This is a genomic window from Zavarzinella sp. (genome assembly GCA_041399155.1).
Classification (GTDB): Bacteria; Planctomycetota; Planctomycetia; order Gemmatales; family Gemmataceae; genus JAWKTI01.
On the sequence record JAWKTI010000003.1, the window covers coordinates 403700 to 634385 of the forward strand.

Sequence of the window (230686 nt, forward strand, 5' to 3'; positions counted from 1 at the left end):
AAGGATTACCTGGATGGCCTCGAACAAATTCGTGTTCAGATTCCAAACGCAGCGGTTGCAGTTGTTTCTGGTGGTGAATTGAAAGTTTCGCTTACCACTATCGTGGGGGCTGCTTACCTGGGCAGTTACGAAGTGAAACTGGTGCCGACACCCGGCAGTGAAATTACCGTACCCGCCAGTGTGAAAGTGGACCCTGCCACCAACAAACTGGAATTTACGATCAAAGCAGGTTCGAAGAAGAGCACGGGCTTTTCGATTCGTCTGGTGCCGGACATCGGCCCCACCCCACCTCGTGAATTGAAAGTAATTGTGCAGTAATTCGAAGAACAAAGCGTGTAATCGATTGCAACTTCGCCCACAATTCAGAAAATGAGCGTTGCCATCTAATTCTGGTTGATATGGAATTTACCCCAGACCCAAATTTTTTCCGTTTCAGCAAGTACTCGCAATCCCACTACCTTGCTCTCGCCCAACTACAGGCAAATATGCTAAGATAGAAACTGGCGTTCTGGCGAGCCATTTACCCTCTGTCTGTCATACCTACCATCGCCGTTGGACAGCACGCATGCAAGCATCTCGTATTATCCTGTGGGCACCCTCAACTGCAGCAATGGTTTTTGCATTGTGTCTGTCTTTGACTTCCGATTGTCTGGCACAAAGCGGTAATGCTGGCACGAATGAGGCAGCGAATCGCGCGGATGCTGCGAAAACCTTCAAAGAAAAGGTGGGGCCTTTTGTTGATAAGTATTGCATTCGCTGTCATGGCACCCGACCCAAAGGTGGGGTCAATCTTCAATCGGCACTGAAAAATCCTGGCAGTGCGTCTTCGTTTGAACATTGGAAAAAGGCAGTTGCCAGCGTCAAAGTGCACGATATGCCACCGGAAGATGCAGGAAAAATCCCCACCGAAGCCGAGCGGGGGCAATTTCTCGAATGGATTGGCAAACTGAAATATTTGAGCCCGAAAGACCCGGGGCCTTTCGTGATCCGTCGGCTCACCAAAGCAGAATATGCCAATACGCTGCATGTATTGTATGGTGTGGACCAATCAATTGCCGACAGTCTGCCCGAAGAAGTCGTTGGTGCGGGATTTCTCAATACTATTTCCCCTCTGCAATCGGAGCAGTTTCTGAGCATTGCCAACAAGGTGATCGATCAGGTGATTGCCCCTGAGGGAAAAGAACCGACGGCAGTGCAAAAGCGACTGTTTGGCGAGTTACCGCTGAACGGAGCGAATCTGCGAGAGGAAGCCCGCCGAGTTGCCCGATCGTTGGCACGGCAAGCCTACCGTCGCCCAGCATCAGACGCAGAACTGGATGTGCTGGTAGGAGTATTCGACCTCGCCCGCGACAACAATCTGAGCTATACCGACTCGTTGGGCCTGATGTGGAAGGCGATTCTCGTCTCTCCCCAGTTCCTTTTCATCACCCCAGCCGGGGAAGTCGACTCGAAAGAGCCGATTGTGCCACTGGATGATTACCAATTAGCCTCCCGGCTTTCCTATATGCTGTGGTCTGCCCCACCGGACGCGGAATTGGCCGCACTGGCCGATCGAAAGCAATTGCATCAGCCGGGAGTGTTGCGGGCACAAGTAGAGCGACTGTTGAAGGAGGAACGGTCGCGGGCACTGTTCGATGGTTTTGGCAGCCAGTGGCTGGGTGTGGGTGACCTGGATCGGCAGGTGTTCGATCCGGAATTGTTTCCACAGATCACCCCCACACTCCGCAAGGCAATGGTCGAAGAGGCCCGCTTATTTTTTGAAAGTATTGTGCGGGAAAACCAAAGCGTGGTACGATTCATTGACAGTGATTACACTTTTCTGAATGAGCCACTCGCAAAACTGTACGGTCTGGACCAGAATGTCAAAGGCAGCGAAATGCGCCGGGTTAAGCTGGAAAATGCCAACCGTGGTGGTCTGTTGGGTATGCCTGCGATGCTGGCGACGACCTCTTTCCCCAACCGCACCAGCCCGGTTCGGCGCGGTGTGTGGGTGCTGGAGCAGGTGTTGGGCGAACGTGTTCCCCCACCCCCACCGAATGTGCCAGAACTTGCCGAACAGGATGGGAAGAAAATAAAGGGCTTAACGTTGCGGCAGCGAACCGAATTGCACCGCACCGAATCGACGTGTGCGAACTGCCACAAGGTTCTCGACCCGATTGGATTTGGTCTGGAAAATTTCGACGCAATTGGCCAATGGCGGGTGAAAGATGACGGCGGCCTCCCCATCGACTCAGTGGGGCAACTTCCGAATGGCAGCAGTTTCAACAGCCCAGCCGAATTGAAGAAACTGCTGGCAAAGCGAGAAGCAGATATTGCCCGAAATCTGACCGAACGGCTGCTGGCATATGCACTGGGGCGACAACTGGAAGGATATGACGAAATTGTCGTGGATCAGTTAATGGTTCCGATCGCCAAAGACAACTACCGCGTGCGGACGATTATTACCGAAGTCATCAATAGTTACTTATTTACTCATCGCAGAGTCAAAGGAGCAAAACCATGAATTTCCAGTCTCATGTCAATCGCCGTGCCATGCTCAAAGGAGTGGGGGTCTCGCTTGCTCTGCCGTTCATGGATTCCCTCGGGTGGGCTGCTGGTGGTAAAGGCAATCTGACGACAAAGCCACCTGTGCGGCTCGCCTTCATGTATATGCCCCACGGTGTCATTATGGACCAGTTCTGGCCCAAAAACCCAGAAACTTTCCTCAAAACACCACCACCAGCACTGGAATCACTTCGTCCGGTCATCGACCAATGCCTGCTGATGAAGGGTATTTCCGGCATTCCCATCAACCCATTCAATGGGGCACCACACGCACTGGAGCTGTCAACCTGGCTTACCGCACGACTTCCGGATCCAGATACACGCAGTAAGGTCAACATTGCCATTTCTGCTGACCAGATCATGGCGAACTATGTGGGCGGCCATACGTTGTTGCCTTCGCTGGAACTGGCGACGATGCCGCAGACCCATAAGGAAAATCAGGAGGGCCTGCACGAGGCTTATTATTCCCACTGCAGCTACCGCTCTCCCACGCAGGCAATGCCAGCAGAGATCGACCCACGCCGGGTGCTGAATCGCTTGTTTGGAAAAAGTGACAAACCCGGTAATTCTGCTCAGGCCAATCCACTCGACCGGAAAATGCTCGACCTGGTTCTCGGTGGGGCAAAAGATCTTCGGCGAAAACTGCCTGTTTACGACCAGCAGAAACTGGATGAATATCTCGATAGTGTGCGTTCCGTAGAACGGCGGATTGCGGCAATCGAAGATCGGCAGAAAGATGCAGCGATGGAAAAAGCTGGGGTTCGCAGCAGTAAGCGGTTCGATTCCGATTCTCCCCAGATTGAAATCAAAATTCCCGAAGGCGATAAGCGAAGTGAATATATGCAGGTGATGTGCGACCTGACCGTGCTCGCCTTCCAGACGGATACGACGCGGGTAAGCACCTACATTGGTTCCACACCGAATGGAGTATCCTATCCCGAACTGGGCTTCAGAGACGTCCATCATTCCCAGACCCACCACAACAACCAGAAAGAGATGGTGCGGAAAGTCGCGGCGATTACCAAGTTCAACATCGATCAGTTTGCCTACATGGTGAAAAAGATGGCCGGTCTGCGCGAAGGTGCGGGCACACTGCTCGACAATTCCATTATGATGTGGGGCTCCGGCCTGGAAGATGGCAATCGGCACACCCGTGCGAATCTTCCGTTTATCATCGCTGGCAAAGGTGGTGGTTCGATCAAGACTGGGCAGTTCTTAGCCACGACGAAGGGCAATCAGGGCGACTTGTTGATGACAATTCTGGCCTGTGCGGGGGTTCCGCTGGATCGGCCCATCGGTATTGGAACCAAACAGATCAAAGAAATGTTTGCCAATGGCTGATCAGTTACAGCACGTGGGATATCAATCCGATATATGAACACTTGTACGAATATTAAAAATGTTCCACGTGGAACACTGATATTCGTACGATAGTAAAAGTATCTGTTACCGATTGACTTCCATGATGGAATCCCCTGTGGTGGGGTGCTAAGATATTGATACAGGGGAATATCATGTGGCCGACAGAGGAAACGACGCACCAATTACTGGATCGGGCCAATGCGGGTGACGCGGGTGCTGTGGAACAGTTGCTGACAGAGTACCGCGAACCGTTACGACAAGTGATTCAGTTACGGCTGGACCCCGCCTTGCGAATCCGTGCCGATGCCAGCGATATTGTGCAGGATGTGATGGTCGAAGCCAACCTTCGACTGCGGGAATATCTGCAGAACCCGCGAATGCCCTTTCATTTGTGGTTACGGCACATGGCCCAGGACCGCATTATCGACACACACCGTCGTCATCGCGTGGCCCAACGCCGAAGCATTGATCGTGAACAGGCAATTGTGCGGCCAGCGTGGTCGGATCAGTCGTCGATTATGCTGGCCTCCCAATTGATCTGTGGGGATGCCACCCCCGCTTCGGAAGCAATTCAGCAGGAACTGCAGGCCCGCCTGGAGCAGGCACTATCTACTCTGAACGAAGAAGACCGCGATATCATTCTGATGCGGCACCACGAACAGTTATCCAACCAGGAAGTGGCAAAAATACTCGAACTCAGCGAGGCGGCAGCCTCAATGCGCTATCTGCGTGCGTTGCGAAAACTGCGTGCGGCCTTGCTTCCCACTGCCGATTCCAGCGAAAATCTCGGAAATGGCTAAGTTCATTGTGGGCAAAGTGCTTTATCAGAGTGCGCAAAGTGGCACCTGCTTCCAGCTGGTGACCATGGTAATTCAGGGGCAGGATGACGCTGCCACCATGTGCAATTCGAAACATTAATGAGTGTGTTCTCATAACCTCGGGAGTATCAACCATGCGCTGCTTTCTGCTGGTATTGTGCTGGGTAATAGGCACCAATGCCCTGGTGGCCCAGCCTGCCACAACCAAGTACGATTGGCCACAATTTTTGGGCCCCAATGGCGATAGCCAATCGCCCGAAACAGGAATTCTGACCCAATGGCCTGCGAACGGCCTGAAAATTCTGTGGGAAGCGGAAATGGGGCAGGGATTTGCCCCACCGGTCATCCAGGCGGGGAAATTATACCACTTCGACCGCTTTCGCGATACGAATCGACTGACCTGCCGAGATGCGATCACAGGCAAATCGCTTTGGAAATACGAATACGAGACCGATTACATTGATTCCTATGGCTATAGTCCGGGCCCACGTGCCTGTCCTGTAGTGGATGGTGAGCGTGTCTATTGTTATGGGCCGGAAGGGATGCTGGTGTGCCTGAAAAGCACAGATGGCACAGTCGTCTGGAGCAACGATACCCGCAAAAACTACCACTTTCAGCAGAACTTCTTTGGTGTGGGCAGCGTGCCACTAGTTTACCAGGATCTGTTGATTGTTGCCATCGGTGGCAGCCCCAAAGGAGAACGGGTCTTCGATCTTCGCGATGCCAAAGGCAACGGCACGGCCATTGTGGCGTTCGACAAGAAAACCGGCAAGGAAATCTACCGCTTTGGCAACGAATTAGCCTCATACGCCAGCCCCACTATTCGCAAAATCGCCGACAAAGATGTGGGACTCTATTTCGCTCGAGGTGGGTTGGTGCTGTTCGATCCCAAAACTGGAAAAGAACTGACTTCCTTCCCCTGGCGTGCGGAAATTCTGGAAAGCGTCAATGCCAGTAACCCCACGGTAGTGGGCAGCCAGATCCTGCTGACGGAATGCTACGGCCCAGGAGGGGTGCTGCTCGATTATCAGCAGAACAAGTTAAAGGTGCTCTGGTCCGATGTGGAAAAAGATCGCGATGAAAAAAGTCTGCGGTGCCACTGGAACACTCCCGTTCACCGCGATGGCTATGTGTATGGTTCCAGCGGCAGGCACGAAAACGAAGCCACCTTACGGTGCGTGCGATGGAAAGACGGTGAAGTGATGTGGGAGAAAAAAGGCCTCTCTCGCACGTCGCTTTTGTGGATTGATGGCCATTTCCTTTGCCTTTCCGAACGCAGCGAACTGATTTTGTTCAAAGAAAACCATCAGAAGTATCAGGAAATAGCCGTCTGGAAAACAGATCTTGATTACCCGGCATGGGCCGCACCCATTGTGTGTAACGGCATCCTGTACTTACGTGGTGCGGATCGTTTAATTGCCTGCGAAATCATGAAAAAGCGATGAGAAAATGACTAATGAGGAGATTCTGGAGATCCTGCAGACCCGCCTGGATGCAATTAATAAAACAATTGCACAATCGTGCGAGCGATCTGGCCGCACCCCAGATCAGGTGCTGGTGGTTGCGGTAACCAAGACGGTGCCAGCACGGGTGGTTAAATTACTCCACCAGCTTGGGGTAAAGCATTTTGGCGAAAGTCGCCCACAAGTGCTTATTCAGAAAGCAGTTGCGGCTGAATGAGTCGCACATTCACTGGCATATGATCGGTCATCTGCAGCGGAACAAAGTGGCCGATCTGCTCCCCCACGTGGGCTGGATTCATAGTCTGGATTCAGAACGCCTGCTGGCCGAAGTAGGCAAGCAGGCCACCCACCAGCAACGATCGATCGAAGGTTTCCTGCAGATCAATATCAGCAATGAAGAACAGAAGCATGGTTTTTCGCCCGAAACTTTCGCAGAAATGAGCCCAGACCAAACCCCACCTGGGGTACGAATTTTGGGCCTGATGGGAATGGCTGCTTATACGGAAGATGCCGAGGAAATCCGCCCCACCTTTCGTGCCTTGCGACAATTGTTTGAAAAACATGCCCCACGCTGGCGTGCTGCGGGCCACCCATTTGACCAGTTATCCATGGGCATGTCCGGCGATTTCGCAGTGGCTATTGAAGAAGGCGCTACCACTGTCAGGATTGGCTCCCTGCTGCTGGAAGGCTTGAAAGAAGGATGAGATGTTGTCAGAGCCTTTCCTGCACTCCAGATCAAGTGGCATTATTTTCATCGTAATAATCCCGCTGGAACAAGATTTTTCTGCCAAATGTACACTACTTCCTTAGTAGGGTGATCGCTATTTTGCAAAAATTATCAAAATTTCCGTAAATTTCGTAAGTCACTATTTGAAATAAACTTACGATGACAAATTTCAGTGATTTTCACTTTCAATCTGAACGAAATTGCATTTTTTTTAAAGGAAGGATATATTATATTTGCATGGATTTACGTTCATGCTTCGATTATAGGCGGTTGAAAGTCAGGCCAAAGCGGGAAACTAACAGCCATCGCCCTGAAAAATGAATTTTATTTCATTTTTGATGGAATTCTGTCTGCGATTTCGCTAATGGAGTGTACGGAGAATTTTCATGACCGAAGAAGTACTTTTTCAGCAGTTGGTGCTGATGCCCGAAAGTGAACGTGGGCCATTTATGGATCGCTATTGTCCTGAACCACAATTGCGGGCACGCATGGAAGCACTGTTGCGTGCTGATGCAGACTTTTCAATTGGCACCCCACCCGAACAGACCTCTGGTATGCCCGACCCGGAACTGACTGGAACGCTGCCCGTCCTCCAGGAGATCGACTTTGCCGGGGTACTTATTGCAGGCAGATACAAGCTGTTGCAACAAATTGGTGAAGGAGGCATGGGCACGGTTTGGATGGCCGAACAATCAACCCCGGTCAAACGGAGAGTGGCCGTTAAACTGATTCGTGTGGAACGTGGCCAATCAAAAACGATCCTGGCACGCTTTGAAGCGGAACGCCAGGCAATTGCTTTGATGGATCACCCACATATTGCCAAGTTGCTGGATGCGGGCACCACGGAACTTGGGATGCCGTTTTTTGTGATGGAATTGGTTAAAGGAATTCCATTGAACGAGTATTGCGACCAACACCGCCTGACAGTAATTGACAGGCTTCGCTTGTTTATTCCTATATGCGAAGCCGTACAGCACGCACACCAGAAGGGGATTATTCACCGTGATTTAAAACCTTCGAATATTCTCGTCGAATCCCATGATGGGAAAGCGGTGCCGAAGGTGATCGATTTTGGCCTGGCGAAAGCCACTAACGGCATGCAATTATCGGACAAAACACTTTTCACTGGATTCGGCAGTGTTCTGGGCACGCCGTTATACATGGCACCAGAGCAGGCCACGTTTAATGCGATTGATATCGATACACGAGTGGATATTTATTCGCTTGGCATCATCCTTTATGAATTGCTGACGGGTAATACGCCCATCACGCGGGAAACTCTGAAGAAGATCGCATTGGAAGAGATGTTGCGAATGATTCGGGAGTTAGAAGCTCCGACACCCAGTTCAAGGCTAAGCTCCGCAGATAATTCACCTACGGTGGCAGTGAATCGACAGATTGAGCTACAGAAACTGGGACGAATGGTGAAAGGAGAGCTCGATTGGATTGTGCTAAAAGCACTGGCAAAGGATCGGGAACGACGGTATGAATCTGCAACTTCTTTTGCCCATGACATCGAGCGATACCTGCAACATGAACCAATTACGGCAGGGCCACCCAGCAAGTCATATCGTCTGAAAAAGTTTATTCGGCGAAATCGCAGTAGCGTGTTTGCAGGTCTGGCGATCTGCCTGACCTTACTTATTGGCATGCTTGGCACCGTTTTTGGATTGATGGAAGCGAAGCGCCAGGCCAGCAGAGCCCAGCAGAGTGCAACTATTGCCAGCAATGCTGCGAAAGAAGAACGACTGGCGAAAAATGCAGAATCGCAACAACGCATTCTGGCCCAGGAACGATTAAGTGAAGTGCAAGCCTCCAGGCGGGAGCTTCAGCAGACGTTATACGAATCCCAGTTATTAACATTGAACGATAGGTGGAATGGTAAAGATATATCAATTGCTCGCGATCTATTACAGGAAATGATTCCCCAGGGTGATGCTCAGAATCTCATAGGGATGGAGTGGCATTACTTTAACAATCTGATCAATGGCAATCAGGCGAAAACGATCTACCCGGAAGTTGATGGGCATCCAATGTATGCTTTGCCAGAATTATATGATGAAGGCCGCATCATGTTTTTTCGCCAGAATATGCCAAATGGATACTATTTTGAGGGGCGATCTTATGAAACAGCAACGGGACAACCATTGCTGGGTTTCCAGCCCATTTCTGGTCGCTACCGTACCCGACAAGGTTTGAACTTCTTTGCCCACCTGGGGAACTGGCGACACGAAAACACACTGATGCTCCAGCAATTGGATGATGCCCCCCAGGGAAAACTACCCCATGGATTCGATTTTTCATTGCCTGCAGGTCGAGAGCCATTTGCAATATACGATGTTCGCACTGGATTCAAAAAGAGTGAGCTTGCCCAAGTATCACTTGATCCTGCGCTGATACGTGACGGCTGGTTCATTGACCATGGAGTCAATTGTGAATTTCAGACATACCAGCCTGCACACCGTTTTCGTAGTAACTATTTCTTTGAAAAATCACTCCGTGCAACTGTAATCTCACGAAAACAACAAGTAAAGGAGGAATCAAATGGAAAATGGGAAAGCAGAATTTTCATAACACATTTAGAATCCGGCAAGAAAATTCAATTATTCGAACCAGTACCCAATCAACTGATCGGTTTCGAGTTTGATCCCAAAGGGGAACTCATACTGACGATGCATCGGCAGCATAATGCACCTAATAAACTGATCATCTGGGAGATTGCTACTGGTAAGCAACGGTGGAGTATCGTCAAGAAATTCAGTAAGGCTCGATTTAAATATGAGCGCGTATTTGTGGAAATGGAAGCTGCAAACAAGGAATCTGCTCTCATTCAATATGACAACAAGACTGGACAGCAACTAGAGCCAATAAATATACAAGCAATTTACGGCGAACCGATTGAGCACCCACGCTGGAAAGTAAGAATCAATGGCAACCGGGTGGAATTATTGCATCCATTGACACAACAGCTTTGGAAAAAGATCCATGTAGATGATGAAATATTGACGGCTTCATTTCAGGATAATGGCCAGCGGTTGGTCATTGTAGAAATGCCGAACAACGGTGGCGTTCGAACCACTATCTGGCATCTTCTGGATGATCAGGTCCATGAACGGACTCGTCCGTACTCAAAAGAAGATAATCAGAAATTGTTCAACGACTTGAACAAATTAGATCCCAGAACAAGTGTCTGGGCAAATCGTACAACCGCAGTTGGTATGTGGCAATTTCAGGGAGGTGCTGCGCGTACCGCTAACGATAACGATCCACCTGGTCCAGGTGTGTACCGACTGAGCAACATCAAAACAAACACCACTAGGGAAATTAAACTCCCTAAAGCAATCCTCTCCCGATATGCGACTTTGTCTGATTTTCCCATAGGCCCTGGAAATGATTTATCAAATGCAGCCATTCATCCTGGTGGGAGATTTGTAGCAATTCCTTGTTGGCTTCCTGATGAAGCACCTAATCGCATTTTTGCTATTCTGGATTTTTCCGAATTAACTTGTCGATACATAGAGTTGTCGAAGAATGAAGTCTATGAATATAAGATATTAAATTTTCATGAAACAAAGCCGATTCTCTTCTATATCACGAGTAACCAGAATCGGCAATTGCATGCATTTGATATGTTAGCACATCAGCAACTTTGGCAGCAAAAGTTGTCGAACATGTTCTCATTCAGACAATCTCCTGATGGGAAATGCCTGGCATTTTCTTCTAATCTATCTGATGAAACGGTACTGTTCGATTCTGACACCGGCAAATTAATTCAGTTGCTGCCTGCCGGACCGAATCTGTCAGGTTCTATTAATCACGATTTCATGGCATGGTCGGCAGATAGCAGTAAATTATTCTGGGCAAATAAAGGGCATATTTACTGTTGGAACCATCAAGGTGAGGTGCTGCACCACAGACAGGATGCCTTCCCAGGCGAGTGGGTGGTTGCTGGTATCGATCTTTCACCAAAGAATGATTATATTGCACTGAAATTGAAGGAGACAAACCCCGAAGCACACTACCTTGGGTTGTTCAAAACAGATGGTTTGACTTCCTGCACGGCAGAACCTTACCGCTTAAAAACAAGCTTTCAATGCCTGTTTCATCCAACAGAACGTCGCTTACTGGTAAATCGTTCTACAGAGACCAGAACACAGCCAAATACACTGATCATCTGGGATTATCCACGTGGTAAACCATTGGTACAAATTGCGATACCCACAGGCACCTTGCAGTTTTCTAACGATACAAACCAGCTTTATGTGACAGGCACCGATAGAACAATGGTGCTGGACTTCAGCAAATTTATTGCAACCAAGGAACCACCCCGCCCACCAATCAACAGGAAGTTGCTGCCTGTATACAGTTTCGGTTTAAATCGTCAGTTGACAATTTTTGGGCCACTGAACAACGTCTCAGTATATCGCACGAATCCAACCCGAGCATCACATTTTGCAGATATTGCATTGGCTGCAAATGGTATTGAAGCTGTCATTGCCTGGAAAAAAGTGATTCAGCTTGATCCCCACTTTGCTTCGTTACATTTTGAATACGGGTGTTCTTTGTTGGCAATTGGACAGCAATTAAAGGCTGAACAAGCCTTTCGACGTGCTATCGAGCTAGATATAGATTGTTACCCAGCTTACCTTGGGTTGGCTTACATCAAGCAAGAAGCTAATCAGTACGATCAGGCTATTGATACTCTCCAACATCTATTAAAAGTGCGACCTTGTTCTGCAAAAGTATTATATGAGTTAGGAAAAATTTATTTCAAGATGAATGATTTGGAGCGTGCGAGAATCCATTTTAAAGAAAGTTTGGATACAATACAGAATCAATTCAGTTATCCACTTGACTATGATTTACCAGATAATGTATCCAAAGACTTGTTCATGGTGCTTGCAAAGCTCCATGATTATCAGCAGTTAGAAATCGTTGCAGAAAAGTCTGTTTCCTTAAAGAAGTTTTTTCGAGAAGGCCATATTTGGAAGTCAATTGCATACGACTTGCAAGGAAAAGAGACCGAAGCAAGTGATTACTTGTCTACACATTCCGGCAGCATCCTGCCTTTCACAACCAAATCGGACGCTCTTTACGCACGTGGTGGAATCTATTGGCAGCAGTTGAGAATGCTCGATCGTGCTGAGGCCGATTATCGCGAAGTTCTTCGATTGTCGCCAATGAATGAGATGGCCCACAATGATCTCGGGTGCGTCTTACGGGATCAGGGTAAGTACGATGAAGCACTCAATCATTTTGATCAAGCCACGAATTTAAACAAGTCTCTCTGGTTCCCCTATCGCAATCGGGCCTACATTTTCAAATATCAGAACAAGTACGATCTCGCAGTCAAAAATTTCCGTGAAGCGGTGAAATTGCGCCCCAATAATTCGCATGATGTCACTAACCTTGCACTCTGTTTGCAACGGCTTGGCCAGCCTGAAGAAGGGATCAAGCTACTTCAATCATTTGTGCCACTTGCAGATACCATGGACCCCAAAATTTCAGCCACTATGTGGATATATAATTCTGCCTGTCTGGCTGCCTTAGGCGGTACCAGAAATGTTGAACCAATTACCCCAGGGGTCACTCGTAGTCAATTACGCACCCAGGCCCTCAGCATCCTCGAAGAACAACTCCAGGATTATCGTCAGCGATTCAGTGCCAATCCGGAACTCGAGAGAGCAATGATATCTGCCGAAACGACCCACTGGTTGAAAGATGCAGATTTAGCGGGAGTGCGACATCCCCTGGCACTGTTTCAGCTCCCCACAGACGAGCGTCAAGCCTGGCTTAACTTCTGGGCAAAGGTGGGCAAGTTTCAGCAGGAATTCACAAAATGATGATCCGTTACGGTAAAATGGCGAAACTGCACAATTCAGGCAGAAGTGTAATCGATTGTTGAATCGGTTCTGTCATGCACCTTCACCCGCTTGCCGGAATTGCCCTTGCTTTTCCTGTTCAAACGGTTATTGGCAACCAGAACCGATGTGATGGACGCTGATGGGGCGGTCGTTTTGCATGATGAGTGGTTGAGCAAAGCGAACGGAATGCAGCACCCTGGGGGAATATGATGAGAAAATTCACGATTGTTGCGCTGTTTTTGGCAACCACCATGATCAGTGCCCAGCAAAAGCGAGCAGCCACTGTTGCCTACGATGGTTCCGACATTCTGTCTGGCCCCGCGTTCAGCTTCCCTTCAGTGGGTAAAGTTAACAAGGGCGAACGCCTGTTGGTCTATGGCGAAGAAGGCGAATTTCTGATTGTTCAGGCACCACCCAGTTGCAAAAGCTGGATTCGTGCTGTCCACCTGGGCGAAGTCAAACTGGATGATCGTGGCATGGCAAACGTCGAAGTGCGTGTCAACGATGCGGAAGTTCGCGTGGGTGATGCCCGTGGCGACATGCCTTCCGATATTGCCCGCCTGCGGTTGCCCAAAGATACCATCGTTGAAGTAATTGGCAAACCGGTGCGTGTGGACAATTCCAAACATAGTACCAGCATTGTGTGGTATCCCATTATCCCACCGGAGGGAGATTATCGCTATATTGCTCGCAAAGCAGTAGAACCCACGCTGGTGGCAATTGTCAGCCCTTCGACCGTGGTAAAAGAATCACCCACTGCGGGGGTGGTCAGTTTGCCCAAAGAAACCCTGCCTTCCGGCACGCAGGGCTTGCCAAAAATTCTGACAGAAAATCCCCTGTGGCCCAAAGCAGAATATGCCGAACGGTTGCTGGATTATGCAAAAGCGGAAGAGTTGTACACGAAGATTTATTACGAACTGTATAACGCCAAGGCCGACCACGATGCCCAGGTGATCTGCTACAATCGGATCACCCGTTGTCGGGAAGAGCGGTTGAAAGAGAAGAGCAATCGCACTTCAACTGTGGGTGAACGACCTGTTCCCACGCAAGGCACCAGTGCCCGCCCCGATACCGAAGGTGGTTGGTTGAAACCAGCAACACTGCGACGTATCGCCAAGTTGAATCTTGATGGCAAGCAACTATTCGGCCTGTACGATGATCGTGGCGAGCCAGTGTATTATGTCACTGCAAGTGCCGGCGTGAATCTGGATCAATACGATGCACAGAAAGTGCGATTGTTTGGCACCACGCACCAGCGTGGCGATCTGGCCCGTCCGCATTTTCTGGTGCAACAAGCAGAAATCGCGAAATAACGATGTAACGTAGTCTCTGTTTCCCACCTTCAGTCATTTTTCGCTGTTCGCAGCCTCCAGAAGTATTTTCCTGTAGCGTCCCACGAACTGTTCAGTTCCGCTTGAAAATTTTGCAGATCCCGTTATCGCACGTTCGTGAAAGAAATGCTGCGAGTACTGGTATGCTGTTGCTGGCTGGGTATAGTCGCCCATGTCCAGGCACAAACGCCACGTCCCGGGGCAACGTTTGACGATATTCCACTGGGGCCGGGAACACGCACACCAGATGACTTTGGCAGGCCACCACCTTTGGATGATCGGCCGTTATTTGATGATCGCTTGCCAGTGCCAGGCCCGGATGGTTTGATACCACTGGGACCCGGATTGGATCGTCCGCCACCATTACAGCAACTGCCCACCACACCGGTGCGGCCAATCAGCCCACCTGGGAATGCGGGTATCCTGCCTGGGATCGATCGCTTTTCCGATAACAGCGGCCTAACCACTGGGCTGGGCCTGCTGGCATCCCGCGTGGGGGTGCCGGGTTATTATTTCACATATGCTCCCGATCGTCCTACCACCCCAGCCGGGGATTTTGGATATGTACGGCAACAATTGTCGTTAATCAGCCTCCCGCTGGATGATGGACCAGATCGATTTGCTCTCGGCTTCAACATCAGCAACTGGTTGATTTCCGGGAATGCCCGCTTTTCAACTAGTAATCGCCCACTGCCCGATACGTTGTGGGACATCAACATTGCGGCACTGTTTGCCCACCGGTTTGAAAATGGCTGGATCGGTGGGATTGTGGTGAATGGTGGTTCCACGAGCGATCGCCCATTTGAACAAAGCAACGTCATGACTGCAGGTGTGATTGGATACATGCAGATCCCTGCAGTAGAAAAAGATGCCTGGCTGGTGGGGCTGACGTACAACCCCACATCGGAAATTCGTTATCCCCTGCCACTGCTGTCCTATTTGTGGCGGCCAGATGATGAATTAAGCGTGAATATTGGTGTGCCGTTTTATCTGGATTGGGCTTATGACAAAACGATTCGATTCGAACTGTTCTATCTCCCTATCCGCACAGTTCGCAGTCGGCTGACCTGGAATGTCTGTGATGGGATGGGGCCATACGCTGGTTTCGACTGGATTAACGATACCTGGTTTCTGACCGATCGGGAAAATAACGGCGACCGCCTGTTCAGTTACGAAAAACGGATCCTGGGGGGATTATTCTGGGATGTCGGGTCGTTGCTGCGTTTTGAAATCCAGGCGGGCTACAATTTCGACCGTATTCTGTTCAATGGCAGACAATACAGCGACAACGAACGCGACCGAATTAGTGTAAGTCCAGGCTTTTTTGGTGGCATCCACCTTCGATTGCGATTTTAGCCGGAGCCCATTCCCGCACGGCTATGGGGCACTTTGTACCCTTTAGCGTGCAATTCGAACTTATGGCATCTTAGCCAGCAGTTGGATCCCGTAGTAACCTGGTTTTCCGTATGAACAGATCGCTGACAGTCGATATGCAGCAATCACTTGCTTTAATAATTGTGCGTCGGCTTCGCTTTTCCCATCCAAAAGTGGGGTGCGGTCATCGCACAACCAGTAACTTTGCCGTAACTGCTTGACATTCAGGCGGTCAGCCAGAAAGGAATCGATCTTCCCTGCGTTCCGTGGTGCATAACGCAGTGGGGTCCCATTGACCAACCACAATTGAACGCCTGTTTGACCAATAGAAACAATTTCCGTCACTCGGCTTTGTTCAATTGCCTGTTTCGCCGCCAAAGCATCGGTGCGGTACAGCCCAAAATTCCCCAAAGTTACCCCATCGTGGGTCAACATCCAGGCACCTTCCACCTGAGAAACATCTAATAATTTCGACTGGATCACAATTTTATTGTCCAGCAATAGGTCGGAATCCACGATGTGCCGCTTATGTGTTAATCCCTGAACCACTGATAGTGGATCTGGATCGGTGGGGCGTTGCAGGCCAAGTACTTGTTTGTCGTACATCGGAAAGACCATGCTGGCAGGAAAACCACCGTGCATGGTAACCATGTTCACGCCATGATCTTTGAACAATTTCGCAGCAACAAGCGCGTTTTCTTTGGCGTTGCCAAAGTCGTACAGCATATTGGTTTGATCCGTAACTACCCATTTTCCAAGCAGTTGCTGTGCCTGGACCCGTTTTGTAGTGATTGGCAGAAACTGGTGAATGCCAGCGATTTTCTGGACCATCTTCCCACGATTCAGCCATAATTCAAACGGTGGATGACTGCCTTCAACACGCACCAGTTGGTTTGCACCTGTCTGCCGCAACTTGAAGAGCATGTCCTGTGCGAGCGTTCGATTGTTCCCAAAACTGCGCAGGAATTTTTCACCCGCATACAGTTCCAGATTACCTTTGGTTTCCAGTACCTTCAGATCCAAAGATGAAAATTCAATGAGAATCGGTTCGCTGGTGGTGCTGGCTTTCCCACCCGCAATGGGTGTGATGACCTGTGGGCCAGGTGGCTGCAGCACCGTAGTGGGTAATAATCTGGGAAACTGGGCATCCTGGGCAAACAAAGTTGCAGTACAGTACAATCCGACGAACAAACACCATTTCAAAGCAATATCCCCCACAGCCAGGCGCAATGATTGGTTTAATCGACACAATCACTACATCTGGTTCAGGGAAATTGATTCAAAACGACGAATTGAACTGCTTTATTCAGGATCTTTTGGCATCGGCATGGGCATTGGAACAGGTTTTGGTGCCACTGGCTGATACTGTTGCAGGAGATTACCTGTTGTTGCAGCATCGGGTGTCAGAATCCCTTTCAGCGAGTTGATTTTCGCCAACAGTGGACCTTTCTCGTCTGCTGCCAGATCGATAATGCTTTGAATCTGCTGTTTGCCAACGTTTACGCCGTTCGCCTGAATATGGCGAATGGTGGCATCAGCAGCCAGCATTCGCACTGGTTCTGGACGTGCCACTGAAATCACCACGTTCAGCAGGTCTTGCTGCACTTCTTTGCTGGTGATTCTTTCTACCGCTTCAATCGCAGCAACCACCATCGTTTCTTCCAGCAGAGCACGTCTCAATACGCCCTCTGCAGGTTTGATATCGTAGCCTTTTACCTGGCCAATCGCGATTTTTCTCAACCACGAAAGTGCTTTCAGTGCCATCATGTCTTTCTCTTCAGGAGAAAGAATAGGGGCTTTGGGATCGACCACCTGATTGATCTGTTCCTGAATAGTGATGGAAGAAAAGACCCCAGGAATCACTCGAACGTTGTGATAGAACCGGGTACGTTTTTCCAGGCGGGTTTCCAGATCAGGGTTTCTCAATGCGGCATTCACCGGCAGGCGTTCCTGCACAATCTTCCAATTGCTTTCTACTTGTGGATTCAGTTCCGCAGAAAGCTTCAATTCGTGCTCCGCAATCGTTGTCAACAAGTTGGATAACCGACGTCGCTGAAGTTCCGAAGGCGCGGTTTCTTCAGGAATCCGCATCCGCCAGGTTTGAATAGGAACTTCATCCACACCCACAATCTCGCGGGCCGGGTCAATCGGATAGAGGCTGAAACCACGTCGCAGGTCAGCTGGGATTAAGGTTTGCAGTATCAACAGTTCCCGCTCATACAGCGAAACCAGAGTATTGGTGGTGAGGCTCTTTTCCAGGTTCTGGCCCGGGTGGAATGGCAGGGTCAGGTAAGAAACATAAGCGATTTTCGCATTGAGTTCCTGTGATAATTGAAAGCCTGCGTCTTCCACCTGTTTCGTGATATAGGCTACTTGTGCCTGGTGGCGGGCAAGCAACATTTTTTTCTGTTCGTCTTCGCTGGCACGCTGCGTCTGGTCCCTTGTTAACTGGGCGATGTCACCGTAGAAGGACGGATTTTCGGGCAGGTCAAGCATGGAGACAATCAGAGCCAGACGGCCAAGCGATGTCATCGTGCTGATCGGTGTCACCCCTTCTGGAGAGGCAATGACGAGCACCGGCAGGGCTTTGCCACGTCGATCTGCACGGATTTGTGCCAGCATATCCACAAGCATCGGATCTGGCAGGTGGTGATCGATCAGAACCAGGTCAATGTCAGCTTTTAATCTCAGGCGACGCATCAATTCGCGTCCGGTGGGGGCAATTTCGGTGCGATAACCAATCTGCCGTAAGGAATTCACAATTGCCTGTGCTCGCACTGGATCCGGATCACCCAGCAGAGCTTGCGGAGTACCGGCACCACGGATGCCTGCCAGCAAGGTTTCTGACAATACTTTTACGACACGATCGGTATTCAGGTGAACGGGGCTACCAGGCATCTTCAACAGTGCTTCCGTGGCAGCGAATTGAACGCGTGGATCGGGGTAATCCATCGCCTGAACCAGTAATGCTGGTCGAAACTCGCTACCTGCACGTGCTTCTGGCTGGGCAGCTTTGATTTCCGCCCGATCACCCAGCGTGCGAACCAGGGACAGCACCACAGCGGTGCGTTTGTCACGAATTGCAGAATGCATGAAGTCCTGCAGAAAAGCAAACGATGCCCCACTGAGAATTGCCTGCAGTTGTGGTGCAGCGTCTGCCAGTGGCGTGCCTGGTTGCAGCAAAGCCTGCTGTTCAATGGCCACCGTCAGGAATGTGGTTTGTGCTTCAACAAAATCAGATTGCTGTGCTAAGGCCCATCGTGCGTAACGCAAGGCGTAATACGTCAGAGCTTCGCGACGCGATAGTAATGTTTCTTTGACAGCTTCACCATCTGGCACCCAAACTGTGTGAACTTTCTCATTTTTTTCATCCCCACCCAGCACTCGCAGATTTGCCTTATCGTTGTGAAAACGATTGGCGATTGCGTTCAACTGGCCCTGCGGTTTGCGTAACGCAGGATCAGGTTGACGATCGAGATCCACTGTAAACAGTTTTTCAAGGGTGGCACGAACTTTCGCACGTACTGTATCAGTGGTGTTCGCATCACCCAGCAATTTCCAGTATGTGGGGATTGGGTCGGTGGTGGCATTGGTGGTCAATTCACGAGGATTCGAGCGTGTCTGCAGTACATCAATCAGTTCCGATTGCAATTTCGCATCGGCCTGAGAAAGCAATAACACCAGCCCACCCGTGGTTTCAATTGCCAGTTCCGGTAAAGCCTGTAGCAAGGCGGAATGCACCGCAGGATTGGTGCGTTCTTTCAGGATTTTCACCACTTCCGGCATGATGGCAGTGCCGGATTTCCGCAATTCATTTAACGCAAATGCGGCTTCTTCTGGTGATGCAGCCAGATTGTTGACATATTTCCGAATACGCACGGGATTGGTCAACTCATTTTTCATGGCCGTAGTTAGCTTGCCAATCAGCGTTTCGACCTGATCTTTCGCTTCTTTGTTCTTACGAACATCCTTGTTCCAGGTGGGGATGTTTCGCAGACGCAGGAAAGGTGCAATGCCCTCATCCTTGGAATCCGGACGTGGCTTCAGCAGATCCATTAAAGTTTTATCATCTGGCTCTAATGCCAGCAGGCTGTTCAATCTCTCTGCGGCACGTTCATAGTTGCCGAGCCGGATTTCAAATTGCACTGCCGACCAGAATTCCGGCACAGTTTTAGGTGTGGGATAAAACGGTGATTCTGATTGTGCAACCAGGCCTGGCACACATGCCAGCATTGTCATTATCGATAATACCAGGCGAAATTGCATGACTGCACCTCCAGAAACGATCTGTTAAACGACCTAATCTCGCGACAAGATTCTCCTTATCTATTTCATCGCGCTTCATTAATTGTTGCAATCAACTTCCTGTGCAACTAAGTCTGCATATGTTTCCCGACGACGGATCAGACGATATGTATCACCTGTAACGAGCACTTCTGCCGCTCTTCGTCTGGAATTGTAATTCGAACTCATACTCATGCCGTAAGCGCCAGCACTGAAAGTGGCGAGGAGATCCCCACGCTGCATGGCTGGCAAATAGCGATCTTTCGCTAAAAAGTCCCCAGATTCACAAACCGGCCCCACCACGTTCTGCAGGTGGGTGTTCGGGATAGGGACTTCAAAATCTTCCGGTCGTTCCGGCACCGCTTCGGTGGGATGGACCGGCCAGATTCGGTGGAACGAATCATATAAGGTGGGGCGAATCAGATCGTTCATCGCTGCATCCTGGATGATGTAGCTCTTGCCGCCCGATTCTTTGGTAAACACCACGCGACTCACCAGAATACCCGCATTTCCAGCAATGAACCGCCCTGGTTCCAGTACCAGTTTGCAGCCCAACTGTTTCACCCCTGGCAGAATTGCTTCTGCAAAGGCACTGGCGGGCAATGCTTCCTGTTTCCGGTAGTGGATGCCAAAGCCGCCCCCCATGTTCAAAAATTCAATCGGGTGACCCAGTTCCTGAAAGGCTTTCACCAGTTCAATCGCTTTTTTCATCCCTTCCTGGTACGGGGTGCTGCTGAGAATGGGAGAGCCCAGGTGCATGTGCAGCCCACAGACGGATAGTCCGGGCTGACCAACCACGCCACGGGCAACATCAATCACTGTTTCGATATCGAGGCCGAATTTTACCCCTTTCACCGATGTATCGGTCTTCGCATGGGTCTTCGGTGGCAGATCGGGGTTTACTCGCAGGGCAGCGCGGGCTGTTTTCCCCATCGATCTGGCGACATCGGCCAGGGTGTGCAGTTCCTGCTCGCTTTCCACATCGAATAACAGGACATCTTTTTCCAGTGCGAAGCGGATTTCTTCGTCTGTTTTACCCACACCAGCAAACACGATCTTTGGGCCAATCCCACCTGCCTGCAGTGCCCGGTACAGTTCCCCACCTGATGTGACGTCGAAGCCCGCACCATGATCCGCCAGCAGGCGACAGAGGTGGATGTTGCCGTTCGCTTTGACGCTGTAGCAGATCAGTGGGCTGACTTCTGCAAAGGCAGTCTGGATCTGTTTCAGGTGGTGCAACAGCGTGGCCTGGCTGTAAATGAACGTAGGGGTGCCAAATTCCTCGGCAATTGCCCGCACCGGCACTTCTTCACAAAACAATTCCCGCTCACGATAATGAAAATGATCCATAAATTCCCTGATATAAAACGTACCAGTTATGTGGTTGCTTCATTTTACAGACAAGCACGCACACTCAGAAGTTGTTTGTGGGAAAATTGAGCCAGGAAACGAAATTCGCTCCCACCAGTGGGCAAAAATGAGAGAAATATGAAAGATTTTTCCCTGTAAACAAGGAATTGATGTTGTAGACTACCAGCCTCGAATCAGAAATTACTTTGATTTTGGATTGCTTTTCGCCAGATCCCGCACGCATTCCTCCCACAGGACTTCGAGATCGCGGCCTGTCAGGGTTTTAAAATCTTCCTGTTTGTATTCGCGTTTCTGCAGATTGAAGTGGATTTTTTCCACCACACCCGGGTGGCGTGCGTCCAGCCACACCAAAAACCGTGCGGTCACCCGATAACTATCTGTGTATTTGTTCCGCTCGCCCAACAGTGGGGGCAACTTCCAGCCCGAATTCTTCTCGTCGCTGAATTTATAGCGTGAATAATCGGCGATTCCTTCGACCAGCCACCCGGGAGCCCCACGTGGATACGACTGCACAACGTGCGTCAATTCGTGGACCAGCAAGCCCAGGTCGTTGGGATTCTTTTCGATCCATTCAATGCTGATGCTGATTGTGCCACCGGTGCAGTACGCGGGCACCCGCATATCCCGTTTGAAAATCAATTTCACCGCATGTTCTGCGGGGCGATCCGGATTCTCAAAGTTTTTTAATAATTTTGGGAACGCTTCATAATAAACCTGCACAAAATTGCCCACGGTGGGGGCAATTTTTTCAGAAATCTCCCCTTCAATAATCAATGATACCGGCTTGCCAAGTGCCTTCGATGGCACCTCCACCGTTTTTGGCTGGGCGAGACAGATACTCGAGGCAATACATCCAACGAGACAAATCAGGGAATAGCGCATCTTGTTTTCTTCACAAAGGTTATCTGGTGAACTGTAGTGAAAAATGATTATAAAGTTGTTGAAAGAAGTGTGAGAAGTTGTTCATTTTGTGAAGAAAGCCAGTGCATTGCCAGTTGGCTATATGCAAATATTGCTATATTGGCACGTGGTTTTTCCAACGATTAGGTGAAAAGTTTGCCTTTCATTGGCAAAAACGCAACTTGCATGCATGAAGTATCAACAAGCTCAAGAAAAAGTGGGAGGGGGCAAGTTGCAAAACCTGCCCTGAAACAGCCGATTACACCTTTTCTGGCACTTCAAAGCCTTTGCGATATTCCCGAGTCAGCATTTCGTTGGCTTTGGCATTATTGCCCATGAAGCGTTCTGTTTTCGAATCGATCATTAACACCGGCCCCACCATGGCACGGGTGGTTTTCAGATCGATTTTGTTATCGACCAGATGATCCATGAACCGCTTGGCACCTGCGGCAATGTGCATACTGCCGGGGATATCCTTGATATCGGCCAGGTTCGCGGGGGTACCGCTGAGCATACTGATGTTCGAGAGGTGGCACAATGCTGCCGACTGGTGGCCTTCTTCGATATCGCAGTTCAAATGGCTTTGTTTGCGGGCACGAACTGCTTCCACAAAGTTGGCAAAGTGCATGCTGTCACCGCCACCAGAGAATTTTTCAACTACATTCAGATCGAGATCGAGCACCACGCCGGAGTTGTAGTTCGGGCAAACAACAATTCCTTTATCGCCATACCAGATGTTGCCAACAAAATTGCTGCCTTTCTTGCCACCCATGTTGGCTGGGAACGGACTGTCACTGGCCAGACCACGCACTTCGAACATCAGTTCGCTGTCGCCGTAGTCGAACACACACAGTTGGGTATTGGCGGTTTCTCCATCATCTTCATAGCCAAATCGGCCCCCAAAGCTCATCACCGACTTTGGCAAGGTGGATTTGTTCAAGCCCCAGCGTGCCTTGTCCATTTCGTGCACGCCCTGGTTGCCCAGGTCGCCGTTGCCATAAGCCCAGATCCAGTGCCAGTCATAATGGAGATTTTTTCGTTTCAGATCAACGACAGGTGCGGGTCCAGACCACAGATCATAATTCAGCGTGGCGGGCAGTTTTTGTGCACCTTCTGTCTTGCCGATACTGTTTCGGCGCTTGTAACAGACGCCATAGGCCAGATGCACTTTGCCAATTTTGCCCGAATGAATCGCTTCAATCGATTTTCGCATGCCAGGATTGGAGCGACTTTGGGTGCCTACCTGACAGATGCGGTTATACTTGCGGGCGGCTTCCACCATCCGGCGGCCTTCCAGCACGTTGTGGCTGCATGGTTTTTCTACATACACATCTTTGCCGTTCTGCATCGCCCAGATAGCCATCAGTGCGTGCCAGTGGTTGGGGGTGGCAATGGAAATGATGTCAATCGACTTGTCTTCCACCACTCGGCGAAAATCCTGCACGAAGGTGGGTGCTTTGCCATTTTTCTTGGTGACGGCATCCATGGCTTTGCCAATGACACCCGTGTCAGCATCGCAGACGGTAACGATCTGGCAGCCATTGGCCCCATTAAAACCACCCACGTGGCTCATGCCGCGACCACGCACGCCCACGACAGCAACACGAAGAGTGCCCTTATTTCCTGCTGCTGGTGCGGTGTCTTCAGCGTACAGGTTTGGTGTCAGATCGCTTTCCAAGGCAGCCATCGCGGCAGCGATGACAGCGGAATGATTCAAAAAATGACGTCGATTGAGCATAGCCACCGATTCCCTCTCAAGATTTTTGAACCACCGATGGTGGAGAGAGCACCACGGTGGGGAGAAAATATTTCCTCCAGTCTAACCACCCATTGGGAAGAACGCAAGAAGGGAATGAAAAAACTGTTTTCTTTCCCACACACGAATTTGCGTGCTACTTTTCAGAAAATTGACCTGATTTACCCAAGGAAAGTGGGAAATGACTCGCATTTATGGGCTGATTTTTTGTCTGAGCCTAATTTTCATGCCACAGCAAATTTTTGCTCAGTGTCCCAACGATAGCTGTGGCACAACCGCATCGACGGCGAAAAAGGCCCCATTATCTGAAAATACGATTATCGCCATTTTTGCCGGTGGAGGAGTCTTTCTGCTGGTTATGCTGGGTAAATTTATCTGGGATGTGGTGAATTTTCAGGCGAAAACCGACAGTGCAGGCTACACCATCGCAGACACCTACAACTCCTACTATGCAGGTTCTTCGCTATCCGACCCGGATCTGGACACGGGCTACGACACCCACGACAGCTATATTTCGGACGATTGATTCTCTACCAGCAATTTTTCTGATAGTTTGACGCACCACTTCTCCAGATCCTCCATGATTGCCAGATGCAGTATACTACGTCTGCCAACTGTCATATCATCCCATTGGACATTACCCGCTTTGAAGGAGGTTCCATGGCTATTTCTGGGCGCTGGCAGGGCTATTGGATTCAAAGTTGTCACGGAAAGCGGTCAATGACTGTTACCTTGAAATTCGAACAGGGAATCATTGAAGGCGATGGCATCGACTGTATCGGCCCGTTTCTTTTCCTTGGTCAATACGATTCCATCGGGAATGTTGCGATGGTGAAGAAATACCTGGGTCGACATCATGTCGAATATTTTGGCACCTATGATGGTGAAGGGACCATTTTCGGCCAATGGTTGATTGAATCGTTGGATTCCGGCACCTTTGCGATGAAATTGGAGTCGGTCGATCCGGATAGTTCATTTCATGTCATTGAGGCATATGCTCCGGTAAAATAACCTCCTCAACCACCTGCCATTAGCTCCACAAAATCAAGGCTGGATCGAACGGAGATGGCAAATCGGTGTGGTGGGGCAATACCCGAATGCTGTAACCATATTGTCCGCTGGTGCAGCACGGTACCACCAATTGGTAATCCCACACAGGACCGCTGCCACCCACTGGCTCCAGTGCGGCCACTTTGGCGTTGCTGATCTGCCCGAATGAATCGAGTGGGCCGTAATACATCTGCACCGATACATCCTTGGGCTTCAGCACACTACCCAGATGAACTTTGGCCCGCAGTTCCAGTGGTTCACCCAACAGATGCTGCTGTGATTGTGGTTCCTGGATGCTTTCTACCCGAATATCCTGCCAGTGTCGCAGTAAACTGGCACGCCAGGCGGCGAGATTTTTACCCAGTTCGTACTGATTTACCCGCATCCGGTTAAGGCGGGTGTGTGCTGGTAAATAGCTCACTTCGGTGTATTCGCAGACCATGCGGTTGGTGTTAAATACCGCTACGTTGGTGCTGATCGATTTTTTCATCCGGGCGGTCCAGCCACGTGGGATGCCATCGATACTGCGATTATAAAATTCAGGCACCACTTCACGCTCAATCAGGTCGTATAAGGCGTTACTTTCCAGTAAATCCTGGTATTCTTCATCGGCCAGTTCTTCGCCGTTGCCAATACGCCAGCCATTATCAGGGCGATAGCCTTCATCCCACCAGCCATCCAGCACGCTCAGGTTGATGCCACCGTTGGCACAGACTTTCATGCCGCTGGTGCCAGAAGCTTCCAGCGGACGACGTGGGTTGTTCAACCACACATCTACCCCCTGCACCATCACCCGCGCCACGTTCATGTCGTAATCTTCCAGAAACAGCACCCGGCGGGCTAATTCGGGCATGCGGGCACGCTGGGCCACTTCCTGAATAAACTTTTTGCCCGCATCATCCATCGGGTGGGCCTTACCGGAGAAAATAAACTGCACTGGTCGATCAGTATTATGCAGGATTTTCTTCAGCCGCTCCATGTTGCGGAAGATCAGATTTCCACGTTTATAGGTGGCAAAGCGGCGGGCGAAACCAATTGTTAAGGCATCCGGATCCAGCACCTCTTCGGCGGCCTTGATGTCGGAAGTCAAGGCACCCTTCTTAGTCAGTTGTTTCGCCAGACGACTGCGGGCAATCGAAACGAGAGCTTCCCGTCGTCGGCAGTGGGAACGCCACAGTTCTGCATCTGGAATTGATTCTACTTTCTTCCAGACTTCGAAGTAAGTGGGCTTGTCCTGCCAGTCTCGTCCGAGATAACGATCGTACAGGCGGGCGATTTCTGGTGCTACCCAGCTCAAGGTGTGCACACCATTGGTAATGGAGGTAATCGGTACTTCCTGCTTGGGTACCCCCGGGTAATTTGCCTGCCACATTTCCCGTGCCACCACGCCATGCAGTTTGCTGACACCATTGCTGAGGTTGGAGGTATTGATGGCCAGCAGTGTCATTGAAAACTTGTCCGTCACACTGTGGGAGTGATCCTGCCCGAGGCTGAGGAACTGATCGCGGCTGATTTTCAGACGATTGGTGTAGTATTCGCCAAAGTAGCGATCGATCATTTCGATCGAAAACGTTTCGTTTCCAGCCGGAACGGGGGTATGGGTGGTAAAGACCGTCCCAGCTTTCACCACTTCGATGGCTTCTTCAAAGTTAAGGCCCATATCGGCAATCAGAATGCTGGCACGTTCCAGGGCACAGAATGCGGAATGGCCTTCATTCATGTGGGCCACCGTGGGCTTTTTGCCCAGCATCCGCAAGGCACGCAGGCCGCCAATTCCAAGAATAATTTCCTGCTCAATCCGGGTGGTTTTATCCCCACCGTACAGGCGGGCGGTAATCCCACGGTCGTGGGCGTTGTTTTCAGGGATATTGCAGTCGAGCAGGTACAATGGAACCCGCCCCACCTGAATCCGCCAGACGCGGGCAAAAACCGATCGGCCGGGCAGTTCCACCGAAATGGTTGCTGGCTTGCCATGTTCATCCACTTCAGCAATCAGTGGCAGGGTGAAAAAATCGTTTTCTGGATAGCGTTCCTGTTGCCAGCCGTCCGCATTCAGGTACTGCCGGAAATAGCCTTCCCGATACATCAGGCTGACCCCGCACAGTGGGATTCCCAGATCACTGGCAGATTTCAAATGGTCGCCCGCCAGCACACCCAGGCCACCGGAGTAGACGGGCACCGATTCGTGGATGCCAAACTCGGCGGAGAAGTAAGCAATCCGCAGATCGTTGGCATCAGCATGGTTTTCGCTGAACCAACTGGGCGTCGACATATATTCTTCGAACGCTGCTGCCACCCGATCCATGTGGGCTAAAAAGCCACGATCTTTGGCCAGTTCTTCAAATCTCTCGGTGCTGACCTTTCCCAGCAGGCGAATTGGACTGTGGTCGAGTTGTTCAAACTGGTCAGGATCGATCCGTTGAAATAGTGCAACGGCCTCGGGGTGCCAGCTCCACCAGAGATTTTTCGCCAGTTCATCCAGTTTTTTCAGTTGATCAGGCAATTTGGGAAGAACAGTGAAAGTACGGACCACAGGTTTCGACATACCAGCCTCAACAAAATATCATTATTGCTTGATTGTTCAGATGTTTGAATATTTCCCACCAAGCGTATAGTGTTGTTTTTACGACCGTGGGGAGGACTGTACCACCCTTTCTGGGGAAAATTATCGCCGCACAGATTTTCCAGATTTCCCAATTTTACATTCACAGAGGGTCATGAAGGTGCGTTCCAATCCCAGACGGGAAAGAAGATGAGTTTTTCTCATCATAAAATCAACGTGTCATGATGCTGACTTCGTTAAATTGATCACCCAGCAGCGTCAAACGCTTGTTTGATCCAGCCAATCAGTTCCTGATCCACGTCATCGACTGTGGTCAGATTTACTTTGAATGAGCACATTCCACCTTCGGGCATTGCTAACAGCCGATCAGTTGGTGAAAGTCCTTTCATATTCAGCCCCACTTCCACACGGGTTTGAGTGGCAGGTCCCACCATCGCAAACTGTTTTTTTCGCCTGAGACTGATGTAGCTCTTTTTGGGTGCCACTTCAAAGTCACCAAAACTGGCGATTTCACTCATCAATTTCTCATGAATCGGCCGAAGGTGGGCCTTTTTGCCTGTGTAAATGCCAGAAAGAAGATCTTCTGTCGCAGCAGTTGGAGCCTCAGTATCTGTTTTCGGCTGCAAAAAGAAATGCACCACCATATTGGCATCCCCATGACCCATACTCAGTTCGTTTTTCAGCCAGTTCCGCAATTCACCATGTTTTGCGAGCCCACTTTGCCTTAACAGTTCAAACAATTCTTCAAGAGATTTCCCAGAACGCTTCTGGATATTTTCAAGTTGTGTCTGCGCTGCCTGATCGACAATATTCATCACTTTGCTCCTGTAAATGCAGGTGGATTTCTCATTTATTGGTTAATTGTTGTTTCGTTACAGTGCAGCCCGTTGAAAGGCCAAACCGGAATTCGATAGTCTTCAGACTTACCCACGATGCAGGATGATCCCTTCTGGGTCGACCTCTTCACGCAAGATCCGCAACTCCTCTGCGGTGGGGGCCGGAGTGGTTGGCGGATTATCTGGAATTTCCAGCGGAAATCCCGTAGCAGCAAGCACTTGCGCTGGGGTTACCCCAGTGTTCAGACTCTGGATTCGCATCCGCTTGCTTTGGGGGTGAAAATCCAGCACTGCCAGGTCGGTGATCACCAGTTTTGGGCCGAAGCCAGGCAACCCTGCCGCACTGCGACTATCCCCACCCTGCAGGTGGCCGGGCGTGGTCAGAAAGTCGAGCTTTTCCACAAACTTTTTTGCATCGTGCTTCATAATGATCAACGTCTGGCGACAGAGTGAAGCCAGATCGTTCGCTCCGCCACTTCCGGGCAACCGTACCTTCGGGTGGGCATAATCCTTGCCAATAATGGTGGAATTCAAATTGCCAAAAGGATCGATCTGTGCCCCACTGAGAAAGGTAAAGTCCATCAGGCCACGCTGGGCAAATTCCATTACATCGGCCATGCTGCCCGCCATCAGACCACGGTAAAAAGTGCGGGAATCACCCACGCTGATGGGCAACGCAGGCAATTGTGGTGCCACCCCACCTGCTTCAAAACAGATCACCATGTTGGGTGCGTGGGTTCTCTGTGCCAGCATCGCTGCGGCACAGGGAATGCCCGTTCCCACCACCACCGTACAACGGTCGCTCAGTGCCCGCGCGGCACAACAAATCATCAATTCTGTCGATGTGGGTGGCATGGAGATCCTTCAGGAAATCACTTTGGACCTATTTTACCATGGAACCAAGGCAGTTCACAATCACTTGAAATGCGTTCATGATGTGGTTATTTCAACAGACTTGTGAGAATAACTTCATAATTCCGTGCGTCGCACTACTTTTCTGATAATTTCCTAATCTAGCTACTAACACGTCCCGAAATTTTGCTGACACAACTTCGGAGAAGCTGATGAAAAGACCTCTCTTAATCCTGCTGGTGCTGACAGGTTGGCTCCGTGGGCACTCGACCACCGGTGCGGCCGAACCTGCATTCGGCAAACAACCGAACATTATTCTTGTAATGACTGATGACCAGGGGTACTACGACCTCGGTTGCCATGGTAATCCGCACCTGGCAACGCCAAATCTGGATAAGTTGCGGGCAGAAAGCCTGCGGTTCACTCGTTTTCAGGTGAGCCCTACCTGTGCCCCGACACGTTCGGCAATTATGTCTGGGCGAGCACCGTTTTACGTGGGCATCACCCACACAATTCTGGAAAGGGAACGAATGAAACTGGGCGTGCCTACGATGCCCGAAATGCTGAAATCGGCGGGCTACACCACGGGGATTTTTGGCAAATGGCACCTGGGCGATCAGGATCCCTATCGACCGGAGAAGCGTGGTTTCGATGAAGTGTTCATCCATGGTGCCGGTGGGATCGGCCAATCGTACAGTGGAAGTTGTGGCGATGCACCAGGAAACAAATATTTCGACCCCGCCATTCTGCACAACAACACCTTTGAAAAGACGAAAGGCTTTTGTACCGACATCTTTTTCAATCAGGCGATGAGTTGGATGGAAGCACAAAAAGGCAAAAAACCGTTCTTTGGTTACATTTCCACCAATGCACCGCACGCACCTTACGTGGCACCAGAAGCGAAGAAAAAGAAGTTTCTGGATAAAGGAATCCCGGAAGGCACCGCGGGGTTTTATGGCATGATCGAAAATATCGACGACAATATTGGCCGCCTGACCGCTAAACTGAAAGAGTGGGGCATCGAAAATGAGACTTTGCTCATTTTTATGACCGACAATGGCCCCGCCGCATCCAATTACAATGGCGAACACAAAGGGAAGAAAGGTAGTGTGGATGAAGGTGGCACCCGCGTGCCCAGTTTCTGGCGTTGGCCTGGGGTCTTGAAGCCAGGCACCGATGTGGATCGCATTGCCAACCACTACGATATTCTGCCCACCTTCGCCGAGATTGTGGGTGGCACCCCCAAGGAAGCAGACCAACTGCACGGGAAAAGCCTGGTCCCACTATTAAAGGACGCGAAGGCACCGTGGGCAGATCGGTACCGCATGTTTCACGCTGGCAGGTGGGCAAAAGGGATGGCAGAAAAATCCCGCGATACCAACTTCGCTGTGAGAAATCAGCGGTTTCGACTGGTGGGGCGAAACGCTCTCTACGACATCGAAAACGACCCTTCCCAAAAGACGAATGTGATCGGCAAATTCCCGGAAATTGCCAAAGAAATGAACGCTGCCTACGACAAATGGTTTGATGGAGCCTTGCCGAATATGGTGAATGAAGATGCCCCACTGACCGGGCATAACACCTTTCATTTGATGTACTGGAAACAATACGGCATTGAAATTCCCCCATTGAAGAAGGAAAATCCAAAACAGCCGAAAAAGAAAAACCCCAAGAAACCAGACTAACGGTGCGTCAATTATCCCTGGCGGTTCACTCACCAAGTTTCAAACGATTTATCCGGGCTGAACATTCGGGCCGCTCGTGGTGAATGTCGAAAACTCGACCGAATATGAAATTTTGTTCACTATTGGCAAAGGGAACCTTTTCCCAATATCTTAGTCTATTCGAATGGAAAGTGACCTTGAAGCAGAACTGGAAGAGTGCCACGGACTTCAGGCTGGCAAACTCTCTCTAACTTCTTTTGAGGAAAGCACTTAGGCCGTGTGATGGAATGGCAGACATAGGGGACTTAAAATCCCCTGGGGGGCAACCCCCGTGTGGGTTCGAGTCCCACCGCGGCTACTGACTTACGTCGATTTTGATGTCGCCAATCAAGAACCGACCTACCATAAACCTACCACGCTCGATTAGACCGACTATTTCGACTCTCCAACGTGAAAGATTGTAACTCGACATTCGATATTAGAAACAGTCGCAAATCGCAGAAATTCCAAGAATTGCAGTTCGATAAAACATCAAAAATATTCCGGGCAATCTCAAAGAAGATGTCTTTCATTTCGACGATCAGGATTTTCCATCAGGCTTCTGGAGAATCTTAGGCACTGGCATGTTCACCACTGCGTCTTCCATTTGGCTAGTAAGATTTATGTACACTTGTGTAGTAGAGTAGCTCTTGTGACGCATCAGTTTTTGAAGAACGTCCCCTTTGATGTGAGGTGCCATCAAAGTAGCGAAAGCCCGACGAAAATCGTGAAAGCCATACAAATAGCACGATGGTGTATGGCAATGTTCTTCCGGACAGTCTACGTGTATGCCTACCTGTTGCTGGATCCGCTTGAATTCCTCCCAGATCTGAGTCTTGTTCAGGTGCCAAGGGAACAATATTAGTGAATTATTGTCTAGTGTCCTCAGATGTTCAATCACTACGGGATGCAAATTGATGCGTTCATCCCGTTTTCCCTTGTTGTCTTTGGCCCGCGTAATGAGTTGGCCAGCTTCAAAGTCTAAATCTGCTCTACGAATAGAGAGGATCTCGTTGATCCGCATCCCGGTCATGTACGCAACTACGATAAGTGCCCGCCACCAGTCTACGGGTGTATAAGTCTGCAATTGCTCATTGGGATGTTTTGCATGGGTGCACCCCTCGCTATAGATCAGTTCGAAATGCTGAGCCGTGACGAAACGAGGAATTTTCTGCGGCTCGCGTACCATTTTGATCTTGGGTACTACTTGGAGGTATTCCCATTCGTGTGCTTTGCGCAGAGCTGCTTTCAAGTGCCTAAGGTCTTTGTTTACAGTTGCTGGTGAAATTGGTGACTTCGGATTTTTTCCACGATCTTTGAGACGCAATGATACAAATTCGTCTATTTTCTTAGTGGTGATGGTTTCCAACCTGCCAGGAGAAATGTGTCGTTCAAAAGTTGCCAATGCTACCTTGACTGAACGTTGCGAACTGGCTGCCAATAGACTCAATACCTGTTCCTCGTATTCCTTGCGAAAATCCTTCCATGTAATTTTGTTAGAAGGCTTGTGTACACCCATATCCAGTTCGCTTTGAATGCGGCGCAACCTCTTCTCAGCTAAATTCTTTCCACGGGAACCAGGCCCGCAACTCTCACTATGCCGTTTGCTCTGGAGATCGTACCAACCGACATACCAACTGGCTCCCGCTACCCCTTTCTTGGCTACTTCCTTTTTCTGTTGGAAAATCCAGATTTTCTTGTTCATGTTCGAATCACTCCCTGTGGTAGATGCGGCTGAATTGTGGTCAGATGTCAAACTTACCCGGATGATGATTCCGACGCAGATAGTCCAGAAGATCGACAATTGAGTAACGAATTCGATTGCCAACTATTCGGGAAAACCCAATCTTACCAGCTAATCGTAGGTCTCGAAGTTGCCATTGATTAAGTTCCAAAAGTTCAGCTGCCTTATTCTCTGAAAGGGCCAACTTGCCATGAATCAAGCTGTTCATGTCAGTAAGCTCATTAATGACTTCCCGAACAATCTCTTGAACCAGGGGCTGCAATTCACCAACTCTCAATTGAATGTCTGCCATAATATCATTCACACATAGGTTGAAATGGTAGCCCCGAGGATCGGAGCCGTTTACATAAGTGCGTGAAGTTGTGCGTAGGCACCGGTGATTAAACCCAATTCGTAGCTGAAAATAGAAATAAAAATCGCCCGAAGCAAATGAAAATAAAGTACTTATGACATTTTTTTGCACCAGCCAGTTTTTTTGTGTTAATTCACGGAAAATTTCACAGAAGCGTCACGGATTCAGATTGCTCCGCGCAATGGAGAAAAGTGTCATCAGGATGATGGGTTCGACAAGCCTTCCAGAACTGTAATAACGTGGCGAAGGGAATCTAGGAATAGTTCTCCTTCAGCCACGATTTTCTTGACGTTAGCGAGTAACAACATTGGATCAATAGAGTTACTCGATTCTGAGTTCGTGGCAGCTTGTACTGCTGGGAACCTGAACCCCGCCTTGACCTTATATGCCTGAAGTTCGGTATCAAAGAACCAGGGTACACCAGCCATCGACAAAGTCTGAAGGTCACGGTGGACCGTACGCGGGGAACATTCGAGTTCACGTGCGAGCCCGTTCGCATCCCAACGCCCCGATCCAAGAATCAATCTGAGTACCCGCAACAAACGGCTAAGGCGTTCACATTGTCGTGCTCTTCGTTCCGCATCAGTTCGCTTCTTGGACATTCGCCTATTGGTCTCAGCAAGTTGAATTCACCAGATGCGAGAGTAGCAAAGTCCATTGTCATCAGTAGGTTATTGTTGTTTCGATGAGAAAAACAATGTGATTTATTCATTATCTTTTGCTGACAGAAATCGCACTGACCCACAGTTGGCATAGAGATCCGTCATGATTCACTAATTAAATTCACATGTGCGGAGACATTAACAATGCCTAATCTCATCTTCATTCGTGAAATCGATCCGAATACGTACCTACATTACTCTTATCTTGCCGAGACAGCTCGTTTGCGTGATTATTCACGTGGTCCGTACGCTCCACCGGAAATGATTTGTGGCTACACAACTCAGCAGATTCAGAAATTACTCCAAAATGAAGGAACTCGTTTAGAAAAAGCACCTGATCATAGAGTGGATGATTACGCGTTTTGGCACAACATCATTCGCGAACGCAATGATTTGTTGTATCTCTCTGGAAACGATAAGACTGGATGCTTTACCAGACTCCTGGATCAGTTTCACGCTGAGATTGCCCCGTTCGTGCGTCATAACAACAAACGGGAGTTGAGTGAACGATTGCAGATATGGAGAAAAAAACTCGAAAGAATTGTCACAAAGAATAGCACATTTAATCATTGGGATAATGATGATGCTTCTGGTTTTCCAATTAACGAAGGCATTGGTTGGGCTTCGCGTATGCTGGAGTTTAGCCGGGAGGAGAATAAGCTTCAATTTATCAGAACAGATGATGAATCCCTTGACTTTTCGCTGTTGAGCATCGAGACCAATATGTCCATCTCAGCGAATAATAATCCATTTGTCCAAGGGGCAAGAAGTTCAATTAACCTTGATGGGTTAGGAATTCGGAGAGATGGAACATTTTGTGTAATTGAAATAAAGGCAGAAGCAGATACACATGAATTATTTCGCGCTACAGTTCAGGCACTTTGTGGGGCTGTTGCAGTAGTTGCCAAGCAAAAAATGATCTGCAACTTAGTAGAAAAAGCAGCAGGGAGGCGACCAGCATTCATTTCACCCGCATTATTAAATAAATCATCCATCGGTCTATATGTTATGGTTGACTCCAGACACTACTATGTACCTGAAGGCACGGCTTTCATAGAGTCGATCAGTATATTAATAGATGCTTTCCCTCCATTAAGTGAAGTAGTATATTTTTCCGTAAATCCGCAATCTGAAGAGTTTCCATCTAAAATATCTCTGAATCACGTGATAAAGAGGCAATCTAATTCTTAGAAAGTGTGTCTGACCTATTTCACATTGAAATAATCGATACGTTCATAAGCATGAGTGATTTGATTATCTCTTGTTCTTCCTCATTCAAACAACATCAAAAGATACTCGGTCGCTCAACATTGTCACATTTGAAAAGTAGTTCTGGAACATTTGTGGTTCAAAAGTGTGGATCGGAATCACCGTCCGAGCATTTACCGACTTCACGAAACTAACAATGTCAGCAACATAAGCGTGACCACTGACATGAGCGGGTATGAAGTCGCCATGGACCTGGGCAATTTGGTGCTGGAGATCAACCCAGTCTTTCTTTGCTAGATAGCCTTTCCAATAGCCATAAAGGCATCTGCAGCGAGAGGGCAATTGGCCGTTAAAATCTAATTGGACCATTGAAGGACGGAACACCATCAGGTACCTTGTTGAATCTGAGAGTATTTCTGAGAGTTCAATCTGATCAGCGAGAAATCTTTCCCGGATAGTAACTAGTTTCCGAAGCTCGAACAATTTGTTGAAATAAACACGTATTCCCATGTCTCTGCTTGGCTTCGGAACCTTCGTGTGCTCACTTATCAGGTAAAGAACGAAGGCCGTGTACGCATCCACGACGAATATCCGGTCAGTCTTCTGTGCAACCTTGTACAATGTTACGATCCGGTCAACGTCCAGAGCGGAGAATGTAGCTAACACCAGAGCGGGTGCTGACTTGACCATGTCGAAAATGCTTTCTTCTAATTGATACTCAGTAGCACCTTCTACCTTTTCGCTGCCGAAATGGGTTCCCTCGACGATCAAAACATCGACGGGTATTCCCTTAATGTAATTGAGAAGATCGCGAATCATCCCCGGTTTTCGTCCATGCTTGCGGAAATCACCAGAATAGAGTATGGTCTTTCCATCACCCTCGACAAGAAATGCCACGCTGCCGAAAATAGAATGATCAACTGGTAGCGGTGTGACACGACAATCACCTATCTGGATCTGCTGTTTTCCTACTACTTCTCTAAATCGAGTTCGATCTAATCTTTTTTGTCCAGCAAAAACAGAAGCTGCCAACATCATTTTTGAAGTTCCGCTCGTTGCATAGATCGGAACAGCAGACCGCGATAGGTACAAAAGTCCTGCATGATCAAGATGGGCATGGCTAAGCAAAATACCTTCCGGAGCGGGAAACAGTGTATCAAAGAGACCAGAAATCCCCGGGATTACTTTTTCGGCTTTCAATGTTTCGATGGATTTGGCCGAAGCAGCACTAGAATCGAACGGCTCCCGATTGGCGTCCACCAAAGGCATACCGAGATCGATAACAAGGCGAGTTGTTGAAGTGGCCACTTCAACACACGATCCGCCGATCTCATTAGTACCACGATGGATGGTGATTTGCATGACGTCATTTCCCTAGCTTTGGTTTTGCTTTTGTCTCGTTAGGTCAGCTTGGATACTGCTAGAACATGAAGTCATGATATGTACACGCACAGATCGCCACCAACAGCCGGGATTCGAAATGAAATCCCGGCTGTGAAGTTACACCCAACCTTTGTAAGAAATCGTAATTTCTTTCTTAACCCGGATTCAAATTCTCTGTATGTATTGTTCATTCGCTTAGGATACAGGTGAATCTGCACGGAATTATCTCTCAGAATTCTGACAAGCATCAACGTACTACAACAAATAGCTGGCACAAATGCAATTGAGGATTCCACCTTCTCTCGCCAATTGCTTGCAGTCCAGTAATACGATCGGAACGTCATTAATCAAAGAAATAAGTCTATTAAGTACGATCTGATCAGATTCTGTGCCGAAGGCAGGTACAATGATGACTTTGCTTGTTCGGAGAAAGTTAGCGTACAATCCCAGGGCAGATGGGATTCCGTTTACGGACTGTTGTTCGATAAAATACGGAAGAAGTTCAGTTTTCAACCCGTGTCGGTGAAGAATGTTGGCCACCCTATTTCCGTACAGTGGATCGATCTCGGCATAGTTGTTCAACAGAACTGTGTCTTCGCTGATGAAGCGAACAATCGCGTCTGCATGACCAACGGGATCGTAGGGTTCCTTGGGAATAATGATTAGTTGATCTACTTGCAAGAGATTTCGGAGTTCATCCCGTAGTACTGGTCGGTCCCAACTTGGATTTTCGCGATAAATCTTGTCGGTCAGAATGGCTTTATTCCTCGATGCGACCACATTGCCGCCATCGATGTTGATTGTCGAATGGTGACATTTGCCCAGCTTACGGAACTGATCTGCTACTTGCCGATCAGTACGTAATTCAGGATAGTTCTTGAGGTAGTCTGGCTCATACCGAAATTGCAGCCACTCGCCAAGGGAAATCTGGATTGGGCAATAATCTCTCGACCAGATGTCCTTTACGTTGTGAAGCAATCGGACTTTGACTTCGTGGGTTTTCAGGATATAAATGAGTTCTGTGAACAACTCAGCGTGGCAGACCTGGAGTAAATTTGCCAGGAAAACGGAGTTGACATCCCAATCAGGTATCATGTATGGTATGCGTCAATTGACTGTTGTAGATTTACTAAAATCATTTCACGAAGTTCTTTTGGCTGGATCACTTTGGCTCGGCTTCCCCATCCGAGAACCCAGCGAACAATTTCGTTCAGGCCATCCACCTGAAATGTCATTGTTAAAGAACCATTATTGTGTTCATGAATCTTTTGGGTATGGTGCCATATACTTTCTTTAACAATGCCAGCTACTTCTTTCGCAAACACAATTTCCACTTTGAAAGAACGGTCACCTCGATAAACTGCCCAGGCGTTTCCAAAGTATTTTTTGAGGTCAAAATTATCAGGAACTTCGGCTTTCGTGTCTAGCATCTGCAATACCGTAAATCGTGCAACACGATAGGTTCGAGGAGTGTCTTCGTCGACAGGACGAGCAATCAAATACCAGGCCTGCTTCACTAGACACAGCCGATAGGGATGCAATTGAAGATTCACTTCTTGATCCATACCTGGACTGAAGTAAGTTCCGTTAATCAGATTGGCTTTGACTAGAGACCATTGGATTGTTCGCAAAATATTCCTATGCAGAGAATGATCGGCCAACTTCAGATCGAGAACGGAAACTAATTTCTCAGCGTCTATAAGTACTTTTGCAACATCTTCCTCCACAGTTGCAACTAACTTCTGATTCACCTGCTTCGCACCAGTGCTAATATTCAATCCTTCATATGAAGTGATTGCAATCGAAGTTCCTTGACCAAGGGCCTCTTCCACAGTGACGTTTAGTGATGGAAAACGAAAGTTCTTCGCTACACGATAGCAACGAGCATTTTGGTCAAATTCTACTGGGATACCGGCAAACTCCAGAACCTTCATATCACGGTAGATAGTTCGCTCTGAACACTCTTGTTCCAAGGCTATGTCTCGGACATTCCAACGACCCCTACTCAAAAGAAGCTGAAGCATCCTCATCACGCGCGCCAGCCGGTCAGCCTGACGTAATCGTCGATCAGGATCAGGAAGTGCGCCTTTGGCTTCGGAAGGCAGTAGTTTGGGGATCGGTTTTCGTTTCGAACTTGTCATCTTTTGTTCACTCCAGGCTCACGAACAAACACTCGAACTTTGAATTTAAGAGTCGTTCGCAGAATTTTGGGCCAGGAAATATATAACTCGCCGAATGAGTCAGGCCATTTCCATCCTAAATCCCGCATCACTTTTTGAACATAATTTGACTGCCAGGAGGCGAAATCCGTTTTCATGAAATGAGTAACCACTCGAAAATGATTCTTCTCCATCCAAGATGCCATTCTACGAACGGTTCTCATCGTAGCACGCGTTTTGTCCCAGACCCATAGTTTCGTTGCGCCCACAGTTATTGCCCTTAACTGACGGTAGTAAAGGAACGAGTGGATGTCTTGCAATGATGGGATATCTGCCAAGTAAGGATTCTTCGACGGATGGCTGTGGAAAATACATTGCTTACCCATCGACATTCTTCCGGATGTTGCTCCTGCTTTGAAGTATCGTATCCGTGATTTGGTTAGGTAGCCGCAATATTCAAAGTTGCTAGCAGATGGTAGCAGGCGATACACATTTTCTTCACTTTGACCTGGCTTAATGCGATTTGATTAAAAGTGTAAACAGAATTATATTTCACTGGATCCATTGGATATGGTGGTGATTGAAAATATTTGGCGGATTCCACAGTAACAATTTCTCACTCAAAGTTAGATTTCTTCCAATGTAGCATTCTAAGACGACAACAGTGGGTCATTGTCCAATAACGGGTATATTTTGTAAGTTGGTCATGACCATGGTGCACAAGAAATCCTACTTGATCAGTAAATTCACCAGTTAAAAAATTAGTTCATTCTAATGCTACATTAATTTTCGCTCGATTTCAGTGCATGCAAATTGCTGCAGATGATTCAGGTGATGGCTCTCAGATCGTATCTCCCGTCGGGGTTTCAGAACAAGATTCAAAGATCGTACCGTACTTATTTTGCAAGGTCCGTTTTGGCCTACTGCTTAACTTCATATTCAAGTATTCGATGAGTTGGTCAATCACTATCCTTTCCGAGCGTGAGAACCATCGACGTTGGCGTTGCATCAGCATAACGATTTCGAGATAGCTTAACTCCCCAATAAACGGCAACTTTGGCAAATCAGCGATTTGATCACTATGAGGTATGGCTGCACGAAGTTGATCGGGGTCACGATAACGAGCAACCAGTGGCTGACTTCCATCAGGAGTTACGACGAGCAGAATGAAGTCTCGTTTCTCCTGTTCGAACAGTTGTGGACGGCGAAAGTAACCACATTCGAGTAATCCTACGCGGGCATTTCGAGAAAGTTGGTCTGCAGCAAAGCCGTACTGGCCATGGTTGCGAGATGTCGTCGACGATAATTCACTGCAGTATTTCATTTCGATGTAAACAGTAGTTGGAGGATTCTCCCAGGTGATTACCACATCGACCTGCGTGCTTCCTTCATCCCATAGCAACAGTTCCCTTGGATAGGTCGGCTTGTTCATCCAAGGTTCTATCTTAAGATTGCGAAAGACCTGACGACCGAATGCTTGGGATCCCAGGGCATGATTGAGAAGATCAGGAAGCCACCATCGGGGATTTAGTACTTTCAAGACTTGTATGAGTTGCCCCGTGATGACATCTTCGCTGGTGGGTCTTATGATCAGAGGACAGCGAAGCGTACCTTCACGAGCAGGTTGACACAGGCAGCCCCCTTTGCGATAAAGTTCTGTCAGCATTTGAAGTTCTCAATAGATTTTGAAACCTTTCTACTTTCACAGTTGATTCAACAATCGAAGGTAGGTCCAAACCTTCCTGAACACCGCCTTCTGATCCAGCGTGCCATACCCAAAGAGCAAGTCATCGATTGGTTTATTTGGTCTCATCGTGTTTAATTGGCGGAATTCTACCGTCCGACCGTCAAGAATCTCTAGCTCATTTGAAATGATTTCTACTTGGAAAAATCAGTGTTAATGATGTCCGTTGGGAGTATTGTTACCTTGAGTTTCCTTTTTGAGTCGATCCAAAACGAGACCCGCTTCCGCTTTGGTAAGGTCATTAAGACCGCACTTTCTCCCGATGATTTTTGCAACCCGGCTTTCCAATTGTAAAGTAGTCAGCTTGAATCGCTTACCGATAGCGAGCAGAAACTGAACCTGCTTATCAGTAGCCAGCTCTTTGTTGCCGATGTTACTCGCCTGGGCTTGATCACCTTGAGATTTTTCGTGTGTTCCATTTCTCGGCAGGCAAGGATTCTCATTGCCAGATATCTCATGGTTGGAAATGGGCCTGTTTTCATTCAGCCGACCTAGGGAATCGTTTCTTCGGTCTAATTCAATTTCTTGTGCCAGGGCTTCTTCAGCCAGGCTGAATAACTCCAATATCTTTTCGATGATCACTTCAGGCTCATGGACGAATACTGGGATTTCTCCATCAAGACTCACTGAATAGCCACTCGAATTGAAATCTCGCGATATCTTACGACTGAGACCAACATTGGCTCGAAGCATGGTAGCTCTCCTTGAAGTTTGAAACGTGTATTTCTTAGTTACACATTATTCAATCAGGTTTCATAGTTGACTTAATTTGCGAGAGACATGTTGAGTGCCAGGTTCCATGCCTTTTGTTTGAGGCGGGCACCATTGCCGAACCAGATGGAGTCCAAGCGTCGGCTTGCTCGTTCCATGTCATTCAAACCACGTCCTGGACGAACATGATCAACGAACTCAGTAACAGCATTATAAGCGACCCAAGATGAGTGCTTGATCGAAGGTTCATCGTGACCGATTCCTTCCTCAAAAAGTCGATTAAGTTCTTGGCGGATATTCAACGCCCGGGTATTGTCTTTGCCATCTTCAGGATCGGGATAGATTTCCTCAAAGTAGGCTGACAACTGAGACTGAGTAGGAAAATGGGAAGCCAATCGATTGATCCTCTGCTCGGCAATATCGTAAAATCTTGTAGCGAATCCTAACACTTGTCGAGTTTCGCGAATCTTCGACTGAAGGTCTCCCTTGTGTAATATGCTGACTCCTTGACCCTGACTTCTACTTTCAGCGAGAGACAAGGTGTTTTGGCATACCACTCTGATTGGCGTGAAATAGACCCGAAGTGCAGCTGACCCATCGTGGGCGTTTGAAAGTAACAGATACTTTTCCACGATGTCGCTCGAGTTCTTAACCTCAATTTGACCGGGCAGCTTAGCAAGCATCCATATCTTTTCGCCGCGTCCCAAGGCTCCTGCGGTGTGATAGCGAAGTTCTCCTTCAGCAACAACGGAATCCAAAAACTCGAATGCCTGGAAGTTCTGGACAGGGACATAGCTGTTTCCTACGACACCGAGAACTTCATTCGTGTCCGACCGAACAGTGGCTTTCCGAATCGAAACCTCAGTGCCGTCTTGTGTTTTGAGTGGCTTGCGTTCAACTCGATAGTCGAGGCCAGCAGCTGTGATTGCTTCACGGGCGGTTGCTGGTTGGTCGAGTTTAGTTCCTAGCCTGTGCCATGGTACGTCTCCCACGTACATCATTGAAGCTTTGCCGTTGGTCGTTGACAAGTTATGAGCCATTTTGATGCTCCTTGGATTATGTGCATGTGCTTTCTAACACTATTACCCGCAGGAAGCGACAAAGTCCGTTCCAAACATGAGATACCGACTTTGTCCCCAGATACGTCCCTTGAAGGAACAGATTCAGATACACTTGATTTGCAGTATCGATCAAACTCGTCAATCAGTTGTCTTCGAGTTAACAGCGACTCGACGTTGATTGCTTCAATACCTTTTTCGTTGCTCTTCGTGCAATATGTTTCATGGTGACTCCCCATCTCGGACCACGAACATTGGAACCTTGTCCATTGATCTGTTTGTTGCAATTGTCTCGGAACATTTCAAGGCATTGATCCACATCATTGGGTAATGAAAGATCGTGATCATCTCTACGATGTGCATTTGGCTGGTCGATGTCGAGCAGTCGCTGGAACCACTTTATTACTTGATGCTTGCGGATCTCTTGCAATCCAGGGTCATTCGGATTGAAAACATCGGGATGGCAAAAACCGTTGACAGAAGTGACAAAAGTAGGATTTTGATAAATTTCACGATTCGACAGCTTGTGCAAGAATCGAATTCAGCATCGATTCAATGTAAGTGCCTTTGTCCTCAATTTGAAACAAAACGTTTGCTTTTTCCAAATTCTCTTTGGTCAATTCATCTCGCCACCATTCAACCTGGGTAAAAGGTGTGCTAGAAATGATGAAGGAATTCAGAGTTATGTTTGGATTCCCCAATCGACCTTCCAATTCTTTGATGGTGCGGTAGAATCGGATTTTCGGGTCTTGTGGGCCCTCTAAGTTCCGCAACCCCTTTGGGTCAACAAATGTAATGTATTGGTGGTCATCGATCAATAACCAAAGAATAAAATCCGGGTAGAAGTTGCCTGCTTCGAAAAAGCCAATCCCGCGTCCACGACTCATATTCCTCAACAGGTACAATTCCCGATTCGCGGAATGATTCTGGAAATACTCTCTCAGGTCTTCCACGAAATCTTTTTCCCCCTTATTCAGAGAAACCGGTGTAACGCTGATATGGTCGCTTTTCACATGCAGAAGGGGCTGGTACAGGTGTTGTCCAAATGACATCGCAATACAGCTTGAGAAATTCCAGTCCTTCAGAATGCCCCGATCAATGTCCTCTTTGATGTTCTGTAACTGCTCGACGATATGTTCCTGATCTTCATTGATCATCAGTCGATACTCTTCGAGAAAATTTGGGTCGTTCTCTTTTAGTGTGTGGTATTCATAAAAATCGGATTCCCATTCCTGCTTGCAATATTTGTAGTATCGATCGATATATTTCTTAAGCAGTATTGTGGCGATTTCTTCCCATTCGCGAACTCGATGAAACTGGTTCAGTCTCAATTCATCGGCAGGAATGTAAAGTGTGTACCAATCTGGATTGCTTAACAATGGTACAATCATATCTTTGGGAAGATTGAAGTTGTACCATGATCTCTCGTTCTTAAAATGCTGTAATTCAAACCAGATTTTATCGATATTCATAAAGGCTAGATGCTGATCGGTTAGTTTGCCAACATTCTTCTGTACTCGATCATCCATCCGCCGTAAGCCTTTACTTTGTTGCGACTGAATGCGGGGATACCAATTTAATGAAACAGGGTGCCGTCGAATTCTCTCTGGTGGGGAAGCAAGGGTTGGTTTGTTACCATCTCGTTTAAAATCTTTACCTTCCTGAATGCGAACTACTTTCAGCTTCTTGCCGTGGAGATTTTTGACAACCGGCAACACGAATTCGATCTGTTCCTGATTACCTGGCAGCCCTTCATCAGCCAGATACTCCTGAAACTGTTTCATGTAGTCTGCACGGATGCCGAAAATATTCAGTGTCTCCAGAAGTGACACGTAGGGAGGGCGATCAACACCGATCAGTTGACCACTACGCTTCAGGGACATGGAATGTCCTTTCAATCGAACCCCACGGCCGAATAGCTGAATAATTTCCGAACCTTCTGTTTTCCCAATATTCATCAAGCCCATCGTGCTGACTCGCCAACTGTTCCAGCCTTCGGTGAACTTCTTCGAACCGATCAAAATATTTACAGTCGATTCCGATTCGTTTAATCCCTGGAATAACGACCCAGAAAACTCTTTCTCAAGCACAACTAAGGAGTCAGGTTGTTCTTCACAAAGCTTACATAAAGTTGTTGCATCACCCACATAGATCAATCCGAAAGGCTCATTTTCGCCCACTCGCAGAGCAATTTCTCCGTCACTTCCTTTCAGATGCTCAACATGCAAGGCAGCCTGTACGGATGAATTGAACACTACCTGCAGGATGTCATCAAACAATTCTTCAGGGTTCAGTTCCAGTTTAACAAGATACGGGAATGCGGTCGCAAAAATCTCACTGCCACGCTGATCCAACAGACCCGGTTTGCCGCTCATCAGACGCTTCAGCAGTGCAATTGATTCGTGCTTGCTCTTAATGAATTCCGACAGGATTAGCAGGATGTCAACAACGTCTGAGACTTTTCTTTTGCTCTCAGTGCGTACTGCATTCACACTACCCCCCACGAATATCCAGAGGGGATTTTCCAGCAGGAATGGCCGAAAAGCGGCTCGATTATCATGAAAAAGTTTCTTCTGCTGGTAATATGCCAACAAACATGCGGTCAAGTACAGTCGACGACGTTCGTCATTGGAATCATCTGCCAGGTTCAGGATGCGGTAGTCCTTCCCGAAGCCGTCCCGGTAGAAATACTTGTACGAGTAGTCGAACAGGATGTTCTTGGCATAGATGGCTTCAAGGCCAACTTTTCCTTTCATCGCCTGTCCGAACGTGGCGGAATACTCGAAGGAGAAACCATTTTCACAGAGCCGATTGCGGGCGTTCATCCATGCCCCTTCGACGCTCGCACTGGCTCCGCGGTGTCCTTCATCAACCAGTACCAGGTTATTACCCTCGAATGCGTCAATGGCAACAGTCTTTTCTCCCATTTCCTCTTTCAATTTGGTGACTTCGATGATTTCAACCGATCTGCCTGCGAACAATCCTTTCGAGGTCTTACTAAAACGCACTGCAAAAATACCGGAGAAGGTCAATTCAATCCGATGTTGTTCCGATAAGCCCTCGTTGGGCGTCAGCAGAATGATCCGGTTCAGGCCCTTCTCTTTGTCGTGCAGCTTCAAGTAGTGCTGGTACTGAAGGATGTTGACGTGCATCAGCAGCGTCTTGCCGCTGCCCGTGGCGTTCCAGAAGGCCAGCTTCCGCAGGTCGTCCGGCTCGTAGGCAGGTAGCTGTTCCTTTGCGGTTTTTCCTTCATTAAACTTGGCGACGTGCTGGTTCAGGTCGGCCAGCAGCTTATCGGGGTCACGGAAAAAACGGTCGAGGTATACCTCGGTAAAGAGCAGCGAGAGGTATTGGAAATACTTCCACTTCAGTGGCTCGGCTCGCTTCTCACTGAGCGCCAGTGTGTGCTTGACGATGTTCTGGTCATAGCCGAGCAACGTGTCGCCCGGAAACTCCTCGTACTCCCAAAGCAGCCTCATCTGGTGCAGGAACTTGTGAACGTTGTTCTCGTCCAGTCCTTCCAATTCCAGTGTCTTCAGGTTCTCGGCCAGCTTGTCGAAGCTGCTCACCTCGAAGAGTGACAGCATCCACTGGTTCAAGATGAGTTTCTCGTCAAACCTAAGCGGTGGATTTGCGACTTTTGTTATGCGTTTCTTTGCCATTTTCAATTATCCTAGACATCCTCGACGTCGAACATGAGGCGTCCGAACTCTTCTTCGATGAGGCGGACTTTCCATGTCTGGTCGCCACGTCGGAGGTTTTCGAGGTTGTTGTCGCCGTTGACGTAGATCAGGTCGTACTCCTGATCCTTCGTGTTGTAGTCCTGCTTCTTGAACCACTCGTCGAGGGCATCGTTGTTGGTTTCGTCGAGGTTGCGCCAAAGGACCAGTGCCCGGTCGCCGTTAGGGTTCGTTCCTTCAACGACACGCACGCCCCGGATCACGTCGATGTGCTTGACGGTCAGGCCCAAGAGCCAGTTGAAAGTCTCGACCAGATCGACGTTGACCAGTTGGGTCTCGCCGTTGCGTTCGACTCGGAGCTTGTACTGGTCGGGGTTGCGGAAGGACTCAACATTCAAGAGCGACTGGCTGCCACGACTCTCCACGTCGAGCATGTACGAGAGAACGTACTGCTCACGCAGGTCATCGTCCTGTTCGAGCAGCGATGTTTGCTGGCCTGTTCGCTTCAGTTCGAGGTTGTTGAGGGTATCCTCGTAGGATTCGAGGCGGATGATCTTGAATAAAGCAGAACGCCTCCCGCCTCGCTCGCTCGGAACTCCGTCCTTCCAAGAATCTGCGTAGAACGCCTTCTGGATTCGTGGCCAAATAACAGAACGGACAGAGTCGCCTATATCTGACAAAACGAATTTGCGATTGGAGTCATCGCTTGCGTTAAGATCGATTGTGGCATGCCCCGCAGTGCCCGACCCCGCAAATAAATCCACGACATATGCCTCTTCATCATTGTGAAGTGCAATTAACCATCGGTAAATTGACATTGGCTTTGGCGTGTCAAATGGCTTCTCGCCAAACATTGACTTTAGCTCCCGAGTTGCGTCAGCAGTGCGACCAATGTTGTCCAGCCACGTGCTCCAGCCGACTGATTTCTTGACATCCCTGATCTTCTCGAATGGAACCCATCGCTCGGAGGCACCGTCGTGCGACACTCCGGCATTAAAATCGCATCTCTCCCAGTGAAACACGTCTGGATCATTCAGTGCCACCTTGATTGCAGCATTGTTCTTTCCCCACCTCCAATGTCCTTCTGATCCGTCGTTCTTTATCGGATATACAAGAGTGCCGTCTGGGGTCGGCAGTTGAAACCACTGTCCAGGACGGTCAAGTCTCGAAGAGGCACCACCCCATTTGCGAAGTTCCCTCCCTTTTCGGTACTTGCCCCACTTGTCTTCACGATCAAGTTCTCCAGTTGAAAGTTCTGTTTGTGCTATGCAAGTAGCATCACCATTGTGGTAAATCAGCACATACTCATGGCCTGACCGCAGGCCAGTCTTTTCTTTTCCTCCGCTTGCCTCAGACTTCCAAGGGGCACACGCCGCTCGACCAGTTTCACCAAAAATGTCGTTCATTAAATTCCCGAGTCGGTATATCTCGTGGTCATCAATGAAGCATGCGCAAAGCGAATCTGCTCGCATAGCACGATTTAACATCTCAAGAACGCAAGAAGTCATCGTGAGCCAAGATGAATGCTGGTAGGCATCTTTATACGGAAACCCGTCGTTCCCGGTGTTGTATGGCGGATCGGCGACGACGACGCCAACACGATGCGCTAAGTAACACTTTATCAACCGCAAAGCTTGACTCGCCTCTGACTCAATTACCAATCCACCAGATGACTGTTCAAGGTTCTCAATCGTACGCAACAATCTCGATTGGAACTTCAGATCAAAATACTGGGTATCAACAAATAGGCCGGGGTGAGCCTTTAGAAAGTCGACAGTTAACGGCACTGAAAACCCCGGGCCATTCAGGTCTGTCTCGATCTTGTCGATGGCGAACAGCCGCACCCATTCTTCCCGCTGGGCTTCGTTGGCGGCAATTTCTGGGTAAAGCTCCTCGGGCACCCGGTCGAGCGTGATGCAGTAGTTCGTCTCCACGACGAACTTCTTCTTGAGCCACAGCTTCTTCTGGAAGTTCTCCAGTTGTTCGAGGAACTGGATAACCTTGTGGGCGATCTTGCGGATCACCTTGATCTTGCTGAGGTACTGCTCGACTCGGGGCACGGTGTCGTGTTCGATGTCGTCGAGGTGCATCACCTCGTTCTTGATGTAGAAGTCGAGTTCTCGCCGCAGGAAGCCGCCCAAGTCTTTGTGGATGAAGTAGTCGAACGTGTTCCGGGCGGTGTACTGGGTGAGATGCTTCTCCAGCACTGTTCGATTTGGGTTCGCCTTTGTCGGGGCAAGTTTACCGAGTTCTCGCACCCAATCGTCGATGCCTTCGGTCTTCAGAACTCGTTCGATAGCCTCCTGATTCAGGGTATCCTGCTTCTTCTTGCCGTCGTCGGGCTTGTACTCGAAGCGGATGAAGAGTTCGCCGTTCTCTTCATAGATCGGGTCTTCTGCGCAGATGATGAAGCGGCGTTCCTTGCCGGGGGCTTCCTTTTTGTTGTCCTGCTCGGACGAGGCGGCGACCAGATGCACCCGCACCCGCTTGCCTGAGGGTATCGTGAAGATGTAGTCACGGAAGTATTCACTGCTCTTGACGTAATACTGGTCGTGGTTGGCCCAGTGCAGCTTGACTTCCTCGCCCTCATAGGGAATGGCGTAAACGCCTTCCTTGTACCGCCGTAACGAGATGAAGTCGCCTTCGTGGTAGTAGCGCCGGAAGAAGTTGAACAGGTGACTAAAGACCTCGTTCTCCAACGCCGTGACATCGACGCTGGAGTCGGCCATCTGCGCCTTGAGTGCTTGAACCTTCGGCGAATCGTTGGGATTCATCCCGGCACCCTCGATCTGCTGGATCAGCTTGTCGAGTTCCCTCTGAATCTGCACCTTGTCTGCTGACTGGTAGTGTTTGAATGCTTCCTTGACCTGCGGCAGCAAGTCCTTCTCCAGAAAACGGACCACCTCGTCCCGCTTCTGGTTCATGATCCGGTAGATGCCGAAGTCCAGATCGGCCTGATCCAGTTGGAACAGTTCCTCAAGGAGCTTCTGGAATTTTTTAAACTGCGACATCGATGGACTATCCTTTCATTCTGTTCTTATCGTTTTGAAGAAGTATCGCGTATTCTGGTGCTATTTTGATACAGTATCGCCGCATTTTTTCGAGTGAACTCGCTTCAAGTTGACGAACTCTCTCTCTAGTGATTCCTAGACGCTCTCCTACGGCTTTTAGTGATTTCGGTTTTCCTTTGCCAAGTCCGAATCGTTGGATGATCACGAATCGGTTTCTTGGCTTCAAGCACTTCAATAACTTGCTAATCACTGTTCTCAATTCTCGATATTCATGATCGCGGATCGGTTTTCGGTCAGGAAGATCGTTCGGTCTAAAGGAATGAATGGGTGTTGCAGAAGAAAGATGATAAATCGCATCAAGTCTAAGAAACAGACTTTCATTGAACTCTTTGACGAGATCGTTCCAGGCATTAGTATCGCATCTACGGATATGGTCATCCAGTTCGAGGAAAAACTCGAGATAATTTTGATAGAGATGTGCAGGGATTGGCACGGGAAATCGATGCCCGATTAAAAATCGTTGGATATACTGATAAATCCAATACCAAACGTAGGTACTGAACGAATTCAACTTTTCGATTTTGAAACGTTCAATCCCACGTAAAATCCCCAAAATACCCTCTTGGATCGCATCTGAAATCAGTTCTTCAGGACAATGAAAATTGTTCAGTACAGTCAACACCATTCGAGTGTGCTGAGTCCAAACCAGATTTCTAGCCTGAATATCCCCCATCTGGGCTTGTTCAATTAGTCGACATTCCTTCAGATATCCTAGTTCTGGCATTTTTTTGTAACACACATAATCATCTGGATTTCTCGTTGCCCAATGGTTGCGTTTTCGTTTTCTCGAAAAACGACGTCGTTTTTCTGGAATCGTATGCTGGGAAGTAAATGTGCTCGGAGTTGAAGGTTCTGTCACGTAGGTCGATAATGGTTCGTTGGGCTGCACGTTTGTTCTCACGAATTTTTTTTGAATTTACTCCAATTTCGATTCATCTGCAATGTCCGTAGTTAGATGACTTCCCACTGAATGGTAAAGAGATGGGTCGTTTGTGTATCGTGCTTCTTACGTTGTCGTAATTGGTCAATCATGTTGTCTCGCTTTTCAGCGATTTCATCTTCGACAGCGAAAATCTCCTGTCGCTTTTTCCGATGAAGTCGGTCTAATTCCTTCAATCGTACCTGAATCTGTTCCTGCTCGTCTAATGTTGAGGCATTGCTGGACTGCCGACGACACTGCTTAATCTGATTTTTGATATCCTTCAATTCTTTTTCTTTGGCTTCAATGCAATCTTCTGCCCATTTTTCCAGACGATCACGTTCCTCATTGAAGAATTGATTGTTGCCTTCGAGTGATTTGTTAACGGTAGCAGATGTGTGGAGTTCAGCATTGCCTGACAAACGTTCTCGCAACTCACTTGGTAAATCATCCGCGGTCGATACTGTACCACTACATTGAAACAATTTTTCACAGACATCTTGATCCAAACTCTTGCCCGAAGAATCAGTAGCAGAGAAAAGCAGGTATTCTTCATCCTCATAGGAAGTGATTTTAAGATGTTGCAACGTTAACCACCCTGTTTGTCCAATGAGATTCTCCACAACGGTGATCCGTTTATCGTAGTTACTGATGTCGAAAGTAACTTTCGCAAGTGGCGTTGCAATAGTTTTGGCAGAATCAATTACCCATTCTCCGAGAGGATGGGATAATCGGTAAAGAAATTCCCCTGGGACATCGAGGTGCCCTTTAGAAATAAGATAATAATTACCCTTGGGACAAATACTGAGAGGAGAGTCATTCAGGGTAAAAGATAATTGTTCCTGGTGAAACTGGGCTCTGTTTGATAGTATCTGTTTTGAAATTATCCAAAATTGTCTCCCCATACGATCCAAAGTCATTTTCGTATTTTCGAGTCTCAATTTTAGTCGAGTTGTAACGTCCTCATCGAAATGTTCAAACAATACTTGTTGAGTTTCACGAAGTTTCGATTGGATCTTCTCATCCATTTCCTTCTGTAGTTGCTCGAAAGCAGACTGAATTTGTTCGGAATTCCGGCACTGCTGGTAAATTGCGAGAATCCGTTTCTCAAAGTCCACACCCGATTCAATCTGTCCTAGTACATCGTCTGATGCCCCAAATACACCATCGAACAAGCTGAACTTGGATGAAAGCAGTTGATGTACACGCTGATCTGCTTCATTCCGTTCATTAAGAAAGTTGATCACCACGACATCGTACTTCTGTCCGTATCGATGACAACGCCCGATACGTTGTTCAATTCGCTGGGGATTCCATGGCAGGTCGTAGTTGATTACTAGCGAACAGAACTGAATATTTACCCCCTCTGATGCCGCTTCCGTGGCGATCATGATGTTGGCATGGTCCCGAAAATGCTCCAACAGGGCAGTACGACTATCAATTGCCCGTGAGTTTCGGTCCCGAGATGACTGGGAATGCTGTTCGATCCAGGCATCAATGATGGTTTTTGAAACCGGATCAGAATTAGTGCCGCTGAACAGCACCACTTTCCCTGTATATCCGTTTGCTTCCAGGAAGTTCTTCAGGTAATTCTGTGTCCGTCGGGATTCTGTAAAAATGAGCGCTTTGCGATGTGCCCCCATCTCTTCCAGTTTTTTAAAACCCTGATCCAGAGCGCGAATCAGCGCACGTGATTTACTGTCGATGCCGAAGGTTCTTGCCCACTGCGAGTATCTTTGAAGTTCTTCAATCTCCTCACTGAGAATCAGTTGATCAATCAACTTCTCCGCTTGAGGTGCGGTTTCGGATTCGGTTTCAGTAACTTCTTCCAGAAGTTCCTCATCAATCTCCACGTCATCCATCAGGTCTTGTGTCAGTTCGTGATCGGCCTGTTCATTTCCTGGATGCTGGCTCTGGATGATTAGCCGTTGCCGCAATTTTTCCAGAGTGCTGGCGATGGCAGCTGAGGATGATGCCAGTAATTTTCGCATCATCAGAGTCATTAAATGACGCGATCTTTTGGGAAGGGAATAAGATTCTTCCCGTTGCAGGAAGTCAGAAATCGTTTCATAGAAATTTTGTTCATCGTCTGAAGGTGAAAAATTTACAGTGATTGGAATTCGGTTGGTATAGTTGATGTATTCGTTCACATCCTTTCGCAGCGTTCTTCTGCAGAACTTTTGTAGTCGGACTCGTAGATGATCAAGATTCGCTTGTGAACCCTTGTATTGCGAGCTGAATGCCGATTGACCTCCAAATATCTGGTCATCCAATAAACTTGTGAGTCCGTAAAGTTCGAGTAGGTCATTCTGAAGTGGGGTAGCGGTTAACAGGCATTTCTTTCGGTCTTCGATTGCAAACTTGATTGCAGCTCCAATTTTGTTGTTCGGTTTGTAAACATTCCTGAGCTTGTGTGCTTCATCAATCACTACGAGATCGTAAGGCACTGCCTTGATATCCGTAGCGAACTTGGCTGCGAAGTTGTATGAAGCAATGATTACCGTCTGAGTCTTGAATGGATTTTCGCCAGTATCTCGCTGAACTTGACGATAACTTTTCGAGTCGAGTATCACCGTAGGTAAATTGAATTTTGTTGTAAGTTCTTGTGCCCACTGTTTTCGCAATATCGCAGGGCAGATAACCATCAATCTCCTCCGTCTTTCCGCCCACAGTTGGCATAGTAGGAGTCCAGCTTCAATCGTTTTCCCCAGGCCAACTTCATCTGCTAATATGACACCCTGCTGTAATGGGCTACGTAATGCAAACATCGCTGCTTCAATCTGGTGGGGATTCAAATCGACACAAGCGTCGAACAGTGCCATCGAGAGACGGTCTGAGGTTCCACATTGTGCATGTCGTGTTAATTCGTGCGCGAAGTATTTGGCGTGGTACGGTGTACTCATAATGGGTGAATAAGTGTGTATGTAGACAAGGTTTCACCGCAAACTTGATGTTGCGTAGCCAATGTTACCCTACAGACCTGTGGCAGATTTGTCACAAAATTACATACTTTTTACTGTTCTTGGCAACAATTTTCATTTTGGATATCCAATGGCAGGAAATGGCAACTATGCACGCGGAGATCGGCTAGTTGCAATGGCATTTCCTGCCGGCGCAACTTACGAATTCGCTGCTGAACAGTCGGGCTTATCGAACAGCACCATAGCCCGGACAGTCAGCGGTTGTGTCGTTATCTGGAAATCATAAAATTCACGATTTGCATGCACCCTGTACTCCACCTCGGTTATCTAGTCGTACATTTTGGCATCGTCCGCCAGCAAATATCTCTGGTGAATCATCCTCGTCCCTTGCTCAGTGTGAAACCATAAATCAGGTGCAGTGTTCACTGCTGGTCGGAAATATCGTGTAGGCTAAAGATATTGGCCTCGACAAGCAATGATTCATACATCTCCTGATAAAATATGTTCAATTATTAGCTACTATGTTTCAATGATAATTAATACAATAATTAGCTTCTTATTCAATTTCGTGTCACTAGTATAATTTTAATTCAATAATTCTTTTTTTGATTTACTATATGTAATTTTCATTTGCATTCTATTGTGGATTCAATATTATCATTTCTGTTATTGTAAAATACTGTGTTTTCAATAGTTTATTTATTTTTGTATTATTTCTATTTTGTTTTTGTTTTAATATTTACTTATTTTGTTTGTATGTAATATTTTGTCACTTTTTTTAATTTCTTCGACATCATTTTTTATGATGCGATCGGCATTCTTTCAAGCTCGAGAGCTTGGCTGCCGACCACTCGCCGCAGGGCTATGCGACAATATACCTATTTATAATCCGCTGGTAAAGTAGCGGAACTTAAGCTAATTGTTATCAGCCAGGGCACTAGATCTGTCTTTTAGTTTTTTTCTGATGCCTGGGTATTGTGCAGTCGGGCCAGCGATTCTGAAATATGTGTCGGTTATTGATAAACATCACTCCAGTAAAAGTTAGCTGCTTGACTAGAGGGTCAACGGTTCGCATTGATCGACGGACACGGCCAGCCGATGCAAATTCAGCATTAATAAGATGAAACCACTCTTTCTGTAGCTGGCGAGCGCATAGAATGAATTTGCGATCAGAGTCTGACGACCGAACAATTCCACTTGGATTCGCGTATATTGTTCCTGGTTGAAATCCACATCCCCGGCTGAATATCTGACGGAAAGACTGTATGATTTCATGATCTGCTCCCGGATGTGCTACAGTAAGCCCATTAGTGAGCAAAGTAAAAGTCTGCCAGCAAAGGTCATTGAAATCAGGGATACACCGTTCGATAGTTACTGTCCCTCCCGCAATCTCCTCAATGGAGTTATGACGCTGTTGAAACATCTAAGTTGTTCCTCTGAAGATATCAAATGATTATAACTCTCACTACTGCATTGAATCACCTCTTGCTGTGCAAATAACTCGAAACAATGAACAGTTCAATAACATCTGGCGATTGGTGTTAATTTAGGATACTATATTAACATTTATAAATTCTTAAATATGTATTTTAGCAAAAGAGGTTGCTAATTTGGCAGATTAGAATATCGCCATCAATCTTCGGCTTGAAAATTGAAGCTTTGCACGAAATCTAAGGTTATATGACGACCTCGTGTCGCTGCAACAGCTAGCACTTGGATTACCATTCCAACACGATTATAGCTACGTTTGATTAGCAATGGAATTATCTCCTCCTCTCGATCAATAGTAATTTCCCACTCCTTGCATCGGTGATTGATCCAATTCGCGAGTATTCGTTCACGGGGAAGGGTTGTCCCTACCTTGATGGCAAATCGAGCAAGTATGGGCTCTGACAAGCCAAGTGATCGTTTTGCTTTTCCTTTCTCGTTTCTTTCTAGGACTGATATCGCTGATGCGATCCAGATGGCTGGGGTTTCGTCAATTGCTTTTAAAATGTAATTCTCGATGTTTCGCCGGCCCAGAGCGGCAATTTCATCCAGATAGATGAATGTAGGCACATGTTCTGAACTGGCATTTCGTACTACACTCTTTAGCTCCTCCAAAGTTACAGTTTCACAGTCAACAGCAAAATAGCTGGTTCTGGCTCCGGACAACAAACTGAACAGTCCGTAATGATTTTCTCTTGCATTTACTAACTGCTCACAAGTCGAACATTTGTAGCATGGATTGAGTTCGACAGATCGATTTGGACACATTGCTGCCATGATACCTAGGGATATCGATCTAGTTTTCCCTGTGCGGCTAGGCCCAGTTACAAGCATGTTGGTTCCACCATTCTTGATGAGATCATGCCATGCCTGCACTAATTTGCTGTTCCCGACAATATCACTCCATTGTCCAGGATACCACCGCTGGATTTCTCGTGGACTGAGATGCTTGTTCATTCCATCCCTCCTATTTTTGAATTTGGCTTCAGGTCGTTTTGTGGTATTACGTCATTGCTTTCACACATTTTGCCATCACAACATAGCATTTCATCGTTGATATCGTCGAACCGTGCTTTCTCGTCAGAGCCGTCAGTAGGATGAAAGTCTTTGCCTTTTATTGGAATTGCGACTGAAGCGATACCTGACGACTGACGCGTAAACGCGTCAGACTCAACACGGAAATCGCTCATACGCTTCACTTTGCAATGACTGCCATCCTCTTCATGCCAAATGTCTGCCTCAATCCCAAGTCCGCGCAGCACTGGCTTTAGACGATTCAAGCGTCTGCTGAAAATGTTGGTCAGCACGGGAAAATTCTCGAACCCTGTGATTTTTCTTGCGATCTCTTGTTCGCTCAGTTTGTTAAGTAGTGTTGCTGTCATTCCTTCAAATGAATCGTATCTATTTAAGTAACACAGCAATGCCTGGATGATCGGTTCTTTCTCTGCTTCAGGACTTTCTATCTCAGTTAGTCGGCGGCCACCCTTATAACATTCTTCCTTCAGCAGGTAGAGCAACGCCGTGAAATCAGAGGGCTTTATATGTCCACCTTCACTCAAGTCGTAATATACTGTACAGATATAAGAAGCTACTCTATCATGTACTGCTGGCCAGTACTTCTCAAAGGGACTGTCTGGAAGAAACACCACTGGCTCATTTTTCGTATTTACATAGAACTCTAGTTTGAGCTCCTTCAAGTTAGCGATTAGGTTTGTTAGTGATACCGCTTTTTTTTCTTTCCGAGCATTTTCACCCTTATCACCCTGGTAGTACTCTCTCATCATACGCCTCCATATTTTGGTTTATTCCATAACATGCACCGACAATCGCAAACTTTCCGTGCCTCTCTCATAATTTTCCTGACGCTCCTGAAATATGTGATTCCTATAAGGCCGCCTTTTGGATGCCTTAACCTAAGTGCGTGAAAAGTCGGCAAGGAAGTCATAATTGAATAGAGAAATGCTGTTTGATACGAAAAAAACAGCGAGTTTATTTTTCAAAAATGTGTTACATGGACACGTGATTCGTCACATTCGGGTCACCGAAGCGTGCTTAAGGCGTTTTGACGTATTGTCTGTGTTCACCATTCTCTTTAATCAAAGGTACTTAACGTCAAGGAACGCTAGTCATGAAAGCAGTGTTAGTCCCCAGAATTTGACCAAGTTCTTGATGATAGAATGCAAAAAAATTCTCGAGAATGATCAGAAAACATACAGAAGTCGGAATAAAGTTGAAAGATTCTTTTACAGACCGAAGCAATGTTGAAGAATTGCCCAGCGATTTGAAAAACGATCACATTGCTTATCAAGCAAGATTTATCACGTAGCGACAGTCATCCAATGCCGCTCATTCGTCAGCAGTTACCCTTGTTACTTATTTGATTATCTTGGACTAGTTGAATTTCCGGTGAGCGATCTGAGATAAAATACCCTTTGATTTGCCAGGTGATGCTTTGGTTCAAAACGTACCCTTGATTCTTTAAACTAGTGATCCAAGATGTTCCTTGCGGTGGGAGGCCAATATCCACAAGAAGCTTCCGATCTAGTTTGCTTTTGATCTGCCTTAAATTGTCTGGAGGACCACCGCCCTTGGGATTTGGCTTGTATGTACTTCGACATTCGTTTCTAAAAATATGGTTCCAAATATTTTCGTGTGACGCAAACTTATTTATGGAGTGAAATAATTTCAGAAATAGTTCTCTTTTTCGACCGCTCAGTATGCATATTTTATTATTGTATTGGATTTTGACAGCATTACTGTTGACAACATCCACCGTGGCGCGTCGCTTGGCAACTAGCGTAGGCTCGTTCGGGGGTGCAGGATCTGTTGGCTTGGACAGTTCAAGAACCCTTACCATCCATTTACTGATCTTGACAAGGTGCTCAAAGCCACAATCACGTGACCTAAACTTAGCTTGTTCGATATCGAAATAATAGTGTCTAATCCCCTTCCTGGAAACATTTTCCAGATAGTCAATTGCATCTGAACGAGGAGATCCGGATACTTTTACGAGAAGGTCAAACAGCAAACGCTTTTTTGGTTCATCTTCTAATAGTTCTTCAGGTTTTTTCCAGCATTCCTTGCCAAATTCTTGCTCAACTTTCTCACGAAACATTTTCAATAGATCTGCAAAGATGCCAAGTGATTTGCGGAATTCAATGTAGGTTGTTGATCCATCGTCAGGGTCAGGAATAGCGTCTAAACACGCAAAAGTGTTGCAAAAAGGTTTTCGAAATAAAATACGTCCCTTTGTGTTGTAATACCTGATAGCTTTTGGGAGTGATCGAAGTTGGATTGATTCGTCTTTACTGATTTTAGATAAGAATGAATCGGTGATGTGGAAAACTTCTGGCGAATCCCAGAAGTTGCGCAATGAAACATTACGTTCCATAAAAGTTCTCCAAATAGCAACTAAATACCTGTCGTGAGACAAGATTTCATGAAGTATTGGAGTCTTGTATGGCCAAGGAAAGGACCCCTTGGTCGAGGACAACCCTTGTATACTGTTACAAAGTGATACAGGTTGATTCAGTTGAGTGTGTCTGTTCAGAACAGTTCTGAACACTACACATGCCCCTTTTCTACTGGCACAACTGATCTGACTACGCAGTTAGCTTACTCGATATTAACGAATTGTGCAAGCAGTTTTTGTTAGAAAAATGTGCGTCGATGTTTTTCTGCGAGCAACACTGTAATTCAAGGTGCTTTATAGTTTCAGTAACCTACCATTTACCTACCACAGCGGGGTTTACAACAGCCTACTACGCACTACAGACTGTCGTCGTAACTTATTGTATACTCGTTATTTACTGCAATCCAGTGTAGTATGACAAAGTAGCATTACGAGACTTAAAATCCCCTGGGGGGCAACTCCCGTGTGGGTTCGAGTCCCACCGCGGCTATCTGGTCATATGTACAGTTTTCGGCAATGTTCGGCAAATTACTGCTAACTTCTTCATTCAAAAGCACTTGCGACGATTTCTGTTCTACTTTGCTTAACTCTTCTGCATCCTGCATGGCCGCATTTTGGGCCACCGAATGGCCGCATTTATGGCCGCCTGAAAGTGCCTTTTCAAAGTCACTTTCCGTGATCTGCCAATAGTGTGCTTCTGCAACTGCGACTGAATGACCTCCCCAGGAACTTCCCCAGCTGAAGACTAACTTTTCAATTCAACTCGCTTGAATTATTTCATCAATGAAAGCAGCAAGTGCATATTCCGCGTAACGATAGCGTCTGCCGTGGGTATCTTTTTAATATTTCACACAAGCCCTTCTTCATCAAATTGTCAAAAACCTGCTCTTTCCGTTCACGCAACGGTGGGTTCCACTTTCTTTAACTCATACCCCAGCTCTTTGGCCCGGCGATGCAACTGTCTCTCCTGCCGGGCAATTACTTCTGCCACATACGCTTCTTCCTGCTGCTTCGTGTAATCCCCGCCATACCGCATCAAATGGTAGATAATCCTGGCCAGCTTGTGGGCGGTTGCCGTGATCGCTTTCGGTGCTCCCAGGCGAGAACGCTGTCTTCTTAAATAGCCACCCAGGTAACTGGTGCTCCGCATCAACCCCCACGCAGCCAACCGCAAGGCGTGGGCCGCGCGCCCTTTCCCACGTCGCGTCTTGCTGGACTGCACTTTTCCGCCGGTTTTCTTGAAGTTGGGGCACAATCCCAGCCAACTGGTGAAATGTTTTACTGTCGGCCATTTCGTAAAATCGGTGCCCAGTTCACTGATCAGGGTCAACGCATGAATTTCATCAATCCCTTCAATGGCAGTTAAATCCACTCCCGATACCAGATACAACGCCGTACGAACATCAAAGCCCGGATCGTGCGGCTTTCGGCCACGCACGCGTGGTTTCTTCGGCAGTGGGGGCAATTCGCTTTGGCGTATCATTGATTTCAAATGAATTGCAATCCGACTATCCACCAGAGCAATTGTCTCCTGATACTTTTCCCACAAAGCCAGGCAGCATTGCAATTCCAGCAGATACTCATCCCGATACCGCCCAGCCAGGGCAGTGGCAATTTCGGCTTTCGTATGTTTGCAACGGCGATCCCGCAATTCACCTAATTGTTCAGGATCACGTTCTCCAGCCACGATCGCCCGGATAATTTTCAATCCGGTAACACCGGTGATGTCACCAACCACATTTGTCAATTTCAGATTCATCAATTCCAATGCTTTCTGCATGCGTTGGATGTGCTGTCCGGACAGCCGCACCAGATTAGCACGTTGACGTACGAGATCCCGCAGGGTCTGGGTGAGATCGTCTGGCTGAAACACGGCAGGCAACAGACCATGCCGATGCAGACGCTGTAACCACTGGCAATCAAGCTTGTCTGTTTTGGGTCGGCCCTGAATCTGCCGGGCAAACTTGGCGGAAGTCATCACCACATGAAAACCAGCTTCGAGCAACGTGAGGAATAATACGTGGCCATAAACACCTGTGGCTTCGATGGCAATCGTGGTGACTCCACAGAACTGCAACCATTCGACCATTTGATGTAGGCCCGGGGTATGTGCAGGAAACTCGCGGATGAGAATGGTACGATCTGGCGTGGCTTCGACACATACCCAATGGGTACGGTCTCCCACATCAATGCCGGCGGCGTGGCGATTGGCAATCGGCAACGCCGCCAGTTTTGCAGCGGCTTCGGACTGATTTTTCACTTTTTCCTGTGTTCGGTTCATGCTGACCTCATGAAAATGGGATGGGCGTCAGGAGTCGGCAGTGGCACCAGCCGTCCCAACGGGATCAACCAAATCAGTAACGGAAAAGGTTGTCACCAAACGAAAGGGCCGAAATCGCTCCTGAACCCACACGAACCATCGAGCCGAGCACACGCTCTGAACATCATCGACTTGCCGGGCTTGTACGCCACATCCCGATGGGGTATGATAACACTGAATTGAAGTTCCCGGCTCAAAGGTGTCTGAAATATTCAGACCGGACCAAGAACCAGGCGCTGGCCACATGTTGTGGATGTTCTTTCACTAATTCTGTCGCGCAACTTGCCCTGAGATTCTGAAACAGTTTCTCCCACGGAACCAATCCTGCCCTCCGGATAATCCTGGTGAACTGTGTACGTAAGTTCTGATTCGTGCTGCGATAGTCGGTAATCACATACACAGCCCCAGGTTCTGCCTGCTCAAACACCATTTCCAGTTCGGTGCGGATTTCTGGGAACATTGGGATGATCCGTTCACCTTTCCCTTCAAAGTGTTCTGTCTTCGGACTACGAACCCGTAACCGGTTCTTTTCCCAGTCCACATCGTCCCATGTCAGTTCCAGATGTTCTGAAGGGCACCGTAATCCACCAAATCGCGACAGAACGAAGATCAATCGCCATTGGGCATTGGGACAGGCGTCCAGAATTTTTGCCGCATCTTCAATTGATAAAAAGTAATCGCGACTTCGGTTAGGCTGGACGTTCAGTCGTTTCATCTCTGCAAAGGGGTTGGTACTTAGAAGTCGTTTCCGAACTGCGTAGCGGGAAAATTCACGGGCACGACCACAGCATCTGCAAACAGTGTTATCACCCAGATTCGTTTGCAACCATCGCCGAAATTCATCTCCATCAATCGGGTTGATCTCTTCGATTGGTTTTTCACTACCAAAATAGCTGATCAGTTTGTTACTGGTATCTCGATATTTGATGACCGTTCGTTGCTTTAAATCAGTTCTCGATTCAATTAACTTTTCCAGGAAATCACCCAACCGAATGATTGTCGATTCCTGTTTCTCAATCAATCCCACGGCTACCAGTTTTGATTTCAACGGATCTGCAATGCTGCTTAACCAGACAGCGGTTTCCCTCAGCAAAGGCTGACCGCTGATCTTCGAAGTCAGCAGCGATTCCACATGGCGACAAACTGTCTCTGCCGTTCGTTTATCACACTTTCCCAGTCGAATCGTTTTATTTTTCCCATCGGGAGCGGTGAAGCGAAGTCGCTTTGTACCGTTTGGATCATTCGTAATACTAGTGCTTTGTCACATCTAAAAAGTCGGATTGGCAATTCCAGTCAAATCTGCGATACTGCATGGTACAAGGTGGGTGCCATGCGGAAGTTGTATATCATTCGACTGACAAAGCAAGAACGAGTCGAGCTTCAGAGTGTCGTCAAGAAGTTGAAGGGAACCGGGCAGAAAGTTCGACGTGCTCAGATCCTGCTGAAGGCAGATGCCGATGGTCCGAATTGGACTGATGAGCGTATTGCCGAGGCGTTTTCGTGTCGGACTAGAACCGTGGAACGGCTTCGCCAGCGGTTCGTCGAGCAAGGGAATTTCTTGAATTAAAATTGACCGCAAAGTCGCGAAGGAGCAATGAAATACTGAAGTTCGTCATTCCCGAGCAGAAAAAGTCAACCTACAACCAAAAACTGATCCTTAACAACAACGTCATTCCCGCCCAGGCGGGAATCCAGTTCAAAAAGACCGAACTATAACCATCATCTGAATGAATCCAACAACGTCATTCCCGCGCAGGCGGGAATCCAGGAAGTTTTGTGTCCTGATTGTTTCTAGATCGCAGTCCGGTTTTTTCTTAACAACCCATGAAACTACTGAGTAAACTGTATAGTAATGAGGCGTCCCTCATGTTCCACTTTTTCACGCGTATTGGTCCAGGACACACAAAAAGTGATAGACAGAATCTTTGACAGCATAGAAATCAATTCGATTTAATGATAGTTATGCGGCTGAACATCGTCCTTGCATCTGTCGAATCGGAACTCGCGGAAGCGTGGGAGCGGTTCTGCGCCCAACTTGAAGGCGTCACCGTCCATCGCGGGTCGATTCTCGATGTTCATTGCGATGCAATTGTCAGTCCGGCCAACAGTTTCGGGTTCATGGATGGAGGTATCGACCATCTGTACTCGCAACATTTCGGATGGCAAGTACAACGTCGGCTGCAGGACACCATTCGGACACGACACCACGGTGAGCTGGTTGTCGGTCAGGCAGAGATAATTCCTACGGACGATGCTCGTATTCCATTCGTAATCGCAGCGCCCACGATGCGCGTGCCGATGATTCTTCGGGATACGGTAAATCCTTATCTCGCTGCACGCGCGGCACTCCTGCTGATTAAGCATCAGCGTTTCGTCGATGGTCCATTCGCCGGTGAACCGGTAGCGAGTGTCGTGCGTACGGTTGCCTTTCCGGGCCTCGGAACGGGTGTCGGCAAAGTTGGCCCGAACATCTGTGCTCGGCAGGTCGGAGCAGCAATCGAGGAAGTCGTGCTTGAGCGTGGGACATTCCCGCAGACATGGGCAGACGCACAATCGCGTCATCAACTTTTGTATGGCGATCGCTTCCGGGATCTGCAGCGAGAATAACGGATTACCGGCCAGCCGCATAACCAAACGCGGCAATGGATCGGACCCGAGTTGTGCGTTCTGGTAAACTCAACTTTGGTTGGCGCGGTGCCGGCCATTGAACTTTGATCTGTTAAGCCGGGCCTGCGGCTGACTTAACGAGTCCGCAATTGAGCATATACTAAAGGTGACTGCCGCAAGCGGCCTAAGTGAGCGATTGGAGCAGGAATCACTTCGTGTCCACTCTGCGCTCTGCTCAATCGCGGCCCCCCTTCGGCGACAAAAGTGACACCAATGCCGAAATCGGACGAACAACTCGCGTTTCTCGCGGCGGCAAGTGAGCTGAATGCCAAGTACAATGCTGTTCGGACTGATTCCGAAGCTTGTTGTTTGTATCATTCGTTCTGGACGAAATCTGAAATCGAGCACGGGCAGCAGATAAAGTCCGAATGGAACGTGCCAACGAACCTGCTACCGTTCTATGGCAACTGGCACGATTTGATTTGCTTGAACACCGAAAGCGGCACTGTCCAGATGATCGATGACGCGCGTCGGGAATTGTTTTCATGGCTCTCCTATGAGGCGTTTCTACAGAACCTGACAACAATCGATGAAGCGACAACAGACACATCTGGGATCATCGAATCAGAATCGTGGCTTGATTTCTAAAGTTGAATAACAATCGAATGCACCGGGGTTGCCGTCCGGGTCGGATCTGAACTCAATATCACTGGCGGCAACCCGGTGATTTGGGTGTGATGCAGCAACATGGAAACCACGAAGATTGAGCCGATAGCGTACTTCAATCGCTGGTTCAAGACACCGATCGACGTAGCTGAACGCACCGTGATTGCTGTTATTGAAGCATTGGGTCAACACCCGTCCGCAGACGATCAGACTGCGCAGGACTACGTTATGCCGATACGAAGGTGCCGCGAGCATTCTGGCAGGTTCAGAATCTGGGGTGAAAACCAAGACACCTTCTACTGCTTCGTGTACGAGGGTGATGAACTCAAGCCGAATCCACCCGTGTACTTTGAGTCCTGTCTTGACCTCTTTCTGGATTACGGAATCGACAAATCAGACGTAATCAACGGCGATCACGTGCTGGTCGCTAACACGTTTACTGACTTTCTGTGGCACATGCTCGGCCACCATATTTGTTTGCGTTGTGACTTCCACGATCACTTGAATCGAACAGTCAACGGCCTGCAATTCAACGATGTCGAACTGGATACCTCTTTTCGTTTTCCTTTGTGTCGTGACTTTCCCGCTGGGTATGGGCCATTCTTTCGGCATGATACCATCTGCATTCCAGATTGGGGTGCGGCGTTTCTAAACCGTGAAGCTCGGCGTTCGTTTGTTTCCGAGTTCCGGCCCCAAGTTAACCGTGAATGGGTTGCATAACCACCGCATGCAACGGAGCCACTATAGGCACTTGCTTCGGCCCAGGGAGATCCGGAGTACGCAGCGAATATCCGGAAGGTGCTCTCATCGACCAACAGCACCCTAAAGGGCGTGTGCTCTGCACAATTTCATCTATTTCCTCAAATTTCAGAAAATACCAAAACGTTCCACGTGGAACACTGACACTCATTTGAATGTTGTGCGGTTTCCGGTGCTTTCCCGTTTTCACCATTGGCCTGTGCCAAAAACTTCTATAATGGCATGTTTCCTGTATTGTGGAACGGCACGCAGATGGTGGCATCTCCTGAAAGTGAACTGATTCTCATTTTTGATTTCGGCTCGCAATACGCCCAGCTCATTGCACGTCGTGTGCGGGAACTGAACGTATTCTGCCAGATTGTGCGGCACGATCTCACTGCACAACGCGTGCGGGAACTCAACCCACGGGGAATCATTTTTTCCGGTGGGCCAGCATCTGTTTATGAGAAAGGTTCCCCGCAGATCGATCCAGAAATCCTGCAGCTTGACCTGCCCATCCTGGGGATCTGCTACGGTATGCAGATCATGTGCCAGGCAATGGGCCTGGAAGTGGCACGTGCTAAAGAACGCGAATTCGGACGTGCCGCCATTCAGATTCTGAACCATAGCTCTTTGCTGGCGGGGCTACCTGCCGAAACAATTGTCTGGATGAGCCACGGCGATCAGGTAAAAGAATCGATCGCCGACCTGGAAGTGCTGGCAAATACCCCCACCTGTCCTTTGGCTGCGGTCAAACATCGCAAAAAGCCGTACTATGGCCTGCAATTTCACCCGGAAGTCAGCCACACCCCACTGGGCAGTAATATTCTGCGGAATTTCCTGTACGACATCTGCGGGTGCCAGGGTCTATGGCGAATGCAGACGCTGATTGAACGCAGCATCGAAGATATCCGCCAACGGGTAGGCAATTCCCGCGTGATTTGTGGCCTGTCTGGTGGCGTTGATTCATCTGTTGTTGCCGCACTGCTGGTGAAGGCAATCGGCCCACAAGTGGCCTGTATATTCGTGAATAATGGCCTGTTGCGTACCGGCGAACTGGAAAGTGTTTGCCACACGTTTCGCGATTGGTTCCATGCCGATCTGCACGTTGCAGACGCCCAGGCTCGCTTTATGGATGCGTTGAAAGGCGTCACCGATCCGCAGGAAAAGCGAATCCGAATTGGCCACCACTTCATCGAAGTATTCAAACAGGAAGCGAAATCGATTCAGGATGCCCGCTTTCTGGCACAGGGAACGCTTTATCCTGATGTGATTGAAAGTGGTGGCACACCCGATGGGCCTGCTGCAACAATTAAAGCCCACCATAACGTGGGGGGATTGCCCGCCGAACTGGGTTTTGAACTGATCGAACCACTGCGGGACCTGTTCAAAGACGAAGTTCGCAAACTGGGCGAACAACTTGGCCTGCCGGATACCGTCGTGTGGCGGCACCCATTCCCCGGACCGGGCCTTGCGGTCAGGTGCCTGGGGGAAGTAACGGAAGAACGGCTGCATGTATTACGCCAGGCAGACGAAATCTTTATGGATGAGCTGCACTCCAGTGGCTGGTATCGGCAGACATCGCAATCGTTTGCGGTGTTGCTCCCCATTCAATCGGTGGGTGTGATGGGTGATGGCCGCACGTATGAAAATGTGGTGGCGCTGCGTTCGGTGCAGACGCACGACTTCATGACGGCAGACTGGTCCCCACTTCCGTATGAATTGCTGGCGAAGGTTTCGACCCGCATTATTAACAGTGTACGCGGTGTGAATCGCGTGGTTTACGATATCAGCAGCAAGCCACCAGCTACAATAGAGTGGGAATAAGAGCGAGAAGGTTATGCGTTTTACCAAGATGCAGGGTGCGGGCAACGATTATGTGTATGTCGATTGCTTTCGCGAAAAATTACCCACCGATCCATCCCAGTTGGCCATTCAGATGAGCAACCGCCACTTTGGCGTGGGCAGCGATGGTCTGATTCTGATTGGTAAATCGGACAAAGCCGATGCCCGCATGCGAATGTTCAATGCGGACGGTTCCGAAGCGGAAATGTGTGGCAACGGTTTGCGGTGCGTCGCCAAATATGTGTACGACCACGATATTGCCAAAAAAGATCTGCTGTCAATTGAAACCGGCAACGGTGTTCTGACGGTGGGAATCGAAGCGGAAAATGGCATCGCCCATCGCGTGCGTGTGAATATGGGCAAGCCGATTCTGGATGCGGCAGCCATTCCCACCACTTTGTCTGGAAATCCCCCACTGAACCAGGTACTGGAATACGAAGCGGGGAATACGCTACTGGTGAATGCGGTTTCGATGGGCAATCCCCATGCGGTGATCTTTGTCGACAAAATCACCGATGAGCATGTGCACCAGATCGGGCCGAAAATCGAAGTTCATTCTGCGTTTCCCAGAAAAGTCAATGTGGAATTTGTGCAGGTGAAGCACCGTTCGATGGTGAAGATGCGAGTCTGGGAACGTGGCAGTGGGGAAACCATGGCCTGTGGCACCGGTGCCTGTGCCGTGGTCGTTGCGGGGATTCTGACAGATCGTCTGGAACGCCGCACCACCGTTCAGTTGCTGGGTGGCGAACTGGATATTGAATGGTCGGAACATGATGGTAATGTCTACATGACTGGCCCAGCCGTGGAGGTGTTTCATGGAGAGTGGCTGGTACACTCCTCATGAAGATTCGCGACCCGAAAAGTATCGAACGCCTGGTTCGCTGGGTCAGTCCGTTGATTAGTCGCTGGATGCGGACCATGAGCTTTGCTGCATGGTCTGGCGATCAATATCTGATGAACGATCGCCCTTACCTTATTGGCGATTCGCGGTTCATTTATGCGTTCTGGCACGAATATATTCTGCTGCCAGCGTTTTACTGTGCCCACCCGGAAACGTCGGTGCTGGTGGGACAACATGCTGATGGCGAATTAATTACCCAGATCATTCAGCAGTTTGGCTTTAGTGCTATTCGAGGTTCATCCACCCGTGGGGGAACGGTTGCCCTGCTGAAAATGCTGCGGGATGGTCATTCTCGCCATTTCGCCATTACGCCCGACGGCCCACGTGGGCCAAGGCGGGTTTGTCAGGCGGGATCGGTCTATCTGGCATCCCGAAGTGGGATACCGATTGTACCAGTAGGTTTGGGGGGACCGACCCTGTTTCGGGCGAAAAGCTGGGATCGCTTTGCGATTCCCAAACCCTTTTCTCGCTGGCGAATGGTAATGATGCCACCGATTGCGGTGCCGCCCAAGCTGGGGCTGGAAGAATTAGAACCTTACCGCCTGAAAGTGGAAGCTACAATGAATCTGGCCTGCGACATCGCCGAACAGTGGGCATTGACAGGACAGTTGGAACTGCCCCACGAACTGGCTGGGGAACATACAATCTTTCGCCCAGCGAAGACGTATCGTTATCCGTATTGGGAAATGACCCAAAAAACAACCAAGTGAACCAGAAACGCCACCGCAGTGTCGGTGGGGAAAACACGCTACATGATGGTCAAGTCGATGAAACCCGCGAAGGCTGAAGTTCAAATTATTGCCGGCAAATTACGCCGACGCCGGATTCAATGTCTCGTGCAGGATACCCTGCGTCCCACCCCAATGCGGGTGCGGGAGGCTTATTTCAGCATCATGGGTAATGCAATCCCGGATCGGCACTTTTTTGATGTCTTTGCGGGTACCGGCATCCACGGCCTGGAAGCAGTCAGCAGAGGAGCCACCGAGGCAACCTTTATTGAACATGATCGCCACCTGGTGGACAGCCTGAACGATAACATGCGGTTATTGAAAATCGACCAGCAGGGCCTTGTGCTGAAGGCGGATGTCTACCGCTGGGTGGAACGCTGGATGGCACCCCAGGAAGCGGTAAATGTGTTTGTCAGCCCACCGTTTCCTGATTTGACGAACAAGAAAGAGGAATTCATCAAACTGATTGCCGAACTGATGGAAAAAGTGGCGATCGATTCCACGGTGACGGTTCAGGCAGAAGATAATTTCGATATTACAGAACTGCCCGGCGAAGAATGGGATATTCGAACCTACGGCCGCAACGTTCTTGCCATCTGGGTAAAACCGGATCCCAACGCCCCACCGGACGATGTTGTGGAAGAGGAAGAATGACTGCACAATTTGAATTGATGAAGTGAAAGCACAATGGATATCAACACAAGAATGCGAGGTTGCCTGCTCGGACTAGCATGTGGTGATGCAGTTGGTACTACCGTTGAATTCTGCGAACGGGGTAGTTTTCCACCAGTGACCGATATGATTGGTGGGGGACCATTCAACCTGCCGGCAGGTGCCTGGACAGACGATACTTCAATGGCTCTCTGCCTTGCGAGTAGCCTCGTGGAAGTTGGACACTTCGATCCTTCAGATCAGATGAAGCGTTACTGCCAGTGGTATGATACTGGCTACATGAGCAGTACAGGACGTTGTTTCGATATTGGACTTACCGTTCGTGGTGCACTGGTGAGATACCAGCAGTCTAGCGACCCATACAGTGGAAGAACCGAACCACAATCTGCCGGAAATGGGTGCATCATGAGGCTGGCACCAGTTCCATTATTTTTTTATCCCGATAGAAATGCGGCAATTTACTGGGCTGGTGAGAGCTCTCGCACAACACACGGTGCACCAGAATGCATTGAAGCCTGTAAATTGCTTGCTTCGATGATTTGTATTGCACTTTCAGGTGGTAGCAAAGACGAAATTTTGTTCTCACATCGGCTTTCAGACTACCAGACATCGAAAGTTCGCTCGATCGCTGCAGGGGACTATCGCCATAAAAGTGTGAACGAGATTTTCGGCACAGGTTATGTCATTCATTGCCTGGAAGCATCAGCATGGTGCTTCTACAATTCTGAATCTTACAAAGATGCAACTTTTCGGGCTGTGAATCTTGGCGATGATGCGGATACTACTGGTGCGGTTTGTGGGCAGATTGCAGGGAGTGCAACCGGTCATCCGGGCAAGGGTAATAAGTGGGACAGATTGAGCTGTTTGCGGAACCTGTCTGTTCTTTGGTATTCCTGGTTAGCCAGGTAAATATGAAAATCTCTGGTTCGACCTGCCAGATCAATTGCTCGGGCGTGTAGCATTGCCTGGGCCCCTTTCGTTTTCCATCTCATTCCCGTGCGGCACATTCGATCCATCACCAGGTGCCGACAAGCCCCTTCAATCACCCCAGTTGCAATCGGCAGCCCTTGCTGCAAATAGCTGTCATATCTCATCCGGTGGTAGTTCTTTTCAAAGTAGTTGCAAACCTGATTAATCTTCTTTAACTTTTCTGCTTTCAATTCGCTTTTTGTCGCTTTCTGACGGATTCCCGAAACCACACTTTTCACATCTCCCTTCAGGATTCTCAATAGGCGGTCTCGAGCAAACGCTTCCTGATGTTCACGGTGAGACTCAAACACTTTTGCCGCATCCCACACATAACTGGCAACATGAATGATATCCAGGATATCAATTGTTTCGTATGAATCGAAATTGACATCAGATGCTTCCCACAAACTGGTCTGACCATCCATCAGCCGTACCAAAGGCTGACCTGATTGGTGGCGACGTTCGACCTGTTCTGCTGCCCACACCATCGCGTGGTGCGTGCCTCTGATCAGCACCCCCTCCGCATCACATTGCGACAAAAATCCCGCAACCACTTTGCCCACCGGTTCGGGGCGTTTCTCCTCACGATTCGAGTTTTCTCGAAATAACGCTGCGACAATCTCTTCAGCCGTTCGAAAATATTCATTCACGGAATATACGGTCGCCAGCGTCGCCATACGCCGATTACCAGGAAAATACCGTTGATCAAACGCTGGAATCGCCTTCGTCTTGCGAACCATGGGGACTCCTTTGGCATCGGCACTCACCACCAGAATCTTTCCCTCTGCTGTTGGTGCAGGAATTGGGATCTCATTCAGAAACTGTTCTGCAGATTCACTCAGATTGTGGATATTTCGTTCCAGAGTATCGACCGGACTCTTTTGCAGATACAACAAAGAAATCACATCTGATGATTCCTGATACGACATCTTTGTGCTGAGATAATGCATGACCTCGCGAAACCACGGAGAATATGTGTTTGCTGGCATCTGAATCATGACATCCACAGGATACAAATCAATCTTGCGGCCAAGATCGACGCCATAAACATACTGCTCAAACCGATGCTCACCAAAGATCGTTCGGATGGACCGTTGTCGGGGTTCTTCGCTGCGATGAAGCACTTCACCTGTTTCTGTCTGGATCTTTTCTCCCACGTCGCCATCGCCAAGCATTTCCAGGTACAACGAGATTGCTGAAGCACCAATTTGAGCAACCGATTGTTGAACATGTTGCTCGAAATCACGAATCGGCATGCATTCCTGTACAGCACGATTGACTTCTGATGCGAGTCGATCAAATAGGCCAAACAGGAAGTTGGGGTTGATTGAAGAAGATGTGTCTGGGATAATCATTATTGGGTCTCCTGCGATGTTTGGTTGTCAGAACCCCTGATATCGCAGAAAGACCCATCTTTTTACACCCCAATTTGCTAAATCAGTTACCCAACCCTCCCGAATGACCGGTTGCACTCGATTGCAGGAGCGTACTATGGCGAGACTGGCATCCCTGCTGAATGGTTATCTCGGCTTGTGATGGAAGATGAGATTCGTTCTTTGGCGGACCGACTTACACAAGGTCCCAACGCATCTGGCGATGGAACGGAAGTGCAAGAATGACTGCATAGATTTTGATTGAGGAAGTGAGAGAACGATGGATACTTTTCGCGGGAATGACGATTTCAGGTGGGCACCAGTTGATTGATTGATTGATTGATTGATTGATTGATTGATTGTACTTCGAGATTCTCCTTAAGACGGTTGTGTAACAACCGTCATTCCCGCGTAGGCGGGACTATAGAAAGAAGTAAGAATCGCCGCGCGGATTCTTTTGTCGAAGATAATCGGCGCGGACATGTTAATGGGTCCGCGATTGAGCATATACTAAAAGTGACGGCCACAGGCGCCCTAAGCAAGCGATTGGAGCAGGAATCGCTTCGTATCCACGTTCGCGACTCTGCTCAATCGCGGATCCCTTCGGTGGCATGATTATCTGCCGTGTCGAGGCGAATATGGAAAATTCCGATCACCTTATTATTCCGGTCTACCTGAATCAACGTGTAGTCTTCGATTTCGTTGCTTCACTACAAGGTGGATTAGCCGAGGTGACTAAGATCTCCGAAACCCAAAAAGTGACCGGCGAAACCGCCACCGAAGCAAGCGGAAGTTTTGGCCTAAGCAAGGTATTATCATCACTCCTCAGGATTGATTTCTCTGGCAAAGCTTCGACAAAAGCTGCAGGAGAGTCAAATACAACGCGAAGTGAGGATCGCATTCATACGCCAGCCTCATTATTCATGCACCTACGTGCATTGCTCAGAGGGAAGAATTGGCTCCAAACGGATTCCGCAACGCTTAAGCTTAACCCTGGTGATATAGTCGAATTCTCCGCGAGGATGCAGCCTAACCCCTTGATAAAGACTCTTGATACTTTTCTCGAAGTCCTCGATATTCATAGTGCGTTTACTTCGGACTCAGGTAAATTTGGCAAAGGAAAATCCCCTGCAAATAAGACGGATGATCTGACGAAGATGAAGAAGCAAATGCAGGCAATGTTGTCCGCAATGAAGGGTGGAACAACATCCGACTTAACTACCGCGCCCTTGGATTCTAAGTACCGTTGTATCATCACCTTAGAAAAGCAATTCTTGAACGACCCATCGATGTCTGACTTGGTAGATGGCACATTCCGTGTCGTCGGAAAAGTGACTCGTGCGATACATGGAGACACCGAAGCGATTAGCTTGAATCGAAACACGGCTATTGGATGTCTACCTGATTCTGTGCTTGGCCAGATTGCGACCGCATTTGAGGAGCCAGAAATGCAGGCTTTGCGACTTCCCAAATTCGAATGGGAAATCAGGGGGCCAGTTATTCAAGTTCTACCTGTTGCCATCTTCACCTAGGCAATTGCCAAATAAGTGGTTGCACCTGACCTCAGCACCATATGTCGTTTTCAGTACTACGACTCGATTGACGCCGCGGTAGGTGGTGTTCGGTAGAACCCACACATTTCTCGCCGGGCGGGAAGTCCGAAGTTTTTGGACAAAGTACGATCAACTAGGCGATCACGTCACCTGTTATCCAAAATGCAAATGTCTGCGACCGCATTTCGCAAAAACTGTCGCAGTGGTACGTGGTACCTGCTGCAGGTTTTTCTTGTTCACCAGCCGGAAGCGGGTGCCACTTTCGCTATTTCCCGGTGGGCATCATAAACTATCTGATATCTTTCAGCCAGGAGTATTTTTTCAATGTCGAACACAACCGAAGCCCTGTCTACGGGAACCTACCGCCAACTGTATATCAACGGCAAGTGGGTCGATTCGAGCAGTGGGGAGCGTTTGCAGGTCATTAACCCCGCCACGGAAGAAAGTATCAGCGAAGTAGCGATGGGTACCCGAGCCGATTGCACTGCCGCGATTGATGCTGCCTACCAGGCAATGGTGGGCTGGCGGAAATTGACCGCCTATGACAGGGCCAAAATTCTGAAGAAAACCGCCGACCTGATGCGGGAGCGTGCGGATGGAATCGCCCGCACGCTGACAATGGAACAAGGCAAGCCAGTGCCCGAAGCGAAAGCGGAAGTGCTGCACTCTGCCGATACCTTCGAGTGGTTTGCCGAGGAAGGAAAGCGGGCTTACGGTCAGGTGATCCCAAACAGTGCCCCAGGGAAACGCCACATGACCATCAAGCACCCCGTGGGTGTGGTGGGTGCGATTGGCCCCTGGAACTTCCCTATTACGTTGCAGGCACGCAAAATTGCCCCCGCTCTGGCGGCAGGCTGCACTATTGTTTGCAAACCGGCCAGCCAGACCCCACTGTCACTCATTAATGTATTTGATTGTTTGATCGATGCGGGCTTGCCGGCGGGTGTTGCCAATCTGATTATTGGCCCAGCCAGCCAGATTGCGGATGAATTTCTGGAAAATCGCAAAATTCAAAAAATCAGCTTCACCGGCAGCACCAACGTGGGCAAACAGTTGATGCGACGTGCGGCCGATCAGGTGAAACGCCTCAGCCTGGAACTTGGTGGGCACGCACCGTTCATTGTGTTTCCCGATGCTGATCCGGAACTGGTTGCAAAAGCGGCCGTGATCGGTAAGTTCCGCAATAATGGGCAGGTCTGTATTTCCCCCAGTCGTTTTTATGTCCACCGCGACATCAAAGCACGATTCATGGAAGTGGCGATTCAGGCAGCAAAGAACCTGAAAATCGGCAACGGCCTGGACACCGGCATTGAAGTGGGGCCGATGTTCGAAGCGAAAGCCCTCGAAAGCACCAAACAACTGATTGATGATGCCGCCAGCAAAGGCGCCACCATCGAAACAGGTGGGGATCGCAGTACACGGTTCAACAAAGGGTACTTTTTTGAACCCACGATCCTCAGTGGGCTGAACGAGGAGTGCCGCGTGCTGACTGAAGAGCCATTCGCACCTGTAATGCCCATCATGGAGTTCGAATCGACCGAACAAGTGCTGCAAATGGCCAACAAATCGGTGTATGGTCTTGCAGCGTATGTGTTTACGAACGATCTGAGCACCATGTGGCAAATGGCGGAAGGGCTGGAAGCGGGTATTATCGGCATGAACGATCCCGTACCTGCGACCCCACAGTGCCCATTCGGTGGGATGAAAGAAAGTGGTCTGGGACGTGAACTGGCTCACGAAGGGCTGGAGGCCTACCTGGAAACCAAGTACATCAGCATGAAGCTGCGTGATGGCATCGCCTGATTCTCATTCTTTTTTCACAATTTTCTATGCAACCCACCAATTTTCAGACGGGAAATGAAGTTCGCCTGGCTTGCCGCACGGGTGAACTGCGGGGTCCCACGCCAGGGATGGCACCTGGGTATGTTCAGGCGAACCTGGTCTGCTTGCCCGCTGAGGTTGCTGCCGATTTTGAACAGTTCTGTCGCATGAATTCCCAGCCGTGCCCCCTGCTGGAAGTTCTCCCACCTGGGTGCGTGGAACCAGTACGCACCGCACCGGGTGCAGATGTGCGTTTCGACCTGCCACGCTATCGAATCTGGCTGAACGGAGAATGCACCGCAGAGCCCGCTGAAATTTCCTGCTGGTGGCGGGACGATTTACAAACCTTTCTGTTAGGTTGTTCTTTCACTTTTGAAAACGCACTGTTGGCAGCAGGTGTGCCGGTGCGACATATTGACCAGCATTTGAACGTGCCCATGTATCGCACGAACATCGATTGCCAGCCAGTGGGGCGTTTTGCCGGCAAAATGGTGGTGTCGATGCGACCAATGACCCCTCAACAGGCAAAAGAAGCCTCCGAAATCTGTGGGCATTACCAATTGGCCCATGGCAGGCCAATTCAGATCGGTGAACCAGCCAAATTAGGGATTTCAAGCATTGACCAGCCGGATTACGGGGATGCGGTGCCCATTTCGTCTGGCGAAGTTCCCGTATTCTGGGCGTGCGGTGTTACCCCACAATCGGTGCTGCAACAGGCCCGGTTACCATTTGCAATCACCCACGCACCTGGTCATATGTTTGTGACTGATCTGCAGGACAGCGATTTGTGCGACAAGACGGTGATTTGACCGCAAAGTAGCAAACCGCACAACGATGCCACTTCGAGTTTCTGCAGTAAATTTCCGCTTTCGCGGGAATGACGTTCCGCGGTGGGTTTCAGTTCATTAGGTACACTTCGTGTTTCTAGACTGGATTCCCGCCTTCGCGGGAATGACGGTTGTTGCACCATCCAGCAAGAGAACCCAATGCTTTTATCACAACCCGATTCAACTTAATTCGCAATATTGCAGCATTTCAAAAATATAATATTGCAATATTATTGTCTTGGCACTGTCAGTTGGGGAACTTTCACTTCAGGTGCATTATCGTCAATTTTTCGCCAGCCACCGGACGATTTTTCTTCATTGGCGGGCAGGAAAAAACTACTGGCTGGTCCCTGCTCTTTGGGTGCATCTTTCTTCGAGGCGAGGTTTTCTACCACGTCTTTGGCTTTTTCGAGGCCTTTTTTGCCATCTTCCAGGATTTTGCCCGTATTTAATTCAACAGCAATGTCCTGTTTGCCGGTTTCATTCGATTTGCGGGAAATGTTGTACCAGCCGAGGTACCAGCCCGCACCTGCAAATGCGAGTGCGGCCATTCCCACCAGTGCGAACATATTTTTCATGATTCACTCCTTTGAAAACAATTTCGTGTATCTGAATCTATCTTGGACATTTGGTCAAGCCCGACGCACGTGGGGGCCATTTTCATGAGAACGCACCTCGATTTGGAAACTTGCGACGAAAATGAACCGACGGCCAGTCCGAACTATCTAATAGGGTACTGGTGGTGCGATTTCACCGTTTTGTGGCAACGATTTTAATGATTTTCCGGGCAATCCCATAGACAAAGATTGTTTTGCCCTTTTCTTATCGAGCCAGAACAAGGTAAAATGGATAAGGCGTTTCATCTCATAAGGATACTGGTGGAACGCAATCTTGAACCCCCGCACCGCCGACGGGTTTTCCTACCCGAAAACAATTGACACAACGCGTGGGAATCGTCTTGCAGGTGCGAGTGCGCCAGGAACGAGGAGAACAATAATGAGCATCAACGGCACAGCCATTCTGGCAGGATTACGCACAGAAAGCGATATTTTCGATTTTCAGAAGCTGCACTGGGAAGGAACTTTTGCCCAATACCTGGATATTGTGGTGGAAAATCCCCAGGTCACACGGACAGCGTATCAGCGTCTGTACGACATGATTATGTCCCACGGAACAGATGAAAGTTACGAAAACAAAGAAAAACTAACTCGTTACAAATTTTTTACCGAATATGGTGCCCGCCTGGGGGAAGCAGTGTACGGAATCGACCGCACCCTGCAGCAACTGGTGAACACCTTCAAATCAGCCGCACAGGGCTATGGCACCGAAAAACGGGTGCTGTTGCTGCACGGTCCTGTGGGATCGGCAAAAAGCACAATCGCTCGTTTGCTCAAACGAGGATTAGAAGATTATTCCCGCTCTGATAGTGGTCAATTATATAGTTATGGATGGAAAATGCCTGATGGCACGGTGCAGAAGTGCCCCATGCATGAAGAACCACTGCACTTAATTCCCACAGAACAGCGGGCTCGCGTGCTGGAACAGTTGAACGCCAACAAGCAGGGAAACCACCACATTACCATCAGTGGGGACCTCTGCCCATTCTGCCGCCAGATGTTCATGGAACGGATGAAGCAGTACAACGGCGACTGGCTCAAAGTAATGGAAGATATTGTGGTGTTCCGCGTGCTGCTTTCGGAACAGGATCGGATCGGCATCGGAACTTTCCAGCCGAAAGATGAGAAAAATCAGGACTCCACGGAACTGACCGGGGATATCAACTACCGCAAAATTGCAGAATACGGCAGCGATTCCGACGCACGTGCGTTTAATTTTGACGGGGAATTGAATATCGCCAACCGTGGGCTGGTGGAATTCATCGAAGTGCTGAAACTGGACGTGGCTTTCCTTTACGACCTGCTGGGTGCGTCGCAGGAACACAAGATCAAGCCGAAGAAGTTTGCCCAGACTGACATCGATGAAGTAATACTTGGTCATACCAATGCACCCGAATATAAACGGCTGCAGAACAACGAATTCATGGAAGCATTGCGGGACAGAACCGTCAAAATTGATGTGCCTTATGTCACCCGCCTGCGGGATGAGGTGCGTATTTATGAAAAGGATTTTAATGTTCAGAAGGTGATGGGCAAGCACATTGCCCCCCACACGATTGAAATTGCAGCCATGTGGGCCGTGCTGACGCGATTGGATCCACCGAAGAACCACCAATTGTCGTTAATGCAAAAATTAAAACTTTATAATGGAAAAACCCTTCCCGGTTTCACCGAAGACAGCATTCAGGATCTTCGGCGGGAATCGCCCAACGAAGGGATGACGGGAATTTCCCCACGGTACATTCAGGACAAGATTTCCAACGCCCTGGTGGCCCACCCGGATGAGGATAATCTCAATCCGTTCATGGTGCTGAAAGAGCTGGAAGAGGGCCTGCGGCACCACGCACTGATTACGGATGAGGAAACGCTGAAGCACTACCGCGAGCTGATTGCCAGCGTGAAAGAGGAATATGAAGATATTGTGAAGAACGAGGTACAGCGGGCGATTGCTGCAGATGAAGAAGCTCTCACCAGACTGTGTGGCAACTACATCGATAATGTAAAGGCGTATACTCAGCACGAAAAAGTTCGCAACCGTTACACCGGTGCTTATGAAGAGCCGGATGAACGCCTGATGCGGTCGGTCGAGGAGAAAATCGACATCCCAGAGACCAGAAAAGAGGATTTCCGCAGAGAAATCATGAACTATATCGGTGCTCTTGCAATTGACGGTAAGAAGTTTGACTATAAGACAAATGAACGTCTGCAAAAGGCACTGGAACTGAAACTGTTTGAGGATCAGAAGGATACCATCAAACTGACTTCACTGGTTTCCAACGTGGTGGATAAAGCCACGCAGGAAAAGATCGATATTGTGAAGCAGCGGCTGATCCGGAATTACGGTTACAATGAATCGAGTGCGACAGACGTGCTGACCTATGTGGCGAGTATCTTCGCCCGCGGTCAAACCAAGAAATAACCACGTCAGTGGTGAGATGGGTGGGGGCCTGACCGACGGAAAAGTGTGAACCTGGTCAGGCCGGAAGGTGCAGCCATAAGCATCGTACCGGGCGGCTCAGGGCACCCCCATCCTTCTCACCACTGCGGGTTACCCTGCCACATTCGCTTCTTATCCCACCATCAATCATGCGAGGTGCTCGTCACCATGGGTAAAAAGATCGAACGCGACTTGCAGCGCTTCCACAAATTAGTGCGTGGAAAAATCAAATCGAACCTCGGCAAGTATATTTCCCGTGGCGAACTGATTGGCAAGAAAGGGAAAGACGTGGTCAGCATCCCACTGCCCTCGATCAATCTTCCACAGTTCCGTTTTGGCAAAAAAGGCTCCGGTGGGGTGGGTTCCGGCGAAGGTCAGGTCGGCCAGCCACTGTCCGATCCGGATCAGGATGGCAACGCACCCGGCCAGGCGGGGGATCAGCCCGGCGGCCACATTCTGGAAGTGGAACTTACACTGGAAGAATTAACCGACATTCTGGGCGAAGAACTACAATTGCCCCGCATCGAGCCACGTGGCAAAAAGAACCTGGTAACCGAAAAAGATAAATATTCCAGCATTCGCCGCGTGGGGCCGGAATCGCTGCGGCATTTCAAACGCACCTACCGCAGTGCGTTAAAACGCCAGATTGCCTCCGGCACGTACAACCCCACCGATCCGAAAATCATCCCGATTCGGGAAGATAAACGCTACCGCAGTTGGAAAACGGTGCAGAAACCAGACGCTGTGGCGTGCGTCATCTACATGATGGATGTTTCCGGCTCGATGACCGACGAGCAGAAAGAGATTGTGCGGATCGAATCGTTCTGGATTGATAGCTGGATCAAGGCCCACTACCAGGGGGTAGAGCAGGTCTACATCATCCACGATGCCTATGCGAAGGAAGTGGATGAACACACGTTCTACCACACCCGCGAAAGTGGGGGCACCCGCATCAGCAGTGCCTACAGTCTGGCGAACAAAATTATCGACAGTCGTTACCCACCAGAAGAGTGGAATCTGTATGCCTTCCACTTTTCTGATGGTGATAACTGGAGCGACGATGTCCAGCGCTGCCTGAACCTGCTGTACGACCAACTACTGCCCAAAGTGAACCTTTTCGGCTATGGCCAGGTCGAAAGCCCCTACGGCAGTGGAGAGTTTATCCACTTTCTGGAAGCCCTCAGCCAGGACCAGCCCAACCTCGTCCTCAGCCAGATCCCCGACCGCGAAAGCATCATCCATTCGATCAAGCAGTTCCTCTCCACGGGAAGGTGAGAATTCAGAAATGATCGAAGAAAATTCAAACTTTACTACTGTACTACTTTACTACTAATACACTGGTGTAACAACCTGCTAATGAAATACTGTGAATTGCAGTTGGAATATGATAAATCCAGAGTTCACAAACTCTGGATTGAATAGTATACTCAAATGAAAAAATGTCCAAATGTCTTATGACATAAAACTATATATTAACCTCTAAAAAGTCTTATCTTTCAAGATATAAACAATAAAGGTCCAACTTATGTAACTTAGTGTGAGTCGAATAGGTGAAAGATAAAATTATGCAAGAAAATTCTTGGCAAAATCAGGTGTTTATGTATAATGTTAATGTTTACGTACAATTTGGCGTATTATAGATGGAACAGATTAACTTAGATCCTGTTGAATTAATAATGCAAGTTGCGAATTCGACTAGTAATGAGCAAGTGTCAGCGATGGCTCAGCTAATCGGATTGGAGGTTAGTATCCTCAATGAGGATGGGAGTTATTCTGTGCCCGGTCATCAGATAATGAAATTAATTGCACATCCCAACACGCCGAAAGTGTACAATAGGCCATATTGCGACAAAGATCTGTTTGATGACTGGTATGTTGAATTTTCTAAAATTCAACAAGAAAAATGCCTGATGCAATTAGGCACGCCTGTTAAGCAATCACGAAGCACTGTTAGAAGAGTGTGGCGTCATCGCGCGAATGCAAATGAACGCCTTGCAGAGTGGATCTCAGAAGTTAGAATTGCTTTGCCTGATGGTATTGGTGGCGCACCTCGGAAGTTACTGAGAATAGATATCTCACTCAACACATCATTTGAAGCAATTACGCCCCTTACAACTAACGAGCGACGGTTGATGAGGACTCTGCTAGGTGGACATGAATTCAAGCTATCGAACGAATATGAATTTCATTATGAGCACGATATCGATGGAAATTTCACAAAGATAGATCAGCGTGCCTCAGATTTATTTGGTATACCGCAAGAGCTGTGTGCGGCTTATTCCATTTATGATATTTATGCAACAAAATCTGCTCGTCGGCATGCTAGAGCTACCATAGCCAAGTATTTAGTTGGTAAAGCTCCAAAGAATCCAACTTACATTATTCCTGTAAGGCTACCTTACGGAAGATGCATACTCTTAGATGTGCGCACACAGTATTGTCCTAACAATCAGGTTTTTCAAGGCCGTGCTCGAGATGCAAACCGTGAACTAAATACATCTCTAATGCGATACGCCCGCATTGTGGAATCAGGGCAAGTTGCAGGCTGGGATCGCATTCTTGGTGAACGCAATCCTAACAAACATATTACTGTATCAAATCGTTGGCGGGAAATATTCGGACTTTCAAGTGATGAGCCTGTCACTACCGAAACGTTTTTGGCCTGTGTTGTTGAAGAGGATCGCATGCGAGTCGCTTCGGCGATTTTGCAAAACGAGGAAGGTAAAGCATACGACATTGAATTCAGAATTTTAATTGATGGACGTGAAAAATGGATACATGCAAATGGCAAACGATCTTCCTATGAAAGCCTGTATTATGTATCTGGCCAAATCGAGGATATCACAGATCGAAAACAAGCACTATTGTTGCTGCATTCTATATCTGATACTTCGCCGCAAATGATATTTATTAAAGATGAAGAAGGTAAATTTGTATACGCAAATCGAGCTCTCGCAGCATTTTATGGATTTAGTTCTGGCAATGAACTTGAACACAAGTCGGATCGAGATGTGTACCATGGTGATGACCGTGAGGCAATTGCACGTCAACTTCGCATTTTCGAATCGGCAGACCAGGAAGCGATCGATGCTGCACGATCACATAAGAATTTTGTCACTTCGTGTAAAGAAGAAATTATCCCGCCACCTAGTAACATCAACCGTCAAACAAAGTGGTACTCGACTGTAAAGAGTTCATTCGAATACGCGGGCCGACCACATGTTCTCGGAGTTTCTACTGATGTAACAGATTTAGTGCTCCGAAATGATGCATTGTATCAAATGTTTATGCATGCCCCAATCATAATGTATATCAAAGATGCTCATGGAAACTATATTGTAGCAAACCATGAATTTGCGAAAGCCATGTCAACTTCTTCGCATACATGCCGAGTTTGTGACGTCATTGGTAAGAGTGCTGATTTTTTCTTTTCGACAAATACACGCGAAGCTATCCGACTAAGGAATTACGACAATACTGCTCTTGTCTACGGAGAATGGAGCGGCACAGAAGATGTTAGACTTCCAAATGGGCAATTGCGTCGGTTTACTGGACATAAATTTCGCTGCGACCTTGTAGTAGATGGGCTAGCTCGCCCGCACATAGTCGGCGCATATCTTGATGTCACAGACAACTACGATGCAACACGATATCGCAACATCAGCCCTTTCGTAAAATCGATAGATCATGATGCTCTATCTCATTTCCTTGGATATATTAAAAGTCAGTTGCAGCTAATTGGCAAAGAAACTGCAGTTGCTATGGTAGATTCAGTTGCCAGAACGTTGGGGCTCATGTCGGCAATTGATAGTAGCAGAGCGTATCGTGATAGAATGCCACTAGGTTCACAAAACTTGTTGCTATCGAGTTGTGTGGCAATTGCTAATGATATGTGCAATCAAATCGGACTTGAATACCCAAGTGTCGTTTATTTAAGTGATCCAATCATTGTTAAAGCACATGCGAATGCAATTACTACTGTTCTATATCATCTGATCTATAATGCAAAGAAATATACGATCGATCCACGCGATACTGACGACAAAAAAATCGTTGTTTCCGTCGCACAATTAGAAGGGTGGACAACTCTAACAGTTAGCGACGCAGGTCGCGGAGTCAATGGCATAGATTTAAATATACTAGGCTGTCCTGGAACTCGCTTCCCAGTCACCAGTGACTCTATTCCTGGCAATGGCAACGGATGGTATATTGTAAAGGAAACTGTTATAAACGTTTTACAAGGGAAAATCTCGCCTTATCCGCTTCTTGGTAACTCGCGAGGTGGAGCTGACGCAATTGTCACTCTTCCTACATCGCTATTTACACATTCTTAAACACAGGGGCCAACTATGTCAGATGAAAAAAATACCAACTTGCCACGTGTTATCGTCGTAAACGATGTCCCCTATCTGAGGGAAAGCATCAAAACGCAGTTAGAGGAACGTGGTTATTTTGTCACTTCAGTAAATGCTAATACACATGCCGAGTTTTTACCTAAGCTTCGCGCTCATTTAAATCGTATTAATCTCTATGACTTTTTAATTCTCGATATTCAACTTGGGAATGACTTCTTTGGTGGAATTCATCTGTATAACGCATTAGTTTCCCAGAATAAGAGGCTGTGCTGGAAGCATACTATTATCTTGTCTCAACATGCGCACAAACCAATTCACTCAATTGGATGGAGTACCTCTGATATCCGAGAAGCATACATTATTCGTATTTTTGCTGAAACAGCTGGCATTTCTGAAGACAATATTTTTAATTCATTACATGACGCACATGAACCAGTATTTGCACGAATGAATAAATTGCTTTATCAGCCCCCTGCACCGATTTGTTATGCGTGCCATCAACATTTATGATATATGTACACTATCAAATACTCCTTTTTGATACAAGGTGATATTTATTTTGGAAAAATTCACAAAAAAGTTTCTGCAGACGCAAATATTTGTCAAATAAGCAGTTATGGCAAGTTGCTACACCCCAAAACTCGCCCCGACAACAAGAAAATTGCTAAATCCAAGCAAGTCGTGGATATATTAATATAGCGTGGAAATAATTTCATGCTCTGTAATTGTTCGGTTGAGAAACGCTTTTTCAGGTGGGTGCTATGGGCAGGTCAATTCTGGGGTTTACTTCCCTGTTCCTCTTCACCATGTTCGGGCAGGCACAACAGGTCAGCAATCTGCACCAGTTGAAATCCGACCTGAACGTGCCTGTGGTGACAGATGATCCCCCGGCTGCGGGTCGTCGGGTGCGGCTGACTCTGCCAAACTATCAGGACTGGAAACTTTCTCATGCCGTTTACCTCCCCACTGATTGGCAGTCGGGTAAGCAATACCCGGTCATCTTCGAATTTCCTGGGAATGGTGGTTTCAAAAACAAACTGGGTGATACTTGTACCGGACGAGTAGAGGATTGCAAACTGGGCTACGGCATCAGTAGTGGGCGGGGCATGATCTGGGTCTGCCTGCCTTTCGTCGATCCAAAATCGAAGGCACATGCACTGAACTGGTGGGGTGATCCGGACGAAACAGCGAAATACTGTCGGGAAGTTGTGGCACAGATTTGCCGGGATTATGGAGGCAACCCCGAGGCACAGATTCTGACTGGGTTCTCGCGCGGTGCTCTGGCTTGTAGTTACATTGGTCTGCGCGATGACGAAACGGCAAAGCTATGGCGGGCAATCATCACCCACAGTCACTTCGATGGTGTGCGAAGGTGGAATTATCCGGAAGATGATGTGGTTGCTGCCCGCAAACGTTTGCAGCGATTGAACGGACGCCCACTGTATGTTTCTCATGAGCAATCGGTGGCTGAGATCGACAAGTTCCTGCAGATAACGGAGATCAAAGCCACACTTCGCAAACTTCCTTACCCAAACCACAGCGACGAGTGGGTGCTGAAAGATATCCCCGAACGGGCTGAATTGCGAAAATGGCTGGCAGATGTGCTGAAAAAGTAATGTGCAACGAATGAAGATATGATTTTTTCAATCGTGTATTTTCATTTTTGCAGGTTCTAAAACAGACCTGCCAGTGGCCCCCCACGTGCGGCCAGTTCATCCACGCGTTTCGTTACCGCAGGGTCTTCCACCAAAGGTGGGGCGTGGTGAGGTTTGATGCGGGCATCAATCACCAAAGAACCTCGACAGCCCCAGTGTTTCTGTTCGATAAATTCATCGATTCCATAGATATCCTGGGCGGGATCGGATCGGGTGAATGTCACCCAAAGGAAGTTGTTCAGGCTCGCAGCAGCGAACGCCAGGTCATCCACCACGACCAGCAGAGGGAACTTTTCTGCGAAATCGCTCTGGTGGTGCAGCACCTGCTGTAAGCGGGTCAGCGTGTCCGATCGATCGAAAAACCGGCTCCCCTGCACCAGCAGCACCCCAGGAATGGTGCTGGCAACAGGCCCAACGCTGGCGAATAATTCCCGAAATGGAGTGGGATCAGTGCCTAACTGGCGACGAACCGGTCCCGCACCCGCGATGACGACTTTGGAACCCTCATTCAGGCCACTGCCAGAATAATCGAGTGTATCCATCGTGGTGCGTGTCTGAAAATGGAGATCACGTTGCCAATCGACTCGCTGCAGCAGGTGAACCAGAAACTCATCAATGTGGTGGGTGGTCAGTTTCGGATCATCCTGGTGGGCGGCAATCAGCAGATATTTTGCCAGTGAAAGCTGCCCCTGGCCCAGAATGGCGTTGGCACAGGTCAGTAGTTCGCGTGGTTTGCGCTTGCCGCTGTACGGCACGTACCGCTCGCTGCCGATTGCCAGCAGCAGTGGGTGCACACCTGCCGCATCCACTGCATGCACTTCGTGCACGCCGGGCAGCACCGTGGGGATCAGGGGACCAGTGATTTCGTGAATTATTTCACCAAATGAGGTATCTTCCTGCGGTGGCCTGCCCACCACGGTAAACGGCCAGATGGCATTCGTGCGGTGGAATACTTTCCGCACCCGTAAGACCGGAAAATCATGCACTTTGGCGTAATACCCCAGGTGATCGCCGAATGGGCCTTCCGGTTTCGTTTCCCCAGGATAAATTTCGCCACAAATGCAGAAATCGACATCTGAGGGCACGACAGGCCAGGTGCGGCCATCGATTTGGGGTGCTGCCAGTCGCACCCGCCTGCCACCTAATGCACCGGCAAATAATAGTTCGGGCAGGTCATCTGGCAGTGGCATTACTGCCGACAAAATCAATGAGGGTGGCCCACCAACCAGGATGTTGACAGGCAACGGTTCGCCACGTTCCATCGCTCGCTGGTGGTGAATGCCAATCCCACGGTGAAGTTGGTAATGCAGACCCACTTCCTGATCCTGGAGGTAGTCGTTGCCAGCTAATTGGACTCGGTACATGCCCAGATTGGACCGTCGCCAGCCCGGTTGATCCGGGTGGTGGCTGAAAACAAGCGGCAGGGTGACAAAAGGCCCACCATCATCTGGCCAGGAAACCAGTTTGGGCAACTGGCTGATGGTGGTTTCGTTGGCAAAAACGCTCCCACGTCGAACCCGTTTGGGCAGCATCGACAATGCAGCACCGGGTAATCGCCAGAGTTGCCAGAACCGTTTCAGTGCCGCAGGTGGGTCCATTTTTACCCGAATCAGCGTCTGAACGGTGCGTAACGTGTGGCGAAACAGGTACCGCGTTCGTTCTGGAGTACCAAAAATGTTCCCCACCATCGGGAAACGACAGCCCTTCGGCCGGGTAAACAGCAATGCAGGCCCCTGAGCCTGGTAAGTGCGTCGCTGGATCTCTGCCATTTCCAGGTGGGGATCGATTTCATGATCGATCCGCCGCACCATTCCTGCTTTTTCGAGATCCCGCACACAATCGTGAAGAGTTCGGTGAATCATCATCGGCAATCGTATGGAATACTAACCTAACCGACAGATTGCTGAAAAGGTAACTGGGATCTGTTCAAAAAGAAAAGGGTGGGCGACAAGGACAATCAAAAAGGAATCAGAATTACTTGCCACCTTTCAATAGGTCGGCCATCGCTTTGCCCATGGAAAGCCCCACGTTCATGTAGGTTTCGGCATTGCCACCATAGTGCCCGTTCGAAGCCCCACCCTTGGACAGTGGGTTGGTGTAAACGGTGGCCACGTTGCCTTTGAACTGAGGATATTTGCCGGAGTTGCCATCGACGGCCATCATGGCATTCAGGATCAGCCCTTCATTGCCTTCATCGCCCTTTTTGGTCTGGCCCAGCGTGGCACAGACAAACGGTGCTTTGGGTGCGTTGAAATCCTTCCGCAGGGTTTCAATCAAGGTGACCAGATTCTGCTCGTAACGACCTGCCAGGCCAGCATCATAACGATCTTTATCGCCTTGCCACCAGAAAAAGCCTGCCACTTCGTAACCCTTGGCACCTGGGTAAAACTTCTCCAGGTCAGCCAGCACTTTCTTCGCGTTGGCAATGTCGTCATCGTACTGTTTGCCAGCGTACCAGTTGACATCTTTGGGGGTGGTGCCTTTTTCCCATTTCATCGGTGTCTGTTTGTAACCTGCGTAAACAAACGTCTTTTTGACGCCGGTTTTCTTGTCTACTTCTTCTGTTTCAAACCCTTTGCTGCCAGGGGGAAGTAAATCCCAGCCCAGGCTGCGGTTGCCGATGCAGCTTTTCAGAATCATCACCGGTTCGGTCAGGGTGTTCCCCACATGGTGGCCAATACCGATTTCCGGACCGATGTTTCCTTTGCCAATGGTCAGCCATTCGTTGTTATGAATGCCCATGGCACCACCGCCACGACCCACCATCACCCGCACGTTACGGACATCGTTACGCACGGTCCATTTCCCTTCCGCATCTACCAGGAATGGGTACAGTTTTTTGGTTTTGACGGCATGTTCCAGGGTGCCATCTTTATCGCCAACCACTTTGCCAAAGCCCAGCATATTGGACTGACCCAACAAGATAAAAACCTTGACTGGTTTGGTCATGTCGGCTGGTTTGCCGTCCGGTACGGGCAGGGTGGCAGCATCATCTGCGGCACGCACATTCAATGCGATGCCGCAAACCACTGCCAGAGTCAATAACTTCCAATTACGTTTGTTCATCATTCTTACCTTTAGGAGAGTAACTTCTTGTTGCTGTGGTATTTGAACGCAGCACTCTTATGCAAGAAACTGTTCAATCGGCCCTGCCTGATTGGGTTGATAGCGGGCAATCCCCGGATCGAAATCCCCAAAGTGCTTAATTGGGTTGCCATAGGCATTGAGGATGGTGGTGTACCAGTTGCCCAGGGTTTTGTGCCCTGGCTGATCGTAGTTGGGCAGGCGAATGTAACGCCGTTGTATCTTCAGCGGGGTATTTTTACCGGACAGCACCACAAATGGATATTCCCAGCCCAGCGAATGGTGGGTTTCCCCACTGTTGGGGAAATACATAACCATTGTGTTATCAAACATCGTGCCATCACCTTCCGGCACCGCTTTCAGCCGGCTGACGATGGTATCCACCAGGGTCATGTGGTGCGTACGGGCACGGTTGCGGATTTCCTCTGCATCCAGCCCACCAAAGCTTTTGCCGTGGCCAACATCGTGCATGTTCACTTTTTCGTTTTCGATTCCTGGAATTCCAGTGTAATCGTGACCAAGTTCATCGATCGTAAAGGAAACCACGTTGGTCAGGCCGGAAATCAACGCACCCAGCAGTACTTCAGCATGCCCACGCTGGCGGTCGATGGTCGTCATCTCTTCTGCCAGATATTTTGCATCCAGTTTGGGGATGTGCTTGCGAATCTGTTCCGCCATCAGGTCAATTTTGCGGTCACGTTCGCGAATCGCTTCAATCGAATCAGCATAGCTGCTGACTTTGGCCTGTTCATGGCCTTTCAGCGTCTGCACCAGTGGTGCCTCGTTACCGTGGGTAAATTCCAACAACTGTTTGGCCAGTTGGGTTTGCATTTGCAGGTTTTTGTTGTCCGATACCGACTTAAACAGTTCCTGCAGAGCAATTTTCGGTGAGCCGAATGCATAGTTCGGCTGTTGTGGGCCACGGGCGGAAAATCCTTTGGCAATGCCGTTCAGGCTGCCACGGGGATTCCCACCACCCAGTGGGAAACAGGCCAATTCGATATGCTCCATCGGCGATGGAAAAAGTTTGGCCAGTTCAAAGTCGACAGTGGCCCATTTGATGGAACTGATACGTTCGTTTGCTTTGTACACACCCAGTGAAGAGCACCATGAGTGGTGCCCAGTGGTACACATTTTGCCCGAAAGACCTTGAAGCAGGGTGAGATCGGACTTGTGTTTGGTCAAACAGGCCATCCATTCGGGCAGATCGTGACGGTCGAGGTCGATATCCAGTGCTTCTTTTCTCGCTTCGCGTTCCATATCCGCTTTCGATAGTGTGGGTGGCACCACCACGCGGGGGAACAGTCCATTACCACGGTGCATGAAAATGAACCGCATTGGTGGCTTTTTGCCGGCAGGATTTGCCTGCACGAAAGGAGCCCCCAGAAAGAATGCCCCCATCCCACCTGCGGCCAGTGGGAAAAATTCTCTACGTGTGGTCATTTTCTATTCCTGTATGGTTTTGCGATAAATAAACGAATCAGATGTCAGCAGCGAAATCACAACGGCACGGAAGCTGCCACCGCTGGCAAGGTAGGCTTTATCCGCGTCAATTAATGTCTGTGAATCACTTAACATTTCATTTCGCCCCATGAAGAAGCGGAAGGCGTGGCGAATGATCGATTGCCGCACACGGTCGGACTTTGCCAGGCGATCGATCAGATCGAAACTATCAGCCACTGGGCCATCCAGGCTCGGATCGCCCGTTCCGGTCAATTCCCCTTTGGAGGAGACCAGCTTGGTTTTGTAGGTGTCTGCATTGTTCCCCTGACCCACCTTCAACAGGTTGTCTGGGTGTTCCAGATCTTCCATGGTGCGGAAGCGGCCGTAATCATCAAACTGCTCCAGTGGCAGGCCCAGCGGGTTCATGTGCTGGTGGCACTTCATGCATTCCTGTTTGGCTGTGACAAATTCCAGTCTCTCGCGGAACGTTTTGTGGGGATCATCCGGCACCTGAGCATCAACTGTAATCGGCACATCTGGCACGTAACCTGCGAGTAATTTTTCGCGAATCCAGCGGCCACGCTGCACCGGATTATTATGAAAATTCGATGAGAATGCCACCAGCCACGCAGGGTGGGTGAGGATTCCTTTGCGGTTAGGCACCGCAAAAGGTTGTACCGGTTGGTAGTTCAATTGGTCATTTTTGGTGTAAGTGCCGTTTCTACCGGGAGTTCCGGACAAATTGTACAACGGGGAATACCAGAACTGGTTCCCATGCTGCCAGGGCAGCACGGTAAAGGGTGTTCTACCTTTGCCAAAAGTATTTTCGAAGTGGGTCATTACCCGCGTCATGCCATGATCGTGGCGACGGGCACTTTTTGGCGGTAAACCCTTCGGATCGAAATACTTACGTATTTCCGCATCGTATTTTTTGGTCACTTCTTCGGGATTCTTTTTCCAATCCGTATCTTTCAGGATTTCGTACAATTGACGCCAGTTTTCGATTAATCTGGCACCTTTTTCATTATCCAGATTGTGGTAAACGAAATACTGATCGTTAGTCAGCAATTCCTGAAAGACGTTGGTGTCTTTTTCCAGAATCCATGCCACCACCTGATCCGCTTCATCAATCAGGCGACCAGGTGTCTGGGTGCTGCCGCGATCGGCGTTGGCGTAAACTCCCCCACTGCGTTTGGTGTCCTTGAAGACTTTAATCGCCATGGGATAGCCAAAAAACTCGCGGAAGAACCGCACCATTCTGGGGTGGGTAACGGTGATGGAAGTAACACCCCCATTCAGCGATTTGTCTACCTGTCCTCGCATGTAGTTGGGATCATCGAGCAGTCGGGCTACTTCGCGTTGATAATCAGCCTTCGTGGTCAATTTGCCTTCGTTGGCAGCCTGCAATAATTTCGCATCCGGCCCACGATCGCCAAGTGCGTAGGAAATTGCGTAGGCGGCCTCGAGGGGTGTCAGTGTGGAACGGCCAAACTGATCCAGCTTACCGGTGCCGAATTCCTGCCGGTAATAAAAGTCCGATTCCAGCACTACGGCTTTCAGCATTTGCCGCAGGCCTTCTACATTTCCTGCAATGTTGATCGCATTGGAAGTCAGTTTCAGGTATTTCGCCATTTCCTCTGCAGCAGGCAGGCGTCCCAATACCAATTGAAATTGCTTATTGATTGCCGTTTTGATCTGAACTTCCGTTGCAGGCTGTTTCGCCAGCACGATTGTTTCGAATTCGGCAGTTGTTGTTTTGGGGTACCACTTATCTTTGGGGTCGCTGGGCAACTTATCCGTCATACCCGCTTTCATCAGTGCGGACTGCAATTGTTTGGTGGCAATCCATTCCGCATTACCTAATAACACCAGCAGATGGCCACCATCCAGCACGCTACGGTCGTAATACTTCACCCCCGCACCATCTGGCAGAATAAACGGATTGGTGATTCCGTAGAAGCCACTGCGTTTCATGTTGTCCCGTTCGCGGCCTTCCAGTTGGAACAGGTCAAGCATTCGCTCTTCAAATATCTGTGGGCTGACCAGCCACCGTCGGGTGGGCGTAAATGGCTTTTCCGTAATCTTTCCAGAAAACAGCAGGTTGTGGTCGACGTAGTTGCCACCATCGGGATAGCGTTTTTTGTCGGCCAATCTGGATGCGTGGTGGGCTTCCAATTCTTTTTCCACCCAACTCGTCAGAGTGGTCACTTCAGCAGTGGTCAGTTGATCGGAAGATGTGGGGGGCATCATTTTGAAGAAAAGTTGCTCCTGCACCTGATTCAGCAGATCGAGCCGCTCTTTCAATGGAAGTTTTTCCAGCCCGGTCAGTCGCACGTTGCCTTTGGCATTCTGGCCAGTGTGGCAGTTGGTACAATAGTCACCCAGTAAGGTAGAAATCTGTTTCGGAACAGCCCACGTGGGTGCATCTGCCCCCATCGATGGTGTGACCAGCGCAAGCCATAAGCCAAGGATCAATAAGGAAAGCCGCGGCCAGATTGGAGACAGTTTCTGCATCATTCGTTCCTGAAACCCAGCAACTACGCACCCAGGTGGGAAAATATTCGCTATTTCACACCAGCTATTTCCACTGGTGGCGGGTACAACTTCCATATTATAACCGATATTGTTTCTGATTTTCGGAAATTTGCTTACGATTCTACGAAAGATAATCATGGCACCCAGCACTCGTCGCATCGCAATCATGCTCGATTTGCAGTGGCCTTACAAAAGGCACGCAGACATCTTTGCGGGCATTCAGGAATACGCGGAACAGCACCACTGGGATACCATTATCGATGAATTCGCCCACAATACATTGCGGAACGCCCAGTCAGGTGCTGGGCGGTACGATGGAATAATCGCCCGCACCAATCACCCACTGGTGCAGGAGGCCCGCCGTAGTGGGATACCTCTTGTGAATGTGTGGGCCAGTTCCCCCGCCCGCAAACTGGTTTCCGGTGTCTACCCGGATTCCATCGTGGTAGGCCGCACGCTCGCGGAGCATTTACTATCACGGGGGTTCCGATCATTTGCCACCCTGACTTCGCTGAAAAATGTGGAACATGAACTGGAAGTTGCTGAATTCCAACGAACCGTGCAGGATGCGGGCTTTCAATGCGTTTCGGATCGAACCCCACAGAATCCATGGGATCACCTGAGTCACTGGCGAAAAACGGAAGAGGTGATCCAGCAATGGATGTCGCAGTGGCAACTTCCTATTGGTGTTTATGTGGGTTCTGAAGGTGCTGGTCGGATGGTGGTGCAGGAATGCCACCGCAGGCACTGGCAGGTTCCCGCCGATGTGGCAATTATTGCTGGAAAAAATGAAGAGACACTCTGCGAACACCCCCGCCCGTCGCTGACCAGTATGGAAATCGGCTATAATCGCATTGGTTTCGAAGCGGCTCGGATGCTGGAACGCATGATAGTTGAGCCCACCAGCCAGCAGCAGGTGGTGCGGATTGCCCCACAGGGCCTGGTAGTGCGGGAATCGACCGATTTTTTTGCGGTAGACAGCGAAATTATTGCCAACGCCCTGCGTTTTATTTCAGCAAACAGCCACAAACGGATTGGACCAGACCATGTCGCCAAGGCAGTGGGTGTCGAAACACGCACGTTACAGAATCATTTTCGAAAAGTGCTGGACCGCCCGATTGCGACAGAAATCCGTCGCGTACGGCTGGAACGAGCGAAACGGGAACTCGTGCAGAGCAAAAGATCGATTACGGATATCGCCCGCGATACTGGCTTTGGTCCACTGGCACGGATGAGTGAAGTTTTTCAACGGGAACTCGGCCTGACCCCCACCGCCTATCGGGATCAACGCCAACTGGGCGAGTAGACTCGTATAGTTTGGTAAAATAACAAGTAATATGTTGGCATCGGCGACACAAATGAGAAAATATTCATTTTCCTGGAAATTGTTCGCGTTCGTTTTTGTTGTCATTTACATTTTTTCGTTGAGCATGCCTGTGGTGTCGGAAGGCGTTGCTGAAAAATGTGGTTATGCAAGTATCATTGGCGGGACTCGATATCAGCTCAACTTAATCAGCACAGATCCAACGGTTAATCACGATTTGACTATTGCCTTGGGATTTTATCTGGCATTATTTGCCGTGATTTCTTTTCCTTTCGCTTGGTTTGCGTCTGCGATGATTGCAGTCTTGTTACATCACTTTTCGACGATACGACCCAAAACCATTGCCCAAACGAAATTATTTTAATCGTTTGACTTCAGCATATCCTAAGTTGCCAACTGGAATGTGCCGAGTCCAAAACCTATCCAACCAACTGGCCCTGCTGCGGGCATCCGGCCATGAGAATCGCTGGTAGAAAACTGCTACTGGAAGATGATTTAATAAGTCCGAGACTATATTCGGCAGATTAATTTATCGCGCTACTTACTTGACCACCAAAATGGTGGCGGAGGCAGGTGGGAAGTTGTAAGGCAGGTCGCCAGTGGTATCCAGTGGCAGTTTGCCCAGTTTCCGTAACTGTTCGGTGCTGTCCTGATCAAAGCACCAGCCTTGCACTTCTTTGGCGCGGGTGGGCAAGTCCAGTTCCAAGTGGCATTCTTTCCCCAGGTTTTTGTTGATCACCACAATCGTCAACGCATTATCCGATGCTCGTCGAGCAGCATGGATGGTGAGGTCGGGATGATTGGCACTGCTGGCCACAAACTGTTCACCGAATACCCCACCTGCACCATCGTAATTGCGGTAGAGTTTCCAGGCCAGCTCCTGGGTGCCTTCTGGTTTGGTCCAGATGAAGGCAGAATCCAGCTTTTCACGGCCAAAGATTGCGAACAGTTCCGCCTGAGCCAGGCCACCGGTAATGCTGCCGGCACCACCATAGTTGTATTCACCAAGCGACAGTTTCATGCCTGGGTTGTGTTTGTCAATCCATTCCCGAATCCGGCGGATCGGCTGGGCAGCGGCACCGCGGGTCATATCGGCAATCCACGATTCCGGGCGGTAGGTGGGGTCCCATAGAGAACGAGTATTTCGTAAACGAAGTTCGTTCAGTGCGGGGTCCATGCCGTGGCCATCGTACGGGCTTTTGCCGTTGATGCGTGCTTCCGGATACCAGTGAAAATCAAACACATCCACCAGTGGCTTGCCATGTTGCTGTTTGTATTCACCGCATTTCTGAATAAACCATTCTGCCATCGGCATGCCACCAAACTTGCTGGCATCCGGTCGTGTGGGGCGGTTTTCAGGCAGGTCATCGTACGCTGAATAGAACAGGTCGGTCCAGCCCCAGCTGTTATACCCCACAATTGTGGCATTCGGGTCGACTTTTCGAATTGCTTCCGCATATTGCACAGTGCGGTTCCACAATTCTTCCCGCGTCAGTGGGGCCAGGCACACGTCACGGTGGGTCTGGTGCCAGAGCATCGGTTCGTTGTCCAACACGTAACAGCGCACACCCGATTTGCCGAATTCTTCACAAATGGCCTGCACACCTTGTGCAATGAATTCCGGTGGGGCTTCCACGCTGGTGTCTCGCCAATCGTTATTTCGCACCACGCTTCCATTTTCCAGCATACCCGAGCCCACATCGGGCTGGCCCGATTCTGTGCTGGTCTGCTTGCCATATTTTCGAACAGAATAGGAGTAAGAATAACGGTCTTTGGCGACAAATCCCAACATAGGCACGGTGACGTAACCTTCGGCACCGCCAGCATTTGCGTCTCTCAGGAACTTGAACCAGCCAGTTTTTCTGGGATCATTCGCAAAGCCGCCACCGTTTTTAAAGAACCAGTCTTTACCTGCGTTGTCGCAGCCATTCTGGAAGTTGTAACGGGAACTCCGATTTCCACCCCACCTGACGAGCGACAGGTGGTACTGCCGAATCTGGTCGGGCGAGAGTTCGCACGCACCGTAAATGGCGGTGGGGATGGTATGTTTCACTTCGCTGCCCACGATTCCGCGTGCCTGATAAGGCTCTTCACGTGGAAACTGTGGCATGGGTGGCGATTCCCTTGTAAAGGCAATTTCACGAATTTCAAAGTTCACAAATGGGTGATCACAGGAGAAATTGATCCCCCACAGTTTGGTGAGATCCAGGTCGCAGCTTTGGGTAAATCGCGTCAGGGCAATTTTCGCGATTCGCCATTCACCATCAATTTTGGCAATGCCGTTACCCACCAGATTCACCGAAGTGCTGGTGGGGCGATCTTTCGGTCGATCCAGGCTATCAGCCAGCGTAAGCGTCAGATCGGCATCGGGTACGGTACCTACCTGACGCAGGGTAATTGCTAATGTGCGGTAACCAGAAACGTCGTTGGTGGCATCTTTGTTCCAACTTGCCCAGTTAACCCCACAGATTTTGGTGCCTGCACCAGCGTAATCCAGGCGGATGCTGTTGCTGCGGATTGCCACTTTTGCGGAATTGGTATCCCAGCTTTTGCCGTTGGTGCGGTCAGACGACCATACCACCACTTTTTCTGGTATGGGCGTAGAACCTTGTTGACCATGAATCGTTTCCAGACTGCTATCCGAATCGCGCAGCAACCACAGGACCAGAAACTGGCCAAGAATGAACACGATGAATACCGAACGTAAGCCTTCCATTGTGCCCCTTTTCCTACTGGGTGCTGCAAGCGCGAGTGTTCGCCGAATGAAATACAGTAGAACGGGAAAATAGAGTAGGCAAAATATGCCGGAGTTGATGATTATTAAGATCAGGTAGGATTGTATGATCACAGAAGAATTTTCACTCCGGCAAATATCACCGATTGTAGGGGGAGTGTCAAAAAATCCTTACAACCGCCAAAATCTGCCCCAGGGACGTTCACAAGCGTTCAATAACTGGTAAAAATTCGGTTGCAAGCTGAAAAATAGTCAAAATCGAACTTTTTTGAAAAATCTGCCAATTTTGTGCCATTGACGTGGGGTCGATTTCCACTTTGGCGGTTTTTCGTAGCTTTCCTCCATACCTTTCGTGGTGCATCACCACCAAAGAATGAGAATATATTCATAATCTACCGGAATGGACCCCTCCATGGCACTGACACTTGCCGCACGCCTGGCCAATTACGCCGACCAGCTTACTTACGAATCAATCCCAGTGGGGGTGATTCATGAAACGAAACGCCGAATCATCGATTCGCTGGCTACTGCAGTCGGTGCGATGCCTTCCGAAGCGTACCATTTTGCCAAAGCGTGTGCCAGTCGCGTGCAGAGCACACCCGGTGCCACCATCCTGGGTGGGGGCAGTTCCAGCCTCGAATGGGCGACGTTTGTCAACGGCCTGCTGATTCGCTATCTGGATTTCAACGATACTTATCTTTCGAAGGAACCTGCCCACCCCAGCGATAATCTGGCTGCGGTTCTGGCAGTGGGGCAAGGCTACCAGTGCAGTGGTGCGGAAATGCTTACTGCAGCAGTACTTGCGTACGAAATCCAGTGCCGGCTGTGCGACGCCAGTTCATTGCGAAAGCAGGGTGTCGACCACGTGACTTACGGTGCCATTTCATCCTCACTGGCGGCAGCAAAACTGATGAAATTAAACCCTACTAAGATGACTCACACAGTAGGGATTGCCGGAGTCTGCAACGTGGCCTTACGACAAACCCGCAGTGGCGAGCTGAGTATGTGGAAAGGCTGTGCGTTTGCGAATGCCGCACGCAATGGGGTTTTTGCTGCCACGCTGGCTGGGGAAGGACTGACCGGCCCCGCACCGATTTTCGAAGGCGACCTGGGTTTTATGAAACTGGTCACCCGCGAAGAGTTTGATGTGGCACCTATGGGGGCGGAGAATGGTGGCGAACCCGAATTTATGATGCGGAAAACTTATATTAAGTATTGGCCCGCAGAATACCACTCCCAAAGTGCGATTGATGCCGCACTGCAGCTACGGAACAAAATTGGCGATCTTACCCAGATTGCCAGCGTTGACATTGCCACCTTTGAGGCATCGTACAACATTATTGGGAAATATCCGGAAGCATGGGCACCCAAAACCCGGGAAACTGCCGACCACAGCCTGCCATACTGCACCGCAGTGGCGTTGCTGGATGGGGATGTGACGCTGCACCAGTTCGATCCGGAACGCTTTACTGCGAAGGATGTCCTGGATCTGTTGAAAAAAGTAACCGTTCGACTGGATGATGCATTGACCCCACGCTATCCCAACGGGATTCCCAACAGAATAATAGTGACTTTGCAGGATGGGACGAAACTGGTGAAGGAAGTAGAGTTCCCACGTGGGCACGCGGGCAACCCAATGACCGATGAGGAGGTGGAAGCCAAGTTCCGCCGCCTGGTGGAACCACGTTACGGTGCCCACCGCGTTGATGAAATGCTGGCCACTTGCTGGAATTTTGAAAACCTGACCGATGTCAGCCCACTGCTGGCAATGTTTCAGGCGTAACGGACAAATCGAGAGATACAAACTGTTTTTCATACAGGTTATCTATTTTTTCGGCGCAGGCCAAAGTAATTGGTCATTACCAAGTAAATCGCCGTGGTGCTATACTGCTGGTTGAAGTTGATAGGAGTTATCGATTTAATTAGTTGTAATGTATTCAGTGATTCACCTTTATAGACTTCTGAACACTGATCTATTTCAATTACAGGCGGAGAGTTCGATGCTAGAGATCATCATCCTCTACAAACTTTGCATGCGGATTGGCGATGCAGCTAGGGGAAAAGGACGACAGGCGATTGGCTACCAGCTGATGTTGATTCTATTTTGGTTAGGGGGAGAGCTGGGCACGGCATTCTTTGCAATTCTTGCACTCCCGTTGCTCTTCGGTGAAGAATACGAGCAATACATTTTCGTTGGATATATCGCAGCAATCCTTGGGGCGGCGTTTGGCGCCTGGCTCGCATTTCGTATCGTTGCCGGGTTACCTGAAAATAGATCGCTAGAAGTTCCAGAGTCTGAAGCTGAATCCAGTTCTAATGATAATTTTTCATGACTGCTATCAACTTTGCGTTAGCATGACCAACTTTTTGATGATAGCATGCAACAAGCTCCCAACATTGAATAAGCTGTTACTGGTAAGGCGTACGATAGTGATGAAATCGGGGAAAAAGTTGGAATAAAGTTAAACAATTCTTCAACAAACTGAAGAAATTTCGAAGAATTGCCACGCGATAGGAAAAACGATCGCATTGCTTTTTAAGCATGATTCATCTTGTTGCGACAGTTATCAAATGTAGCTCATTCATCAACAGAACTTAATCCTCCTTATATTCGGTTCACTCCAGAGTAGAGTTGAAGTATCATTACGATGATCGAGTCAGATATGCCACAAAATGATAAAGATTATTTCAAGCAAGCTGCAGAATATTGGGCCAGAGGAGAATCATTGGAGGCGGGGAGATTAATTTTCGAAAATCTGACACCCTTCAACCGTCCCCAGTGGGCAGCTCGTATCCTGAAATTGGTTCTTGATAGAAGTATTGTCGAGTTTCCTTGTCTCAAAATGCGGCCATGCAGGATGCAGAAGAGTTGAGCAAAGTAGAACAGAAATCGTCGCAACTGTTTACAGATCAAGCAGTTAGCAATACTATGCCGAACATTGCCGAAAACTGTACATATGACCATATAGCCGCGGTGGGACTCGAACAACTGCCAAAACTACTGGGAAATTCACACATTTCTCGCGAGCGCGTCCCTAAATGCGGCCATCTTCAAAAATTGATCCATTCTCTGGCCCACAATTGGGTGAATCTACCCGTAGATCTGAAACATGTGATCCACGAACTGCCCGATGGACTGATCGAACTTTTATACACTTGGGGACCACCGGCTGATACGATTGGTTGAAAATGTAAATCATCTCAAAACAACACTTCTGACAAATGACCCAACCCACGAAAACTCCTCAATCTGGACGAGTTTATCAGAAATGTAAAAAGTTCTGTCATTTCTCACTGATCCGACTGAAAGAACCTCTTCAGGCTGTGGGTAATTACTGCTTTTGGATATCAAATCGGGATTCGATTGGAACTGGGGCAACAACATGTGCAACTTCCTCCTCTGCATCTGCCCTTCATTGTTTCTTGCCGTACCAAGAATCAATCCAGTAGCGTAGGTCATGTTTTGCCATGGAATTCCTGGCGTGCGGTATCTATCTTCACCCAGATCTGCAGACCTGATGACGCTGACCAGGTGATATGTAAAAGGATTTTGAAATACCGCAAAGACGCACTTTGCAGACGGGGTATGGTTCAAGTGGAAAATACTGGATATTGTGTTGCCCATAACTAGACTGACAACCTGCTACTAACAGTGACCCTTATGGAGATGAACGCAACATGTTTAAGAAACTCTGGATCATCTTCCTGTTCCATGGTTGCTGTTCAGTTCTCAACGCTGCACCCAAACCCAATATTGTTTTGATTCTGGCAGATGATCTCGGATTTTCCGACCTTGGCTGCTATGGTGGGGAAATCGCCACACCGAATCTCGATGCTCTGGCGAAAAATGGACTTCGCTTCACACAGTTCTACAATTCGACGCGCTGCTGGCCCTCGCGGGGTGCACTCTTAAGTGGCTACTATCCGCAACAGATTCATCGCGACAAATTGCCGGGCATACCAGGTGGCGGGGTGCGGGGTACCAGGCAAGCCTGGGCACGATTATTGCCCGATTTCTTGCGATCTGCGGGCTACCGCAGCTATCATAGCGGCAAATGGCACATTGACGGCAAGACCCTCGATGGTGGCTTTGACAGTGCACTCACGATCAACAGCCCTGGAAACTTTTTCACCGCACGTGGCAGCTTGCTGAACGATGTTCCCATAAAGCCACTCGCAGACGAAAAAGGTTATTACCTCACCATTGCAACTGCCGATCATGCCATCGCGTGCCTGAAGGATCATGCAGCGAATCATTCAAATAAGCCGTTCTTCCATTACCTGGCCTTCCATGCGCCACATTTCCCGCTTCACGCATTACCGGAAGACATTGCAAAATACGAAGGTAAGTATGCTGAAGGTTGGAACAAACTCCGCGAATCTCGATTTGCTCGTCAGAAAGAACTCGGCATCGTGAACACAAGCCTGTCTGCTCTGGAACAGAATGTGGGACCACCCTATCGTTTCCCGGATGCGTTCAAAAAACTGGGCTCCGGCGAAGTCGATCGCCCGTTACCCTGGAGTGAACTCACTCAGGAACAGCGCACATTTCAAGCAACCAAGATGGCGATCCATGCCGCGATGATAGATCGCATGGACAGGGAGATCGGTCGAGTGATCAAGCAACTCAAGGTGATGAACGCTCTGGACAACACGATTATTCTGTTTGCGTCGGACAATGGTGCCAGTTCGGAAATCATGGTGAGGGACGGCGGACACGATCCTGCAGCATCACCGGGAAGTTCTGCATCGTACCTTTGCCTTGGGCCAGGATTTGCGAGCGCATGCAATACTCCCTACCGCAGACATAAGACGTGGCTCCACGAAGGTGGAATCAGCACCCCATTCATCGTTCACTGGCCTGCTGGTATCCACGCGAAGGGTGAGTTGCGGACCACACCCGCTCACTTTATCGACTTCGTTCCCACGGTTCTGGATCTGACGAAAATCGAAAAACCCAAAGACTGGAAAGGTGTGCCCATCCCTGCAGCACCAGGCAAAAGTATCGCACCGGCCCTGGCAAAGGATATCTTGATCGAACGGGATTTTCTGTGGTGGCTACACGATGACCATAAGGCAATTCGCGTGGGCGATTGGAAACTGGTTGCTTCGGCGGGCGATCCATGGGAGCTTTACGATATGAAAACCGATCGTGCGGAACAGCACAACCAGGCTGGGAAGATGCCCGGAAAAGTGAAGGAACTCAGTGAACTGTGGCAGAAACAAACAGATTCATTTACGGAATTGGTTAACAGAACATCCCCTGCTAAAGGCAAAAAGAAATGAGTCAGCAAAGGCAACTGCCAGTTACACGGTCAGGACTCTGCCAGTGAATTTCTCAGGGAATGGTTCAAATAACGTATTTCGTACCGTATTGGCTCAGTACGTTGATTAATCCCTGTAACTTCGATGGATGAAGTGGTTATGATGCATCGTCGATTGACGGAAGTGGAACGTGGCTTTCGAGAGATCATCAGCTTCGTCCAGGTTGGGAGCCATCTCAAAAATGAGTTGAGTTGTTGATTATTCCACAATGGCCAAGAATGTCCATTGCCGCCGCCAGGCCAGAACAGAACGCTCCTTCGATACGGCCTCCTGCGAGCCAGTCTCCACACATGGCTAGTCCAGTCACTCTATCGTAGTAGGCTGTTTGCATTTCCGAACTACTGCCCATACTAAACCGCCATCGGTGTGCCACCAAATGTGACACCTCGGGTAACAAGTTTCCCGTGGCTGTCGCCAGTGCGTTGAGGAGTTGGGTACCAACCGTTTCCGGGGCATCATCTAGGTGGTCTGCAGACCATTGCGGCCCAGCGTGCAGTACCCAACAATCACGATCGCTTGGTCGACCGGGTTTCGAGCTGTTCCGGGTGATCCATGACAGTGGAGAACCATGGACGAACGCCCCATCCCACGGCACTTTGAATCGACTCTCGAACGCCAACATAACGGCCCAGCATGGAGCCATTGAAACTGATGCAGCGATTGAGGAGAACGGATGAGGTGCTAGCAATTCGGCAGCCTGTGGAGCGGGTAAAGCAATCAGTATGGATCCGTAAGGGCCGAAAACTGCACCGGTATCGTCGAATAATTTCCACCCAGTACTTTCGTTCGAGATCCGCCGGATCAGTGTTTCACTGCGTATGTCGAGACCCTTCGCTAGGTGCGTCCCGATTGCCGACATGCCTGGCATCCCGACATAGCGAGTCTGGGGCGAAGTGTTCTCGACCGAACCCTCCTGAAGTTTGACGATCAGACTACTCCACTCGGCTATAACCCCGTTTGATTGCCAATTAGTAACATGGCTGGAAAAAACGGGGTCTCGGACGGTAAAGTATTGTGCACCATGATCGAACGACATGTCACGGTCGGCCCGGCGCGTCGCTGCCCGGCCTCCCATCCCTCGGCCTTTATCAAAAACGCATACCCGCAGTCCGTGATCTGCCAACGTACGAGCGCTGATTAAGCCCGAAATACCGGCACCAATCACTGCCACGTCAGGGTTTGTTTGATGAAGGTCTATTTTTCCGTTATTGTCATCGAACAATACAATTCCCCTTCAATCGTGAGCTTTATTCGCGACAAGTACAGCTAACCAGACCAACATGATCACAGTTCCAGCCACGGTATATTACTTTCCGGCCCGTTCCACCTTGATCCATTCAATTTCCAACTGAAATGGTCCCGCTTTCTTGTCGCTCAGCATGAAGCCGATGGCATTGATTTCTTCCGGCTTCACTGCACCAGCATCCTTGACCACCCGACCAAATGAAGTCGCCTCGAACTTGTCGAGTGGGATTTTGATCTCGATCCACTCACCTTTCTTTGTTTGCAATGCAGCCCGGTAAGAAAAAGCAATCAGTGGCTTGTTGGGATAGAGGTTCAACATGTATTGTCGCCCATCGCCCCGGATTTTAACGACTAAAGTATCGCCTTTTTCCAGTCCCAGCTTTTTCCCTTTGGACCGAACGGAGGCAAAGCCGCCATTGTTTTCTAATGACAGGGTACCAAAGAACTCCATCGTTTTCTGGTTGGTAAGTTTGAACTTCCCTTCCGAGACCCCGCCCATCACACCATCGTTGACTGTTTGCCAATCCTTGGCAGCATCAGTCCCAGTGAAGTCGAACAACACTTTGGGTGATCCATCGGCCATGACAAGCGACCTCATCAGAATTACAAGGGTCAACACCAGTAATTTATAAATCATCATCGTCCCCAATTCATCGTGGTTATTGCTATTTGTAGTACCGAAGCAATCGACACCCACACGAAATAGGGCAGTTGAGCGATAGCCACCCAGCGATAATGTGGCCAAATTGCTATCGCACACCAAATGATCGTGGCCCACACAATAATGATGTCTGCTGCCGCCAGTTCGACGCTTCTAAGTCCCGAAAACAATGGCATGAACAGGAGATTTGCCACGAGGTTGATCGCGAAAGGCAATGAAATCATCCAGTGCAGCTTTTTCCGACCAGCCTGCACAAATACAAAGCCGAACGAAACGATGATTACCGGATAGAGGATCGACCAGATCAGACCAATGGTGGCTGGGGAAGGCGTCCAACTGGGCTTGGCCAGAGAGTTGTACCAGGTCATCCAGTCCATCAGCATTTCCGCCCCCTTTTCAGTGCTGCGATTCCATTTTCCGTTATTATAGACTCAGGATGGCTACCTCAGCGAGCTGCACGAGGCCTCTCCACTACTACAGATCAAGGAATTGTCACAATCGATGCTCGTTTCACTGGCGGAAGTAATTTCTGACCGTCTGTATGATTACAGCTTCACCAATCGCGTCTTCACCGATAACCCGTTTCTGATTATTATGCAGCAGTTTCATCTTGCATCTTTCACCAGAGCATTTTTTTAAGAACGTTTTTAGAATACTGTGCACCAACCATCGCCAACCCAGCCCGAGCCAATCAGATGCTGCGTCATTTGCAGTGTCAGAGCCTCGCACTGGACCGGCGACAGCAATTTTTTCAACGTTTCTTTCTGCAACAAGTCCTTGCGCAAACTGCTATGGTCGTGCAGAATCCGTTGGGCAATCAGGTATTCGGGTCTCAGGTGCTGTTGATAGAACAGGTGATTCCAGGACGGTCAGAAAGAAATGAAGAGGAATCAGAAGATGGAAGTTGGAGGAAGTATGGAAAGCCTGTTACTCCACGCACCTACCGAACCGATGCTCACGGTGAAGTGCAAGTGAAAACAGGGGTGTAATGGCTTTTTTCTTTGAAAGGGAGTTTAGTACCTCGTGATGCCTTCGTGGATCTGGGTCGCCAATGATCATGGCCTTGATCCTATTGAACAGACAGTGATGTTGTCACTATTGTTGTTCGGATGTTCGGATGGAGTGTAACCGGTCATCCGGGCAGGTTGGGTAACGGATTCGACAAATTGGGCTGTAAAAAAATGGGTCTTTCTGTGATGAGAGGTTTTCCACCACCTAGTCAACACAGGAGACCCAATAATGATTATCTCAGATTCATCTTTCGCAATCAACCCCAACTTCCTGGCTGACCAACTCGATCAGCTCTTACCAGAAGTAAAGCGTGCTGTACGAGAACGCATATCGATTCGTGATTTCGAGCAATTCGTTCAGCAACTGGTTGCCCAAATTGGTGCTTCAGTAATCTCGCTTTATCTGGAGATGCAAGGCACTGGCGATCTGGGAGAAACGATTACGACTGAGGAAGGAGAAACGTTTTATCGAAGCGACGAACCACGACAACGAACCATTCGCACCATCTTTGGCGTGCATCAGTTTCGCCAATATGTTTATGGCAGAAATCTCGACCGCAAGACCGATTTCTATCCTGTTGATGTGGCCATTCAAATGCCAGAAGGCAAGTATTCCCTTTGGTTCCGAGAGATCATTCATCACCTTTGTGTGAACGACTCTTATCAGCAGGTGTCTGACTTGATTCAGCTGATTTTCGGGCAACAGATTCCGGTCGACAGTCTGGAACGGATTACGAATAATCTGAGTAAACCTGCAGAGCAATTTCTGAATCAGATACCGATTCCAGCACCAGAAGAAGAGGGAAAGATTCTGGTGGTGAGTGCGGATGGCAAGGGAGTGCCGATGGTTCGCCAAACGAAACCATTCCCAGCATTCGAGAAACGTTCGTATCCTGGCAATCGGCGTATGGCAACGCTGGCTACTGTGTATTCCGTGGATGAATATGTGCGAGCACCCGAAGAGATTATTGCATCACTGTTTCGAGAAAACATGGAACATCCGCAAAAGCGTCCGCACCCGGTGGGCAAAGTAGTTGCGGGATTTTTGTCTCAATGTGATGAAGAAAGCGTGCTGATCAAGGGCACGCACCGGGCAACTGTCTGGGCAGCGGAGCAGGTCGAACGTCGCCACCAGACGAACCAGCCGTTGGTGCGACTGATGGATGGTCAGATCAGTTTGTGGGACGCTTCCGATGTCAATTTCGATTCATACGAGACCATTGATATTCTGGATATCATTCACGTTGCCAGTTATGTGTGGGATGCTGCGAAAGTTTTTGGGTCCCACCGTGAGTACCAGGAAGCATTTGCCCGGGATCGTCTGTTACGAATTCTGAAGGGTGATGTGAAGGGAGTGATCTCCGGTATGCGTCAGATGGCAAAGAAACAGCAGATGAAAGGGGAACGGTTGAAGAAAATCAATCAGGTCTGCAACTACCTTGAAAGGAATAGCCAACGCATGCGGTATGACACCTATTTGCAACAGGGACTACCAATTGCCACAGGGGTCATTGAAGGAGCTTGTCGCCATCTGGTGATGGATCGGATGTGCCGGACGGGCATGCGATGGACAACCAAAGGAGCACAGGCGATGCTGCACGCCCGAGCCATCCATCAGGCTTGTAAAACCACCGATTTTCATACTTACCTGGCTAACCAGGAATACCAAAGAACAGCTCAATACCGCAAACTGCTAAACTTACCTCACCTACCACCACTGCCCGGATGACCGGTTACACTCGTTCGGATGATCTGAAGGTTCAACTTCATGATTCAGCAGTACTTCTTGTCATGAGCTTGGCAATTTCAGCTGGGTTACTGGCTTTTATTCTGGTCAGTAAAGGTTTGTTGATCATCTGCCGCTGCACCGGCTCGAACGATTGTTTCAGCGAGCCGCTCTGAAGTTATCTCGCTCTACAATGTGCAGTTGGCTGGGCGATGTCGCGAATTGCTGGAGCCACTTTATTGCTGGATGCTGGCGGATCTCTTGCAATCCCGGGTAATTCATATCGATGAAACCAGTTTGCCACTGCAGAAAAAGATAATCAGCGTCAGTTGCATCCCGCCCGCATGTGGGTAGCGATTGGTGATGCACTGCATCCGCATCTGATTTATGACTTCACAATGAGCAAAGCACGCGCAGGGCCAGAAGCACTGCTGAATCATTACAACGGCTACTTGCATGCGGATGCAGCCAACTTGTACGACCAGTTGTACACCCGGCAAAATATGACCGAGGTGGCGTGCTGGGCACATGCGCGCAAGTTTCATGAGGCCCAGATTACGGCACCGCTGCAGGCTGCGCCGGGCCATGGTGCTGATCAGCAAATTGTATCGGATTGAAAAGGAGATTAAGAAGGATCTGGCTGAGCAGTCCTGGGAATTGTCTGTGCAGGAAGCGTATCGAGTGCAGATTCGCCAGGAAAAAGCAATTCCCGTGTTGAAAGAATTGCACGATTGGCTGCATGCGGAGGCACCAAAGTTGTTGCCCAAAAGCCCGATTGCCAAAGCGGTGAACTATGCGTTGCGCCATTGGCAGGCCCTGCACCGATATACCGAGCAGGGGTATTTGAATATTTGTAACCGTTCACTTATGTTGTTGCAGTTTCGGTGCAGGTTTGCCTTTCCGGTGTGCGTTGATCGCTTCTTCCAGATAATCTAATACGTTTCTCCCCTGTAGTTTCAATGTTTCACATACCGTCAGGATTCGCTCTGCGAACCGACAGCCACGAGCACTTTGAGAACCACAAAGCTGCGTCGCCGCCACAACACAGCGCGACGTTGTACACGCTCCGCATCATTATTCGTTGGCGGAACATGCTCATGGTCGACAAACAGCCATAAACGCCTTTCTACTTTGGCCACCCTCTCGCAAAACCCTGCAACTGTTTGGTCCTTACTACCTTGCCCCTGTTTCAGCAGCGTGCGTACGCGTTCCTTCAACGGTTTCATCCGCTGTTGCAATGTTTGGCGACTTATCTGATGATCTCTCGTAAAAATATGCCATAGCTCAAATATTTCCTTGTGTAATTCAAGCCAGTGATCCACGAGTTTTGTCGCTCGCTTACTTCGTTTGGACAATGCCTCCCAGTTGCGTTTCAAATGTGCCCAACATAATTGATGGCTATCTTCAGGAAGGTTCTTCACATATACCTTCCAGCGATCCGTACTGACAAATCCAGGGAGTGCTTCACCCATAAACGTTTTCAATGCATCAATATTGCGACGTGCATGAATGAGAAATACTACGATATGAATCTTTGCCGCAATCGCTGTCCATAACCAGCGTTTGTGGCCCGCCTCTTTCCAGCCCGTTTCATCAAACCCCTTTACATCAGCGTTTTTAACTTTCTCACGAGCTTCCTCATAAGGTGCGTCCAATGCCGGAATTGCCTCGGCTTCCAGATTGCTGATGGTTCCCAAGGATATGTCTATGCCAAAAATCGTTTTGCAAGTTCGTTCGATTGACCGTTTACTCAATCCATCCTGACCCACCATACATAGCAGAGCAGCTGTCAATCGAGGACCGGTGCAATGGTTGCGGTACTCGGCAGGAATGGTCATCGCCGTTGTGTGTCCACAATCAGCACATTTCCGGGAATGACCTTCATATTGTGTTACGATTAAAGGCTGCTGTGGCAGTTCAACTTGCTGATGAATCCTGGGTTCAGGTAGATTCGGACAGCCAACAAGTGATTTGTGGCAGCGAGAACAGGTTTCTGGCACGAACTTGATAAAGGAGTCCACACTTTCAGGAGGCAAGGGTTTTCGCAGATTTGCCTTGTGACCATGTTGTGCCCCGCGTTTGCGACCAGTCGGCTTTTGGGAAGCTAATTTTTCTTTTTCTGCAGGTTCTTGCTTGTTAGGCGGTTTCAGCTTGTCTTCCAGATCACGAATGCGAGCTTCCTGCTGCCAGTATTGTCTTTTGTTGTTGCTGAATAATTTGTTGCTGATCCATCAGCTGTTGTTGCAGCAAATGAACCTGCTTGAGCAATTGCTGGCACCCAGGACATTCGGAATTGAACGACTCGATTTCCATCACCGGATTATAGAAAATGGCTGAAATTTGCGAAAGGCCAATTCCCGAACCGGTGAACGGTTACGAATATTGATAATAATGCCGCGGAGCGTGGCATTGCGAGTGGTTGCCCTGGGACGCAAGAACTGGTTGTTTGCAGGCAGTGAACAAGGCGGTCGCAATGCAGCCATCATCTACAGCATCGTGCAATCGTGCCTCCACGCGGGTGTGGAGCCGCAGGCCTACCTGACCGATATCCTGGCAAACTGCCCACCTGGCCCAAGGATCGCCTGAGTGAGCTATCCCCTGCAGCCTGGAAACAGCAACAGTTCGACAGCAACAATCCTACACCATCCTGAATCCATCTACCCGATTCTAAACAATTGCGAAATCTCAACGAGCTCTGCAAGTTGTGTGAAACTCAACTCACGGATGTATGAAATCAGAACAGTCGTTCACTGAACGGGTACGTTGAGCACGACGGGTGAAAATTGCCATTGAAGTTTATCGCGGGTGTGTTTTGATCTGTGACCGCTTCATGCGTTGAGCACATGGCAGCGACGAAGTGACCGACTTGCTAGGCGAGTGTTTTGATCTGTGACCGCTTCATGCGTTGAGCACTACATTGGCCACTGGTCGGTATGGCCCGCGTCGATGGCGTTTTGATCTGTGACCGCTTCATGCGTTGAGCAAATATGAGGGCAAGCGTGCGGCGGCAGTTGTTGGTGGCGTTTTGATCTGTGACCGCTTCATGCGTTGAGCACTTGTTAATGGCAATCTGGAATCGTTCAAACTGGCCAGGGTGTTTTGATCTGTGACCGCTTCATGCGTTGAGCACATTGAGACAGTCGATTGTCGGTGTATAAATCCGCATTGTGTTTTGATCTGTGACCGCTTCATGCGTTGAGCACAGAATGGAGTGTTGGAGTACGTGAGTTCTTCCTCGTGTTTTGATCTGTGACCGCTTCATGCGTTGGGCGTTTCGATTTTCGTGCTCGGCTTTCCCTTTGTTGATGGCAATCAATCGTATTGTTGGGCTCAAGAAACATGGGGCCGCGTAGGAAAGAAATATCCGTTGGAGCGTGCGATAGTGTGTGAACCTGAATCTGGCCAAGCTGGCAAAGAACTCGCTCCATGTATGAAAATAGACGGCTACTGGTAAGCTATTTCAACTACCCTGCGGGTGTACGACTCCTTGCGTGTTTTAATCAATGACTGCCTTGGCGTTGAGAACAAATTGAATCGCTGCGGGAAGAGTACTTTCGAACCTTGTTTTAATCTGTGACCGCCTTGGGAGTTGAGCACGCATTGGCCGCAATCCTGAGTTGGTGGATTACTTTTTGTACGATGATTTCGAAATCCTGTCGGATGCGGTGAATCATTGTTTCTACCATTGATTCAGGAAATCGTCATCGTGGATGTTATTTTTGCATTTTCGACTATTGTAGTCAGCTTTCTGTCTCAGGTTCTTCATTCACGTCTTCCGGTGACAAGCTTAGCCATTCCGAAGATTGTAACATCTTGGTTGCTGCATCGTGAAACACTTGAAAGTCATTTGCCGTAAGGAGAACCAGTCGTAAGCATTCGCCATTTTTAACAGGTTTTACCTCAGTTGGACGACTGAGCCCCTTTTGCCAGAACTCGACATCTCCTTCAAAACGACCATGTTGCCAAACATAAGCGTTTTTGTTACGAGCCGTCAAAGCCCAGCGGCGTTTCCCAGCAACATGAAAACGTAGAATACGTTTGCGAAGATATGACTCACGGTTGGCAGCAAGCTCCTGCTTGAAGTAGAAAACAACGTCCTTGTTGGTGATATTGGCGAGCGCTGTCTCCCAATCAGACCACATAACCTTGCTTGTGCCAATACGATGCCGGCCTCTGGATATAGCCTCGTTTGCAAGCTCTGGTGCTGGGAAAACGTTCGAGCAAACGAGATACTCTGATTCAGTCGATTTATCCTTAGCAACAGCGATCCGGCAGCAAGTAATGTTAACTCCGAATTGCACGCTAAGCCATTCAGCGCTAATCAGGATAGCGTAGTCATATGCTTCGGCGACGAGAATGACCCGTTGAGCTCGATTGATGTCTTCACGATCTACCTCCAGAAACTCTATCAGTGCCTCTTGCTGACCTAAATCGAGTAATTGCAAGAAGTCATCTGGTCCCCACTGCGAAATCATTCCGGCGTAGGAAATTGCCTGAAGCATTTGTAGCTTGTGACTGCCACGCTTTAGTTCGATGACAACACATGTCCCTTCCTTATCCACTGCCAGAAGATCGATTCGGTCATGAACGGTTTTTGATGGTTCGAGCTCCTTGCCTAACAAGAACAACTCCTGCCCGATCTCCTTGAAAAAGGCGTCTGGACTGTTGGATATGAATTCTTGCAGATCGTACCGCTCCGTAATCGACAAGGAGGCTAGCGTCGGTGTATCTAGTGGCGTAAAGGTTTGGTTGTTTCGGTCTATCTTGAGCATTGATTTTCTCGTTTGAGTTGTATAAGAAGTATCGCACACTGCTGCTGGATTCTCATAACCTTCAAAGTTTACAGTTGTTTTGCCTTCTGTTCTTAGGGTAATTCAATTGGTGTACACTTCGGAAGAACTAGTTTCAACTCATCAAGATCGAAACTAGATTCCAAATCACTGATTCATGCCGCTACAACCCAAATTGCGGTTATCTGCCACACAGGCTCCAACTGATTTCAATAAAGTCATTTTTCGATCAAGATGGCTTGTGACAAAAGCCCATGTTCCTAAAGCACACGAATAATCTTGCACCAGAATCAAACGATTTTTTCACGATCGGAACCATCTTTGCCGATACTTGCACCTTTGTTTGTCAAGCCTGAAAATGCCGCACGATTCCATGTTTTAATCGCAACAGGTTTAGTCGTTATTAAGCGTATCAATTCCTCGGTATCGCGATATGGCATTTCTTTTTCAATCGGATATCTAAAAAAAATGAGATAGACCTGGCTTCTTTATGATTATCCATGCTGCGCGGGCTGGGAATGCCTGTGGCATTCCGGACCGGCCAGACAAGACTCATCAGGGTAATTTTGGAAATTGGTTCAGCTTCAAGCTTGTGAAAGGTTCACGTGCGGATTACGACAGCTGCATTGACGACCAGAAGCGATACATTTTCATACTGGCCTGGACCCAGATTGCGGTCAAAGTACCAAGGATCGAGGTGATCAGTGTTGACAGCCAGTTGGGGCAGCACCAGCTCACCAGGGCCAGTATCATGCCGATGCTCGTGGCAATCCCAAGGGTGTACCTGATGTTGCCCAATAACTTCAACAGGTTGAAATACTTCACAGATCGCTGCGAGATTCGTCTTCCTCTGCCAGCTACTGTGGTGATTGCTTCCTGAGTCAGGCAGCCAACGGTGATTGCCGCACCGACGGCAGGTGTCAGCAGTTGTTTCGCTTTGGCATAGATTTTACCCGCAATGTCGACCGCACCTCGTTTGAATCGCTCCCAAAAAGATGGTTTTGGCTCCAGCAGTTCTGCAGGCAGTAGTTGCTGACGAAACAATTGGATGGCATCCTGGTTGACCAGCAGTTCACTGAGGATTTCCCGTACAGCTGCCTGGGCACCTTCCCGGGCCGCATCTGCCACCGCTTCATTCAAGGCATCTGATAGCCCATCGAGAATCGTATCGAGACGATCGAGTTGTTCCGACAGTTGTTTGCGGGGTACATGATTGGTTTCGGTCATATTCATGATTGTTTTCCTTGTTCAGATTGTTGTGAAGTAGTGGAAAGAACTATTTGTTTGGGCGGGTCAACTGGGATGCTGTCAACAGACCGACGGTGCTCCACAATGGTCCGTAACGTCGCAGATACCAGCTGCCCAGATACAGGACCACCTGTGCGATCTGCATTGCTGTCTGAGAATCGATCTTCGGTGGGGCTTTGACCTGAACCCTGGGTGGTGCCTGCTTTTTTCTGACCGTTTCCAGACGGTCTTGAATGGCATCCCGCACCGCCAGCCCGATTTCGGAAGCCAGCATGGTTCGAACCCGCTGGTGCAGGCTCTCCATCGTGTCGCATAACTGGCGAACACGGAAGTTCAAAATTCTGTTCATTTAATTTCTTAAAAACGTTTTTAGGATTGGTTGTCCATGAGGATCATGGTGCCGAACGGTGGCAGCCGACGAGGCTGTTCGGTGCATACCCACAGCACTGGAAGAGCTGGATTTGTGGTGGGCAACCGGGTTTCCAGATCGGTGAAACAGATCACGCAGACCGGTGACTGGCTTTCAGCAGCAATCCATTCAAATACCGGCAGATGAGAAGTGCCACCCCCACCAGGGAATTCCATTTGCAGCGGACCATCTGCGCTTCGCCATTCGATCACCGACTGAATACGGGCATCGTGGCAGAGGATGGTCAGTGTGCATTCATAACAATCCAGAATCGCCTGAATTTCACTGAGAAAGCGGTTCAACTGACTGGGATCAATCGAACCAGACGTATCGATCGCCAGGATCACCTCACCCAGCTCTTCCGAATGGAGGCCCGGCAGGTAGAGCCCCTGAGCCAGAAACCGGCGATTTGGCCGCAGCCAGGAATAGTCGTTGCGGGCATGGTGTGACAGAAACTGCTGCAACATCTCCTGCCAGGAAACCGAATTTTCGGTGGCTGCCTGCACCAATCGAGCCAAGCCACCCGGCAGACCACCCAACGCCATCGCTACAGTCTGGGCCTGTTGTACCGCAATCTGCTGTTCTACCTCCATCTCACGGCGAATTCCCGGATCAGCTGGTGCATCGAGAACTTTGCCGCAGCCACCGGGATCGGATTCTCCTGGTAAGGTACCGTTTTCTGCCAGTAGTAGCTGATAGTACTCTTCGGCACAACGGGCAGCTGCAAGGTGGGCATACGAACCTTCCCCAGGCAGCAATCGGCTGGCAGGCAGTTGCAAACCTCCGTTCAGAATCAGCGGATTGATTGCCAGATCGCAGGCGATGTTCCAGAGTTCTGGATTCCTTGCTCCACGTCGAAGATGGTGGTTCAGAGCATTGTGCATCACCTCATGCACCAGCACCCCCAGCAGTTCCTGTGGTTGTAATTTCAACACAAACTCGGGTGCAAAGGCCAGTTGCCTGCCATCGGTGGCCATCGTGCCAATTGCCGGGTCTTCCACCAGGTGCAATCGCATCGCCAGCGTCGCAAAGAATGCCGACTGCCCATCCCGACCCAGAAGCAGTCGCATCCGTGCCGCACGGATCAGTTGAATTGCTGCCATCATCCCACCATCCCGTGGGCAGCCAGGCTCTGGCGGGAACTGAGCATCAGGCTGGCAGTCACCGTCACCTGATCCGCTTTATCGATCGCCTGATGTAACTGCGTCAGACCGATATTCAGAATGTCCTCATACAGCAGTACTTTCTCCCGCAGTGATTCGATCTGCTGTTGGCGGGTTTCCAATGCCCGGGTTCCCAGATCACCCGATAACACATCGGCAGAAATCCGGCTGGTGTCCGCTTCGATTTCGTTGATAACCGCATCCCTTACCGCCCGCACCGCTTCGGTATCCAGCTGGTGCCGTAACAGATAGACTGCTGCGGGTCGATCACTGGCCTGCTCCACCGCCTGAACGATTTTCATCCATTCATCGAGTCGATTGCCGGGGATCCAGTAGACCGCACCACTGGGTCGCAGGCGGGTGCCACCCAGTTGTTCCACCATTTTGACCAGCATCTGCGACACCTGCACTGCTGGGATCCGGCGGGCATGGGCATGCATCGATTCCTGAATGGCTGCTGCACGATCATCCCATGGTTGCAGATCCAACGCACCACCGACCATGCGGGCGACCAGTTCCGTGCGGTACTCGTTCTGGTCTTCCCCACGGTCTTCACGCACCACTGCGAAGCCATCTTTGTGGGCCAGGGGTCGGATCAGCACCCGCGAGCCACCCAGTTGTTCATCGAGGGCGTCCCGCAGAATCGAGGTATCGGGGCGTGCTTCCGGCAAAAACTTCTCCAGACCTAATCTGGCTAAGCCATCCTGTAACCGTTCGCGGCGGGTGTCATCGGTCAGCATCCAGAAAACAACCCCACCACCGATATCGAGGTGATTCTCAATCATAGTCTCATCCTTGTTTGAATAATTAATTGGTTATGGACGTAGAAACAACCCTTGTTCGCGGGCATTGCGGATCCAGTCCTGTACTGCAGGCAGGGCAGCCAGGCTGGGTTGGATGCTCAGGGCATCGCGGATGGCGACCATGCCAAACTCCTCCGGAAGTCGGCTGGCATAACGGACAAATTGTGGTAGTGGTGAGTGGTCGGTTCGACAGCGTTCGACGAGGGCTCCCACCAGGGCATAGAGAGTAGCAGGATCGTGAGGGATTGGCGTGGTGTCCGGGTGTTGCAAGGCATCATCGATGTTGGGCAGCTGCTGAAATAAACGCAGAAAGGAGGTGAACTCTGCTGCGGGGCCATCTCCCACACAGCCAATGACCACCGAGTGGAGTAAATCTCTGGGTACCTGAGACATCGCTGCAGAAACGAACTCCCACGAACGGGGGGTGGGAAAAGCTCGGCTTTGCAGGCTGGGATCAAAACCAAACAGCAGATTGGGACGAAAATTGAGAAACGCCCGCACTTCCGGAACGATGCCTTTGGTGACTGCCCACGCCTGCCAGTCTTCCAGGCTGGGTTCCAGATCGAGATGAATAAAGCGATTGAGCAGTGGGCTGATCAGTCGGTGGGTGCCCGCCCGATCTTCATTTCGGTTGCTGGCGGCAATAATTGTCCAGTCTGAAGGCAATTCGTATTCTCCCAGCCGACGATCGAGGGTGAGCTGCAGACAGGCCGACTGCACCAGGGGTGGTGCCTGAGCCAGTTCATCCAGAAACAGGATTCCTCGTCCCGCCTGAGGCAGAAAAGAAGGTGGGCACCAGGAAACCGCCCCACCATCGAGGCGGGGTAAGCCACGCAGATCGACCGGATCCAGTAAGGTGGCACGGATATCGACAAGTGTCAGTTGTTCTGCCACCGCTACCTGCCGGATCAGGGTGGATTTCCCGATCCCGGGTGGCCCCCACAGATAGAGGGGTCGACGAGTGCCAAGTAACGCCGACACCGTACGTACCAATTCCGTTGGACGCATCAAAAACTCCTGAAGTTAGAGTGAGAAAGTGATGAGGATCTGCGCCGAAAAAGTCACCAGAGAACGGCAAAACAGACGAAAAACCGCACCATGAAAAAGGTAAGCACTCCCCATCACTGTATATGACGCAAAACAGGGGGATTTTTAGGGTCATTCTTGCTGAATCACTGCAATGGAAAATTGCCAATTACAATTCGTAACTCGTATGGTAACTATTTGTGAAAATCAAAGTTGCAAGCAAATTGTTATGGGTGGCTCATGCGGCTGAATAAAAAGAAGAAGCAGATGCCTAAGAAAAAAAATATCCACGATTCGACTGTGGGTCCAGATGATCAACGCACAATTATTGCTGCATTCCAGATTGGATACAATTTTGGAAAGCTGAAATGGGAAATTATCAACCAGTATTTTGGGCGCACTGGCATCACTAAAGATGATTGCGAACCTGATATTGGTGATTTTTCAGAACAGATTCTCGAGCGTATTAACACCACCAGGATTTCGGATCGAGTTAGGAATTATGTACAGCAAAAGGAAAAACAATGGCTTGACGAACCAGAATGGCAGTACTATTTGAGAATAGTAGACGACTATTATTCCCAACTCACCACTACTGCTTATGATATCATCAGTCCGATAGAATTGATCGACAGTTTACTTCAAATCCTTCAGGTGCCGCTATCACAACCAAGAAAAGAAAAATTTCAGAACGCGTTCTTTGATTTATTTTTAAGCGAGAGGGCAATGAACCTAGCCCAAAGCAACGTTCTGGTAATTGAGTTATCAGATTGTACTGAATTAGCAACGTTTCTGAGAACAACAAAAAAAATTTTACTTTCAAATCCGTTAAATCAATCCAGTACGCTATTGAAAGATACTGTGGAAATGGGTGAAATCATTTTTGATACAGAAGATCTTCAATCGCGTGGCAGAAGATTTCCAACAGACTGCACATTCCATGTCCCGCTTAAACCAGAAATCATTGCCGAATGGATGGACATAACAACGATTAGGAAGCCTGACGGCAATCCACTGGAAATGCTGCATTTTACACACACTAACTCAACTCACTCAGGACAACTGAAATCGTGGTGGGAAGAAAACAAATCAATCTTGCTTAACCTGAAACAGAATATCCGGCCACTAATTAAATGGAATAAAACAGAAGGCAAGTTGAAGATCAGAACAATTGAAATCAGTTTTCAAGTCAAAAAAGCACTGGCTATTGTGGTTTTGTTAGACAGCTTCGAAGCAGTCAATTGGTCAGAGGAACTAACAATTCCGGTTTTGCCCAACGAAATACTGGACGACAGAGCAAAAAAAATATCAAACGCAATTTATCAGCTTCAGCGAAAGACAGGTGTGAATGGCCTGAAATTCAAGCGAAGAGTAAATCATGTTGAAAGAACGATTGTAGTGTCATTTCAATTGGAAGATTATTGATAACGACATTTAACGCAATGACTGCGACCAAGTTTTCGGGTAAGTGGTACTGCAACAAGGTGCTTGAAATAGTATCAGGTGCCCTGAAGCTAATCCACAAAGCAGCCCCACAACTATCACTGGTTCATCTATCAGGCTTGCGGTCATTCGGGAGGGTTGGGTAACGGATTGAGCAAATTGGGCAGAACTGGTCGAATGTCGTCACCAATCAGGTCAGTATTTACCAGTGGTTAACTGCCAGAATCCATTGATTTCGAATTGATCTTGTTTTTACCATTTACGGCTGAAAGTTGCACAACTGGTAGTAGCGCAAGTAGTTTTCAGCCCAATCTGTAATACGCCCCGAATTTTGGACCATTAAACGGGCTACACTATGTAGTATGTTCGCAAAGTGGTTTGAACAACAGGAAATTGATTTAACGCTTACTTTCCCAGATCGAAGAGGATGTGGAAGCAACCTGCTGCCTTTTTGACATGGGTCCCTGAGTCAGCGCTTGGGTAGGTTCCCACCGTTGCCCTCCCCTCTGCTCAGGTCATCCTTTCTTACGACTCTTTTGCTGTTCCCACCAGGCTTGTTTAAACTCAACTGGCGTCAGATAATCCTCTGACATGTGGATCCATTTGATGTAGTGCATCTACCAGTGATTCGTACTCGCTCAGACTCACTTCTTCTGCCTTGATGGTTCGAATCAGTCGTTCCGCATCACCGTTTTCGCGTAACTCTCCCACCGATGCTATACTGATCTTCACTCTCCTCTCCACAAGCAAATAATTGGTGGCAGCATACTGCACCCCCTGATCCGAGGGCTCTGTTCAGGGCAGCAATCATCAGTTCCTGATCGATGAACTGACTGACATGCCAGCCGCGGATTACTCTGGTAAACAGATCCATCAGCACTGCCAGATAAACACCCTGGAAGGATCCAGAAGATGACCTGCTCAAAAGAACAATCACCAAACTGGCAGGCATCTTCCCCACCTATGGCTATCGACGAGTGACTGCGATGCTCAGACGGGAGGGATTGCTGGTTAACCATAAACGGGTAAGGCGACTGATGGGTGAACTGAATTTGCTGGACAAGGCTCCGGAACGGAAGCCGCGAACCACCAACAGTCAGCATTCGTTTCCACGCTATCGGAATCTGGTGAAACACCTGAAAATCAAGCCTCCTGACCAGTTATGGGTTGCTGATATTACGAATCTGGTTCGCGAACATGCACACAACAATGCATGAGTGATCTTGTGCTTGCGGCACAATCAGGCAAGTGACTTGCCCTGCAGTAGCTCGAGGATGATCTGTGCCTTGAACTGCGGTGAGAATTGTCTTCTTGTACGTGACATCGGAAACACTCCCTGGCTTTGCCAGTATTTAAGGTACTGGTCCAAATCCAGGGGCGCATTTCAGATCTTGTCTTTGCCAGGGATAATTAATACCGGGAATCGGGTCGTTTGATTGCTGATCAGTGAAATGAACTGGTCAACAGCCTGATGGCCATGCACGTGTCATCGACGGATATGAACTGAATTTCCTGGACAAAGCACGATTACTGAACCCGCAAAGCAGGTAGCAGGAGAATGAATAGCAGAAAAAAAATCAACTTTTTTTTGTCGGTGTTTGTTAAGGATTTAATCCGCTTTCTAAGTAAAATTCGATTTCATTCCTCCTGAAATTTGCAAATTTGACACGTGATGACGCTGAAAAACATGTTTTTGTCATTCTCGATTCAACTAATCCACAAACTTGAAGGCAATTTTTGCAGTATTTCAGCAATTTTTGCTAAGTTTGGCAATGTTTCTTTTATCTGGTAGTTATGCATAATCGCGAGAAATTATGGCTGGTATTGAAGAAACCCTCTTCTCGCAAAACTGGGCGATGCCCAAAGGTAATTAAGTGGAGGAAGATGAAGTGAAAGGTAACAGATCGTCTGAAGAGTCACAGCAAGCTGGGTTGCTGAGAAGGCTTCAAGCAGCGAAATTCTGTGGTATCTCAGCAAGTAGCTGGGACAGATTAACTGCTTCAGGTGGCAATCCAGAGCCAATCAGGATCCGAGGTGTCCTTGTCTGGAATGTCAGGGAGCTGGTTGCTTGGCAGGATGCTCGATGCCCAGATCGAGAAACCTGGTCTGCAATTTGGGCAGCGGTTGTTAGAAAGGCGAAACAGTAAAAAACCCAGCACGCCTGCCAGCGTAACTGGGTACAAACACGACTCAAAATCTCTGTTAAGAAAGTGAGGTATGTAATGAACATTTTATCATCGAATCATCGCAAGTCAAGCTTACTCGACGCTGCGATTCAGTATGCGAACATGGGGTACAAAGTCTTCCCGCTAGTAACGGGCAAAAAGGCGCCTGCCACCACAAATGGTTTTAAAGATGCCACGTGTAATCTGGATCAAATCCGAGCCTGGTGGACAAAGTTCCCTAATGCCAATATCGGAATTGCCACGGAAGATCTCGTTGTCATCGACTTGGATGGAACTGATAACGTATGGCTGAACCAACCATGGCCGAAACAAACTCCCATTGCATCAACACCACGTGGTGGAAAGCACTACTATTTTCATGCTGCCGGAAATAAGTGGAAATCATCTGCTGGTCAGCTTGATGAAAATGTGGATGTCCGCAGTATGGGAGGGTATATTGTTGCCCCGCCATCGGTCGTTGATGGCAAAAAGTACACATGGGATCGCCCTCTTTGCACCGTCACTGAACTGCGAGAAGCACCGCAATGGTTGAGGGGGTGCCTTACCTACCATCATGATAAAGGAGAAAACAATTTACCAGCACCTGATCGTAATCGTCCTGGCGATGATTTCAGTGCACGGGGCAGTTGGGAGGATACTGGGTTGATTGATGCCGGGTGGAAGTGGCATCATCAGTTAGATCCAGATAGGGGTTTTTTAACCAGACCAGGAAAAGACTCTGGAATTTCAGCTACTGTCGGAATGCTCCGCAACAAATATGGTCTACCGCTTTTCTTCAGTTTCACTCCCAAGGGTGGATTACCTGCAAATGAAGCGATGAGTAAATTTGCAGTTTACGCACACCTGCAGCACGAGGGTGATTTTGAAAAGGCTGCGAAAGATCTTGCTGCCAGGGGATATGGCAAAGCAGGGCGAACTGCCGTTCGAAAACCGGTGATGACAAGTTTTGCTGATATTGAATCCCGTGAGATCGAATATCTCTGGCCAGAACGTATTCCAATCGGAAAATTGACGTTGATCGCAGGTCGCCCGAAAGCGGGCAAATCGTTCCTGACATGTGATATTGCTGCAAGAGTTTCGACAGGAAGTACCTGGCCCGACGGTACTCCATGCCAGCAGGGTGAGGTAATTTTCATGACTGCCGAAGATGATCCTGAAGATACGATCAGGCCACGTCTGGAAAATGCCGGTGCAGATCTGAAAAAGATTCATCTTTTGCGTGGCATCACCTGTTCTGATGGAACGGAAGAAAAGGAATTGATGATTCGTCTCACTGACGTTGAACAAATTGATCAGGCTATCAAAGACGTGCCAGGTTGCAGACTGATAATCGTCGACCCGATAGGTAGTTTTCTGGGAGGAGATGTGGATGCACATCGGGACAACGAAGTGAGATCGATTCTGGCACCGATAGCCAAGATTGCCAGAGATAACAACGTCGCCATTGTGTTGGTCTGCCATGTGAGGAAATCTGCTGGAAACTATGCCGATGGTCAGATTCTGGGGTCAGTTGCATTTGCTGGTATCGCACGAAGTATCTATCACCTCGATCGTAGTTCAGAAGACCATAGTCTTTGCAGGTTGTTACCTGGTGGTACGAATGTTGGCCGGCAGATGACTGGGTTGGGGTTCCGAATTAATGGCGATCCAGCACGAATTGAGTGGGAATCAGAACCAATCGATTTGACAGCTGATGATGCGCTGGAGGCAGAAGCTGCGAATATGAGACCTGGACCAAAACCTGAGGCGCTGGATACAGCGAAGAACTGGTTGAAGTCACAATTGGAAGGAGAATCCCCTGTTCGAAGCAAGACTTTATTTGATGCATGGATCAATGGCGAAGGTGGTAGCAAACCAACGTTGCAGCGTGCGAAAGAAGCACTTGGTATTGTTTCACGCAAGAATGGTAACAGCTGGTATTGGGAGTTGCCAGTTGATGAAGAGTGAAGTTACTCAGATGTGAAAATCTTGAGCATCTTGATCACCTTGATCGTGGTGCAAATGTCTGGACCAGATGAATCGCCACATGGTCCAGTTTGTTAAGCTCGCCCATTTGACTGATTTTGAATTTAATATGAACTGTATCCAACCGGTACTCACCGACAAACTCGGTGCAGGTTACCGGTTGGGAATTGGAGATAATGATGGCTACTGTGTTGAAGGTGTTGATTACACGTAAGCAAGCCGACGGAACGGTGAAACAAGTTTCCTCGAAGAAATGGTATGGACAATATCGGGACGCACTCGGGAAAAAGAAGAGGGTACCCCTGAGTACCAACAAGACCGCAGCACAACAGATGCTGGCAAAGATTGTTCAGGATGTGGAAAATGAAAAAGCTGGTATTGGTAACCCACGCAGTGCTAAGTTCCAGCGGATGCCATTAATGGAGCACCTGGAAGCCTGGCGGGAATCGTTGCAGGCGAACGGTAACAGCATCAAGTACTGCAAACTGAAGATTGCCCGCGTCAATGCAATCATTGAAGGATGTGGTTTCAGGTTCACCAAAGATCTGAACGCAGAATCGTTGGAATCGTTCCTGTGTGAATTGAAGAACAGCAAACCTGAGAACAAATCGAACAGCAGCCCCAGCCATGGATACAGCAACCAGACGATTAACCACTATATTCAGGCCGCTCGCCAATTTGTTCGATGGTTGTCAGATACCGATCGAATTGAACGGAACCCGTTCAAGACGATCAAACCAGGGAACGTTGCAGTTGACGCAGAAAAGCGTGGGGAATTCCAGCCAGAAGAAATTGCTCAATTACTACCTGCTACTGAGGGAGGTAAGGTATTCAGGGGTCTTTCTGGTTTTGATCGTGCGATGTTGTACCGTGTTGCACTTGGAACTGGATTCCGAGCTTCCGAACTGGCAATTTTGAAGCCAGAGTCTTTTGACTTGAATGCAAACCCTCCGGTAGTGCACTTACGAGCATGTGACAGCAAGAACCGTCAAGCTGTTATCCAGACGCTTTCAGTGGGGATGGCCGATGTACTGAAGCGTTATCTGGCTTCCAAAAAGAAAGGGCAGTTTATTTGGCCGGGAACCTGGAAAGCGAAAGCCGCAGGTATGATTCATCTGGACATGGAAGCTGCTGGTGTGCAGATCGAGTGTGAATCTCCTGAAGGGAAAGAAAAAAGGGATTTCCACGCACTGCGAAACACCTTTATCAGCAATCTGATTCGGAGTGGTGCAGATATCAAACAGGTAATGACCCTGGCACGACATTCTGATCCCAAACTGACTATGAAAAGGTACGCCCGAACGAATTTCAATGATCTGGCGGAAGTAGTCAACGGCTTGCCAGATGAAAAAAGTGTTGCACCAATTGTTGCACCTCCAGCTGACAAATCGGTACAAAACATGACAATTCCTGACAATTTGACCGAAATTGGCATCGATTTTGCTGAAGGTGAGAAAATCGCCCTAAGTGCTGAATCTGAAGATACTTGCGGAGAGATGATTACTGCTGACGAAGAGCAACAAAAGAGGCCTCGCCCGGATTCGAACCGGGGAATGACGGTTTTGCAAACCGTTGCCTTACCACTTGGCGACGAGGCCGATTATTTCGGTAATTCCAATAATACCAACTCAACCGGTGGTTGGCCAGCTTACTATCATTATCGACTTAGACCGCCCCGACCTTGAGGCGGTTCGCCAATTCTGCAATTTGTTTTGCACATTCCATTCTGGCGTGGGCAAACCCCTCCGGTGTGGGTGGGCCGGATTTCAAGTAATTCAGCACAATATTTTCTGCATCTGCCAGTAACGGGCAGGCTTTTGCAATTGCCGCTGCCAGGTGGGTGGGGATCACTGCAATTCCGTTGCGATCGCCGTGGATTAAATCTCCCGGATAAATGGTCAGGCCGCCTGCCCGCACCGGAATGTGCAGGTCCACAACCTGACAGTAACCGTGGGAACATATCGTACCGCCGGTAAAACAGGGAAATTTCAACGCCTGCACCTGATCCAAATCGCGTCCGGTGCCGCTGGTAATCAGGCCAACTGCTCCAAAAGACTGGTAGGTGGTGCACATTACCTCACCAAACGTGGCTGCCACCGATGGGTCATCCAGGTCCTGAAAAACGACTACCACAGGCCCGGGTGATGAGGCAATTAATTCCACCTGTTTTGATAGTCCCGCGTACACATCACCCCCACGTGGGGGACTGCCTGCCCGAAAAGTGGCAGTACTGGCATAGCCGACCATCGGTGGCAGCTCTGGAAAACAACTCTGGATGCGAGAATCTGTATAGCCCGCTGTACGTGGCTGCACATCCAATAGTTCCAGCACGTTACAAATGGTGGGGGTGTCGAATTTTCGCAAAGCTGCCAGCACTTCTGGCCCCACCGTGGGGTAATCAACCTGAAAATTGCTCAAGAGAGGTTCCTTATTCAATTATCCTAAACATTTACTGGAGAAACACTTACGGCGATTTCATTCAGTCGGTTCTTTTGGAATAATCAGTTCTTTCCGCACAATCGTTTAATTTTGACAATCTCAACAGCCGATATTGGGGAAGACGTGCCCCATTACCGCCGTGAAGGAATAACAATGCGTCTAGTATATTTGTTGGGAGTCAGTCTGGTATTTCCACTGCCTGCGGTAGTGCGGGCACAGTTTGCGAGTAGTCAATCACCACAAGTTGTGTCTCAGTTCAATCAGATGTCTCCTGGTCGAGTGACAACAGCTCAACACCAGAGTCGCAATACCATCACTGCCAGTGTGCTGCCAGTGGCGGGACAGGCCCCAATGCCAATGACTCCCAGCGTGGGCAATCCGCCAATGGTGCCCACCCCACCGGTGAACATGGCACCGCAGCCTCAAAGTGGGATGCAGCCACTGCCGAACGTGGGCAACCCAACTTCTGGCGGTACAGACACTTACGTCGATCCGCGCTATGCAGGCACCCCGGTAGCGACACCCAACATGCAAAGCTGGACGGCGGTAAGTGATGGCCCCATCACCTATGAACTCTACTTCCGGGCTGGGGTCAACCTGCCCTGGGGGAACGATTTTCTCAATGAAACCCTGAATGAAGGCTGGGTCGCCAGCTTTGGTGGCCGAACTCTGTTTTTTGATTCCGACGGCACCTCGGCATTTGCGGTCGATATTCATGGGATGTACACCTACAACAATTCCGGTTCACCATTGGTCACCACATTCCGTGGCAGCACCTTTAATGTGCGTTCTTTAATGAGAACGGGTGTGGGGATTGGCCTCGGCGAAGACATTTTCACCGCAGGATCGGGAATTGTGGGCACCAACTATGGCTTGAACATGCGATACGGGTACGATGCAGGGGTCCGTTTTGGGACTTCCCACGTGGATCTGAACCCCACCACGATTATTGGTGGGTATTCACGGCATCACGATGTTTACTGGGAACCATTTGCTGGTATTCATGCTACATCGGAAATCCCCATGGGCTCTTCCACCTTTCTGATCGGTGGGCGGGTTGAAGGTTACTGGACCAGCACCGATGTTCTACCGGGTGGGGGCGATCTTTCTGGTGTGAATGTACTGCTGAGCCTGGGATGGCGATTCTAGTCATCTGATCAGGTAAAAAATGTGTTGAAAACAGTTACCCGGGTGGGACTTGAACCCACACACCTTGCGGCAGAAGCACCTAAAACTTGAAAAAAAATCGTCACAACTCATTATTCAGTAACAACTTACGTAGAAATCAAAAAATCACTTGTCATTGGGGTTGTCATCAGATTTCTATGATTTTTCAGCGACTCCCAAGTATTTTGTTGTTACAATATTTTCTGAACTGATTAATTTTGGGGAAAAGGTGTGATTTTTAACTCATGTCCAGAGTGCAAGCAAAAAAACCAACACCGTTACTCCAGCGTAAACACAGTACAAGCTTGCAAGCATTGTGGTGAAAAATACATAGTTTCCAAACCAAGAATCAGTTCAGCTGAGATTTCCGAACCAACAATCAATCCAGTTAAGGTGTTGGGTGGATTGGTGATTCTCTGCTTAGGTTGCTGCGGAATTGCAGGTTTTGCTTTATTAACAAAAGATGAAAAGTCAGACCCAGAGATTCAAACTGTAGTCGAAAATCAAGTTACAAGTTCAACGACACCTAGGGTAAATCAAAACAACACCAATTTCGCTCTCGCTAAACCAAAGCCAACTGCGGCACGGACGGGGATGAGTTCAGCAACTCCGTCATCAACACCCACAAGAGTTAAACCCAAAACACCTATTGAACTCGCCGAAGATGCCATTGTGTTAGGTGGAGGAAAAGTGGACCGTCGTGGCGAAAACGTGATTGTTCACCTAACTGCCGGATTGTGGCCAGAAGTAAATAGTTCTCTTGAAACCATTGCTCCTAACTGCTTGTACCTGCCTAAGATTTCCAAACGGTCTGACATCCCAAACCTACCAAAATCTCTTACATCTGTTTCGATTGGACTGAATCGGCTGGATGTAAAAATGTTTGACGATGTGCTTCTGGCTTTAGAAGAGATTCCCAATCTCACAAGCCTCCGAATTTATTCGGGATCTCCAGCTTCATTCCTGCCTCCCAATTTTTTTGCCAAAGTTGCCAAGTTGAAGAACATCAAGAACTTGGATATTGCAGATCTGGGTGCAGCCAGCGATGTCCATCTGATAGAGCTGGCATCGGTTACTACCTTAGAACTCCTTTGCCTTTCTTCCTTCAACGAAGGTGCAACCAATCTTGATGAGCATCTGACTTCGAATGGATTAAAGATGCTTGCCAAACTGCCACTTCAGGCAATTTCTATACGAAATGCAGAACCGCAACACCAATCGGGACTTAAGCCATTACCCGAATTGAAACTTGTTCACTTCTACACATCTGCAAGTATTTCTGAAGTAGCAATAACAGATTTTCAAAAAACACACCCCGGGGCGATAATCGACATTCAAAGGACTTCAAAATTGCCCAAAAGTGTTTGGGAAGAAAAATCACTCGAACACGCGAAACAATGATGAATAGCAAAATCCAAAAAATCCCTACCACTAACTTTGTGTCCATTTGAAGCTTCTGTATAGATAAAATTCTAGTGCCAACAACGGTTCACTAAAGAGCAGTAAGCACAGCATTCAAATCGGAAAGAGGGATCTATAAATGGCAACTCACCTGGAGTTCCTCCAGCAGTATCAGTGGGACGGGCTGGTCCGAAACGTGAATGACAAATGCACGAGAATATCGTCAAAATGGCATTGGGGCACGCGATGTTCCAACTCTTCGAGGCGATGATGCGTTGGGAAGAATCCGATCAGGACTTCAATTGGGTTTAGGAGGACCGATTCGACACCCCGGATATCCGGTTCAAGCTCAGCTCACATGGCTGGGAAGTTTACCCTGAAGGCCGGTGCAGTGCGAAATGGACGCTTCGGGAAAGCGGGAAAACGGTGTTCAGCCGGTGCTACCTTGGTAAGGACGGCCTGGTCGAAGAGTAGCCGGTGGGCCTGACGGTCAGCGAGGAACAATGTTTGTTCTTGGTGGATTTGGTGGATTTCTAAAGTGATTTTTTACGGATAAATGATATGACGGTTATTAATAATTCGATGAAGCTTATTCAGCAAGAGTTGAATACAAAGCTTGCATATATTCGCGAGTGTCATAGACACTCAGGAATAAAAGGCGAAAAGGTAGAAGATTTAGTAAGGGACTTTCTTATGAGCAACTTGCCAACCGACTACATTGTTCGTGAGGGAGAAATCATTGACAGCCAAGGAAAACGGAGTAAACAAATTGATACAATTATTACCAATAATTTGCACCCAAGATTCGAAAACAAATCATTAAATTTACTCGAAGGGGTTGCAGTATGTGGAGAGGTGAAAACGCAGTTGACAACCGCTGAACTAGAACGAGTTTTTACAAATTGTAAATCGGCTAAAGATCTGAAACTCTCATCTAGCTACTCACCCGTTTTTGGGCCATTTTTAAGCAGTGATGACAAAACAGGAGATTTGGCCAACAGCAATATAGCTACTGGTGTACCATATTTTCTGGTAGCTTTTGAAACAAGTATTTCAATCACTACATTACAACAAGAAATTGCTGAATGGAATACCAATAATCCTAAACAAAACTTAGATGCTGTATTTATTTTAGATCCACAAATAGTAATTATAAACAATTCAATATCCAGCCATACTCGTGAGGAGCACAATCAGATTGCCAAATTACATGTTAATAAAGCACTAAACTCAAACGACCCTTGTGTGCTAACTTATTTAGCATCGTGGGTGTCTACGGTTGGGTTAGAAAAAAGAAATGTTCGCTATGGAATATTGACTTATTACTTCAGTTAAAAAATTTATCATTATCTAATTTCACGAGCAAGCAAGTCTATCCTGCTGCTTCATTAATAAACCCTGGAGAAATGCGAGATTTGAGTTAAACCCAATTTCATGTGTAAATCGGTGTTTTTACGTCTATAATGCGAACCGCGGCTCACAAAAACATGATGTTGAGTTGCCAACTCAAGTGTTTAGTACTGGATTCCCGCCTTCGCGGGAATGACGGTTGTAGACACAACCGTCTGAAACCCAACCGTCGGTTGGGTTTGTGAGCCGATGGCGTTAGCAGCGGTTGGATCGAAAAATACCAGAAACACCGAATTTCAAACTGATTTTGGTTTAATGATGCGGCAGCCCAGAAGAAAAAATGCAACGATCAAACTGCGGCGAATGCCGGAGGCTTACAATACAAGCCGATGACGCATTATGCGGCGCGGAAGATCTTTTTCGGCTTCAGATCGGCCTTCGTCAGGTTCAGGCGGTGCATAATTGGTGAGTAAACTTCTTTGTAGAAGATTTCTTCGTCGAACAATTTCAGTGCCCGGATATTGGCAATCCGTTGTTTACTGTCCGAAAGCAACTGATCGGCGGGCATGTGGAAGGTGTTCACCACTTTGCGGAACTGTTCCAGTGTGGCTTCACGGTCGTGTTCCAGATAAATTTCCACCAGTTGGCGGAAAAAGTGGGCGTGGGCCGCTTCGTCAATCGACAGCAATTCCAGCACCTTATCAAGGGCGGGATCCTTCTTATCAACGATTTTTCGCAGGTTTCGGTAGTGCAACTGGGTAGCCAGTTCCTGAAACATCGTGTAGATCACCGCCGCACGTGGCTCGCCGTAATGGACATTCCATTCCCGTTCCAGCAGGCCATCCGCCATTGCTTCCACTTGCTTTTCTGTCCGCTTGCCGGATCGCACCAGCCAGTCTTCCAGTGCCAGCGAGTGTTTCGATTCTTCATAACCCCAGTTTGCCAGCATCCAGGCTCGCCCGCGATTTGCCCGAACTGGTGGGAGTTGTTTCGCAAGGTAATCCGGCAGATACATTTCTACCATGCAGAACGTCTGTACACAGTCCGCCACAATCGGATCAACATCCTTGTTACACTGATCCCACGGAATATCTTCCCGGACGTTCCACCGACGTTTCTTTTCTGCACGATCGAAATAATCGCGATATGCCTTAAAAATCAAACGTCGTACTTCCGGACTATCAACAGGTTCTGCCATGACCACCCTCTCCCACCAACAACCACATGTGGTGCATTATAAATGATCGGCCGATATACTGTTGCAATTCAGTGGGAATAATTCTCCCAACGCAAAAAAGTTCAAACTCTGACGATAAATGAGGAATTAATGAGAAAATGCGAATCCTGTTCATTAATCGCAATATTGCTATATAACAAATTAATTATTCAAAGTTTTTTTCGCCCACGTGCGTCGATACTACCTAAAGTAATCATCAACCGTAGTTGGTTACCTGCCGTGAGAACCCGGAATCGGAAAAAAGTGTTCGTCCTCTTTTTTTCTCGGGCGTTCATCATATAACTTTGCGAACATAAGGCATTGACGGACCAGTGACAGTTGCAGAACTTACAGATCGGATCGCAGAGGCTATCGAGCATCTCAACTCAGGTACCACGCCAAGTGCACGTTACGTGTCTGGTGGGGTAGTTGTTGAAGCTCGTGGTCGACTGTTAATGGCCTATTCCGACTTCGCTTATCAGGGTTGGCATTTTCCCAAAGGTGGCCTGGACGAAGGGGAATCTTCACTCGAAGGGGCTCTGCGGGAAGTTTCTGAAGAAACCGGCGGGGTGGTTGCCAAACAAGCAAAATCTCAAACTATTTTTGAACTGAAACCGGGTCGCCCTTACAACGAACCAATCGGTTTTGGTTCCCCACGTGGGGAAGACCTGGAACGACGCAGTTCCCACAAAATGAGCCTGGGTGCTGCCAAACTGCTGGATGATGCCGCCGTCGAAGCCTGGATTGACCCAGAACTGTACAAAACCTACAGATACGATGTATTCGACGAACTGGTGCGTCGGCGGGTACGGGTCTGGTGGATGACCGTGCCCACTTACCATTTGCTGGTCTACCAGGAAGGTGTGGCAGTTCCCACACAGGATACCGATGCGGTAGAATGGCACTTCCCGCAAGATATTCTCGATTTGAAGCCACCTGGACCGAAACGATCCCGCTCGAAAATGAGCGGTGCGGTGCGGACGATTCTCGAATGGCCTGATTTCAAGAGTGCCATTGATAAAGCTCGCAAAGAAGCAGCAGATGCCGGCGATGTAGTGGAATAAATCTACGCACAGCTACCTTCTTGTTTTCCTGAAGCGCGCTTCGAATTGCTGAAAACTTCTTATTCTGACGATTATTCCTTTTATCAGCCCTCTCCTTCTGGTAAATTATGTAAGTTCTTTCATCGCAGGGCACCTGATGTTACGATTTTTCGTTTCCGTAATATTTTTCCTCTCTTCTTCACAATTAATTTTTGCTGCGGATCAATATTATGTGATCCAGAATGCCACGGTGCATGTCGACAGTGCGACAAACTTACTCACTGCTACGGTGGTGATTAAAAACGACAAAATTATTGCCGTACAGGAAAAAGGCATCGAAATCCCGCCTGGTGCCACGGTGATTGATGGCAAAGGAATGCATTTGTACGCCGGTTTCACCGATCTGGCGACGACGCGGGGCTTTTCTGTAGAAGCTCGCAAAAATATGATTGCTGCCGAAAGCCCACCAAATACGGAAGAATCGGTGCTGGTGGCAACTAAGGCAGATCATGCCAAAGGACTAACACCAGAATTTGAAACCAGCCAGTTTCTGCTGCATGACGAAAAAGAGATCGCACCATGGCGTGAAGTGGGGATCACCAAACAGATGACCATCCCAACGGGTGGTTTCATCAGCGGGCAGGCGTGCCTGACGCAACTGGTTGAAGGTACGCCACGGCAGGCATTACTTCAGCCGAAAACCGCAATGGTTGTTTCCTTCAGCACGATTCCTGGGTCTGATTATCCACGTGCCTTGATGGGTGTTTTTGCCCACTGTCGGCAGAAAATGTACGATGCCCTGTACTACGCCGAGCAATCCGTGGGTAACAATCGGCCCAAGTTTAACCCATTGTTAGACGCACTGCTACCACCGCTGGGAATGAAGCAGGTGGTGATTTTTGATGCTGACAGCCGCGACGAAATCGAACGAGCGGTGCGATTTGCAGACGAATTTCGTCTTCGTCCAATCATTCTGGGTGGGAAAGATGCCTGGAAACTTGCTGGCTTTCTTGCAGAGAAGAAAATTCCGGTTATTTTACGTATCCCCTATCCAGATAAGATCTTAGAGCAACCTAACCTGCCAGAACGTGCGGCACAGCAGCAGAAGGATGAACTACAGGAAACAATCGCTGGGTATCAAAAACTGGTGGCAAAAGGTGTGCCCGTGGCACTTTCAACGGATGGCATCAGTGGTGAAAAAACCCAGAATCGCTGGGTGGAAAATCTGCAAAAACTGGTGAAAGCAGGTGCGGAACCAAAAGATGTATTACAAAGTCTTACCCAAACTCCCGCACAGCTACTTGGCTTGGAAAAGTCTTATGGTCAGATCGCACCCGGTTTCACCGCAGACCTGGTTCTAATGGATGGCAAATGGTTCGAAAAAGACCACAAGGTGCGTGGGGTGTTCGTGGGTGGGAACTACACCGAATACGAAGTTTCTGATGACAAAAAGCCAGAACCCAGGAAAAAAGACCCCGTAGAGCCCAAAAAAGAAGAACCAAAGAAAGAAGTCAAAGAAACAAAGCAACTTCCCACCGAACTGGATGTAGACCGCACCCCCAAAATCAAAACGGGTGGAAATGTGATCATCCGGAATGCCACAGTACTTACGGCAGCGAAACCTGCCACGTTGAAGAATGTGGATATTTTTGTCCAGAAAGGCAAAATCGTGGATATCGCCCCCACCAGTAACAAAACTGTTGCGGGTGCCACTGTGATTGATGCGAAAGGGATGTTTGTGATGCCTGGCATCATTGATACCCACGCCCACTTCAGCATTGCGGGTGGGGTGAATGAATTTTCATTATCGGTGGTACCCGAAGTGCGGGTCAAGGATGTCATCAATTCCGATGAAATTGCGATCTATCGCAGCCTCGCAGGTGGGGTCACAGCCGCACGGCTGCTTCATGGCAGTGCCAACGTGATTGGTGGCCAGGATGCCGTGATCAAGCTGAAATACCAGCGATCTGCCAATGAACTGCTCATCGAAGATGCCCCACAAGGGGTAAAATTTGCTCTGGGCGAAAATGTGAAGCGATCCGAAGGCCGATTTCCCAACACCCGCCTGGGTGTCGAAGCGGTGCTGGTGCGTGCCTTTACCGAAGCCCAGCAATATCAGCAGCAATGGAAGGACTATGAGGATGCGAAAGGACGCTTACCCAAGCCACGCAAGGACTTACGGCTGGAAGCGCTGAGCGATATTCTTGAAGGAAAAATCAAGGTTCACTGCCACTGTTACCGTTCGGATGAAATCATCATGCTGTTGCGGGTGGCAGACCGATTTGGCATCAAAATCCAGTCGTTGCAGCACGTTCTGGAAGGCTACAAGGTGGCACCGGAAATCGCCGAACATGGGGCCAGTTGCTCGCTCTTTTCCGATTGGTGGGCGTATAAAATCGAGGCATTTGATGCAATTCCGTTCGCCACCGCGATGCTGCACCGGGCTGGCGTGGATGTCTGCCTGAAATCAGACAGCTCGGAACTGGTCCGCCACATGTATCAGGAGGCAGCCAAACTGATCAAGTATGGCAGCATGACCGAAGAGGAAGCTCTCAAGACAATCACGTACAACGCAGCGAAACAACTGGGGCTGGAAAAACGGATTGGCAGCATCGAGGTGGGCAAAGATGCCGACCTGGCCATATTCAACGGCCACCCACTCAACGGCTTCAGTCGCTGTGAAATGACACTGGTAGAGGGGGAAGTTTATTTTCAGAATGCAGAAAAGCTGGTTCCGTTTGCTCCGGCAGCAATCAGCCCCACCAAACCCACGCTGGCCAAGTTTCCGGAACTGCCAAAATCGGGCTCTTACCTGCTGAAAAATGTCGAACTGCACAATCCGGGTGCCAAGCCAATCACCACCGATGTGCGGATTGTGGCAGGGAAAATCGATGAAATTGGCACCAAACTGCCACAGAACAACGCCACGGTGCTGGAAGCGAAAGGCTATCGACTTTACCCAGGGATGATCGACGCAGGCACGATTATTGGCCTGACCGAGATCGGCTCGGCAAAGGAAACACAGGATTTTGCGGAAAGCGGGGATTTTCAACCTGATATTCAGGCCGCGACAGGCATCAATCCGGATTCGGAAATTATCCCCGTTACCCGCGCCAACGGTGTGCTGACCGTGGTCACCCGTCCCGCAGGTCCGGTGGTATCTGGCCAGGCCGCACTGATCAATCTGGAAGGCTGGGTTCCCAAAGAAATGGTGGTGGAAGGTCGCCTCGCACTGCACATCGACTATCCATCAGAGTTCAGCTTTCCGATGTCGGATCCTTCCACCCCTTCGGTGGGGATGGCAGTGGCCAAAAAGATTCGGCAGGAAAAAATTCGCAAGCTGAAAGCACTCTTTGCGGCAGCAAAACGCTACCAGAGTGCCCGGCAGGCCGACCAGAAATACCCCACCGATCCACAACTGGAAGCGATGCTGCCCTACATTACTGGTCAGAAACCAGTGATTGTCACCGCAGATCGTGAAAATGATATTCGCGAGGCACTGGCACTGGCGAAAGAAATGCCCTTCAAAATGATCCTCAGTGGGGGCACCGATGCCTGGAAAGTGGCTGATGAACTGAAAAAACAGGACGTTCCAGTGATCATTGGCCCGGTGATGACCCTGCCACGCCGACCATACGATCCCTTTGATGCACCTTATGCCAATGCGGCAAAACTGCATAAAGCGGGCGTAATGTTCTGTATCCGCAGCAGTGGCGGCACCAACACACGGAACCTGCCGTACGAAACAGCGATGGCAGTATCCTACGGCTTACCACCTGAAGTGGCGTTACAGGCAATCACGATCAATCCCGCCACCATTCTGGGAGTTGCCGATCGCCTGGGTTCGATAGAAACCGGCAAAATGGCCAACCTGGTTCTGACCAATGGCGATATTCTCCAACCCAGCACGCAGGTGATTGGGTTGTTCATCAATGGCAAGCCACTACCACCCACCAGTAAACACACCGAGCTGTACGAGAAATACACCCGCCGACTGGAAGAATATCTCAATCAGAAAAACCGCTGATCACTTATCAGCAGAAACATTGTGGCGAAGATGAACCAGTATCTTTTCACAGAATGTCTGTAAATATCCATTTTCAATGTAGCAAATGCTGAAAGTTCTGGACTATTAAAATCTTCATTCTGAAATTTTTGGAATCTCCTGAATAAGCTGTGTTAGTAGGATAAGCGTTATTAAATTTTGCACAAATTTCTGACAATGAAGAAAATATTTCGGTATAAGTGGCAAATCCTTGCCGTTTTTGTCGTGCTATTTGCTCTGTGGTATTTCTGGCCTGCACGTTACAAGCGGACTATCAGTTACGAGACGACCCGCCTTACCACGCCGGTAGATGAATTGGGCTATCTGGATTACGAAACATTTGTGAATGAAATGTTGAAGGGGGATATCAAGCCTGAAGAAAATGCAATGGTTCTGTTAGTGCAGGCAATCGGCCCAAAACCTGAAGGATCGACGGTGCCGCCGGATTACTATCAGTGGTTGGAAATCGCCGAGCCAGAAGAAAACGACACAACTCTGACGCACTTTACCATTCCTGATCCTGTTAACCCGAATAAAACTTTAAACAAATTGCCAGAAGAGTGCGGTCAACCCTGGGCAGCAGAAGATTATCCCGAAGTAGCTGAATATCTGAAAGCTAGTCAGCCCGCGCTTCAAATGATTGCAGATGCAATTCGCCGGCCAAAGTTTTTTAATCCACTAGTTAACCATAAAGTACCCGGCAAGCACGTCAGCCTGATGAATGCACTGTTGGCATTCAGCCAAAGGACACGCGGAGCAGGACTTGTTCTGCAGGCCAGAGCAATGAATGCAATCGCAGAATTGCGGTTTGAAGATGCCTGGCGGGATATTTATGCGATTCAACGCCTGGGTAGGCTATTGCAAACCAATCCTAGTTGCCTCGTTGAACAATTGGTAGGTATTGCCATCGAGAATACTGCACTCGAGAGCTATCAGATACTGCTCACACATACTGATTGGAATGCCGAACAAATCCATGCCAAAACAGAAATGTTTCAGCGACTTCCAGCACCTGCTTCTACGGCAACGATAATGAATCGCTCCGAACGTTGTGTGATGCTTGATATTGTCCAGGAATTTTATGTGGAAGGTTTTCTTGCAGGAACTGATCAATTTGATCTGAAACTATTTCCCAGAATGCTTTCACGATCAATTGATTTCGATGTGATTTTACGCAAAATCAATACAACCTATGACAAACTGGAGCAGATTACTGATCTCCAGGATTATGAAGAAAAACATAAATGGTGCGATTCATTTATTGTCTTACTGCGACAGGCTCATCAGGACCGCATGAGTTCCTTCTTTCTTGGGATCGAATCACGTTCTGAAGCAGTTGCAGACATGCTGTTGAAGTTGTTTTTACCTGCATTCAGCAAGGTAGACGATGCTGCACATCGCTGTAAGATGCAGGCACGGAATATTGAAATTGCGTTTGCACTTGCTGAATGCAATGCCCGTACTGGAAATTATCCCGATACTCTTGCAGAATTAAAGCTTCCCCCAGAGAAATTACTTGATGCATACAATGGCAAGCAACTTCGTTACCAGCTTTGGTTTGAAGGATACATCCTTTATTCCCCCGGTGTGAATGATGCACTGATTCAGATGCTGCAAGTTGAACTGGAAGAACCAAACCAGAATATTATCAATCCTGAAATGAAGATTTTTCGATCCACCTTTGTACGGATACCGTGGGTACCCAAACCTTTTCAGAAATAAATTCTATTAGAGATTTTCAGCATTTTAATGTCCCACTTTCAATTGCTTTACATGACATCTATTCGCCGAAACCAGCTTTTTCCGCCATTTCGTAAAAATGTGCAAAATAGTCGCTCAATTCAGCCTGTCATTTGGATATATAATTACCGTTCGTGCGTTGGTAGCGCACAGATTCTTCCGAATGTACTCAATCGTGAAGGATTTTCTTCTCCCTGGATGTAGGTGTTTGTGATGAAACAATTATTGAAGTAGTGTTCATAAAATAGTTAACTAGTAGTTCTATAAGAAGACAAAGATGATTAAACCAGATCAAAATTTAATAATTCGGCTCAGAAAAATGGCAGTTAATGAGACTACCATTTGTAAGTTAATTGATGAGATTCGCAGCTTTCTTGGAACAAATGATGGCTTGGCTCTTGTTGTAGATCGTTACTTTTGTGAAGCATTCCATCTGCCACTTGGTGAAGTCCGCGTGATAGAAGGAAGTGAATGTTTTGGACTTAGTCTATATACACACGAAGAAATAGATCGCATAATACTACCTAGAATTGCACAAACAAAGCATCTTTGGAGCGTCGGAATTGGAAATTAGTTGCGTCTTCACAATAGTTAAAAACTTTTAAACGCACTGTTCATGTCCGAGTACGATTATCAGTGCGGGAACGAGTCCGAAAAGTAGTACCACACCGACACCTGCTGGCGAACCTTCCCCAGGGTTGCCAAAAGCAGATCCCGAAGGTGTTACCGTCGGCACTGGTGCCCCACCGAAAGCAGGTACTGGTGAAAACCCTCTCCCATCACCAAAGCCAGTAGAGCCAGTAAAGCCAGCAGAGCCCACTCCACCTGGCGGAAGCAATTCTTTACCAGGGACCACGCGCATACAGACTGGTAAATGGGGGAAAGGTTCATATGAATCAGCAGAAGCTTCGCTCAAAGATCACTTTTTAAGGCATGGTGATGAAGTTGGTGCTTCCGATATACAACAGTATTTGAGAAAGGCAGAAGGTTTTGCACAGAATCTTAAGGGAGCTACTAAGAGCTGTGTCGATGGTGCAACCCCTGGAGTTACGCGATACAAGAAAAATGGAAAATATATTGATATTGATGCTGAAGGAAATATCATTTCATTTAGTAAACAGTAAATCGGAGTGTTGAATGGATGGCGTCAGAAGAATTGATCGACTAGTTGCTGAATTTAGCGTTTGGTTAGATGATTCGTTTCCATTCGCTAAGATAAAAGTAAAGGTGTTTGAAAGAAATCCTAACAATTTAATTGCAACTGCTAACATTGCTGTACGAAATCTTCATACTAGAGAACCAGAATACTTATCAGGGTTAGGTGAGACGATAGAAGAAGCAACTGACGATCTTCTATTACGCTTCGTGTCTGAAGCTCGTGAACACACTCCCTCAACTGGTTTGACCGAAGATGATTTCGAATGGTCCTGCCACGAAGATTTCTAGCTGTGAATTTGCACAGCAACTTACTTTCACTGCTATTTCATATCGCACATGCATGGCATCCTGGGCAGGCAAGCTCCTGCCATCAACGCAAGCCGGAAACGGTTCGATCAATCCAGGGGGTAGTGCGGGAACGAGCCCGAAAAATAGTCCCCGCACCCCCTCAGGTGAACCTGCACCTGGATTGCCAAAAGCAGATCCAGAAGATTTTACTGTGGGCAGTGGAGCTATTGAGAGACACAGTACATTTCTTTGAACGCAATCGATGGGCCCACTTTCAATTGCTTTACATATCATCTATTCGCCGAAACCAGCTTTTTTCCACCATTTCGCAAAAATGTGCAAAATTGTCGCTCAATTGAGCCTGTCATTTGGATATATATAATTAGCGTTCGTGCGTTGGTAATGAACAGATTCTTCCGAATGTACTCAATCATGAAGGATCATTCTTCTCCCTGGATGTAGGTGTTTGTGATGAAACAATTCTGGATACTATCTGCCTTGCTGGCTGTGGTACCGCAGTTACCTGGTGCGGAGCCGCAGAAATATAACGTGCTGTTTATCATGGCAGACGATCTGCGACCGGAACTGGGCTGTTTTGGTGCACCAGTGAAGTCGCCCAACATCGATGCACTGGCCAATCGTGGGACGGCATTTTCACGGGCTTACTGCCAGCAGGCGGTCTGCAATCCGTCGCGTGTATCAATATTGTCCAGCCGCAGGCTCGATACACTGCAGATCTACGACCTGCCCACCAATCTTCGCAAAAAGCACCCCAACATTGTGACGTTGCCACAATATTTCAAAGAACAGGGATATTACACCGAACGGGTGGGCAAAATCTTTCACGTGGGCCACGGCAATACAGACGATCCCACCTCCTGGTCGGCCAATCGCAACTGGAAGCAGGCCCCACGGTTCGGACCGGATGGGCAAAAACTTCTCAATAAGCTGGTGCAGGATGCCATGGCGAAGAACCCGGGTGTCAAACGCAGCGATCTGAAGGTTCGTGGGCTGCCTTACGAGGCACCCGATGTGGCCGACGACCAGCTTGCAGATGGCAGCATCGCCACGAATGCCATCAAAATCATGAATGAGGTGCAGGACAAGCCATTTTTTCTGGCAGTGGGCTTTCTGAATCCGCACTTACCGTTCGTTGCACCGAAAAAGTACTGGGATCTGTATGATCCTGCAAGCATTGAACTGGCAAAAAATCCGCAGGCACCTGAAGGTGCACCCAAATACGCTCCTCACACTTCTGGTGAGTTGCGTGCGTACCACAATATTCCCGCGAAAGGCCCACTTTCGGACGAGCAGGCACGGCACATGATCCACGGCTATCGTGCCGCAGTCAGTTACATGGATGCCCAGGTGGGGCGATTGCTGGCCGAACTGGATCGGTTAAAGTTACGCGACAAAACCATCGTGGTGCTGCTGGGAGACCATGGTTGGTTTCTGGGCGAACACGGCATGTGGTGCAAGCATGCCAATTATGAAGAGGCGACACGCACCCCACTGATTATTTCGATACCCGGTCAGAAATCAGCGAAAAGTAATGCTCTGGTGGAGTTTGTCGACATTTACCCCAGCCTGGTGGAGGCTTGCGGCTTGCCCAAGCGAGATGATCTGGAAGGAACCAGTTTCCTGCCGCTGGTGAAAAATCCCACGCAGCCATGGAAGCAAGCGGCCTTTCACTTGTACCCACGCCAGATTCCGGGGCAGGGTGCGGGTATGGGGCGTGCAATCCGCACAGATCAGTTTCGGCTGGTAGAATGGACCGCACGTGGAAAGGATTTTGTAGAGTACGAACTGTACGATCTCAAAAACGATCCTGGTGAAAACAAAAACCTGGCAAAAGACCCACAATTCGAAAAACAGTTGCTGGAACTTCGCAAATTGCTGCACGCAGGCCCCACCAAGTGGGGCGTGAGTAAGATTCAATAAAGCTGGAATTGTTCTGAAAGTAGAGAAGACACCTGATGCGTTACATCATTGTGGACCTGGAAGCCACTTGTTGGGAGAATGTTCGGGATTTTGACCGCATGGAAATAATCGAAATCGGTGCTGTGGAACTGCTGGCAGCCGACGAGCCACCAGCCCGGGAATTCAATCGGTTTGTCTGTCCTGTAGTCGAGCGAGAATTGAGTGAGTTCTGCCGCCAACTGACAAGCATCGAACAGAACGATGTAGATGCCGCTGATGGTTTCTGGGCTGTCTTCACCGAATTCTTAGAGTGGATCGGCGAAGAACCATTCTACTTGTGCTCCTGGGGTGGGTATGATCTCAGTCAATTCCGCATTGATTGCCGTCGACATGGATTGACGTTTCCGCCGTCATTCGAACGACACATCAATCTCAAGAAAGAATTTGCTCGGCTGATGAGCGTCAAAGTGTGCGGGATGGAACGGGCGTTGGCTCATGCCGGGTTGCCATTAGAAGGTACCCACCACCGTGGCATCGATGATGCTCGAAATATTGCAAAGTTGGCGGCTCTGGTACTGCCTTCGCTTGAGTCATCAGGCGACATATCCGTCTAGAATTAACAGGATTAGACTATGGCAGGTCGCCAGTGTTTACTTCCACTTCCAGGTCGACGCCTTTTTTGTAGTTCCAATAATAAAGTTTTTTGCCATTGTCCGTTTTTACATACGCCTGAAACTTAGTCGCGGTGATATAGTTGTCTTTGTAAAGAAGGTATGTCGATTTACCGGGAGCAATTGTATATTCATATGGCAAAGTGAATGTTTCTTTTTCGCCGTTTGAATACACCCAGAAGTCTACATCAATTACTATTGTCTGCTTGGTATTGTTCACCACCAGTACATCACCGAACTTTAAGTCTTTCTGGTAGTCGGCATTGAGCTCCAGTGCTTTTCTCAGATCTTCACGATACGCGGGACGGTTTCCATTGCGGGAATTGGCAATTCCACGAATCCAGTAGGCACTTGCCAGTGCTTTGTTTTCTGGTTTTTTATTGATGACGGTGGTTAAATCTCGGATCGCGGCGGTATTGTCTTTCAGATCAAAGTAAGACACACCTCGATCGCGGTAGACCCACCAGGCATCACTGCCCATGTTAATTGCGGTGGTCATATCGTTGATGCAATCGCGGGCCTGCTCTTTGATGTAGTAACATTCGCCACGTTTCTCGTATAGTTCTCGTTTGCGTGCCCCACCTTCAATGGCTTTGGTCAACAGTGGGATAGCTTTATCGTATTGCTTCAGCCAGAAGTAAGACTGCCCACCTGCTTCGAGTGCGGCAACAGAAACAGCGTTCATCGAAATTGCTTTTTCGCAGTCAGCCGCCGATTTTTGATACTCCCCAGTGTGGTAATAAGACTTACTGCGATTGGCAAAATAAATGCCTTTTTTCTCGTTATCTAATGCTTTGGTAAAGTATTGCAATGCAAGTGGGTGGTTTTCTTTGTTCTGAATTGCAACGCCAATGTTGTTGTAGCTGGGTGCATCATTCGGAACAACTTTCAAACGAGCCTGAAAATCGGCAATCGCCATATCGTTCTGATTGATCGCCAGATAACTAAGACCACGATAAAAGAGTGGTCTGCTGGATACAGGATCTGTTTTCAGCACCACGTTCAGGTCTTCAATGGCATTTTTGAACTTGCTGGTTTTGGCGTAATAAATGCCCCGCTCGTAGCGAGCTTCATACAAGTCCGGGTCGATCGCAAGTGCCTTCGAATAATCGTACATTGCCACTTCGTCGGCCTTCATCGCCTGAAAAACCTTCGCACGCTGCACATAGGCCTCGACCAGCTTTTCATCCTTTTCAATCGCCAGTGCGTAGTTTGCCAAAGCACGGTGGGTATCTTTTTTCGCTGCAAACTTATCCCCACGTGCCAGAAAATAACTCGCCTTGGTGGAATTCAGCGTTTTGTTGGTCAGGTCCTCAATTTGCACTTCCTGCAATTCCACCCGCTTTTCCAAAGCAATAATTCGGCGGTAAATATCACCTAAAGAATCTTTGAGTTCATTAATTTTTTCTAAGAATTCTGCTTTCGACACCTTATCATTAATGCTGGTGCGTAACTTGCGGATTTCTGCCTGCATTTCGCTGCGAAGTGCCCCATTCTCTTCCAGCATTTTTAAACGGCGATCAATCTCACGAATATCAGGTTTACCAGTAACACGGTCGTACAGTTCATTCAGTCCTTCACCCAGGATATGCTCACCCAGAAAAATCAGGCAGTAGGTGGTCACTGGATCGATTGCCCGCACCGGTTGTGGTGTGGCACTTAGTAAGAAAATCGCCCCTACGAAGAAACTCATCAGTGTTTTTTTCATTTGGTGCATCCTCAATCGATGTTTTGAAGCCCAAATCTGGCGTGCGAGTGCGGCGAAAATGGCCACTTTTCCCAGATTACCAGAAAAAGCACCGCTTTTGTGAATTGCGGACACCTTCTGAGACGAAATTTTGTACAAATTCACAAAAACCACGCACCTTAGCGTGATATTCAAACGATTGTCAGCGTTCCACGTGGAACGTTTTGCTATTTGCGATGCCAAAGTGAAACGGAACCACTCACAGTGATTCGGACAGGAGAACGTGCTTGACAGGGCTGGCAGCGTGAGAATTCAGGGCCATAAGAAAAGCTCTGGTAACTTAATTATTCAGTACCATCAGTGGCAGGCCCTTCTTCCAATTCGTTTCTTTTTCACTGCGAATCACTTCGTGGTACAGCGTATCACGTTCTACTGGCACGCGGCCTGCTTCCACGATTAAGCGTTTCAGGTCTTCCACCGTCATCTCCTGTGGGGAATCGCTGCCCGCTTCGTGGTAGATTTTTTCGTGCACCACCGTGCCATCAAGGTCGTCCGCACCGTAACTTTGGGCAACCTGGGCAGTCTGGATACCCAGCATCACCCAATATGCCTTAATGTGGGGAAGTTGTCCAGCATCAGGCGACTGATTGCCATGGTGCGTAAGTCCATCAGCCCAGAGGGTTTAGGAATATGGCTCGTCCGTTGAGCGTGATCCGTAAGGTGGACTGGAAACTGCACCTTTACCACGAAGAATGGGTGCTGGATGGAGGCTATGAGAAACACACCACCAACAATTCATTAGAACTTTTTCATCTTGGCGACGATATGAGAGAACACCACAATCTGGCAGCCGACAAGCCTGAGATTCGGGATGAATTGTTGCTGACGTGGTGACAAAAATCGACGCACCGGTGCCGGAAAAGGCAAACCCCACGTACCAGAAGGGGAAGAAGTAGCGCAATTAGATTGATTTCTTTGAGAATTATATATTTTAAAAGTAGCGATGAATTACTTTCAATTATCATACGATTGAGCAACTGTATGGCAAAAACACAAGAAATTACTGCTCAAATGGATTTTTCTAAAGCAATTGAAATAAGTAAAACTTATTCACTGGAAATATTGCTTGAGAATTTTTTAGAACAACCCAAAGTACTAGAAGATGAGGATGAGGTCACAAGGGCGTTAAATGTTTCATGTTCAGCAAAACTAGCTCTTGCAGAGTGTAGTGACCCACGAACAATGAAAAGAATGACTGATTGTTTGAAAGAACAGGGAACACGTTGGTGTGACCCAATAATCGAACGACTGAAAAACCAAGCGATACCTAAATCAGAGCGAGCGATTGCGTTAAGAGCATTAACGCCATTCGTAAATAACAAGACACTTTACATCGACTTTAGAATAACAGCAATTTCGGCACTTGCGTGGTTATATCCACACCCGATACCCAGTCAAGTAATTGCCATTTGTCATGAAAATTTAACTAATTCACATTTTGGTATGGCAAGCGCGGCTCTGTGGGTGATTTTAAGTTTACACGTAAATTTACGAGATGAATTCGTGCCAGAGTTACTTCACCTAATGCTGACAAAGTTTGCTGGAAACTCTGAAGCAAACTGGATTGTCGAGCGGTTACCTGATCATTTTGACTCGCATCAGCAAAAGATCGTTGCTGCATTACGAAAAGCACTTTCCAAACCTTCCTACAAAATAATACGTGCTCAGTCTTTCTTCGAAATTCTTCCACGTCTCGGAATGAAAGGTAAGATGTTTATTCGTGATATCATTGGATATATTTCTCGAGAAAGTTCATTTGGACTTTACGAACCTCGCCTGATACACATTGACCCTGAAGGAAAAAAATCTATACCATTACTGATTAAACTCGCAGCAAACGATTCAGCATATGTTAGACAATCTGCGATTGATGAACTAGCCGCATATGGCCCACTAGCGAAAGCATCAATACCTGTATTGAACGCTGTAAAGGCATCAGGTGATGGAAACGTCGCTGCATTTGATGCCCATTCCGCAAGAAGAGCTCTCGAATTGATCAATATGAGCAATTAATTTTCAATTTAATTATTACAAACTAGAATTTTATGTTAAGTAATTCAATAATAAATGCGATTGGTTCGTTGAAGCAAGAGCTCTAATTAACAATAAAGTAACTTACTGGCTGAACGCCATATTTGGATCGACACAAATTTGTCGGGACAAATTGTAATTGATTTAGAGGTTGGATTTCTTGTGATAATTCAGTTGCCCATTTTTGTGCGCCAAATGTTCGAACGGTTACAGCAATTGCAAAAGCATGGCTTGAAGGTCTTACGATAAGTGACTGTAGCAATCTGGGCGGTTCTACAATCGACTTGCAGTAACGCTAGTCACTATCGTAAGCGTTGCAAGCAACTTCAGCGGTGATGTTATTTGCCCGAGTCGTCGAGGTCGCTCATCCCAAGACTTGCCCGCAGATCGGAAAGCGCGTCTTGGATATGGGATAATTCGTGAAATGCTTCATCGAGGCGTTCGGCGTCGTTTAATCGAGAGAGTTCGTCACGGAGACACTGTGAAGCGTACTCTGCACGGCAGAGGTCATCTTCCACGCGATCACGCCACCACGCAACGAAATGCTCGGCCACCCATTGTGCTGGTTCAGTGCCTGGCGGGAGCGAGCCGAGGGGGGAGATCGCTTGATCGATCCAATTACGTAAAACTTTGTCGATGTCTGAAATGGCCATAGCGGATAACGAGGTATGGTAAGTGTAAATCTATTGGGTGCACTTCGAGTTTCTGCAATGGAATCCCGTGTGGGAATGACGCTTGTTGGTACAACCGTATGAAGGTAAAAAAGGAATAACGGTTGTAGGCTCACAAACCAGAAACAAAGTGGCTTATACGGGTACCCGCCAAGGGCTTTCATCGCTTCATCGCCCTGGCACATTCCACAAGCTGGTAACTTAGTTATTCAGTACCATCAGTGGCAGGCCCTTCTTCCAATTCGTTTCTTTTTCACTGCGAATCACTTCGTGGTACAGCGTATCACGTTCTACTGGCACGCGGCCTGCTTCCACGATTAAGCGTTTCAGGTCTTCCACCGTCATCTCCTGTGGGGAGTCGCTGCCCGCTTCGTGGTAGATTTTTTCGTGCACCACGGTGCCATCGAGGTCGTCTGCGCCGTAACTTTGGGCAACCTGGGCAGTCTGGATACCCAGCATCACCCAATATGCCTTAATGTGGGGGAAGTTGTCCAGCATCAGGCGACTGATTGCCATGGTGCGTAAGTCCATCAGCCCAGAGGGTTTAGGAATATGGCTCAGGCGGGTATTATCCGGGTGAAAAGCCAACGGAATAAATGTCTGGAAGCCGCCGGTTTCATCCTGCAGTTCCCGCAGTCGAACCAGGTGGTCAATCCGATGGCGTGCCTCTTCAATATGGCCGTAAAGCATTGTGGCGTTGGATCTTAGGCCAATCGAGTGTGCCTCGCGGTGGACCCGAATCCACTCGGTACCATCCGCCTTGTGTTCACAGATTTTCGAGCGAACTTCCGGGTGAAAGATTTCTGCACCCCCACCCGGCAGGCTGCCCAGGCCGGCTTCTTTCATTTCTTTTAATAATTCCAGTGAAGGCCGGCCCGTCATTCGTTCAAACCAGTCCCACTCCACAGCGGTCCAGGCCTTCAGGTGCAGGTCTGGAAACTGCTGGTGCAGAATTCGGATGATGTTCAGGTACCATTCGTAGGGCAATTGGTGGTGCAGCCCCCCAACAATATGCAGTTCGGTGCAGCCACGATCCGTAGCTTCCCGCCCACGGGCAATAATCTGCTCGTCGGGCATTACATAGCCTTTGGGGTCTTTCAAATCGGCCCGGAACGCACAGAAGGTGCAGCGGTAGACGCACACATTGGTGGGATTCAGGTGCTCGTTGACATTGTAATAGGTGCGATTGCCATTTTTTCGCTCTCGCACCACGTTTGCCAGTTCGCCCAGATAGTGCAGGTCGGCGTTTTCATCCAGCCAGACCCCTTCATCGAACGTAAGTCGTTCTGCCGCAAGTACTTTGTCGCGAATTGTGGAAGCAATAGTCATGGTCGAATCCCGATATCTGCGTGGTGGATTTTGCCCCACCTTTTGTCAATTACAACAAACTGTATTTCTACTTAGGTAACCGTTGAATGCAACAAACAATAACCAAAATGCGGTGTAGAAGATGAAAAATAACTCATAATCTCTGGCGTTGATGGCTTTTTAGCCCATTTGGATGGGGGCAGGCCAAACCCGCCGATTACTTTTCCTGAGGCACCAGTAGATTGTGGTCGTCTGTGTCCTCCCCCTTCGGGAGATACTTCAGATAGTTGCCTTTGGAAATGAGTCGTTTTGGATCCTGCTTGATCCGTTTTTCAACCAGTTCAATTATTGTTTTCGGATCGGTGTATGTCTTGCCTTTCGCATCAGCAGCCAGGCAATACCAGGAGCTAAACTCCAGTCGCTGCCATGATGAAGTATGGCAGGGCAGAAACAGGAAGGGGTCGAATTTCTGATGATCGGGATTTACCACTTTGTTCAGATAGATGCAATAGACGACTTCTCTTTTCCCTGGGTTTTTCGGATCGGGGCGTGTAAATAACAAAACCTGATGTGCACCATTTTCTTTGACCCCAGCCACGTGAGTGGCAAGTACCTCATCTTTAACTGGCCCTGCTTTGTTAATTGATTTCAATACTCGATCCACACTTTTCACCGTAGCCGTCGAAAAGATTGGATTTCCCTTGTACTTGCCGGGTACAACAGTTGCTTCAACAATCGAATCGCTGGCATCAACGACCCACTCTAAAGAGTAGTAGTAATACGAGTACGTATCTGCGACCGCAGAACTGGTACACGTGAGACCACAAACCGTAGCGATCATGATCAGATTTCGCATAGTATTCCTCTTCGAATGAGCTGAGATTATTGTACATCGCGAAAAATCTGTTTTTGCACACTCTAAACCCAATTTCATGTGAAAATCGGTGTTTTAACGTCTATCATGCGAACCGCGGCTCACAAAAACATGATGTTGAGTTGCCAACTCAAGTTAGTACTGGATTCCCGCCTTCGCGGGAATGACGGTTGTAGACACAACCGTCGGTTGGGTTTGTGAGCCGACGGAGTTAGCCGCGGTTGGATTGAAAAATACCAGAAACACCGAAGTTCAAACTGATTTTGGTTTAAGTATTAATCTAACAATGAGCTTCTTAATCAAGTGCGAGAAACGCTTCCCAGAATTGTTTCGTTTCGGCTTCAGTCAAACTCCCACGTAACGCGGGGATGGCTAATTTTTTTCTATCTGGCGACAACGCACCCAGCAGGACTGCCATTTGCTCGGCAAACTGTTTTTTTTCGCGTGGGAGTTTTTTTGCCGTTTCTTCAAATACAGAGATTAGTTTTTTTCTCGTGTCTTCAAGTTGTGGCATTTGATTCAACGGTGCGGCGGCCTGCACTGCCATATTCCGGTTTGAAAATTGAAAGGCGATTGTGCAGTGCGACAGATCGAACTTACTGAGTTGTAACTCTCCCAGATTGGCTTTGCCACTGATCGAAATCAGGATGGCAGGGTTATTTTTCAGCCCCCACAGGCGGTTCAGGCTGATCCGGCGAAATTCAGGGTTATCCAGTCGGACAATTCGTTCCGCTGTTTGATTCACAGCCCGCATCAGGCGTTCACGGTTTTTGCTGATGAAGAGATTTCGTCCATTGATTGCCAGGTAGGTAATCGGCTCATCTTCTTTGGGAACACTGAAATAAAGTGAAAACTCGCTGTCCGGAATATCTTCCTTCACAATGGTGGGCAGTTTTGCGAGATTTTCCAGCATCGTGCTGCTGAAATTGGAGGTCATCTGGATGTGGACCATGCTGGTCTCTTCCAGTTCTTCTGCACTCGAGATGACCACTTTGTCCATTTCAGATAGATCTTCAATGCCAAACACCTTTAGGATCTTTAATTTCTCTGTCAGTGGCTGAACAATCGATTCCTGCGATATTCGCTGGCGGAACAATTCTCCCCAATCGAGAACCACCAGAAACTGGGTGTCGGGCAATAAATAGCGAAAATAACGATCGACTGTGGGGTCTACCGGGACGGGCGTGGGGCTGCCACTTCCCGAACTGGTGGGAGAATTCTGCGTGGGTGGGTTTTCTACCACCGGTGGGTCTGATTTCTTGAACACATGGTCATTCAGAATGCCCAGAATGATCAACAGACCGAGCAGCACCCCCAGGCCAATGCCAATTCTTTTCACCCACCGCCAGCGTGGTTTGGCACTCGGCAACGGTGGGGGACCGTTTCGTTTCGCCGAAGGCACCGGTGGTGGGCTTTTCCTGGTCGTTTTCGTGTTGACTTCGGTGGGGCTGTCATCGTTAAACTCAAACGGCGATCCACGTGTCGGCGTGGCAGACTGCATCGCAGCCGTGGTGGTTTCTTCCACGTAATCGCTGGGCAGTGGCTCGTAGGCTGGTGAAGGTGCCGAATCGTTCACGCTGCCACGCACATCCGCCCACTTTTCTAACGCATTCGCCAGTGCGGTCGCTGTCGCAAAACGATCGTCTGGCCGCTTTTCCAACAGACAATGGAGAATTGTTGCTACTTCCGATGGGGTATCCATCCGCAGCAACTGAATATTTCGTGGGGCATCCATCTGGTGCTGCAGCAGTTTTTCCATCGCATTCCCACGTGGAAAAACCACTTCGCCAGTCAGCAGGTAATAAAAAGTACAACCCAGGCTGTATAAGTCGGAACGCGAATCGACGGTGCTGGAATTTTTTGCCTGCTCCGGCGACATGTAATCTGGTGTCCCCACCACCGTTCCCATGCGGGTCAATTCGGTGCTGACATCGTCCGGATTATCTTCATTGTGCTGCACCCGTGCCAGCCCCAGGTCGAGCAGTTTCACCACGCTGCGTGGGCCGTAACGGCGTTGTTCCCCACTGGCCACCAGAAAGTTTGATGGCTTGACATCGCGGTGAATCAACCCAATCTCGTGGGCGTGGGCCAGCCCCAGTGCCGCCTGACGAATGTAGGAACACGCCGTGGTAATCGGCAGCGGACCATGGTTTTTCACCATCACAGACAGATCGGTGCCATCGATGTATTCCATCGCCAGATACAACCTATCATCCACCTCGTCGGCGTCAAATACCCGCACAATGTTCGGGTGGGCAAGCTGTGCTGCCGCCTTCACTTCCCGCCTGAAGCGACGTAAAGCCGTGTCGTTGTTCAGCAGGGTGGTGCGTAGTACTTTCAGCGCCACCACGCGGCCCATGTTCCGTTGGGTGGCCTTAAACACCTTCCCCATCCCGCCTTCGCCCAGTTTGTCGGAGATGAGATAGCCACCGATCACCAGATCCGCCCCACGTCCGGCCAGCAGTTTTTTCGCCTGATAGATTGTGATGAGTTTGAGGCGGATGAGCTGCTTGGCGAATTCCTGCGGATCTGCAGGTGGCTGCGGGGCCTGCGCAAGGGCATTTTCGACGTCGGACTGCTGCAGCAAACCGATTTCGTACAGTGCATCACAGAAATCAGCCACCGACTGAACCGGCATCCACACCATCCTGACTGCGTGCGAGTCCCAAACCACTGGATTCAGTAGTTGTATACCCTAGTCTAGTATAGTTTGTGTCATTGGGAATGAAATCCACTTCTGATTTTTCCTCTGTTCCACCTTGTTTCGCTGCAACATCCCCTCGCAAGTCGGTGCGGCGGATTTTGCCTATCATGACAGTGGTAACGTTTGAGGATAAAGACGATGCGAGCACTATTACTGGTATTACTTGGTACTACCTTTTCTTCCCACGTGCGTGCGGATGACTGGCCCCACTGGATGGGACCAAAACGGGATAACGTCTGGCGGGAAACCGGCATTCTGGAAAGTTTTCCGAAAGGTGGCCCCAAAATTCTGTGGCGTGCCGAGGTTGCCGGTGGTTACGCTGGCCCCGCAGTGGCCAGTGGCAAGGTTTTCGTGACCGATTATGTCACCAAAGACAATGTAAAAGTAGATAATTTCGCCCGCAAAGAATATTCCGGCATCGAGCGGGTGCTGTGCATCGACGAAAAAACCGGCAAGCAACTGTGGCAGCACAGTTATCCGGTGAAATATGCGATTTCCTATCCGGCAGGCCCACGCTGCACCCCCACGGTAGATGGGGATAAAGTGTACACCCTCGGTGCGGAAGGAAACCTGTTCTGTTTTCAGGTTGCTGATGGTAAAGTCTTATGGGAAAAGGACTTAAAGAAAGAATACAACACCAAGTCCGCCCTGTGGGGTTATGCCGCCCACCCACTGATTGATGGGAAAAAATTAATCACTTTGGCAGGTGGTGCGGGCAGCCACGTGGTGGCTTTTGACAAGGAAACCGGCAAAGAACTGTGGAAAGCAGAAACCTCGCCGGAACAGGGGTACTCCCCACCCACGATCATTGAGGCGGCTGGCGTGCGTCAATTGCTGTTGCTGCGGCCTGATGCGGTCACCGCAGTCGACCCCGAAACCGGCAAACGACTCTGGACCACCCCATACAGTGCCAGCAACGGTTCGATCATCATGAGCCCCATCGTTTACAAGGATTACCTCTACGTGGCAGGCTACAGCAACAAGAATCTGATGCTGAAACTGACCCAGAATAAGCCGGGTGTCGAAGTGCTCTGGCAGGACAAGCCACGCATCGGCATTTCGCCAGTGAACGTGCAGCCGTTCGAAGAAAACGGCATCATCTACGGATTCGACCAGAACGGCCGAGCATATGCAATAGAAATCCCATCGGGCAAGCGACTGTGGGAAACCACCGAAATCGTCGGGGGTGATCGTGCCGCCGGTTCGGAAACCGCCTTTATTGTAAAACAGGCTGGCACCGATCGTTTCTGGTTCTTCACCGAACGTGGCGACCTGGTAATTGGCAAACTTTCGAAGGAAGGTTACACGGAAATCTCCCGCGCCAATGTAATCAAGCAAACCAACGTTGCGTTCGGCCGCGACGTGATCTGGTGCATGCCCGCCTACGCCAACAAACACGCCTACATCCGCAACGACAATGAACTGATCTGCATCGACCTATCGAAGTAGGCAAATGTATATGTATCAGAAAAGCGTAGTGATTATTAGGTAGCTTAGAAGAAACACAATAACAGGCCAATTACAGCATAGCAACTAACATAGGTCTTGTAACATTGTCAACGCCACAAGAATTGCTCGAACGAGACCTTGAGCACTCGCACCACAACATGATTGTGATTGCGGGAATTGGAGTCACCCTCGCGACATGTGACAACAACAAAAACGCCACATGGAAAGGCTTATTAGAACATGGTCTTAGGTACTGTAAGGATTATTGCAGTACAGATAAAAGTCGGATTAGCCCACAAGAAAAGATCTTGAAAAACAGGAAATCTCTAAGTGGAGATCTGATAGGTGTTGGAGAATTCATCACTAGAGAGCTGACCAACGACCGCAGTGGTATTTTTGGCAAATGGCTTGTAGAGGTATTTGATACAGTCAATAATGTAGACAATAGCGTTATAAACTCGTTAGCAAATCTTGATATAAATATTGCTACAACGAATTATGACGGAGTAATAGAAAAAGCACTGAATTTACACGCCATAACATGGAAAGATGTGGCGAGTGCAACTGAATTTCTCAGAAATCGATCGCGAGCAATTCTTCATCTTCACGGCCATTATAAGACGCCTGAAACAGTTATACTTGGCGCTAGCAGTTACAGCCAAATATGCAATGATGTACATTTTCAAGAGAAGCTACGTGCAACCTTGCTATTCAAGACTGTAATTTTTGTGGGGTGCGGAATCGACGGCTTAAGTGATCCAAATTTCGGATCATTATTTGATTGGGCACAAGATGCTCTAGAGCAATGCTCACACCAGCATTATGTACTAGTCAAAGAAAGCGAATTGACAATTTGGCAACAAAGATTGCGTGGAATCCCAGTCAAGGCAGTATCTTATGGAAGCACACATTCTGAACTTGCAAGTTTTTTGACGCAACTTGGTAGCAATGTTCGAAAAAAAATAGTGGTTGACCCACTAGCAAGATTAAATGATGTACAATTAAGCTACGAGACAATGTGGCCACTATTAGAAAATAAACTAGGTATACAAGGGTCAAGAGCTTTGCTAAGCGAATCAATGCAGCTAGCAAAATCGTTGATGGATGCAGGAGGGAAATTGCGTGCAGCTTTGGATTTTCATAGCCGACTAAATAAATATAAAAAAACATTGCTAAATAATGATTACTTGGAGTTTGCGTTATTTTCAGCTGAGTCTTTGCTAAACATTGAGCCAAGGTTGACATATACAATAATTGAAGAAATCAGAAGTGTGTTTAAGGGATCAATACTCCCTGGAAAGTATTTTTCAAAATTGGCCGATCTATCTATACGTTGCTTAGACGCATTGTGTGCATATAGTGAAACTCTTATACAAATTGATATCGCACTTGAAGCCACTGATGGTGATGAAAATGAACGATTACAAGCTGAAAGAGCAGAAATTACTTTCTTACAAGGTGATTTCCTCAATGGATACTAGCAGATGACCAATCAGGAACAATCACATTCAGAAAAACACTTGTTGGAGCAAGTTGATTCGAAACTTCGATTACAAATGATTGAGCTAAGATTGCACGCTATGAAAGGAGATCTTGCTAAATCACTTGCAAACATAGCACGCTTGCATGAAATACACATGTCTTGCAGCGTTAGTCGTGTAGCGTTGTGTATGCTAGAAGCTGAATTGTATGATTTAAATTATCAAGAACAAGAGGCAATCGATTGTATTAAGAATAGTGTTATCCCCTTAATGGGTAAACTTGCTCCAGAAATTCGCCTTGTAGTCGAATTTAATTTGAGCTCATTAAAGCTCAATAGTGAGCTTGTTAACCTAAGATACAATGTTATTGATCAAAAGCGACTGATCGATTTCAACTCTTTGGATTATCAAAGGTTATTTCAGGCCAATTATAATCTTGATTTCGGTAGGCATTCTGAATATCTCGGGGTAATCTGGCAGAATTACCGGCGGGCTTTCCTTCAAGGGTGCTGGAGCGAACAACGACTTTGCAGTAGGCTACTGTCGAAAATATGTTTAACGCAGAGAAATTTGAATGATGCAGTTCATCATGCATTATTGTCGCGTGATGATAAGCTTTGTAATGAAATTTTAGCAGGTGCAATTGCTGTCAGATCAAGCGACATTATCAGAGGGGTCGTTCAGCGACTTATTAACACTGCTAATCTTCGAAAGCATTTTCGTTTTGCATGCAAGATAGTTGAAATGATTGCAGACGAAATACCTGATGATATAATCCCAGTTGTAGGTCAATGGATTATTTCGCGTGCAAAACAAGAAAGAGAATCAGAAATTCATTCTGATTACATTTCAGATATCTGGAAATCGATTTCCGCAATTGGGCATCGATTACCTAGTATTCTTGCTAGCAATGCAATCAGTATTGCTTTAGCTCATACTGCGTTTAGAGAGGTTATTCCAGAGGGATGCTTTTGTCCTGAGAGAAGAGAGATACTTTCTGCTCTAACTCAATTAATCTCAGTTGCGAATTACGAAGAAATTCAATTGTTGGCTGAGCAAGTAGTTGAATTGCTATGTTCGCGTTCTAATAATCACGATCTTCCTACAGCAGTCGATTTGCTAAGTAAATTAGCATATTTTGCAAACGATCGCATACGCAATTTCATATCAGCATCCTTGTTCCCAGAAGGGAAACCGATACACATTGCTCTAGTTCAAGTTGCGCAGAATTTTGACAAGGAAGATGTTATCGATGCGCAACAGATACATCAGCTATCGATTGGTGTCATAGAGAATTTGCATAGGCAAGTTCAATTTGTGCCTTATGGTTCGCAGCCAGAACCAGTGCAGGAGTGTCTATACCAACACTTTAAAAACAAGTCAGATGGTACATTGTATGTCCACGCTACCGGAACGATTGGTCTTTTTGCTGTCGCAAAACATCGACACAAGCTCTCGCCGGAGGCATTGTGCAATCTTGTGGATGCAATTATGAGATTGGCAATTGATCAAGAGAATTTATACTTGAACCGAGAATCTCTGCTTGTAGTGTTAGTTCAGTTCAAAGATGTTATGTTTGGGGAGCTCAGAAAACGAACTTTAACAACTCTTCGACAAATTGTATCTTGCAGCGATTCAGAATCAAACCATTTCCATACATCAAACCAATCTAATGAATCGCGCGAGCCATTCAGATTCGATACTGGAGATCCGGTCAATGTTAAGGCAGTAGCAATTGTAGCGATTGCTTCAATTGCAAGCACTATGAAAACGTTCCCTGTTGCTATTTCACTAATTATTCAGAATGCAATTTGCGATGCTAATCCTAGGATCCGAAGTGCTGCTTATACTGCTACCAGAAGCCTTCGCAAACCATCTGATGGCATTATTTTAGGACTTCTTGTGGGTCTTCGGGACCCCGATGACAATGCAGCTAGTTACGCATTTGGCGCAATATCTGACCAAATTGAATGGAAGTTAAGCTTGAACCACTGGCAGATTTTTCTGATGGCAGTAAGTCTTGCGCAACAAACTGGTGCTCCGTCGCTAAGAAGACATGCCGCTCATGCATTGAGAAATTTGAAACAAAGATGTCCTTCTCAATTTCAAGAGCAGCTACGTACTATTGAAACAGCTTTGAAATGCGACACATCCTATCTAGTTCGATCCGTATTTCAGGAATAACCATTAATTCTAGTTGTCAGCACACTTTCGCATGCTAATTTCTTTGAAAGCACGGTAACCTGTTGCATTTACAATCGAATCATGTCGCTTTCCACTGTGCTGAGAAATCAACACGTTATTCCTTACTTCTTACCCTGGCGGCGTTGCTGGGTTTTTCGTTTTGGGCGGTAGCCTCGTGATTTGGGTGGGGCGGAACGTTCAGCAGATTTACCCTCCGCTCCTCGTTCGCCTGCGGGTTCACCCTTGGCTGGATTGCCCACACTGTGGTAGTGGTCGCCTTTCAGGGCCTGGTTCGCCTTTTTGCGTTTTGCCAGAATTGCTTCTTTCGGTGGGTTGGCTGGGATCAGGGCGTCGCAGCCATTTCCAATCAAATCGGTGCGGTCGGCGTTCACCAGGGCTTCCCGCACCTCGAACCAGTTTTCCGGCTTGAAAAACTGCATCAACGCCCGCTGTAACTTCCTGTCCCGTAAGTGTTTCGCGATGGCGACCTCGTTGCCGGTCATCGGGTCGATGCCGGTGTACCACATGCAGGTGGCAATATCGAACGGTGCGGGGATGAAGTCCTGCACCTGGTCGGGGCGGTAGCCGTTTCGCTTGAGATAGACGGCCAGATCGATCATTTCGGCCACCGTGCTGCCCGGGTGGCTGGCGATGAAGTAGGGCACCAGGTACTGTTTGGGCTTGCCTGCCTCCGTCGATGCCTGCTGAAATTGTCGGGCGAAGACGCCAAAGTTGTCGATGCTGGGCTTTTTCATCAGTTGCAGTACGGTGGGGCTGGTGTGCTCCGGTGCCACTTTCAACCTGCCCCCCACGTGATGTGCGGCCAGTTCCTGCACATATTCCGGCGAAAGCTGGGCCAAATCCATCCGGATGCCACTGGCAACGAACACTTTTTTAATCCCTGGGGAGCGTCGCACTTTTCTCATTAATTGGATCACCGGGCCGTGATCGGTGCCCAGCAATTTACAGATCGTGGGATGAACGCACGATAGTCGTTTGCATTTCGCTTCCACTTCGGGCCGGGTGCAACGCATCTGATACATGTTCGCTGTGGCACCGCCGATATCGCTGATAATTCCCTTAAAGTCCTGGTGGGTAGTAAGTTGCTGCACTTCCCGCATCACCGATTCGGAAGAGCGGGACTGAATAATACGTCCCTGGTGGGCCGTAATACTGCAAAAAGTACAGCCACCGAAACACCCACGCATAATGGTGACGGAATCCTTAATCATTTCATGGGCGGGAATTGCTTCACGGTAGCTCGGGTGGGCCCGTCGTGTGTAGGGCAGATCGTATACGGCATCAATTTCTTCTGTCGTCAGTGGGAAATCGGGCGGATTCGCCACCACTGCCTGACGATCGTGCATTTGTACAAGCGTTGCAGCATTGAACGGGTTGGTATTCAAGTGAATCAGGTGATTCGAGCGGACAAAGGCCATTTTGTCGCTTTTCACCGCTTCAAAGCTGGGGATCAACTCAAATTTCGGTTGCCACGGTGGGGTGGTTTTGTGGCTATCCGGAGGTGCGTTCACGGTGGGCAAACTGGCCTTCAGTTCGTCCCAGTCTTCGTGGGATTCCTTCGCACCCAGCACGTAGGCGGTGCCACGCAGATTGCGAATCTGGCGAATGGTTTCCCCAGCAGCCAGCCTGTGGGCAATTTCGACAATATTTTTTTCGCCCATGCCATAAACCAGCAGATCGGCCTTGCTGTCGAGCAGAATCGACCGTCGAACGGTGTCGCTCCAGTAGTCGTAGTGGGCGAGACGTCGCAGGCTGGCTTCCACCCCACCTGCAATGACGGGTACACCGGGAAACGCTTCGCGGCACCGCTGGCAATAGGGCAGCGTGGCCCGATCGGGCCGCAGGCCAATCTTCCCACCTGGGGAATAGGCATCGTCGTTGCGGACCTTTTTGTTGGCGGTGTAGTGGTTGATCAGGGAATCCATGTTTCCCGCACTGACTGCGTAAAACAGGCGGGGCTTGCCAAACTGCCGCCACGGTTCGACAGTTTTCCAGTCGGGCTGGGACAATATTGCGACGCGAAAGCCCGCCTGCTCCAGCACGCGGTGCAGAATGGCCATCGCAAAGCTGGGGTGGTCGATATAGGCATCGCCGGTCACAAAAACCACGTCGACTTCATCCCAGCCGCGGGCGAGCATTTCCGCACGGCTGATCGGCGCAAACTCCTTAGGGGCAGGAGGTTGCATCAATGGTAGGTCAATCCGCTGTCGTGGCACCGTGATCACTTGGGTTGGTAGTCTGAATAGACTATTATAGCGGGCAGTGACTTGCAGGTCTTGCGATTCTGAACCACGGTAGTTGCTGGTGGAAACTCAAATCATTTGATGTGGGATATCAACTTGCAAGGAAATGAAGTGCTGGTGGATCAGTTGCCCACAATAATCTGTGCGGTGGCCTGTTCGGTTTTGTCCCCCACCTGGGCGGTAATGCTCAGTGGGAATGTGCCCGCCTGATTGGCAGACAGTTTTACTTTGTATGTCCGATTTTCTTTCGGCAGCATTTCATCCACTACCACCTTTGCGGGTGCGTCCGTTTCCAGACCTTCCGGAATCTGGAAATCGAGTGCCAGATGGTTTAAGATCCAGTTCCCACCATTATGCAGGTGGAAGTGACATTCAAACTCTTCGCCCACTTCGACTTGAGGCGGGGCCTCAATTTTCAATCTCAGACGCGAACTGATGATCGGTGTTTCAAAATAGAGGTTCTGGGTGTAAGTGGCGGTGAATGTTGCCAGTTCCTGCGGTGAAATCACGCGATCTGGTTCTGGTGCCACAATTACCTGCAGGCGAATTTCCTGTCCAGGATCAACCCGGCCCAGATTCCACATGATGTGCCCACCCAGGCAGGTGGCGCTGGGCTTGGTATCAATCAGGGTGACACCATCGGGAATATCGTGATCCACTTTGAAGCCAAACGCGGGACGGGGCAACAGCACCTTGGCAGCCAGGCCGTAAACAAGTGGTAAATCACTCCCTGCTACTGGTTGATCAATAGTAATTTCCACTGCACCGATTGGGTTGGCGGTTTCGGCAGGGTTTTGCAAGTTCATCATCGCACGCCTCGTCATCGCTACCACGATAAAGGAAAGGTGGGAGCTGTTGGTTCGGGAACCTCGTGTCGTTTTCCATCAAGTCCGCAACATCCACGCAAGCCTAGCACAAAAATTCGGATCGGGGCAGAAAAATGAACGCTTATTGCGATACCGAAATCGGCATGGCCGTCGGTGGGGCTTCCAGCTCATAATCGTGCTTACGAATTGGCTGACAGGCCAGGCGAATTGCCCGCACTAACTCTGCTTCAATAAAGGGTTTACTGAGATGTTCCCGTGCCCCAGCCATGCGGGATTTCATGCTATACACGAAACCTTCTTCTGACGACATAATAATCACCGGAAGTTCTGCCAGTTGTGGTTGCGACAGCAGGCTCGTGGTGGTTTCGTTGGCATCCACCTTGGAATAGTCGGCATCCAGCAACAACAATTCTGGTGCACCATGCTGGGCAATGAATTCGCCGATCATGTTGCCATCAGAAAGTTCCCCCACGTGGCGTTCCTGTTCCAGTAACGTTTTCAGAATTAACGCACGGAAGGTGGGGCTATGTTCCACGAGTAATGTGTATGGCCTGCCTTTTGGCGGAATCCAGACAGGGATCGCCGGCAATTCTTCAGGATCGATCATCAGTGAGCCACTGCTGCTGGGCCCTTCCTGAAAAATAGAATCTTCGTCCTGATCCAGGGGCTTATCAGTTCGCTTCAGGTGCTGCTCGTACATTCTGGCCGTGCGAAGCTGCTCCGCAAAGGCGGCATTGTCCGGCTGATAACTTCGGGCAGCATCAAAATAATACAAGGCATCGGAAAATTCGCCCAGATTCGCCAGTGCCATCCCAAGAAAATAAGCCGTGGTAAAGGTTGGCTTGGCTTCATGCTGCTGGTGCAGGCGGGAAATACTGGTACGCAGTAGCTGCTGGTTCGAGTTACTGTTATTGATCGCTTCCGTAATACGGGACAGGTGCAGAATCGATCGGCATCCCCCACATTGGGTATCGGTGGTATGAATTTCGGCACTGCAGAATGGGCAACGCGTTTTCCGTACCGTCTTGCCACGTTCCTTGACGGTGGCCAGCACCATCTGGGCCTGGCGATTGTTGGGATTGATCTTCAGTACCTGTTCCAGGTAGACCGTGGCTGTATGTGGATCGGGTGCCAATTCTGCCAGCCAGAGCCAGGCAATTTCGTTCTGAGAATTGAGATCAATGACGCGAAAAAAGTCGCGGCGGGCTTTTTCCACATCCTTTATTTTGGCGTAGTGGGTGCCAGAACTGATTAAGGCGCGGATCAGCCGTTCGGAAACCTTTTCTTTGCTGGTAGTAACCTGAAAAGCACGCTCGAGGTATTCGACCGCTTCGGCATTATCACCCGTCAGGGTGGCGCACCACACCCACACGGTATCCAGTTGTGGGAATTCGGTCGCCAACCCACGGAACAACCGCATTGCTTCTTCGCGATTGCCCGCTTTCGCAAGGGTAATGGCTGCATTAATTCGATCGGTGGTTGTGTCCGCGTGCATGGGATGCCCTGAGTGTCCCAGAAATCAATTTTCGTCCACAGCAAACATAGATCATAAATTCGTGGGGTGATGAAATTACGTTCTGAGTGCAATAATTGCGATGGACTAGAAAAACAATTATGCTTCCACCTGAAATTTCAGGCGGGAGTGAAAGGAAAATCGCCCAAAACGCCCACATTGATGTCAGCGGACACAGGTCTTGTGGCCTAACGGCATTAGCAGCAGCGGTTGATTTTTGCCTTCATCGCCCGCAACCCTGGCAAGGGAATTTCTTTTTGATGCCGCACGCAAAGCCGCGAAAACGCAAAGAGATTCTGAAGACAATCGTCATTCCCGCGCATGCGGGAATAAGTGCAGAAACTGGAAGCAGCATTCCCCAACCTTGTTCGTGTGCAGCGAGAATCAACTGGCCTTACCAAGACTGGTGTTTCATGGATGACCAGTTACATGCATTTGACGTAGTAGTTAACAAACTGACTGTAGTTCATTTGGCAAGTTGCCATTTGTCAATTGAAATGTAATTTACTGTACCATCAGGAACAGCTGAGCCTATCTCAAAGCCACCTGAATATGTTACAGACTTAACTGTGCCAGAAAAATCAATTAGAGCTCCTTCCAAATGTTTGAAATGATCTGTTGATTCGAGATAATAATATTTGCCATCTATGATAATTTCTCTGCCGTAGCATGATTTTTCACCTATGAGACCTCTATCATTGCACTTTGTTTGAATCGGATTCGAATCGAGCTTTTGCAGAGTGTGATTACAGCTGGAAACTAAGAAAAAGAATGATGATAAAATAATAGATTGAGTAAAGTGATTTATGTGCATAATTTGAGATGTTGTAAGTGTAAATATTTATTTCTATCTTGGACTTAAGAGATTATCTTGTTCGTAAGCTACACAATAAACAGTAGTTTCACTCATTTGTGTTCAAATCGCACCTACTCAGCCTGCATCACATGTGTGCCGAGTATCTTTCAACAAATCACTCTTAATCCCAGCTGGTGTTAATGCTGGGAGAACATATTTTTCAGAAATTTCATCCACTTTGTACTCTTCATCATGGTTTTCGTCAAGCTCACTCAAACCTGTCAGGTGGTGAAAAAATCTGCTGTAAAGTGCCCATACCCACAGAAATGAAAATATTCCCATTTTTAATCGATGGTGCACCCAGAATCGTTCAATCTGGTCGTTTTGGAAACGGATTTGGTTGTTGAGGAAATTGTTTAGGTGGCTGTTTTGGAAATGGCTGTTTTGGTGGGCCGAAGCCACCCGGACCAAAACTGAAACCTTTGGGCTGATAACCTGGATGATCGCTGGTCAATTGTTTCTGAATGGATTCTAATCTTTGCTTCACAAATTCACCCACAGGTGGGGCCTTCTGGAAGCCGGGCATGCTGAACGGGGATTCGCGTCGCTGCCGCATGGCCTGCAATTCTTTTTCCAGAATCGGCTGCACCGTGGCTTCAAAATCTTTCACATGCTGCAATACAATTTTTTCTGTAAATCCTTTCTGTAGAACATCTTGCAGCAATTCCAGATACTTTTTCGGCATGTCCGGCAGTGCCAGTAATCGATCCGTCAGGCGGTTCTGCACATACGGTTTTCGCACGCTCAGATCCGCCTGCTGGGTGGGGCTGCCGAAAAAGGCAAAATTCCCCAACGACAGGTCGGTATCCCACGGCACAAAATGAAACTGGTTACTTTCAGGGTGCAGGTACAGGTAATAATTGTGGCCGTTGGTGAAGAAGCTATCCAGATTCGCCGTTACGGCAGTGGTGGCCAGAAAACGCAGGTAGCTTTCCACATCCAGAAACTTGCCAATTTGTGCCGCAAACTCCTGATCGCTGCCACGGTTGACCAGTTTCACAAACTCAATCAGGCGTTTCTGTTGTGCGTCCTTCGCTTTTCCTTTCGGCTGGTAATTCTTTTCGTATGGCTCCCACTGTTCGCCAAGATAATCGAGACTCCGCACCCGTTCCGGCTTGAACAGTACCCCCTTGTCGGTGCCGAAGTGCTTACGCAGAAAGGGTTTATTCACTTGTTCTGTCATCGTGTAACAGCCCAGATACAGATTATCGAAACGACCAGGAACATTCAGACGCACTTCCGCAAAACAGGTTTGTGGTGCGGGCACTCCCACGTCGCGATACGTCTGATAGCAGAGTGCTTCGCGAATTTTGGATGGATCGTGCACCCCACAGTGCAGGTTGATTTTTTTCAGGCCGAACAGGTGCTGGTCATCCACAAATTCATCGAAATCGATTTTAAACGACCTTTTCAAGCCGTTGGCGGTCGCCAGATACGTGGAATTGCCTTTGTAACGAATCGCCACATCGCCTGCGGTGCGGTCGTTGATGGTGACTTTCCCACGTGCGACCGGAAAATCGGTGCCAAACACCCCACGATGGACTTCGCGGTCACCTTCTTTGGGTGGCACCACAGGATTCGGCCTGGGTGTCATCGGAAACCCACCAAAGCCGCCAAATCCACCGGTACGTGGGGGTTGCATCGCATCGTATTCTTTTGCCGTCAGCTCAATCTGGATCTTCGCCACGTGCGTCGGCTGCCACTGCCATCTGTTTTCGGCAGGTTCGGCCGCATCAATCCCGGCGCAGTTACCAATCAGCACACAAACCAAGGCGATTTTGTCAACTATGTGCATATGCAACAACCTGTGCCGTAGATCAGAGCGGGACGGCAACCACTTTAATGAGTACTGCCAGCCCACGTGGTGGACCGGCATCCTACCAGACTGGCACAGAAATGTGAAGATTTCATGAAAACACTTGCTTGATCTTGCCAACTACTAAGCTCCGGATGGGAAAATTTGAAAAATGTGAAGTTTTTTTCATTGAAATAATCCCACCAATCGGGTAAATTTCCACAAACGTAACTTCCCGTCTTACACGAGTTGATTTCTCCCCAGCTCAGGTGGGGGGTTCTTGCGCCCTGCTGCTCGCGATTTACACCTGGAGTTTTATGAAAGATTTTCTGGCTCATGTGCAGCGCACTTTGGACAATTGCTGCAAATTCCTGGTACGGAAACCTTCGAAACGATCTCGTTTTTTTCAACTGAACCTGGAAACGCTGGAAAGCCGTGTCAACCCCCACGTGGATTTTGCCTATGGCATGTTCACGCCGGAAGAGATTGAATATTACGAAAGCATCCCATTCGATTCTGCAAACAGCACCAAAACACCGAGGCCAGATGGTGATGGCTCCCACGTCACGGGGCAAACGCTGACCATCGTACTGGACTTTAAGTCGAGTGCGCAAGGTACCACGTTTGATATTTTTAATAATGGTGTCGGTGCGTTCGATGTTACTGCATTCGGTTTTGCAGCCAATCAGTTTAACCTGGTTACCAATTCAATCCTGGCTGAAGTGGAATCAGATTATTTTGAAGAACTGGTTGGCACGGTTGCCGGTCCGGAAGCGTTTGACTTGGCGATCGACTTCATCATCGGTGACATTGGCACCCCACCGCCTGGGGTATCTGAATACTACTTTGTGCAGATTGGCAGTGGCGTCAGCGGAACACACGGTTCCAATCCTGGCATCCTCGGTGTTGCGGGTGGCAGTACCGTCAGACGCTCAAATGGTAGTAACGGCTCCATCTTTGGAATTGAAGTCGGTGATGTAGTCGGTTCCATTTTTACGGATCATATCCGAAACCTAGGTGGCCTGACACCTTCAAATGCGTTAACAAGCGGTAACCTTGGATTTACCACGTTTGCCGTTGCAGGTACCACTTCCCACGAGATTGGCCACACGCTGTCACTTTCTCATGTGAACAATGCAGGTTCCACCCAGGCAGTGGGTGGCACATCGCCAATCATGGGAACAGGCGCAATTGATCTTTTTAATCAGGCTCGTATTCAGGATCGTTCATTCACGCTTTCTGGGCAAGATGGCGAAAATGGCAATCAATCTGTTGCCCACGTTCAACAGTTGGTCAATGCCGTTGGATTGCACCAATTTAACGTCGCACCGGTGGTGAATAACCAGACATTCGGCATCAATGAAAACAGCACAAACAATACCTTAGTGGGTACGGTAGTTGCTACCGATGCGAATACGGGAAACACCAGTAGTTTCAACAATACATTAACTTACTCCATCCAGGGTGGTAATACCAACGGTGCTTTTTCGATCAATTCAACAAATGGCCAGATCCGTGTTGCCAATTCGGCTGCACTGAATTTTGAAGCATTGACTCAGTTTCAATTGACCGTGCAAGTTGCAGATGGCCTGAATGCATCTGATACAGCGACGATCACAATCAATGTGAATGATGTCAATGAAACACCTATTCTAGACGATGATTCATTCGATCTGGCAGAAGACAGCCCGAATAATTTTCTGGTAGGCACCGTGCAAGGCACCGATCCAGATAACGACAATCTGACCTATACGATCACTGCAGGGAATGATGACAGCATCTTCTCGATTAACGCCAGCTCTGGCGAGATCCGTGTTGCTGATAACAGCCTGCTCGATTTTGAAACCACCCCCACATACAACCTGACGGTGCGTGCCACCGATGATGGTACAGGCAACCTGTTTGATACTGCCACGGTTACGATTAACGTTCTGACGGCCAATGACCCTCCGACGATCGACGATCAGACGTTTGATATTGATGAAAACAGCCCGAACAATGCAATTGTTGGGGATATTGCAGCCACTGACCCCGATGTAGGCGACAACCTGACCTATGCCATTCTTTCCGGCAACGAAGCCGGTGCATTCACCCTGAATACCACCACGGGCAGACTGACCGTTGCAAACAGCAGTCTGTTGAACTTTGAAGATACCACACAGTTTGAGTTGGTCGTTCGTGTCACCGATACCGGGAATCTCCAGGACACTGCGACAATCACGATCGATGTCAATGATCTGAACGAAGCCCCGGTGGCGGTAGATGACACCTTTTCCGTAGCTGAAAACAGTTCTTTAAATACGATTGTGGGAACGGTGACTGCCACCGACGAAGATAATGGGCAGACATTGTCCTATGCCATTACATCGGGCAATACAGGCAATGCGTTTTCGATTAATCCCACCACAGGCTTGATTCGAGTAGCCACTCCTCCGCGATTGATTTTGAAACTGCTGAGGTTTTCAATCTGGAAGTGACCGTTACCGACAATGGCACAGGCAGTCTGACCGATATCGCAGAGATTACAGTAAATGTGCAGGATGGTAACGACCCGCCCGTCGCCAATGATGATACCTTCACGATTGACGAAAATCTTCCGACAGGAACCGTTGTTGGTACAGTAGATGCCAGTGATAGCGATGTCAGCCAGTCACTGACTTACGAAATCACCTCCGGGAATACTGGTGGTGCGTTTGCGATCGACTCTGCAACCGGGGAAATTACCGTTGCGAACAGTGATGCGGCAGATTTCGAAACGACACCCAGTTTCACACTGACCGTACTCGTAAGCGACAATGGCACACCTGTACTGTCCGATGAAGCCACCATTACCATCAATCTGAACGATATCAACGACCCACCTGTCATTGCCAATCAATTATTCAGTCTCTTTGAAGGCGCTCTCGATGGGACAGTTCTTGGCACTGTGGTGGCCACCGATCCGAATGCGGGCCAGACCCTGACCTACAATATCGTCTCTGGTAATGAAGCGGGCATTTTTGCACTGGATAGTAATTCGGGCGAGTTGACACTGGTGGATGCTGCTCAGATCGATTTTTATGCAACCGTACAGTACCAGTTAATCGTTTCGGTGACGGATGATGATGCACTGAATCCGTTTACGCGACAAGCCACGATCACCATTTCGCCGCCGACGGTGCTGCACGGTGGGGAAGGGGTGATCGATCTGTCGGACATGATTCCCACACCTTCAGGTACGGTGGAATACACGGTCACACTGGTGGATCCGTTGTTTGCCATCAAGCAGCAATATGGTCTTACGAATCCAGAGTTGCCCAACACTTTCAACCTGCGTGGGGCACAGGAAAAGTACTTCCTCAGCACCAATGGTAGTAATCCTCTGGGTGCGGGCTACTACATCCTGATGCCGAACAATGCCCTTTACGCCTGGCGTGGGACAATTGCACTTTCGATTGCGAACCCACCAGTGGCGGATTTTAACAGTTATCCGTACGGGCAGCCTGGTACCACTTCTGTGTACGATCATCCCGCACTGCTGACCGGCGCGACAGGTAATCCTCTGGCCGTGGGTGCCAACCCATTGGTGGAATTGAAGGAAAAGTATGGCTTCAAGACGCCAGCCCACAGTTTTAATTTCCAGGGGGCCAAGGAATATTACCTGACCAGTTCCAACAACAGCAATCCGGCTGGATTTAACTACTTTGTGCTGTTACCGAACAATACGCTGATCAAGTTCAACGGCGTTTCTGCCACCGGTGGGACGTTGGTAGCAGACTTCACCGCACTGGGCCTGGGTGATGTTTATGCCAATCCTTCCCTGTTAACGAATGCATCGTTGTCACTGATTCCTGGCCTGACAGCGAATGTGGTCAATGATGAATTGACTCTGAGCAGTGCCCAGCTTCGACCGTACAGTGCAGGTGACGGTGCTGGCCGATGATGGCACCACCACCGCCGAAAAAGAGTTTACCTTTACAGTCAACAATACCGCACCGTCCATTGGTGCGGTGAGCAATCAGACGCTGAACCACAATGTGGACAGCCTTGACCTGACCTTGCCCGTCACCGATGGCGATCCTGATACCGCATTACGGCAAATCCAGGTGCAGGCCGAAACCTATAACCCGCTGTTCGACCTGAAGACGGAACTGGGGCTGGTCGCACCATACGCTTACAACTTCTTTGGTCAGCAGGAATGGTGGTTTGCCAGCACGAACGGCAGTAATTCTTCTAATGGCGGATACTACGTACTGTCGAATGGGAATCGGTTGTTTGCGTATGATGGTGTTTCATTTGCCACCACGATCCAGCAGACTCCCGTGGCAGACTTCAATCTGGCACCTTACAACAACCCGACTGTAACAAACAATCCCGCTCAACTGTTCAATGCGTTACCTGGTTCCCCTGCAACAGTTTACGTCAACCGTGGGGCTTTGTACGATGTGAAGTTGCAATTCGGATTGACGGCTGCACCATACACGAAGAACGCCTTTGGTCAGCAGGAATGGTGGTTTGCCAGCACCAATGGCAGCAATCCGCTGGGAGGCAAACTCTTCTTTTTAATGCCAACCGGTCAGCTTTACGCGTGGGACGGTTTCCAATTCAACACCAGCCTGGCACGTGGGCCGATCGCCAGCCTGGTGGGCACGGGTGCGTACGAAGACCCCAGCAAGTTGACGCAGGCTCGCCCACAATTTATTGAAGATGAATTGTTTGAATTGAAAGACCGATATGGCCTGACGAAAGCCGATTTCGGCTTCAATATTCGTGGGCAGCAGGAAAAATACTTCATCAGCACCAATGGCAGCAATCCGCAAGGTGCGGGCTACTACCTGCTGATGCAGAACGGCGATCTGCTGGCCTGGCGTGGGACAATTGAAAGCAGTGTTCTCGTAACTAACGTCGGTGTCGATGTTTACGAAAATCCTGAAAAGATTTACGCCAACAGTGGGCAGGTCAGTGCGATTGTGGCCACCAGCAACGGTGCCACAGGCGATGTGAATCTGAACCCCCACGTGGCGTTCACGGGTGCGGTGAAAATCACCACCACCCTGAATGACGGTGCGGCAAGCGGGGATCAGGAATTCATTCTGACCGTGCCGAATCAGGCACCCACCTTGCAGCCGATTGCCAACGTCTTTGGCACTTCGGCAGCGGGGACCACAACCGTAAATCTGGTACCTGCTGATGCGGACGGCGACCAGATCACTCTGCTTGCGCAGGTGCTGCCATACAGCCAGTTATTCCAGGATAAGACCCGCCTTGGGATCACCAGTGGTGCGTTCGGCCTCAACACTCGCGGCTTTAATGAGAAATACTTCATTAATAATCTGGGGCAATACTTTATTCTGGCATCTAACAATCGCTTGTATGCGTGGAACGGCATTGATTACCTGACCACCGTGGCCCAGACACCCGTGGCAGACTTCAACGACCCCATTTACGGTGGGGCAAATGTGTACAATTCACCGGAACTTCTCAGTGGGGCCACCGCACCGACAGCCCCACCGGTGACGACCAGTATCACGAACAACATTCTTACTTTGAACTGGGATACGAACTTCGCAGGTAACTTCCTGGTAACAGTTTACGCCACCGACGGTAGCAGCACGGTGGTGCAACGGATTCTGGTCACTATTGGCGATGTTACCTGAGATACTGGGCACTCATTTTGTTCTCATTTTTCGAAAAAGTGATTACTTTCCATTTTTCAACTTGACAGCACTCCACGTGATGAAGTAACTTTAATTTACCTCTCTGTTACGTTCATTTGATCTGTTGGACTAACCATGAAAAACGTGGTGCTATTTTCCTGCTTCATTTTCCTGCTAAGTGGCTGCAGTTCCAGTGAATATAAAACAGTCCATGGCACCGTTACGCTCAAAGGTGTCAAGCTGGACCAGGGCTACGTGCGATTTATAGCTCAGTTTGAAGGGGGAACTGAAGCGGGAGCACCCATTACCAATGGCGAATATTCTGTACCCGAATCTGCAGGGATGAAGCCCGGAATCTACAAGGTGATTTTGACCTCAGGTGAACCAGGCACCGTTGCAGATCAGGCCCCAGGTGATAGTTCCCAGGTTGTGAACAAGGACCGTTTTCCTGCGGAATGGAATACCCAATCGCAGAAAACAATAGAAGTTACGGCAGGCGGCCCAAACAAATTCGATTTTGCCGCACCGTAAAGTATTTCATTATCTCATTTCTGGAGAGGATCATGATCCAAAGACGCGGCTTTACCCTGATTGAGCTATTAGTGGTAATTGCTATCATCGCCATTTTAATTGGCTTACTGCTGCCTGCAGTGCAGAAAGTTCGTGAAGCAGCGAATCGCTCAAAATGCTCGAATAATTTGAAACAGATCGGCATTGCGATGCATTCGCTGAATGATACCGAAGGTACCCTGCCACCCGGAACGGGTGCTTCGGGCTGTTGCTGGGGTACCTGGCAGGTGCTGATCCTGCCTTACATCGAACAGGATAACATGTTCCGTTTGTATCAGAACTGGGGTGGGAATGATTCGACTGGTCCACGGTATGGTGGGGCCCCTAATACAACCAACGTTACCACAAAACGGATCCCCACCTTAACCTGTCCGTCCGATACTCCCAATGCACCGATTGGTGGGATCACCTCGCACAATTATGCAGTGAATTATGGGGCAACTTCTTACGCACAGCCTGCCACCCTGAACGGCGTGCAGCATTTGGGAGCACCATTCAATAACAACAACAAACGAGTGAAATTAACTGACATTACCGATGGGTCCAGCAACACAATGCTGGTGGCAGAAGTACTTCAAGGCCGTAATTCGGATTTACGTGGCTTCACCTGGTGGGGCGATGCCTGTCAGTTTACAGCATACAACGGTCCGAACAGCAGTTCGCCGGATGCAATTTATACGGCGGGCTATTGTGTGAACACTCTGCCCAGCCTGCCTTGCACCGTTTCTACCGCAACTTATCCGACCATGTTTGCTTCCCGCAGCCGGCATACCGGTGGAGTACAGGCAGCCATGGGCGATGGCAGCGTTCGCTTTGTGCGCAACGCCATCACGATTTCCACCTGGCGTGCGATGGCCACCAGCCAGGGTGGGGAAGTTGTTACCAACGAATAAGTTCTTTTTTTTGACCTCATTGAATTTTCATTAGTTTTTTCTCATCTTTGACAGTTTTACCTGTTTCGCCCAGCATCCTTAATATCTTTGTACATTCTGCTACTTGATCTTGACGAAAACAGACAGTTGCGAGTAATAGCCACCATTGTCCGTATTCGGGCGGGGGAAGTGGGGAAATTACAATGCACCGCAAGATAAATGTTGCCATCGGGCAGTTGTTTCTATGCTGTTGGGGCACAACAGTGCTGGCTCAGGCACCTGTAGCACCGACGGCAAAACTGGGATTACCACAACCAATCCCCAAAGAAAGCAACTTACCAGCAACGCCCCGTGGTCAGGCACCAGACAGCCTGTGGGATGAAGAATTGCCGCCGGCGAAGCTGGGCACGATTCGTGGCACCAGCCCAGCTGACAATTCCGTGAAGGCGGCATCCAGCAAAGGGACGCCAACCAGCGAATCCCGATTGCCTCCTGCCACCTTCAGCGATATCGATAATCCGCCCCCATTGCCGCCACCGCCTGGAAGTTTTAACGATGGCCCCACATTGGGTGCACCTTCAAACGATCCGGGCGGCTTTCGTCAGATGAACCCCGGCGATGATCCGTATCGCAGTGCGAATAATTTCGATCGCTTATCCAACCTTTTTGGTGGTGGAGTGGGGCTCGATCCGCAGGAATGGGACCGCAGGAAAGTCACTTTCCAAAGCGACCACGATTTTCCGTGGCTATCTTCGCCACTGAGCAATCCGTTCATGGCAGAAGACCCACGGTCACTGACAGAAATCAGACCGATGTTTCTGTACCAGACGATCCCCGGCAGCCAATACCTGCTGCGTGGGGGCAATGCGGTGTTTTTCGGTGGTCAGGCACGTCTGGCGTTTACCGAACGAATCTCAATGATAGTCAACAAAATCGGCTGGCAATCGTTTAATCCGGGAACCGGCTCCACGTTAGGTGGGGCGACTGGCTTCACGGAACTGCATTTTGGGCCAAAGTTTGTGCTGATTCGTGACCCACAGGAAAAAGTGATCTCGTCTCTCGGTTTGACCTTTCAACTGCCCATTGGTTCATCCGCGGTATACCAGAACACCGGCAGCCTGACATTAATGCCATATTGGTCGTACGCACGTCAGATTTATCAATCGGTTTTTGGTGGTGTGGGATTGATCAACAACGTGGGCTATGCATTTGGTACCAGCGATGCCCGCAGCGACTATTTCTTTAACTCGTTCCATCTGTCGCTGGACCTGTTCGATCAGCACAATATTTTCCCCACGATGGAAATCAACTGGTTTCACTACACCACCGATGGCACCACTGTGCCGGAAACCTTCGAAGCCCGCGATCTGGGTAACCTGGGTGCTCAGGCAGCCAGCCGAGATTTTCTGACCATCTCTCCTGGCGTGCGGTTCCGCATGAACGAAGGGATCTTTCTTGGTCTGCACACCGAGTTTCCTTTATTGGGTACTCGCGACCTGCTTGACTTCCGCTTCGGTGTCGACCTGATCTGGCGGTATTAAACTGGCAGTATATCTAAGAAGTAGAACCTACAAAAAAATTGTTGCTAATTAATTAACCTGCGGTAAACCCTGTTGAACAGCCAAAGCAGGCAGAAGATTAGTGGGATCGACAGCAATTGCAACGAATTCAATTTGTTTTCCAGCATCAGAAAATACAGATCAGTCATCACTGAGGCTGGGGAAAGATCATCTTCCAGCAGATCTGCTCGAAATGAAGCCGCACTTCGGACAGTAATCATGAGACCAGCAGTAATAGAGATCAGCAAATATCGCTTAAGGGTGGGGTTGATTTTCAGATGGATTTCGCCCTGTGTGGTGCCGCTTGAGGTATGCACGAGATAATCTGTGTGGGTCGCCCGAGTCAGAAGCGGGCTTTCTACCACAGTCACTTTGAAAACCCAATTTTTTCCCTGACGTTGCCCTTTGCTGAATTCCACCTCGCCTGGGATGCTGAAAACTTCGACTTCTGTTGCTGTGGGGTCATTCGGCTGAATGGAAAGGCTGTAGGTGTATTTTGGCCCACGCACGTTGTAGTAGCCGTAATCGGGCTGGATTTCTCTGTTCTTGGGCAGTTCTTTCCACTGAATCAGATCTTTCGTCAGTGAACGTGGCTCCATAAAGCGATAAATTCTGGCAGTGTTGCGGTTTGCCGATATCGGCTGAATCGCGTTGTGAAATTCCTTCTGGATGATGCTGTCATTGATCTGACACTGCACCTGGTAGTGCAGCACAGCCCCATCGACGATGAAATCGATCGTTTCTTCCCCACCGATAGGGAGTTTCTGAATCCGATGGACCGTGCTGCCAGAAAGAACCGATTCTTTGTTCAAAACAGTAATCTGGATATTTTCCAGTGGCGTGTGGCCGATGTTTCGGACTGATAGTTCAATTTTGGTCCCCAGATCGTACTCGCAGATGGTTTCCAGTTTTGTTTCAATCAGTGTGGCAATATTTGGAATGACTTGAAGGGGATTTGGAGACAATGGAATCAAAGCCTCCAGTTTATCATCATTTTCTGGGGTTGCCTGAATTGCAAAATGTTGAAAGTCAGTTAACAGAGGTTGAAGGAAATTAGCAATTACAGTGTGGTGATAGGATTCTCCAGGTCGAAGATTGATTTCAGAAGTTTGTGAAGATCGATCGAATTTTACCAGAAACGGCTTTTGGTAATTGATTGGTCGAATCAGATACTTACAAGGTGATTCTGAAGAACAAGTAACTTCCACTGTAATTCGAAGTGGTTCCCCCACTGCAATAGTGGGTTGGGGGTTCAAATGGTGAACGGTCAAGTGCTTGTTCACGATGTTGCCTCTGAATCGGTGACTTCAGAACCCGCATCAGTTTTAACACGTTGTTTCAGTTTTTCCTGAGAATGCTTCAGCAATTCACCCAGATAAGTCTGGTCAATTGTAGTTTGCAGAAGCTGCTCGAATGCGGTTACGTAGGCGGGATCATTTTCTGCTACTTCCGCAGCTTTGTCTGCCACATGAATCAGTGAAAGGAAGATTTGTTCGATTTCGATTTTGCAGGAGTGGGCAAAAATCTGAGAACTGTAGTTATGGGGAATATCCGGATTCCAGGGCTCTGGACGGAGCAGCCAAAGAAAGTTCTGGTTCTTGTGGGCATTTTTCAGCAGTTGATCGATGATCCTTGGGACTTCACTCGTATAGTTTCTGCCGAATCGGGCAATATTCACCTGAATTGACCTGGAACCACTGCTCAATTCCATAGTCAATTGCAGACAGGGGATACTATCTAAATTGATTTGTGTGATATCTGTCAGAAAAATATTGTGCTGTAGTTTAAGATAATTATTCAGTCGATCCATCAGCGACTTCAGTGTATCGAGATGTTTTGAAGTGTAGTCGTATGATTTGATCACTTCGTTATCTTGATTCAACTGATTCAAAAAGAAGCGGTAGTCGTGCAACGGTTCAAAAGTTTTTTGCTGTAGTTTCTCAAGGAACTTTTTGTGCAGGATTTCCAGAGACAATCGAATCGGTTTGTTCCCAGCCTCCAGCTTAACTGAATCTATAGTAAAAGGCAGAAATGGGTTGGCCAAACTACGGTATTTATCAAGCACGATTGGATCGTGTGCCAGCCACCCTTCGCATCGCCGTCGATACAAATTCAGTAGTTGTTCCGGGTTCGGTAAACGAAGTTCAAAATCACTGGTTGCGATCATCCGATCTCGGAATTGCCTTTCTAGCGTACCGAGATACCTGTCCCTTAACAGATTGGTCATCGTAAACACAATTACCAAGTTGCTCATCGAATTGTAAAGTTCGCTCAGTTGGGCAAAGAACTCCCGCCATTCCAATTCACTTTCAAACAATTCAGCGCGACCTTCGGTTTGATCGAAAGTCAGCAGAAAGGTGATTGGTTCGCATGGCTGGGTTTCTGAACCCAATTGACGGGACACTTCACCAGAAAACAGATGGGCCAGCAGTTTCACCGCTTCGGTGCGGGTGTAATCCTGGCTTAACTCTTCAGTAATACCGAAACGAGATTTGAAATACTGGTCGGGATTGGTGCCACGAAACCAGTGCAGCACATGATCCCGCTCACTGATTAGGTCGCCTTCGTTGTTAAAGAGATAAGAAACCAGAATTTTCATTACATAGCGGTGAATTGGATTCGATCGTTCTGCAAGAAACCGGCTGGCGATGTAATCCCCCAGTCGTTGTTCGTCGAAATAATTGAACAACGCAGGATCGTGGGACTGGCAAAGTTGTTTGAGAGTTGTTGAAGACACCCGCCCGAAAATTTTTTTCCGAAACCAGTTTTTGCTGCTTTGCAGATACAATTGATATCCGGGGGTCTCCAGTAGAATCTCAATAGCTCGAAAACCGATGGTCCGGATTCGCTGTAACAGCGGGTGATCTTCCGTGGGTGCGGGAGCCGTAAGTGCCTCGATCACCCAATCCAGCAGTCGACCTTCAAACTCGCTGATTTTCCAGTGATTCGACCCACCCATAAAGATGTAGCCAAGATTCTGCTGCAGTTCCGGATTGCGGTAGGTGTTCAGCAGGTGGGTCTTGCCCGTGCCAGGCCCACCGGAAATCAGAATCACTTGAGAACCTTTTCTGCCAGAACGGACATCTTCAATTGTTTCGTTTAGCCGACGGCGGATCTCCATTTGCAGATCGGCGATATCAAAACTGGCTTGATTAGTAACCTGGTGGTGCGTGGCGACTTTCGCTTCAAACGGCGAACTATTACCCAGTTTGCCAGTTTCAACGCACAATTCTTTGAAAACTTTGAGAAGTTCCAGCTCTTTCAGTGGGGTGTTCAGGGCGTCCATTGTGCTTACTTCCAAATGATGTAGTAAAAGAGATAGCCATCTTTTTCGATTGCCAGTTCTTTGTCTTTGGCTTCATGCACTTCATTCAAAACGTGGAGTTCAATCTTCCACGCCTTATCCAGTTTATCAAGTTCGTTGTGAAATTCTGCCACAGTCAGGTTTGGCACTTCTTTCTGGGCCTGGAAGTATAAACGGCGCAGTTCCACCCTTCGTGATTGAAACTGCCAGAAACGACACAATTCTTCGTAAGCTTCTTTCAGGACAGTACTTAGGTCGCGTAGCGGTACGGCAGGTTCCGCTGGAGAAGCAGGAACTTCTAGCGGCAATGGCTGCGTCGCTTTGGACAGTTCCGGTTCAGTTGCTTTGGGCTTTTCCTGCGGCGCCTTCACCGCAGGTGGGGAACCACCCAGGCTTTCCGCTAATTTTGCCAGCACCGATTCCAGATTGACACCACAATCCGATGAGAGTTTTTTAATCGATTCTTCGATTTTCTTCAGTGCACCAGCAACTTTCTTCTCTTCATACCACTCTGGCACTTTCGGTGCGGTTTTGCTGTACTTACCTTTGCCCACAGCGAAGAGCACTTTTTCATCCAAATACTTCTGCAAAATATCTGGGAAAGCAGCTTCTTCCGCTTCGGTGGCTTTCGCACCAGGTTTTCCAAGTTTTGCTTCACCCACCACAGCATCGTCTGCCAACGCTGCGATAAGGTCTTTTACCTTGTTTTGCAACAATTCCACCGGATCAGGTGGGGCCTTTTTGCTGTACTTACCTTTGCCTACTTCAAAGAGCTGCTCTGCCTGTTTCATTTCTACAATAATCTGCTGAAAGGCTTCAACCACCTCCGGCGTGGCTTTCTTTCCAGAAGGTTTCCCCAGGTCCTTTTCGGAGAAGGTGCCTTCATCTGGCAACTCAGCGTATTTCTTTTTCAGATCGGACTCCAGTTTTTCTCTGGCTGTTTTCGGACGGGTGGTGCTGTATAGCGGTTCTTTGTCGGAGTGAATAAACAGCCTGCCCCCATCGACCGCTTCCTGCAACGCACGTCGTAAATCTTCCTCAGTGTAATCACCTTGTTTTTTGGCAGTACCAAAATCGACTTTGGGGACAGCTTTGCTTAGCGAGGCTTTAATTTTTTTGAATGGCAGCGGTTCGGGGCTTTCGGTAATCACCTGCAGGATCGACGCAACAAATTGTGGGTTCTGGTGATTGCCTTCTAGTTCAGACATTCGCGATTCTCCTTGTATCTTTCGGCCGCATTTGATTGCACGGAGGTTTTTGGTGGGATAAGAATGCCAATTGAGTTCTTCTTCCAAAAATATATGAGAACTCATTAATAAATTGGTGATTATTCCGCTAATTTTGCCCGCAGATCGGCAATGATGGCATCCAGTTCTTCCAGTGATTTTTTCTGTAAACGGGATGCTGGCGTTAATTTGAGATTCAGCAATTCCTGAAAAGCATGGATTTTACCAATTCTCTCACCCACCGCAGTCCCTGTTTTCATTCCCTGTTCTAGGCCTTTTCAAGACCCTGTTCCAGCCCTTGCTCAAGGCCTTCCTGACGGCCACGTTCGATTGCACGGAGTTCTCTGGGGGATAAGAATGGCATCTTCATTTCCTCTTCCAGCAACAATAGCTCTGCCTGGAATCTCTCATCTTCTTCTCTGGGTAATTGTATCATCCATTCCAGCAAGCGGAAGATGTTGACAATCTCATCGGGAGTGATGCCACGGAGAAGCAGTTGGCGTGTCAGGCGGATTTTCGCCTCCCGCTGCAATCTGGCGTTGCCACTGTGGATCAGATTCTGAACGCAAGCGGCCAGCACCAACCCCACCGGACTGTGGTGGGCTTCCAGTTTCGATAATTTGTCGCCTAAGTCAAGAATCTTAAAATACTTAAATCGAAAAATGAGTTCATTTTCATCATTGCTTTCCAGAAACTCTGTCGGTCGCCACGTGGGGTGCGGATCGGCCAGAATTGCCACGCTGCGAATGTTCGGTCCGTATTTATCAATCAATCGGATAAAGTAACGAAGCATACGCTCTTCAAAAGCGGTGTCCTGTTGCGACTGAACCTCGATATGCAGGTACAGGGTGATGGGTGTAGTGTTCGATTTCAGATAAACCTCGTAAAGACAATCCACATGCTGGTTGTTTGTCAGTGCGTCCTGGTCGCGCTTTCGGAGCTGGGTATTCAGTGGTTTGTATTTTTTGTCCCACCGTATCGCTTGATGTAACGTGGGGAACAGTAATTCGCATACCGGTTCCAGGTAGTGATCCAGCAACTCCTTCCAGGGAGAATCGTTATCCCGTCGTTTTGGCTTCGTTTTCGCCATGATGATTTCCGAAGTGGGTTCGAATTTCGAGATCTGGTGGTAGATTTCATTCTAAATCGATTTCAGAAGTCTGCCAAACTCTAGGTGGGCAGGCTTGCCATGTTGTAGAATAACCGAATGAATCTCGAGTTACCGTTACTTTCGACTGCCAAAAAGGCGTTTTTGGATACCCCAGTGGGCGATATCCAGCAATGGGTGGCTGCACAGCAACAACCTGCATTCCGCACTGCCCAGGTGCTGCGGCTGGCTTTATCAGGCACGTGCCGCCAATTTCGACAGCATGACCGACCTGCCCGCAGCATTCCGCACTGCCCTGCAAGATCAATTTCACCTGTTTCAGGCCAATGTGGTGGCCCACCGGATTGCGACAGACGAAACCCACAAGTTAGTACTGGAGTGGCAGGACGGCAAATCGATTGAGTGCGTATTATTGCAGGAAGAAACCCGCCGCACCGCCTGTATCAGCACCCAGGTGGGGTGTGGCATGGGCTGTGTCTTTGCGCCAGTGGCCTGAAGGGCGTTGAACGTAACCTCTCTGTTGGTGAGATCTTAGAGCAATTAGTCCTGTTGCGAAACCTGACCGCACCTGGGGAACGCCTGTCCCACATTGTGGTGATGGGGATGGGTGAACCATTGGCCAATCTGGATAACCTGCTGGCGGCACTTGAAATCGCTGTTTCGCAGAAAGGACTGGGCATCGGTGCCCGCCATATCACCATTTCGACCGTGGGACTGCCCGCAAAAATACGTGCCCTGGCTGATGCGGGCAAACAGTACCACCTGGCTGTTTCTCTGCACGCACCCAACGATGCATTGCGGGAATCAGATTGTGCCCACCAATGCCAATATTGGGATTGAAGCAATTCTGGACGCGGCAGACTATTTTTACGCAACTACTTCCCGGCAAGTAACTTACGAATATGTTCTGTTGGGCGAATTGAACGATCAGCCTGCTGATGCCCGCGAATTAGCCCGCCTGCTGCGGGATCGCAAGGCCCACGTGAATCTGATTCCGTGGAACAATGTTGTGGATCTGCCCTATCGTCGCCCCGCACCCGAGGCACAGAACGCCTTCGTTACCACCCTGCGTCACGCGGGAATCAGCGTGAAGGTGCGGAAACGCAAAGGTGCGGATATCGATGCTGCCTGCGGACAACTTCGCAGAAAAGTGCTGGAAAACATGCCACAAATCGCTGCTGCCGCACAGTAATTGCTGTATTCGGTTGGGATTTCGCAAAAATGGCGAATTGTTGACGTATAAATATTTCACTTAATCAAATAATCACATGCAAGGTAAATGGCTGCACGTTTTGTGGTGAACTTTCCTGCCCTTTTCCGATGATCCCCCCACAACAACGTGCGTGGGAGTGCTATAACTACCTTTTTCGCTGTTACCACAAAAGGAATGTTTATGTCTGCGACGGCTGATCCCTGGTTTCAATCGCTTTTTGCCGACCGTATTGGTGGTGCCAACTACGGGAAAGGCACCGAAATATACAAATTTGAAAAAATCAAACGTGCGAAGCGAAAAGCCCTGGCAGACCACCCGGAATTGCGATTGCTGGACTTTGAATCGGCGAAAACGACGATATGGCCGATACCAGCGTGCGGGAAGCACTGAAAGTACAGGTCGATCGTGCGGAAAACCGGGGTTACGCTGATAATGGCATTGCAGCCTACAAACAGGCTGCCGCTGATCTGATGGCACGCCAATTCGGTGTGACTCTGAATCCCGATACCGAAATCTGCCACTGTATTGGCTCCAAGCCAGCGTATGCAATGCTGCCTGCCTGCTTCATCAATCCGGGTGATGTCACACTGATGACGGTGCCAGGGTATCCGGTTGCTGGCACCCACACCCGATATTACGGTGGGGAAGTGCATCGTTTGCCGTTACTGGAAAAAATGGCTTCTTTCCCGATCTGGATGGTATTCCATCAGATATCCGCAAGCGGGCGAAATTACTGGTGATCAACTATCCCAACAGCCCCACCGGTGCGGTGGCCACCACCGATTTTTACAAGAAAGTGATCAATTTGCCCACACTAACCAGATTATTGTGGTGCAGGACGCCGCCCACTGCATGTTGAACTATCAGGGTCCACCCACCAGTTTTCTGCAGGTGGATGGTGCCAAAGAAGTGGGTGTGGAAGTTCATTCCATGTCCAAAGGCTATAACATGATCGGCTGGCGACTGGGCTGGGTCTGTGGTCACCCCAAAATCGTGCAGGCTTATGCTGATGTGAAGGATAACAGCGATAGCGGCCAGTTTATGGCCATTCAGATGGCCGCAGCACAGGCACTGGCAAATCCAGAGATCCCACGGGCCGTGTGCGAAAAAATACCGCCGTCGGCTGGAAAAGCTGGTGGCAGTCCTGAAAGATGTGGGTTTTGCAGCCCAGATGCCCGGTGGCACCTACTTTCTGTACACAAAGGCCCCAACTGGTGCAGGGGAGCGAAATTTTGCCAATGCGGAAGAAGCATCCCAGTTTTTGATCCATGAACAATCGGTCTGCACTGTGCCCTGGGACGATGCAGGTTCCTATTTACGCTTCTCTGCCACATATATTGCCCCCACCGAAGCGGATGAGGATGATTTGATGTCTGAAACACGTAAACGACTACACAATCTGAACTTACGTTTTTCGTAACACATTTCCCTAAAAAATAATCACGAAATTTTTCACACTTTGAGCAGAATTTTTTTTTTGTTGACATCCAGCAATTTTCGGCTTAAATTAATATTAGTTCATCGCGAGTGGGCGACGTGATGAGCTAGGCCTGGGGCAACCCTGGGTCTTTTTTTATGTACACATCAATGCTCAAATAATCGTACAACACTATATTGCTTTAATTGTACAAATCATCGCATTTGCAATATCATGTACGCGTAACGCCCAAACCTATTCTGGGCGGTTTTTTGCTGCTGCATCCAACCGCAGGAATGACAGCACGATCACTCGATAGGGGTCTTATTCAGATGGAACTCACGCCAAACATGATTGGTCGTTTGTGCTCTGTGGTGATGTTCGGGTGCATCCCACTGATTTTTCTGGTGTTGGGCTTACGTGGCCGCACTCCCACACCTCGACGACTGGCATATTTATCTTTGTTCTGTGGCTTGATGGTTTTTGTGGTTCCTGAAATCGTCTTGAAACCATTCCCAGAACATCATTCCACCGTCTTGATCAGCTCTGGAATTGCCAGAGTAATCATGAGCCTCACGGGTATCGTGCTCGCGGGTATTGCACTTGCCACCCGTCGCTCGTCAGACATGAGAGCCTTACCACCCATTGCAGGACTGATATTCTGTGTCCTTCATTTGTTTGCTGGTGCAGGCATGACCATCATGGGCTTCATTGGAAAAAATCTGCAACCAGAAAACAATTCTGCATCGTGGGATTATTCATCGCCCGATGGAAAGTTTGAAGTGACATTACCTTCCAGAAAATGGGAAGTAGTCAATTTTGCAAACTTGAACAATAAAGCAGGATTTTTGCACCGAGGATTTCCAAACATGAAAGCCGTCGTGCAATCGGTTATCGAAAACCAGACGGAACAGGATTTTGATCGAATTGCGAACTCATTTCATGATTCTGGCAACGAGAATACAATCATTGATGCAAAGGATGGTTTGAATGCCGCGGATCAACGATGCTCGTCTTTCATTGGTATAGAGCAGTCGGAAGGTAAAGAGCTTTTCATTGGCTATTCAATTACCTGGTGTGCAGAACGAAAAGTGGTCGTTGTGATACTGTTTGAAGGCGTTTTCCAAATGAAATCCCAGGCGGGCAAAGAAACCGAACGCCAGGCAATGAAAACAGCCGCAGAGACCATTCTGTATTCCGTGCGCTAAAATCTGGTGGTGCTGATTCTGAACTGCAAAGAGAATTTCTTCACGCTGTTCGCATTATTATCGACGCATTACGAACTATTTCTGGACGGTATTCCATTTTCGTTCACTCTGACAACTTGTACAGGCTGGTTTTAATGCTAGCCCCTCTGCAGTGTAGCTGGCATTGATACTTGAAACAACCGTCATTCCCGCGCAGGCGGGAATCCAGGGCGATGCCTTGAATTACCACCCGCAATCCGATGCCCACTACCAACCGTCATTCCCACGCAGGCGAGACTCCATTGCAGAAACTCGAAGTGCAACCAATAAACTGTTACGTACCGTCATAGCCCGCTGCGCCAGCAAGGGAATTTCTTAAGATTCTACAGTGTCTTCATGCACAGACGCAAAGAGATTCTTGAAACAACCGTCATTCCCGCGTAGGCGGGAATCCAGGGCGATGCCTTGAATTAGCACCCGCAATCCGATGCCCACCACCAACCGTCATTCCCACGCAGGCGAGACTCCATTGCAGAAACTCAAAGTGCAACCAATAAACTGACCTACCACAACGTCATTCCCGCGAAGGCGGGAATCCAGTTTTGCCGTGTCCTTTATGTTTCCGTATTGCAATCTGTTTTTTCATTGCACCCCTTGGATCTACTGAGTATATTACAGCCCAATGAGGGCGGCTCCTCATGATGTACCTTTTCATGCGCAGTGGTACATTGCACACAGAAAGTGATAGCCAGAATCGCCGAAAGAATAGACGGAAATCAATTCTTTCTAATTATAGTTAAGCCGGCCGGCGGCCGGCTTAACGTGGTCAGCGATTGAGCATATATTAAATGTGACGGCCGCAAGCGGCCTAACCAGCGATTGGAGCAGGAACGATGGCAAAGCACACGAGGCCAGTACTGTGGAACGGGCATGTCGATTTTCGATGGGAGGGTGGAGGAGTTACTATCAACTCGCCTGATGGCTTCCCTATAATGGTCCCGATGGCTGGCCTGTATTTTCAAGGCAACTATCTTCACGACTGCAACAGTGAAACGGTCCTACCGGTCCTGAACAACAACAATGAGCGCATGGAGATTCTTTGGGGAACAGGCGTTGAGTATCCTGCCTTGGATACAGGGGAGATGCAAGACCGTAACTGGTACGGTGTGTTCGCCGTCAACGAAAACGGTGTCCTCCGCGGGAAGTTTGTCTCGTTTATCCGCGTGTTTTGTCTCGATGGGAGGAGTCTCACGTTCAGTAGTCATAGGGATAAGGACGTTTCAATCAATTACGGTTTCTGCCCTGGTGCCTATCTAGGCTCACGTTACGTCGTTCTGACGGGTCTCGATGCAGGGAAGACAGGAACAATTACGAAAAGTCTGGCGAATTCGTTCGATTTGGCTGACCCCACTCCTCACCGTCTCGCCAAAGGAGACTGGCTGATGGTATCTCCGGCAAAAGGTCTTCGCTCCGACTCGGACGTGATCGAATGCTATCGGGAATACTGCTATCTCGGCTCAGTCTTGTCCGACAATCTGCGGGAAGGGCAGTATGAGCCGAAGAATTTCTACAAGTATCGAAATCGCTATTTCATCGACAACAACAACGACAATCTCTATGACAAGCCTTTTAACATACTCAACCAAGCAAACATCGGATGGGAGAGCCCCAATGAACCTGGATGGATAGAGGTCGATATTTGGGGCCAAGGGGTTGCTCCCCCGACAGCCCGAGTCGTCCGTGTGTGGAACTCAATTTCTTACAACAGCCCAACAGCTTTCCAGTTCTTTTTCGCAGCCGACGCAGGGAAACACCGATTGTCATGGTGGTTTTGCCCTCCCAGTCCAACCGGTCAGCATGCCTATGGAGTGACGGTCGAAGTGCCAGTGGAGTTCGCTGGCGGAAAATTCTTTTTTCAATCACAAAACTCCTTAACCAATGTGCAGTTTCGCCTCGTCGGTTACGATGAGTGATAATAATTGGTAAACAAAAACCGTGAATAGTTCAAGCCGAACAAGTGGCTTCAGCAGAACGGGCCAGTGTTCTGGATTTTCGAGACTTCACAGTAATTAAGCCGGCCCGGTTGTTGAGCTGTAAACGTAAGTAAGCGATTGGAGCAGGAATCGCTTCGTATCCTCTCCGCGACTCTGCTCAATCGCGGACCCCGTTCGGCGAATGAGGTTGTGCGTGACTGGCAGACAGATTGAGGCACTTCGCGATGCGCTCTGTTCTGCATTTGACCAGGACTCCCTGGACCAGATGCTTTGCTTCCGCTTGGACAAGGACCGCGAACGGCTGGTAGGCTCGGGACCCCGACAGGCGGTCGTGTTCAAGGTGATCAATGTCGCAGTTCGTGAGGGTTGGCTGGCGCAACTCCTTCACGCCGCCAAGTCCTGCAACCCAGGCAACTTTGACTTGCGTAAGTTTTGCGAGGAACACCCAGAGTTAATCGGCGAGGGTGGGGCGGCGTACTGTTCCTCCGGGCGAGCACCCGCAACCCAAGACGGATCAGTCGACAACTTCGTACCCCTAAGCATCGGAAGCTCCTTTGAACCGTTCTTCTCACGTGGCCCCGGCGACAACGCTGACTGGGCGCTTGTGATCCGAATACTGAACTCGGGTCAGCGTGATGTCACAGTCTGCAGGGCGGTCTACTTCTTGGATCCTCAAGATCTTGTCCCGATCATTCCTGATGCAAAGCGCTCCCAGGTTCACAGTACGGGATTCGAGGTCAAGTTTGGTGAACAGTGGAAACTGTTCGAGTGTTCCTTGAAACCGGGGGCTGAGACAATTACGTACGTACCGCTTAGAGCTAAGGCGACGGCCGTCGAATTGCCACATGGACGGCGCGGCGAACTGCTTCTGGACTATCTCCTCGACGGACGGGCTGCGCAACACCGCGCGGCGCTGTAGGGCACGCACCGGGCCGTCTAGGGCGTGTTGACGAATCGGAATTTCTCTCTAAACCCTTTCATTACAGGCACTTAACGTCAAGGCAGGCGCATCATGAGAGCAATGCTTACACCCAAAATTTGGGCAATTTTTAGGCCATTGGTCGAACGAGCCAAGAGATCCGCTGCTGGGGCAAAGCCAAAACTTACTGATCTTATGTTCCTTGAGGCACTGTTATTTCTTATCAGAACTGGGCTTCCTTGGAGAGATTTACCTTCAAGATTTGGCGACTGGAATGCAGTTTATCAGCGGTTCAAACGTTGGCGTGAAAACAATGTTTTTCAGCGACTTTTTGAGGACATGCCGAAAGATACACCACTGGAAAACATCAAACGAATATTCATCGATAGCTCAGTAGTTCGAGCACATCAACATGCTGCTGGCGCGGCAAAAACTGGTGACGACGATGATCAGGATCTTGGGAGAAGTAGAGGGGGATTGAGTACGAAGATTCACGTTGCATGTCTTGACGAAAACACGTTAATCGCAGTGGAAGTAACTCCTGGACAAGCTGGAGATGCACCTGAATTCGACAATCTGTTTGATGAAAGCATCACACAAGTTCCTGATATCGAGGAAGTTGTTGCAGATAAAGCTTATGATAGCGATAGAATCCGATCAAAAGTGATCGAAGAAGGGGATATTCCAGTACATATCCCAAACAAATCAAATGCGAAGGAAGAATGGCCAATCGACAAAGAAGCTTACAAAAGCCGGAACAAAATAGAAAGATTCTTTAATAAATTGAAGCAATTTCGAAGAATTGCAACTCGATACGACAAATTGTCAGACTGCTTTCTGAGCTTCATTCATCTGGCTGCTACGTTCATCAAATGCCGTTCATTCGTCAACAGAACCTAGCAAACCGCGGCTCGCTGACACCTCCCCAGGAACTTCCCCTACTGAAGACTAACATTTCAACAAATGTCAGTTGAATTATCCCATCACTGAAAGATAAAATTGCTTATTCAGCGCGTAACGATTGCGTCTGCCTTGGGTATCTTTTTCATAAATTTCTCCATACCCGTTCTTCAAATTGTCAAAGACCTACTTACTACTATCAAGCGACTTTTGGTTTCACCTTCTTCAATTCATACCCCAGCTCTTTGGCCCTGCGATGCAACTGTCTCTCCTGCCGGGCTTTTACTTCTGCCGCATAAGCTTCTTCCTGCTGCTTCGTGTAATCCCCGCCATACCGCATCAAATGGTAGATAATCCTGGCCAGCTTGTGGGCGGTTGCCGTGATCGCTTTCGGTGCTCCCATCCGCGATTGAGCATATAGTAAAGGTGGCGGCCGGCAACTGAGCCTTTGACGTAAGCTTTCGAGATAACTTTGGCCACAATCGCGATTCAACTTGATCCCGCAAAACTCAGAAATCCGGATCTCGATATTCGGTATGAATTGCCCGACTTGCTGTCAAAGTGGACGTCAGGACGAGTCGTGGATTCTGGTTACGACTACGCCGGCGCTGAAGCCTCCCCCTGCCTCTTGCTGTTACTAAGTGCCGACAATGCTGACAGCGTCTCGGAGGTCATAGACTTCTTGAAGGTAGTTCCCGTGTTAGGAAACGACCTCTCCCGAGTTGCAGTGGCTTTAGAAATCAACGGGAATGTCCGGGTCGTTCACCCGCACGATTTCAGTGGCACTTTTCATTGGTCAGGTAGCAGCTAACCACCGGCTAAACGGGGTCCGCGATTGAGCATATAGTAAATGTGACGGTCGCAAGCGGCCTAAGTGTGCGATTGGAGCAGGAATCGCTTCATAACTACTCCGCGAATCTGCTCAATCGCGGACCCCGTTAGCTGTTGAGGGTCGTCGCTTTGTCACTCCGCTTGAACCTCTACGGTTGGAGTCTGCCCGCCTTCAAACAGGTTCTCGGCAGCAAGGACTCTGCAGTCCTCGAGAAAGCGACGGCGCTGATCTTCGAGACGCTGCCGAAGGAACCGGCCCAGTCCAAGGCAATGGCGTGGCTTCATACTCTCGTCGTACACGGATTTCCTTTTCGAGAGGATCGTGGGCAGTCATCGGAACCTGCCGATGGTGGGCTCTTGACAGTGCAAATGGAAACGGAGGCTCACGCTTTCACTGTGTATTGCCTTGCTCGTGCCATCGCCAGTGAGGACTACCTGGATCTTGCGTCCGAATCTTCGAACTGGCATCATTCCGCAGTTGTTTCGCTCTACAACGAACTGTCGGCGTGTAAGTTTCATCTTTCCGGGAAATGTCCCGTGGAGTACCACACGTGGATGTGGAAACTCAGCAACGGTTCGCCGATTTTCGGCGACGACTTTCGCACGGAATGGTCTTTCTACACACTGTTCAGCAATCGTGACCTTGCCGCCATGATCCCGGTTTTTAAAGCAGCAGCAGATTTCCAGAGGTCTTTGCCAGAAGGGTATCCCGAAGAATTCACCAAGATCATGGCAGTGGGCCTGTCAGACGCTGGCAGAGAGCTTGTATTGGACTTGATCAAGTGGTTCGGCCAAATCCAGCAAGCCGGGCAAGACGCATTTATCCTCTGGTGGTAGGCCGCTGTGTGTACGAAGCAGCTAACAATGCGTTGCACTTGACCGGATCGTCATGACGGATTTTCGAGACATCACGTTCCTTGCGGCTGGCTTAACTGGTCCGCGATTGAGCAGAAAGTAAAAGTGAAGGCCGCAAGCGGCCGAATTGTTGCGGGCTAGGAATCCAACATTGTCGCACCTGTTAGCGGACTTTTCAAGAAATTCCCTTGCTGGCGCTGCGGGCTATGAAGACAAAAAAGCAAACCAAGCTAGCGCTGCAGGCTATGTACACAATAAGCAAACCGCAGTCGGCTCAGAAGCAAATTCCGTCGCTCACACTTCCGGCTCGTGTCGTTGCTGTTTCTCTTTGAATCTTCGTGGCTTCGTGTGTGAATGTTTAATGAATTTAATAAATTCCCATGTTTGCGAAACGGGCGATGAAGGCAAAAAGCGAACCAAGCGAACGCGTCGGCTCAAAAAATTGCTACTTCGGGCAAATTCTTGCAAATGGTGGGTCACTTTGCCAGAATAACTTTTCAGTTCTTACTTTTTTCTGGGAGCGTACCATATGGGTCTTCTCGACAAACTTCGTGGCGAATTCATCGATATTATCGAATGGACAGAGCCGAATGACAGCCAGATTCTGTGTTACCGCTTCCCACGGTACAACAACGAAATTAAAAATGGTGCCAAACTGATTGTGCGGGAAGGTCAGGCGGCCGTTTTCATCAAAGAAGGCCAGCTTGCCGATGTCATGATGCCTGGCATGTATACGCTGGATACCCGCAACATGCCCATCCTGTCCACCATTCTGGGCTGGAAGTACGGATTTGAATCACCATTTAAGTGCGAAGTGTACTTCGTTTCCACCAAACAGTGGACCGACCAGAAGTGGGGCACGCAAAACCCGATTATGCTGCGGGACCCCGAATTCGGCCCTATCCGTGTGCGTGCGTTTGGCTCGTATGCCTTCCGTGTGGCGGACCCCGGGTTGTTCCTGAAGCAACTCGTGGCCACTGATCCTTCATTTGAGGCCTACGAAATCACCAACCAGCTCCGTAACGCGATTGTTTCGCGATTTGTGGATGTCATTGGTCAGGCAAAGATGCCCATTCTGGATCTGGCGGGCAATTACGAGAAAATCAGCACCATTGCTAATGAAAAAATTGCACCCGCAATGCAGGGAATGGGCCTGACCGTTACCCAATTCTATGTGGAAAATATTTCTCTCCCGCCTGATGTGGAAGAAATGCTCGATAAACGTTCCAGCATGGCGGTGCTGGGCGATATGAACCAGTACACCCGCTTCCAGACCGCAAATGCCATTGGCGATGCCGCCAACAACCCCGGTGGGATGGCAGGTTTAGGTGCGGGAATGGGGGCAGGGATGGGCATGGCTGGTGCGATGATGCATTCCATGGCTCCTGCGGCCCAGGGTGGTGCACCTGCAGGTCCACCTCCGCTGCCGGCAACAGTTCAGTTCTTTGTGGGACTGAATGGGATGCAGCAGGGCCCGTTTGATCTGGCAACGCTCTCCGGCAAGATCCGTGCAGGCGAAATTACACGTGCAACGCTGGTCTGGCGTGCTGGAATGCCGAACTGGTTGCCAGCAGAAAATGTGCCAGAACTGCAACAGTTATTTGGTAGTAGTCCCCCACCACTGCCACCTGGATAGTCATTTGGCTATATAGCTGATTGGTTAAATTGATATCGTCACTGTAAACGCTTGATCTGAAAGGATTTATCTGCGATGTCTCTGCCGCCACCGTTGCCTGAAGATTCGCCCGTTCCCCCACAGTTGCCTGGGACTCATCCTGCAGATTCGCGTGAAAAAGCCCCGTCGAAACGCACCCCACCGAAGGGCCGGAAGTTCCCTTGCAGGCAATGTGGGGCAAAAGTGGACTTCGATCCCGCTGCACGTGGCTTGAAATGCCCTTATTGCGGCTTCACCGAAGTCATTCCCGATGCCACGGACGAAGAAAAAGCCAAAATTCTGGAACATGATCTCGAAACATTCCTGCAAAACAACGAGTTGAAAGCCCACGCACTGATTGGTGGGCACAGTTCGCAGGTCAAATGTACCGGCTGCGGTGCCGTGGTGATTCTGGAAGACCGCGTGGCGACCGATCATTGCCCGTACTGTTCTACCCACCTGGAGAATCGACCGGAAAAAGTAGAGCACCTGATCGATCCGGAATCGGTGCTGCCTTTTCAAATCGCCCGCCGGGAGGCAGTGGAAAAATTCAACCGCTGGCTGGAAAGCCTTTGGTTTGCACCGTCTGCACTGAAAAAAATGGCCATTCTGGATCGCTTTGCCAGTATATACACCCCCTACTGGACATACGATTCGATGACGTACACCCGCTACACGGGTGAACGGGGGGATGATTATACTACCACAGAACACTACACCGATTCTTCAGGAAAGTCGCAAACCCGCACAGTAACACACACACGCTGGAGCTTTGCATCAGGTAATATCGAGCACTTTTTTGATGATGTGTTGATTCCTGCCGCCGAAACGCTTCCGAAACATCTGGTGGCGAAATTATCTCCCTGGCCGCTGCCTGATCTGCAGCCCTACAAAGACGATTTTCTCAGCGGCCACCTGGCAGAGCGTTACTCGGTAAACCTGACTGAAGGGCTGGATCGTGCCAAAAAGGTGATGCATGATGCAATTACTGGGATGATCAATTCCGATATTGGTGGGGACCACCAACGGATTCATTCCCGCCATACGGACCACATCGGGGTGACGTTTAAGCACACCCTGCTGCCCGTGTGGGTGGCCAACTACAAATTTCATGAGAAAACTTATCATCTTTTGGTCAATGGCAGCACGGGCAAGGTGGCAGGTGATCGCCCATGGAGCTGGCTGAAAATCCTGAGGTTGGTGCTGTTGATTCTGATCGTGCTTGCTGGATTGGCATACGCCTACAGCAAAATGAAATAAGATGAGAGAAATACCAACTGATCTCACCAAATATTCATTAAGTTCTGCTAAATCTGCAACAACGCACGGCATTTGGTACTGGAACAATTTCATGGCGATCGAACAAAATAAATCGTCAATTTATGTAACTTTTGTGTAACAAAACCGTTGTCGGTGCGTCAAAGATACTGGGAACTTTATCTATCTCTCCGTTTTCGTGTCCCGCCGGTACACAAAGGATTTGGCCACGTGGCAAAAGTGATCACGGTACCTGATTTTCGAAATGCTCGCATGCTGGGGAATAAATTAACGGTCCTAACCGCCTACGACTACACAATCGCACGCCTGTTTGACGGTGCTGGAGTCGATGCACTGCTAGTGGGTGATTCGCTGGGTATGGTTATCCAGGGAAATTCCAATGCGTTGTCGGTAACATTGGAAGAGATGATCTACCACACGCGGTGCGTTGTGAAAGGGAGCTATCGGGCACTGGTTATCAGCGACCTGCCATTCATGACCTACCAGTTATCGCCCATGCAGGCACTAGAGAATGCAGGTAGATTGATCAAAGAAAGTGGTGCTACCGCCGTTAAGTTGGAAGGTGGTGTCCGCAGCGCTCCCGCCATTGAAGCCTGTGTAATGGCCGATATTCCGGTGATGGCCCATATTGGCATGACCCCACAATCGGTGCATCGTTTTGGTGGCTTCAAGGTGCAACGGGACGCAGAGCGAATTATCGAGGACGCACTAGCGGTCGAACAGGCAGGCGCTTTCGCCGTGGTGCTGGAATGTATTCCCGCAGAAGTGGCAAAAACAATCACCGATCAATTAAAAATCCCCACCATCGGCATTGGTGCAGGCAAATACTGTACCGGCCAGGTGTTGGTGGGGCAGGATTTGCTGGGCTTATATTCCGACATCCGCCCCAAGTTTGTGAAAGAATACATCAACGCAGGCACACTGATTAAACAAGCCGTGGAAACGTATGTGAACGAAGTGAAAACAGGCGACTTCCCAGGCGAGCAGCATTCATTTCATTGAGTTCTCAACAACCGTCAATTCCCGCGCAGGCGGGAATCCATGCCTTCACGGTTAGGACTCACGTGAGGACCAGGATCGGAAGATATCCAGGATCGTAGCACGGGCGTCCCGCCCGTGGATAATCGACATGGGCGGGACGCCCATGCTACGTGCAAAGATGACTTCTGACTTTATCCGCCAGCTCACGGTCACTCAATTGAGTAATTCGATTATCCTGGGGACAGGCTGGTTGTGATTTCTTGTGAGACGATTGTTTGTAAGATCGTCATTCCCGCGCAGGTGGGAATCCATGCCTTCACGGTTAGGATCCACGTGAGGACCGGGATCGGAAGATATCCAGGCTTCAACGTGATCGTAGCACGGGCGTCCCGCCCGTGGATAATCGACGTGGGCGAGACGCCCATGTTACGAGTAAAGATGGTTTCTGACTTTATCCGCCACATCACGATCACTATTGATCGGACATGATCTTTGCAATTGGCTGGGTGCCTTCGACATGCTGAAAGATGATTTTCAGAATGACTGTAAACGGCACTGCCAGCAGCATTCCCGCCAGACCCCAGCAGGTGCCCCAGAAAGACAGGGCCAACAGAATCACCAGTGGGCTGACCCCCACTGCCTTACCAATGATGCGTGGCTCCAGGAATGAGGCCGAGGCAATATGTACTGCAAGCAGGATGATCACCACTCCGAACGCTTCCCAGGTGGCACCCAGTTGCAAAAATGCAAACAGGCCTGGGATTCCAAATCCGACCAGCGAACCAACATAGGGCACAAAATTGCAGAAAAAGGTCAGTGCGGCCCAGACCAGTGCAGATCGCACTCCCACTGCTGAAAACAGGATGGCGACTGGTAATGCCAGCAGAAAACTGGATTTTACTTTGGCCGTCAGAAAATTGGCAATTCCCTGATTGATGCCACGAAGTGTATCCATGATTTTGTCTGAATAATCGATGGAAAATGCCCCAGCTACGCGAGTGGGGAACTTTCCTGCTTCAATCAGAATAAACACCAGATACAGGCCCACAATCAAGGCGTTCAGAATAATATCCGCGACCAGTGTGGCCAGTTCTTTCAATCGAACATTGGCACTTTCGCCGCCTTTCTGTTCCAGATGAATCAGATCTCGGATATTCCGTCCCATCTTGGGCGACTTCGATTCGACAAACGTGGCGAACTGTTCGGTAATCTGTCGTAACTGCATGATCATCGTGGGCAGTTCTTCACGCAGGGTGGAAATAATCGACTGGATCAGTGCAGCAAACAGATACACCGTGAGCACTGTGATTGTCACCACGAACACCAGAGAAAAGTTTTTCGGCAGGCGGGTGCGGATATGAAAATACGCAGGCAGGATCACATATGCACAGAGTACTGCCAGAAACAGCGGCTTCAGCACCACCGCCAGTTCCTGCAACAGATACCAGGCACCTGCGAGGATCACAATCCAGCGCGCAACCGAAGCTAAATTGGAATTCGTGGTTGTCATCAATTTCAATCCGTCTGGTTCAGTAACAAGAAAGTAATTCTTACTTTATGAAGTGATATTTGTGCGTGGGGAATCTGCAGGCAATGTACAGTTATTTCAGTTCGCTCAGGCGGATATTTTTATACCAAACCTGCACTTTTGCCCCACCGTGGACCTGCAGGGCAATCACGCCTGAATCATCAATATCAGGTTCCTTTTCGGTATAGTCCACTGTGGGGATGCCATTCAGGAATAATTGAACCCGCTTCCCTTCGCAGCGAATGGTGTATTCGTTCCATTCACCATGTTTCACCGCTTTTTCCAGCACCTCTTTGGTGGGCTGGGCCAGAATTTTCCGGCGACGCGATTCATCGTACAAGGCACCCCAGTAGTGCTGGCCAATATCTGCCTGATAGCCAATCACTTCATGGTGGTTCGGAATCCGTTTCGTGCGAAACTGAATTCCCGCATTCATTTTGTCTTTGTCGCCAGCAATTTTGAAATCCACTTTCAGTTCAAAATCTTTGTACGTTTTCGTGGTGCTCAGAAACTCGTTTCGGGCTACCACTTTATCCAGCGAACCAGCGGTAATCATGCCGTCTTCGATTCGCCAGATGGTTTTGGTATCACCTTCCCAGCCAGCAAACGATTTGCCATCGAACAGGATGGTGGGTTCGGCACTTGCCCCACACAGCGGGAAACAGGCCACAGTCAAGCAACAGAACAGGAGAGGTTTCATGATGTTCACTTGGGGATTTTCATTTCAAACAAACTGTCATCCAGTTTCTTTTCTATTTTCATATCGGAGATCGTTTCAACAACAAAGGGTTTCCCACTGCGGACAATTTCGATCTTTTCGAACTGCCACGTTCCGTCTTTTGCTTTGGTATATTTCAGGAATTTGGCTTCCTGTTTTACAAAGTCTTCGGTGGCATCATCAAATGCCATCGAGACGTTTTTGTACAGCAGATAGGTTTTGCTGTCGAAATAGAGCTGCACATCTTTCTGACCTTTACAGGCAACATTGATACCTAACAGTTCTTTGTCGCCTTCTTTGATACTGGGCAACATTTTCAACTGATATTTTTCTTCCAGCAACGGGTAGAGCATTCCCAGTTCCATGGTGTAGGCGGTGGTCAGGAAGCCTGCTTTCTTTTTCTCTTCCATTTCGCGTTTCATATCGCCGGAGCTTTCCCAGGCATTTTTGCCATCGGTCATAGCGGTGATTTCGACTTTCATGCCACCAAAATTCATTTCCATATCGAAGCGAATCTTCAGGGGTGACTGAAAATAGTATTTTGCTTTGTAAGGAAATTGCATTTCCCCCATGGAAAAAAGGCCATCCACTTTCCACGAGATCGACTTCATTTTTTTGACGTTTTCCAGCCCACCCTGGGCTTTGATGGCGCGATCAAGCAGATCTTTCGCATCATCGGCATTACCGCACGCTGCCAGCACCAGCGTGGTGCAAACAGAGAAGACAATACTTTTCATTAGAAACCTCGCTCAAGCAGTACCAAATGAACAGTCCCGACCCACCAAATGGCCAGCACCGTTTTACCAACATATATAATATTGCCAAATGGCATGTAAATTGATTCACTATTTTGCTGAAAATTGCAATATGGCGGAAAAAAGTCGAAAAAAGTCGGATTTTTGGGTGTTCTGAAAATTTATTGTTGTGCAACTATCGCACTTTTTGAATTCTCTTCGACTCTGAAGGTGTCGACTCTAAGGTGTTGCCACAAAAAATGAGAATGCTATCATTTTTGTGGGTTCGGGCACTTTCCGGCAGATTTTTTCACCACTTGGTGGGTTTATGTGCTTTGGGAAAGGCAGGAAAAGCGCTTTCTGTCCAGATTCTTGTCCAGCACCACTTGATCAAAATGCAAAACACGGCTATGGTCAAATTTGCTGATGTGCGTGTGCCCACGTTTCGATAGGGGGTAAGTTCCGTGAAATTGTTTCAATTCTGTGCAATCCTGACCATTCTGGCGGGTGCAGGCAGCGTGCGTGCCCAATCGGATTCAACAGAAGAATACAATGTGAATCCAGAACGTGGCACCGCTGACCGCGAAGATGTGTGGACGTTGAACTTTCGCTTCTACGATCCGCGTATTATTGTCGAACGGGTGCCTGGTCGTGGCACCAAGATAGTCTGGTACATGTTGTACAGCGTCTACAATACCGATCCCAAGAAAGATGTGCACACTTTTGTGCCCGATATCGAACTGGTAACGCTTGACCGCCACACCCGTCATGCAGATGAAATTATGCCGTCGTTGCAGACCGCCATCCAGAAGCGTGAAGACCCCACAGGTCGACTGAACATTCATAACTCGGTTACCGTGATGGAAAAACCGATCCCACTGTCCAAAGAAGATGCTTTTCCCCGCGTGGTGAATGGCGTGGCGATCTGGACTGATGTTGATCCGGCACCCAGTGAAAAGGCAAAACAGCCCCGCACGAACAAGTTCAGCATCTTTATTGCGGGCTTGTCGAACGGTTATACCGATTCGGAACGTGACCCCACCACAAATAAGCCGATTATTAAACGGAAAACTTTGCAGCTCGATTTTGAACGATTGGGTGATGGGGAGAGAATTGATCCCTCCGGTATTCGCTGGACAGGAAAATACACCTGGATTTATCGCGAAACAACACCGGTTGACCCACTTCCGTTAAAAAAAGATGAAAAAGATCCCCAATTGAATCTCTTTCCTTCATTGAAATTAAACAATTTGCCGAAACAAACGGTATCTGAACCGATTCTTCCGATTACGGATAAACGGTAAGACAGGTGCCGTATCACCGACAGACTCGTAAACTGATACCAGATAAGAATTTGCGTCGATAGATCCTGTATCGTTGGCGGGCTGAAATTCTTTTGATTGCACCAACATCAGATTAATTTTCTGTTTTGTTTTCGCCGAACAAAATGGTATATTGGCTGTTTGTGCTTAGTCTGAGAGTACCTGGTTCTTTCTGGATACCAACCGCCAAACTCTCTCCGAGGCGCGTAATGCGAGATCCATGCAACTGTTAACTTCTAGGAAAATACACGTTCGGAATACAGAAAAACCCACCAGTGTGCTGGTCTGTGGTACTGGTTCAAGAGTTCCAGAACAAATAATCCCCAATGATTGGTTTGCTGGACGTGTTGAAACCAACGATGAATGGATTCGGACGAGGACGGGGATTCTGGAAAGACGCTTCGTTTCCGAAGGCCAATCCACCACCACCATGGCTCTGGATGCTGCACGGAAAGCCTTAGCCAATTCGGACTTAGATGCAAAAGACCTGGACATGATCATCTGTGCCACGGTCACACCCGATATGATGTGCCCTGCAGTAGCCTGCCAGTTGCAGGCACAACTCGAATGTCGGAATATTCCCTCATTCGACGTTTCCGCAGCTTGCACCGGCTTTATTTACGCACTGAGCATTGCCGAACAATTTATTCGTTCTGGTGCCGCCCAACATATTCTGGTGGTGGGCTCAGAATCACTTTCGCGGGCGATGGACCTTACCGATCGCAATAGTTGTATCCTCTTCGGCGACGGTGCCGGTGCTGTAATCCTGGGGGCATCCGACGTAAAAGACGTGGGGATCCATTCCGTAAATGTTTACGCAGACGGAACTTTGGGGCATTTAATCACCGTGCCCAGCATGCACACCAAGCAGATTTCTCAGGGTACGCGGTCTGATTTTCTGGAAATGAACGGCAGAGAAGTGTTTAAATTTGCCGTACGGAAAATGATTGAACTGATGCAGGAAGGCATGGAGCAGTGCCACGCGATGGGTAAGCAGCTTGATCTGGTTGTTCCTCACCAGGTGAACAAGCGGATTATTGACGCTGCACTGGAACAAAATGGCTTTCCTGCCGACCAGGTAATGGTGAATTTACAGTACTATGGCAATACCTCAGCCGCATCCGTGCCAATTGCCCTCGACGAAGCGGTAACATCCGGCAAAGCAAAACCTGGCGATACTTTACTGCTGATCGCTTTTGGAGGCGGCCTCACGTGGGGCTCCAGCCTGATTACCCTCTAATATTCTCATAGAATTTTCATCAATTGGCTTTTCCAGAGCACCTCCCATGCAAGTTCGTGGTATTGTTCCCCCCATTGTTACGCCAATGCTGGCGAATGAAGAGATCGACTTCCCACGATTACGGCAAGTGATTGACCGCCAGATCGAAGCGGGGGTATCGGCGATTTTCGTATTGGGCACCACCGGCGAGTGCTACGCACTCGATCTGGAAGAGAAACGCCAGGTAATTATCGCCGCACGCGACCACATTGCGGGTCGGGTGCCACTGTTTGCCGGCACGGGTGCGGAAACCACACGCGAAGCGATCACCATCACCCACATGGCTGCAGCAGAGGGCGTGGCAGGCATTTCGGTGATCACGCCCTATTTTGTGATGCCCACCCAGGCAGAACTGGTAGGCCACTACCGCAGGATTGCAGACGCAACTTCTTTGCCAGTAATCCTTTACAGCAATCCTGCCACGTGTGGCGGGCTGAAAATCTCGCCGGAAACGGTTGCAAAACTGTCCGAAGTTCCCAACATTGTGGCGATCAAGGATTCCAGCGGCGACTTGCAAAACCTCATCGAAACGGTTCGTCTGGTACCACCGGATTTTGCGGTGCTGCAAGGCCGAGACACCCTGATCGCACCCGCACTGATGTTTGGGGCGAAGGGTGCCGTACCTGCATCGGCCAATATTGTGCCCCACTGGTGCGTGGCAATTTTCCAGCATGTGCAGGCGGGGCGATTTGAGGATGCGAAAGCAGTCCAGGCCAAACTGAGCCCGGTACGGCTGGCTTTGATGCTGGGCACCGCACCCGGGGTGGTGAAAGAAGCGATGAGAATCATCGGCTGGGATGTCGGCCCTTCCCGCTCACCCATCGCCCCACTGACAGGGAATACACTGGCACAACTCCGATCGATTCTGGATGATGCGGGCCTGATCCCATAGAAATTTGAGGGGAAATCCACAGCATGCTCGAAGTGACCGATGACTCTGGTTTCCTGGCACTGGTCGTTCCTGCGGCTTACGAAACCTTCGTTGACAGCGATTGGACGTTAGACCAAATCTGGGCGCACTTCCAGGGCCAAATGGCCATGAATTCCCTCCTGATCTGGAGTACTGGCTTGGAGGGATTCTGGAAGGTTGACGTACGGTTGAAGAAAACCAAGGTAAAGGGATTCAGGGAGGCCAGTGGCCCGCTTCAAGTAGTCGGTGGCTCATTGCTTCTGACCAACTTCGAGAGCCTGACGATGGCCGCTCAGTTCAAGGATGTCTCTCTGCCCGAAAAGCACCAGGAAGATTTGTTGGTGTCCTTGCCTGACGGTGGCTATATTTGTCGAATCATCCAGATGTTCGATCCTCAGCAAGAAGAATCTGTCGGCGATGGCAACCCTGATTTTATCATCGAAGTCCTGAAGGCGACGCAGAAGGTTGCCGCGTGGGAGAATATACCGTGGTTCAACGGTGGTGGCTAACCAATTGTTAAAGTTGACAAGGGCCACATTCAATCTTCTCGCGACACGTAGTCGTTGCAGCGGTCCCGGCAGCTTTCATTTGCGGTTCGGCGACGAAGGTCGCAGGGGGTACGCTGTGGTGGAAGGAGTAGCCTGGCACGGACAGACTCTGGACGAGCTGGAGGGGGTTGTCTGGGATGAGCCAGACCACCCTTGGCGTAATCGAGTACGCGAGGCCCGCCAGAAGCCTCTCCAGGCGTTCTCCGTAGAGGATCTGCGGTTCATGCTCGGCCAGCAGATCAGCCTGCCGGTATTAATACCGATGGCCCTTGACGTGCTGGAGCTGGTGGACGCGTTCGCTGGTGGCGACTTCCACCACGGCACATTGCTGTTCAACGCCCTCACGGTGGACAAGCGGTTCTGGCAGCAATACCCTCGGCTCTGGCATCGAATGAAGGTGGTTCTGGTAGATCTGCACACGTTCCGTGAGTACATCGAGCAGGAATTGCTCCCAGCAGCGAGGGCGTTTGAGGTCGTCGGGCCAGCCTCCCCCCAAGATACAGAAGCAGGCGCTGAAGCAAACAGAGATGCATGAATCGTTTTTCCTGACCACAGCGTCCTTTCACCCGAACTTTTCAGGACGCCAAATTGCCTTAGACGTCTGAAAAGTAAGGGTGCCATCGTGATAATCCGTCGGATACCTGCTGAGACTGCCTGCGGAAAACCTCCTCCCAGTAACCAGCCTCGCCGATGAAGCTACCAGCGTGGAACACGCGAGACCGATCGAGGCTCTCCTGTTGTGCCGTCACCCATTTGCGAAGGTCATTGAGAACATCAGCTGGCAACTCGCTTGCGAGGTCGGCGGGTGCACGGTCTGCTGCGACTTGACAGAGGCGTATCAGTAACTCGTGCGAGGTTAACTCTCCGGACTCGAACCTCTCAACCAGTTTCGCAGGCTCGAACATCGATCACCCCGTCGTTTTAATGCAGTGGCTTGTTATGCCTGGGTCGAGAATGCCCAAGGCTCGTTGTCTGCGAGCCAGTTGTGGAGGGCCCGCACCGCACTGGTCGCATGCCGGCCCCAGTGAGTTGTCATGGAAGACACCCATACCCATACCGCCGCATCAACGCGACCGACATTGTACAACCGCAACCCGAGAACAACATCACGAAAGATGTCGGCAATGTCATCTGACAAGCTGCCAATTACTGGCTCTTCGGGCGGAACCTTCGTCGAGTCAAACACGACACCGTAGAAGTCGAGAGGCAAACGACTCGCATTCTTGAACACGGACATCCATTCCTCATCTTTCACTCGCAGTGGATCGACACAGAGATCATCGCCGTGCCATTGCAAGGGCAACTCCAGTGCCCGTAAATAAAGCGTAGTGAGCCGCAAAAGTGCATTGCGTGCACTTGCCCCGCCCGTGTCGGTCCCGGTTTCGGCCCAGTGGGCAAATCGTTCGGCTTCGTCTGCGAAAAGCTTGACAGCGTCCAATAGTTCCCCTGGGGCCTAGCGGAGTCCGAGAATGAGCAGAGTCGCGAAAGTGCATATGAAGCGATTTCTGCTCCAATCGCTCACATGCCGCTTGCGGCCGTCACCTTTAATATGTGCTCAGTCGCGGACTCCGTTAAGACGGCCGTAGGCCGACTTAACGTAAAAGCTCAGTTGCCGGCCTACTTCGATTCATCCAGGCAATCGTTCCAAATCTTCGCGCCCTTCTCATGGCCGTCAACACCCTCGAAGAACGATTGCAGGGCTGCATTCATGTCGAAGTCCTCGCAATTCGTCCAATCGAGGAGCTTTGGCTTATGCACCCGAAACTTGCCGAATTGCTTCGGTGTGTACGGAACCGCCATGACGGCTTCGGAGTCCGGTGAAAAGTAGGCACGCATTTCAATGATGATGGCGTCTACCTTTTCATTGCCGATGGGTATGCGCCCATCGTAAACCAAGACCGCATCGTTCGCGTCCATCTCGTTCGATTCGAGCTTTCTTTTCCCATATGCGACAGATGCTTCCAAGTCGTCATTGACTACCAGGCGTTCCATTTTGCGCTCGTCATCCTCGGTCGTGTACGCCAACATCGGCGTAAGCGTCTCGCCGTCGGACACGCACCAGATGGCATGAGCAGCGAAAAAGCCGGCGAGTTTGGAGGCGGTAATCATCAGCGATCACTTCTGCGACTAACGTAAAAGGCTCAGTTGCCGGCCGCCCGCGGAGAGCAGGCTCCAAACCGACAACAACATTCTACTCGCGGGCGTCGCCGGTCAACTGCAGCCGGTGGTTAGGTGGCTACCCGTGAAGATGCGTGTCAGGCGTGGTCTCTCGGGAGGCATCTTCATCCGACTAACGTAAAAGGCTCAGTTGCCGGCCGCACGCGGAAAGCAAGCTACAAGCCGACAACAACATTCTACTTCGCGGGCGTCGCCGGTCAACTGCAGCCGGTGGTTATCTGGCGGCCGAACTGCCGTCGAAGACTTTGGTGAAGTCCATCCCGCGCGGCACCGTGCGCCGGAGCTGAGAAGCTACCGGATCCACGGCGAGCAGAGATCCCATCGACATTCCCACGTTCCCGGCCGCCGACCCTGCCGGCTGACTAATCTCGAACAACGATGCTCGCTCGAGTTCCTTCGCGTCAAAGTCGTATTTGTTGATCCACGTAACGTTCTTGCTGACACTGTTGACGCTCGCCTTCGCATTGGGCCCAAGCGATACGCGCCAAAGGCAGTGAACGACATAGAGCTCTACGCCTTGCACAGCGACCGGGAGAAATTCCGCAGCATCGCCGACGATGCCGGCCCACGCATCGGCGACCCGCTTCGTGACGACCGGCGCACGAAGGTTGAGCGTGTAAGCTTCGATCTTCTCGTCGAAGTTGCCCTTAAGTTCGAGACGACGCCAGATCGCCTTCAGTCGTAGCGGCACAGACAGCGGCCAAAGGTCGTCGATCTCGCCATCCAAATCGAGGTTGTTTAACGGATTCTCATCCTCATCAAAAACGATCGGTCGGATTAGGTAAACCGCCATAGGCCATTCGCTCCGCCAGATAACGTTTGAGCTGAGCTGTCCACGCCGGTATGGCGCTTGGCCCGCGAGGCGGATGATCTACCACTCCGCTTCGCGGGCCAAGTGCCATGCCGGTGTGGGTCAGCTCGAGCGAAGGGTTAGGCGTCACCGTGCGGGTAGCGATGAATGAGTTGGAGATAGGCTCGACCCAAGAACATGGCCGCTTCAGCCATCTTGCGCATCTCTTTGGCAAACGACTCAGGCGTCAGCATCTCCTGATCGTAGAGAGCTTCACCGGTCTCTTCGTCGACGTTGAGTCTTGGATTCGAGCCGCACGAGGTCAACGTAGGAAAACACCGGGCATCGCCTCCGACCACCGAACGACCGCAATCACCCGGCCGCGACGAGAGATTTGCAATGTGAAAACGCCCGACTTCGCGGCTCGGGTGCATTGCTTCGTTATGTTTTCTGATCTTCGTCGCCGTCCGGAATCAGCATCGTGCCGCCGATCCTGAACTGGTGAAGTGAAGCCATGAACGGTTCCAGTTGCTTCTCAAATCGTCTTGAATCAAACTCGATGGTCGGTGTGCCCCCATATGCGCTCGGTGGTGACGCGTCGCGATGCGTTGCGACCACTCTGTCCATGCCATCGTGAATGCCATCATACTTGAACATCCAGAGTGCCAAGCGCTGCCCCTTGTTTTCGCTGGTGGACTCAATCAGCCATTTTTCGCCGAGTGCCCAGTCCGACTCTCTGTCGTCAACTCCGACTACTCTCCAATTGTTTGCGCGGAGGCAATGCAACAATGCTTTTCGCTTTTCGGGCAGGTGCTTTTCGATCTGCTCAACGTGCTTCATTTTAAAACATAACGTAAAAGGCTCAGTTGCCGGCCGCCCGCGGAGAGCAGGCTCCAAACCGACAACCACATCATATCGCGGGCGCAGCCGGTCAACTGCAGCCGGTGGTTAGCCCGCCCCGTCGTCGAACATGAGCTTGCATTCCTGCGAATCGAAGATGACGAACCTGCCTAGCTCTTGCAGGCGTTCGTTGATGATGAGGTAGTCATTGAACAGTTCCATGTCTGCGTCTTCGCCGGACATCTCGTATCGGGTGGCACAGCCATGGCATGGAATATCAAATCGCTCAGCGATCTCATTGCTCTCCTCAATGACGTAGCCAGAACTATTCGGCACGATTTCAATGTGCCCGGCAGAAGTCACGCGCCGAATGGTTGAACCGATGCGTTCGACCGAACCGTCGCCGGTGGCCGCCACGCCCTGGACTACCTCAAGCATCTCGTCGACGGAGAAACTCGCACTTGGCTTAAGCATGATCAATGTGTCGTACATCGGCGTTGGCGGACTAACTTGTAATTAGATTGCGCTTGCGCAAAATAACACTTTTAAAAATAAAGATGGTACCGTACCATCTAACTACTTACATGGTATGAATTTACGTTCAAACCATTGTTTCAAATCAGCCGCGAGATAACACACTAATGGACATTGCGCCGAAAGTTATTCATCTCAGGGGCTTTTGACGCCTCTCCCCCCTTTGTTTAGGACATGCGTGTAAATCATGGTGGTCGTCACATCGGCATGTCCCAACAGTTCTTGTACCGTCCTAATTTCAAAGTACAGCATGAGGAAGGTCCACATTAGTTGTAGTTTACTCAGTAGTTCTAAGGGGTGCAAGAAAAAAACAGAGTGCGATACAGAAAGATACACTACATGGGCAAAACTGGATTCCCGCCTTCGCGGGAATGACGGTTGTAGACACAACCGTCTGAAACCCAACCTTGGTTGGGTTTGTAAGCCGCGGTTGGATCGAAAAATACCAGAAACACCGAATTTCAAACTGATTTTGGTTTAGTTGCGGAAGTTTCTGGATAGCAAGTTCCATCTTTTTAAGATGGTTACCATACTGCACACTGCAAACCGTAAAGCACGCACGATGAGCCCGAAACTGCGGTGGCCAATAGGCTGGCCATCGGGAGTGTAAAGGAGCGAGTAGCTTGGGAAGCCTAATTCTGCCCAAGCACTCATTAGTCCACCGCATCGCGGGCATTCCCAACCCACGTGCTCATCGCTCTTGACAAGTCGTAGTGGTTCAACACGTACCGTACCGCAGAGCAAGCAGCGTGCCGGATGCGTTCGCTCTCGCCTCCAATTTATTAGAGACTGCAGCATCGCAATCCAGCAATCGCGATCTTCGAACGGTGGCTCGACTTGGTGTCCAATTTCTAGCTGCTCCAAATCAGTAACCGGAACAAGGTCTTCCATCAAGCTGATGAGCCGACAGCCTTGACACCAACCGGGCTTCTCGAGGCATACCACCTGCTCACCGGATGGTAGAACGTAGTGGCGAATTGCTGGTGGAATCTTGGACCAGCAGCAAAAATTCTCGCACTCGTACTCGATTGCACCCATATCCAGCCTCAGTATAGCCTGACAATAATGCTCGGTAGTGACGGGGCAGAACTCCTGAAACGCTACATGATCCGCAATCTGCTGCTTCAACTGGTCTGAACATTTCAATTACCAAACCGCCGGGAAAGTCAATTCAGAATAATTATACCCGATTGAAAAGTGTCGTACACGCACGGCACGTCGATGATTCTCACAACATGATGAAGAAGTCATTCCCGCCAGCCGGTGCTGAACCACTATTTTGGAAATATGTATCTGGAATGAGAGACATGACTGGCAGATTAGCCGATTCGGTTTGTCTCTGGGCGGGGTGGCGGTGGGACGGGGGTTGCGGTATCGCCCTTGCCAGAAATCAACGTAGTTTTGATCTGCTGCAGTGGCCGACGGCCGACGCCCTCACCAGTCAGGGTGAAGGCAGCTTTCGCTTCACCAGCACTCACCGCCCGACAGCGAATCGTCAACGTGGTTTTTTTTCGTGGTGGGATATCCATCGCCTGAAAGGACAGTAAACGGGCGTTTTCACCTGTCCCACGACTGTAACGGTAGTTCGTCTCCAGCAATTCCACATGTTTCGGCAGATCAACATCGGTACGAATGCTGGGGGCGGTTGCTGTTCCCTGATTGATAATCGTCACTTGATAATAGACTTCATTACCCACAGCAACGGTGCCAGGCACCGACACATCCCAATCGATCGCTGCCACCCCTTTCACCGTGGTGGAAAGCTCTTTTTTCTGGGCTTCGCCTCGATCGGCGACAGCGGTAATCAGCACATTCCGTTGACCCGGGGTGCTGGTCTGCAGCATCAGGTTTACTTCTTTTGTCTGGTTGGGCAACAGATGGTCGAAAGTCCATTCCACCGCATCGCGATTTAAGCGGGCACCTGCGGTGGCTTTGGCTGTTTCCATATCGGTGGGGAAGCGGAAGCGCACAACGACGTTTTTCAGGTCTGCCGTGCCTGCGTTTCGTACCACAGCACGGTAGCCAATCGATTGCCCCACGGTCCCAGCTTCGCCGGTGGGTCCGCTGACTTCCAGCCCCAACTGTGCGGTAGAAATATCAACATTCAGGTCTGTGGTTTTCTTCTGCTTAGTTTCCGAACATTCCGCTGTGGTGCTGGTGGTACATTTGCCCAACCGTTTGACCTTCACCTGATACTCCAGTATTTGGGTGGCACCTGGCAGCATTTTGGGAATGGTCCAGCTCCGGTTCAAGCGGGAATTATCGATCGTCGAAGTGACACGGCCATCCACATAACCCCTGCCGATCACACGGTCATCGTAGGCCAGTTGTTCAGTAATGCGATCCTGAACTACTACATCGCTAAGCGTCACTTTTCCGGTATTTTTCACCAGAATGCGGTAAGTCAGGGTGTCTCCCACAATTGCAGTGGTGGGGCCGTCTTTTTTCACTTCCAGAGCAGGTGGGCTGACTTCCGTTTCCAGACCACGCCCATAGTCAAATTGCAGCCAGGCTTTCAGTTGTACTTTGGTGGTATCCGATTTCGGCTGAAACGAAATTTCCACCACTTTACTTTCGCCTGCGGCCAAAGTTTTCATCTCATAGCGAACTTCCACTTCCCCAGGTTCGTCTTTGGTGGGTGGGGGATCACTTTTGATCCTGTTTGTGCCTTTTGGTGGGATCACCCGCAGCACCACATGGTGGGCATCATTGCGGGAAACATTCCGCACCGTCAAGCGATAGACAATCGGTTGTTCCGTCGAAACCACGGAAGGGCCTGCGACATTCAAGGTGACCGTGGGCACGTTATAACTGGTAGCGGTGCCGACGAAATTACCCCCGGTTGGAGTGGTGCCGGCAGGCACGGGCACCTGAAACTGGGCAGGAATGATCTCCTGCCCACCTAAATCCGCAGGAAGTGGCAGCGGATCGAGTGGGATGATGCGGTCCTGACTGTGTGCAACATTACAAATGCAGCAGATGCCGGCGACGAGCATGAACAATTTTAATGAGTGCATCAATTTGCCCACCTTCCCTGGTTGGGTCTGGTCCCTGCGTTCCAACTATTTTGCTTATACCCGTTTTGTAAAAAGTGCGAAACCCCAACTTCGACATGGCCCACGTGAGACGTTGGGATTAGGAAAGATTAAAAATGAATCAAATTTCATTTATGACTTTCAATTCATTTATTCGGCCCTTCAAGAATCACAAACTGGCGCTTTACTTTCCAAATTTCGTCGGATACGATCATACCACAATTTCAACACCCGCGGGATGAACAATTATGTGGTATCGCATCGGAGTTTTCTTGTCGCTATTTCTTACAACTGCTTGCCAGGCAAAGACTTACGTCTTTATTTCACTTTCTGCAGATAAACAACTGCTGCTGGCCCGCCTGGAAGCAGGAAAACTGCATGAAATCAAACGCTATCCCTTGGAAGGGGCACCCGGTGCCATCACGTTTGATCCCAAACATCAGGTTGGTTTTGTGTCTATTCGCTCAAACGATACGATTTCCAGCTTTCGATTTGATGCCACAACTGAAAAATTAACGCCGATCAATAGTGTCACACTGGAAAAAGGTGCCAATGCGACGCACCTCGCAACAGATCATACAGGGAAATGGTTGATTTCTGCTTCCTATTCAGGTGGCACCGTGGTTGTGCACGGAATAAATGAAGGAAAACTCATTTCTCCTGCCAGCGATAGCCACAAAACAGCACGCACGGCACACTTTGTCCATGTGAGTGCGGATAATCGCTTCGTGATGGTGCCCCACGTGGGGACGAATTCGGTCCATCTGTTTCAATTTGATGCACTGAAGGGCAAATTGACCCCCACCGGCATGGGTGCAGGTGGCAAAGAGAAGGCAGGCCCACGCCATCTGGCATTTCTTCCCAACCACCCCGATGTAGCATTTACTTCCGATGAGATCGGCAACAGTATTACACGGTATGACGTCAAAGCCGATGAGAAGGGCATCTTGAAAATGACACCCAAAGAAACGCTGTCGACACTGCCAGCCGATTTCACGGGCAAAAACACCACGGCGGAGGTAAAAGTGCACCCCAATGGCAAGTTTGTCTGGGTTTCGAATCGTGGGCACGATAGCCTGGCTGGTTTTGCCATTTCGCCCACTGGGTTGAAATCGATCGGACAGACACCCACCGAAAAGACACCACGATCGTTTGCAATTACCCCAGATGGCAAATATCTGCTTTCAGGTGGGGAAGGAAACGGCAAAATGGCCATCTATTCGATTAACTCCACAAGTGGGGAGTTGAAGAAACTCGAATCGATTGGAATGGGGAAAAGTATTTCGTGGATTGCGATCGGTGATTGGCCCGACCAGAAATAAAAACAGCGGGCCGAAGCCCGCTGGACCAGCTTTATTAAGGCTGGTCAAAGACGCTGGTATTGTCAAAGACAGTAATTGTCTACCTTGGTTACTGTAATTCTAGCACAAATCGGATAATTTTTCTTGTCGACTACAGCAAATTTCGAATGATTCACCAATTCTTGACAAAATCAGTGAACAGAATTGGGAATTTTTACTGTACAAACCAGTGAATTTAGCACTGTTATCAGGTCAATATTGTGGGAATGGGAAAATTTTTTGAAATAGAGTTGTCTCCCACCCACGGTGGGATACAATCACTTTTCCTAAAAATCTGGGTATTTTTCTGAGAGGAGCGGTATGATCCGCAAGAAGTTGGCGAAAAAGGGTCGTAATCGTTGCAAGTTCTGCACCAAAGAAGGCTGCCCACGGCCAGCCTTTGTCGATTATAAAGATGTTGTGACCTTGCGGAAATTGATCAGCAACCAGGGTAAAATTCTGGGCCGCAAACGAACAGGCACCTGTGCTCCGTTCCAACGTGCACTTTCTGCTGCAATCAAGCGAGCCCGCTTTATGGCTCTGCTGCCATACGTCGGCGAATAATCCCTCGGCCCACCTGCCATTCCTGCGAAAAACACAGTTTATGCGATAACTGAAAGACATACTGTCTACCTGTTGCAGGTGCGTACGGCAATCACGTCAGTAGATACCCAAATTGAGCGCCTGTTAATTGGTTTACCAACAACAGCCCAGACTGAACCCTTCCTTGCGAAGGAAGGGGCTGGGGTTGAAGCCGCAGTGAAGTAGCATAATGGGTAACCGTTCACTTATGTTGTTGCAAGTTTCGGTGCAGGTTTGCCTTTCCGGTGTGCGTTGATCGCTTCTTCCAGATAATCCAATACGTTTCTTCCCTGTAGTTTCAATGTTTCACATACCGTCAGGATTCGCTCTGCGAACCGACAGCCACGAGCACTTTGAGAACCAAAGCTGCGTCGACGCCACAACACCGCTCGACGTTGTACACGCTCCGCATCATTATTCGTTGGCGGAACGTGCTCATGGTCGACAAACAGCCATAAACGCACAAGTTTTTTGTCTTTGCTACCCTGCCCCTGTTTCAGCAGTGTGCACGCGTTCCTGCAACGGTTTCATCCGCTGTTGCAATGTTTGGCGACTTATCTGATGATCTCTCGTAAAAATATGCCATAGCTCAAATATTTCCTTGTGTAATTCAAGCCAGTGATCCACGAGTTTTGTCGCTCGCTTACTTCGTTTGGACAATGCCTCCCAGTTGCGTTTCAAATGTGCCCAACATAATTGATGGCTATCTTCAGGAAGGTTCTTCACATATACCTTCCAGCGATCCGTACTGACAAATCCAGGGAGTGCTTCACCCATAAACGCTTTCAATATTGCGACGTGCATGAATGAGAAATACTACGATATGAATCTTTGCCGCAATCGCTGTCCATAACCAGCGTTTGTGGCCCGCCTCTTTCCAGCCCGTTTCATCAAACCCCTTTACATCAGCGTTTTTAACTTTCTCACGAGCTTCCTCACAAGGTGCGTCCAATGCCGGAATTGCCTCGGCTTCCAGATTGCTGATGGTTCCCAAGGATATGTCTATGCCAAAAATCGTTTTGCAAGTTCGTTCGATTGACCGTTTACTCAATCCATCCTGACCCACCATACATAGCAGAGCAGCTGTCAATCGAGGACCGGTGCAATGGTTGCGGTACTCGGCAGGAATGGTCATCGCCGTTGTGTGTCCACAATCAGCACATTTCCGGGAATGACCTTCATATTGTGTTACGATTAAAGGCTGCTGTGGCAGTTCAACTTGCTGATGAATCCTGGGTTCAGGTAGATTCGGACAGCCAACAAGTGATTTGTGGCAGCGAGAACAGGTTTCTGGCACGAACTTGATAAAGGAGTACACACTTTCAGGAGGCAAGGGTTTTCGCAGATTTGCCTTGTGACCATGTTGTGCCCCGCGTTTGCGACCAGTCGGCTTTTGGGAAGCTAATTTTTCTTTTTCTGCAGGTTCTTGCTTGTTAGGCGGTTTCAGCTTGTCTTCCAGATCACGAATGCGAGCTTCCAGCGCCAGTATTGTCTTTTGTTGTTGCTGAATTATTTGTTGCTGATCCATCAGCTGTTGTTGCAGCAAATGAACCTGCTTGAGCAATTGCTGGCACCCAGGACATTCGGAATTGAACGACTCGATTTCCATCGCCCGATTATAGAAAATGGCTGAAATTTGCGAAAGGCCAATTCCCGAACCGGTGAACGGTTACCATAATGGGATTACCAATCACCGGTTCTCCCTAAACTATCATGTAGATCGCCCCTACCCCGATTGTGCTCTGCGACAGCGATCGTCGCTGCGAGCCTCTCAACTCTTCGAGGATTCTTCATGTACCGAATTTTGTTCACTGTATTATTGATTGCTTCGCCAGCTTATTCGGCAGACAAGATCAAGGCATTGATCGTAGATGGCCAGAACAACCACAACTGGCGGGCGACCACACCCATCCTGAAAAAAGTGCTGGAAGAAAGCAATCTCTTCACCGTGGATGTGGCAACATCGCCAGATAAAGGCAAAGGTATCGCGACGTTTCGGCCCAAGTTTGCCGATTACGGCGTGGTTATTTCGAATTACAATGGCGAACCGTGGTCCAAAGAGACCCAGTCGGACTTTGTGAAGTATGTTGAAAACGGTGGTGGTTTTGTGCCAGTACATGCTGCCAACAATGCCTTTTCCAACTGGCCGGAATACAACGCAATGATCGGCGTTGGTGGCTGGGGTGGCCGCAATGAGAAATCCGGTCCTTACATTCGCCTGCGTGATGGCACCTTCGTGAAAGACACCACCGCAGGTCGAGGTGGCAGCCATGGCAAGCAACACGAATTTGTGGTAGAGATTCGCCAGCCGGATCACCCGATTGTGGCTGGCCTGCCGAAGAAATGGCTGCACGCTCAGGACGAACTGTACGATCGCCTGCGTGGGCCGGCAGAAAATGTCACAGTGCTGGCAACGGCATTTGCCGCACCTGGGACAGGTGGCAGTGGCGAACATGAACCGATGCTGATGACGATTTCTTACGGCAAAGGTCGGGTGTTCCATACCACGTTGGGTCATGCGGATGTGGCGATGAAGTGCGTCGGTTTCCAGACCACCTTGCTGCGGGGGGCAGAATGGGCTGCCACTGGGAAAGTAACACAGAAAGTGCCTGCTGATTTCCCCACCGAGAAGAAAACTTCTGCACGCTGAAGTATTGGTGAATTAACAAACAGATTATACTGGATTTTTGTATCAGTGAAATGAAAAAAATTACCCGGATTAATCTGATTGCCTCTCCCTCAATCAGACTAACCCGGGTAATACTTGATCAGAAAGCGGTGCTTTCTGTGATTCCAAACTACTGGTCTCGGCCGAAACTGCCTCTCCCTCAGCCCACCAAGCTCAAGTAGTTTAGTTTGTGGTATCGCTGGCAGAGTTACTTTGAACCCACCGTGCGACACTGTTCTGGTGTTTTAAAACTCACCCGAATCGACCTCGACCCCTCTCCCTTGATCTCATCGATTCGGGTGAACCAGGCTTGTTAGCCATGGTTTTATGCATTGCATCTGGCGTGCCAATCGCAAAAAACTGCTTCAAAATTGAGGAAATAATTTTCGTAAGTGCTTCATTAATAGATGTTTACGTTGAATTTCAGAAAAATGTGGTTGGTGCCTGTTTTTTGACACTGCTTAATGTCGCAGCACCACCTGCCAGCATCGGTGGCACAATTTGTCACCAGATTGTCTGTGCTCGCAATGATGCCTCAATGCACCATCATAAGTGCGGCAAATATGAGATTTTCTTAATTTTATATTGCAAGATTGATGGATTGAATTGCAAAATATGAACTCTTGCACACATATCAGGCAAATCATTGCCCACGAATGGCTGGATAGTGCACAATTACGTGGCAGCGACATCCTGCCGCTGAATTTTCTTGTTCACCGGCTGGAAGCCAGTGTCACTTGGATTTTCATTTACAGGTGATCGTCGTACGCACCTGCAACAGGTTGAAATGCAATTACGATCCCCACCCAGGTCGGTAGTTTTTCCCTGATTCCCATCTCAGCTTTTTGCAATTGAATGCGCCATTTTGTGGCAGCGACATCCTGCCGCTGACTGATTGTGAACACCAACTGGAAGCATGTGGCAATTCGCACATTCTTTCGTTTGTAGATTGTCAAACGGTGTACTTCCGCTTTTGAGATGGCTGTCGCTGAAAGACCGGAGCGTACGGAAAAAATTACTGAAATACTTGTTGGAATAAAATTGTCACTGGAGGATCACATTGGTGCGGTCTTTTCTTTGAAGACATATTTTCAGGAGATTGAATCATGTCACATTTATGGAATGCATGTCAACAAGCACCTCGGAAATTCCTGATTGCAATTGGACTTGTATCAGTGGTGCTTTCAGGTTGTGATGAAGAATCGAAAGTTGGTTACGCCCCTGCTTCTTCTGAAGCACGCGAAGAAATGATGCTGATGAACAGCACAGACCAGGAAGACTATCAACACTATCAGGAAAATCCATTCCTCGAAGTATCTGCTGAAGCACTATCCACATTCTCTTCATCTGTTGATACTGCTTCTTACACAAACTGCAGAAGCAAACTGAATACTGGAACCCTTCCTCCCAAAGATGCGGTTCGTATTGCAGATTTTGTGAATTATTTTCAATATCAATATGAAGGACCAAAAGACAACAAACCAGTACGATTCCACCTGGAAGTAGCAAAGTGTCCCTGGCAAAGCAAGCATTTGCTGCTACGTATCGGTGTACAGGCGAAAAAGATTGATCCTGCAGAACTGCCAGCACGAAACCTGGTTTTCTTGATTGATACTTCTGGCTCCATGTCTGAGCATAATAAACTTCCATTAGTGATCAACTCACTTGAGTTGTTGGTGAATCAACTAACCGCAAAGGATCGTGTGGCGATTGTCACCTACGCGGGCAATGCAGGAGTTGTGCTGCCACCGACAAGTGGTGCGGAAAAAGATCGAATCGGACAGGCACTGCAGCGACTCAAAGCAGGCGGATCGACGAATGGCGAAGGTGGTATTCGGGAAGCCTATAGTCTGGCCCAGCAAAACTACTCACCTACTTCGTTGAACCGTGTGATTCTGGCGACCGATGGCGATTTCAATGTTGGAATTACCGACCGTTCACAACTGGTGCGGTTACTGGAAGAGAAACGGAAAACCGGCATCTACCTGACCTGTCTGGGCTATGGCATGGGGAATTTGAAAGATACAACTCTGGAACAAATGTCCCACCATGGCAACGGCTTCTATGCATACATCGATAATATCAATGAAGCGAAGAAAGTATTTGTTGATCAGGGCGGCGCGTTGGTAACTGTTGCGAAAGATGTGAAATTACAAGTGGAATTTAATCCTGCTCACATTGCTGGCTATCGGCTGATCGGGTATGAAAATCGGCTGCTGCGGGCAGAGGATTTTCGAAACGATGCGAAGGATGCAGGTGATATGGGCAGCGGGCATACATGCACTGCCCTCTATGAATTAGTGCCTGCCGGATTGACAGTGCCTGCTTCAAAATCACCTGAATTGAAATATCAGGATAAACCAAAGCTAAGCAAATCTGGTTTGACAAATGAAATGCTGACAATGCGGATGAGGTATAAAGATCCCGTTTCGGATGCAGCACAGGAAATTGAAACTTCTGTCAAAGCAAACCAAATTGAAGCCGCTCCTTCGGCAGATTTTCATTGTGCTGCTGCTGCCGCCGGTTTTGGTATGCTGTTGCGGAAATCAGAATTTGCAGGAACGGCAGATTATGATTCTGTAATTGCCTGGGCCACCAAGAGCATCGTTTACGATCCAGGCCAACATCGGAGTGAATTGATCCAACTTGCTACAATTGCGAAAGGTTTAGCATCGAAAGAAGAAAAACTTCCCCCTGGCAAATAAGCCACTCAACTTTGTCTGCGATCACATTGAGAAGATTTGCCTGGTTACGCCGAAAATATTATCCAAAGCCGTATGTCGGGCCACATCCGGTCACCTATGTGGGGCACATAGGAAAATTCCAGCACCCATAGAATGTGGGAGAGGTCTTTCCCTGTTCCACTTACCGGGTTTATTGTGGGCGTTTTCAAACCAACTTTGGTGTTTACCCTGGGCGATGTCGCTGGCATTGGCCCAGAAGTCATTGTGCGTAGCTGGATTGCCGTTCAGCAATATTGTCATCCAGTAATTGTTGGCGACCTGCCCACGGTGGCGAAAACGATCAAACAATTCGCCAATCATTTGACTGTCCAAGGCATTGACCAGATCAGCCCCACGTGGGACACTCCGGAAAATGTAGTCACCTGCCTGAATGTGCCTGTCGCGGGCCTCGTTGATACCCCGCCTGGGGTGATTTCTGCCCTGGCCGGACGTGGGGCCTACGACTTCCTCGTGCGTGCCATCGCAGAAACCATGGCAGGTCGGGCCGATGGCATTGTGACCGCACCGCTGCAAAAGGAAGGACTATCCCAGGCGGGTGTGGATTACCCTGGGCATACCGAGATTCTGGCAGCAGAAACGGGCACCTCAGAGTATGCGATGGTGCTGTACGGCTCTGGGATTGCCGTCGCCCACGTGACGCTGCACACCGCACTGCGAAATGTCTTTGGGGAGCTAAGCAGTTCAGCTGTCAGTGAAAAAATTCGGCTGCTGCATGAATTATTGCCCCAGATTGTGGGGGAACCGGCACGGATTGCGGTTGCGGCACTGAACCCTCACGCGGGGGATGGGGGGCTATTTGGAAATGAAGAAGCTCTCATCATTCAGCCTGCCGTGGCACAGTGCCAACAGTTGGGCATCAATGTCGTTGGCCCGCTGCCAGTCGATACGTTGTTTGTGCGGGCTTTTCGTGGTGAATTCAATGCGGTGGCGGCAATCTACCACGATCAGGGGCACATCGCCATGAAATTGAAGTGCGGCTGGAACCTGGTCAACGTCACCATGGGCCTGCCAATCGTCCGCACCAGCGTGGCACATGGCACCGCTTACGATATTGCCGGCAAAGGCATTGCCGACCCCAGTTCGATGATCCATGCGACAGAAATTGCCGCCAGACTTGCATCTTCGCGCAGGATCGGCTAGTCTAAAGTCTTGTGAATTCTAACCTTACGGGGAAATGCGAACAAAACTTTATCTGATTCGCCATGCAGCGACTGCCATTAATCTGATGCACCCCCCACAGCTTCAGGGCCGCAAGATGGATCCGGAACTGCATCCCAAAGGGGTGCGTCAGTCTGAAGCCACCCGCGACTTTCTGGCAGTCTACCCGCTGGATGTGATATACACTTCCCCATTGCAGCGAGCCCGGCAGACAGCAGATATTATTGCTTCCCCGCATCAACTGACGCCGATTATTTCCGACGCACTGATTGAGTGCGATATTGGACTGTGGGAAGGGAAAACCTGGGAAGAGATTAAAGAAACCGAACCGGAAGAGTACCGGGCATTTCATGCCGATCCTGCCACCCACGGCTACGCAGGTGGGGAGAATTTTCAGCAGGTCTACCTGCGAACATTAAAAGCCATTAATGAAATTCTGGATCGCCACGCGGGAGCGAACATTCTGGTGGTGTCCCACCACATCGTGAATCGCACGTTTCTGGCTGGCGTGCTGGGCATGGGCCCCGCCCGTGCCCGCATGATATCGCTGGATAACTGTGCTTTATCGGTGATTGTGCAGGAAAATGGCAAAACCTCGCTCAACTGCCTCAACAGTTCCTTCCACCTCGATGGAATTGGGATGTAGACAGATTTTGATGGCAATTCTAATATCTGCTGTGCAGTATGAGATTTGGGGACAAACGGACTGTCGATTTATTTACAAATTCTTTACTATTCTAATTCCAATTCCAAGTCAAAATCGGAATCGTCTGGATTAGAAGGCCGGCCTGTCAGTTTTGCAAATCGCTCTTTTGCGTCCACATCTCCCGCATTAATTGCTTTCTGGTACCAATTTTTCGCTTCATTCAGGTTTTTTGCAACACCTTCACCATCTTCATACATGGAACCAATGTTTCGCATCGCAATCCCCGAACCAAGTTCTGCAGCTTTCTGAAACCATTGCATGGCGATAGCGTAATCTCGCTGTACTCCCAATGCATATCTGCAAAGAACCCCAATATTGTTCATGGCAGTTTCATCGCCAGCATCAGCCGCTTTGAGATACCAATTCATCGCTTCTGCATAATCCTGTTTGACACCGTAGCCATTATGATATAAGATCCCAATATTTGTCATTGATAAGGCATCGTCAGCATCAGCCGCTTTGAGATACCACTTCATCGCTTCTGCATAATCTTGTTTGACACCCTGACCATTATGGTAACGAGTGCCAATATTATTCATAGCAGTTGCATCGCCAGCATCAGCCGCTTTGAGATACCACTTCATCGCTTCTGCATAATCCTGTTTGACACCGTAGCCATTATTATAAAGGATGCCAATATTTCGCATCGCTGATGCATAGCCAGCATCAGCCGCTTTGAGATACCACTTCAATGCTTCTGCATAATCCTGTTTGACACCTTGGCCATATTCATAAAGGAGGCCAATATTATTCATACCAGTTGCATCGTCAGCATCAGCCGCTTTGAGATACCACTTCATCGCTTCTGCATAATCCTGTTTGACACCCTGGCCATTATGGTAACGAGTGCCGATGTTAGTCATAGCAGCTTCATAGCCAGCATCAGCCGCTTTAAGATACCACTTCATTGCTGCCGCATAATCTTGTTTGACACCCTGACCATTTTCATAAAGGAGGCCAATATTATACATAGCAGTTGCATCATCAGCATCAGCCGCTTTAAGATACCACTTCATTGCTGATACATAATCTTGTTTGACACTGCAGCCATTATGATATAAGATCCCAATACTAGTCATTGCGGCTACATAACCAGCATCAGCTGCTTTAAGGTACCACTTCATCGCTTCTGCAAAATCCAGTTTAACTCCCTGTCCATTTTCATAAAGGATGCCAATATTTCGCATCGCTATTGCATAGCCAGCATCAGCCGCTTTGAGATACCACTTCATCGCTTCTGAGTGGCTTTGCGTAACTCCACGTCCGACATCGTGATAGTAGCCAATATTATTCATTGATGCTGGATTACCCAAATCCGCTGCTAGTTGAAACCAGTTCAACGCTTCTGCAGCATCCTTTTCGACGCCAATCCCTTCATCATAACATCGTGCGAGCATGGACATTGCTTCATGCAAACCTAATTTTGCACATGCTTTCCAGTCTTCGATTGAAAACTGATTTTCTTCATACCATCGGCGGGAACTGCTATGTTTCAGTGCGTATTCCTGAACATCTGCAAACTGCTGCTTCACTTTATCGATAAGTGGGTTAGCCATAGGTGCTGCTACTGATTGGACTGGTGCAGTCTTTTTCGAAGACGTACTTCGCAGTTGCATTGCCAGTACCGCTGCATTAGCGGGGCGTTCTTCGGGATCATCATCCCAACAACTTTCCAGCAAATCCAATACTGGCTCGCTTAACTGGCATTCCAGCAGGCGTTTACGCCATTTGCCTGCGGGCCGTTCCGCACTTAAATCACCCAGCAACAGTTGCCAGCCAATAATCCCGAGTGCATGCACATCATCCCGCACATCGGGCTTCATGCCACGTTTTTGCTGTGGAGAAGCATAAATCGGCGTGTGGGCACCACGATAGGTTTCCCCCAGGTTTATCTGTGGGGTAGAAATCGTTGCCTGACGGATGCCGCGGTCGGCTTCTACGTGGCTGATGCCGAAATCGGTCACCCGCAACAGCCAGTTTTTGCCCACTTTTTTCAACAGAATATTGGCAGGTTTTAAATCACGGTGGATAATTGGTTCCGGCAAAGTATGAAAACGACCAATGACATCCGCAAGGTGGGTCAGGATTTGTAAAGACCGTAGACCCCGTACTTCGGGCGTTTTGGTGGCATGCTCCCGAACCAGAATTGCCAGATCACCACCGGCAACATACTCGTACGCCAGCCAGGGGGCATCACCTTCCAGATACGCATCTTCCAGTGGCACAATGCCATGCTGGTCTGGCCGTACGCCCGCACTGGCAATCATCACCCGTTTAATAATTTCGCCTTCGTGCCGCAGCAACCGGTCGCGTGCGGCGGGATCCAGGCAAAACTTGTAGGCACGTTGCTTATCCAGAAAAGTGTGCTGTGCCTGCCAGACTTCGCCAAAACCACCCGCACCCAGCAGTTGCACGAACCGCCACTGGGGCGAACCTGGCACGGTTTCCCCATTGCGGAAGCGTGGGGTGCGTTTTGGCAGCAGGGTACCGAATTGCAACGGATCCAGCAGGTTCATCATTGCCGGAACCGATTTCCCACTGAGATCCTGTGGGTGAACCAGCGATTGGCGTGCCACCGCCGGAACCTGGGTGAGGTATTGTTCCAGAACGGCGATTTCTTCCGGTGGCCGATCCGATAGCACCTCATTCGCAACCGCGTGGGCATCGTTTCGAACTTCCTCGATCGATGCCTGCACCATTTGTTCAACGTCTTCTCTCAGCCGAGCTTCCCTGCATTCCCGCCGGTAACGCTCAATTGCTTCGCTGGCAATTTCATAAATCTGCTCCCCCATGGGCACCAGACCAATTAATCCTTTCAGCCCTTTGGCGGCAACAGCTTCACCAACACAACGCAGGAACATCAACATGGGTGGGGCACCTCATTCATTGGCAGGAGTCTTCACGGCATTTCGTTCAAACCATTCTCATATTTTAAAAAAAAAGTCAAAAATGAGAGGCTTTTCATTTTGATTGCTGCGGCTCATCGGGTTTTCTGTACTGGATTCCCGCCTTCGCGGGAATGACGGTACTGGTCGTCACATCAGATATTAAGCAAACTACCCCAGATCAATTAGTTATCCAATAAAGTGACATTCACGCAGCGTCATTCCCGCGCAGGCGGGAATCCAGTGCTTTTTCTCAGATACACGTGTGGTGTTTACAAAGCAATTCGTTCGCGTTTCGGGTTAACATGGTATTTTCTGGATTCCCGCCTTCGCGGGAATGACGATAATGGGGGCCAACGTATTTACTTCGTGCAATTGGTTTTCGGTTTTAACCGCTGCTTACAGGGCAATATCCGCCGCTCACGCTTCCGGCTCGTTAGTTTTCTTAGGAACTAATAATGCAATTTGTTTTCTTGGCGTCTTGGCGGTCAATTTTCCAGCACACCAGTCACGAAGAAATTCCCTCGCTGGCGCTTCGGGCTATGAATACATGTGGATGTATCCAATTCACCTGCGCGGGAATGTCGTGATGTGAGATTTGGGCTTTGAAGACAAAAGACAAACCGCGACTTACGCCGACGGCTCACAGGGCAAATACCGTCGCTGACGCTTTCGGTGCTATTTCTTCCGGCAAACTATTCTTCTTTCTTCCGCGTGCTGTCGTTGTCGATGCCGTTGAGGTGTTCCGACCGGTGGCGGCCGAGCTTTTCCGTATGATCGGCGGCATCTTCCGGATTTTGTTCCAGCTGGCGTTTCAAATCGCGGCGACGGTGGCGTGCACCCGCTTTTTTCACAGCGCGTTTGGTTTCGCGTAATCGGCGTTTATCTGGATCGACAGGCATAGCATTCCACCATCTTTTTCATCCCATCGACAATTATTGTAGTGGGCAGGTTCGCCATCGTGGGGAACCGGGTAATCGAAAGATTGGGCGATTTTCTATTTTTTTTCCATGGCCACCTAGCCAGCGAAGCCCCATCTTTCCACAATAACGGTTTCCCATAATTTGGCATGGGATGGATAGCGTGCATGAATAAGGCACGTGCGGTGACCTTTTGGAATTGTTATGCCGACGATCAACCAGTTAGTCCGGAAACCACGTGTGGTTCAGCGTTCACGTTCCAAGCACCCAGCAATGATGGGCTGCCCACAGAAACGTGGGGTGTGCTTGCAAGTGAAAACCATGACACCGAAAAAGCCTAACTCTGCACTGCGGAAGGTGGCTCGTGTGCGGCTTTCGAATCAGATCGAAGTAACGGCCTACATTCCTGGCGAAGGCCACAACCTGCAGGAACACTCCATTGTGTTGGTGCGGGGTGGTCGCGTGCGGGATCTTCCCGGGGTGCGTTACCACATCGTCCGTGGTGTGCTCGATACCCAGGGCGTTTCCGATCGTAAACAAGCTCGTTCGAAATATGGGGCCAAACAAGACGGTAAGTAATCGCTAATTCAGGTTAGCGTCTGCAATCAGTCAGGAAAAACGAATGTCGAAGAAATTCACCGCCAGCTATACTCAGTTAAAGCCAGATGCTCGCTACAACTCCCTGTTGGTGAGCAAGTTTATCAACTGCATCATGTGGGATGGCAAGAAATCTGTCGCCACCCGCATTGTTTACGATGCCATGGACCGGATCAAACAACGGATGCCCGATGCCGACCCACTTCAGGTCTTCATTCAGGCAATCGAAAACGTAAAGCCCCCTGTTGAAGTGCGTTCCCGCCGTGTTGGTGGTGCGAACTATCAGGTGCCCATGCCAGTGAAAGCCAAACGCCAGCAGGCACTGTCTTTCCGTTGGATCATCAACGCTTGCCGTGCCAAATCGGGCAAGCCGATCTTCGAACGTCTGGCTGATGAACTGATGGCCGCGTACCGTCGCGAAGGTGAAGCGATGAACAAACGTGACCAAACTATCAAGATGGCCGACGCCAACAAGGCATTCTCCCACTTCGCGTGGTAAGTTTGCCAAGAGATTCGTTAAGAAATTTTCATTTTCTGCCCGTTTCCAACACCTGACTATTGATCGTCAAAATCCTATGCTCTCGAGCATGGGTTTTGTCTTCAATTCACCCAGCGATAGCGGACTTTCATTTCCACCTGTCCCCCAGGTGGGAGGCTTTGCCAGCCAGCATCGATCCCACGTGCGTGCAGATTGATGGCATTTGTGGTGCAGGTATACGGTTCGATGCACACCGCCTGTCGGTGCGGCGGAATGAACAGCACCAGTTCCCGAAAATGAGAAGTTACCCATATTTCCAGTTTCCCCGCCTGTTCCTGGGATTGCAGCACCGCAATTAATGAAAATTCCTCATCTTTAGCCAGTGGCTGAATGCCTGTCAGTACGTGATCGAGCTGTAAGTCCTTCAGTGGTCGAACGTTAGAGAAATCCAGCTCTGAGGGACATGGCAGCACCTCACCGGTGGGAATGCTATCTACCAGTGGCCAGTAGCTGGACGCACGCATTTGCAATTGCCAGTCATCCGCAGTGCCGTGGGGCAGGCGAAAATACGGGTGGTAGCCCAGGCCAAACGGAAACTCTTCCTCGGTGCTGCGATTCGCCACCGTTGCATTCACTTGCAGGCAATCTGGCTGCAGGATGTATTCCAGTTGCAATTCCCCATCCCCTGGCCACTTCACCGCCAGGTCCGGTGCGTGCTGCTGGAGGCGAAAAGTTCCTTTCACAGATGAAAATTCAGCTTCTGCCTGAAATTCTGTGGTATCCCACGCCACGCGGGGTGCGGAGCCATGAATTGCATTCTGCTTCGTGGAATCATTTTTGGGCAGTTCGATCGATTTTCCTGCCCACTGCGTGCGGCCCTGAGCAATTCGATTGGGGAATGGGAACAGAATGGGATGCCCACTGCGGGTGGGAACGGGATTTTCTTCCCATTCTGCGGCACGGTGCAGCAGATGTTCCCCGCGATTCACCCAGGTCAGGCAGTTGAAGCCATTGCCCACCCAGACCTCCGCGTGGGAGCCTCGTTCGGGACTGGTCAGCGTGAAAACTGTCGAAGGGTGCCCACCGGCACTCCTTTCCTGCTGGGTGATGTGATACAACATGGCAGATATCCTAATTGTGGCAAAAGCTATTCTACGTGCGAGGACCTGATTCGTGCCGACCATCTCTCCCCAGCAACTCACCAAGTTGAGTGAAGCAATTTTTCAGGCGGCGGGTGTGCCCGCGAATGAAAGTGAAATTGTTTCTAAGTCGTTAGTATTAAGCAACTTATGCGGACACGATTCCCACGGTGTGATCCGGATTCCGCAATATGTGGGCTTTCTGGAAAGCGGAAAACTGGTCTCACCGGTGGATTTAACCGTCTTTCAGGAAACGCCCGCGATGGTGGCCGCTGATGGCAACTGGGGCATTGGCCAGGTGCAGACTTATCGCCTGCTCGATCAACTGCTGCCCAAATGTCAGGCGTTGGGGATTGCCAGTGGCACCTTGCGACGCACGGGGCATATTGGTCGGCTGGGCGAATATGCAGAGTGGGCAGCCCGCAATGAGTGCGTTCTGTTCTGTACCGTGAATTCTCATGGTTCCGGTCGTCGTGTTGCCCCACCTGGGGGAACGGAAGGCCGCATCAGCACCAATCCGATCTGTTTTGGCGTGCCCACTGCAAAAGATCCTGTGGTGCTCGATTTCAGCACATCGGTCTGTGCGGAAGGGAAGGTGCGGGTCGCATCGCAGAAAGGCGAACAGATTCCGGAAGGCTGGGTGCTGGACGCCAGCGGAAACCCCACCACCGATCCCAATGCCCTGTATGCCGACCCACCCGGATCGATTTTGCCGTTCGGTGGGAACCAGGGTTACAAAGGCTTTGGCCTGGGCCTGGTCATGGATCTGCTGGCTGGCAGCCTTTCCGGTGGGGAATGCAGCAGGCCGGATCGCCCCATGCCCGGCCTGGGTAATTCCGCAGTCTTTGTGCTGTTTTCGATCAAGCATTTCGGCGGATCAGAGCATTTCCTCTCCACCGCCACCAATTTGACAGAATTTGTCCGTAGTTCTGCCAGACGGGAAGGTGTATCGCAAATTACGCTACCGGGCGATCCGGAACGCACGGTGCGTGCGAGCAGGGAAAGTACCGGAATTGATATTCCCGACGGCACATGGAAGTTGATTGCCGAAACCGCCACAAAACGAAACGTGTCCGTTGAAGAGTTTCTGGTATGAAAACCGTTCCTACCGTTGTCATGTTGAGTGGGAGTGGTCGCACGCTGGATAATTTGCTGCACCACATTAACGAGCATGGCTTGCCGATTCGGATAATTCAAGTGATCTCTTCCCGCACGGGCGTGCGTGGGCTGGAAATCGCCCAACAGGCCAATATTCCCACTCACGTGCTGAGACGGAAGGATTTTGCCGATCTGGAATCGTTCAGCGAAGCCAATTTTCAGATTTGCCGACAGCACCACGCGGGCCTGGTCTGCCTGGCGGGCTATTTACAACTGCTGAAAATCCCGTCGGACTACCACCAGAAGGTGGTGAATATCCACCCATCGCTATTACCCGCGTTTGGTGGGAAGGGAATGTATGGCCACCACGTCCATGAGGCGGTGATTGCCAGTGGCATCAAGGTGAGTGGCTGCACCGTGCATTATGTTGACGACCAATTCGACCACGGTCCAGTGATCTACCAACAGACGGTGCCCGTAGAACCAGGTGATTCGCCGGAACTCCTTGCAGACAGGGTGTTTGCGGCGGAATGTGAAGCGTATCCTGTGGCACTGCGGCAGTTAGTGACTGAACTACTTTCCCACGAATGAAAGTGATCATCCGCCTGATCAAGTCGTTTTGCACAAATCATTAAGCATTTTTCATTTCGGCAAAGACGGTTTCCAGCAGCTTTTTGGTGGCGATGATCCCGTCGTTTTCGCTGAGCCTGCCGCCTTCATACTCAATACCGATGAAGCCCGTGTAGCCTGCTGCAGCAACGATCTTCATCATTTTGCGGAAATCCGTTGCTTTTTCGTTGCCTTTTTCATCAAAGTCATGAGATTTCGCGCTGACACCTTTGGCAAACGGCATCAGTTCTTCCACGCCTTTGTATCGGTCGTACTGCTTGCCGCCACCCAGGTTAAAGTTGCCAAAGTCGGGCAATGTGCCGCACCGTGGGTGGTCTACTTTCTTAATGGTGCCTGCCAGCCAGGTGCCATTGCTGGATAAGCCACCGTGGTTTTCCACAATGACGTTGATTTCCATCTTTGCGGCAAATTCCGTCAGCTTGCGAAGCCCATCGGCGGCTCGTGCCATTTGTTCTTCGTAAGTGCCGCTGCTGGAAGCATTTACGCGAATCGAGTGGCAGCCAAGCATTTTGGCCCATTCCACCCAACGATAATGATTTTCTACCGCTGTGGTGCGTTTCTTCTCATCCGCATCGCCCAGCGCACCTTCACGGTCGCACATGATCAGCAGGTTTTTCACCCCCAGGTCGGTGGTGCGTTTCAACAGGTCTTTCACAAAATTATCATCTTTTTTCTTATCCATGTAGAACTGGTTGACATATTCCACCGCATGAATGTCGAAAGTTTCCTTGGTATATTTGGGGAAATCGATGGCTGCCAGCTTTTTCTGTTGCAGCATTCGGTGCAGCGACCATTGTGCCAGCGAAATATCATACTTTTTGGCGGTTTCCGCACCAATCACCCGACTACCAGCAACCAATGCGGCGGCAAAAGCAGCACCTTGGGACAATAACTGACGACGATCAATTCGAATCATGGGAGAGCCTCTTAAAAGTGGAAATCAAAACCGGCCCACAGGTCCAGCTGTGGGTGTTTTTCGCAAAGTTATTGTACACTGGTTTTTTCGATTGTTAACGTGTCAGCATCTGAAAAGGTTTTAATGTGCGTTTTAAGCGTCGCTCGAACAGCACACTTGCGGCAACCACCTGAGTCGCTTTGCCGGTTTCATCCCGCTTGAAAATCAATTTCTCGCCGTGGTACAAGCCACCCACGTCGGGAAAGGCGTATTCATCTGCACTGATCCGGCGTAACGGATACACAAAAAACCATTCGATCAGGCAATAGAGTCGGCCATCCTTTTCCACCAGAAACAGCACGTTGTGGTCTGGGCCATATTCGCCCAGCACACCCGCCATTTCCTTCGAAACAGGCTGTGGGGCGGGCGGGGCCTGCTTTTGATATGTCAAACCACGTGCGGTAATGGTTTTCCCATCCCACCGGAACGGGAATCCGCTGCCCAGGGTGCCTGCGGTAATCAGTTCTTCACCATTCACAAATACTTCTTCCAGAAAGCCACCATTTTCCGGCAGGGCATACAGCTTGTCCTGGTGGGCAATCATTTCCACGCCGGGCTTATTTTCCAGGGTGTATTTCCCCGCTACTTTGCTGGCCATTCCAGCGGGTAGTGGCTGAAACTTGGGATACGTGGGCTGAGGTTTCCCATCCTGACAGGCCAGCAACGCCCGCAACGTTTCATTAGCCAGCCTGGTGGTAATCCGGTTGGTGACATCCTTGCTGGTAATCACCACGACGCCAATCTTGCGTTCTGGAATAAACGCCAGTTCGGTGGAATAGCCATACACGGCACCACCGTGGCCCATGCGTTGCATGCCATCGAACTGCTCAATCACAAAACCCAGCCCAAAACTATAGGGTGGTGGGGGCTCTTTCGGTACAAACTGTGGTGTGAACATTTCCTGCAGCGTCTTTGGCTTCAGCAAAGTGAAGGAATCGCGTTTCCCCTGGTTCATCAGCACCCGCATGAAGTTGGCCAGATCTTCCGCACTGGAATAGAGGCAGCCGGCGGGAAATTCGCCCAGCTCGAAGGTGGGTGCGGGAAATATCTCCCCCTGATAGGTCCACATGATCGCATCTGCCACTTTCTTCGCAATTTCAGGTGTTTTTTCAAAATCGCTGTTTTTCATCCCCAGTGGCTGCAGAATGCGTTCGCGTAACGCTTTTGCAAATGGCCGGCCATCGACCGTTTCGACCGCCCAGCCCACGGCGGCAATGGCACCGTTGGAATATTTAATCTGCTTTTCCGGCTCGTAAACCAGTGGAATGCCATTCATACTGGTCACGGTTTTTGCCAGGCTGGGTGGGTTAGCATCAAAATAACTGCCCACGGGTGGTTCGCGAATCAGCCCACTGCGGTGGGTCATCATCTGCCGCAGGGTAATCGCCTTTTCAAATTGATTCGCTGGTTTGAAATCGGGCAGATACTTCTGCACGCGTGCGTCAATATCAAGCTTCCCTTCATCCACGAGTTGCATGACGGCAATATCGGTGAATAACTTGGAAACACTCCCTACACGATAGACGGTGGTGCCATCGGCCGGGATGCGTTTGGCCTGATCCTGAAAACCCACCCCGTGCGACCAGATAATCCGATCGTTTGCCACCACCGCAATGCTGACAGCGGGCAACCCGTATTCCTGCTGCTGGCTGGCCAGACGTGCCTTGATGGCATCGATTGCTGGCTGGTAGTCTGGATTCTGAGCGGAAGCGATTGGGCAGGTGGCTGCCAGCAAAAGCGTGAACGCACTGAAAACAGTGAAAGCAGTGAAAAATATTCTCACAATCGATTTTCCCCCACAAAGAAGGTTGTAGTGGGGCATTGTACCGTGTGCGCTGACGAATTGAGCATGAATTTCTGTTCTGAACCTGAAACGACCGCACAAAAGTGAAGGTTTTCTCATGATTGGGGTGCATTCTTGCTGAAAATTCCATTTGTCAAACGATGATTGAAGAGATAAGATGACTTTATCTCTTTTAGGTAAAGCGGCTTTATCTTATTTAAGTAAAGTGGCTTTATCTCTTTTAGATAAAACGGCTTTATCTTACTGGAAGTGGCATGGCGGACTGGAAATTTTACGGGCGAAAAGAACTGCTGACATTCAGCCTGATCGCTCTCACCCTCATCTTACTATATCCGGCTTCCGTTTCGGCACAAAAAGGGAAGTTCCGCGACGACGCCGGGCGATACGGGTGGACTGAAGACCTGCCCGCCGCGATGAAGGAGGCGAAGCGGACCGGTAAACCCGTCGTCGTGATCTTGCGGTGCATCCCCTGAGGGGACTGCCAGGACTTCTACGGGCAGGTTGTCCGATTAGAGAAGTTCAAGGATATTGCCGACCGGTTCATCCGTGTGCGTCTGACACGCGTGATCGACGTGGACATTCACCAGTTGGAGTTCGACTTCGACCTGACCATGATGACGTTTTTCCTCAGCCCCGAGGGCAAGGTCTACAGCCGGTTCGGTGGTCGGGATTCCAAGGATGCGGAGAACCGGCTGTCCCTCGCCGGATTTCGCCACACGATGGAGTCAGTTCTGGCCGAGCACGCAAAGAAAGCTCCCCAGGTCACTGAGCGGAAGGTCGAAAAGCCTAAGTACCCGCGCGAAATGAACATCGCGAAGCGCGGGTGCGTCCACTGCCACAACGTGAAGGAGAAACAGGAGATCGATCTCACCATGGCGGGCAAGTGGAGCCGCGACCTGGTGTGGCGATATCCGCCCCCGGACAACGTCGGCCTCATCCCCGATGTCGACCGCGGCAACGTGGTCAAGATCGTGAAGCCGGAGTCGCCAGCCGCTAAGGCCGGACTGAAATCCGGGGACCAACTTCGTTCTCTCAACCAGGTTCCGATTCACTCGTTCGGCGATGCTATCTTCGCCCTCGACCACGCTCCGGCGAAAGGCGGGATTGACGTGACGTGGGAGCGAGACGGCAAAGCGATGTCCGCCAAACTCGAAATGACTGATGGGTGGAAAAAGACGGACATTACTTGGCGGGCGTCGCAACAGCATCGCATCCCGTCCCTCAAACTGTACGGCGATGACCTGACGGCGGACGAGAAGAAAGCCCTAGGGTTGAAGCCGGGCCAACTCGCGTTCCGCCAGCAGAAAGAGGTGAGTTCGTACGTTGCCAAGGCGGGATTCAAGCCCGGCGATGTCATCATTGGTGTCGATGACTTGGAGCCAGAAATGTCGATGACTGACTTCCTCTTCGTGGTTCGTAGTAACTACCTGGTCGGCGATCGGGTGAACGTCCACATCTTCCGCGACGGCAAGCGGATCAAGGTTCCGATGAAACTTATTCAGTAGTGGTGCGACCAGGAGGAACCTATGTGGCGTTAACCATTCCTCGGTTGGGGGGAGAAAATAATGCTGCGGAACCGGACGGTTGAAATCGGATATCAACAACTTCAAACAGCATGTCGACCGGTTCATCACTGCGCTGCCAAAGTATCGGGACTGGCACAAAGAATATGCCGGGATCGCTCCGGTTCTGAACCCGGAAGAGCGTGCCATCCTCAACCGCCACGACATGATCCCGCAGGATCTGAACGACCTGACACAGGGGCTGAGCTGATTCCGGAATCAGCAATTACAAACAGCCAGAGCCCGTGTCACTCGACGAAGATTAAAGTTAACTTTCATTCAGTTCTGTGCCATCGAGCGGTTCGGCCTATTGGTCCGTGTGTAGCCAATCGTTCAGCCTGTGAATTCAGCTAACTGAATTCCTTAAAGTCTGTCATGTGTTGGACGGCCCCAGGCCCAGATGGCTCGACCAATATAAGGTGCGATCTCTAATTTTTTTTTGGTTATCCCCATTTGCTGGTAACGTTGTTAACGATAATCGATCAAAAATCCAGATGATGCTCACTCAAATACGCATGCAAAGAATATCACGAATTCGATGGTTTTGCCCAAGAATAGCGTTTTCGAATTTGTCGAACTCTTGCCTTTACAGAAGCCGCCTCGTCGTTCTCAGCTTCATCCAACAAGGATAAAATTTGTTTCCGACAGGATGAATCCTGATCCCCGATCGAGGCAAAGACGCTGTATGCCCACCCGCGAACGAACTTGTTATCCTCAGTCAACAGTTTACGCAGCGTTTTTTTAAGTGCTGCAGCAATGTTTGGAGGAATGGAAATCGTTGCAAGAATCTGTAACATGTGCAGCCGAACTTCCCAATACTCAGCATGAATCAGAACTTCGACAAAAGTCGGAATACGGGTCTCAATGATGGGTTCACCTTCGTCATGCCATCGTTTCAGAATCCAAGTCGATCCAACTTGCAATTGAACGTTGTCATGTGTGGCAATAGCAAGGAGCTCTTCCAGTGAATTATCGTTTCTTGGCAAAGTTGCGTTAAGTTGCTCAAGGATATCCGTGTGCTTACCATCGAATGTACGCAATGATGCCAGGATGTTCATGTTATGTACTCTGTTGAAGATATTTGCCAGAGAGTTAATCTGGGGCCATTGATCTTCGTCTGGATGGCCGACGCTCCATCGAGACGCAATTCATCTATGCCGTGCGCAAACAATTTCAACCAATGCCCACGACTGCGACGCAGTAGAACAAATGATTGTCTCATAGTTGCAGAATAGAATTCAGCTGTCAATCAATAAAATTTCGGCTTTTTCAAAATACCCTTCCCCCATCAATTTCCCACAATTCGTCGCGCTCTGCTATCCCAGCCAAGCTGATCAGAAAAAACATTTTCTAAAACACATTCAAGCACTGGCTCCTGTCCGGTGCGGCCTGCTGATTTTTGGCTATCCCCATCTACCCGCACCGTGTTATAATACTGGCATGAATCGACGACAAGCACTTGCCACTGTGGCCAATGGTTTTGGGTATGCTGCCTTCCTGGGTTTGATGCAGGAAAAGGCGTTTGGTGGTCGCACCGATCCGATGGCACCCAAGCCCACGCACTTTCCCGCGAAGGCGAAATCGGTGATATTCCTCTATATGGATGGTGGGCCGTCTGCGATGGACACCTTCGATCCGAAGCCACTGCTGGACAAAGAACATGGCAAGCCGATTAAAATGAAGGTGGAGCCTACCCAGTTCAATAACGTGGGCAACGTGCTGAAATCGCCATGGAAGTTTCAGAACTGTGGCGAAAGTGGCATGCCGATCAGCGATCTGTTCCCCAACGTGCGGAAACATGCGGACGATCTGGCTGTCATCCGCTCGGTGGTGGCGAATTTTTCCGAACATACTAACGCCAACTATTTTCTGCATTCCGGCCATGGCCAGCAGGGCCGTCCCAGCATGGGTGCGTGGGTTACTTACGGCATTGGCAGCGAATCGCAGGAACTCCCCGGCTTCATTGTGCTGGGCAGTGGCCTGATCCCTCCCGGTGGGCTGGATTGCTTTGGCAGTGGTTTTCTGCCCGCCAGCTATCAGGGTTCGCTTTTTCAGAATGGCCCACAGCCACTGGCCGATCTGCAGCCACTGGAAAAGACCAGCGATCTGCAACAGCGGAAATTAGCCTTGTTGAGAAAACTGGATCAGGCATCGATTGCCCAGAAAGGTGACGACCCCCTGATTGAAGCCGCAATGAGCAATTACGAACTGGCTTTCCGCATGCAGCGGAGTGTGCCTGAAGCAGCCGACATCACCAAAGAAACCAAACTTACTACTCAACTGTATGGGATTGGCGAAAAAGCCACCGATACTTTCGGGAAGCAGTGCCTGATTGCCCGCCGACTGGTGGAACGTGGGGTACGATTTATTGAACTACTCTGCCCATCGGTGGGGCATGATCGTTGGGATCAGCACGCCAATCTGCAGAAAGGCCACGATGACAACGCACGTGCGGTGGATTTGCCGATTGCCGGATTACTGGCCGATCTGAAGGCCCGCGACCTGCTGAAATCGACGCTGGTGATCTGGGGTGGGGAATTCGGCCGCACCCCGATGGCACAGGGGAACGGTCGCGACCACAACCCGTTTGGCTTTTCCATGTGGATGGCAGGTGGGGGAATCAAAGGCGGCACCATCCACGGTGCCACCGATGAATATGGCTACCACGCCATTCAGGATAAAGTTCAAGTGCACGATATTCACGCCACCATGCTGCACCTGCTGGGACTGGACCACAAAAAGGTAACGATGCGGTTCAGCGGGCGAGATATGCGATTAACCGATGTCCACGGAGAGCTGATTCGACCAATTCTAGCCTGACCAACTGAGAAATCTCATCATTTTCTCATTAGTTGTTGGCAACTTTCTGTTATCAGTAGGTTGTGCGTGCCGAATTGCCCTTGTTCAAAAGCGTTTCGCTCTCCGCACGCGCCAACCTTCATTGAATGCTGTTACAGGCGGCTGATATCCAATGCTGAAATATATTTACCCACAAATCCCACTGGCAGAACTGCGCGGAATGCTCGGATATGCCGCACTTGGGGCAATTGTGGCAAGCTGTTACGGTTTCCTGCACGATCAAATCACCTATACCATCAGCCCCGAATATTTCCTTCAATTTAAATTCCACCAGTTTGCTTTTGCAGATTTTGGATTGCCAAAAAGGCTGTTCGTCGGAATTATTGGAATTCTGGCAACCTGGTGGGTGGGAATGATCGGCGGATGGGTTCTGGCTCGTCGGCACCGTTCGTCTCCCCCGCACTCTTCCAAAAGGCGTCAGATTCTTCGGGGCTTCGCTGCCGTGTTCACCATCGCCGTACTCGCCGGCCTCCTGGGCTATGCCTACGGCATCTGGCGAGGCCCAAACGCAGATTACAGGCCCTGGGAATCGACTCTTCGAGCATATCAGGTAACAGACAAATATGCCTTCATCCGTGTTGCCTATATCCACAACGCCAGCTACATTGGTGGGGGCCTGGGGATCGTTATGGCTTTTCTCATGGCTCGTCCTGTGGCTGCAACGGATTGAACACCGATTGCGATCACAGTGGGCTAAATTGCATTTATTTTGCTGCGTAAAACTCCTTCACCAACCGGATCAGTTCCATCCCGCCTGCATCGCCCTCGCGAGCAACGAAATAGTCTCTGCCATTGAGCGTAACAAGGGCAGGGTTGTGGCCGAAATCACGCACCAGGAGCTTCGTTTCTGAGCCATCAGAATGTGCAATATTCACAGCGGCAACCAATGGGTTTGTGAAATCGTGCTGGACATTGGGTTGATACGCCACTGGTGTTAATCGTTGGAGAATACTACCCATCTGTTCTGCTGGAACCTCAACGCGAACCGAGTCGTATTGTCCAATATTTTCCAGTGGGAACAGTGTGATCGTGATTTTGACAGCTGGCTGCAGTTCAGGTACGGGGGGTGCCGTCCGATTCTGCAGGTAAACGATAGCCAGACCAGCACCCGTGGTGAGAATAATCCCAAAGAACAACCCAAGTAAGCACGCTTTCATCTTTTTCTCATTGATTGTACATTGGCCCCGTGTATCCCGCGCGACAAGATAATTTTAACCCCTATTCCCCTGAAGCGGATGATCGGCTTTAATTGAAATTCGATTCCATTTGGGTAGAATGCCGATTAAACTGATCTATTTAGTAAACTTTCAAAGGAAGCAAAGATGTCCGATTTTAAGGTCTCTCGCGGCACCACTTATGAGAATATTACCGAATGTATTGGCAATACCCCCATCATCAAACTGCGTCGCGTGGTGGGCGATAGCGTTGGCCATGTCTACGGTAAATTAGAAAACTTTAATCCTTTGTGGTCTGTGAAAGACCGCATCGGCGTGGCAATGATCGAAGATGCCGAGAAAGCGGGCAAAATCACCAAAGACACGATCATTGTGGAGCCCACCAGCGGCAACACAGGGATTGGTCTGGCCTTCGCGTGTGCCGCGAAAGGCTACCGCCTGGTGGTGACGATGCCAGAAAGCATGTCGCTGGAGCGTCGTCGTCTGTTAAAGGCATTTGGGGCCGAATTACACCTGACCCCACCTGAAAAAGGGATGGGTGGTGCCGTAGGACGTGCCGAAGAACTAATTAATGAGTTTGGCGGCGAGCCGAAAGCCTTTATGCCACAACAGTTTAAGAATCCTTCGAACCCGGCAGTGCACCGTCGCACCACGGCAGAAGAAATCTGGACTGCCACTGGTGGCAAAATTGATTATCTGGTCTGTGGCGTGGGCACCGGTGGCACTATCACAGGGTGCACCGAAGTGCTGAAAGAACGCAATCCCAACATGAAATCGATTGCTGTGGAACCCGCAGTAAGTAACGTATTGTACCAGCACATTTTTGAAGGTGTGGCACCGGATCAGGTTAAGCGTGGCCCCCACAAGATTCAGGGGATTGGTGCTGGTTTTATCCCCGGGATTATTCTGGATGGCCTGGCACGTGCCAAAGCAGCCGGAAAAACCCTGATTGATGAAATTATCACCGTGACCGATGAGGAATCGTTTGAAACCGCACGCCGACTGGCCAAAGAAGAGGGGATGTTGTGCGGCATCAGTTGTGGTGCGGCAGCCTCTGCAGCCATTCGCCTGGCCCACCGTCCGGAAACAGCCGGAAAAACAATCGTGGTGGTGCTGCCCGACCTGGGAGAACGCTACCTCTCCACCGCACTTTATCCGCAAGAGTAACTGATCTTCTGAGTTTTGCTCTAACTGTTAGACAATTGATAGATTTTTTGGTGGCGTTTCAAGAAACTCAAATGTATAACAGATATTGCATCACGATTCGCACGACTTTTTTGTAACAACATCGCATTTTTTTCGGCAAGTACAAGGCACTGCGTGCGTCTTGGTGGCATCGATCAAGAGTTGCATTCTGAGATTTCACCATGAATATGGTCGTTCAGGCATTGTTGGAACGGATGGCCAGCTATCCCAATAAACTGACACCCACCAGAACCGTCATTCCCGCGAACGCGGGAATCCATGACTTCTCACTTTGACCGCACCCCAGCTTCGCCACCCCTCCCTCGCAACAGAGGGGGAAACAGTACAGACAAGATGTCCGGGATTCCAGGTTTTTGTGAGCCGATGGCGTTAGCCACGGTTAAAAATCAATACCTTTCTTACGAGCCGCGAAGAGATGCTGAACTCAACCGCCATTCCCGCTTAGATAGTCAACTTGTACCCAATAAACTGACACCCACTACAGAACGTCATTCCCGCGAAGGCGGGAATCCAGAAAATGCCATCATCACCCGACGCGATCGAATTGCTTTGTAAAGACCACACGTGTATCTGAGAAAAAGCACTGGATTCCCGCCTGCGCGGGAATGACGCTGAGAGTGTCACTTTATTGGATAACTAATTGATCTGGGGTTGTTTGCGTTATATCTCATGTGGTGCCCAGAACCGTCATTCCCGCGCAGGCGGGAATCCAATTTTGCCCATATGCTTTATATTTATGTATCGCAATCTGTTTTTCTCATTGCACCCCTACAATCTACTTAGTAAACTACAATCCAATGTGGACCTTCCTCATGCTGTACTTTGAAATTAGGACGGTACAAGAACTGTTGGGACATGCCGATGTGACGACCGCCATGATTTACACGCATGTCCTAAACAAAGGGGGAGAGGCGTCAAAAGCCCCTTAGATGAATAACTTTCGGCGCAATGTCCATTAGTGTGTTATCTCGCGCTGATTTGAAACAATGGTTTGAACGTAAATTCATACCATGTAAGTAGTTAGATGGTACGGTACCATCTTTATTTTTAAAAGTGTTATTTTGCGCAAGCGCAATCTAATTACAAGTTCGGCGACCGATACGTTACCTACCGGATGAATGATGGACACTGAAGCGACAGGTACTGCAACGAATAAGGCAACAAAGATACGGACCTGGAAATGGTTGGTCGCCATCTTGGGTACGATCGGACTTTGTCTTCTCTTGCTCTATTTCTTCTTGATCCCGTCTAAGTTTGAATACGCCATCGGCGAAAAACTACCAAGTACTGCGAAGGTAGTTCAAAGCGATATTGATATTGCGCCTTTTGATCAGATCCACCGCTTCAGCATCGCTTTCAGTGATGATCAGACCCGTGACCTGCTCATTAATAAATGGCAACTCCAGACAGGTTCCGCCGACATAATGAGCTCGAGCACTGTCGGCTTGCCTGCATGGTGGCCGACTGCCCAAATCAAACAGATCGAACAGACTGGCGAATGTTACGGACGAATCAATAACGCGACTGAACAATGGTGGAGTGTCTGGATAGATCGCAAGACAAATATGCTGTATTTGGAAACAGGTAGTTGGTAATCGTCATTGTCTCGTGAGCTATGAAACAACGACTATGTTGCGCTCATTAAGTCAACCTTGGTTATCGCCGAGGTCAACGAGGATTGTGGGCGTTTTATCCGATCGATTGCGACTTCAAGTGCATAGCTAGGCAGGTTCGTCATCTTCGATTCGCAGGAATGCAAGCTCATGTTCGACGACGGGGCGGGCTAACCACCGGCTGCAGTTGACCGGCTGCGCCCGCGATATGATGTGGTTGTCGGTTTGGAGCCTGCTCTCCGCGGGCGGCCGGCAACTGAGCCTTTTACGTTATGTTTTAAAATGAAGCACGTTGAGCAGATCGAAAAGCACCTGCCCGAAAAGCGAAAAGCATTGTTGCATTGCCTCCGCGCAAACAATTGGAGAGTAGTCGGAGTTGACGACAGAGAGTCGGACTGGGCACTCGGCGAAAAATGGCTGATTGAGTCCACCAGCGAAAACAAGGGGGCAGCGCTGGCACTCTGGATGTTCAAGTATGATGGCATTCACGATGGCATGGACAGAGTGGTCGCAACGCATCGCGACGCGTCACCACCGAGCGCATATGGGGGCACACCTACCATCGAGTTTGATTCAAGACGATTTGAGAAGCAACTGGAAGCGTTCATGGCTTCACTTCACCAGTTCAGGATCGGCGGCACGATGCTGATTCCGGACGGCGACGAAGATCAGAAAACATAACGAAGCAATGCACCCGAGCCGCGAAGTCGGGCGTTTTCACATTGCAAATCTCTCGTCGCGGCCGGGTGATTGCGGTCGTTCGGTGGTCGGAGGCGATGCCCGGTGTTTTCCTACGTTGACCTCGTGCGCACGGAGATCGCCCTGGAGGTCGGCGAGCATTTCGGGATCGCCATCCCGAAAGAGGAGACCGACGGCTGGCGATCTCTCGGCGACATCGCTCGGTCGGTTGTTGCCCGCGCCGGTGGGGCGGGAACCGAGACTGAGGTGTTCGGATGGATCCGCGGCTTGGTCGCGGACGGATACGGCGTG

General features: G+C 49.2%; 187 protein-coding genes, 2 tRNA genes, 1 other RNA gene, 7 pseudogenes and 1 CRISPR repeat array (2 of these 198 cut by a window edge). Of the genes and pseudogenes, 112 read left to right on the top strand and 85 right to left on the bottom strand.

Annotated elements, in window-relative coordinates:
• The 10 genes from R3B84_15840 to R3B84_15885 all read left to right on the top strand — a co-directional run.
• A protein-coding gene (locus R3B84_15840; protein MEZ6142037.1) for a hypothetical protein crosses the window boundary here: on the top strand, positions 1–318 show its 3' portion. The gene continues 3021 nt to the left of window position 1, outside the view; only the last 318 of its 3339 coding nucleotides appear in the window; its start codon lies off the left edge, out of view; its stop codon occupies positions 316–318.
• Between the two features lie 247 nt (positions 319–565).
• Positions 566–2503 carry a DUF1592 domain-containing protein gene (locus tag R3B84_15845; GenBank protein ID MEZ6142038.1) on the top strand — a complete coding sequence of 646 codons (1938 nt, stop codon included), beginning with the start codon at positions 566–568 and terminating at the stop codon, positions 2501–2503.
• Positions 2500–3885, top strand: coding sequence for a DUF1552 domain-containing protein (locus R3B84_15850; protein ID MEZ6142039.1), 1386 nt, complete (start codon positions 2500–2502; stop codon positions 3883–3885). The genes R3B84_15845 and R3B84_15850 overlap by 4 nt, the downstream gene beginning before the upstream one ends.
• Positions 3886–4058: 173 nt before the next feature.
• Complete coding sequence (locus tag R3B84_15855) at positions 4059–4706, top strand: sigma-70 family RNA polymerase sigma factor (protein ID MEZ6142040.1); 648 nt, start codon at positions 4059–4061, stop codon at positions 4704–4706.
• Between the two features lie 152 nt (positions 4707–4858).
• On the top strand, positions 4859–6169 hold the full coding sequence (locus tag R3B84_15860) for a PQQ-binding-like beta-propeller repeat protein (protein MEZ6142041.1): 1311 nt from the start codon (positions 4859–4861) through the stop codon (positions 6167–6169).
• 4 nt (positions 6170–6173) lie between these two features.
• Positions 6174–6404, top strand: coding sequence for a hypothetical protein (locus R3B84_15865; protein MEZ6142042.1), 231 nt, complete (start codon positions 6174–6176; stop codon positions 6402–6404).
• 19 nt (positions 6405–6423) lie between these two features.
• Positions 6424–6891: a YggS family pyridoxal phosphate-dependent enzyme gene (locus R3B84_15870; protein ID MEZ6142043.1), complete on the top strand. Its 468-nt coding sequence runs from the start codon at positions 6424–6426 to the stop codon at positions 6889–6891.
• Positions 6892–7300: 409 nt separating this feature from the next.
• On the top strand, positions 7301–12757 hold the full coding sequence (locus R3B84_15875) for a protein kinase (protein ID MEZ6142044.1): 5457 nt from the start codon (positions 7301–7303) through the stop codon (positions 12755–12757).
• A 227-nt stretch (positions 12758–12984) separates the two neighbouring features.
• Positions 12985–14091, top strand: a complete 1107-nt coding sequence (locus tag R3B84_15880; protein ID MEZ6142045.1) for a hypothetical protein — start codon at positions 12985–12987, stop codon at positions 14089–14091.
• Positions 14092–14235: 144 nt separating this feature from the next.
• Positions 14236–15465, top strand: a complete 1230-nt coding sequence (locus tag R3B84_15885; protein ID MEZ6142046.1) for a hypothetical protein — start codon at positions 14236–14238, stop codon at positions 15463–15465.
• A 60-nt stretch (positions 15466–15525) separates the two neighbouring features.
• Here R3B84_15885 and R3B84_15890 read toward each other — a convergent pair whose 3' ends face one another.
• The 5 genes from R3B84_15890 to R3B84_15910 form a co-directional block, all read right to left on the bottom strand.
• Entirely contained in the window at positions 15526–16686 is a 1161-nt protein-coding gene (locus tag R3B84_15890) for a hypothetical protein (GenBank protein ID MEZ6142047.1), read from the bottom strand.
• A 99-nt stretch (positions 16687–16785) separates the two neighbouring features.
• Positions 16786–19749, bottom strand: coding sequence for a hypothetical protein (locus R3B84_15895; protein MEZ6142048.1), 2964 nt, complete (start codon positions 19747–19749; stop codon positions 16786–16788).
• Between the two features lie 78 nt (positions 19750–19827).
• Entirely contained in the window at positions 19828–21117 is a 1290-nt protein-coding gene (lysA, locus tag R3B84_15900; GenBank protein MEZ6142049.1) for a diaminopimelate decarboxylase, read from the bottom strand.
• A 201-nt stretch (positions 21118–21318) separates the two neighbouring features.
• Entirely contained in the window at positions 21319–22020 is a 702-nt protein-coding gene (locus R3B84_15905) for a basic secretory protein-like protein (protein ID MEZ6142050.1), read from the bottom strand.
• Between the two features lie 277 nt (positions 22021–22297).
• On the bottom strand, positions 22298–23776 hold the full coding sequence (locus R3B84_15910) for a Gfo/Idh/MocA family oxidoreductase (GenBank protein MEZ6142051.1): 1479 nt from the start codon (positions 23774–23776) through the stop codon (positions 22298–22300).
• Positions 23777–23975: 199 nt separating this feature from the next.
• Here R3B84_15910 and R3B84_15915 point away from each other — a divergent pair, with 199 nt between their 5' ends.
• Positions 23976–24320, top strand: coding sequence for a hypothetical protein (locus R3B84_15915; GenBank protein MEZ6142052.1), 345 nt, complete (start codon positions 23976–23978; stop codon positions 24318–24320).
• A gap of 134 nt (positions 24321–24454) precedes the next feature.
• The gene (locus R3B84_15920; protein ID MEZ6142053.1) at positions 24455–24805 is read left to right on the top strand and encodes a hypothetical protein; all 351 of its coding nucleotides are present in this window, start codon (positions 24455–24457) and stop codon (positions 24803–24805) included.
• Between the two features lie 19 nt (positions 24806–24824).
• Here the strand turns inward: R3B84_15920 and glgP are convergent, their stop codons facing one another.
• From glgP to R3B84_15935, 3 genes are all read right to left on the bottom strand, one after another.
• Positions 24825–27389 (bottom strand): alpha-glucan family phosphorylase, encoded by a 2565-nt coding sequence (gene glgP / locus R3B84_15925; protein MEZ6142054.1) that lies wholly within the window; start codon positions 27387–27389, stop codon positions 24825–24827.
• Between the two features lie 263 nt (positions 27390–27652).
• Positions 27653–28222, bottom strand: coding sequence for a DUF4287 domain-containing protein (locus R3B84_15930; protein ID MEZ6142055.1), 570 nt, complete (start codon positions 28220–28222; stop codon positions 27653–27655).
• Positions 28223–28330: 108 nt separating this feature from the next.
• On the bottom strand, positions 28331–29098 hold the full coding sequence (locus R3B84_15935; GenBank protein ID MEZ6142056.1) for a CoA-transferase: 768 nt from the start codon (positions 29096–29098) through the stop codon (positions 28331–28333).
• Between the two features lie 209 nt (positions 29099–29307).
• Between R3B84_15935 and R3B84_15940 the strand changes: the two genes are divergently transcribed.
• Together R3B84_15940 and R3B84_15945 are read left to right on the top strand one after the other, a co-directional pair.
• Entirely contained in the window at positions 29308–30780 is a 1473-nt protein-coding gene (locus R3B84_15940) for an arylsulfatase (GenBank protein MEZ6142057.1), read from the top strand.
• A 252-nt stretch (positions 30781–31032) separates the two neighbouring features.
• Positions 31033–31117: transfer RNA gene (locus tag R3B84_15945), tRNA-Leu, on the top strand.
• A gap of 222 nt (positions 31118–31339) precedes the next feature.
• Here R3B84_15945 and R3B84_15950 read toward each other — a convergent pair.
• Together R3B84_15950 and R3B84_15955 are read right to left on the bottom strand one after the other, a co-directional pair.
• The gene (locus R3B84_15950) at positions 31340–32503 is read right to left on the bottom strand and encodes a site-specific integrase (protein MEZ6142058.1); all 1164 of its coding nucleotides are present in this window, start codon (positions 32501–32503) and stop codon (positions 31340–31342) included.
• Between the two features lie 40 nt (positions 32504–32543).
• Positions 32544–32834, bottom strand: coding sequence for a hypothetical protein (locus tag R3B84_15955; protein ID MEZ6142059.1), 291 nt, complete (start codon positions 32832–32834; stop codon positions 32544–32546).
• An 866-nt stretch (positions 32835–33700) separates the two neighbouring features.
• Here R3B84_15955 and R3B84_15960 point away from each other — a divergent pair.
• Complete coding sequence (locus tag R3B84_15960; GenBank protein ID MEZ6142060.1) at positions 33701–34747, top strand: hypothetical protein; 1047 nt, start codon at positions 33701–33703, stop codon at positions 34745–34747.
• An 84-nt stretch (positions 34748–34831) separates the two neighbouring features.
• Here the strand turns inward: R3B84_15960 and R3B84_15965 are convergent, their stop codons facing one another.
• The 16 genes from R3B84_15965 to R3B84_16040 all read right to left on the bottom strand — a co-directional run bounded on the left by R3B84_15965 (position 34832) and on the right by R3B84_16040 (position 60724).
• Positions 34832–36127: an MBL fold metallo-hydrolase gene (locus R3B84_15965; protein ID MEZ6142061.1), complete on the bottom strand. Its 1296-nt coding sequence runs from the start codon at positions 36125–36127 to the stop codon at positions 34832–34834.
• A 276-nt stretch (positions 36128–36403) separates the two neighbouring features.
• Positions 36404–37243: an agmatine deiminase family protein gene (locus R3B84_15970; GenBank protein MEZ6142062.1), complete on the bottom strand. Its 840-nt coding sequence runs from the start codon at positions 37241–37243 to the stop codon at positions 36404–36406.
• Complete coding sequence (locus R3B84_15975; protein ID MEZ6142063.1) at positions 37240–38289, bottom strand: transcriptional regulator; 1050 nt, start codon at positions 38287–38289, stop codon at positions 37240–37242. Before R3B84_15975 ends, R3B84_15970 begins: the two co-directional genes overlap by 4 nt.
• A gap of 859 nt (positions 38290–39148) precedes the next feature.
• On the bottom strand, positions 39149–39973 hold the full coding sequence (locus R3B84_15980; protein MEZ6142064.1) for a hypothetical protein: 825 nt from the start codon (positions 39971–39973) through the stop codon (positions 39149–39151).
• Between the two features lie 231 nt (positions 39974–40204).
• Positions 40205–40744: a hypothetical protein gene (locus tag R3B84_15985; protein ID MEZ6142065.1), complete on the bottom strand. Its 540-nt coding sequence runs from the start codon at positions 40742–40744 to the stop codon at positions 40205–40207.
• A 71-nt stretch (positions 40745–40815) separates the two neighbouring features.
• Entirely contained in the window at positions 40816–41802 is a 987-nt protein-coding gene (locus tag R3B84_15990; GenBank protein ID MEZ6142066.1) for a DUF932 domain-containing protein, read from the bottom strand.
• Positions 41803–41980: 178 nt separating this feature from the next.
• A complete protein-coding gene (locus R3B84_15995; protein ID MEZ6142067.1) occupies positions 41981–42352 on the bottom strand; it encodes a hypothetical protein in 372 nt (123 codons plus the stop codon).
• Positions 42330–45419 (bottom strand): DEAD/DEAH box helicase family protein, encoded by a 3090-nt coding sequence (locus R3B84_16000; GenBank protein ID MEZ6142068.1) that lies wholly within the window; start codon positions 45417–45419, stop codon positions 42330–42332. The genes R3B84_15995 and R3B84_16000 overlap by 23 nt, the downstream gene beginning before the upstream one ends.
• A gap of 74 nt (positions 45420–45493) precedes the next feature.
• On the bottom strand, positions 45494–48511 hold the full coding sequence (locus R3B84_16005; GenBank protein MEZ6142069.1) for a DNA methyltransferase: 3018 nt from the start codon (positions 48509–48511) through the stop codon (positions 45494–45496).
• Between the two features lie 7 nt (positions 48512–48518).
• Positions 48519–49460, bottom strand: coding sequence for a sigma-70 family RNA polymerase sigma factor (locus R3B84_16010; protein ID MEZ6142070.1), 942 nt, complete (start codon positions 49458–49460; stop codon positions 48519–48521).
• 62 nt (positions 49461–49522) lie between these two features.
• Positions 49523–52312, bottom strand: a complete 2790-nt coding sequence (locus tag R3B84_16015; GenBank protein MEZ6142071.1) for an SNF2-related protein — start codon at positions 52310–52312, stop codon at positions 49523–49525.
• Between the two features lie 1731 nt (positions 52313–54043).
• On the bottom strand, positions 54044–54856 hold the full coding sequence (locus R3B84_16020) for a hypothetical protein (protein ID MEZ6142072.1): 813 nt from the start codon (positions 54854–54856) through the stop codon (positions 54044–54046).
• Entirely contained in the window at positions 54853–55683 is an 831-nt protein-coding gene (locus R3B84_16025) for a hypothetical protein (GenBank protein MEZ6142073.1), read from the bottom strand. The genes R3B84_16020 and R3B84_16025 overlap by 4 nt, the downstream gene beginning before the upstream one ends.
• A gap of 569 nt (positions 55684–56252) precedes the next feature.
• Positions 56253–57290 (bottom strand): hypothetical protein, encoded by a 1038-nt coding sequence (locus R3B84_16030; GenBank protein MEZ6142074.1) that lies wholly within the window; start codon positions 57288–57290, stop codon positions 56253–56255.
• A 916-nt stretch (positions 57291–58206) separates the two neighbouring features.
• On the bottom strand, positions 58207–59592 hold the full coding sequence (locus R3B84_16035) for an IS110 family transposase (protein MEZ6142075.1): 1386 nt from the start codon (positions 59590–59592) through the stop codon (positions 58207–58209).
• A gap of 232 nt (positions 59593–59824) precedes the next feature.
• Complete coding sequence (locus tag R3B84_16040) at positions 59825–60724, bottom strand: tyrosine-type recombinase/integrase (GenBank protein ID MEZ6142076.1); 900 nt, start codon at positions 60722–60724, stop codon at positions 59825–59827.
• A gap of 237 nt (positions 60725–60961) precedes the next feature.
• On the opposite strand from R3B84_16040, the gene R3B84_16045 reads away from it, so the two are divergent.
• From R3B84_16045 to R3B84_16085, 9 genes are all read left to right on the top strand, one after another.
• Complete coding sequence (locus R3B84_16045; GenBank protein MEZ6142077.1) at positions 60962–61198, top strand: helix-turn-helix domain-containing protein; 237 nt, start codon at positions 60962–60964, stop codon at positions 61196–61198.
• Positions 61199–61593: 395 nt separating this feature from the next.
• Positions 61594–62238 (top strand): macro domain-containing protein, encoded by a 645-nt coding sequence (locus tag R3B84_16050; GenBank protein MEZ6142078.1) that lies wholly within the window; start codon positions 61594–61596, stop codon positions 62236–62238.
• Between the two features lie 273 nt (positions 62239–62511).
• The gene (locus tag R3B84_16055; GenBank protein MEZ6142079.1) at positions 62512–62886 is read left to right on the top strand and encodes a hypothetical protein; all 375 of its coding nucleotides are present in this window, start codon (positions 62512–62514) and stop codon (positions 62884–62886) included.
• Positions 62887–62985: 99 nt separating this feature from the next.
• On the top strand, positions 62986–63624 hold the full coding sequence (locus tag R3B84_16060) for a hypothetical protein (protein MEZ6142080.1): 639 nt from the start codon (positions 62986–62988) through the stop codon (positions 63622–63624).
• A 291-nt stretch (positions 63625–63915) separates the two neighbouring features.
• Positions 63916–65469, top strand: a complete 1554-nt coding sequence (gene guaA / locus R3B84_16065; GenBank protein ID MEZ6142081.1) for a glutamine-hydrolyzing GMP synthase — start codon at positions 63916–63918, stop codon at positions 65467–65469.
• A gap of 13 nt (positions 65470–65482) precedes the next feature.
• Positions 65483–66331 (top strand): diaminopimelate epimerase, encoded by an 849-nt coding sequence (dapF, locus tag R3B84_16070; GenBank protein MEZ6142082.1) that lies wholly within the window; start codon positions 65483–65485, stop codon positions 66329–66331.
• Positions 66328–67098, top strand: coding sequence for a lysophospholipid acyltransferase family protein (locus tag R3B84_16075; protein ID MEZ6142083.1), 771 nt, complete (start codon positions 66328–66330; stop codon positions 67096–67098). Before dapF ends, R3B84_16075 begins: the two co-directional genes overlap by 4 nt.
• 42 nt (positions 67099–67140) lie before the next feature.
• Entirely contained in the window at positions 67141–67770 is a 630-nt protein-coding gene (locus tag R3B84_16080) for an RsmD family RNA methyltransferase (GenBank protein ID MEZ6142084.1), read from the top strand.
• Between the two features lie 33 nt (positions 67771–67803).
• Entirely contained in the window at positions 67804–68697 is an 894-nt protein-coding gene (locus tag R3B84_16085) for an ADP-ribosylglycohydrolase family protein (GenBank protein ID MEZ6142085.1), read from the top strand.
• Here the strand turns inward: R3B84_16085 and R3B84_16090 are convergent.
• Positions 68613–70112, bottom strand: a complete 1500-nt coding sequence (locus R3B84_16090) for an ISKra4 family transposase (protein ID MEZ6142086.1) — start codon at positions 70110–70112, stop codon at positions 68613–68615. The genes R3B84_16085 and R3B84_16090 overlap by 85 nt on opposite strands.
• A gap of 656 nt (positions 70113–70768) precedes the next feature.
• Here R3B84_16090 and R3B84_16095 point away from each other — a divergent pair.
• The 3 genes from R3B84_16095 to R3B84_16105 all read left to right on the top strand — a co-directional run bounded on the left by R3B84_16095 (position 70769) and on the right by R3B84_16105 (position 74313).
• A complete protein-coding gene (locus R3B84_16095; GenBank protein ID MEZ6142087.1) occupies positions 70769–71662 on the top strand; it encodes a hypothetical protein in 894 nt (297 codons plus the stop codon).
• Between the two features lie 345 nt (positions 71663–72007).
• Positions 72008–73486 (top strand): NAD-dependent succinate-semialdehyde dehydrogenase, encoded by a 1479-nt coding sequence (locus R3B84_16100; protein ID MEZ6142088.1) that lies wholly within the window; start codon positions 72008–72010, stop codon positions 73484–73486.
• A 26-nt stretch (positions 73487–73512) separates the two neighbouring features.
• The gene (locus R3B84_16105) at positions 73513–74313 is read left to right on the top strand and encodes a putative hydro-lyase (protein MEZ6142089.1); all 801 of its coding nucleotides are present in this window, start codon (positions 73513–73515) and stop codon (positions 74311–74313) included.
• 248 nt (positions 74314–74561) lie between these two features.
• Here the strand turns inward: R3B84_16105 and R3B84_16110 are convergent, their stop codons facing one another.
• On the bottom strand, positions 74562–74909 hold the full coding sequence (locus R3B84_16110; protein MEZ6142090.1) for a hypothetical protein: 348 nt from the start codon (positions 74907–74909) through the stop codon (positions 74562–74564).
• Positions 74910–75327: 418 nt separating this feature from the next.
• Between R3B84_16110 and R3B84_16115 the strand changes: the two genes are divergently transcribed.
• From R3B84_16115 to R3B84_16140, 6 genes are all read left to right on the top strand, one after another.
• Entirely contained in the window at positions 75328–77367 is a 2040-nt protein-coding gene (locus R3B84_16115) for a serine protein kinase (protein ID MEZ6142091.1), read from the top strand.
• A gap of 19 nt (positions 77368–77386) precedes the next feature.
• An RNA gene (gene ffs / locus R3B84_16120) (signal recognition particle sRNA small type) lies at positions 77387–77482 on the top strand.
• A gap of 71 nt (positions 77483–77553) precedes the next feature.
• On the top strand, positions 77554–78660 hold the full coding sequence (locus tag R3B84_16125) for a DUF444 family protein (GenBank protein MEZ6142092.1): 1107 nt from the start codon (positions 77554–77556) through the stop codon (positions 78658–78660).
• 365 nt (positions 78661–79025) lie between these two features.
• A complete protein-coding gene (locus tag R3B84_16130; protein MEZ6142093.1) occupies positions 79026–81719 on the top strand; it encodes a PAS domain S-box protein in 2694 nt (897 codons plus the stop codon).
• Positions 81720–81734: 15 nt separating this feature from the next.
• A complete protein-coding gene (locus R3B84_16135) occupies positions 81735–82250 on the top strand; it encodes a hypothetical protein (protein MEZ6142094.1) in 516 nt (171 codons plus the stop codon).
• Positions 82251–82501: 251 nt separating this feature from the next.
• On the top strand, positions 82502–83356 hold the full coding sequence (locus R3B84_16140; GenBank protein MEZ6142095.1) for a hypothetical protein: 855 nt from the start codon (positions 82502–82504) through the stop codon (positions 83354–83356).
• 56 nt (positions 83357–83412) lie between these two features.
• On the opposite strand, the gene R3B84_16145 is transcribed toward R3B84_16140, so the two are convergent.
• The 4 genes from R3B84_16145 to R3B84_16160 form a co-directional block, all read right to left on the bottom strand.
• The gene (locus R3B84_16145; GenBank protein MEZ6142096.1) at positions 83413–85260 is read right to left on the bottom strand and encodes a UbiD family decarboxylase; all 1848 of its coding nucleotides are present in this window, start codon (positions 85258–85260) and stop codon (positions 83413–83415) included.
• 109 nt (positions 85261–85369) lie between these two features.
• Positions 85370–86464 carry a sialate O-acetylesterase gene (locus R3B84_16150; protein ID MEZ6142097.1) on the bottom strand — a complete coding sequence of 365 codons (1095 nt, stop codon included), beginning with the start codon at positions 86462–86464 and terminating at the stop codon, positions 85370–85372.
• A 54-nt stretch (positions 86465–86518) separates the two neighbouring features.
• Entirely contained in the window at positions 86519–87922 is a 1404-nt protein-coding gene (locus tag R3B84_16155) for a DUF1552 domain-containing protein (GenBank protein MEZ6142098.1), read from the bottom strand.
• Positions 87923–87925: 3 nt separating this feature from the next.
• Positions 87926–90532: a DUF1588 domain-containing protein gene (locus R3B84_16160; protein MEZ6142099.1), complete on the bottom strand. Its 2607-nt coding sequence runs from the start codon at positions 90530–90532 to the stop codon at positions 87926–87928.
• Positions 90533–90593: 61 nt separating this feature from the next.
• On the opposite strand from R3B84_16160, the gene R3B84_16165 reads away from it, so the two are divergent.
• Both R3B84_16165 and R3B84_16170 read left to right on the top strand, forming a co-directional pair.
• Positions 90594–91763, top strand: coding sequence for a substrate-binding domain-containing protein (locus tag R3B84_16165; protein MEZ6142100.1), 1170 nt, complete (start codon positions 90594–90596; stop codon positions 91761–91763).
• Positions 91764–91815: 52 nt separating this feature from the next.
• The gene (locus tag R3B84_16170) at positions 91816–92145 is read left to right on the top strand and encodes a hypothetical protein (GenBank protein ID MEZ6142101.1); all 330 of its coding nucleotides are present in this window, start codon (positions 91816–91818) and stop codon (positions 92143–92145) included.
• 177 nt (positions 92146–92322) lie between these two features.
• On the opposite strand, the gene R3B84_16175 is transcribed toward R3B84_16170, so the two are convergent.
• Positions 92323–94497, bottom strand: coding sequence for a glycoside hydrolase family 44 protein (locus R3B84_16175; protein MEZ6142102.1), 2175 nt, complete (start codon positions 94495–94497; stop codon positions 92323–92325).
• A 430-nt stretch (positions 94498–94927) separates the two neighbouring features.
• Here R3B84_16175 and R3B84_16180 point away from each other — a divergent pair, with 430 nt between their 5' ends.
• The 4 genes from R3B84_16180 (at position 94928) to R3B84_16195 (ending at position 99801) form a co-directional block, all read left to right on the top strand.
• Positions 94928–96298, top strand: a complete 1371-nt coding sequence (locus R3B84_16180; protein MEZ6142103.1) for an MmgE/PrpD family protein — start codon at positions 94928–94930, stop codon at positions 96296–96298.
• Between the two features lie 217 nt (positions 96299–96515).
• Positions 96516–96848 carry a hypothetical protein gene (locus R3B84_16185; protein ID MEZ6142104.1) on the top strand — a complete coding sequence of 111 codons (333 nt, stop codon included), beginning with the start codon at positions 96516–96518 and terminating at the stop codon, positions 96846–96848.
• Between the two features lie 536 nt (positions 96849–97384).
• A complete protein-coding gene (locus R3B84_16190; GenBank protein ID MEZ6142105.1) occupies positions 97385–97702 on the top strand; it encodes a hypothetical protein in 318 nt (105 codons plus the stop codon).
• Between the two features lie 491 nt (positions 97703–98193).
• Positions 98194–99801 (top strand): arylsulfatase, encoded by a 1608-nt coding sequence (locus R3B84_16195; GenBank protein MEZ6142106.1) that lies wholly within the window; start codon positions 98194–98196, stop codon positions 99799–99801.
• Positions 99802–100015: 214 nt separating this feature from the next.
• Here R3B84_16195 and R3B84_16200 read toward each other — a convergent pair whose 3' ends face one another.
• The 3 genes from R3B84_16200 to R3B84_16210 all read right to left on the bottom strand — a co-directional run bounded on the left by R3B84_16200 (position 100016) and on the right by R3B84_16210 (position 102123).
• Positions 100016–101011, bottom strand: a complete 996-nt coding sequence (locus R3B84_16200) for an FAD-dependent oxidoreductase (GenBank protein ID MEZ6142107.1) — start codon at positions 101009–101011, stop codon at positions 100016–100018.
• A gap of 135 nt (positions 101012–101146) precedes the next feature.
• Positions 101147–101725, bottom strand: a complete 579-nt coding sequence (locus tag R3B84_16205) for a CIA30 family protein (protein ID MEZ6142108.1) — start codon at positions 101723–101725, stop codon at positions 101147–101149.
• Entirely contained in the window at positions 101722–102123 is a 402-nt protein-coding gene (locus tag R3B84_16210; protein MEZ6142109.1) for a TspO/MBR family protein, read from the bottom strand. The genes R3B84_16205 and R3B84_16210 overlap by 4 nt, the downstream gene beginning before the upstream one ends.
• 124 nt (positions 102124–102247) lie before the next feature.
• On the opposite strand from R3B84_16210, the gene R3B84_16215 reads away from it, so the two are divergent.
• From R3B84_16215 to R3B84_16235, 5 genes and pseudogenes are all read left to right on the top strand, one after another.
• Entirely contained in the window at positions 102248–102385 is a 138-nt protein-coding gene (locus R3B84_16215; protein ID MEZ6142110.1) for a hypothetical protein, read from the top strand.
• A gap of 56 nt (positions 102386–102441) precedes the next feature.
• Positions 102442–102735: a hypothetical protein gene (locus R3B84_16220; protein ID MEZ6142111.1), complete on the top strand. Its 294-nt coding sequence runs from the start codon at positions 102442–102444 to the stop codon at positions 102733–102735.
• Positions 102736–102985: 250 nt separating this feature from the next.
• A complete protein-coding gene (locus R3B84_16225; GenBank protein MEZ6142112.1) occupies positions 102986–104485 on the top strand; it encodes an ISKra4 family transposase in 1500 nt (499 codons plus the stop codon).
• 323 nt (positions 104486–104808) lie between these two features.
• Positions 104809–105099: pseudogene (locus tag R3B84_16230) on the top strand (transposase).
• Positions 105068–105418: a transposase gene (locus tag R3B84_16235; protein MEZ6142113.1), complete on the top strand. Its 351-nt coding sequence runs from the start codon at positions 105068–105070 to the stop codon at positions 105416–105418. Before R3B84_16230 ends, R3B84_16235 begins: the two are co-directional and overlap by 32 nt.
• A gap of 38 nt (positions 105419–105456) precedes the next feature.
• Here the strand turns inward: R3B84_16235 and R3B84_16240 are convergent, their stop codons facing one another.
• Complete coding sequence (locus R3B84_16240; protein MEZ6142114.1) at positions 105457–106710, bottom strand: IS66 family transposase; 1254 nt, start codon at positions 106708–106710, stop codon at positions 105457–105459.
• Positions 106711–106860: 150 nt separating this feature from the next.
• Here R3B84_16240 and R3B84_16245 point away from each other — a divergent pair.
• Positions 106861–107133: pseudogene (locus R3B84_16245) on the top strand (transposase).
• A 158-nt stretch (positions 107134–107291) separates the two neighbouring features.
• Positions 107292–107754: a CRISPR direct-repeat array (repeat unit 33 nt; unit sequence GTTTTGATCTGTGACCGCTTCATGCGTTGAGCA).
• A 468-nt stretch (positions 107755–108222) separates the two neighbouring features.
• Here R3B84_16245 and R3B84_16250 read toward each other — a convergent pair.
• The 7 genes from R3B84_16250 to R3B84_16280 all read right to left on the bottom strand — a co-directional run bounded on the left by R3B84_16250 (position 108223) and on the right by R3B84_16280 (position 113903).
• Entirely contained in the window at positions 108223–109254 is a 1032-nt protein-coding gene (locus tag R3B84_16250) for a hypothetical protein (GenBank protein MEZ6142115.1), read from the bottom strand.
• 308 nt (positions 109255–109562) lie between these two features.
• Entirely contained in the window at positions 109563–109712 is a 150-nt protein-coding gene (locus R3B84_16255) for a hypothetical protein (GenBank protein ID MEZ6142116.1), read from the bottom strand.
• A 172-nt stretch (positions 109713–109884) separates the two neighbouring features.
• The gene (locus R3B84_16260) at positions 109885–110505 is read right to left on the bottom strand and encodes a hypothetical protein (GenBank protein MEZ6142117.1); all 621 of its coding nucleotides are present in this window, start codon (positions 110503–110505) and stop codon (positions 109885–109887) included.
• A gap of 43 nt (positions 110506–110548) precedes the next feature.
• On the bottom strand, positions 110549–110869 hold the full coding sequence (locus tag R3B84_16265; protein ID MEZ6142118.1) for a hypothetical protein: 321 nt from the start codon (positions 110867–110869) through the stop codon (positions 110549–110551).
• A 20-nt stretch (positions 110870–110889) separates the two neighbouring features.
• Positions 110890–112035: a VWA-like domain-containing protein gene (locus tag R3B84_16270; protein MEZ6142119.1), complete on the bottom strand. Its 1146-nt coding sequence runs from the start codon at positions 112033–112035 to the stop codon at positions 110890–110892.
• On the bottom strand, positions 112032–112877 hold the full coding sequence (locus R3B84_16275; GenBank protein MEZ6142120.1) for a DUF6744 family protein: 846 nt from the start codon (positions 112875–112877) through the stop codon (positions 112032–112034). Before R3B84_16275 ends, R3B84_16270 begins: the two co-directional genes overlap by 4 nt.
• Positions 112878–112907: 30 nt before the next feature.
• Positions 112908–113903: a MoxR family ATPase gene (locus R3B84_16280; protein ID MEZ6142121.1), complete on the bottom strand. Its 996-nt coding sequence runs from the start codon at positions 113901–113903 to the stop codon at positions 112908–112910.
• A gap of 258 nt (positions 113904–114161) precedes the next feature.
• Here R3B84_16280 and R3B84_16285 point away from each other — a divergent pair, with 258 nt between their 5' ends.
• Complete coding sequence (locus R3B84_16285; GenBank protein MEZ6142122.1) at positions 114162–115346, top strand: hypothetical protein; 1185 nt, start codon at positions 114162–114164, stop codon at positions 115344–115346.
• 703 nt (positions 115347–116049) lie between these two features.
• Here the strand turns inward: R3B84_16285 and R3B84_16290 are convergent.
• Complete coding sequence (locus R3B84_16290) at positions 116050–116316, bottom strand: hypothetical protein (protein MEZ6142123.1); 267 nt, start codon at positions 116314–116316, stop codon at positions 116050–116052.
• Between the two features lie 10 nt (positions 116317–116326).
• On the opposite strand from R3B84_16290, the pseudogene R3B84_16295 reads away from it, so the two are divergent.
• Both R3B84_16295 and R3B84_16300 read left to right on the top strand, forming a co-directional pair.
• Positions 116327–116419: pseudogene (locus tag R3B84_16295) on the top strand (IS3 family transposase).
• 1167 nt (positions 116420–117586) lie between these two features.
• A complete protein-coding gene (locus R3B84_16300; protein MEZ6142124.1) occupies positions 117587–119497 on the top strand; it encodes a bifunctional DNA primase/polymerase in 1911 nt (636 codons plus the stop codon).
• A gap of 1544 nt (positions 119498–121041) precedes the next feature.
• On the opposite strand, the gene R3B84_16305 is transcribed toward R3B84_16300, so the two are convergent.
• Positions 121042–121113: transfer RNA gene (locus R3B84_16305), tRNA-Cys, on the bottom strand.
• A gap of 67 nt (positions 121114–121180) precedes the next feature.
• Positions 121181–121933, bottom strand: a complete 753-nt coding sequence (locus R3B84_16310; protein ID MEZ6142125.1) for an RraA family protein — start codon at positions 121931–121933, stop codon at positions 121181–121183.
• Between the two features lie 174 nt (positions 121934–122107).
• Between R3B84_16310 and R3B84_16315 the strand changes: the two genes are divergently transcribed.
• From R3B84_16315 to R3B84_16325, 3 genes are all read left to right on the top strand, one after another.
• Positions 122108–123103: a hypothetical protein gene (locus R3B84_16315; protein MEZ6142126.1), complete on the top strand. Its 996-nt coding sequence runs from the start codon at positions 122108–122110 to the stop codon at positions 123101–123103.
• A 249-nt stretch (positions 123104–123352) separates the two neighbouring features.
• Positions 123353–124522: a hypothetical protein gene (locus R3B84_16320; GenBank protein ID MEZ6142127.1), complete on the top strand. Its 1170-nt coding sequence runs from the start codon at positions 123353–123355 to the stop codon at positions 124520–124522.
• 561 nt (positions 124523–125083) lie between these two features.
• A complete protein-coding gene (locus R3B84_16325; protein MEZ6142128.1) occupies positions 125084–125857 on the top strand; it encodes a DUF6602 domain-containing protein in 774 nt (257 codons plus the stop codon).
• A gap of 412 nt (positions 125858–126269) precedes the next feature.
• On the opposite strand, the gene R3B84_16330 is transcribed toward R3B84_16325, so the two are convergent.
• Complete coding sequence (locus tag R3B84_16330) at positions 126270–127070, bottom strand: acyl-ACP desaturase (protein ID MEZ6142129.1); 801 nt, start codon at positions 127068–127070, stop codon at positions 126270–126272.
• Between the two features lie 350 nt (positions 127071–127420).
• On the opposite strand from R3B84_16330, the gene R3B84_16335 reads away from it, so the two are divergent.
• From R3B84_16335 to R3B84_16370, 8 genes are all read left to right on the top strand, one after another.
• Positions 127421–128152, top strand: coding sequence for an NUDIX hydrolase (locus R3B84_16335; GenBank protein ID MEZ6142130.1), 732 nt, complete (start codon positions 127421–127423; stop codon positions 128150–128152).
• A 136-nt stretch (positions 128153–128288) separates the two neighbouring features.
• On the top strand, positions 128289–132158 hold the full coding sequence (locus tag R3B84_16340) for an amidohydrolase family protein (protein MEZ6142131.1): 3870 nt from the start codon (positions 128289–128291) through the stop codon (positions 132156–132158).
• Between the two features lie 195 nt (positions 132159–132353).
• Positions 132354–133898, top strand: a complete 1545-nt coding sequence (locus R3B84_16345; GenBank protein ID MEZ6142132.1) for a hypothetical protein — start codon at positions 132354–132356, stop codon at positions 133896–133898.
• A 295-nt stretch (positions 133899–134193) separates the two neighbouring features.
• Positions 134194–134490 (top strand): hypothetical protein, encoded by a 297-nt coding sequence (locus tag R3B84_16350; protein MEZ6142133.1) that lies wholly within the window; start codon positions 134194–134196, stop codon positions 134488–134490.
• 124 nt (positions 134491–134614) lie between these two features.
• On the top strand, positions 134615–135040 hold the full coding sequence (locus tag R3B84_16355) for a hypothetical protein (GenBank protein ID MEZ6142134.1): 426 nt from the start codon (positions 134615–134617) through the stop codon (positions 135038–135040).
• A gap of 13 nt (positions 135041–135053) precedes the next feature.
• Positions 135054–135362, top strand: coding sequence for a hypothetical protein (locus tag R3B84_16360; protein MEZ6142135.1), 309 nt, complete (start codon positions 135054–135056; stop codon positions 135360–135362).
• Between the two features lie 471 nt (positions 135363–135833).
• Positions 135834–137303, top strand: coding sequence for a sulfatase (locus tag R3B84_16365; protein ID MEZ6142136.1), 1470 nt, complete (start codon positions 135834–135836; stop codon positions 137301–137303).
• Between the two features lie 35 nt (positions 137304–137338).
• Positions 137339–137896 carry a 3'-5' exonuclease gene (locus R3B84_16370; GenBank protein MEZ6142137.1) on the top strand — a complete coding sequence of 186 codons (558 nt, stop codon included), beginning with the start codon at positions 137339–137341 and terminating at the stop codon, positions 137894–137896.
• Between the two features lie 16 nt (positions 137897–137912).
• Here the strand turns inward: R3B84_16370 and R3B84_16375 are convergent, their stop codons facing one another.
• Both R3B84_16375 and R3B84_16380 read right to left on the bottom strand, forming a co-directional pair.
• Entirely contained in the window at positions 137913–139661 is a 1749-nt protein-coding gene (locus R3B84_16375) for a tetratricopeptide repeat protein (protein MEZ6142138.1), read from the bottom strand.
• A gap of 319 nt (positions 139662–139980) precedes the next feature.
• On the bottom strand, positions 139981–140238 hold the full coding sequence (locus R3B84_16380) for a hypothetical protein (GenBank protein MEZ6142139.1): 258 nt from the start codon (positions 140236–140238) through the stop codon (positions 139981–139983).
• Positions 140239–140330: 92 nt separating this feature from the next.
• On the opposite strand from R3B84_16380, the gene R3B84_16385 reads away from it, so the two are divergent.
• Together R3B84_16385 and R3B84_16390 are read left to right on the top strand one after the other, a co-directional pair.
• Positions 140331–140534: a hypothetical protein gene (locus R3B84_16385; protein ID MEZ6142140.1), complete on the top strand. Its 204-nt coding sequence runs from the start codon at positions 140331–140333 to the stop codon at positions 140532–140534.
• Positions 140535–140681: 147 nt separating this feature from the next.
• The gene (locus R3B84_16390; protein MEZ6142141.1) at positions 140682–141713 is read left to right on the top strand and encodes a hypothetical protein; all 1032 of its coding nucleotides are present in this window, start codon (positions 140682–140684) and stop codon (positions 141711–141713) included.
• Between the two features lie 356 nt (positions 141714–142069).
• Here R3B84_16390 and R3B84_16395 read toward each other — a convergent pair whose 3' ends face one another.
• From R3B84_16395 to R3B84_16410, 4 genes are all read right to left on the bottom strand, one after another.
• Positions 142070–142384, bottom strand: coding sequence for a hypothetical protein (locus R3B84_16395; GenBank protein MEZ6142142.1), 315 nt, complete (start codon positions 142382–142384; stop codon positions 142070–142072).
• Between the two features lie 219 nt (positions 142385–142603).
• A complete protein-coding gene (gene mqnE, locus R3B84_16400) occupies positions 142604–143731 on the bottom strand; it encodes an aminofutalosine synthase MqnE (GenBank protein ID MEZ6142143.1) in 1128 nt (375 codons plus the stop codon).
• 196 nt (positions 143732–143927) lie between these two features.
• On the bottom strand, positions 143928–144566 hold the full coding sequence (locus tag R3B84_16405) for a hypothetical protein (protein MEZ6142144.1): 639 nt from the start codon (positions 144564–144566) through the stop codon (positions 143928–143930).
• Between the two features lie 313 nt (positions 144567–144879).
• Complete coding sequence (locus tag R3B84_16410; protein MEZ6142145.1) at positions 144880–147222, bottom strand: serine/threonine-protein kinase; 2343 nt, start codon at positions 147220–147222, stop codon at positions 144880–144882.
• Between the two features lie 204 nt (positions 147223–147426).
• Between R3B84_16410 and R3B84_16415 the strand changes: the two genes are divergently transcribed.
• The 3 genes from R3B84_16415 to R3B84_16425 all read left to right on the top strand — a co-directional run bounded on the left by R3B84_16415 (position 147427) and on the right by R3B84_16425 (position 152402).
• Positions 147427–148737 carry a PQQ-binding-like beta-propeller repeat protein gene (locus R3B84_16415; GenBank protein MEZ6142146.1) on the top strand — a complete coding sequence of 437 codons (1311 nt, stop codon included), beginning with the start codon at positions 147427–147429 and terminating at the stop codon, positions 148735–148737.
• A 308-nt stretch (positions 148738–149045) separates the two neighbouring features.
• Entirely contained in the window at positions 149046–150218 is a 1173-nt protein-coding gene (locus tag R3B84_16420; protein MEZ6142147.1) for an SIR2 family protein, read from the top strand.
• Positions 150219–150221: 3 nt separating this feature from the next.
• The gene (locus R3B84_16425; protein MEZ6142148.1) at positions 150222–152402 is read left to right on the top strand and encodes a hypothetical protein; all 2181 of its coding nucleotides are present in this window, start codon (positions 150222–150224) and stop codon (positions 152400–152402) included.
• 122 nt (positions 152403–152524) lie between these two features.
• Here the strand turns inward: R3B84_16425 and R3B84_16430 are convergent, their stop codons facing one another.
• The 3 genes from R3B84_16430 to R3B84_16440 all read right to left on the bottom strand — a co-directional run bounded on the left by R3B84_16430 (position 152525) and on the right by R3B84_16440 (position 156988).
• Positions 152525–154609, bottom strand: a complete 2085-nt coding sequence (locus R3B84_16430; GenBank protein ID MEZ6142149.1) for a YgiQ family radical SAM protein — start codon at positions 154607–154609, stop codon at positions 152525–152527.
• Between the two features lie 179 nt (positions 154610–154788).
• The gene (locus R3B84_16435; GenBank protein ID MEZ6142150.1) at positions 154789–155475 is read right to left on the bottom strand and encodes a hypothetical protein; all 687 of its coding nucleotides are present in this window, start codon (positions 155473–155475) and stop codon (positions 154789–154791) included.
• Between the two features lie 139 nt (positions 155476–155614).
• Entirely contained in the window at positions 155615–156988 is a 1374-nt protein-coding gene (locus R3B84_16440; protein ID MEZ6142151.1) for a response regulator, read from the bottom strand.
• A 119-nt stretch (positions 156989–157107) separates the two neighbouring features.
• On the opposite strand from R3B84_16440, the gene R3B84_16445 reads away from it, so the two are divergent.
• Positions 157108–157509, top strand: coding sequence for a hypothetical protein (locus R3B84_16445; GenBank protein MEZ6142152.1), 402 nt, complete (start codon positions 157108–157110; stop codon positions 157507–157509).
• Between the two features lie 663 nt (positions 157510–158172).
• Here R3B84_16445 and R3B84_16450 read toward each other — a convergent pair.
• On the bottom strand, positions 158173–159657 hold the full coding sequence (locus R3B84_16450) for a CotH kinase family protein (GenBank protein MEZ6142153.1): 1485 nt from the start codon (positions 159655–159657) through the stop codon (positions 158173–158175).
• 317 nt (positions 159658–159974) lie between these two features.
• Between R3B84_16450 and R3B84_16455 the strand changes: the two genes are divergently transcribed.
• From R3B84_16455 to R3B84_16480, 6 genes are all read left to right on the top strand, one after another.
• Complete coding sequence (locus R3B84_16455) at positions 159975–162134, top strand: cadherin domain-containing protein (GenBank protein MEZ6142154.1); 2160 nt, start codon at positions 159975–159977, stop codon at positions 162132–162134.
• A complete protein-coding gene (locus R3B84_16460) occupies positions 162131–163579 on the top strand; it encodes a cadherin repeat domain-containing protein (GenBank protein MEZ6142155.1) in 1449 nt (482 codons plus the stop codon). Before R3B84_16455 ends, R3B84_16460 begins: the two co-directional genes overlap by 4 nt.
• On the top strand, positions 163533–165293 hold the full coding sequence (locus tag R3B84_16465) for a hypothetical protein (protein ID MEZ6142156.1): 1761 nt from the start codon (positions 163533–163535) through the stop codon (positions 165291–165293). Before R3B84_16460 ends, R3B84_16465 begins: the two co-directional genes overlap by 47 nt.
• A gap of 135 nt (positions 165294–165428) precedes the next feature.
• Positions 165429–165824, top strand: a complete 396-nt coding sequence (locus R3B84_16470) for a hypothetical protein (GenBank protein ID MEZ6142157.1) — start codon at positions 165429–165431, stop codon at positions 165822–165824.
• A 32-nt stretch (positions 165825–165856) separates the two neighbouring features.
• Positions 165857–166756, top strand: a complete 900-nt coding sequence (locus R3B84_16475; protein ID MEZ6142158.1) for a DUF1559 domain-containing protein — start codon at positions 165857–165859, stop codon at positions 166754–166756.
• Positions 166757–166938: 182 nt separating this feature from the next.
• Positions 166939–168276 (top strand): transporter, encoded by a 1338-nt coding sequence (locus R3B84_16480; protein MEZ6142159.1) that lies wholly within the window; start codon positions 166939–166941, stop codon positions 168274–168276.
• 44 nt (positions 168277–168320) lie between these two features.
• On the opposite strand, the gene R3B84_16485 is transcribed toward R3B84_16480, so the two are convergent.
• The 5 genes from R3B84_16485 to R3B84_16505 form a co-directional block, all read right to left on the bottom strand.
• On the bottom strand, positions 168321–169259 hold the full coding sequence (locus tag R3B84_16485) for a hypothetical protein (GenBank protein MEZ6142160.1): 939 nt from the start codon (positions 169257–169259) through the stop codon (positions 168321–168323).
• Between the two features lie 314 nt (positions 169260–169573).
• Positions 169574–171580, bottom strand: a complete 2007-nt coding sequence (locus tag R3B84_16490; protein ID MEZ6142161.1) for an ATP-binding protein — start codon at positions 171578–171580, stop codon at positions 169574–169576.
• A 5-nt stretch (positions 171581–171585) separates the two neighbouring features.
• A complete protein-coding gene (locus tag R3B84_16495; protein ID MEZ6142162.1) occupies positions 171586–172806 on the bottom strand; it encodes a hypothetical protein in 1221 nt (406 codons plus the stop codon).
• 119 nt (positions 172807–172925) lie between these two features.
• The gene (locus R3B84_16500) at positions 172926–173084 is read right to left on the bottom strand and encodes a hypothetical protein (GenBank protein ID MEZ6142163.1); all 159 of its coding nucleotides are present in this window, start codon (positions 173082–173084) and stop codon (positions 172926–172928) included.
• Positions 173085–173092: 8 nt separating this feature from the next.
• Positions 173093–173914 carry a hypothetical protein gene (locus R3B84_16505; protein ID MEZ6142164.1) on the bottom strand — a complete coding sequence of 274 codons (822 nt, stop codon included), beginning with the start codon at positions 173912–173914 and terminating at the stop codon, positions 173093–173095.
• 280 nt (positions 173915–174194) lie between these two features.
• Between R3B84_16505 and R3B84_16510 the strand changes: the two genes are divergently transcribed.
• The 10 genes and pseudogenes from R3B84_16510 to R3B84_16555 all read left to right on the top strand — a co-directional run bounded on the left by R3B84_16510 (position 174195) and on the right by R3B84_16555 (position 181562).
• On the top strand, positions 174195–174428 hold the full coding sequence (locus R3B84_16510; protein MEZ6142165.1) for a hypothetical protein: 234 nt from the start codon (positions 174195–174197) through the stop codon (positions 174426–174428).
• 53 nt (positions 174429–174481) lie between these two features.
• On the top strand, positions 174482–174772 hold the full coding sequence (locus R3B84_16515; protein ID MEZ6142166.1) for a hypothetical protein: 291 nt from the start codon (positions 174482–174484) through the stop codon (positions 174770–174772).
• Positions 174744–175124, top strand: coding sequence for a hypothetical protein (locus R3B84_16520; protein ID MEZ6142167.1), 381 nt, complete (start codon positions 174744–174746; stop codon positions 175122–175124). The genes R3B84_16515 and R3B84_16520 overlap by 29 nt, the downstream gene beginning before the upstream one ends.
• 201 nt (positions 175125–175325) lie before the next feature.
• Positions 175326–175535, top strand: coding sequence for a hypothetical protein (locus R3B84_16525; GenBank protein ID MEZ6142168.1), 210 nt, complete (start codon positions 175326–175328; stop codon positions 175533–175535).
• Positions 175505–176162 (top strand): annotated as a pseudogene (locus tag R3B84_16530) (aminotransferase class I/II-fold pyridoxal phosphate-dependent enzyme). Before R3B84_16525 ends, R3B84_16530 begins: the two are co-directional and overlap by 31 nt.
• A gap of 118 nt (positions 176163–176280) precedes the next feature.
• The gene (locus tag R3B84_16535; protein MEZ6142169.1) at positions 176281–176565 is read left to right on the top strand and encodes a hypothetical protein; all 285 of its coding nucleotides are present in this window, start codon (positions 176281–176283) and stop codon (positions 176563–176565) included.
• A gap of 329 nt (positions 176566–176894) precedes the next feature.
• On the top strand, positions 176895–177770 hold the full coding sequence (locus R3B84_16540) for a hypothetical protein (GenBank protein ID MEZ6142170.1): 876 nt from the start codon (positions 176895–176897) through the stop codon (positions 177768–177770).
• A gap of 872 nt (positions 177771–178642) precedes the next feature.
• On the top strand, positions 178643–179722 hold the full coding sequence (locus R3B84_16545; protein MEZ6142171.1) for a hypothetical protein: 1080 nt from the start codon (positions 178643–178645) through the stop codon (positions 179720–179722).
• A gap of 214 nt (positions 179723–179936) precedes the next feature.
• The gene (locus R3B84_16550) at positions 179937–180662 is read left to right on the top strand and encodes an effector-associated domain EAD1-containing protein (protein MEZ6142172.1); all 726 of its coding nucleotides are present in this window, start codon (positions 179937–179939) and stop codon (positions 180660–180662) included.
• Positions 180663–180755: 93 nt separating this feature from the next.
• Positions 180756–181562: an IS5 family transposase gene (locus R3B84_16555; GenBank protein MEZ6142173.1), complete on the top strand. Its 807-nt coding sequence runs from the start codon at positions 180756–180758 to the stop codon at positions 181560–181562.
• 199 nt (positions 181563–181761) lie between these two features.
• Here the strand turns inward: R3B84_16555 and R3B84_16560 are convergent, their stop codons facing one another.
• The gene (locus R3B84_16560) at positions 181762–182055 is read right to left on the bottom strand and encodes a hypothetical protein (protein ID MEZ6142174.1); all 294 of its coding nucleotides are present in this window, start codon (positions 182053–182055) and stop codon (positions 181762–181764) included.
• Between the two features lie 479 nt (positions 182056–182534).
• On the opposite strand from R3B84_16560, the gene R3B84_16565 reads away from it, so the two are divergent.
• The 4 genes from R3B84_16565 to panB all read left to right on the top strand — a co-directional run bounded on the left by R3B84_16565 (position 182535) and on the right by panB (position 187182).
• Positions 182535–183230: a hypothetical protein gene (locus tag R3B84_16565; GenBank protein MEZ6142175.1), complete on the top strand. Its 696-nt coding sequence runs from the start codon at positions 182535–182537 to the stop codon at positions 183228–183230.
• A 547-nt stretch (positions 183231–183777) separates the two neighbouring features.
• Positions 183778–184884 (top strand): SPFH domain-containing protein, encoded by a 1107-nt coding sequence (locus R3B84_16570; GenBank protein ID MEZ6142176.1) that lies wholly within the window; start codon positions 183778–183780, stop codon positions 184882–184884.
• Between the two features lie 75 nt (positions 184885–184959).
• Entirely contained in the window at positions 184960–186162 is a 1203-nt protein-coding gene (locus R3B84_16575) for a hypothetical protein (GenBank protein MEZ6142177.1), read from the top strand.
• 228 nt (positions 186163–186390) lie between these two features.
• A complete protein-coding gene (panB, locus tag R3B84_16580; GenBank protein MEZ6142178.1) occupies positions 186391–187182 on the top strand; it encodes a 3-methyl-2-oxobutanoate hydroxymethyltransferase in 792 nt (263 codons plus the stop codon).
• Between the two features lie 451 nt (positions 187183–187633).
• Here the strand turns inward: panB and R3B84_16585 are convergent, their stop codons facing one another.
• The 3 genes from R3B84_16585 to R3B84_16595 all read right to left on the bottom strand — a co-directional run bounded on the left by R3B84_16585 (position 187634) and on the right by R3B84_16595 (position 190144).
• Positions 187634–188671 (bottom strand): AI-2E family transporter, encoded by a 1038-nt coding sequence (locus R3B84_16585; protein MEZ6142179.1) that lies wholly within the window; start codon positions 188669–188671, stop codon positions 187634–187636.
• 91 nt (positions 188672–188762) lie between these two features.
• Positions 188763–189389, bottom strand: a complete 627-nt coding sequence (locus R3B84_16590) for a DUF1080 domain-containing protein (GenBank protein ID MEZ6142180.1) — start codon at positions 189387–189389, stop codon at positions 188763–188765.
• A gap of 5 nt (positions 189390–189394) precedes the next feature.
• Positions 189395–190144 (bottom strand): hypothetical protein, encoded by a 750-nt coding sequence (locus R3B84_16595; GenBank protein ID MEZ6142181.1) that lies wholly within the window; start codon positions 190142–190144, stop codon positions 189395–189397.
• 461 nt (positions 190145–190605) lie between these two features.
• Between R3B84_16595 and R3B84_16600 the strand changes: the two genes are divergently transcribed.
• The 5 genes from R3B84_16600 (at position 190606) to R3B84_16620 (ending at position 194735) form a co-directional block, all read left to right on the top strand.
• Positions 190606–191445 carry a hypothetical protein gene (locus R3B84_16600; GenBank protein ID MEZ6142182.1) on the top strand — a complete coding sequence of 280 codons (840 nt, stop codon included), beginning with the start codon at positions 190606–190608 and terminating at the stop codon, positions 191443–191445.
• A gap of 238 nt (positions 191446–191683) precedes the next feature.
• Entirely contained in the window at positions 191684–192703 is a 1020-nt protein-coding gene (locus R3B84_16605) for a beta-ketoacyl-ACP synthase III (GenBank protein MEZ6142183.1), read from the top strand.
• 46 nt (positions 192704–192749) lie between these two features.
• Complete coding sequence (gene dapA, locus R3B84_16610) at positions 192750–193634, top strand: 4-hydroxy-tetrahydrodipicolinate synthase (protein ID MEZ6142184.1); 885 nt, start codon at positions 192750–192752, stop codon at positions 193632–193634.
• 23 nt (positions 193635–193657) lie between these two features.
• Positions 193658–194161, top strand: coding sequence for a hypothetical protein (locus R3B84_16615; protein ID MEZ6142185.1), 504 nt, complete (start codon positions 193658–193660; stop codon positions 194159–194161).
• Between the two features lie 118 nt (positions 194162–194279).
• Positions 194280–194735, top strand: a complete 456-nt coding sequence (locus R3B84_16620) for a contact-dependent growth inhibition system immunity protein (GenBank protein ID MEZ6142186.1) — start codon at positions 194280–194282, stop codon at positions 194733–194735.
• 402 nt (positions 194736–195137) lie between these two features.
• On the opposite strand, the gene R3B84_16625 is transcribed toward R3B84_16620, so the two are convergent.
• From R3B84_16625 to R3B84_16655, 7 genes and pseudogenes are all read right to left on the bottom strand, one after another.
• Positions 195138–195638, bottom strand: a complete 501-nt coding sequence (locus R3B84_16625; protein ID MEZ6142187.1) for a DUF5063 domain-containing protein — start codon at positions 195636–195638, stop codon at positions 195138–195140.
• Positions 195639–195817: 179 nt separating this feature from the next.
• Positions 195818–196309: a hypothetical protein gene (locus R3B84_16630; protein ID MEZ6142188.1), complete on the bottom strand. Its 492-nt coding sequence runs from the start codon at positions 196307–196309 to the stop codon at positions 195818–195820.
• Positions 196310–196592: 283 nt separating this feature from the next.
• Positions 196593–197171, bottom strand: coding sequence for a hypothetical protein (locus R3B84_16635; protein MEZ6142189.1), 579 nt, complete (start codon positions 197169–197171; stop codon positions 196593–196595).
• Positions 197172–197308: 137 nt separating this feature from the next.
• Entirely contained in the window at positions 197309–197494 is a 186-nt protein-coding gene (locus R3B84_16640; protein ID MEZ6142190.1) for a hypothetical protein, read from the bottom strand.
• Positions 197495–197609: 115 nt separating this feature from the next.
• Positions 197610–198008: a hypothetical protein gene (locus R3B84_16645; GenBank protein ID MEZ6142191.1), complete on the bottom strand. Its 399-nt coding sequence runs from the start codon at positions 198006–198008 to the stop codon at positions 197610–197612.
• 108 nt (positions 198009–198116) lie between these two features.
• The gene (locus R3B84_16650; GenBank protein MEZ6142192.1) at positions 198117–198500 is read right to left on the bottom strand and encodes a hypothetical protein; all 384 of its coding nucleotides are present in this window, start codon (positions 198498–198500) and stop codon (positions 198117–198119) included.
• A gap of 177 nt (positions 198501–198677) precedes the next feature.
• Positions 198678–198785 (bottom strand): annotated as a pseudogene (locus R3B84_16655) (tyrosine-type recombinase/integrase).
• Between the two features lie 726 nt (positions 198786–199511).
• On the opposite strand from R3B84_16655, the gene R3B84_16660 reads away from it, so the two are divergent.
• A complete protein-coding gene (locus R3B84_16660) occupies positions 199512–199679 on the top strand; it encodes a hypothetical protein (GenBank protein ID MEZ6142193.1) in 168 nt (55 codons plus the stop codon).
• A 182-nt stretch (positions 199680–199861) separates the two neighbouring features.
• Here the strand turns inward: R3B84_16660 and R3B84_16665 are convergent, their stop codons facing one another.
• Positions 199862–201559, bottom strand: a complete 1698-nt coding sequence (locus R3B84_16665; GenBank protein ID MEZ6142194.1) for a hypothetical protein — start codon at positions 201557–201559, stop codon at positions 199862–199864.
• Between the two features lie 290 nt (positions 201560–201849).
• Here R3B84_16665 and R3B84_16670 point away from each other — a divergent pair, with 290 nt between their 5' ends.
• Positions 201850–202899 carry a beta-propeller fold lactonase family protein gene (locus tag R3B84_16670; protein ID MEZ6142195.1) on the top strand — a complete coding sequence of 350 codons (1050 nt, stop codon included), beginning with the start codon at positions 201850–201852 and terminating at the stop codon, positions 202897–202899.
• Positions 202900–203253: 354 nt separating this feature from the next.
• On the top strand, positions 203254–203481 hold the full coding sequence (gene rpsR, locus R3B84_16675; protein MEZ6142196.1) for a 30S ribosomal protein S18: 228 nt from the start codon (positions 203254–203256) through the stop codon (positions 203479–203481).
• 224 nt (positions 203482–203705) lie between these two features.
• On the opposite strand, the gene R3B84_16680 is transcribed toward rpsR, so the two are convergent.
• Together R3B84_16680 and R3B84_16685 are read right to left on the bottom strand one after the other, a co-directional pair.
• Positions 203706–203963: a transposase gene (locus R3B84_16680; GenBank protein MEZ6142197.1), complete on the bottom strand. Its 258-nt coding sequence runs from the start codon at positions 203961–203963 to the stop codon at positions 203706–203708.
• A 16-nt stretch (positions 203964–203979) separates the two neighbouring features.
• Positions 203980–205108, bottom strand: a pseudogene (locus tag R3B84_16685) (transposase).
• Between the two features lie 183 nt (positions 205109–205291).
• On the opposite strand from R3B84_16685, the gene R3B84_16690 reads away from it, so the two are divergent.
• Both R3B84_16690 and R3B84_16695 read left to right on the top strand, forming a co-directional pair.
• Positions 205292–206149: a ThuA domain-containing protein gene (locus tag R3B84_16690; GenBank protein ID MEZ6142198.1), complete on the top strand. Its 858-nt coding sequence runs from the start codon at positions 205292–205294 to the stop codon at positions 206147–206149.
• A 328-nt stretch (positions 206150–206477) separates the two neighbouring features.
• Positions 206478–206786 carry a hypothetical protein gene (locus R3B84_16695; protein ID MEZ6142199.1) on the top strand — a complete coding sequence of 103 codons (309 nt, stop codon included), beginning with the start codon at positions 206478–206480 and terminating at the stop codon, positions 206784–206786.
• A 130-nt stretch (positions 206787–206916) separates the two neighbouring features.
• Here the strand turns inward: R3B84_16695 and R3B84_16700 are convergent, their stop codons facing one another.
• Positions 206917–207123 (bottom strand): hypothetical protein, encoded by a 207-nt coding sequence (locus tag R3B84_16700; GenBank protein ID MEZ6142200.1) that lies wholly within the window; start codon positions 207121–207123, stop codon positions 206917–206919.
• A 150-nt stretch (positions 207124–207273) separates the two neighbouring features.
• Between R3B84_16700 and R3B84_16705 the strand changes: the two genes are divergently transcribed.
• From R3B84_16705 to R3B84_16715, 3 genes are all read left to right on the top strand, one after another.
• Entirely contained in the window at positions 207274–208872 is a 1599-nt protein-coding gene (locus tag R3B84_16705; protein ID MEZ6142201.1) for a VWA domain-containing protein, read from the top strand.
• Positions 208873–209046: 174 nt separating this feature from the next.
• Complete coding sequence (gene pdxA / locus R3B84_16710; GenBank protein MEZ6142202.1) at positions 209047–210051, top strand: 4-hydroxythreonine-4-phosphate dehydrogenase PdxA; 1005 nt, start codon at positions 209047–209049, stop codon at positions 210049–210051.
• Between the two features lie 34 nt (positions 210052–210085).
• Entirely contained in the window at positions 210086–210715 is a 630-nt protein-coding gene (locus tag R3B84_16715) for a histidine phosphatase family protein (GenBank protein MEZ6142203.1), read from the top strand.
• Positions 210716–210801: 86 nt separating this feature from the next.
• Here R3B84_16715 and R3B84_16720 read toward each other — a convergent pair whose 3' ends face one another.
• Positions 210802–213642: a protein kinase gene (locus R3B84_16720; GenBank protein ID MEZ6142204.1), complete on the bottom strand. Its 2841-nt coding sequence runs from the start codon at positions 213640–213642 to the stop codon at positions 210802–210804.
• Between the two features lie 713 nt (positions 213643–214355).
• The gene (locus R3B84_16725; protein MEZ6142205.1) at positions 214356–214562 is read right to left on the bottom strand and encodes a hypothetical protein; all 207 of its coding nucleotides are present in this window, start codon (positions 214560–214562) and stop codon (positions 214356–214358) included.
• 222 nt (positions 214563–214784) lie between these two features.
• Here R3B84_16725 and rpsL point away from each other — a divergent pair, with 222 nt between their 5' ends.
• Entirely contained in the window at positions 214785–215159 is a 375-nt protein-coding gene (rpsL, locus tag R3B84_16730) for a 30S ribosomal protein S12 (protein MEZ6142206.1), read from the top strand.
• 43 nt (positions 215160–215202) lie between these two features.
• Positions 215203–215676 (top strand): 30S ribosomal protein S7, encoded by a 474-nt coding sequence (rpsG, locus tag R3B84_16735; protein MEZ6142207.1) that lies wholly within the window; start codon positions 215203–215205, stop codon positions 215674–215676.
• Positions 215677–215777: 101 nt separating this feature from the next.
• Here the strand turns inward: rpsG and R3B84_16740 are convergent, their stop codons facing one another.
• Complete coding sequence (locus R3B84_16740) at positions 215778–216776, bottom strand: aldose 1-epimerase (protein ID MEZ6142208.1); 999 nt, start codon at positions 216774–216776, stop codon at positions 215778–215780.
• Between the two features lie 52 nt (positions 216777–216828).
• Between R3B84_16740 and R3B84_16745 the strand changes: the two genes are divergently transcribed.
• Together R3B84_16745 and purN are read left to right on the top strand one after the other, a co-directional pair.
• The gene (locus tag R3B84_16745) at positions 216829–217890 is read left to right on the top strand and encodes an Ldh family oxidoreductase (protein MEZ6142209.1); all 1062 of its coding nucleotides are present in this window, start codon (positions 216829–216831) and stop codon (positions 217888–217890) included.
• Positions 217887–218483, top strand: coding sequence for a phosphoribosylglycinamide formyltransferase (gene purN / locus R3B84_16750; GenBank protein ID MEZ6142210.1), 597 nt, complete (start codon positions 217887–217889; stop codon positions 218481–218483). The genes R3B84_16745 and purN overlap by 4 nt, the downstream gene beginning before the upstream one ends.
• Positions 218484–218523: 40 nt before the next feature.
• On the opposite strand, the gene R3B84_16755 is transcribed toward purN, so the two are convergent.
• The gene (locus tag R3B84_16755; GenBank protein ID MEZ6142211.1) at positions 218524–219438 is read right to left on the bottom strand and encodes a sugar phosphate isomerase/epimerase family protein; all 915 of its coding nucleotides are present in this window, start codon (positions 219436–219438) and stop codon (positions 218524–218526) included.
• 94 nt (positions 219439–219532) lie between these two features.
• Positions 219533–221260, bottom strand: coding sequence for a serine hydrolase domain-containing protein (locus R3B84_16760; GenBank protein ID MEZ6142212.1), 1728 nt, complete (start codon positions 221258–221260; stop codon positions 219533–219535).
• Positions 221261–221535: 275 nt separating this feature from the next.
• On the opposite strand from R3B84_16760, the gene R3B84_16765 reads away from it, so the two are divergent.
• Positions 221536–222786 carry a Trx7/PDZ domain-containing (seleno)protein gene (locus R3B84_16765; protein ID MEZ6142213.1) on the top strand — a complete coding sequence of 417 codons (1251 nt, stop codon included), beginning with the start codon at positions 221536–221538 and terminating at the stop codon, positions 222784–222786.
• A gap of 79 nt (positions 222787–222865) precedes the next feature.
• Positions 222866–223054: a hypothetical protein gene (locus R3B84_16770; protein MEZ6142214.1), complete on the top strand. Its 189-nt coding sequence runs from the start codon at positions 222866–222868 to the stop codon at positions 223052–223054.
• A gap of 316 nt (positions 223055–223370) precedes the next feature.
• Here the strand turns inward: R3B84_16770 and R3B84_16775 are convergent, their stop codons facing one another.
• On the bottom strand, positions 223371–223901 hold the full coding sequence (locus R3B84_16775) for a HEAT repeat domain-containing protein (GenBank protein ID MEZ6142215.1): 531 nt from the start codon (positions 223899–223901) through the stop codon (positions 223371–223373).
• A 382-nt stretch (positions 223902–224283) separates the two neighbouring features.
• Between R3B84_16775 and R3B84_16780 the strand changes: the two genes are divergently transcribed.
• Together R3B84_16780 and R3B84_16785 are read left to right on the top strand one after the other, a co-directional pair.
• Positions 224284–225663 carry a DUF1501 domain-containing protein gene (locus R3B84_16780; protein MEZ6142216.1) on the top strand — a complete coding sequence of 460 codons (1380 nt, stop codon included), beginning with the start codon at positions 224284–224286 and terminating at the stop codon, positions 225661–225663.
• 151 nt (positions 225664–225814) lie between these two features.
• A complete protein-coding gene (locus R3B84_16785) occupies positions 225815–226372 on the top strand; it encodes a hypothetical protein (GenBank protein ID MEZ6142217.1) in 558 nt (185 codons plus the stop codon).
• Positions 226373–226406: 34 nt separating this feature from the next.
• Here R3B84_16785 and R3B84_16790 read toward each other — a convergent pair whose 3' ends face one another.
• A complete protein-coding gene (locus R3B84_16790) occupies positions 226407–226859 on the bottom strand; it encodes a hypothetical protein (protein ID MEZ6142218.1) in 453 nt (150 codons plus the stop codon).
• A 165-nt stretch (positions 226860–227024) separates the two neighbouring features.
• Here R3B84_16790 and cysK point away from each other — a divergent pair, with 165 nt between their 5' ends.
• The 6 genes and pseudogenes from cysK to R3B84_16820 form a co-directional block, all read left to right on the top strand.
• Positions 227025–228044 carry a cysteine synthase A gene (cysK, locus tag R3B84_16795; GenBank protein MEZ6142219.1) on the top strand — a complete coding sequence of 340 codons (1020 nt, stop codon included), beginning with the start codon at positions 227025–227027 and terminating at the stop codon, positions 228042–228044.
• Between the two features lie 372 nt (positions 228045–228416).
• Positions 228417–228638 (top strand): hypothetical protein, encoded by a 222-nt coding sequence (locus R3B84_16800; GenBank protein MEZ6142220.1) that lies wholly within the window; start codon positions 228417–228419, stop codon positions 228636–228638.
• Between the two features lie 266 nt (positions 228639–228904).
• Positions 228905–229020: pseudogene (locus R3B84_16805) on the top strand (tyrosine-type recombinase/integrase).
• 181 nt (positions 229021–229201) lie between these two features.
• A complete protein-coding gene (locus tag R3B84_16810) occupies positions 229202–229678 on the top strand; it encodes a hypothetical protein (GenBank protein MEZ6142221.1) in 477 nt (158 codons plus the stop codon).
• 300 nt (positions 229679–229978) lie between these two features.
• Positions 229979–230377 (top strand): hypothetical protein, encoded by a 399-nt coding sequence (locus tag R3B84_16815; GenBank protein ID MEZ6142222.1) that lies wholly within the window; start codon positions 229979–229981, stop codon positions 230375–230377.
• A 102-nt stretch (positions 230378–230479) separates the two neighbouring features.
• Positions 230480–230686: the 5' portion of an acyl carrier protein gene (locus tag R3B84_16820; GenBank protein ID MEZ6142223.1), read on the top strand. It continues 174 nt past the right edge of the window; 207 of the gene's 381 nt are visible here — the first part of the coding sequence; its start codon is at positions 230480–230482; the stop codon falls past the right edge of the window.

Coding starts and splice junctions, on each gene's coding strand:
- R3B84_16645 (MEZ6142191.1), bottom strand. CDS start 198,008: ATGAAGCACGTTGAGCAGATCGAAAAGCACCTGCCCGAAAAGCGAAAA.
- lysA (MEZ6142049.1), bottom strand. CDS start 21,117: ATGGATCATTTTCATTATCGTGAGCGGGAATTGTTTTGTGAAGAAGTG.
- R3B84_16385 (MEZ6142140.1), top strand. CDS start 140,331: ATGGCTCGTCCGTTGAGCGTGATCCGTAAGGTGGACTGGAAACTGCAC.
- R3B84_16150 (MEZ6142097.1), bottom strand. CDS start 86,464: ATGATGAACAAACGTAATTGGAAGTTATTGACTCTGGCAGTGGTTTGC.
- R3B84_16720 (MEZ6142204.1), bottom strand. CDS start 213,642: ATGTTGATGTTCCTGCGTTGTGTTGGTGAAGCTGTTGCCGCCAAAGGG.
- R3B84_16300 (MEZ6142124.1), top strand. CDS start 117,587: ATGAACATTTTATCATCGAATCATCGCAAGTCAAGCTTACTCGACGCT.
- R3B84_15915 (MEZ6142052.1), top strand. CDS start 23,976: ATGACTCGCATTTATGGGCTGATTTTTTGTCTGAGCCTAATTTTCATG.
- R3B84_15960 (MEZ6142060.1), top strand. CDS start 33,701: ATGCCTAATCTCATCTTCATTCGTGAAATCGATCCGAATACGTACCTA.
- R3B84_16505 (MEZ6142164.1), bottom strand. CDS start 173,914: ATGGCGAAAACGAAGCCAAAACGACGGGATAACGATTCTCCCTGGAAG.
- R3B84_16435 (MEZ6142150.1), bottom strand. CDS start 155,475: ATGATGAACTTGCAAAACCCTGCCGAAACCGCCAACCCAATCGGTGCA.
- R3B84_16595 (MEZ6142181.1), bottom strand. CDS start 190,144: ATGAAAAGTATTGTCTTCTCTGTTTGCACCACGCTGGTGCTGGCAGCG.
- R3B84_15910 (MEZ6142051.1), bottom strand. CDS start 23,776: ATGCTCAATCGACGTCATTTTTTGAATCATTCCGCTGTCATCGCTGCC.
- R3B84_16265 (MEZ6142118.1), bottom strand. CDS start 110,869: ATGAACAGAATTTTGAACTTCCGTGTTCGCCAGTTATGCGACACGATG.
- R3B84_16810 (MEZ6142221.1), top strand. CDS start 229,202: ATGATGGACACTGAAGCGACAGGTACTGCAACGAATAAGGCAACAAAG.
- R3B84_16180 (MEZ6142103.1), top strand. CDS start 94,928: ATGGCACTGACACTTGCCGCACGCCTGGCCAATTACGCCGACCAGCTT.
- R3B84_16225 (MEZ6142112.1), top strand. CDS start 102,986: ATGATTATCTCAGATTCATCTTTCGCAATCAACCCCAACTTCCTGGCT.
- R3B84_16315 (MEZ6142126.1), top strand. CDS start 122,108: ATGCGTCTAGTATATTTGTTGGGAGTCAGTCTGGTATTTCCACTGCCT.
- R3B84_16705 (MEZ6142201.1), top strand. CDS start 207,274: ATGTCACATTTATGGAATGCATGTCAACAAGCACCTCGGAAATTCCTG.
- R3B84_16195 (MEZ6142106.1), top strand. CDS start 98,194: ATGTTTAAGAAACTCTGGATCATCTTCCTGTTCCATGGTTGCTGTTCA.
- R3B84_16220 (MEZ6142111.1), top strand. CDS start 102,442: ATGCTGCGTCATTTGCAGTGTCAGAGCCTCGCACTGGACCGGCGACAG.
- R3B84_16495 (MEZ6142162.1), bottom strand. CDS start 172,806: ATGTCTGAACTAGAAGGCAATCACCAGAACCCACAATTTGTTGCGTCG.
- R3B84_16635 (MEZ6142189.1), bottom strand. CDS start 197,171: ATGGCGGTTTACCTAATCCGACCGATCGTTTTTGATGAGGATGAGAAT.
- R3B84_16165 (MEZ6142100.1), top strand. CDS start 90,594: ATGGCACCCAGCACTCGTCGCATCGCAATCATGCTCGATTTGCAGTGG.
- R3B84_16110 (MEZ6142090.1), bottom strand. CDS start 74,909: ATGAAAAATATGTTCGCACTGGTGGGAATGGCCGCACTCGCATTTGCA.
- R3B84_16615 (MEZ6142185.1), top strand. CDS start 193,658: ATGCTCGAAGTGACCGATGACTCTGGTTTCCTGGCACTGGTCGTTCCT.
- purN (MEZ6142210.1), top strand. CDS start 217,887: ATGAAAACCGTTCCTACCGTTGTCATGTTGAGTGGGAGTGGTCGCACG.
- R3B84_16250 (MEZ6142115.1), bottom strand. CDS start 109,254: ATGCTCAAGATAGACCGAAACAACCAAACCTTTACGCCACTAGATACA.
- R3B84_15905 (MEZ6142050.1), bottom strand. CDS start 22,020: ATGCGCTATTCCCTGATTTGTCTCGTTGGATGTATTGCCTCGAGTATC.
- R3B84_16360 (MEZ6142135.1), top strand. CDS start 135,054: ATGGATGGCGTCAGAAGAATTGATCGACTAGTTGCTGAATTTAGCGTT.
- R3B84_16080 (MEZ6142084.1), top strand. CDS start 67,141: ATGATGGTCAAGTCGATGAAACCCGCGAAGGCTGAAGTTCAAATTATT.
- R3B84_16490 (MEZ6142161.1), bottom strand. CDS start 171,580: ATGGACGCCCTGAACACCCCACTGAAAGAGCTGGAACTTCTCAAAGTT.
- R3B84_16125 (MEZ6142092.1), top strand. CDS start 77,554: ATGGGTAAAAAGATCGAACGCGACTTGCAGCGCTTCCACAAATTAGTG.
- R3B84_16170 (MEZ6142101.1), top strand. CDS start 91,816: ATGAGAAAATATTCATTTTCCTGGAAATTGTTCGCGTTCGTTTTTGTT.
- R3B84_16330 (MEZ6142129.1), bottom strand. CDS start 127,070: ATGGCAGAACCTGTTGATAGTCCGGAAGTACGACGTTTGATTTTTAAG.
- R3B84_16405 (MEZ6142144.1), bottom strand. CDS start 144,566: ATGCGAAATCTGATCATGATCGCTACGGTTTGTGGTCTCACGTGTACC.
- R3B84_16155 (MEZ6142098.1), bottom strand. CDS start 87,922: ATGACCACACGTAGAGAATTTTTCCCACTGGCCGCAGGTGGGATGGGG.
- R3B84_16475 (MEZ6142158.1), top strand. CDS start 165,857: ATGATCCAAAGACGCGGCTTTACCCTGATTGAGCTATTAGTGGTAATT.
- R3B84_16025 (MEZ6142073.1), bottom strand. CDS start 55,683: ATGATGAGAGAGTACTACCAGGGTGATAAGGGTGAAAATGCTCGGAAA.
- R3B84_16140 (MEZ6142095.1), top strand. CDS start 82,502: ATGGGCAGGTCAATTCTGGGGTTTACTTCCCTGTTCCTCTTCACCATG.
- R3B84_16470 (MEZ6142157.1), top strand. CDS start 165,429: ATGAAAAACGTGGTGCTATTTTCCTGCTTCATTTTCCTGCTAAGTGGC.
- R3B84_16650 (MEZ6142192.1), bottom strand. CDS start 198,500: ATGTACGACACATTGATCATGCTTAAGCCAAGTGCGAGTTTCTCCGTC.
- R3B84_16785 (MEZ6142217.1), top strand. CDS start 225,815: ATGCTGAAATATATTTACCCACAAATCCCACTGGCAGAACTGCGCGGA.
- R3B84_16570 (MEZ6142176.1), top strand. CDS start 183,778: ATGGGTCTTCTCGACAAACTTCGTGGCGAATTCATCGATATTATCGAA.
- R3B84_15985 (MEZ6142065.1), bottom strand. CDS start 40,744: ATGCTTCGAGCCAATGTTGGTCTCAGTCGTAAGATATCGCGAGATTTC.
- R3B84_16665 (MEZ6142194.1), bottom strand. CDS start 201,559: ATGCACTCATTAAAATTGTTCATGCTCGTCGCCGGCATCTGCTGCATT.
- R3B84_16450 (MEZ6142153.1), bottom strand. CDS start 159,657: ATGCACATAGTTGACAAAATCGCCTTGGTTTGTGTGCTGATTGGTAAC.
- R3B84_16605 (MEZ6142183.1), top strand. CDS start 191,684: ATGCAACTGTTAACTTCTAGGAAAATACACGTTCGGAATACAGAAAAA.
- R3B84_16145 (MEZ6142096.1), bottom strand. CDS start 85,260: ATGATGATTCACCGAACTCTTCACGATTGTGTGCGGGATCTCGAAAAA.
- R3B84_16800 (MEZ6142220.1), top strand. CDS start 228,417: ATGTCCGGGATTCCAGGTTTTTGTGAGCCGATGGCGTTAGCCACGGTT.
- R3B84_16500 (MEZ6142163.1), bottom strand. CDS start 173,084: ATGAAAACAGGGACTGCGGTGGGTGAGAGAATTGGTAAAATCCATGCT.
- R3B84_16815 (MEZ6142222.1), top strand. CDS start 229,979: ATGAAGCACGTTGAGCAGATCGAAAAGCACCTGCCCGAAAAGCGAAAA.
- R3B84_15855 (MEZ6142040.1), top strand. CDS start 4,059: ATGTGGCCGACAGAGGAAACGACGCACCAATTACTGGATCGGGCCAAT.
- R3B84_16410 (MEZ6142145.1), bottom strand. CDS start 147,222: ATGCCGGTTCAGTCGGTGGCTGATTTCTGTGATGCACTGTACGAAATC.
- R3B84_15950 (MEZ6142058.1), bottom strand. CDS start 32,503: ATGAACAAGAAAATCTGGATTTTCCAACAGAAAAAGGAAGTAGCCAAG.
- R3B84_15980 (MEZ6142064.1), bottom strand. CDS start 39,973: ATGCTGACAGAACTTTATCGCAAAGGGGGCTGCCTGTGTCAACCTGCT.
- R3B84_16255 (MEZ6142116.1), bottom strand. CDS start 109,712: ATGCCATATCGCGATACCGAGGAATTGATACGCTTAATAACGACTAAA.
- R3B84_15940 (MEZ6142057.1), top strand. CDS start 29,308: ATGAAAAGACCTCTCTTAATCCTGCTGGTGCTGACAGGTTGGCTCCGT.
- R3B84_16715 (MEZ6142203.1), top strand. CDS start 210,086: ATGCGAACAAAACTTTATCTGATTCGCCATGCAGCGACTGCCATTAAT.
- R3B84_16375 (MEZ6142138.1), bottom strand. CDS start 139,661: ATGAAAAAAACACTGATGAGTTTCTTCGTAGGGGCGATTTTCTTACTA.
- R3B84_16005 (MEZ6142069.1), bottom strand. CDS start 48,511: ATGTCGCAGTTTAAAAAATTCCAGAAGCTCCTTGAGGAACTGTTCCAA.
- R3B84_15970 (MEZ6142062.1), bottom strand. CDS start 37,243: ATGATACCTGATTGGGATGTCAACTCCGTTTTCCTGGCAAATTTACTC.
- rpsG (MEZ6142207.1), top strand. CDS start 215,203: ATGTCGAAGAAATTCACCGCCAGCTATACTCAGTTAAAGCCAGATGCT.
- R3B84_16105 (MEZ6142089.1), top strand. CDS start 73,513: ATGCAACCCACCAATTTTCAGACGGGAAATGAAGTTCGCCTGGCTTGC.
- R3B84_16415 (MEZ6142146.1), top strand. CDS start 147,427: ATGCGAGCACTATTACTGGTATTACTTGGTACTACCTTTTCTTCCCAC.
- R3B84_16085 (MEZ6142085.1), top strand. CDS start 67,804: ATGGATATCAACACAAGAATGCGAGGTTGCCTGCTCGGACTAGCATGT.
- R3B84_16725 (MEZ6142205.1), bottom strand. CDS start 214,562: ATGCCTGTCGATCCAGATAAACGCCGATTACGCGAAACCAAACGCGCT.
- R3B84_16030 (MEZ6142074.1), bottom strand. CDS start 57,290: ATGGAACGTAATGTTTCATTGCGCAACTTCTGGGATTCGCCAGAAGTT.
- R3B84_16590 (MEZ6142180.1), bottom strand. CDS start 189,389: ATGAAACCTCTCCTGTTCTGTTGCTTGACTGTGGCCTGTTTCCCGCTG.
- R3B84_16430 (MEZ6142149.1), bottom strand. CDS start 154,609: ATGCAACCTCCTGCCCCTAAGGAGTTTGCGCCGATCAGCCGTGCGGAA.
- R3B84_16345 (MEZ6142132.1), top strand. CDS start 132,354: ATGAAGAAAATATTTCGGTATAAGTGGCAAATCCTTGCCGTTTTTGTC.
- R3B84_16020 (MEZ6142072.1), bottom strand. CDS start 54,856: ATGAACAAGCATCTCAGTCCACGAGAAATCCAGCGGTGGTATCCTGGA.
- R3B84_15930 (MEZ6142055.1), bottom strand. CDS start 28,222: ATGAATATTGTCGATCAGGCAGCGCAGACACAACTTGAAAATATCCAG.
- R3B84_16370 (MEZ6142137.1), top strand. CDS start 137,339: ATGCGTTACATCATTGTGGACCTGGAAGCCACTTGTTGGGAGAATGTT.
- R3B84_16575 (MEZ6142177.1), top strand. CDS start 184,960: ATGTCTCTGCCGCCACCGTTGCCTGAAGATTCGCCCGTTCCCCCACAG.
- R3B84_15990 (MEZ6142066.1), bottom strand. CDS start 41,802: ATGGCTCATAACTTGTCAACGACCAACGGCAAAGCTTCAATGATGTAC.
- R3B84_16100 (MEZ6142088.1), top strand. CDS start 72,008: ATGTCGAACACAACCGAAGCCCTGTCTACGGGAACCTACCGCCAACTG.
- R3B84_16780 (MEZ6142216.1), top strand. CDS start 224,284: ATGAATCGACGACAAGCACTTGCCACTGTGGCCAATGGTTTTGGGTAT.
- R3B84_16395 (MEZ6142142.1), bottom strand. CDS start 142,384: ATGGCCATTTCAGACATCGACAAAGTTTTACGTAATTGGATCGATCAA.
- R3B84_16160 (MEZ6142099.1), bottom strand. CDS start 90,532: ATGGAAGTTGTACCCGCCACCAGTGGAAATAGCTGGTGTGAAATAGCG.
- R3B84_16790 (MEZ6142218.1), bottom strand. CDS start 226,859: ATGAAAGCGTGCTTACTTGGGTTGTTCTTTGGGATTATTCTCACCACG.
- R3B84_16390 (MEZ6142141.1), top strand. CDS start 140,682: ATGGCAAAAACACAAGAAATTACTGCTCAAATGGATTTTTCTAAAGCA.
- R3B84_16540 (MEZ6142170.1), top strand. CDS start 176,895: ATGGAACTCACGCCAAACATGATTGGTCGTTTGTGCTCTGTGGTGATG.
- R3B84_16260 (MEZ6142117.1), bottom strand. CDS start 110,505: ATGAATATGACCGAAACCAATCATGTACCCCGCAAACAACTGTCGGAA.
- R3B84_16185 (MEZ6142104.1), top strand. CDS start 96,516: ATGCTAGAGATCATCATCCTCTACAAACTTTGCATGCGGATTGGCGAT.
- R3B84_15965 (MEZ6142061.1), bottom strand. CDS start 36,127: ATGCAAATCACCATCCATCGTGGTACTAATGAGATCGGCGGATCGTGT.
- R3B84_16130 (MEZ6142093.1), top strand. CDS start 79,026: ATGGAACAGATTAACTTAGATCCTGTTGAATTAATAATGCAAGTTGCG.
- R3B84_16545 (MEZ6142171.1), top strand. CDS start 178,643: ATGGCAAAGCACACGAGGCCAGTACTGTGGAACGGGCATGTCGATTTT.
- R3B84_16275 (MEZ6142120.1), bottom strand. CDS start 112,877: ATGATTGAGAATCACCTCGATATCGGTGGTGGGGTTGTTTTCTGGATG.
- R3B84_16175 (MEZ6142102.1), bottom strand. CDS start 94,497: ATGGAAGGCTTACGTTCGGTATTCATCGTGTTCATTCTTGGCCAGTTT.
- R3B84_16115 (MEZ6142091.1), top strand. CDS start 75,328: ATGAGCATCAACGGCACAGCCATTCTGGCAGGATTACGCACAGAAAGC.
- R3B84_16270 (MEZ6142119.1), bottom strand. CDS start 112,035: ATGATGGCAGCAATTCAACTGATCCGTGCGGCACGGATGCGACTGCTT.
- R3B84_16280 (MEZ6142121.1), bottom strand. CDS start 113,903: ATGCGTCCAACGGAATTGGTACGTACGGTGTCGGCGTTACTTGGCACT.
- R3B84_16215 (MEZ6142110.1), top strand. CDS start 102,248: ATGCTCGTTTCACTGGCGGAAGTAATTTCTGACCGTCTGTATGATTAC.
- R3B84_15955 (MEZ6142059.1), bottom strand. CDS start 32,834: ATGGCAGACATTCAATTGAGAGTTGGTGAATTGCAGCCCCTGGTTCAA.
- R3B84_16755 (MEZ6142211.1), bottom strand. CDS start 219,438: ATGATTCGAATTGATCGTCGTCAGTTATTGTCCCAAGGTGCTGCTTTT.
- R3B84_16325 (MEZ6142128.1), top strand. CDS start 125,084: ATGACGGTTATTAATAATTCGATGAAGCTTATTCAGCAAGAGTTGAAT.
- R3B84_16090 (MEZ6142086.1), bottom strand. CDS start 70,112: ATGATTATCCCAGACACATCTTCTTCAATCAACCCCAACTTCCTGTTT.
- R3B84_16035 (MEZ6142075.1), bottom strand. CDS start 59,592: ATGAACCGAACACAGGAAAAAGTGAAAAATCAGTCCGAAGCCGCTGCA.
- R3B84_16210 (MEZ6142109.1), bottom strand. CDS start 102,123: ATGGACTGGATGACCTGGTACAACTCTCTGGCCAAGCCCAGTTGGACG.
- R3B84_16585 (MEZ6142179.1), bottom strand. CDS start 188,671: ATGACAACCACGAATTCCAATTTAGCTTCGGTTGCGCGCTGGATTGTG.
- glgP (MEZ6142054.1), bottom strand. CDS start 27,389: ATGTCGAAACCTGTGGTCCGTACTTTCACTGTTCTTCCCAAATTGCCT.
- R3B84_16340 (MEZ6142131.1), top strand. CDS start 128,289: ATGTTACGATTTTTCGTTTCCGTAATATTTTTCCTCTCTTCTTCACAA.
- R3B84_16135 (MEZ6142094.1), top strand. CDS start 81,735: ATGTCAGATGAAAAAAATACCAACTTGCCACGTGTTATCGTCGTAAAC.
- R3B84_15885 (MEZ6142046.1), top strand. CDS start 14,236: ATGCTGCGAGTACTGGTATGCTGTTGCTGGCTGGGTATAGTCGCCCAT.
- R3B84_16690 (MEZ6142198.1), top strand. CDS start 205,292: ATGTACCGAATTTTGTTCACTGTATTATTGATTGCTTCGCCAGCTTAT.
- R3B84_16525 (MEZ6142168.1), top strand. CDS start 175,326: ATGTCTGCGACGGCTGATCCCTGGTTTCAATCGCTTTTTGCCGACCGT.
- R3B84_15845 (MEZ6142038.1), top strand. CDS start 566: ATGCAAGCATCTCGTATTATCCTGTGGGCACCCTCAACTGCAGCAATG.
- R3B84_15920 (MEZ6142053.1), top strand. CDS start 24,455: ATGGCTATTTCTGGGCGCTGGCAGGGCTATTGGATTCAAAGTTGTCAC.
- R3B84_16455 (MEZ6142154.1), top strand. CDS start 159,975: ATGAAAGATTTTCTGGCTCATGTGCAGCGCACTTTGGACAATTGCTGC.
- R3B84_16060 (MEZ6142080.1), top strand. CDS start 62,986: ATGGAAACCACGAAGATTGAGCCGATAGCGTACTTCAATCGCTGGTTC.
- R3B84_16055 (MEZ6142079.1), top strand. CDS start 62,512: ATGCCGAAATCGGACGAACAACTCGCGTTTCTCGCGGCGGCAAGTGAG.
- R3B84_16380 (MEZ6142139.1), bottom strand. CDS start 140,238: ATGCTGGGTATCCAGACTGCCCAGGTTGCCCAAAGTTACGGTGCGGAC.
- R3B84_16350 (MEZ6142133.1), top strand. CDS start 134,194: ATGATTAAACCAGATCAAAATTTAATAATTCGGCTCAGAAAAATGGCA.
- R3B84_16015 (MEZ6142071.1), bottom strand. CDS start 52,312: ATGGCACTGTTCGACGCTTGTGTCGATTTGAATCCCCACCAGATTGAA.
- mqnE (MEZ6142143.1), bottom strand. CDS start 143,731: ATGACTATTGCTTCCACAATTCGCGACAAAGTACTTGCGGCAGAACGA.
- R3B84_15850 (MEZ6142039.1), top strand. CDS start 2,500: ATGAATTTCCAGTCTCATGTCAATCGCCGTGCCATGCTCAAAGGAGTG.
- R3B84_15975 (MEZ6142063.1), bottom strand. CDS start 38,289: ATGACAAGTTCGAAACGAAAACCGATCCCCAAACTACTGCCTTCCGAA.
- R3B84_16440 (MEZ6142151.1), bottom strand. CDS start 156,988: ATGCACGCGGACACAACCACCGATCGAATTAATGCAGCCATTACCCTT.
- R3B84_16480 (MEZ6142159.1), top strand. CDS start 166,939: ATGCACCGCAAGATAAATGTTGCCATCGGGCAGTTGTTTCTATGCTGT.
- R3B84_15865 (MEZ6142042.1), top strand. CDS start 6,174: ATGACTAATGAGGAGATTCTGGAGATCCTGCAGACCCGCCTGGATGCA.
- R3B84_16235 (MEZ6142113.1), top strand. CDS start 105,068: ATGGTGCTGATCAGCAAATTGTATCGGATTGAAAAGGAGATTAAGAAG.
- R3B84_16075 (MEZ6142083.1), top strand. CDS start 66,328: ATGAAGATTCGCGACCCGAAAAGTATCGAACGCCTGGTTCGCTGGGTC.
- R3B84_16205 (MEZ6142108.1), bottom strand. CDS start 101,725: ATGATGATTTATAAATTACTGGTGTTGACCCTTGTAATTCTGATGAGG.
- cysK (MEZ6142219.1), top strand. CDS start 227,025: ATGTCCGATTTTAAGGTCTCTCGCGGCACCACTTATGAGAATATTACC.
- R3B84_16555 (MEZ6142173.1), top strand. CDS start 180,756: ATGAGAGCAATGCTTACACCCAAAATTTGGGCAATTTTTAGGCCATTG.
- R3B84_16095 (MEZ6142087.1), top strand. CDS start 70,769: ATGGAAAATTCCGATCACCTTATTATTCCGGTCTACCTGAATCAACGT.
- R3B84_16775 (MEZ6142215.1), bottom strand. CDS start 223,901: ATGAACATCCTGGCATCATTGCGTACATTCGATGGTAAGCACACGGAT.
- dapA (MEZ6142184.1), top strand. CDS start 192,750: ATGCAAGTTCGTGGTATTGTTCCCCCCATTGTTACGCCAATGCTGGCG.
- R3B84_16630 (MEZ6142188.1), bottom strand. CDS start 196,309: ATGATTACCGCCTCCAAACTCGCCGGCTTTTTCGCTGCTCATGCCATC.
- R3B84_15870 (MEZ6142043.1), top strand. CDS start 6,424: ATGATCGGTCATCTGCAGCGGAACAAAGTGGCCGATCTGCTCCCCCAC.
- dapF (MEZ6142082.1), top strand. CDS start 65,483: ATGCGTTTTACCAAGATGCAGGGTGCGGGCAACGATTATGTGTATGTC.
- R3B84_15895 (MEZ6142048.1), bottom strand. CDS start 19,749: ATGCAATTTCGCCTGGTATTATCGATAATGACAATGCTGGCATGTGTG.
- R3B84_15875 (MEZ6142044.1), top strand. CDS start 7,301: ATGACCGAAGAAGTACTTTTTCAGCAGTTGGTGCTGATGCCCGAAAGT.
- guaA (MEZ6142081.1), top strand. CDS start 63,916: ATGGTGGCATCTCCTGAAAGTGAACTGATTCTCATTTTTGATTTCGGC.
- R3B84_15860 (MEZ6142041.1), top strand. CDS start 4,859: ATGCGCTGCTTTCTGCTGGTATTGTGCTGGGTAATAGGCACCAATGCC.
- R3B84_16290 (MEZ6142123.1), bottom strand. CDS start 116,316: ATGCCTGCCAGTTTGGTGATTGTTCTTTTGAGCAGGTCATCTTCTGGA.
- R3B84_16425 (MEZ6142148.1), top strand. CDS start 150,222: ATGACCAATCAGGAACAATCACATTCAGAAAAACACTTGTTGGAGCAA.
- R3B84_15880 (MEZ6142045.1), top strand. CDS start 12,985: ATGATGAGAAAATTCACGATTGTTGCGCTGTTTTTGGCAACCACCATG.
- R3B84_16045 (MEZ6142077.1), top strand. CDS start 60,962: ATGCGGAAGTTGTATATCATTCGACTGACAAAGCAAGAACGAGTCGAG.
- R3B84_16445 (MEZ6142152.1), top strand. CDS start 157,108: ATGCTTCCACCTGAAATTTCAGGCGGGAGTGAAAGGAAAATCGCCCAA.
- R3B84_15935 (MEZ6142056.1), bottom strand. CDS start 29,098: ATGCCACCCACATCGACAGAATTGATGATTTGTTGTGCCGCGCGGGCA.
- R3B84_16510 (MEZ6142165.1), top strand. CDS start 174,195: ATGACCGACCTGCCCGCAGCATTCCGCACTGCCCTGCAAGATCAATTT.
- R3B84_16740 (MEZ6142208.1), bottom strand. CDS start 216,776: ATGTTGTATCACATCACCCAGCAGGAAAGGAGTGCCGGTGGGCACCCT.
- R3B84_16285 (MEZ6142122.1), top strand. CDS start 114,162: ATGCGGCTGAATAAAAAGAAGAAGCAGATGCCTAAGAAAAAAAATATC.
- rpsL (MEZ6142206.1), top strand. CDS start 214,785: ATGCCGACGATCAACCAGTTAGTCCGGAAACCACGTGTGGTTCAGCGT.
- R3B84_16050 (MEZ6142078.1), top strand. CDS start 61,594: ATGCGGCTGAACATCGTCCTTGCATCTGTCGAATCGGAACTCGCGGAA.
- R3B84_16365 (MEZ6142136.1), top strand. CDS start 135,834: ATGAAACAATTCTGGATACTATCTGCCTTGCTGGCTGTGGTACCGCAG.